Below are 228505 nucleotides of genomic sequence, written 5' to 3'. Positions count from 1 at the left end.
CGGGCGGTGCTGGAGACATACGTCGTGATCACGCCGGTCGACCTCCCGACGATCGAACTCGCCGGTGGCTCGGCGCGCTGCATGATCGCGGGCGTCCACCTGCTGCCTAAGATGCGACCGGAGGTCTGAGCACACTCACGAGAGGGGTCGAGATGGACATCACCGGCAAGGTCTTCGTCGTCACCGGCGGCGCGAACGGCATCGGGCGCGAGGCCGTCCTGGAAATGCTCGCCCGAGGCGCCCGCGTCGCTGCCGTCGACGTGCGCGACGACTCGCTCGCGGCGCTGCAGGCCACTGCCGCCGCCGGCGACCGCCTGTCGGTCCACGCGGTCGACCTGACCGACCGGCGCCAGGTCGCGACACTGCCCGAGGCCGTCGTCGCCGCCCACGGCCAGGTCGACGGCCTGCTCAACGTCGCCGGCATCATCCAGCGCTTCGTCACGTTCGACCACCTGGACTATCCCGAGATCGAGAAGGTGCTCGCGGTGAACCTGTGGGGCGTGCTCACGACCTGCAAGGAATTCCTGCCCCTGTTGAAGGATCGCCCCCAGGCCTGCATCGTCAACGTCTCCAGCATGGGCGGCTTCACCCCCGTCCCCGGCCAGACCATCTATGGCGCCAGCAAGGCGGCGGTCAAGCTCTTCACCGAGGGCCTGTACGCCGAGCTCCGCGGCTCGAACGTCGCCGTGAGCGTCGTGTTCCCCGGCGCGATCGGCACCGACATCGCGAAGAACTCGGGCTCGAACATCGACATGCCGGCCGAGGCCGGGGCGGCCCCGCCGATGACATCGCCGCGCGACGCCGGCGTCCAGCTCGTGAAGGTCGTCGAGCGCGGGCCCTACCACGCGACGATCGGCAAGGACGCCCGCGCGCTCGACGTGCTGTCGCGGCTGGCACCGAGGCGTGCGACGGACCTGATCGCGGAGCGCATGAAGTCACTGCTGCAGTCGCGCTGACCCGCACGCATCCCCGACAGGCCCAGAGGAGAGACCATGCGCATCGTCGTGCTCGGCGCCACCGGACACATCGGCACCTTCCTGGTGCCCCGACTGGTCGAGGGCGGCCACGACGTCGTCGCCGTGAGCCGCGGCCAGCGGGCCCCCTACCGCGACGCGCCCGCCTGGGACCGCGTTCAGCGCGTACACCTCGACCGTGAGGCCGATCCCGACGGCTTTGTCGCCGCCGTGGCCGAACGCCGCCCCGACACGGTCATCGACCTCACCTGTTTCACCCTTCCGCAGGCCCAGGACCTGACGGCGGCCCTGCCCCCCGGCACCCGCTATGTCCAGACGGGCAGCCTGTGGGCGTGGGGTCCGTTGCCCCACGTGCCCGCCGACGAGTCGACGCCGAAGGGCGACGCCGGCGCTCCGGACGACTACGGCCCCCAGAAGGCCGCCATCGAGGACTGGCTGCTGCGCGAGCAGGACCGCGTACGCGCCACCGTGATCCATCCCGGTCACATCTCCGGTCCCGACTGGGCGACGATCAACCCGCAGGGCAATCTCGACCCCGCGGTGTGGGAAGCCCTGCGTCGCGACGGCAGCATCGTTCTCCCCGAGCGCGGGCTCGGCCTCCTCCAGCACGTGCACGCCGACGACGTGGCTGCGCTGCACATGCGCGCGGTCGAGCGACCCGAGGCGATCGGTGAGGCGTTCGTGTCCGTCGCCGAGCGCTCGCTGACGCTCGTGGGGTACGCGGGCCTGGTCGCCCACCGCCACGGCCACGAGCTGAGGCCGGAATTCTTGCCCTGGAACGACTTCGTCGAGCGCGTCGGCCACGACCACGCCGCGGTGACCGAGGACCACATCGCCCACTCGCCGCACTTCTCGACGGCCAAGGGCAGGCGGTTGCTGGGGTTCGAGCCGGCGTACACGATCGAGGAGACGGTGCTCGCACGCCTCTGACCGCCCGGGTGGTGAAGTTGAGCCGCGTAGTCACGGCTCAACTCCGCCACTCGATCGGTCAGTTCTTCCGAACGATTGACCTGCAAGTGACCAAGTGATCTAATCACTTTCAGGAGGTATCCAATGGAGAATGTCTCGTTGGCCGAGCGCGTGTCCCAGGAGATCGCTCGCCACATCAGGTCGGAACAGCTCACGACGGGGAACACCCTGCCGTCTGCCCGACGGCTGGCCGAAACCTATGGAACGACGCTGCCCACGGTGCGCGAAGCGCTGCGGATGCTCGAGTCCACCGGCATGGTCGAGCTGCGCCACGGCTCCGGCACCTACGTCGGGCCATCGGTAGGCAAGCCCTTCCTCGTCAACCCCTACGTCGCCGAGGGCACCATCGAATCGGCCCTCGAACTGACGGAGGCACGCCTCATCATCGAGCCGGAGGTCGCGGCGGTCGCGGCCCGCGAGCGCAGCGACGCAGCGCTGGCGAAGCTCGAGGGAACCCTGGGCAATGCGCTAAACCCCGAGACCGAGGCGTCCGGCTCCCATTTCCACATCGCCCTGGCGGAGGCCACGGGGCAGACCATCCTCACTGAGGTGGTCGACACGATGCTGCGACTCCGCCTCCACGACCGCCACGTGATCCGGGCGACCTATTCCGACCGCGACCGCGACCACGCCGAGCACCGCGACATCCTCGACGCCGTCCGCGACGGCGACGCCAACGCCGCGAGGGCATTGACCGCGGCGCACCTCACCCACATCCGCAACCACCTGCGGCAAGCCAGGAAAGAGGTGCGCTGATGGGGTACGCAGAACTCACCTCACCCGAAGCCGGGGAACTGCAGCAGGCAGGTGCCGTCCTCGTGCTGCCCGTCGGCTCCCTGGAACAGCACGGCCCGGCCCTGCCCCTGTCCACAGACACGATCCGGGCGGAGTCCGTGGCCGAACGCCTGGCGGACCGCTTCGGGGACAGCGAACTCCTGGTCCTGCCCGCCCTGCCCTACGGCGTGTCCCCGCACCACGCACGCCTGCCCGGCACGTTGACACTCTCACCGCAGCTGTTCTGTGAACTCATCATCGAGCTGTGCTGCTCCATGGCCGACACGGGATGGCGCAAACTCTTCGTCATCAACGGTCACGGCGGCAACCAGGCCGCCCTTTCGCTGGCCCAGCAGGAAATGATGAGCAGGCGTCCGGAGTTCCTGTTCGCCTGGTCGCCGGTCACCGGACTGGCCAAGAACTCCATCGGCTCCCTCGACACGACCGAGGTCACCGGCCACTCCGGCGAGGCGGAGACCGCCCAGATGTTGGCGCTCCGCCCCGACCTCGTCCGCACCGACCGCCTCGCGCCGGGCGCCACGACCCTCGCGTCGCTCGACGCCGCTCCCCGCCTGTCGCGCACGTCGCCCCCCTCGCTCGCGGTCACCTTCGACCGCTACCACCCCAGTGGCGTCCTGGGTGATCCCACCACCGCAACACGCGACCAGGGGGAGGCGATCCTGAGCGAGGTCGTCGACACCCTCTCCGGCTATCTGCGCAGCTTCCGCGCCCTCTAGCCCCTCACCCCCGACCTCCACAGCGACCGGCACCATGCCGGCCGCTGATTTCACCACACCCTGAAAGACTGATCATGACAACGCCGTCAACCTCGCGCCACCGGACCGAAAAGAACGAACCAAAAACCGAACCGCGGCTCCCCCCGCTCATCCGCGCCCTCAACGCCGTCGAAGTGGTGGGAAACAAGCTCCCCCACCCATTCTGGTTGTTCTGGATCCTCGCAGGCATCCTCGCGATCACCAGCGCCATCATGGCCGCCCTGGGCGTCCAGGTGATGATGAAGGGAAAGCCCGTCCGCGTACGGAACCTGCTCAGCATCGACGGGCTCCGCATGTCCGTCGACTCGGCCCTCGCCGGCTACCAGGACTTCCCGCCGCTCATCACCATCATGGTCGTCATCATGGGTGTCGCCATCGCCGAGCGCAGCGGCTTCCTGAACTCCTGGATGAAGACCTCCATCTCCCGGGTGCCACCCTCGCTCATCGTGTTCACGGTGGCCTTCATGGGTACCGTTTCGCACGTCGCCTCGGCGGCTGCGTACGTCATCCTGGTTCCCCTCGGCGGCATCGCCTTCCGGGCCGTGGGCCGCTCACCCGTCCTCGGTGTCGTCGTGGCCTACACAGCCATCGCCTCCGGCTATGACGCCAGCCCCATCCCCACCCCCAACGACGCGATCTTCGCCGGGATCACCACGGCAGCAGCGAAACTCGTCAACCCCGAGGCGTACGTCTCCCCGCTCAGCAACTGGTATTTCAACATCGCCTCGTCCTTCCTGCTGGCCGTCGTCATCACGATCGTCACCGAGCTCGTCCTCATGAAGCGCACCAACCTCGGCGCCGACGAGGACGCCGTCCATGACGAGGGCGGCCTGGAGATCTCACCCCAGGAGCGCCGCGGGCTGCGCTGGGCCGGGATCGTGTTCGTCGTGGGCATCATCGCCATCGCCCTCTCGATCATCCCGGGCATCGGGTTCCTGCTGGCGCCGGACGGCGGGCTGAACAAGTCGCCGTTCCTCAAGGGGATCGCCTACATCATCGCCCTGCTGTTCGGGTTCGTGGGCATCGCGTACGGCGTGGGGGCCGGCACCATCAAGAAGTCCGCCGACGTCCCTGCCCTGATGGCCGAGGGCCTGCGCACCATGGCGCCGGTGCTGGTCCTGTTCTTCTCCATCTCGCAGTTCCTGGTGTTTTTCGACTGGACGAACATCGGCGACGTGATGTCGATCAACGCCGCCAGCTCGCTGCGCGGCCTCGGGCTGCCGATCTGGGTGATCTTCCTCATCGTGCTCGCCCTGTTGTCGGTCGTGAACGTCCTGATCACCAGCGGGTCGGCCATGTGGTCGATCATGGCCCCGGTCATCGTCCCGCTGCTCATGCACCTCAGCGTCCCGCCGGACACGGCGCAGGCCCTCTTCCGCATCGCCGACAGCGGATCCACCGCGATCACGCCGATGAGCCCGTACTTCATCATGGCCCTCGGCTTCATGCAGCGCTATCAGAAGAGTGCGGGCATCGGCACCCTCGCCTCCCACACCCTCCCCCTCGCCATCGCCATGACGCTGAGCTGGTCGTTGCTCTTCTTCGCCTGGTGGGGCCTCGGCATCCCGCTCGGCCCCGGCGCCCCCGTCCGCTGATCACCGCGCACCCACCACGACCCCGAAGGAACCACCATGCTCAAGAACGTCGGCACGACCCTCCTCACCGCGTCCCTCCTCGGGGCGGGCCTCAGCGTCGTCCCGGGTCCGGCGCTCGCGACCGCCGCTCCTGCGCGTACGCCTAGCTCCTGTGCCGACTCGCAGGCGCCCGGCACGAGCGAGCGCGAGCACGTCGTCAGCGGCGGACGGGAGCGGAGCTACATCGTCCACCTCCCCGACGCGTACGCGGTCAACCGTGACTGGCCCGTCGTCCTCGTCTTCCACGGGCGGGGCAACAGCGCGGCCACGACGCAGGCCTTCTCCGGGCTGGACAGGCTTCCCGCCATCGTCGTCTATGCCGACGGCGTCGTCGGGACCGGCTCCGGGGACCGGCAGGCCTGGGAGGGGGCGCCCTACTCGGCCTCGGGCGTCGACGACGTCGCCTTCACCCGCGACCTACTTGACGACCTCGCCGCGAACCACTGCGTCGACGAACGACGCGTCTACGCCACCGGCAAGTCCAACGGCGCGGGCTTCGTCGGCATCCTCGCCTGCGAGCTCGCGGACCGCATCGCGGCCGTGGCTCCGGTGGCTGCTGCCAACTATGCGACCGGGCACCCGACCTGCGCCCCGGTCCGACCCGTCCCGCTCATCGCCTTCCACGGGTCCGCCGACGCGACCATCCCGTACGCGGGCGACGCCGACCGCGGGCTCCCCGCGATCCCTGCCTGGGTGAAGGCGTGGGCCGATCGCAACCGGTGCCACCACCGACTGGCGACGCGCGAACTCGCACCCGACGCCACCCAGGACCGCTGGGTCGGCTGCGCCCAAGGGGCGGAGACACGTCTGGTCACGATCACCGGCGGGGGTCACACCTGGCCGGGCGAGGACGCGTACTCCGGCGGCGGCTATGCCAGCCAGAACATCGAAGCAACGGACCTCATGTGGGACTTCCTGGCGAAGCATCGGCTGCACCGCTGAACACTGGTGCCCCCAGTGGGACTCGAACCCACGACCTACGGATTAAAAGTCCGCAGCTCTAACCAACTGAGCTATAGGGGCGGGCCAAGCGTACCGGAGAAACTCAACCACCCCTGAGGCACAATGGACCCAAGGGAAGGGGGCCTCATGGAGTGGCTCGGCGACAACCTCTGGGCGGCGTGGCTGTGCCTCGCGCTCGCGCTCGGCGCGACGGAGATGTTGGCCGTCGACCTCACCCTCCTGATGCTCGCCATCGGCGCGCTCGCCGGCGGCGTGACCGCGGTCTTCCTTCCTGGGCTGATCCTCGCCCAGGTGGTCGTCGCGGTCGCCGTCGCGCTGATCTCGATGTTCGTCCTGCGCCCGCCGCTGCTGGAGCGCGTACGCAACGCCAAGGGCTATCGCAGCTCCGTCGAGCAGCTCGTCGGCAGCGAGGGCCGCGCGCTGCGCGCCATCACGGCCGGGAAGACCGGCGAGGTGATGATCAACGGCGACACCTGGACCGCCCGCGCGTGGGAGCCCGACCTGGAGCTCCGCGAGGGCGAGCCCGTCGAGGTGGTCGAGATCGACGGCGTGACGGCCGTCGTGCGGCCGCTGCCCTGACGGCCCACACCCCAGACCTCCCCAGACGCCCACCACCAAAGGAGAAAACGTGGAGTTCATCCTTCCCATCATCCTCATCGCGTTCGTCGTCGCGGTGTTGATCAGCGCGGTCAAGGTCATCCGCCAACAGCAGGTCGGCCTCGTCGAGCGGCTCGGCAAGTTCCACAAGTCGCTGGAGCCGGGCCTCCACTTCGTGGTGCCGATCATCGACCGCATCTCCTACAAGATGGACATGCGCGAGAACGTCGTCTCGTTCCCGCCGCAGGGCGTCATCACGCAGGACAACCTGATGGTCGGCATCGACTCGGTCATCTACTACCAGATCGTCGACCCCGTACGCGCGGCCTATGAGGCCCAGAACTACGAGGCCGCCATCGAGCAGCTGACGATGACCACGCTCCGCAACATCATCGGCGGCCTCGACCTCGAGCGCACTCTGACCTCTCGTGAGGAGATCAACCAGCAGCTCCGCGTCGTCCTCGACGAGGCCACCGGCAAGTGGGGCATCAAGGTCAACCGCGTCGAGCTGCGCTCGATCGAGCCGCCGGCGACGATCCGCGACGCCATGGAGAAGGGTGCCCGCGCCGAGCGCGACAAGCGCGCGTCGATCCTCATCGCCGAGGGCCAGCGCCAGTCGCAGATCCTGTCCGCCGGCGGTGACCGCGAGTCGGCCATCCTCCGCGCCCAGGGCGAGCGCGAGGCCGCGGTCCTCCGCGCCCAGGCCGACCGCCAGTCCGCGATGCTCCGCGCCGAGGGCGAGGCCCAGGCCATCACCACGGTCTTCGGCGCGATCCACGCTGGCAAGCCCGACCAGTCGCTGCTGTCCTACCAATACATGCAGATGCTGCCGAACCTCGCCCGCGGCGACTCCAACAAGATGTGGATCGTCCCGAGCGAGCTCAACGACGCGCTCAAGGGCCTCGGCCAGTCGGTGACCGACTTCCAGAAGGGCGGTACGCCGGCCGAGACCGTCGACAAGTCGGAGTTCAAGGCCCCGCCGAAGGTCGACGTGTTCGCCGAGATCGAGCAGCAGAAGCAGTCCGACAAGGCCGAGTCGGAGCGTACGGTCGCCGAGGCGATCGAGGAGGCGCAGAAGCTGGAGAACCCGGCGAAGGCGCGCCAGAAGGGCCCCGAGCCCAAGGACCCGCAGCTCCCGGCCGGCGGCCAGCCGGCGTACGGCCAGCCCCAGGGCGATCCGTACGCCGGCCAGCAGCCCTACGGCGACCAGAGCCAGCAGGCGTACGGCCAGCCCCAGGAGGGCCAGTACGCGCCCCAGGCGTACGGCGGCACGCCCTACCAGGGCCCGCCGCAGCAGCACTGGCCCGGCCAGCAGGGCCACGGCCAGCCCCCGCAGGGCCCCGCCTCCGGCGCCTGACCCGTGGAGCCGTGGCAGGTCGGTCTGGTCATCGTGATGACCGTGGGCGTCGGCGTGATCCTCGCCGGCGCCCTCATCGACCGCACCCGCGGCAGGGCCCGTGAACGCGCCCTGAGCGCCCCGCCCGACCGGCCCATCCCTGGGCTCCCTGCCTCGAGCGGCCCCGGGGGCGGGCCGGCGTACGTCGCGGAGCGCGACGCCCGGCGTACGCCCGAGGGGGCCGCCGTCACCGCACTCACCGCCACCGACCGCGTACGCCTGGCCGCGGCAACGCGCACCCACACCCCCGTACGCGCACGCCTCGCCTCCCGCGACTTCCTCACCGACACCGATGCCGGCTGGGCGGTGCTCGACAGCCCCCGCGTCCTGGTGTGCGCGGAACCGGTCGAGACCTACCGCGAGATCCTCGGCGTGGTCGGCGCCCACGACCCGCTGGTGGTCGTCGCGCCCGCCTTCGCCGACGACGTGCGGCGCACGCTCGAGGTGAACCGCGTCCAGCGGCTGCACAGGCTCGCGGCCGTCACCGCCGATGACGGCGCCCGCGTACGCCTCGCTGAGCTGACCGGAGCTCACCCGCTCACGCGGCGTGACCTGCAGTCGGGGTGGACGCCCGATGAGGCGCTCGGGAGCGCCGCGACGTGGGTCGCAGCGACCGATCGGTCGTGGGTGCTCTCAGACGCCCCTTAGCGTCACCCGCCGACAATTCGGGCCCCACTCTCAGGGACTGCTTGAGGCTTTTTTCGCGCGGGGCCGGGAGCCCGGAAAACGCGCCCGCCGCGCGGTGTCACTCATAGCCCAACTCGTGCAGCTTCGCGTCGTCGATGCCGAAGTGGTGGGCGATCTCGTGGACCACGGTGATGTGGACCTCGTCGACCACGTCGTCGTAGGTGTCGCAGATCGCGAGCGTCGGGTTCATGTAGATGAAGATGCGATCCGGGACGACCATCGCGTAGTTCGAATCCCTTTCTGTCAAAGGGATTCCGTCATAGAGACCCAGCAGTTCGGGGTCGTCGGCAGGCGCGTCGAGCTCGATGATGACGATGCAGTTATCGATGAGCGCCACGAGGTCGTCGGGCACGCTGTCGAGGGCGTCGCCGACCAGTTCCTCGAACTCTTCCAGGGTCATCTCCAGAGCCATGGGGCGAACCTATCCGGTCGCCGGAACCCCCCGAATCACCACGCTGTCATTTTCGCCCTGACATCGGCGTGTCGTGTTGCCACTGGTGCTCATGTGACTCCAAGAGATTGTCGAGACGCCTGAGGAAAACCTAAAGTCTCGTGACGTCCGGGGTGGGTGTTTCGGACGCGGTGCTTGAAACCGGGGAAACGTCCACCGGCACCCGCCCCGACGAACAACTCAGCGCCGGACCCCCGTCCGGTGTGGCCAACACGATGGTCCGGGAAGTCCATCGGGGAGGAACAACGTGAACGTCCTGCGCAACGCACGGGCGATGGTCGGCCTCGCTGGCGCCACCGTCCTGCTCACCACCACCGGAATCGCTGCGGCCGTGGCCGTCAGCCAGTCCGCCGCCGCCGACCCCTTCACGGTCGCCGCCAACGGCGGGCTCAACGTGCGCTCGTCGCCGAGCCTCCGGGCCTCGATCATCGGCTCGCTCCCCTCGGGAGCGCGCATCGAGTCGGTCGGGCGCGCCGAGAACGGCTGGATGCCCATCCAGTTCGGCAACCGCACGGGCTGGGTCTCCGACAGTTACGTCAAGGCGCAGGGCCTGGGCGACACCCCCGCGGCGGGCGTCCCTGCGGGGAAGGGCACCGCGTACACCACCGCGGCCCTGAACGTACGCACCGGCGCCGGCATCAGCTTCCGCGTCACCACCGTCCTGCCGAAGGGCGCCCGGGTCACGACGACCGGCGTCAACGCCAACGGCTATTCCCAGATCGTCCACGACGGCGCCGCGCGCTGGGTGTCGACGCAATACCTCTCCGCCTCGGCCGCCGCCCCGGCCGCGCCCGCCGGCCCCGGCCTGCCCGCCATCGTCGGCACCGCCACCGCCACGGCCGAGCTGATGATCCGCACGACCGCCGACGACCGCTTCGAGAAGATCCGGGACGTCCCGCGCGGCACGGTCCTCTCCCTGACCGGCGTGACCCAGAACGGGCGTACGCAGATCGTGTTCGACGGTCAGGTCCGCTGGGTCAACAGCCTCTACCTCTCCGGCTCCAACGTCGTCCCGCGACCGAAGCCCACCACCCCCACCGTAGTCGGCACCAAGTACGCGACCACCGCGCTCATCCTGCGCAGCTCGTCGGCCGACATCTTCACCAGCTTCGGCGACGCCCCGGCTGGCGCCCAGCTGCAGATCACGGGCGTGACCGAGAACGGCCGGGCCCAGATCGTCTACAACGGCGACGTGCGCTGGGTCACCGCGAAATATCTCAGCGACCAGGCCCCGGCCCCCGTGCCCCCGAGCTCGGGCGGCGTGACACTGCCGGGCCTGCGCGCCTCCACGGCGCGGATCCTGGACGCCACCCAGGCCAAATATCCGCAGATCCGCACCTACTACGGCGTACGCCCGGACTCGCTGCCCGACCACCCGTCGGGTCGCGCGCTGGACATCATGATCCCGAGCTACCGCAGCAACGTGGCCCTCGGCGACGACATCGCCCAGTGGCTGAAGGCGAACGCGTCGACCTACAACATCGAATACGTGATCTGGAACCAGCGCATCTGGTCGGTCGCGCGCTCGTCCGAGGGCTGGCGCTACATGGCCGACCGCGGCGGCGACACGGCCAACCACAAGGACCACGTGCACGTGACGGTCAAGAGCTGAGCCACCGCCACCTCTGAGCTGTCGGCCTGAACCGTCGAGTTGGGGTGCCGGACGACACGCCCCTATAGTTGGGCTGTCTTGTCCCCTTCGTCTAGCGGCCCAGGACACCGCCCTTTCAAGGCGGCAGCGCGGGTTCGAATCCCGTAGGGGATACCACCGCCCGGAGCCTCGTCGAGGCTCCGGGCGTTTTCCACAGCTGGGCGCAGTCGCAGGGCCGCCCTCGCCTACACGACCCACCGCGCGCCCCAAGGTGCAGGACGCACCCCGCATGCAGGGTTCGCGGTGCACCCTGGGGTTCGCCCTCGACGTTCCAGGGTTCGCGCTGACCCCGGGAACCTCTAGCCACCACGCACGCTCCGGTGGGACCCTTCTCCCATTAACCGCGTCATCCACTTCGAGATCCACGCCGGCGACGTCGATCGCGCCGTCGCCTTCTATCGCGGCGTCTTCGGCTGGACGGCCGACGACTGGAGCGACCACGCCGGCATGCCCTATTTCGGCATCACCACCGGCGCCGACGGCGAGCCCGGCATCAACGGGGCCATCATGAAGCGGCAGTCCGCCAACATGCCGGTCGGCAGCCCCGTGGCGGGCGCGGTGATCACGCTCGGCACCGACGACTTCGACGCGACCGCCGCGAAGATCGAGGAGGCTGGCGGCACGGTCGCGCTCCCGAAGCATGCGCTTCCCGGCATGGCGTGGCACTATTTCCACGACACCGAGAACAACGTCTTCGGGCTCCACCAGCCGGACCCCAACGCCCGCTAGGCGCCACCACGACTGTGCCCAACACGACACCTCCGGCGTGACCCCAGCCATTGACTGGGGCGCCGGTCAGGCGCACCGTTGAAGGTGACGGGAACCGACGAAGTCCCGTCTAGGATGATCCTCCACCCCGCCACACCGGGCCCCGCTCGAGTGTTCGACGCCGCCCGGCGTCCCAGAACACGAAGGAGACTCCGATGAGCACCGCCACCGGAAGTGTCCACCGTGAGGTCCCCGCCACGGCGCTCGCCAACGAACGCCACGACTCGACCCGGGTGGACACGCGCAACCTCAGGGCCGGCCTCGCCGGCACCCATGACCGACTGACCGACGTCGGCCTGCTCCTGCTCCGCCTGCTCCCGCTCGTGATGTTCTTCCACGGCCTCCACAAGGCCCAGGGGTACGCGGGGTTCGCCAAGACCGTCGCCGCCAATCCGATCGGCGCGGCCGCACCGGACGTCTTCGCGTTCATGGTGGTCGCGGGTCAGCTGGTCCTCCCCGTCCTCGTGGCGATCGGCCTGATGACCCGCCTCACCGCGGGCCTCGAGGGGCTGATGATGCTGTTCATCTGGGGGTTCATGTTCGCCATCAAGGGCCTGGTCGACGCGAAGACCGGCGGCCCCGCCGGCGAGTCCGCGCTGGCGTACGTGTTCATGATGGTCCCGCTGGTGTTCACCGGCGCCGGACGCTATTCCCTCGACCACTGGTGGTCACACCGGAAGGAGGCGGCCCGCTGATGCCCGGGGTGCGCGCGCTCAGCCGCGCGCACCCGCCGTCGGCGACCAGGTGATGACTCCCCGCTGGAAGCGCTGCTCACACCCGCTCGCCGAGCAGGTCTCCGCGCCGAGGGGAGAGCCGAGCCGGCCGTGCTCATAGCCGGACGAGTCCCAGTGGTCGCCGATGGCCCCCCACACCGGATGGGCGCCGGTGGCGGGCGAGAAATAGACGCGGCTGTCTGTGAACCGCTGCCAGCAGCCGCCGCCGACCAGGCCGCACATCTCGCCGGTCTGCGGATAGCCCAGCCGCCCGTTCTCCCAGCCCAGGTCGCGCCAGCGGTCCTGGACGAGGCCGCGGCTGAACTGGGCGCCGGTCGCCGGCGACCAGTGGATCTTGCCGCCACCCTCGAATCCCTGCCAGCAGCCGCCGTCGCGCAGTCCACAGTTCTCGTCGGTCGTGGGATAGCCGAGGAATCCGCGCTCCCAGTCGAGGGAGGCCCAGCGGTCCTGGACGGACCCGCGACTGAAGTGGGCCCCGGTCGCCGGCGACCAGTGGATCTTGCCGCCGGCGAACTGCTGCCAGCAGCCGCCGTCCCGCAGGCCGCAGAACTGTTCCCCGGCGGCCGGTCCCAGGGTCCCCGTCTCGCCACCGAGCCGCAGCCATTCCTGCCGGATCGGCCCCTCCGGCACGGCGTTGGGCGTCACCTCGACGCGGAAGCCGCGCTGCTCGAGCGGACCGAGGTCGGAGGCGTACGCGCTGCCGGCGCTCGTGCCGCTGGCGGTCAGGATGCCCATGGCCCGGGACCCCGCCATCACCGGCGCGCCGGAGTCGCCGACCATCGCCTGCAGGCCGAAGCCGAAGCCGTTCACCCAGCGTCGCTGGTCGCCGCCCTGCACATAGGTGCCGCCGACGCTCGTCACCGTGGCGCACCGCCACTCCTGGGTCGTCGCTCCGGCGACGCAGACCTGCGCGCCGACGACCGGGCGCACCGACCCCGTCACCTTCAGCGGGCTGCCCGTGAACGTCGCCACCTCCGGCAACAGGTCAGTCGCCATTCCCTTCCACAGCGAGAGATCCGTGCCGTCACCCGCGGTGTTGGCCGCGTTGCCGGGGCCCCCGAACTGGGCCATCTCCAGCGTGCCTAGCGAGATCGTCTCGTGGGGCAGGGCGTACGCCCGGTTGAGCCGTCCGTCGAGGGTGCAGTGCCCCGCGGAGACCATGCGCTGGGAGCCGTCGGGGGCGAGCACGGCGAGGCCGGTCGTGCATCGCGCACCTCCCGCAGGATCGTTGTGGGCAACGAAACCCTCGCCCGCGCGCACCGGCCCGGCCTGCGGCGTCATCAGCTCACGGGACACGACCGACGCCCCGTGGCGACGGGCGAAGTCGCCGGGAGCGGCGCCCCGCGGTCCGGCCTTGGCCGGGTCGCCCGCCACCGTCAGCGTCACCACTCCGTCCGCCGCGATCTCGCACCCCACAAGGCGATCCGCGCCGACCTGCTCGCCGAAGGCGCGCAGCAACGTGGGCACGTCCACCGTCGTCGACGGCGCGCGCAACTCCGCCCCCGCGGCGCGCGCGGCCTGCGCGACAGGCTCACCCGAGCCCCACACGACCACGCGATCGCCGTCCAGGGAGACATTGCGGAAGCCGGGAAGACCGGCCAGCTGGTCGGACAGTCGTCCGGCGATCGCGGCGCGCTCGCCGCGGGCCGCGTACGCCTCGGGGGTGACGCCGAGGTCGCGCACGACAGCCTGGCGCACCTGCTCCGGAAGGGGTTCCTCGGCGTGGGCGGCGGCCGTCCAGCCGAGCAGGGCCGCGCCTGCGGCGACCACCATGCCGGCAACCCTGACGGCACCGATCGCAGGAATCCCTGTCTGGGTAGATATCGCGGTCCTCATTTCGCCCTCGCGACGCCCAGCGGCGCCGTGGTCGTCCAGCCGGGGAACACCTCGGCGGTCTTCGTGTTCAACAGGCGCTTCGCCACGACCTCGGCGAGGACGGTGCGATAGTCCGTGGTGATCGGCACGTCCCCCTGCACGAGGTTTCCGGCCGCCAGGGACGGCTGGGTGCCATAGACGCCCCCGTTGATCCCGCCGCCCATGACCCACAGCGTGTTCACGTGGCCATGGTCGAGACCGAGGTCACCGTTCTGCGCGACGCGGCGCCCGAACTCGCTCATCATCACCACCGTCGTGCTGTTCCACAGCGTCCCGAGGTCGGCGGCGAAGGCGGCGACGCCCTCGCTGAGTGTCGTGGCCATGCGGGAATACCAGTCGGTGGCGACCTCGGCCCGGCCCAGGCCGCGGTGCATGTCCCAGTCGTTGAGGTCGATCGTCACCGCCTCGAGCCCGACACCCGCCTTCGCCATCTGGGCCACGTCGCGGAGCCCCCTGGCGAAGTCGTTGTCCTTGTACGCCGCCCCGTTCGCGGGGGCGTACGCCACCTCGCGCTGGGCGGCCAACTCGTTGATGGCCGACACGAGCAGCCGCGACTGCTCGACAGCGATGCCGCCGGCGTTCGCGTACAGGGCGCTCAGCGACCCCACCATGCGGGGCCGCAGGGCACCCCAGGAATAGATGTCGAACTCCTTGAGGCCCGACATGGCGAGCGTGTCGAACGCCGTGGTGGTCAGCGAGAGCGCGACCTGGCCGCCGACGCTGATGGCGCGGAACGTGCCGTGCTGGGCCGACGACGTGGCCAGGTGACGGCCCACCCACCCCGAGCGCTGGCTGGCGGGTGCGGCCAGCTCGCAGGAGATCTGGTCCTCGAAGTGCGACCGGGTGAGCGCACGGTTGCCCGCACCGACGACCACCGCCACCTGGCGACGGTCCCACAGCGGCTTGAGGGCGGAGAAGTTCTTGTTCATGCCGAAGGCGCCGTTGAGCGCGAACGTCTGCTCGGGCCGGACACCGATGTCGGGCCGCGCGGCGTAATAGGCTGGATCCCCCACCGGCACGACCGCCGACAGCCCGTCGAAACCGCCGCGCAGGAACACCACGACGAGCAGGTCGCGGTTGCCGGGCGTCGAGGCGAACGACATCCGCGGCGCGGTGTGCGGCATCAACATCGCGCCCAGACCGACACCGCCCGCCGCGAGGACGCTGCGCCGTTTGATGTGGCGCGGCCCGTCGGCCACGTGGTCGACCTCGCTGACCTGCGGGACCCGCCGCGTACGCGCCAGCTCGACCGCGGCGTCGACGGTGACGGGGCGGGCTCCGCGCTCGTCGTGGGCCATCAGGAAGTCGCGACCCTCGATGTGGTGGTGCATCGGGGTGATGACGTCGTCGTGCAGCGGCAGGTCGTGCCGCGGGTCATGGACGGGTCGGTGCATGGGGGTGCCTCAGCGCATCTGGAAGTAGGGACTGGACAGGATCAGGCGGATCGCGTGCGGCAGCGTCTGGTTCATCTCGGTCGTCACCGTCGCCCTCGGGGGCGCGGCATCGCGACCCCAGCTGTAGAGCATCGGGCCGACCGGGAGGAGGTCACGCTCGGCCCACTGCCAGCCCGTCAGCTCGAGCGTGAGTCGGCGTACGGCGTCGGCCACCTTCTCGCCGACCCGCAGCGGGAACGTCTGCGACAGCGGCGGGATCTTGATCTCGTCGTTCCACGCCCCCGCGATCGCTTCGGCCGCATTCCACGTGCCGCGCAGGATGTTGGTGGTGACCCACGCGTCGGCGGTGTCGGGGAAGCCGTCGACGAAGGGCCAGCTGCGGGGCTGGTGGTAGCCGAGCCCCAGCAGCCACAGCTGATGGTTCATCGTGCCCCAGGGCTCGGCCCGAGGATCCTTGAGCGGCACGAGGTCCGCAGGCTTCACCGCGCGCAGCATGCCGTTCATGGCCTCCTGCGGGCGGCGCCACTTCTGGCCGACGGACGCCGCGAACTCGGGCGAGGCGAACAGCTCCCGCAACACCGGTGCGATCCGGGTGTCGTTGGCGAGGTAGGTCGCGGCGAGCCGGTCGACCAGCGCCGCGGGCGGCACGTCGGCGACGAACCGGCGCGCCAGCCGGGTGGCCAGACGCTTCGCCGTCGCGCGGTGGCGGGCGAGATGGGTCACATAGCGCGCGAGCAGCGCCTCGCCCTGGGCGGCGTCGGCGTTCGCGTCGGAGAAGTCCATGACGCGAAGGGCGCCGACGTGGTGGTCCCACGGCCGATAGCGGTACGCGAGGCTCTGCCATTCGTAGCCGTGGCCGGTCAGCAGGAGCGTGCTCTGGCGGACGTCGGCCTCGGTGTAGTTGCCGACCCCGACCGTGTGCAGCTCGAGGAGCTCGCGCCCGAGGTTCTCGTTGGGGTTGTCCTTCGAGTTGGCGTCGTTGTCGAGATAGACGAGCAGGGCGGGATGGCGGACGGCCGCGAGCAGGAGGTCGGCGTACCGGCCCAGGGCGTGGCGCCGCAGCACCGTGTGGTTGTAGTGGGCCACATAGGACTCGGATTTCCCCTGGGCCGCGACATAGACCTGGTCGGACCAGAACTCCGTCATCGACTCCAACAGGTGCCGGTTGCCGAACACCTGGCGCAGGATCGTGGCCCTCACCAGCGCCGGGGCGGCCTCCCAGGGGCGCTCAGTCGTGTACGCGCGCACCTGCGCTCCCGTCTCGGCAGTCACGACGGAGTAGTGCTTGGCGATCATCGCCTCGACGCGGGCGTCGGCGATGGCGCCGGGGACAGCTGGTCCTCGACCCACGCCCGGGGGCCGCGTTGGGCGATCTGGGCCGCCAGCTCCGCGGTGGGCGCGAGGCTGGCGCGCCGCGCGAGGTGTCAGGCCGGAGTGGTGTTCTTCGGCAGTCGGTCGATCGCGGCCGCCCCTGGCGCCGCGGACGCCGGACGGTCGCTGAGCGCGACGGCGGCCACGCCGACGGCCAGGCCGGCCAGGGCGCGTCGACCCAGACCGAGGCCAGCCGCAGGATCCACAGGAAGGGGGGTGGGTTTTGTTGACATGTCGACCTCCGGTCAGAGCATAACCGAGTGGTCACCTCCGGCCAAGAGAAGCCGCCCAACCGGGCGCATTTCGATTTTGCGCCTCTGGGACGTTGCGCTACAGTTCTCGGGCTGGCGGAAGTCAGCTTGGGCCCGGATCTTCCGGATTCCTGGCCCCGTAGCGCAGTTGGTTAGCGCGCCGCCCTGTCACGGCGGAGGTCGCGGGTTCGAGTCCCGTCGGGGTCGCGAGAGCGGTGATGCGAAATGCATCGCCGCTTTTGCAGTAGCACGGCCAGGTAGCTCAGTTGGTAGCAGCGTTCGCCTGAAAAGTGAAAGGTCGCCGGTTCGAACCCGGCCCTGGCCACCACCACTCCCCCTCCCATGATCCCCCTGCTAGACAGGGATCCATGGTCGAGACCCACCGCAAGACCGATCCCACGATGCCGCCGGCGTTCTTCGCCGCCGAGGCCGCCTCGCTGCGCTGGCTGGCCGAGGCGACGGCCTGTCCCGTCGCCGCGGTGGTCGAGGTGGGCGCCGACCACCTCACCCTCGCTCGCCTGTCACCGTCTGCGCCGACGGCCGAGGACGCGGAGAGGTTCGGGCACGACCTCGCCCAGCTGCACGCGGCCGGTGCCCCGGGCTGGGGCGCGGGCCCGCCCGGCATCGAGCGCGCGTGGCTCGGGACACTCGAGCAGCAGAACGCGGTCGAGCCGACCTGGGGCCGGTTCTACGCCGAGCATCGCGTGCGGCCGTACGCGCGGGCCGCCCGCGACACGGGCGCGATCGACGCCGACGGGACGGCGGTCCTCGACCGGCTGTGCGACCGGCTGGCCGCCGGCGACTTCGACGACGGCTCCGCCCCGGCGCGGCTGCACGGCGACCTCTGGTCGGGCAACGTGATCACCGTCGCTGGCGGGTGGACGCTCATCGACCCCGCCGCCCACGGCGGCCACCGCCTCACCGACCTCGCGATGCTCGCGCTGTTCGGCAACCCCCACCTGGAGCGGACGATGGCCGCGTACGCGGAGGCGTACGCGCTGGCGGACGGCTGGCTGGACCTGGTCGCGCTGCACCAGGTGCACCCGCTCGTGGTGCACGCGGCGCTGTTCGGCGGGGGCTACGGCCGGCAGGCAGTGGAGGCGGCGCGGAGGTTCGGGTGACTTCGACTCCTTCGTCGCTCAGTCAACGTTCATTGAGCGACGCAGGAGTCGAAGCGCTCACTGAGCGACGCAGGAGTCGAAGCGCTCACTGAGCGACGCAGGAGTCGAAGCGCTCACTGAGCGACGCAGGAGTCGAAGCGCTCGCTGAGCGACGCAGGAGTCGAAGCGCTCGCTGAGCGACGCAGGAGTCGAAGCGCTCGCTGAGCGACGCAGGAGTCGAAGCGTCCGGTCAGGTCTGCGAACCCGGGTTCTCCCCGCGGAGCTGCTTCTGCGACGGCGAGTCGCCCAGGTCCCCGACGATCGCGTTGGCGTTGCGCGGATAGAGCAGGTAGCGCGCGCCCAGGTTGATCATGGCCTGGATGCGGTTGCGGCCGCCCAGCAGGAAATAGAGGTGGAGGACGACCCACATCACCCAAGCGATCAGGCCGGTGAACTTCGGGCCCTGCTTGAGCTGGACGACGGCGGCGCTGCGGCCGATCGTCGCCATCGTGCCCTTGTCGGTGTAGTGGAACGCCTCGGGCTCGCGACCCTCCTCGACGGCCTTGATCACGCCCGCGACATGGGCACCCATCTGCATCGCCGGCTGGGCCAGCTGCGGCAGCGGGCTCGACTCGATGAGCGCGGCGTCGCCGACCGCGTACATGCGCTCGTGTCCCTGCACGCGCAGCGCGTCGTCGACGACGACGCGGCCGCCGCGGCCCTGCGGGACGCCCCACTCCTTGACCGCGTCGTGGCCGCCGACGCCGGCGGCCCAGATCACGAGGTCGGCCTGCTGGGTGGTCTCGTCGGCGAACGTGACCTCGCCGGGGCGTACCTCCTTGATGGCGGTGTTGAGGCGCACGTCGACGCCGCGGTGCTGGAGCTGGCGCAGCGTGTAGTCGCGCAGCGACTCGTCGAACGGAGGCAGCAGCGTCGGGCCCATCTCGACGAGGATGACCTCGACGCGGGCCGGGTTGATCTCGGGATAGGCGATCGGCAGGCCGATCGACTTCATCTCGGCGAGCGCGCCGGCCATCTCGACGCCGGTCGCGCCGCCGCCGACGACGACGGTGACCAGGCGCTGGTGCTGGTCCTCGGTCGTCAGCCGCTCGAGCTGGCCGAAGATCACGTCACGCACCTCGAGCGCCTCGGCGCGCGTGTAGATGGAGCGGGCGTACTCGCGGGCGCCGGGGATGCCGAAGAAGCTGGCGCCGACGCCCTGGGCGAGCACGACGTGGTCGTACGCGAGGGGCTCACCCGCGTCGACGATCACGCGGCGGTTCTCGGTGTCGATGTCGGTGACGCTGGCGCGGCGGAACCGCATGCGGCTGCGGTGGCGGGCCGCCAGCGAGCGTAGCGAGTGGGTCACATCGCCGGGGTTCAGGCCGCCGGTGGCGACCTGGTAGAGCAGCGGCTGGAACGTCGTGTAGGGGTGGCGGTCGACCAGGGTGACCCGATAGCCGTCCTTGATGAGTGCGCGGGCGGCGTTCAGGCCGGCGAAGCCGGCACCGATGACCACGACGTGAGGAATCTCCATGTCTCCATTGTCCCTTCCGATGCCCAAGGGCCGTACGCCGGGGGCTACCGAGAGGTAACGTCACAGGTCGGCATCGACCTCGGCGGCCCCGTCGCGGGGACCAGGCCGGACACCCTAGATTTCGTCCGTTCCCCTGCAGGTTTCCCGCACGACCCTGATGATCAAGGAGTCCGGATGTCCACGACCGCCCCAGCCGAGAGCCACGAGAAGGAGACCGGACTCGCCGGTGTCGCCCAGTCGCTCGCGCGGTTCACCGAGAAATGGTTCCCCGACGCATTCGTGTTCGCCGCGTTCGGCACGGTGCTGGTCGCCGTGGCCGTGCTCATCAACGGCGGCAGCCCCGTCAAGATGGTCCAGACGTTCGGCGACGGGTTCTGGGACCTCACCGCGTTCACGCTGCAGATGGCCATGGTCGTCGTGACCGGGTATGTCGTGGCGACCTCGCCGCCCGCGACTCGGCTGATCGAGGCGATGGCGCGCGTCCCGAAGAGCCCGCGCGGCGCCGTGGCGTTCGTGGCGCTGATCGCGCTGGTGGTGTCGCTGCTCAACTGGGGTCTGTCGCTGATCATGGGCGGGCTCCTCGCGCGGGCCGTGGCCCGGCGTACGGACCTGAAGGTGGACTATCGCGCCCTGGGCGCGGCGGCGCTGATGGGGCTCGGCGCGGTGTGGGCGCTCGGCCTGTCGTCGTCGGCGGCCCAGCTCCAGGCGACGAAGACGTCGATCCCCGCCTCGCTGCTCAAGATCACCGGCGTGCTCGACTTCGGCAAGACGATCTTCACGTGGCAGTCGATGGTGTCGGCGGTGATCCTGATCGTGCTGACGGTGGCCATCGCGTACGCCTCGGCGCCGAAGGGGAACGCGGTCAAGACGGCCGAGGACATGGGTGTGGACACGACCGACGCGGTCGATGAGCCGGAGCCGCGGACGCGCCCGGCGGAGTGGTTCGAATACAACCCGATCCTGCCGATCGCACTGGGCCTGCTGACGCTCGGCTGGATCATCTTCCAGTTCTCGACCAAGCCCGTCGTCGCCGTGCTGTCGAACCTCAACGGCTATCTGATGGTGTTCATGATCCTGGGCCTGGTGCTGCACGGCACGCCGCGCCGGTTCCTGATGGCCGTGAGCAAGGCCATCCCGGCCGCGGCCGGCATCCTGATCCAGTTCCCGCTGTACGCAGCCATGGCCGCGATGTTGACCAAGGTCCCCGGGATGGGCGGTCACACCGTCGCCGACCGGCTGGCGACGATCTTCACCTCGTTCGGTCACGGCGGCGGGTTCGCGATCGCGCTCGCGGTGTATACGGCGTTCCTGGGGCTGCTGGTGCCGTCGGGCGGCGGCAAGTGGCTGGTCGAGGCGCCGTACGTGATGCAGGCGGCGAACGACCTGCAATACAACCTTGGCTGGACGGTGCAGATCTACAACATGGCCGAGGCCCTGCCGAACCTGATCAACCCGTTCTTCATGCTGCCGCTGCTGGCGATCCTGAAGGTGCGTGCGCGTGACCTCGTGGGGTTCACGTTCCTGCAGTTCCTGATCCACACGCCGGTGGTGCTGCTCCTGTGCTGGCTGCTGGGGTCGACGTTCGCCTACCAGCCGCCGGTCGTGCCGTGACCTGAGGGTTTGCGACCATGGATGTTTCATCGACCTGCGCGCAGGGCGACGTGAAGCAGGTCGAGTCCCACAAGATCACGTGCACGGTGGTGGGCGACGACAAGGTGGAACTGGTCATCGACTGAGGACCGCGTACGTCTCCACCCCTCCCTGTATTAGCGACCGCTACTCACACTCAGCACACCTTGGAAGGCGTGCTGAGTGTGAGTACGGGTCGCTAATACAGCTCAGTGGCGGGGGTTATCCACAGATTGTCGCCGTGATCGGTTTTTGGCGTTCCGCAACTGGTGGGCTGGTGCAATGCAAACGCGCCCCCTCATCAGCACCGCCCAGTTCCTCGCCTCCGGCAGAACCGCAGCCGATCTCACGCGCATGCTCCGGTCCGGCGAACTGTTTCGCCTCCGCCGGGGGGTGTACGCGTGGTCGGTCGACCTCGACAAGGTCCCGTCGCGAGACCTCACCATCGATGACCGAGTGAAGCGTCACCTCCAGCTCCTCGAAGCCACGGCGCCCGCTCTCGCCAAGGAGTCCGTCATCAGTCACGTGTCGGCTGGACTGATTCACGATCTCCCCGTTCCGCTCCATCAACTCGATCGGGTCACCACGCTCCGCGATGGCAGCGGTCAGGGTCGCCTGACCGCGAACTGTCATCTCCGTCGGTCACAACTGCCCGATCATCACGTCATCATCCGTGACGACAACGACCTTGCCCTCACCTCGTTGGAGCGAACGGTGGTCGATCTTGCCCGGACGCTGGAGTTCCGAGACGCCCTGGCCGTCGTTGACGTCGCGCTGGCGCGCGAGGTCGAGCGCGAGGCGTTGATCGCTCACCTGTTGCCGCGAAACCCCGGCAACGCACAGGCCCGCCGGGCGATTGCGCTCGGAGATGCTCGATCAGAGTCCCCCGGCGAATCCCGCTGCCGGGCAACGATGCATCTCGCGGCGCTTCCCATGCCGGATCTCCAGGTTTCGGTCGTCGACCACAACGGGGAAGAGGTTGCGCGATGCGACTACGGGTGGGAGGCGTACGGCTTGGTCGGCGAGTTCGACGGCATGGTCAAGTACGGGAGGCTTCTCCGTCCTGGGCAGTCTGTCGACGACGTCATCCGAGCGGAGAAGCAGCGTGAGGGACGCATTCTCCAACAGGGCCGATGGATAGCGCGTTGGATCACGCCCGACCTGAGGAACATCGCCCAGTTCCGGGCCGGCGTACTGTCCTCCCTCGCGGCAGCGCGGGGCCGCCGAACGCCCTGACCCCCTCCGGATTAGCGACCGAAAAACACACTCAGCACGCCGTGCACGGCGTGCTGAGTGTGTTTAAGGGTCGCTAATACGGGTTTGGGGGGTACGGGCCGGCTGCGGTCAGTCAGGCTCCGGCACGAAGCCTGCCGTCCACCGCGCCATGAGCGCGAACACCTGTTCCCGCACCGGCGGCGCCGACAGCACCAGGTCGTGTACGCCGCCCTCGAACCGGCCCACTGTCACCAGCGGGCCCAGCTTCACCGCCCGCTTCGCGATCTGGTCGACGTCGAGCACGATGTCGGCCGACTTCAGCTGTTCCGACCAGCGGCGCGCGAAGTTCGAGTGGCCCGACGCCATCACCAGCACCGGGCAGTCGATCCCGAGCCCCGCGGCCACCTTGGCGTGGCCCTGCAGCACGGCCCGGAGCCAGCCCACCCTGATCAACATGTCCGGTGACGACTTCCACGCCTCGTCGTAGTCCCACTCACCCCCGTGGCGCGTCAGCAGCGACCGCGAATAGAACCCCGTGTCGCTCAACGGGATCACCGCCGAAGGCCGCTGCGTCCCCAGGGTCTTGATGATCGGCGCGCCCAGCGTACGCAGCAGCGGCGTGCCCTGCAGGTCCAGCCACGGCGAGTTCAGCACGACGCCGGCGAAGCGGCCCGGGCGCACGTCGGCATACAGAGCCGCCACCAGACCTCCCGTCGAGTGTCCCATCAAGACGATCTGATCATGGTCCTCGGCCACCACCGCGTACGCCGCGTCGAGCTCGTCGGCGTATTCGTCGAGGTCGACGGTGAACCCCATGAACTGGCCCTCGCGCCACGACCGCCCATAGCGACGCAGGTCGACCGCGTGGAAGTCCCAGCCCTGAGCCGACCAGAACTCGGCCAGGTGGGTCTGGAAGAAGTAGTCGCTCCACCCATGCAGATAGATCACCGCGCGCCGTGACCCGGGGCGCGCCACCGGACGCACCAACGTCGCCACCAGTTCGCCCTCGGGCTCGCCCGCCGCCGCGACGGCGTCGGGGAGGCTCAGGACGAGGGACTCGAACCCCTCGAGCACGTCGGGCTGCCACGTCAGGGGGTGCGTACTCATCTGCCCATCATGGCGCAGACCCGGCCACCGCGCCCCGACCGGCCCGCGCGCACCCCCACCATGGCAGGGTCTGTGCCATGGCCGACACCACACGTCTGGAGTTCACCGAAGGTTCCAGCGCGAAGTTCTGGAAGGTGACGGTCGACGGCGCCACGGTGACGACCACCTGGGGTCGCCTCGGCACCGACGGCCAGACCAAGGTCACCACCGAAGCCGGCCCGGAGGCCGCCGCCGCGTCGGCGGCCAAGCAGATCGCGGCCAAGGAGAAGAAGGGGTACGCGGCCCCCGGCGCGCGCCCGGAGAACGCGGACGCGGGAAGTACTCCTCCCCCGGAGGACCCCGCCGAGCCCGCTCCCACCCCGCCGAAGAAGCGCCGGCGCACCCTCGATCCCTCGTCGGACCTCGCCGTGCTCAAGAAATGGTGGAAGAACCTCAGCGGCACCCATTTCCTGGCGCTGCCCCCGCCCACCCCGAGCCGCTACACGCAGGGCCACCTTCACGAGGACGCCGCCGAACTGGCCGAGTTCCCGCCCGACACCGGCTATGCCGGCTGGCACTGGCAGTCCCACGAGCGCAGCTTCGACCGCGACGGGCGGATCATCTCGGCCCTCTATCTCCACTGGGGCGGCGATCGCTCCGTCGTGCGCGACCACCTGGAGCAGGCCCCCGACGGCTGGGTCCTCAGCGGTGGCGACTCCGACGACGCGGCGTTCGTCCTCGACCGCGAGACGGTGCTGCGGCCCGACGGCCTGCCCGACCCGAGCGACCCCGCGTCCGTCCGGCACCTCCTCGAGCGCCTCGACGAGCCGCTCGACCGCCGCACCCCCTTCTTCGCCGACCCCGATCCGACCCCGGCCGAGACCCGCTGGCTGAAGGAGTTCATCACCGTCCACGACGACCTCGACACGATCGCCGGGGTCGCCGGCCACCCCACCCGGCGCCGTCTGCTGACGATCGCCGAGCTCGACGGGTTCGTCGGGCGCTGGCTGGACTCGTACGCCGATGTCCCGCTCGATTGGGAAGCAGGGGCCGAGACCTTGATCAACATGCTCGCCGTCGACCACCCACGGGCGTGGGAGGTCGTCGACCGCGCCGGCAGGGCGGCCGACAGAGTGCTCATAGAGTTCCCCTCCGAGCGGTCCCTCGAAATCGTCCGCGCCCACGCGCTCGCCGGCGACGCGGCGAGCCTGTGGCCCTGGCTGGCGCTTCAGCGCTCGGTCGCCGGCGGTGACGCGCTGGATGCCGCCACCGTGTTGTACGCCGACCTCGCCGCTCCCGCCAACGAGCCCACCCCCGGGAATCTGCGCCGGCTGGAGAACGCGCTGCGCAGCGAACTGATGGACGAGAGCCACGCCGCTCCGCCGTTCATTCCCGTTGCCGCCCTACGCATAGCCACCGATGAACGACTCCCCGCGCCGCTGCGCCGGGCGGCCGCGTACGACGCCGACGACGAGCTCCCGCGGGCCCGCGAGGCCGCGCAGGGACGCGACGACCAGATGGCGGACATCGCCCGCCGGGTCACCGCGCTCTTCGAGGAGCAGCGCGCCTCGCTGCTGGCCGGTTCTGGCCCGGACCTCACCCAGTACGAGGGCGGCCTCGCCGACACGTTCTCCCAGTTCCGCGAGCTGTCCGCCGACCAGGAGGCGTGGCTGCACGCCCAGGTCGCCGATCCCGACACCGAGACCCAGGGCCTCGCGTACTGCCTCGAACTCCTCGTTGCCCACGGGCGCGGCACCGCCGCCGACCTCGACGCGCTCGCGCCGCGGTGGAAGAAGGTGCTGGCCAAGAACTACCGCACGACCTACACCGAATGGCGGCACCCGCTGGTGACCCTCACCGCGCTCGCGCGCGACCTTGATCATCCGCTGCGCCACGACCTCGAGAAGTGGTGGCAGAAGTCGAAAGCCAAGTGGGCCGACGACCTGCGCCTCCTGACTCTGGCGGGTGCGCCCGACGAGGCCGCCGCTGCGGCGCTGTGGGCCCACGTGGCGGAGAACGACTACGTGCCCGCCCATTGGCGGACGTGGATGCTGGTGCGGTCCCGCCTCGACGGGCGGAGGCCGGTGGACGCCGGGGCCGAGGCGTACGCGGACCCGCCCACCCGGTTCACCCACGAGATCGTCCACGCGCTGATCGCGACGGTGGACCCGGCGCAGCCGCTGTGGCACTACAGCTTCGACCCCAGCAGCCTGGGGTGGCTCGACCGCACGTTCGAGGTGGCCGAGGACGCGACGCTCCCGCGGGGCCTTCGCCGCAGCGCGCTGGAGAACGCCGAGGGGCACCGGTTGTTCGCGTATCCCGACCAGATGCGCGACGTCGCCTCAGAGGCCGGCGCGGCCTATGCGGACCGGCTGGGTCGCGTCAGGAACGAGCTGGGCGCCGGCGGCTGAGCCGGGCCTGCGAGTCAACTCGACTTGCGCAGGCCGTACCCGTCGTAGCCCTCGTCATCGGAGTCGTAACGTTCCGCGAGGTCGGCGTACGCGTCGGGGACATCGACCTCTTCGGCGGCGGACTCCTCGGAGTCAGCGCCCTTGAGCTCACGCTCGAGGGCCGTCAGGTCCATGTCGAAAGACTGGTACTTCAACTCGCGAGCGACCTTGGTCTGCTTCGCTTTTGCACGGCCGCGCCCCATATGGGTCGACCCCCTCGCACTCGTACGCCTGCGGCTTGCCGCGGCTATCAATGGTTAATGTCGTGGGGACAGGCTACCCAATGAATGGGCTGGCACCAAGCAGGCGCCGCGCGCCGCGTTCAGGAGGCCGGATGGTCGCCGACGAGGGTCACCGATCCGCCCGGGGCGTCGGTCACCTCGCCCGCGGTCCACGCCTGTACGCCGCGGTCCTGCAGGGTGCGGATCGCGTGGTCGGCGGCGTCGGCCGGGACCAGCGCGACCATGCCGACGCCCATGTTCAGCGTCGCCTCGATGTCAGCCTGTGAGACGCCGCCCACCTGCTGGACGAGGCCGAAGATCGGGTCGGGGCGCCAGGTCGCGCGGTCGATGCGGACCGAGACCGAGTCGGGGAGTACGCGGGCCAGGTTGTTCGCGAACCCGCCGCCCGTGATGTGGGACATCGCGTGGACCTCGACGGCGTCGATCAGCGCGAGGCAGTCCTTCGCGTACACCTTGGTGGGCGTCAGGAGCGTTTCGCCGAGCGCCCCGCCGAGCTCGGGCACGTCGCGGTCCAACGCCCAGCCGGCCTCGTTCAGCAGCACGTGGCGCACCAGCGAATAGCCGTTCGAGTGGAGGCCCGACGAGGCCATCGCCACCACGACGTCGCCCGGGCGGATGCGGTCGGCGCCGAGGATCTTCGACTTCTCGACGACCCCGGTCGTGGCGCCCGCGACGTCGTAGTCGTCGGGACCCAGCAGCCCGGGGTGTTCCGCGGTCTCGCCGCCCAGCAGGGAGCAGCCGGCCTCGATGCAGGCCTCGGCGATGCCGCGGACGATCGCCGCGATGCGCTCGGGGTGGAGCTTGCCGCAGGCGATGTAGTCGGTCACGAACAGGGGTTCGGCGCCGCAGACGACGAGGTCGTCGACGAGCATGCCGATGAGGTCGAACCCGATGGTGTCGTGGCGGTCCATGGCCCGGGCGATGGCGACCTTGGTGCCGACGCCGTCGGTCGACGTGGCGAGGACGGGCTCGTCGAACCGCTTGAGCGCCGACGCGTCGAAGAACCCCGCGAACCCGCCGAGGCCGCCGAGCACCTCGAGCCGATAGCTCTTGGCCACCGACGCCTTCATCAGCTGGACCGCGCGGTCACCGGCCTCGATGTCGACGCCGGCGCGGGCATAGGCGCTGGCTTCGACTCGCTGCGCTCGCTCAGCCGTCGGTTCGGTCATTCGGACTCCTCGAGGGTCGGCTGGAGGTTCTTCTTCGTGTACGCCGGCAGTTCCACCGGATAGATCCCGTCGAAGCACGCCCGGCACAGGTCGTCGGCCGGACGGTGGGTCGTCTGGATCAGCCCCTCGAGCGACACGAACCCCAGCGAATCGGCGCCGATCGCGGTGCACATCTCGTCGACGCTCATGCCGGGCGCCAGCAGCTCCGCGCGCGTGGCGAAGTCGATGCCATAGAAGCAGGGCCACTGGACCGGCGGCGCCGAGATCCGGACGTGCACCTCGGTCGCGCCCGCCTGGCGCAGCATCGCCACGACCTGGCGCTGGGTGTTGCCGCGCACGATGGTGTCGTCGACGACGACGATGCGCTTGCCGGCGACCACGTCGCGCAGGGGGTTCAGCTTCAGCCTGATGCCGAGTTGGCGGATGGTCTGGGACGGCTGGATGAACGTCCGCCCCACGTACGCGTTCCTGACCAGACCCTGGCCGTAGGGGATGCCGGACGCGTCGGCGTACCCGATCGCCGCGGGCGTGCCGGATTCGGGCGTCGGGATGACGAGGTCGGCCTCGGCGGGGTGTTCCGCCGCGAGGATCTTGCCGATCTTGACCCGGACGTTGTGGACGCGGCGGCCCTCGAGGAGCGTGTCGGGGCGGGAGAGGTAGACGTATTCGAAGAGGCAGCCCTTCGGCTTCGCCTCCGCGAACCGCACCGATCGCAGCCCGTCGGCGTCGATCATGATCATCTCGCCGGGTTCGACGTCGCGCACGAAGGTCGCGCCGCAGATGTCGAGGGCGGCGGTCTCCGAGGCGACGACCCAGCCGTGCTCGAGCCGCCCGAGCGCCAAGGGACGAATGCCCTGCGGGTCGCGGGCCGCGTACAGGGTGTGCTCGTCCATCCAGACCAGGCAGAACGCGCCCAGGAGCCGGGGCAGGACCTCGAGCGCGGCCGCCTCCGGCGACAGGTCGGGGAACGTGGCCAGCAGGGCGGTGACGATCGACGTGTCGTTCGTCGAGTCCATGCGCTCCTTGTGGGGCACGGGCTCGCCCTGGTTGCGCTCGGCGAGCCACGCCTCGAGCTCGTCGGTGTTCGTGAGGTTGCCGTTGTGGCCGAGCGCGATGCCGCCGCGGCCGGTCGACCGGAACGTCGGCTGGGCGTTGTTCCACACGCTGGCGCCGGTCGTCGAATAGCGCGCGTGGCCGACCGCGAGGTGGCCCTTCAGCGAGTTCAGCGTGGCCTCGTCGAACACCTGAGACACCAGGCCCATGTCCTTGAAGACCATGATCTGCTTGCCGTTGCTCACCGCGATGCCAGCGGACTCCTGCCCGCGGTGCTGCAGCGCGTACAGGCCGTAGTAGGTGAGTTTCGCCACCTCTTCGCCGGGGGCCCAGACCCCGAAAACGCCGCAGGCGTCCTGGGGTCCGCGGTCGTGGGGATCGAGCTCGTGGGTCAGTCGACCGTCGGGGCGATGCACCGGATCAGCCTATCGCGTACGCCGCCCCCCGGCACCCCGCACGTCCCCGTACACTCGACCCGGTCGGAGGAACCGCCGGCATCCATGGATCGTCCCGAGACCGCGGGAGAATCGTGCAGGCCCTTGACTGGCTCCTCACCCGCAGCGAGCGCGCCAACGCCCAGACCCGCCTCGACGACCGCCACGGCGGCGACCAGGCCTGGTCCCACGGCAACCGCGTACGCCCGATCGTGCACGGCCGCCACTATTTCGCCGAGCTGTACGCCAGGGTCGAGGCCACCCGACCCGGCGACACGATCTGGTTCACCGACTGGCAGGGCGACCCCGACGAGCAGCTGACCGACGACCCCGACTCGACCATCGCCACGGTGCTCGGGCGGGCCGACGAGCGGGGCGTGGACGTCCGCGGGCTGGTGTGGCGCTCCCACTGGGACAAGCTCGCCTTCTCCGCGGAGGCGAACGCCCACCTCGCGAAGGAGCTGCAGGAGTCGGGGGCCGAGGTCGTCCTCGACATGCGCGTACGCACCGGCGGCTCCCACCACCAGAAGATGGTCATCATTCGCCACGGCGACGATGCGAGCCGCGACATCGCGTACGTCGGCGGCATCGACCTGTGCCACTCGCGGCGCGACGACGCCGCCCACGCGGGCGACCGCCAGGCCGACCTGATGGCGCCGGACTATGGGAAGACACCGCCGTGGCACGACGTGCAGGCGGCCCTCCAGGGGCCCGTGGTGTTCGACGTCGAGACCGTGTTCCGGGAGCGGTGGGAGGATCCGACCCCGCTCAGCCGCTTTCCCATGTATCGCTGGCAGGACCGCATGAGGCGCCTCGACGTCCACCCCGATCCGCTTCCGGACCAGGCTCCCCCGCCCCCGCCGGTCGAGGGCGGCACCCACACCGTGCAGCTGCTGCGGACCTATCCGAACCTGCGCCACGGCCGCGACTATCCCTTCGCCCGCGGTGGCGAGCGATCGGTCGCGCGGGGCTATTCGAAGGCGATGGAGAAGGCGCGGCGGCTGGTCTATGTCGAAGACCAATACCTCTGGTCGGAGCAGGTCGCGTCGTCGTTCGTGACCGCGCTCGAGGAGAACCCCGAGCTCCACGTCGTGGCCGTCATCCCCTACGTGCCCGACCAGAACGGGCGGCTCTCGAAGTTGCCGCAGCTGCTGGGACGCGAGCGGGCGATCAGCCGCATCCACGCGGCGGCCCCTGACCGCGTCGCCGTCTATGGCATCGAGAACCACGCCGGTACGCCGGTCTATGTCCACGCCAAGGTCTGTGTGATGGACGACATCTGGGCGAGCATCGGGTCGGACAACTTCAACCGGCGATCATGGACCCACGACTCCGAACTCACCGCCGTGATCATGGACGAGCGCGGCGACGACCACTCGGTGTTCGCGCGGCGGCTGCGACTGACGCTGGCGGCGGAGCACCTCGACCGGCAGGTGTTCGACGGGCTCCCGAGCGGGGACCTGTCGCCGCTGCACCACCCGGACGTGTCCGATGAGCAACTGGCGCGGTTCGACGCGGCGATGGCCGACCTGGCCGACCCGCGCGCGATGTTCCGGGCGTACGCGACCTGCGCCGCCCGTCTCGACGCCTGGCACGACGGTGGCCGGAAGGGCCCGCGGCCGGCGGGCCGCCTGCGTCGCCTGCCGCCGCCGTCGCTGAACCCGTTCACACGGACGCTGGCCTGGGCCCCGTATCGGTTCATGCACGACCCGGACGGCCGGCCCAAGCCGCTGCGGGCGAAGAAGGAGTTCTGAGGGTAGGTCGGTCGTCGGTCGGTCGTCCCTCGGTCGGTCGTCCCTCCCTCGCCCAACTTGTGCACACCGCTGCACGAGTTGGGTCGACACGCCGGGGCGATCACGCAACTCGCGCACACGCGACGGGTCACCTCACGCCCGGCGCCGCCGCCATTCCATGATCACGTCGTCGACCACGACCGTACGCACGAACACGGGTACGCCGTCGGGTCGCTGTTGGGCGTCGCGGATGCGGGCGTTGAGGTCCTCGACGATCGCGCGCGCCCGCTCCTCCGTCGCGACGTCGGCCAGCGTCTTCTGGATCTCCTCGCGTTCCTTGCGCAGCTGCAACCGCACGGGTGGCGGCGGCGTGATCCCCTCGCGCTCGAGCTTCGCCCGGATCCACCAGTTCTCGTCGGAGGTGTCGAGGTTCTTCAGGGGCTTGCCGGCACCCGGGAGGTCGTCGAACTCGCCGCGCTCCATGGCCTCCCGGATCTGGCGATCGATCCAGTTCTCGAACTTCGGCCGCTCCGACCGATCCTCCCGCCCGACCATGATCAGACCCCGTCCGCCAACCGCTCCAGGAACAGCGCCTCCGACCGGCACGCCTTCGCGAAATCGCCCAGGTGCAGCGACTCGTCGATGCCGTGCATGCGCGAGTCGGGGTCGACGACCGCCGACACCAGCACCATCGCGTCCGGGTGGAGGTCCATGAACATCTGGGCCAGCGGGATCGACCCGCCCATGCCGATGCGGACCGGCTCCACCCCGAAGCCCTCCGCGTACGCGGCCTGCGCAGCCTCCGCGTACGCCCCCTCGAACGGGATCAGGCAGGGCTTGCCCGAATCGCCCGGCGTGACCGTGACCCGGGCGCCGAAGGGCGCGTGCTCCTCGAGATGGCGAGCGACCGCCTCCTGAGCGCGCTTCGGGTCGTCGCCGGGGGCGATGCGCAGGCTCAACTTGGCCCGCACCGACGGGATCAGCGTGTTCGACGCCTTGGCCACCGTCGTCGTGTCGACGCCGATGACCGTGATCGACGGCTTGGTCCACATGCGGGAGACCGCCGGGCCGTCGCCGATGAACCCGACCCCGTCCAGCAGCCCCGTCTCGGCGCGCAGCCGGTCCTCCGGATAGTCCAGGTCCGGCGCCTCCGCCTCCACCAGGCCGGCGACCGCCACGCTCCCTCGCTCGTCCCACAACGAGTCGAGCGTCCTGATCATGGCCAGCATCGCGTCGGGCGCCACGCCGCCGTATTGCCCCGAGTGCAGCGCGTGGTCGAGCGTCGCCACCTCGACGGTGATGTCGGCCATGCCGCGGAGCATCGACGTGAACGCCGGCTTCCCGACCTCCCAGTTGCCGGAGTCGGCGATGATGAAGACGTCGCAGGCGAGCTTGTCGCCGTGGCGCGCGAAGATGTCGGCGAGGGACGGCGAGCCGATCTCCTCCTCGCCCTCGATGAACAGCGTCACCCCGACCGGCGGCCGCCCGTCGAAGGCGCGCAACGCGGCCAGGTGGACGCCGATGCCGCCCTTGTCGTCGGCGGCGCCGCGCGCGAACAGCCGGTCGCCGCGTTCGGTCGCCGCGAACGGCCCCGTCGTCCAGCGCGACTCGTCACCGGTGGGCTGGACGTCGTGGTGCGCATACAGGCAGACCGTCGGTTTTCCTGCTGGTGCAGGGAATCGGCCGATCACCGCGGGCTTGCCGCCCTCGGCCACGATCTCCACCTCGGGACACCCCACGTCGCGCAGCTGCTGGGCCACGAACTCCGCCGCCCGCTCGACGTCGGCAGCGCGCTCGGGGTCGGAACTGATCGACGGGATCGCGATCAGCTCGGCGAGGGTCTCGCGGACGGACGGGAGGACGCGGTCAACGGCGGCGGTGATGTCGGAGGTCATGTGGCCGACTCTAGCCACGGGTCAGGTGACGCGACGAGGGGCGTACGCCCCCGCGTACGCCCCTCTGCCTGTGGTGTGAAGACTCAGACGCCGGTCTTCGCCAGGCCGCCGCGATCGCTCTTCGGCGCCGTCGTCGACGGCGTGCTTGTCTGCTTCTTTGCTCCCGGAGCAATGAAGGACGACTGCGCGGACCCACCGACGGCATCGGGTTCGTAGGCGCCGACGTGATAGCGCGCACCCGCCGTCCAGCTGCCGTTGGGCTTCAGCACGATCGTCGCCCGGCCGGAGCTGTCCGCCTTCGCGGACCCCGTCGCCTCGGCCTGGACCTGGTCGAGGACACCGGCGGAAGCCTCGACCTGGCTGCCGGGTCGCGCCCCGGTGACCACGACGACCGCGGGCGACGTCGCCGTACGCGGGGCCTGGACCGTGATCGCGAACGACGCCTTGGGCCTGGTCGTGCTGGGCTTCGCGGTCGCGGTCGCGGTGGCGCTCGGCGCCGGCGTGGGCGCCGCGATGGCGGTCGACATGGTCGCCAGGCCCATGGCAACGGCGGCGAGGGAGGCGACGACGAGGGAACGGGGCGAGGTGGGGCGAACGGTCATGATGTCTCCTGAGGGGCGATGGGCGCCTCCTTGGCGCCTCACCCACCTAGAGTCCGCGGACACGGCGAATGTTCCCGCACATCCTTGTGCACAAGAGAAAAGGCGGGTCGGCGTACGCAACCGCGTACGCCCACCCGCCCTCGCTCAGACCCTTCAGGTCACCACCCCGTCTTCGCCAGGCCTCCGTTGGTGTCCTTGGGGCCGGAGCCCTTCGCCCCCGACCCCGGCTTCGGCGTCGTCGCACCCGTGCCCGCCGCCGGCACCACGAACGTCTTGATGATCGGCTTCTCCGCGTCGCCGACCTGGAACGTGAAGATGTACGGCGTCCCCACCGGCCACCCCTCATCAGGCGGCGTGATGGTCATCGTCACGACGCCGTCCTTGTTGGCCTTCAGGTCGTCATAGATGTAGGGCGCCTCCTTGGTCCACCCCTTGGGGTAGCCGACGACCGTCAGCCACTCACCCGGCTTGGTGCCGGTGATCGTCACGTCGACCGAGTCCCGCGGACCCTTGGGCGGCGCCCACGTCACGCGTACGCGGCTGCTCGCCTCCGTCGACTGGCCGGCCTTCGGCATGGTGAAGCTCGCGAGGGCGGCGCCCGGACCGTTGTGGGCGTCGTCGTCGGCGGTCACCTGATGCAACATGCCGGCCTCCCAGCCACCGGGCGGCGCGGGGATCGTGACGACGGCGCGGCCGCGCGCGTCGGTCCGCCCGGTCCGCTGGGCATCGATGTCGTTGAGGAAGCTCTGATAGATCGTCACCGTCACTCCCGCGTTGGGCTTCGCGCCGGTGATCGTCACGACGGCCGGGGACATCGGGGTGGCCGACGCCTTCACGCTGCCGCGAACGATCCCTTGTAGCCGCTCCACCGCGGGACGGCGAACGTCCCTCTCAACATGGGGCCGTCGCTGCCGACGCTCGCCCACCACAGGAAGGTCGTGTTGGAGGGCCACCCCCGGCTGGGTGCGGCCAGCGGGATCACGACATTGCCCCTGGCGTCCGCGGTGGCGCTCTCGATGTGCTGGGGCTGATGCCCGTTCGGGACGCCGGTGTTGATCACCACGCGGGCCCCCGGCGTGGTCGTGAATCGGGCGTACGCGGTGCCCGTGGGCGAGGTCGGCGGCGTGACACCGCCGGTGAGCTTGCGGGGCGCAGCGGTCCGCGAGGGCGTGGCGCTGGGCTTGGCCGTCGAGGCCGCCGTCGGGCTCGAGGGCTTGGTGGAGGAAGTCGGCGTACGCGTGGGCGTGGCCGAGGGCTTCGCCGAGGCCGAGGGGGCGACGGTCGTCACTGGGGTCGGCGTGGGCGACGGCGCCGCGAGCGCCGTGGACATCGTGGTGGTCAGCACGGCCACGGCGGCGAGGGAGGCGAGGAGGACGGGACGGGTCGAGGGCGGGCGGATGGTCATGGTGGGCTCCTGTGGGGCGATGGGCGCCTCCATGGCGCCACATTCCCTAGATGCCTTTGACCACCGGTTTCTTCCCCATCACGAACCCGTCTTCGCGAGCCCGCCGCTGGAATCCTTGTCGCGGACATCGGTCGGGGCCGGCTTGGGTGTCGACGGACTCCCCTGCGTCTGCAGGAACGGGATGGGATCCGTTGTGGTGCGGGGATTCGCGAGATCGGCTCCCCGCGGATAGAACTCGAAGTGCAGGTGGGGCCCGAACGTCTTGCCGGTCACGCCCACGTGCCCGATCACGTCGCCCCGGCGTACGCGCTGGCCCGGCTGGACCGTCACGTCGCGCAGGAAGGTCGACAGGGTGGTGCCGGCCGCGCCGTGGTCGATCATGACGTTGTTGCCGGCCCAGGCGCCCGCCTGCGACGCGATCACGACGCCGTCGCGCACAGCCAGGACCGGGGTGCCGATCGGCGCCACGAAGTCCTGGCCGGCATGGAACCGATGGGGCTCGGGACCCATCTGCCCCCATCGCGCCCCCAGCGTGTAGCTCCCCTCCGCGATCGGAGCGACGGCCAGGCGTACGGGGGTCGGCGTGGGAGTGGGAGTCGCGGAGGCTGACGGAGTCGGTGTCGGCGTCGGCGCCGCGTACGCCCCCGCCGGCAGCGCGGCCAATCCGACCGCCACCGCGGCGATCACACCGACGCGCTTCACGCGTGGGCCCCCATCGCGGCCGGGATCGTCTTCCGCCACGCCTCGGCCAGCTCGTCCAGCGACCAGTCGCACAGACCCTCGACCTCCAGCCGTGCGCCGTCCCCGGCCGCAGTCACCACGCCGAGGCGCGTGATCGGCAGCGCCGCCAGCGTGCCCGTCGCCGAGTCGCGGAACCGCTGCACCTGCTCCGGCGCCACCGACACCAGCACGCGCCCGGCCGACTCCGACCACAGCGCCACTGTCGGGTCGCCCTCGACGCGCACCCACGCACCGAACCCCCGGCGTACGCAGGCCTCGAACAGCGCCTGCCCCAGCCCGCCGTCGGCGAGGTCGTGGGCGGAGCGCAGCAGCCGCTCGCCCGACGCCCAGACCAGATAGTCGGCCAGTCGCTTCTCATGATCGAAGTCCAACTCCGGCGGCAGGCCCCCGAGATGATCATGGACGACCTCGGCCCATGCCGAGCCCGACAGTTCCTCGCGGGTCTCGCCGATGAGCCAGATCTCGTCACCCTCGGCCGCGAAGCCCATCGGCGTACGCCGGGCCACGTCGTCGATGACGCCGAGCACGCCCACGGTCGGCGTCGGGAGGATCGCGACGTCGCCGGTCTGGTTGTAGAACGACACGTTGCCGCCGGTCACCGGCGTGCCGAGCTTCGCGCAGCCCTCCACCAGGCCCTCGATCGCCTCGACGAACTGCCACATGCAGGTCGGGTCCTCGGGCGAACCGAAGTTGAGGCAGTCGGTGACCGCGACCGGCTGGGCGCCCGTGGTGGCGACGTTGCGGTAGGCCTCCAGCAGCGCGTGCTGGGCACCCTTCCGCGGGTCGAGGTAGGCCATGCGCCCGTTGCAGTCGGTCGACAGGGCCACGCCGAGGCCGGTCTCGGTGTCGATGCGGAGCATGCCGGAGTCCTCCGGCTGGGCCAGCACCGAGGCGCCGCGGACGTAGCGGTCGTATTGGTCGGTCACCCACGACTTGTCACACAGGTTGGGTGAGGCCACCATTCTGATCATGGTTTCCTTGATCGACTCCGCACTGTTGTCGCGGCGCAGCGCGTTGGCCGAGTTGGCCTGCACGCGCTCAAGGCCGTCGGGCCGCGCGTACGGGCGGTCGTAGACCGGGCCCTCGTGGGCGACCGTACGCGGGGGCACGTCGACGATGGTCTCGCCGTGCCAGGTGATCTTGAGCCGGTCGCCGTCGGTGACCTCGCCGATGACCGTGGCGAGCACGTCCCACTTGGCGCAGATCTCCATGAAGCGCTCGACGTCCTTGGGCTCGACGACCGCCATCATGCGTTCCTGCGACTCGCTCATGAGGATCTCCTCGGGCGAGAGCGTGGAGTCGCGCAACGGGACCCGGTCGAGCTCGACGGCCATGCCTCCGTCGCCGGCCGACGCCAGCTCGGAGGTCGCACACGAGAGGCCGGCACCGCCGAGGTCCTGGATGCCGGAGATCACCTTCGCGGCGAACAGCTCGAGGGTGCACTCGATCAGCAGCTTCTCCATGAACGGGTCGCCCACCTGCACGCTCGGGCGCTTCGCGGGGCCGTCGGCGTCGAACGTCTCCGAGGCGAGGACCGAGACGCCGCCGATGCCGTCGCCGCCCGTTGCGGCGCCGTAGAGGATGACCTTGTTGCCGGTGCCCGACGCATGGGCCAGGTGGAGGTCCTCGTGGCGCAGCACGCCGACGCACAGGGCGTTCACGAGCGGGTTTCCCGCGTACGTCTTGTCGAACACGACCTCGCCGCCGACGTTGGGGAGGCCGAGGCAGTTGCCGTAGCCGCCGACGCCCGCGACGATGCCGGGCATGACGCGTTTGGTGTCCTCGGCGTCGAGGGGGCCGAAGCGGAGCGGGTCCATCACGCCGATCGGGCGGGCGCCCATCGCGAGGATGTCGCGGACGATGCCGCCGACACCGGTCGCGGCGCCCTGGTAGGGCTCGACATAGGACGGGTGGTTGTGGGACTCGGCCTTGAACGTGACCGCGTAGCCGTGGCCGATGTCGACCACGCCGGCGTTCTCGCCGATGCCTGCCAGCAGCGGGCCGCGCGGGGTGTTCTGGTCGAGTACGCCGAACTTCTTGAGGTGGACCTTCGACGACTTGTAGGAGCAGTGCTCCGACCACATCACCGAATACATCGCGAGCTCGGCCGACGTGGGGCGGCGGTCGAGGATCTCGCGGATCCGGGCGTACTCGTCCTGCTTCAGGCCCAGGTCGCGCCAGGGCTGCTGGACATCGGGGGTCTGCTGGGCGTTGTCAACGGTGTCGGCCACGGGGGCAATCTATCGCGATCGCCGGGGTCGGGGGTGGCAGCGACCCCGGCGAACGGGACAGGTCAGAATCCGGTCTTCGCGAGGCCGCCGGACCCGGTCTTGGGCGTGGTCGCGGTGGAGCCGCCGGGGGTGGAGGTGCCGGGGGTGGAGCTGCCGGGGGTGGACCCGCCCGCACCCCACCGCGGCACGGTGAAGGTGCCGTGGAGTTCCTCGGCGCAATAGTTGCCCTCCTGGGCCCGACAGAACGACCCGACCACGTAGTTCTGTGTGGTCCCCGCCGGCCATCCGCCCGCAGGGGCGCGCAGCCGAAGCACGGCACGGCCCTTGGCGTCGGCGGTCGCCCTGGCCTCCAGACTGGGGCCGTCCGCCGTGATCCAGACCCCCAGATTGACGTACGCGTGCGGCTGGTTGCCCGTGACGGTGAACACCACGTCAGCGTTCGCCGAGACCGGGCCGCTGACGCTGCTGACGCGCGGATCCATCGCCACCTCCGCCCAGGAGGGCATCGTCAGTTCTCCGCGGTGGGTGCCCAGCTTGGTGGGGTCGTTGACGTACACCTGGTAGTAGTGGCGGGCGCCCGACACCCAGCCACCGCTGGGAGCGGGCAGGCTGATCGTGACGCGGCCGCTCGTGCCGATCACGATCCCGTCGACCTGCACGAAGTCGGCTCGGCCCTCGATGCCTTCACCGCTCGTCCGGTCGGTGACGGCTCCGAGCCGGGTGCCGGCCGAGCCCTCGACATTGAGGGTGATCGGCGCGTAGCGCGTGGCCGGAGCGGTCGCGGAGACCCGGAGCTGGATCCGCTCGGGCGTGGCGGGCTGACTGGGGGTGGCGGTCGGAGTCGGCGGGGCGATCGTCGGCGACGGGGACGCGATGGGCTGGGGCGACCCGACCACCGACGGGGTGGCGGTGGGCTGGGTCGATGACGGCTTGGCGGACGGCGTGCTCGAAGTCTTGGCGGACGGCGTGCTGGACGGCGTGACCGACGGGGTCACTCGAGGCGTGGCCGACGGCGTCGGCACAGCCACGGCGGTGCCGGCTCCGAGGAAGACGGCGCCGCTGACGGCGAGGGTGGCGAGGGAAGCGGTGAGGACGTGACGGGCGGACATGGCGGGCTCCTGTGGGGCGTGGGCGCCATCGTGGCGCCACCCGTCTTGAGTCGGCGTACGGCCCGCGAGTTCCGGCCGGTCCGCTGAAGATCTGCTAGGAGTTGGGGAAGGGAGGCCACAGGATCGAGTTGATCGAACTTTCCGAGGTGAAAAGTGCACAGGTGCGCGCAACACGCCGAGCGAACGACCCCCCAAGCCACGCAAAGCGCACAGGCGTGCCCAAAACACGACCCGGGCCCGAGCGCGACCAGGGGCCCGCCCCCGACCCGCCTCGCCCCACCACCCTCACGCCGTGACGCGCGCCAGGAACCCCTCGACCGACGAGAACAGACCGCGGCCGTCGAGCGTCGGGCTGACGAGCTCCTCCACGTTGTGCTCCGGGTGGGGCATGAGCCCAACGACGTTGCCGCGCGCGTTCGTGATGCCGGCGATGTCGTTGATCGAGCCGTTCGGGTTGCCGCCGACATAGCGGAACACGACTTGGTTCTCGCCCTCGAGCCGCTTCACCGTCTCGGCGTCGGCCTGGAAGTTGCCCTCGCCGTTCTTCAGCACGATCGTGATCTCGTCACCCGCGGTGAACCGGTTCGTCCACACCGTGTCGTTCGTCTCGACGCGCAGGCGCTGGTCGCGGCACACGAAGGTGCGTACGTCGTTGCGGATCAGCGCGCCCGGCAGCAGGTGGGCCTCGCAGAGCACCTGGAAGCCGTTGCAGATGCCGAGCACCGGCATGCCGCCCTCGGCGCGCCGGATGATGTCGGTCATCACCGGCGAGAACCGCGCGATGGCGCCGCAACGCAGATAGTCGCCGTAGGAGAATCCGCCCGGCAGGATCACCGCGTCGACGCCCTCGATCGAGTCGTTGGCGTGCCACAGCGGCACCGGCGTCATGCCGCACACCTCGACCGCGCGCAGGGCGTCGCGGTCGTCGAGCGTGCCGGGGAAGGTGACCACACCGATCTTCGGGGTCACTTCTCCTCCTTCGCCCCAGCCACCTGACCGGCCTTCTCGTCCACGGCCTTGTCCTCGACGTGGACCTCGAAGTTCTCGATCACCGTGTTGCAGAGCAGGGTCTCGGCCGCCTCGCGTACGCGGGCCACGGCCGCATCGTCGATCTTGCCGTCGAGCTCGATCTCGAAGCGCTTGCCCTGGCGCACGTGGAGACCACTGAAACCGAGCCGTTCGAGGGCTCCGGTGACGGCTTTGCCCTGTGGATCAAGGATCTCGGGCTTGGGCATGACTTCTACGACGACTCGTGCCATGGCGGCGATCCTATCGGCAAACGTACGCCGCCCCGCACGCGTTCGCTGCGCGCGTCCCGGCTCGATCGGATCAGAGCGGGCGCAGCGAGCCGAGGATCTGGCGCTCGAGGTCCTGCGAGACCTCCTTGTCGACGCCCACGTCGGTCGCGATCACGAGGGTGGCCTTGCGGTTGGCGTCCAGCGGGATCGACGCGACGGTCAGGCGGGCCTTCGGCGACGGGCAGTCGGTGCCGGGGCTGCCCACGTCCCAGGTCGCGGTCGCGACCTGCGCGTCGGTCGCACCGTTGTTGACCTTGACCGTGGACACCGCGGGCTCGGGCACGGGGTGTTGCGTCTTGGTCTTGTAGTCGTACTGCGCGAGCCGCGTCCACATCTTCGCCACGGCGAGCGCATCGCCCTCGGGGTTCGCCTTCGACCCGAACGTGATGAAGCCGACGCGGGCGCGGTCGGACATCTTCTTGTTCTCACAGAATCCCTGCATGTAGACCCCGCCGCAGTGGGCGATGATCATCTCGTTGTTCTCGCCCTCCTGCCCCCACACGATCTCGGGCGAGTTGGACCAGTCCGCCGGCACGTCGAACGCCGCGCGGTCGCGCGTGCTGGCGATGGCCTGCCAGCCGGCGACCTGGGCCGGCACGGGGGTCATGGGGCACGAACTCGACTGCGACGAGCTGGCAGACGCCGTCGGGGTCGCGGTGGGAGCGGCCGTACGCGTGGGCTGGGCAGTCGGCCGCACCGTGGTGGGCGCGGGCGTCGCGGCGACGCCACCGCCGCCCGAGGGGCGCAGCAGGAACCAGCTGAGGCCGCCGACGAGCGCCAGGACGAGGACACCGATCCCGATCACGAGGGCCGGACCGAGGCCCCCGGAGGACTTCCTGGGTCCGCCTGGACCGGTCGGGCCGGGGCCGTGCGGGCCGCGAGGCCCCCCGGGTCCCTGCGGGCCTCCGCCCTGGGGCCAGCCGCCGGGGCCAGGCTGCTGCTGCCAGCCTTCCTGCTGGGGAGGCTGCGGGCCGGGCCCCTGCTGGGGCCAGCCGCCGGACTGGCCGGGGCCGGACTGACCGGGTCCCGCGTACGGGCCGGGGTTGGGCTCACCCCAGCCACCGGGCTGCTGCGGGGGCTGACCGCCCGGATAGTTCGGCCAGCCGGACGGGCCCTGGTTGCCCTGGTTGCCCGGTCCGGACCAGCCGCCCTGCCCGCCGTTGCCCTGTCCCGGCCATCCACCCTGGTTCGTCATGGGCGCATCGTAGGGCCCTCCGGGACCATCCACCATCCCCGCCCACCGCGTATTAGCGACCCCAAATGTCACTCAGCACGCCCTGCAGGGCGCGCTGAGTGTGTTTTGAGGTCGCTAATACGGGGGGACCACCCGTACGCAGGCGCCGCGGGTCAGGCGAACGTACGCTCCGTCAGCCGCTCGTACGCCTCCACGTACCGCGCCCGGGTGGCCGCGACGACCTCCTCCGGGAGGGCTGGCGGGGCCGTCTCCGAAGCACGGTCCCAGCCCGAGTCACGGGTCAACCAGTCGCGGACATACTGCTTGTCGAACGAGTCCAGCGACTCCGGCCACGCCGCCGCCTCCCAGAACCGCGACGAGTCGGGCGTCAGCACCTCGTCGGCCAGCACGATCGTGCCGTCGGGCCGCGCGCCGAACTCGAGCTTGGTGTCGGCCAGGATGATGCCGCGGTCGCGGGCGATGCGCTCGGCGGTCGCGTACACCTCCAGAGTCAGGTCGCGCACGCGCTCCGCCGTCTCGCGCCCGACCGTGTCCACCACGGTCGCGAAGTCGACGTTCTCGTCGTGCTCCCCCATCGGCGCCTTGGTCGCGGGGGTGAAGATCGGCTCGGGCAGGCGCGCCCCGTCGGTCAGTCCCGCGGGCAGCGGCACGCCGCAGACCGAGCGCGACTGCTGGTATTCGACCCACCCCGATCCCGTCAGATAGCCCCGCGCCACACACTCGACCGGCACCATCTCGAGCTTCTCGCACACGATGGCTCGCCCGGCCACGTCAGCGGGCACGTCGGTCGACAGCACGTGGTTGTCGACGACTCCGGCCAACTGGTCGAACCACCACAGCGACATCTGGGTCAACACCTTCCCCTTGTCGGGGATGGTCGAGTCGAGCACCCAGTCGTACGCGGAGATGTTGTCGGTCGCCACCATCAGCATGGCGTCGGGGCGGTCGGGCAGAGCGTACAGCTCCCGGACCTTGCCGGCGTGGATGAGGGGCAGACCGAGGGACGCGAAGGTGCTCACGGGACCAGACTAACCGGGAACATTGCCCGGCCGCCCCGCATCAAGGGGGTGTCCGGGCACCGACGCCCGACCTCAAGAAGAGGGGCACGACCATGATCACCACTCCTCGCCTCTTCATCGCCGGTGCCGCGATTGCCGCCATCACCGCGGTCCCCGCCCTGGCGTACGCCGCCCCGAGCACCCCGGCCCCCAAGCCGCCGGCGTCCTCGACCACCGCGTCCGCCGCGAAGGTCTCGCTCACGCCGCCGACAGGACGGCACGGCGACGCGATCGTCCTCATCACCGGCCTCAAGCCCGACCAGGCCGTCGACATGTACGGAGCACCGGCCGGCTGGACCAAGGAGGCGCCCTACTACTACGAGGGTTTCGCCGACAGGAGCGGCACGATCCGCTTCCGCGTCGGTGCCCGGCGCGCACCGGCTGGTGACCCGACGCTGAGCACCCGCGGACGGTTCGCACCTGCGAACCGTCCGCGGGTCAGCATGTCGACATGAGACGATCGGTCCCATGACACTCGCCGCTGTTGCTTACAACCCCGTCAAGGTCGAGCTCGACGAGCTCAAGGCCGTCGTCGCCGAGGCCGAGCAGCGCCACGGCTGGGAACCGACCCTGTGGCTCGAGACCAGCGAGGAGGACCCCGGCGTGGGCAGGGCCAAGGAGGCCATCGAGCGTGGCGCCGACATGGTCATCGCCGCGGGAGGCGACGGCACCGTACGCGCGGTCGCCCAGGGCCTGCGCGACTCCGGCGTACGCCTGGCCCTGCTGCCCGCCGGCACCGGCAACCTGCTGGCGCGCAACCTCAACCTGACCCTCGCCGACATGGAGAACTCGATCGAGACCGCGTTCGGCGGCGACGACCGCGAGATCGACCTCGGCGTCGCCACGCTCGTCCGCCGCGGCGGCAAGCAGGAGGAGCACGCCTTCCTGGTCATGGCGGGGCTCGGCCTGGACGCCCAGATGATCTCGAACTCCGACGAGGAGCTGAAGAAGAAGGTCGGCACGCTCGCCTACGTGAAGTCGATCGCCGAGTCGCTCAAGCACAACCACCGCATGCACCTGACCTATGCGCTCGACGACCAGCGCCCGCGCCGCGCGCGCGTCCACACGATCATGGTCGGCAACTGCGGATCGCTGCAGGGCAACATCCTGCTGCTCCCCGACGCCGCCGTGGACGACGGCGTGCTCGACGTCGTCGCGTTCCGCCCCGAGGGCCCGTTCGGGTGGCTCCAGGTGGCCTACAAGGTCTTGATCGAGAACGCCATCCTGCGTCGCACCGGAGCCGGCAAGAGCCTGCCGGGCGTCGACAAGGACGTGCGTACGCTCAACTACCAGCAGTGCCGCCGCATGGACGTCCACCTCCGCGGCACCGAGGAGATCGAGCTCGACGGCGACCACTTCGGCGAGGTCACGGCGTTCCGTGCGGCCGTCGACGCGGGTGCGCTGAAGATCCGGGTGCCGAAGGAAGACTGACCCCCCGAGCGCGTATTAGCGACCCCAAATGCCACTCAGCGCGCCCTCCAGGGCGCGCTGAGTGTGTTTAAGGGTCGCTAATTCGGCGAGGGGTGGGCGTCAGAGCACCGATCCCACCCGGTACGCGGCCGCGTCCGGGTCGGCGTCCGCCAGCTCCTGGGCCTGCGCGACCAGCCGCTCGACCTGCGTACGCGCGGACCCGGTGAGCTCGATGGGGTCGGCCAGCAGCGAGTCGAGCTGGTCGCGCGTCAGTCCCAGGCGCGCGTCGGCGGCGAGGCGGTCGAGCAGGTCGTTGTCCGTACGCCCGGTCTCGCGCATCTCCAGCGCCACCGCGACCGCATGTTCCTTGATCGCCTCGTGGGCCTCCTCGCGGCCCACCCCGTTGCGCACCGCGGCCATCAACACCTTGGTCGTGGTGAGGAACGGCAGATAGCGCCGCAGCTCGGTCTCCACGACCGCGGGGAAGGCCCCGAAGTTCTGCAGCACCGTCAGGAACGTCTCGAACAGCCCGTCAACGGCATAGAACGCGTCGGGCAGCGCGACGCGACGCACGACCGAGCACGACACGTCGCCCTCGTTCCACTGGTCGCCGGCGAGTTCGCCGATCATGGAAACGTAGCCGCGGACGATGACCGCGAACCCGTTCACCCGTTCGCACGAGCGCGTGTTCATCTTGTGGGGCATCGCCGACGAGCCGACCTGGCCCTTCTGGAACCCCTCGGTCACGAGCTCGTGACCCGCCATCAGCCGGATCGACTTCGCCACGTTCGACGGGGCGGCCACGACCTGCGCCAGCGCCGTCACCACGTCATAGTCCAACGACCGCGGATAGACCTGTCCGGTCGACGTCAAGACGTTCGCGAACCCCAGGTGGCTGCCGACCCGCTCCTCGAGGGACGCCAGCCGCTCCTCGTCACCGCCCAGCAGGTCGAGCATGTCCTGCGCCGTCCCGACCGGGCCCTTGATGCCGCGCATCGGATAGCGCGCGATCAGCTCGTCCACGCGCCGGTGGGCGACCAGGAGCTCGTCGGCCGCCGTCGCGAAGCGCTTGCCGAGCGTCGTCACCTGCGCGGCCACGTTGTGGGAGCGGCCGGCCATCGCGAGTCCCGCATGGTCGGCGGCGATGCGCGTCAGCGCGACCAGCGTCGTCACCATGCGCGAGCGCACCAGCTCGAGCGACTGCCTCACCTGGAGCTGCTCGACGTTCTCGGTGAGGTCGCGCGACGTCATGCCCTTGTGGACGTGCTCGTGACCGGCCAGCGCGTTGAACTCCTCGATGCGGGCCTTCACGTCGTGCTTGGTCACGCGCTCGCGGGCCGCGATCGAGTCGAGGTCGACGCGGTCGACGACGGCCTCGTAGTCCTTGATCACCGCGTCGGCGTCGGCCCCGCCGAAGTCGACCCCGAGATCACGCTGGGCCGCCATGACGGCCAGCCACAGCCGGCGCTCGGCGATGATCTTGTTCTCGGGCGACCAGATCGCCCGCATGGGCTCCGACGCATAGCGCGTCGCCAACACGTTGGGGATGTACGCAGCCGTCACTGGAACAGCCCCTCCTTCGGTTCGGTCCACTCCACGGTGCCGTCGGCGGCCCGCTGGGCGATGTCCCGGCGCCAGAAGACCTTGCGGATGTCGATCGATCCGACCGCCGAATAGACCATGTTGCGGGCGAACTTCAGGTTGTGGCCGCGGCCGGTCACGGTCAGTACGCGGCCCCCGTTGATCACGAGGTTGCCGAGCTCGTCGCGCGACGTGCCGGAGTGGATGAACCTGATGTTGCCCGACCGGAACTGGTTCTCGGCCACGCGGGTGCCCTTCTGGGGCGCCTCGGGATAGCCGTCGGAGCAGAGGACCACGCCGACCGCTGCGCCGGGGTGGAACTTCAGCTCGGGCTGCTCGGCGAGCGTGCCGGTCGCGGCGGCGTACAGGGTCTGGCCGAGCGGCGACGCCAGGAGCATCAGCAGGGGCTGGGTCTCGGGATCGCCGAAGCGCGCGTTGAACTCGATCACCTTCACGCCCTTCGACGTCAGGGCGAGCCCGGCATACACCAGGCCCACGAAGGGCGTCCCGCGGCGGCGCAGCTCGTCGACCGTCGGCTGGATGACGTGCTCGACGACCTGCTCCGACAGGTCGGCGGGCGCCCACGGCAGCGGCGTGTAGGCGCCCATGCCGCCGGTGTTGGGGCCGGTGTCGCCGTCGCCGACGCGCTTGAAGTCCTGCGCGGGCTGGAACGCGCGCACCGTCGTCCCGTCGGTGATCGCGAACAGTGACACCTCGGGGCCGTCGAGGAACTCTTCGATGACCACACGCGCGCACGACGCCGCGTGGGCAAGGGCCTCGTCGCGGTCGGACGTCACGACGACGCCCTTGCCGCCGGCCAGACCGTCGTCCTTCACCACATAGGGGGCGCCGAACTCGTCGAGCGCGGCCGCGGCCTCGTCGGGGGTGGTGCACGTACGCGACCGCGCGGTCGGCACGCCCGCGGCCTCCATGATCTCCTTGGCGAACGCCTTCGACCCCTCGAGTTGGGCGGCCTCGGCGCTGGGCCCGAAGCAGGCGATGCCCTCGCCGCGCACGGTGTCGGCCACGCCGGCCACCAGGGGCGCCTCCGGCCCGATCACCACGAGGTCGGCGCCCAGCTGGGTGGCCAGGGCCGCGACCGCATCGCCGTCCATCATGTCGACCGCGTGCAGCTCGGCGACCGCGGTCATGCCGGGGTTGCCGGGGGCCACATGGACCTGGTCCACCCCGGGATCCTCCGTGAGCGCGAACGCGAGGGCGTGCTCGCGCCCGCCGGATCCGATGATCAGGACCTTCAGGCCGTTGTCGGCCCCTTCAGTTGTCATGGGCCCGATCCTATCGGCGCGTCCGGAGTCTCGCTGGCGCTCTCCCACGTTCTCCGAGCGAGGCCGCCTGCGGCCGAGACGAGGAGTCGCTCCTCGTCTCGCCGACGCTCGCTCGGACTCCTCGTCTCGCTGGCGCTCGCTCGGAGAACGTTCGGGACCGTCAGAGCAGGTCGCGCAGCATCACCGACTGCTCGCGGCCCGGGCCCACACCGATGCCGGAGATCTGGCAGCCGATGAGCTCCTCGAGGCGCTTCACGTAGTCCTGCGCCTTGACCGGCAGGTCGTCGAACTCGCGGCAGCCCGAGATGTCCTCGGTCCAGCCGTCGAGCTCCTCATAGATGGGCGTCGCGTCGTGGAAGTCCGACTGGTTGGTCGGCATCGTCTCGACGCGCGTCCCCCGCACGTCGTAGGCCACGCACACCGGGATCTTCTCCCACCCCGACAGGATGTCGAGCTTGGTCAGGAACACGTCGGTGAAACCGTTGAACGTCGCGGCCTGCTCGACCACGAGCGCGTCGAACCACCCGCAGCGGCGCGGCCGTCCGGTCGTAACACCGAACTCGCCGCCCTGCGTACGCAGCTTCTCGCCGTTCTCGTCGAACAGCTCGGTCGGGAACGGGCCCTCGCCGACGCGCGTCGTGTAGGCCTTCGCGATGCCGACCACGCGGTCGATGCGCGTCGGGCCGACGCCGGTGCCGGTGCAGGCACCGCCGGCGGTCGGGTTCGAGCTGGTCACATAGGGATACGTGCCGTGGTCGACGTCGAGGTGGTGGGCCTGCGCGCCCTCGAACAACACGACCTTGCCCTCGTCGAGCGCCTCGTTCAGCAGGCGCGCCGAGTCGACGACCATCGGGCGGACGCGGTCGGCGTACGCCAGCAGTTCGTCGGCGACCTCGGTCGCGTCCTCGGCCCGCCGGTTGTAGACCTTCACCAGCAGTTGGTTCTTCTGGTCGAGCGCGGCCTCGACCTTCTGGCGCAGGATCGACTCGTCGAACAGGTCCTGGACGCGCAGGCCCATGCGGTTCACCTTGTCCGAGTAGGCCGGCCCGACCCCGCGACCCGTCGTGCCGATGCGCCGCTTGCCGAGGAACCGCTCGCTCACCTTGTCGATCGTGCGGTGGTAGGGCGCGATCAGGTGGGCGTTCGACGAGATCTTGAGGTTGTCGATCTCGACGCCGCGCGCCTTCAGGTCGCTGATCTCTTGGAAGAGCACCTCGAGGTCGACCACGACGCCGTTGCCGATCACAGGGACGGTGTTCGGCTGCAGCAGGCCGCTGGGCAGCAGGTGCATCGCATATTTCTCGCCGTTCACCACCAGCGTGTGACCCGCGTTGTTGCCGCCCGAGAACCGGACGCAGTAGTCGACGCGATCGCCGACCTGGTCCGTCGCCTTGCCCTTGCCCTCGTCGCCCCACTGGGCGCCGACCACGATGATTCCGGGCATCTCAGCCCTCCCCTTCGTCTCTAGCGAGCCCCGGCGACGCGCGCGGGACCGACGGCCAACCGTAGCGGAATCAGCCCCGCGCGTTCGCCCCGTCCGCCGGCTCGATCGGGCGCGTGCGGGACAGCTCCGCGTAGGCCTCCTCGCTCGAGTCGCGCAGGAACTGGGCGCAGCGCTGGTGTTCGTCGGTCTCGCCGATGCGGTGGGCGGCGACGGCGAGCGCCCACAGGCAGCGCAGGAACCCGCGGTTCGGACCGTGCTCCCACGGCACCGGCCCCTGGCCCTTCCAGCCCGCGCGGCGCAGCGCGTCGAGACCGCGGTGATAGCCCGTGCGGGCGTAGGCGTAGGCCTGGATGTCGCCGTCGGGGGTCTGGACGTTCAGCGAGCCCTCGGCCAGCAGGGCCCAGCACAGGCTCGACTGGGGGTGCTCGCGGACGATCTCGACGAAGCGCTCGCGACCGTGCTCGGCGATCTCGGCCGCGGCCGGATCCTCGGGGAGCCGCGTCTCGGGGATCGATCCGTGGGTGGCCAACAGGTTCTCGCGGGGCTTCTCAGTCACGGGGCCAGCCTAGCCCCGGCCACCGACCGCGTGCGGCATGCTGTCCCGGTGAACTCCCCCCTCGCCGCGAACCCCTGCCTCGACCGCTGCGCCTGGCGCGACACGGGCGACGACCGCGACGGACTCCCGCTGTTCGCGTGCGAGGGGTGCGGGTCGGAGTGGGTCCGCACCGAGGATTGGACGCCGGCGAACCGCAACGGCCGGGTGCCGGGGGCGGTGCGCCGGGAGCGCGACCGGTCCTGACTGTCACGAATCGTCCACTCGACGCTCGGATCGGGCCGATTCGGCTCGTGCGCGCCGTCGACTGGACGTTCCGTGACACCTCTTCCTGAGAATCAGCCGCGCCGACCGCTCTGATCCCCTGCCCCACTGACCATGGGAAAGCTCTCACCTGAGAAGTCACTGAAGCCTCTGGGATCCGCACCCGCGCCGACCTAGACTCCGAGGCATCCAGACGTGCACCAGAAGGCGCTGGCCAGCGATGTCCACTCCTTGTTGGCTGACGCAGCGACGCCCCGGTCAAGGGACCGGGGCGTCGCGCATTTCGTGGACCGTTCGTCGGTCAGGGGCCGCTCAGGAGTGCGTGCCCGCCGACCGCAGCGCCTGGCAGGCCTCGACGACGCGGGTCGCCATGCCCTTCTCGGCGGCCTTGCCCCATGCGCGGGGGTCATACATCTTCTTGTTGCCGACCTCGCCGTCGACCTTCAACATGCCGTCGTAGTTGCGGAACATGTGGTCCACGGCGGGGCGCGAGAAGGCGTACTGGGTGTCGGTGTCGATGTTCATCTTGACGACGCCGTAGTCGACGGCGTCGGAGATCTCCTGGGCCGTCGAGCCCGAGCCGCCGTGGAACACGAGGTCGAACGGCTTGTCGCCCCTGCCGAACTTCTCGCCGACCGCGGCCTGGATCTCCTTGAGGACCTCCGGGCGCAGCTTGACCGAGCCGGGCTTGTAGACGCCGTGCACGTTGCCGAACGTCAGCGCGGCCATGTAGCGGCCGTTCTCGCCCAGCCCGAGCGCCTCGGCGGTCTTCATGCCGTCCTCGACGGTCGTGTAGAGTTTGTCGTTGATCTCGTTGGCGACGCCGTCCTCCTCGCCGCCGACGACGCCGATCTCGACCTCGAGGATGATGTTGGCGGCCTTGGCGCGGGCCAGCAGGTCCTGGGCGATCTCGAGGTTCTCCTCGAGCGGCACGGCCGAGCCGTCCCACATGTGCGACTGGAACAGCGGCAGCTCACCGTTCTTGACACGCTCCTGGGAGATCGCGAGCAGCGGGCGCACGAAGCCGTCCAACTTGTCCTTGGGGCAGTGGTCGGTGTGCAGCGCGATGTTCACCGGATATTTCTCGGCGACGATGTGCGCATACTCCGCCAGCGCGGTCGCGCCCGAGACCATGTCCTTGATGGTCGGGCCCGACAGGTATTCCGCGCCGCCCGTCGACACCTGGATGATGCCGTCGGAACCGGCCTCCGCGAAGCCCGCGAGCGCGGCGTTCAGCGTCTGGGACGACGAGACGTTGATGGCCGGGTAGGCGTACGAGCCCGCCTTGGCCTTGTCGAGCATCTCGGCGTATACGTCAGGTGTGGCGATGGGCATGTCTGTGCTTCCTTTTCTTCGACGGCTAGGTCAACGGGTCCCATCCTTCCACTGCCGCCAACCGCGCGTACGCGGCCCCCCGGGCCCGCGCGAGAGGCCCGGAGAAGGTCCGCGTCAGGCGCCGTACGCGCTGAGGTCGAGCACGTGACGCCCGCCGGAATGGGCGCGGATGGCTGAGTCGAGCGACCCCGGCAGGATCGTCAGCGAGTCGAGCGGCATCTCGACCGCTGGCTGGCCGGCGCGCTCGATGATCAGCGTGTGGCCGTCACCGACGCGGCTCCACCCGGTGCGGATGGCGGTGACCTCGGGCCACGCGATGCGGGCGCCCTCGACCTCGATGCCGAGCGGCGACAGCTGCAGGGCCAGCCCCGGCTCGACCACCTGGCGGCGCATGCGCAGCCACCACACCAGGTGGACGACGAAGAGCACCAGCGAGATGGCGGCGGAGAAGACCAAGAACCCCACGAGGACGTCGAGCAGTCCGCGCTCCTGACCCCGTGAGCGGAGCACGAGATAGAGGATCCCGCCGCCCACCACAGGGACGACGAGCCCCGTGAGCGCGCCGAACATCCGGCGGCGCTGGGCGGAGAGCCGGCCCTGCACCACCTCGGGATCGAACGCGATCGGCGTGGCGGGCATCACGGGGCCAGCGTACCGGGGCCCGGGCGCGCACCCGGCCGCGCGCAGATCAGGTCGTGCCGGTCGGCGTCAGGTCCATGTGGATGCGGTAGCGGTCGCCGCGGTAGTGGGACATCGCGAACTCCATCGCGTGGTCCCCCGCGTACGTCACGCGTTCCTGGACCAGCAGGGGCGCGCGCCGGGCGATGCCCAGCACCTGGGCCTGCGCGGCGTCGGCCGACTCGGCGCGGATCGTCTGGTCGCCCGCGGTGACCACCACGCCGTACGTGTTGGCGAAGACGTCATAGAGCGAGCCCAGCTCATTGTCGAGCAGGCCGGGGAACAGCGCGGACGGATAGAAGCCGACCTCGAGCGCCATCGGCGTCCCGTCGGCCAGCCGCAGCCGCTCGACGCGCACGACGGCCGCGCCCGGCTCGATCTGCAGCCGCGCGGCGACCCCGGCGTCGGCGGCCACCTCGGTCGCCTCCAACACCTGCGTCTGCGGCACGAGCCCGCGGGCCTTCATCTCGCGCGAGAACGACATGAGGTGGAGGTGTGTGTTGATGCGCGGACCCATGACGTAGGTGCCCTTGCCGTGGACCCGCTCGAGGCGGCCGGCCTCCACGAGGTCGGCGATGGCCTGGCGGATGGTGACCCGCGAGACGCCCAGCAGCTTGACCAGTTCGCGCTCCGAGGCGATGACGTCGCCGGGCCGGTGGTCGGCGGCGATCATCTTCTCGAGGCGGTGGCGCACCTGCACGCGCTTGGTGGTCGGGCCGGCGGTCTCGCCCGGCTCGGCGGGTCCGGTTTCGGCGGCGCTCGCGTCGGGTGTGCTCACGCGCGTCCTCCCTGTTCGGTCGGGGGCCGACGGTCCGGCTAGACCAGTCCATACCAGTATGGACCACCGACACCGCTGGTCTGACCCCGACCCGCGCGGTGTGAGACAGGTCACCGGGGGTGCTGCAGCCCCCACGCGTACATCGCGATCGCCGCCGCCGCACCCGCGTTGATCGAACGCGTCGAGCCGTGCTGGCTGATCGCCACCAGGCGTACGCATCCCTCCACCAGTTCCGGCGTCAGCCCCGGGCCCTCCGACCCGAACACCAGGCAGCACCGTTCCGGCAGCTCCGCGGTCTCCAGCGGCACCGATCCCGGCAGGTTGTCCACGCCGACCACCGCGTACGCCTGCTCGCCCATCGCGCGCAGGAAATCCTCCTCGTCGGGGTGGTGGTGGACGTGGAGGTAGCGGTCGGTGACCATGGCGCCGCGGCGGTTCCAGCGGCGGCGGCCGATGATGTGGACGCCGGTGACGTTGAACGCGTTGGCGGTGCGGACGATCGAGCCGATGTTGAAGTCGTGCTCCCAGTTCTGGATGGCGATCCGCAGCGGGCGGCGGGTGCGGTCGAGCTCGGCGACGATGGCGTCGACCGACCAATAGCGGAAGCGGTCCTCGACGTTGCGCCGATCGCCCTCGGCGAGCAGGATCGGATCGAGACGCCGGTCCTCGGGCCACGGCACCGGGTGGGGGCCGACACCATGGGTGAGATCTTCGGGCCCCCGCTCGGCCGCGTCCTTTTCGGATTTCACACCCTGCAAAGTACCCTCGATCCGTGCTCCCTCTCCTTCTCGACGTCCTGACCACCGACATCGCCATGGTGCCGATGCTCCTGCCCTCGTGGCTGGACCCCGAGAAGATCATCCAGGCGGCGGGCCCCTGGGCCCTGTGGGTGGTGGCGTTCATCGTCTTCGCCGAGTGCGGCCTGTTCTCGCTGCTGCCGGGCGACTCGCTGCTGTTCACCGTCGGCATGTTCTGCGCCGGCGGGCTGACCGGCGGCGCCGCGGCCATCCACTACTTCGACTCCAAGCCGCTGACGCTGGTGTTCTGCTGCGTGATCCTCACGATCGCCGCGATCCTCGGCAACATGGCCGGCTATTACCTCGGCCGCCTGATCGGCCCGCCGCTGTTCAAGCCCCGCACGGGCCTGATGGGCAAGGTGTTCGACCCGGTGTATGTCGACAAGACCCACGAGTTCTTCGAGAAATACGGCTCGAAGGCCCTGATCCTCGCCCGCTTCGTGCCGATGGTCCGCACGTTCGTTACGCTGGTCGCCGGCGTCTCCCACATGAACTTCCGCAAGTTCATCGAGTTCACCGCGATCGGCGGCGTGATCTGGGTGTGGGGCATCACGGTCCTGGGCTATTTCCTGGGCCAGATCCCGTTCGTCCAGAAGAACATCGAGGTCATGCTGATCGCGATCGTCTTCGTCTCGGTGATCCCGATGGCGTTCGAGTTCATCAACGCGCGCCGCAAGCACGCCGCGCTGCCGCTGGACAACGACCTGCGCGACTGAGCGCCACCCTGTCCCCGTCCCGTTCCGGGGTTACGCTGGACCCATCGTGACGCCCGCGTCTCCGGCGCCCACGCACGACTCCTGGACAGGTTCGCCATGCCGAACGATCCGACCGTCACCAATCCTGACCTCTATCGCGTCGTGCTCGAGAACGACCGCGTACGCGTCCTGGAATGTCTGGACGACCCCGGAAACCAGACCGCCGCGCACGCCCATCCCGACTCGGTGATGGTGACGCTGTCGGGGTTCCTGCGACGGCTGGAGATCGACGGCCACGAGGTCCCCATCGAGGTCGAGCTCGAGCCCCATCAGGTGCGCTGGCTCGAGGCCCAGGTCCATCGAGGCACCAACATCGGCGCGACCCAGACCCACACGATCTTCGTCGAGCTGAAGGAGCCCCGGCCCGCCGCCTGAGCGGGCGGCCGGGCGGGTCATCATGGGCGGCCCTGGTCGCGACACCTCCCAGCGCGTGGGGTTCTGCCGTTCGTCCGACGGCACCACCATCGCGTACGCCGTCCACGGCTCGGGTCCGCCACTGGTGCTCGACAGCTGCTGGCTCAGCCACCTCGAGTTCGACTGGCAGTCGCCGGTGTGGCGCCACTACCTGGTGGAGCTCGGCCGCCACCGCACGGTGGTGCGGTTCGACGAGCGCGGCCACGGCCTGTCCGACCGCGACGTCACCGACTTCGGCCTCGAGCGCCGCATCGACGACCTCACCGCCGTGGTCGACGACCTCGGCCTCGACCGCTTCGCCCTGATGGCGATGGCCCAGGGCGGCCCCGTCGCCCTCCACTTCACCGCACGCCACCCGGAGCGGGTCACCCGCCTCGTCTGCGCCAGCACGTACGCGACCGCCAGCCGCCACGTCACCGACGACGACCGCGGGCTCGAGGAGGCGTTCGCGGCGATGATCCGTGCGGGCTGGGACCGCACCGATCCGGTGTTCCGCCGCGTGTTCGCGACGATGATGATCCCGGGCGCCACCGAGGAGCAGATGCGCTGGGTCGACGAGTTGCAGCGGCGCGCCGTCACGGCCCGCACCGCGTACGCCTCCCGCCGCCAGCGCGCCGACGCCGACGCCACCGACCTGCTCCCCACCATCGCCGTGCCGACGCTGGTGGTGCATGCGCGCGACGAGCGGATGAACGACGTGGGCCAGGCGCGGATCCTCGCGGGGGCCATCCCGGGGGCGCGGCTGGTCCTTCTCGACAGCCGCAACCACATCCTGCTGGCCGACGAGCCCGCCTGGCCGGTGTTCCTGCGCGAGGTCACCGCCTTCCTCGCCGAGGGCGGCGACGAGCCGCCCGGCACCCCGACGACCCGCGACCTGCTCAGCCCGCGCGAGCGCGAGGTGGTCGCCCTCGCCGCGCAGGGCCTCGACAACGCGCGCATCGCCGACGCCCTGACGCTCAGCGTCCGCACGGTCGAGCGCCACCTCCAGAACGCGTACGCCCGGCTCGGCCTCGCCGGCCCGACCGCCCGCGCGGGCGCGGTGGCGCGGTGGGCGCGGGGGGGAATAGGTGGGCGACTACGCGCGCGTCCGGCTCGGCGGCCGGGTTGGGTGGCCGCACCCATGCCGCGGGCGGCCCCCCAGGCCTAGCGTCGAGGGTGTCGGGCCGGGACCGGTCGGACAGACCCAGGAGGGCACCATGAGCAAGGCAGCCATCAGCCTCACCACCGGCCTCGAGGACTCCGAGCGGGTGACCGTGGCGTTCCTCGTCGCGGTCGGCGCCGCGGAGGCGGGCCGCGACACCACGATGTTCCTCACCAAGGAGGCCGTCCGCCTGGCGGTCACGGGCGTCGCCCGCGGCGTGGCCTGCGACGGCTGCCCGCCGCTGCCGACGCTGATGTCGCGGTATGCGGCCGCCGGCGGCACGATGATCGTCTGCGGCATCTGCGTCGACGCGAAGGGTCTCGACCCCGCCACGTTCCTCGACAACGCGTCGAAGGGCGGCAGCGTCCAGCTCTGGGAGTGGATCGGCGACGAGGGGGCGACGACCTTCAGCTATTGATCGGGACCGCGCGTCGCGATGGGCGGGAACGGTGACCGGTGGGGCGCTGGCACTACAGTGACCCCGAGGTCAGGAAGAATCTCCCGAGGCTCCGGCCGCGGCACCCGTCCATCCCCCGTGCGGAAGTTGAGCGATGAGCGATCGTCCCCAGCGCTTCTCGAGGCCCACCTTCGGGTCCTCGGGCGCTGATGATCGCGCTCCCGAGGACAGCACGATCCTGCGGCGCAACCTGCGCGCGTCGGGCGAACCCGCCCGCCCGCAGGGCACGGCCCCGTCGACCTTCGACGCGTCCAGCCGCTCGCGCTATTCGACCGGGCCCCGCGCCACCGACGAGTCCGTGTGGGCGAAGGCCGCCCCGGACCCCGCTCCACGTCTCGCCGCGCCGGCGTCGGGGAGCCACGCGTACGCGCCGGGGTCGCCCGCCCGATCGCAGCCGTCCGCGGTCCCGCCGTCCTCCATGCCGTCCGCCTCCATGCCGTCGGCCTCCGCCCCCGCCTCGGCTTCCGCGCCGCCCTCCGCACCGACGACGTCGCTGCCGACGGTGGGACCGCGGGACGAGCCCCGCGCGGGTTCCGGCCGGCGCCACCGCGTCCGCGCCGACGGCGAGGTGCTCGAGGTTCCCCTGCCGGGCCGCCGGCTGTCCGACGCGCGGCGCGGCGCCGCGATCGCGCGGGGCCTGGCCGTGACGGCCCTGGTCCTCGGACTCGGAGGCCTGGCGGTCACCGGCGGCTTCCTCGCGATGATGGCCTCGCGTGCCAACGATCCGATCACCCCGGAGTCGCCCGCGGCTGACTGGAACACCGCCGCGGCGCAGGCGTTCGGCACCCAATACCTCCGCACGTGCCTCGCCCGCCCCCGCGGCGACGAGCGCGCCGAGCAGGCCCGCGTCGACCAGCTCCGCGCCATGAACGTCGGCACGTTCGACGAGGCCTGCCGGGCGCCGGCGTCCGACACCCGCGCGCGGTCGGTCGGCCAGGTGCTGTTCAACGGACTCGTGCAGCCGGTTCCGGGGGTGCCCAAGGCGCGCTATCTGGGCTTCACCGTCGACATGGACCGGACGCAGACCGCGTACGTCGTCCCCATCTATCTCGACAACCCCGCGGCCGGCCTCGGTCCGGGCGTCGCGGGCCGCATCGGCGTCTCCCCCATGGGCGGCTACGGCATCCCGACCGGCGACAAGCCGTACGCAGCCACTGACAACGACCTCGCCGCCTCGCTGCGCGCCGAGTTCCTGCCCCAGTTCATGACGGCGTGGGCCGGCTCGACCGCGAACCTCGAGCAGTTCCTCGCCGCCCAGCCCACCGAGGGCGCGTCGTCGGGCCTCGGTGGCGCGGTCAAGGACGTCCAGGTCACCGACGTGGTCGCCCACCCGCGCAAAGACGTGCGCCCGGGCCAGAAGGTGACCTATGACGACGGCGAGTCCGTCGACGTGATCGTGACCACGACGAGCACGCTGGTGGCCGGTACGCAGCCCCAGCCGTCGAGCTATCGCGTCGTCCTGGAACGCCGCGGCGGCAAGTGGTTCGTGGCCGACGCCCAGGGCGGCGTCGCCGAGCTGCCGAGCGGCGTACCGTCTGCCCCCAAGACCCCGAAGTCCACCCGCACCCCGCGCTGATGGAAGGCTGAACCCGTGGAAGAGATCCTGCGAGACCTCGCCGGCCAGATCGCGGCGCTGGGCGGCATCGTCGCGACCATCGCCTTCATCTGCCTCGGCATCAAGGCGATCCTCACGTTCCACCGCGGCGGCGGCCTCCGCGAGATCCTGTCGGGCGCCGGCATGATCTTCCTCGGCCTCATGCTGATCGGCGCCGCCGGCATCCTCGTGGGGGCGATCCAGGCGATGGTCCAGAGCCTGAAGTGACGGCCTGAATGCGATCGTCCGACTACACGCGGCTGAAGCAGCGCGAGAACAAGCTCTGGGAGTTCGGCGGCATCGCCATCCCCGGCGGCCTGTCGACCGTGCGCGCCGCGGTGGCGGGCGGCGTGTTCGCACTGGTGGCCGGGCTCGGCGCGCTCCTCGGCCAGCTCACGGGCAACGTGTGGATCGGCGTGGGCGGCATCATCGTGGCGTTCGCGGCGGGCGCGACGGGCTACATCGTCGCCGGCCGGCCCTCCCCCGAGCGCATGACGCTGGCCCAGCGCGTGGCCGTGATGAGCGACTACGCGTTCGCCCAGCCGCGTCGCATCTCAGGCTTCTCCCGCGACTCCGAGCCCGACCGCATCCACTGGCGCGCCATCATCTGGGAGCCCACCAGCGACGCTTGGCTCGAGACCCACGCGACGTTCGCGCGCCACTACGCCACGCAGGGCGCGCCCCACCCCGAGAACCAGCCAGCGGGGCGCGAGCGCCCGTGATCCGTGTCATCCTCATCGCCCTGCTCGTCGTCGCGTTCCTCGTCGCCCTGGGCGTGGTCTGGGCCGCGACGGGCTCGGGCCGGCGCCGCCGCGATCCGAACGCGCGCGGCACCGGCGCGCGCGGCGAGGCCGGGCGTACGCAGAGCGAGGACCTGCGCCTGGGCTATCGCTATGACGCCGGCGCCGTGTTCGTCCACCAGAACACCGTCTGGACGGGGCTGAAGCTCGAGCCGGTCGGCGACATGTACATGAGCGCCGACGACGTCGAATCCCTGGCCTACCAGGCCACGCAGACGCTGGTGAACACCGCGGGCGACTCCGAGCCGGTCAACGTCCACTACCGCCTGACGCAGCAGCCGTTCGACGTCGACGCGTGGAAGCGCCAGCTCGTCAAGAACGCGTGGAACCCGTCGAAGCTCTACCGCGCGTACGTCGATGCCACGGCCTTCTTCCTGCGCCACACCAAGACCGTACGCCCGGTCGCGTACCTGCTGATCCAGATCGACACCCTCTCGACGAGCGCGCTCGCCGACATCCGCCGCAGCGCGAACGCGGCCCTGATGGGCGGCCACGACGAGTTCATCCCGCCCGACCTCGCGGCGCGGTGGGAGGTCATGGCCCAGCGGGTGCTGCGCAACGTGACTACGCTCGGCCCGGTCGAGCCGATCACGCGCGCCGACCGCATGTGGCTGATCCGCAAGCCGCTGGCGGGCCACTTCGCCCCGGCGATGCACGACTTCCCCCAGACCAAGCCGTGGGGCGAGGGCGAGTTCGCGCTGTGGGTCGACTTCACCGCGGAGAACAAGCGGCAATACCTCCACATCACGACGCTGAACGAGAACGTCACCGAGGCCGACCGCAGCGACGAGTCCGACGAGCTGAACTCCTACACCGCGTGCCTCGCCGTCGCCGAGTGGCCCGAGGAGACCGCGACCAACGCCGGCCACGCGTGGATCCGCCACTTCGCCAACGAGGGCGTCGAGGTCAGCTATCGCATGGAGCTGCTGCCGCCGCGCCGCTTCCGCGAACAGCTCGAGCGCATCAACAACAACCTCCGCGGTGAGCTCAAGAACATGGGCGCCGCGACCGGCGGCCACATCACCGACGTGCTGGTCGCCGACGAGCAGGCACGCGCCGAGGACGCGGTCCACCGCGCCCGCCAGAACCCGAAGCCGGGCGTGCTGGGCCAGATCATGGTGCAGGTGTCAGCGCCGACGCTCGAGGAGCTGAACGCCCGCGTCGAGGCGCTGATCATCAACACCAAGAACGCGCTGGGCGACGCGATCCTCGTGCGGCCGAGCCGCTACCAGTGGCGCATGCTGGCGTCGTTCCTGCCCGGCACGGGCCCCCAGCTGGTGTCGGTCCCCTACGTCCGCCTGACCGACCCCGAACACTTCGGCATCGGGTTCCCCCGCGCCGGCGTCGTCATCGGCGACCGGCCCGCCCGCGCGGCCGACGGCGGGACGCTGGGCTGGATGGGCAACTACATCGGCGAGTCGCAGGGCGTGCCGGTCTTCCACTCGCCCCACTCGGGCGTGGCCCGCAACTCCGGCGGCGGCGTGTTCATCGTCGGCGGCTCGGGCGGCGGCAAGTCGTCGCTCGCCCTCCTGATGTTCTTCCAGGCCTCGGAATCCGGCGTACAGACCGTCGTCCTCGACCCCAAGGTCGACTTCGCCCAGTTCTGCCACTATTTCGCGTTCGGCCCGCAGGTGAACCACCCCGGCTTCCAGGACGAGGCCGCCCGCGGCACCCTCGGCTCGCCTGGCTCGCGCTTCCAGCCCGTGAACCCCGAGTTCTGGGCCGACACCGAGGTCATCGACATCGTCGCGTCCCTGCCGGGCGTGCTCGACCCGTGGCAGGTCGAGGACTCGCTCGAGGCCGGCGCGCTGCTCGCCGACGAGATGCTGACGATGTTCCTGGGCCTGAAGGTGCGCGACAAATACGACGACGTGATCGTGCCCGCCATCGACACCGTCAAGCAGCGCTACCAGTTCCGCATCAACGCGGCGGTCCAGTCGGCCCTGTCGGTCCAGTCGGTCCCGGAGCACCGCCTGGGCGAGCTGACCGAGCGCATCGCCCGCGACATCGACAAGCCCACGCTGTGGGAGGTCGTGCAGGTCGTCGGCGAGGAGGCGGCCCGCATCGAGGCCATGCCGGACGTCCCGTTCGAGATGAAGCGCGAGCTCGGCCGCGCCGCGATCCAGCTGCGCCAGCTCCTGTCCCTGCCGTACGCATCACTCGCCTTCGCCGAGAATCCCCACGGGTTCGCGCGGCTGCGGAAGCGGCGTACGGTCTTCACGCTGCGCGGCATGAAGGTGCCGAACGCGATGACGTCCGAGGACTCGTGGTCGAAGGAGGAGCGCCTGGCCGCCGCCATCATGTATGTCCTGGTGAAGTTCGCCGCCCAGATGCTCGACAACCGCACCGCGGTGAACCCCGTCACGGGACGCTCGGGCGACATCCAGCCGAAGATGCTGTTCGTCGACGAGTCCTATCTGGTGACCGCGACCAAGGGCGGCCGCGACCTGCTGATGACCACGCTGGCGCAGGGTCGCTCCTACGGCCTGATCACGGTCCTGATCGACCAGCTCGCCAAGCGTCTCGGCCAGATCGAGTCGGCGTCGCGGGAGTCCGACGGGCCGTCAGCGAACCAGGTCCAGTCGGTGTTCGCGTTCCTCCAGCGGTCGGAGGACGACGCGCGCTCGGTCGCGCCGCTGCTGACCCGCAACAACGCCGACGCGGTGTCGCGCGCGCTGCTGCCGCTCGGCATGGGGGGCCACCTCGAGACCGGCCGCTGCCTGTTCCGCGACATGGACTTCCACGTCGCGCTGACCGACATCGACCTGCTGTTCAAGGAGCTGCTGCGGGCGTCCGACACCAACCCGGCCACGCGCGCGGCGTCGCAGCGCCACCCGATCTCGGCCGACCCGTGGGAGTGGGAGTTCATCACCAACGACGACCGCGAGTCGGCGATCTCGGAGGCGGAGTCGCTGGCCGACGAGGGGAGCGCGTGATGAACGTTCTCCGAGCGAGCGAAGCGAGTCGAGGAGCCGCGCGTACCCCCGTCCCCCGCCCCGTACGCGCGCTCCTCGGCCTCCTGCTCGTCGTCGTCACCGCGCTGTCGGTGATGCCGACCGGCACGTCGCGCGCCGCCGCGCCGCCGGAGTGCGCCCCGCTCCCGACCTTCTCGAGCCACCAGCCCTACGCGCAGGACGCGGCCTCGCTGATGGCCGTCGGCCAGCTGCTCAAGCCGCGCGCGAACACCCAGGTGTGGGACGCGGCCGCTGGCCGGCCCCGCCCCGAGTTCACGCTCTATGAGGCCATGGGCATGTCCGGCCTGACCTGGTCGCACAGCACCATCCACCAGCAGGAGCAGTTCCGGGCGTTCGAGCCCAGGTCCGAGTACGCCTGCGCGTACCTCCCGCCCGCGCTGAACACCGTCGCGAACTCGATCTTCGACCTCGCCAAGCTCGTCACCGCGGGCGCGATCTCGTTCCGCCAGCTCGCATCGAACCCCCAGCTCGTCGTGGGGCTGCTCGACGGCGCCGTAGCCCCGGTGAACCGCGTGTCGACCGGCCTGTTCCTCGCGATGTCGACGGTCATGGTGATGCTGACCGGCGCGCTCATCGCGTTCACCGGCGGCTTCCGCGGCCCCGGCAAGCAGCGCGAGCTGTTGCAGGCGCTGCTCGGCGTGGGCGTGTTCATGATCATCGGCACGTTCCTGGTCATCCCGAGCACGCAGGACAGCGAGCGCAAGCCCAACTACTACTGGCTGACGACGTCGGCGCTCGACACCATCAACCGCGGCAACGCCGAGCTGTCGAGCCTGCTGCTGCCACGCGACACGTCGCGCTGGTGCTCGACGACGGGCCGCGACGCCCGGCGTACGTTCGACTGCCTCGTCTATCAGAACGTCGTCCTCGAGCCGTGGGCGATCGGCCAGTTCGGCACGCGGCTGGACCAGCCGATGCCCTACCAGACCGCCGAGGTGAAGCGGTTCGCCGACGGCGCGAACAAGCTGATCGCTCCGGAGCGCCAGCGCGACACCGACGTACGCCTGGTCCAGCTGTGGACGCAGGGCCGCACCGCGTCGGAGCTGGCGTACGGGACGCGGCCGCCGGGCGACCCGACCGACGCGGCCAACGACAAGGTCGACCAACGGCAGGGCCAGTGGAACATCGTGCGCGAGGTGATGTGGTCTCACTACCACGACCAGTTCCCGACGTGGTCGGGCGCGAACTCGGGTGAGCGCATCTCGCTGGCGTTCTCGTCGCTGCTGATGTCGCTGCTGGTCGGGGCGTTCCTCATCGTGACGTCGGGGCTGCTGTTGCTGTGGAACGTCGTGCTGGTGGTGCTGTTCTTCTTCCTGCCGGTGATCGCGCTGCTGGGGCTGTTCCCGCCGACGCAGCGCATCTTCCGGTCGTGGCTCCAGACCTGGCTCAAGGCGCTGCTGCTGAGCTTCGTGTTCCAGCTCGGCCAGACGTTCGCGATGTTGATGGTGACGGCGGCGCTGAAGGTGCCCGCGATCGGCATGGGCATGAAGTCCGCGCTCCTCGCCATCATGCTGATCGCGCTGTGGAAGATCGTGCAGTTCTTCCGCGGCGACCACACCGGGCTGCCGGGGCGTACGCGGGCCGAGGGGTCGGTCGGGGCGACGGGTTCGGTGGGCGCTGCGGGCGCCGACGGCGGTCCGCTGGTCAACGTGGTGACGCGGGCCGCGGCGGCCGCGGGCGCGGCCGGGGCCGTGGCCGCCGGGGCGACGACCGGACGCGTGCCGGGCGTCAACCGCGTCGGCCCGATGGCGCGCAACCTCAACGCCCCCAGCCGCAAGAAGTCCGACGCGAAGGTCACGGCGGCCGTGGCGGAGGCCGAGGAGCGCTGGGTGGCCGAGCACGGCGTACCGATGGACGACCGGGCGCGCGCCCGCGTCCGCGACGACGTGATGCGTACGCTGGGCTCCGACGAGCCGCGGGCGCGCCGGGGCGGGCGCTCGCTGGGGCTGGACGCGCCGATGCGGCGGGCGGCGCGCGAGGAGGCGGCGGAGCGGATGGCGGGCGAGGGCCCTGGCGCCGGTCCGGCCGGAGCCACCGCCGCGGGCCAGGGCCAGCCGTCGATCCAGGTGAACGCGACAAACTACAACTACTTCCGGGGCGGGCCGGGCGTCGCCCGCGCGTCGGAGTCCGGGGAGCGCGACACCGACCACACCGGCGCCGATCGGGGCCCGGGCGGCGAGGCCGCAGGCCTCGCCCCGTCGGGGCGGCTCACCCGCCGGGCCGCGGGAGGTCGTGACGACCGCCCGGCGGGCGTGCGCGAGCAGGCCAACGAGGCGCGGGCCATGGAGTCGGTGTTCCGCCAGACGTTGTCGGCGGGCGCGGACGAGCGCACCACGGTGCTGGCCCGTGCCGAGAGCTTCGCCCGCCAGCTGGCCGAGGCCGAGCGTGCATTCACCGAGGCGCGGACGATGCGCGACCAGGCGACGCGCGACTTCCAGCTCGTGACGGGCCGCCACCTGAAGGGCCACGCGACCGAGGACGAGCTCGCCGACTCGCGCCGCCGGGCGCGTCAGGCGTCGGCGCAGCTCGAGATCGCGACGACCCGCGTACGCCACCGCGCCCACATCGCGCGGTCGGCGGACCAGGCGGCGGGGGAATTCCGATGACCGCGCTGCGCGCGAGCGCCAGCGAGACGAGGAGCCCCGCCCACCAACCAAGCGCCCCACCCCACGCTCTCCGAGCGAGCGCCAGCGAGACGAGGACCCCCGGAGGCCCCTCGTGAACGTGACGTCCAGCCGCCTCCCCGACCCCGCCGTCGCCCTGATCGCCCTCGTCGCCGCAGAGGCCTATCTCTGGCTGGTCGGCGTCGGCGCTCTCCGCGCCGCCGGCGATGACTCGGGCCTGCCGACCGCCGCGTGGCTCCTCCCGATCGCCGCGGTCGTCGCGCCCTGGGTGCTCCCCGCACGGACCGAGCGTTCGCGTGGGGCCCAGGCCCTGCTCGGCGTCCTCGGCTGCGTCGTCGGCGCGGGGGTCATGGTCGTCCACCCGCTCGCCGGCATCATCGCGACGCTCGCCTGGATCGCGGCGCTCACCGTGACGCGCCGCTGAGGGTTCCCCCTGCGTACGCGGTTCCCAGTCAGCCACCCGGCCCACTCGGAACCCTCCCCGCCACTCGACGGCCCCCATGCAGGGTTCCCCCTGCGTACGCGGGTTCCCAGTCACTCCCAAGCGCGCCCTACACCCACGAACGCGCCCGCGTGCCCGCCCCGAACCCTTTCGCGACCTCGTACGCCACGTTGATGTACGCGTCCTGCGTCGCCGGCTGGAGCTCGTCCCAGATGAACGGTCCGCCGGCCTTGAGCACCGGGTCGTACGGCACCGACACAACCGCCCGCACCCGAGGCGCCAGCAGCCGCCGCACCTCCTGCTCGCGCGCGTCCTGCTCGTCCTCGAACTCGTCCACCAGCCGCTTCAGCTCGCGCCCCCGAGGCGGCCGGCTCGGGTCGGACACCGCGTACGCCTGCAGCCGCACCAACGGCACCACGGCGTCGGCGACCAGCCGCCGACCGTCCGCCGCCCGCTGTTCCCACCACGCCAGGGTCTCCAGGGCCAGCCGCCACCCGTCGTCAGCCGTCGTCGCCGGCACCACGAGCGAGTCGGTCGACAGATAGACCTCCCGCATCAGCGGCAGCAGCAGGTCGGTGCCCGTGTCGGTCAGCACCACCGACCGGAACGTCAACATCACCTGGAGGGCCGACGCATATTCCGTCGGCGAGAACGCCTGCTGCTTCTCCACGTCCTTCTCCGCCGCCAACACCTCGAGCCGCGACCGCGCCACCGACGTGAATCGGCGCAGGTCGGACGCGGTGTGGATGTGGCGCAGGTTGTTCAGGAGGTCCCGGACCGTACGCGGGTGCTCCTCTCCCAGCCGCTCCGCGAGCGTGCCGCGGTGGGGGTTCGCGTCGATGCTCGAGACGGCGTCGCGCCGGTGGAGGGCCAGGGCCGTGCCGACGCCCAGCACCGTGGTCGTCTTGGACACGCCGCCCTTGAGCGACGACACCGTCACCCGATGTTGGTCGACCGGCGCGTCGAGGACCTGCAGCATGGTCTCCCAGTCGTCCAGCAACCCCAGGTCTTCGGCCGACGTCGTCCACTCGTCGCCGCCGAACACCCGCGACCACCAGCCGTGACGCGGCCCGGAGCCGTCCTCGTGGGGGTCCCCGGTGAACCCCTGCTCCGGCACCGGCGCGTACGCCGGGGGCAGCTGTTGTTGGGGAGGCTGGGCCGGGCCCCAGCCGGGGCCGGCGGGCTGGGGCGGCCAGGCCTGCGGGAGCGGGCCCGACGGGCGTTGGGCGCGGGGGTCGACGCCGGGCGGCGGACCACCGGGAAACCCTCCTGGACCCGGCCGCGGACCCGGCCGCGGACCCGACGCCCCCGATGGCGCGGACGCACCCGACGGGGCTGAGGCTCCCGAGCGCGGCGGCCGCTGGCCGGCTGGCAGGGGCGGGTCCTGGGGCCGGAACCACGCGGGCGGCTGGCCGGCCGAGGACCGCCGCGGCCTGGACCCGGTCGACTCACTCACATCAGGCTCCCGATGAGCATGACGAGGACGAAGACGACGAGGAGGGCCACCGCCCCGGCGATCTGGAACTTCACAGGCACGCCGGCGAGCCAGCGGTCGGCCTGGCTCGAGCCGGTGCTGCGGCCGAGGCCCTGCAGCAGCGAGCCGACGCGCGAGGTCTCGCCGCGAGCAGCACCAGGATCAGCGCCCGGCCCGTCGGTCGGCACCGCGGGGTCGTCGTGGTCGAGGGCCGCCACGTCGGCCTGGCGTCGACGCAGGTCGGCGATCGCGCCCATCAGGGAATCGTCCAGCGGGATGACCAGACCGTCGATGTCCTCGCCCGCCCACACCACGAGCTCCGCGGTCCACGGGTCACCCGGGACCTGCTCGATGACCTGCCATTCGACGGGCGCCTGTCGGGGCGCTTCGGCCTGGTCCCACGGGGCGTACGCGCCCTGCGGCGGCATGCTCGAGTGACCGGCGGCCTCGGGATTCATCGCCATTGGTCGACCCCTTCGGAGCGTGGAACACTGGGCCGCACCACCGTACCAATCGCAGGACCAATCCCCGCCTGCCGGAAGGGGCTGACATGGTGCCCTCGGGGCTCGCCCTCGCCGCCGGCCTCGCGGCATTGGTCGCCGCGCGGGCCCGCGTACGCGGTTGGTGGCGCGCCGCGGCCTGGGCCGCGGCCTCGCTGCTGGTGGCGTGGGTGGTCGGCAATGCGTCGCTCGTACGCGCCGTCGACCCGGCGTTGCTGACCGGCGTCCCGTCCGTACGCCCCCTCGTGTTCGGAGGCTGGGCGGGCGCCGCGCTGGCCGTCATCGGCGCGCTGCGCGCCCGGCGCGACGACCGTGACCACGACGACCGGGCGCCCCGCGACTGAGCCGCGAGGCACCCGCTCACCTCACTTGAACAGCGACAGCTTGTCGACGTGGTCAGCCAGCAGGTAGTAGACCGTCACGCGGTTCTTGCGCGACGTCCCCTTAAGCTTCTCGCCCACGGCCTTGATGGCTGCGTCCTGCTTCGCGGCGTCGGTGACACCCAGCTTCTTGGTGAGGAAGCCGGCCTTCACCCGGTCGGTCTCGGCCTTGTCGCTGAATGACACCAGCGCCGAGTCGGTCTTGTGCAGCGCGATGCCGCAGTGCTTGACGATGCCGGCGATCGCCGCGTCATCGGCGTTCGGGACGTGCTTCTTCACGTCGGCGGCCCAGTCGGTGGCCATGGCGGTTTCTCCCTCTGTTCGAGACCCCCGCCCCGTGTGTGGAACGGGTTGGCACGACGATAGACCGCCCCACCGACAGAACCCGGGAGGGGGTGCGGCGCGCTCACCCGCGTACGCGCACCCGCGCTGCCAGCAGGACCGCGTCGTCGATCCAGGCGGCGACCTCGGCGAACCCCGCAGCGCGGGCCCACGCATCGACGTGGCGGTCGGCCAGCACCAGCACCACCAGCTCACCGCGCTCCTCGACGAGCCCCCACCACGCCGGGTCGGCCGCCAGCGGCCACTCGCCCAGCACCGTCACGACCGCACGTCCCGGCTCGACCCAGCCGTCGACCACGTCGGGCGCCGCGGGCCATCGCGCCCAGCCGGCCGACTCGAGCGGCGCGGCGATCGCCGGCACCCCCGCCGCGTCCACAGCGACCACGTCCACGTCCACGTTCGCGACGAGCGCCGGCCGCCCGTCGGGCAGCGCGCTGCAGACCAGGCGGTGCTGGCCGCGCCCCGCGTACGCGTCGGTCGGCTCGTCACAGCCCGCGTGCAGCACCGCGGCGTACGCGGCCTCGCCCCGGGTGGAGGTCACCACGCGCGCGCCGGGCCCGACCGCCTCGCCGCATGCCGCACACCACGAGTCGGGCCCGAACAGCGCGGCCGCCTCAGCCAAACCGCACCCCGTTGGCCAGCAGGAACGCGATGGGGTCCTGCGCCTCGCGGACGTTGCCGGGGGCGGTGCCCGGCGGGTAGTACTCGAGGTGGAGGTGGGGTCCCGACGAGTTGCCGGTCGATCCGACCAGCCCGATCGTCTGGCCGGCCCTCACCTGCGTGCCGGGTTGCACCGACATCTGCGACAGGTGGGCGTAGTGGGTGTGCACGCCGCCGGGGTGGGCGATCACGACGTGGATGCCGTTCCAGCCCGCCGGGATCTGGGCCGCCACGACGCCGTCCATCACGGCGAAGACCGGCGTCCCCAGCGGGGCGGAGAAGTCCTCGCCGGAGTGGGTCGACGACCACATCGGCCCCGTCTTGCCGAAGCTGCCGCTCCCCCGGAACTGCGGCGGCAGCGGCGAGGTCGCCCTCCCCACCGAGCCGGCCGGCATCGCGGCCGGCATGCCGCGCCCCACGTTGCCGAACGTCGTGACGTGGACGTGGTCGCGATGGGCGGCGGTGTCGTCGGGGCCCGCATAGCAGCCCGCCGCCGGCGTACCGCAGTCGCGCCACCCCTCCGCCGCACGCCCGTGGGACCAGATCCTCGCGTTCCAGATGACGTGGTCGACGCCGAGCGCGAGCGCGTTCTTCGTCACGAGGTCGGCGATGCCCTGGCCGTACGCGACCGCCTCTGGGCTGGTGAAGTCGGCGAACGCCGAGCTCGTCATGATGTCCACGGCGCGGCCCGACGGGTGGTAGGGCAGCGCGTCCTCGCGTACGCCGCCGTAGACCTTGATCTTCGGGAACGCGTTCGCCACCGCGCCGGCGACCAGGAGGGTGTCGGGCTGGACGCCGGGCAGCATCGCCACGAGCCACGGTGGCGGGGTCGTGCCGCCGAGGTAGGCCGCCGGCCCGCAGCCGCCGACCATCGTCGGCGCCGCGCCGATCGAGCCGTCGCCGGCGACGCGCTGGAGCAGGCCCTGGGCGAAGGTCTCGAACTCCGCATAGCGGCCGGGGAAGGCCGAGCGCTGCACCTCCTGGATCACCTCGCCCGCCGGGCGGGTCTCCCACTCGCGCTTGTCGAACAGGCCGGGCGGGTCGTGCTGGCCGCTGGGGTGCGTACGCCCCTTGAGGAACAGGCGGGTGGTGGTGGCGATGTCGATGCGCTCGGCGGGGGTGCCGTGCCAGTGCTGCTGCTGGAACATGCCGACCGAGCCGTGGTCGATGGACACCCCGTCGTTGGGGAAGCGCAGCGACTCCTCCTGGCCGGGGGCGTCGGACGCGAGGTTGTAGAGCCGCGTCTCGACCATCGCCGCCATGAAGGCCATCACGATCGCGCGGGCGTTGGCGCCCTCGGCACGGGCCGCCACGGCGATCGCCTTCGCGTTGCGGAGCTGGATCTCGTTGAGCTGCTCGAGCTTCTCGGGGGCGGCGAGTTCGGGGTTGCGGACGGGGGCGCCCCGGGGGTTCGCTCCCCCTGGGAGCGGCTGCGGCGCGGTGCCGCCTCCCGGCGGGGCGGCGCTGAGCGGGGTGGTTCCGCCGCAACTCATCGTCGGTGCCACCAGCGAGGTGTTCACCGGCGGGGTGAGCTGGACCGCGGCGAGGCCGGTGAGGATCGCGCCGACCAGGGCGACCACCCCGCCGGCGAGCAGCCACGGGAGCCAGTGGGGCCCGGGTGGTCGCGGGCCCCGCGGTCGGCGCGGTGCCGGAGTCGGGGGCCCAGTCAGTTCCCGCGCCGCCGCGCGGACCGCCCGCGAGGCCGTCGCGAGCGGGGCCGACATCAGTGGCCCTCCCTGGTCGCGACGTGGACGCGCCACTGGGCCGCCACCGTCGGGTCCTTGACCAGCGTCATGGCCCACCAGGAGCCGTCGGTGAGCTGCACGTGGGCCTGGGTCTGGTTGGGGCGCGCGTTCGTGGGGTCGAGCGCGACGTCACCCTTGCGCCGGGCGTTGGGCAGGCGGTTGGTGAGCTTGGCCTGCTCGACGTTCTGGGGCGTACCCCACTCTTTGAGCCGGGCGGCGCGCTCCTCGATGCTGCCGGGCTGGAGGAACGCGTCCATGTAGGCGTTGCCGACCTTGATCTGGTTCGCCTGGTCGGGGTTCGACGGCCGGTCCTCGATGTGGGGGGTCACCGACGGGCTGGGGGGCTGGGTGGGTCGGTCGATGCGCGGGCCCTGCGACTCGACCGGTGGCGGGGGCGGCGTGACGGCCTCGCGCGTCGAGGTCACCAGCAGCACGATCACCGACGCGATGACCACCGCTGCGACGGCGGCCACGGCGGCGACGAGCTTCCAGCGCTGCACGGCACTCCTCGGGGCGGGCGGGATCGGGGACCGCGCCAACTCTAGCCCGGCGCGGTCCACCGCAGAGGTGTCACGAAAGGTCCACTCGACGGCGCAGAAGCGCCGTGGGGGGTCCTGTGACCGATCGAGTGGACGTTTCGTGACACCCCGGCCCGGGAAAAGGACGATCGCCGCGCCCCCTTGGGGACGCGGCGATCGAGGTTCAGCGGTGGATCAGTTCTGCTTCCACTCACCCGGGGCCTGGTAGCCACCCTGGGGGTTCTGCGGGTTCTGCGGGTTCTGGGGATTCTGGGGATTCTGGCCCTGCTGCGGCTGCTGGCCCTGCCCCGGGGCCGCGTACTGCCCCTGCTCGCCGAACTGGCCCTGGTGACCCGCGGTGGGCTGCTGGCCGTACTGCGGCTGCGAACCGTACGCCGCCTGCTGGTCGCCGTACTGCTGCTGGCCCTGCTGGCCGTACTGACCCTGGTCGCCGTACTGCTGCTGGCCCTGCTGGCCGTACTGGCCCTGGTCGCCGTACTGCTGCTGCGGCGCGGCCTGCGGCACCTGGTAGCCGCCCTGCTGCACGCCCTGCGGCTCGTAGGTCTGTTCCTGCTGGCCGTACGCCTGGCCCTGCTGCTGGCCGTACGCCTGGCCCTGCTGCTGGCCGTACTGCTGCTGCGACGGCTGCGACTCCAGCGCCGGCGCCGAGGACTGCGACTCGGGCTGGTGGCTCTGCGACGGGGCCTGCTTCTCGTCGCCGCGGTAGGCGATCGAGCCGAAGTTCACGTCGGGCGACTGGCGCGCAGCCTCGTTGACCTCGAAGTAGGTCGCCTTCTCGTACTTGCCGAGCGAGGCGATGATGTTGGTCGGCACCGAGTCGATCTTGGTGTTGTATTCGCGCACGTTCGCGTTGTAGTAGCGACGCCCCGCGGCGATGCGGTCCTCGGTGTCGGTCAGCTCGCGCTGCAGCTGGAGGAAGTTCTGGTTCGACTTCAGGTCGGGGTAGGCCTCGACCGAGACCAGGAGGTTGCGCACGGCACCCGACAGGGCCTCTTCCGACTGGGCGCGCTGGGCCGACGGCGTCCCGCCCTCCTGCGAGGCGACGGCCGCAGCCTGGTTGCGCAGGCGGGTCACGTCCTCGAGGGTGTTGCGCTCGTGGGCCGCATAGCCGCGCACCGTCTCGACGAGGTTCGGGATCAGCTCATAGCGGCGGTTGAGCTCGACGTCGACCTGACGCCACGACTCCTGGATCAGGTTGCGCTGCTTGGCGAACCCGTTGTACATGCTGATCGCCGCAATGCCGAGCACCAGGACGAGCGCCAGGACGATGAGGATCACGATGAGGGCGGCTGACACGTGAGTGACTCCTTGGTTCGGGAATGTGCCGCAAGCCTAGTCGGTCACGGGAGCGGCTCTGGTTGCGGTCGCGATAACCTCGCGCCATGGCCGACACGCAGACCGATCCGGGGTACGCAGACCGCGAGCAGCTCATCGCCCACATCCGCCGACTGGCGGTCGTCCACCAGCGGGTGGTGCTGTCGTCGGGGCGTGAGGCGGACTACTACGTGGACATGCGCCGCGTGACGTTGGACGGCGAGGCCGCTCCGATCGTCGGGCGCGTGATGCGTGAACTGGTGGCCGACCTCGACTTCGACGCCGTCGGCGGGCTGACGCTGGGCGCCGACCCGGTGGCGACGTCGATGCTGCACGCGGCCGCGGCGGCCGGCGGGCGGCTCGACGCGTTCGTGGTGAGGAAGTCGGAGAAGGCCCACGGGCTGCAGCGCCGCATCGAGGGCACCGAGGTGGCCGGCCGCCGCGTACTCGTGGTCGAGGACACCTCGACCACGGGCGGTTCTGCGCTGACGGCGGTGGAGGCGCTGCGCGAGGCCGGAGCGGAAGTGGTCGCGGTGGCGGTCATCGTCGACCGCAACACCGACGCGGCCGACGCCATCCGCGCGCAGAGGCTGGACTATCGCTTCGCGGTGTCGGCGAGCGACCTGGGCCTGGGCTGACGGCCCACGTTCTCCGAGCGAGGGCCCCGGCCCCACGTTGGCTGAGCGAGCGCCAGCGAGTCGAAGCCGCCCGCCCCCACGTTGGCTGAGCGAGCGCCAGCGAGTCGAAGCCGCCCGCCCCCACGTTGGCTGAGCGAGCGCCAGCGAGTCGAAGCCACCGCCCCCACGTTGGCTGAGCGAGCGCCAGCGAGTCGAAGCCACCGCCCCCACGTTGGCTGAGCGAGCGCCAGCGAGTCGAAGCCGCCCGCCCCAGCCCCAACTACTTGTTCTTCGTCGACGCCAGGTGTCCGAAGCCGATCGAACGGTCGGCCGAGTGGAACAGGTCCTGGCACGTCGTGAGCGTGATCAGCGGCTGGCTGGCGGGTTCACCCTTCTTGCCTGGCACGGGGTCGAGCACCCACGTGTCCTTGTCGTCGACCGTCAGGTCGGCGGGAGAGCTGTCCATCACGTAGGTGTAGATCGCCTCGCGCGTCTCGACGATCACCTCGTCGCCCTTCTTCACCTCGAGGATGCGCTTGAACGGCTCGCCGTGGGTCACCCGGTGGCCGGCCAGCGCGAAGTTGCCGACCTGGCCCGGGCGTACGGAGCTCTCATACCAACCCACGCCCTTCGACAGGGTCGCCGTCTCGGTGCCGGTGAGGATCGGCACCTCGTATTCCTTGCCCAGACGGGGGATGCGGAGCAGCGCGATCGCGTTGCCGGGAACGCGCATCTGCTGGGCTGCGGGGGCCTGGCCCGGGAGCCCGGGCTTGTTGGCCGGGTCGTTCTGGGGCTGTTGGTTCTGTTGGACCGGATTCTTGTCCCACTCCGACCGCAGGCCCGACTTCTGTTCGTCGAACGCCTTCTGGGACGTGATGTTGGTGCCGAAATATTCATAGCCCACATAGCCCAGGGCGCCGAGCCCGCCGAGCGCCAGGAGCAGGCCGAGGATCGTGAACGCCGAGATGCCGCGCCTCGCCGTGCGGGGGCGGTCCTCGAGGTCGTCCATCAGGTCGTGACTCATGGGGCCATTCTCACCGACGGGGTGTCGCCGGCCAACTCACGGACTCAGCTGAAGAACGCGCGTCCTCCAGGCGGCTCGGGCGAGCGTTCGGCGTCGTCGTCGGTGTAGGGGGCGGCAGCGCCGAGGAACCGGGCGAGATGGTCGCCGAACACCACCCGATAGGGGAAGGCCGACCCGGCGGCGCGGCGGGCCAGGCGGTCGGTCGGCAGGGGGGAGGCGGAGCCGAGCAGCAGCACGTTGCCGAAGCGGCGGCCCTTCAGCGTCGAGGGCTCGGCCGACATGACGGCCTCCCCGAACACCTCGGCCAGGCCGGCCAGCACGCGCCTGGTGTAGGAGAACGGGGCGTGGTCGGTGATGTTCATCATCACGGTGCCGGTGCCGAGCAGGACCCGGCGTACGTCGGTGAGGAACTCGCGCGTCGTCAGCTCGGCCGGCACGCGCGCGCCCACGAACGCGTCGACGATGACGACGTCGGCGAAGTCGTCGCGCATCTCGGCGATGCCGGCGCGGCCGTCGACGGGGCGGACCTTGATGCCGGAGTTGCGGGGCAGCGGGATGGCCTCGCGCACTTCGGCGGTGAGCTCGGCGTCGGGTTCGAGCACGATCTGGGGCGAGGTGGGCCGGGTGGCGGCGACATAGCGGGCCAGCGTCATGCCGGCGCCGCCGACGTGGACGACACGCAGCCGCTCGCCCTCGGTGGCGTGGGCGTCGAGCGCGTCGCCGATGCGCTGCATGTAGTCGAACTCGAGCCGGGTCGGGTCGTCGGGGTCGACCCAGGACTGGTCGGCGCCCCCGACGCGCACGGTGAAGGCGCCGGCGCGGTCGGGATCGGGCACGAGCCGGGCGTCAGTCACGCGGGAATCCTACGGGGCGTGCTGGATCGAACGCTCGATCCATCGGAATGGCTCTGCCGGACCACTCGAGCGAATCGAGCGTGCGATCGGACACGCCAAGTCACCCTGACTGAGCGAGCACTTCGTCTCAGCCGCGAGCGGCCGAGCTCAGCACACGCTCCGCGAGTTGACCCCGCACCTCGCCCGGGCCCAACCCCTGGCTCAGCAGGAACGTCAGCAGGGCCACCAGCGCCTCGACCCCCAGGTCGCCGCCCGACACCGCTCCGGTCGCCAGCAACCCCTGGCTCACCGCGTACTGCCCCAGCTCCACGCCTCCGTGCCCGCACTGGGTCGTGACGACCACGACGGTCCCGGCGGCGGACGCCTCGGCCAGCGCCGCCAGCAGCGCCGGGTCGTTGTCGGGCGCGTTCCCGGAGCCGTAGGCCCGCACGATCGCAGCCTGCGGCGGCGGGGTCAGCTGGGCGGCGAGCCGCTCGGCGCGCAGGCCGGGGTGGAGGGTGAGGACGACGAGGTCGACGTCGGCGAAGGGCCGCGGCTCCTCGTCTCGCCGGCGCTCGCTCGGCGACCGCGACTCCCGATCGCGCTTGAGTGCGACAGATCGCTCACGATCGGGCATCTCGGTGCCCCTGGACACCTCGAGATCGTCACTGATGAGCGATCTGTCGCACCCGTTCACGCTCCCGAACGCGTGGTCGGCGGTGGACGAGACCTTGGTCGCCCGCTCGCCGTCGATGACCTCTCCGTCGAAGAACACCACCACGCGATCCAGGGCGGGGTCGAGCGCGCGGCGCACCGCGCCCAGCACGTTGTCGCCCGCGTCGCTGTCCTCGAGGACGAGCGACCGCTGCGCCCCGGTGAGCACGACCGGCACGGGACCCAGCGCATGGTGCAGCGCCGCGGCCGCGAACGCCATGGTGTCGGTGCCGTGCAGGACCACGATGCCGTCGTGCGCCTCCGCGCCGTCCCTGACCGCGTCGACGATCCGCTGCCAGTCATGCGGCGTGGCGTTCGACGAATCGATGAGGGGCTCGAGGGTGAGGAGGTCCACGGTGATCCCGGGCAGCTCCGCCGCCGCGAGTCCCGCGAGCCAACCCTCGAGATCGGCGCCCGGCTCCCAGCCATGATCGGTCGGCCTCATGCCGAGCGTGCCGCCGGTGTAGATGACCAGGACGCGCGCACTCACGAGGGGTCCTTCCCGCTGAGCCCGGCGCCCGGGATGGCCGCCAACAGTTCCCGCGTGTAGTCCACGCGCGGTGCGGCGAACAGCTGCGCCGGCGTTCCGGACTCCACGATCCTCCCCTGCTGCATCACATGGACCTCGTCGGAGATCGCCCGCACCACGGCGAGATCGTGGGAGATGAAGAGATAGCTGAGCCCCATCTCCTCCTGCAGTCTCGCCAGCAGCTCGAGAATCTGGTCCTGCACCAACACGTCCAGCGCCGAGACGGCCTCGTCCAGGACGACCAGGTCCGGATTGAGGGCGAGGGCGCGGGCGATCGCCACGCGTTGGCGCTGCCCGCCGGAGAGTTCGTGGGGCAGCCGGCTGGTCAGCTCGGCAGGCAGGGACACGCGCTCAAGCAGGTCCCGGACGCGGTTCCGTCGCTCGTCACGCGAGCCGACCCCGTGCACCTGCAGCGGCTCGGCGATCGACCGCTCCACGGTGTAGCGGGGATCGAGGCTCGCGAACGGGTTCTGGAACACCGGTTGTACGCGGCGACGGAACGCCTTCAGACCAGCCCGGTCGGTAGGCCGGGGCGCCCCATCGAAGAAGATCGTGCCGGACGTGGGCTCCTCGAGACCGAGCACCATGTTGGCCACGGTGGACTTGCCCGAGCCCGACTCCCCGACGAGCGACACCGTCGCCCCGCGCGGGATGGTGAGGTCAACGCCGTCGACGGCGGTGAAATCGGTCAGGCCGCGTCCGCGCTCGCCCCGGACCCGGAACACCTTCACCAGGCCGCGGGCCTCCGCCAGCGCCTCGGTGGCCGGCCGGGGCTCGCGCGTGACCGCATTCAATCCGGGAATGGCCCCGAGCAGACGCCGCGTGTAATCGTGCTGGGGATGCGAGAGCACGTCATGGACGGCTCCCTCCTCCACGACCTCGCCGCGATACATCACCGCGACGCGATCGGCCCGTTCGGCGGCCAGCGCGAGGTCATGGGTGATCAGGACCACGGCGGTGCCGAGTTCGCCGGTCAGCTGCGCGAGTTGGTCCAGTACGCGGCGCTGCACCGTGACGTCGAGTGCGGACGTGGGCTCGTCGGCGATGAGGAGCGCGGGCCGACACGCAAGGCCCATGGCGATGAGGACCCGCTGACGCATGCCCCCGGAGAACTCATGCGGATATTGACGCGCCCGCCGCCCCGGATCACCGATGCCGACCGCCTCGAGCAGCTCGAGCACGCGGCCTCGCAGTTCGGCGCCGTGGGCCACGCCGTGGACCTCCAGCGCCTCCCCGATCTGGTCGCCGACCGTCATCAACGGGTCGAGGTTCGACATCGGGTCCTGGGGCACCAGACCGATGCTCGCCCCGCGAAGTCCCCTCATGCGCCCCTCCGAGAAGGTGGCCACATCCTCACCCTGGAAGAGGATCGTGCCGGTCGTGATGGTCGCGTTGTCGGCGAGCAGGCGGTTGATCGCCGCCGCCGTGGTGGACTTGCCCGAGCCCGACTCGCCGACGATGGCGACCGTCTCGCCGGCGCGGACGGTCAGGTCGACGTGCCGGACGGCCTCGCGGGTTCCGTCCGCGGTGCGGAAGGCGATGCTGAGGTCGCGCAGTTCCACGACCGGCGGCGTCTCACTCATCGGGCCTCCAGAGTTGCGGCCAGCACGACATCGCGCAGGCGCTGGGTGGGGACGGGCCGAAGCTCGGCCCCGGGCTCGGCCTGCTGTCCGGACACCAGCCGGTTGGCCCCGATGGCCACCACGTGGCGCCGCTCAGGGATCGGGTCGGCGACGAAGCCGAGGACACACCCCGTGAATCCGGGGTGGTGGTGGAAGATGCGGCCGTCGCTCAACCGATGGGTCCGGAATCCCGCCGCCTGACCCTGTTCCGGACCTTCGGCGAGGAACGCGGCGACCACGTCGGGACGCCAGAGATCGGCGTGCTCCTCGGCGTTCGCGAGCGCCGCACCCAAGGAGTGGAGCGCAGGCACTGTCGCGAAGCACCCCGCGTGGCCGGCGACGCCACCGAAAGCGTGCTGGGCGTTCCCGTCATTGGGTTCTCCCACGACCAGGCCGGTTCGCCAGCCGTCGAACCCGCCGGGAATCGTCACGGGATAAGGATTCCCGTCCTCGACCATGCGCCGCTCGATGCGGTCGTCAAGGGCGCTGGCGGCCACCGGACCTCGAGGCCGGTACGCCAGGTCGAGTCCCAGCGGACGCGCGAGCAGCGCGTCAACGGCCTCGTCGAGGCTGGCCCCGAACGCCGCTGCCACCACCGCCCCGAGAACCATGAAACCGAGGTCGGAATAGACCCGCCCCGCGGGTGCCTCCTGGCGCGGGATCGCTGCCAGCACGCGCATCGCGGCGTCGGCGTCACAGTGCGCCTCCACATACAGCGGTTGCCAGGCGACGAAGCCACCGCGGTGGTGGAGCAGGTCGCGCACCGTCGCCCCCTCCACCTCGGGGACCCAGCGTGACACGGGATCGTCGAGCCGGACCGCGCCGCGCGACGCCAACGTCATCAGGCAACACGTCGTGACGAGCTTGGTCACCGACGCGAGGTCGAACCACGTGTCCAGGGTCATCCCGCGCAGCCCGGGCCCGCGGTCCCCGGCCACCGCGAACGCGCCGTCGACGGCTAGGACGACGCCGGCCGGCCCGAACTCTCCGGACAGCAGGATGTCCTTGCTGCACAGCCATTCAGCGGCGTCCGACAGCGAGCCGGGGGTGTCTGCGTACGCCAGCCGCACCTCCGGCAGGCCGAAGGCATCCTGCGTACGCGTCACCCCGTCCGGGAGCCAGCCGCGCGAGGCGTAGAACGCGCGTGAGGCGGCATTGTCGGCGAAGACCCACAGCCTCCCGCGCACAGCGCCCCGCCGGGCCCCGTCGGCACGCGCGTGTTCGAGCAGCCGCGTGCCCAATCCGCCACTCTGCCATCGCGGATCGACATACAGCGAGTGGACGTCGACGCGGTCGCCCTCCACCGAATGGCGCAGGATCCCGCAGACCTTGTCGCCCTCCACCGCCACGCTCACCCCTCCGCCGGCCAGCGCCCCCGCCCACATGTGTCGGCTCGCCCTCTCGTCGAGCCGCGCCAGCTCCTCGTCAGTCGCGAAGGCCGCATAGCTGTGCGTCCAGCACGCGCGGAACACCTCGACGATCCCGTCGAGGTCGCGTTCTGCTGCCGGACGCAGTTCGATCATGCGGACGCCGCCCTCCCCACGATCTCCAATGAGGGCAGCGATTCCACGGGGTCCGGGAGACGGAGGGGGTCGCGTCCGGGTGTGATGGAACCCAGCACCCGCGACCCCGCGGCTCCCGTCGCCGAGGGCACGTTGCCCGGGAGCCCGTGCAGCGTGCACCACCCCAGAAGGGCGAAGGCGATCGCCTCCTTGGTCGCGGTGGGGATGCCGAGCGCGTCGGTCGTCTCGACCGCGACGGGGTGGGCCATCTCGGCCAGCCACCGCATGAGGACGGGGTTGGCGCAGCCCCCACCTGCGGCCACGACACGGCGTACGCCCGCTGCCCGCAGGTCTCGACCGACCACCTCCGCCGTCAGCCGCGTGAGGGTGGCGACGAGGTCGGCGTCGCTGATGGTGGCGCCCGCCAGCTTCTCGTCCACATAGGCCAGGTGGAACAGTTCCTTCCCCGTGCTCTTGGGGGCCGGCAACGCGTAGTACGGCTCATCGAGGAAGCGCGCCAGGACCGACGCGTCCACCGTCCCGGCTGCGGCCAGCCGCCCGTCGGCGTCGTAGCCGCGCGGGTCGAGCCCGCGGTCCTGCACCACCGCATCGACCAGGGCGTTCGCGGGCCCGATGTCGTACGCGATCGACGGCTTTCCCGGGGCCACCACCGTGACGTTGCTGATGCCACCGAGGTTGAGCGCGGCGGCCGGTTCCCCCATGCCTGCAAGGAGAAGCTCGTCGAGGATCGGCACAAGGGGGGCGCCATGACCTCCCGCCGCCACGTCCCGCAACCTGAGGTCGGCGATCACCGGAACCCCGGTGCGCTCGGCGATCCACGCGGGCTGTCCGAGCTGGAGGCTGCCGAAGGCGTGCCCGCCGTCCACCCAGTGGAACATCGTCTGACCGTGCGAGGCGATCGCGTCGACCCCGCCCACCTCCTGCGCGACCCCCACGGCGACGTCCGCGAACGCCTGCCCCACCAGGGTGTCCAGACGACACACCTCGTCCATCGTCGTCGCCCGCGGCGGCAGGCTCGCCACGATGCGGGAACGCAGTTCGGGCGCATACTCCGTCGACGACCCGTGCACCACGGCCGCCCGCAGCCGGTCACCGTCGAGGGTGAAGTCGACGACGGCCGCGTCGATGCCGTCGTGGGATGTTCCCGAGATCATGCCGAGCACGCGCATGTGAAGCTTTCCCTTCGTCATCGACGATCGCGCGGGTCGATGACGTCGCGCAGCCCGTCGCCGAGCAGGTTGAGGGCCGCGACGAGGACCACGACCAGCACGCCGGGCGCGATCATCGTCCAGGGGGCGATATAGACGGTGTTCTTGGCCTCGAAGATCATCGATCCCAACGAGGGTGCGGGTGGTGGGGTGCCGAGGCCGAGGAACGAGAGCGCGGCTTCGGTCAGGACCGCCCACGACAGCGACAGGGCGACCTGGACGATCACCAGCGGCGCGATGTTCGGGAGGACGTGGCGGAACATCACCGACCACGGCCCCTGTCCCGTGCTCACGGCGGCGCGGACGAACTCGACCTCCCGCAGCGACAGCACCGGCCCGCGCGTGACGCGATAGAAGATCGGCACATAGACGACGGCGATCGCGACCGCGACCGTGAACCAGTTGCGGTCGAGCACCGATGCCAGGGTCAGGGCGAGCAGCAGGGGCGGGAAGGCGAACAGCACGTTGGCGATGCCACCGAGGACGACGTCGGTCGCCTTCCTGAAATAGCCGCCCACAAGGCCGGCCAGGGTGCCGAGCGTCGCGGCGATCGCCACCGAGACCACGGCGATGCGCACCGAACTGCCCAGCCCGGCGCACACGCGCGAGAACACGTCGCGCCCGAACTGGTCGGTGCCGAACAGGTGCTGGCCCGACGGTGGTCTCAGGCGCTGGGGAGCGTTCTGGGCCAGCGGGTCGAACGGGACCGCGCCCACCCACGCCAGACCGGCCAGCAGGACGATGACCGTCATCAGGACAAGGCCGACGACTCCGGTCACCGACCGCAGGAGCCGGCGCCATGACCGCCTTCCCCCCGCTGTGGCTGGCCCGAGATCTGTTGCCGGGAGCGGATTGACGTCACTCACGACGCACGCACCCGCGGGTCGACGACCCGATAGAGGAGGTCGGTGGCGAGGTTCACGAGCACGAACGCCAGGGCGATCATGAGCACCGTGGACTGGACGACGGCGTACTCCTTCTGCTGGATCCCCAGCAGCACCTGCCGACCGATGCCGGGCAGCGAGAACACCTGCTCGACGACGACCGCGCCGCCCAACAGATAGCCGAACTGGAGCCCCGTCATGGTGATGATCGGCACCAGGGCGTTGCGCAGGACGTGGCGGGTCTGGAGCCGCCGCGGCGGCACGCCCTTCGCCCGGGCCGTGCGGATGAAGTCGAGACCGCGGATCTCCATCACGGCGGTGCGGGTCGTGCGCACGATGGGCGCAGAGATGCCGAGGCCCAGAGTGAGTGCCGGCATCAGCATCTGTTGCAGGTTGAGGCCCGGATTCGTGAGCAGGGACGCGTACGGCTTGCCGTTCGGGTTGAACCCGAGGGACCGCGAGGCCCAGGTGAGCAGCACCGTGGCCAGCAGGAAGGCAGGCACGCTCAACCCCACGAGGGCGAACGCCTGTCCCGCACCGTCGCGAGCGGAATCGGGACGGCTCGCGGCCATCATGCCGACGGGGATCCCCACCGCCAGGGCGATGGCGATCGACAGCACGGCCAGCTCCACCGTGACCGGCAGGGCGGCGCCGATCAGGTCGACGACGCTGGTCTGTGCGCGCGAGGAGAAGCCGAGGTTCCCCGTCATGACCTGACCGAGCCAGCTGAAGAACTGGCCCACCAGCGGCTGGTCGAGCCCGTAGTAGGCCTCCAGGTCCCGGCGTTGGTCGGGCGTCAGCGCGGCAGCCTCGGTGCCGAGGCCGGCGAGGATCTGGTCGCCCGGAATCGCCCGCAACATGAGGAAAACCGCGACGGCGACACCCAGGAGCGTCGCCACCGCCGACCCCAGCCGGGCCACGACGGGGTGGTGCAGGAAGTCACGCAACGCAGCAGCCGCCCGTCAGTTGACCGTGGTCGTCCGCAGGGATTGCAGCCCACCGGTCGCCATCGGCGTGAACCCCCCGACCTGCTGCGTCGTCGCCGTGTAGGTGTAACCGGTGAACAGCCAGATCCACGCGGCGTTGTCCTCGAGTTCCCTGCCCACCTTGGTGTAGATCTCCTTGCGCTCGGCTTCCGACGTGCTGGCCTTGCCGCGGGTAAAGAGCTCGTCAAGTGTGGGCGACGCATAGCCCGCGACCTTGTTCAGGTTCCCGTTGCTCGTGAAATACCGGCCGTACGCGCCGTCCGGATCGGGTCGCCCGCCGTTCAGCGCGACGGCGGCCTCGAAGTCGGCGGCCACCCACCGCTTCACGAACGCGCCCGACTCGAGCACCTCAAGCTGGAGGTCGATGCCGGCCTCGGCGAGCTGCGCCTTGAGGTTCTGGGCCTCGTTGACCGACGTGGCGTACTCGCCCTGCGACACGATCGTCTTCACTGCCACAGCAGGCTTGCCGGCCTTCTGGAGGTAGTCCTTCGCCTTCGCCACGTCGCGCTTGGGGCAGGGGCGCGCCGCGGGATCGCTCTTGAACGCCGGCGAGGTGATGGGGCCGGTGACCTCACCCTCGCCGAGGGCGGCCGTGTCCAACACCTGCTGGCGATCGATCGCACACTGGATGGCCAGGCGTACGTTGAGGTCGGTCAGCGGGCCCTTCTTCGCGTGCAACTGCAGGGCGTGGTAGTTCAGCTGGGGCGTCTTCGCGACCCGCAGGGAGCCCTCGGCGTTCTTCGCGACCAACGGGTCGTTGATGACGGCGAGGTGGACGTTGCCCGCCTGCATCGCCGAGACGATGGCGTTCTCGTCGGGGATCACGCGGAACTCGACCGAGTCGAGCTTCGCCTTGTCGCCCCAATAGGCCGGGTTCTTCTTCAGGGTGATCGATTGGCTCGGCACGCGCTTGTCGAAGTCGAAGGGCCCGGTGCCGTTGGGCTGGGTCTTGAGCTTCTCTTCGGTGTCGTCCGAGGACAGCATGGCCATGTTGGCGGTGGCCAGGTTCGCGGGCAGTGCGGCGTCGGGAGCGGACAGGGTCAGCTCGATCGTCTGGGGGTCGACGATCCTGGTGGCGCTGACGTTGGCCAGCGAGGTGCGCGAGACGGCCGCGGTCTTCTCGTCCTTGATGCGGTCGAGCGAGCTCTTGACGTCGGTCGCGTCGAAGTCGGATCCGTCGGCGAACTTCACCCCCGTACGCAGCTTCAGCGTGAGAGTCTTGCCGTCGCCGGACGGCGTCCACGACTGGGCGAGGCCGGGCACGACCTTGAGGTTCTGATCGAATTCGGTCAGCGTGCCGTAGAGGTTCTGGATGACGTTGACGGCCTGGAATTGCGTGGCCTTCCACGGGAAGAGCGTGTCGGGATCGGTCGTCACGCCGACCACCGCGGCCCCTCCGGCGCCGCCCGCCGCCCTGGGCTGCTGGTCGACCGCGCCACCCCCACCGCACGCCGTGAGTCCGGCCGAGAGGGCCAGGACGGTCAGGAACCGGGGAATGCTGGACACGACTTCCTCCTTGCGTAGCGGCACGCTGCGCCGCGGCCGTGTAGCCAACGTACATATGCCCAACGGGGCGTGTAAACCGTTTACGCAACCCTGCAGGTCACGATTCGAGCCGGTCGAACGACCCTCAGCCGAACCACGCCCGCGTGGTCTCCGTCGGCCCGTCCAGTTCGGTGAATCCCGCATCGACCACCTGCACGTCGCCGGGCCGGGCCGCCCAGGCGTCCTCGCTCATCGGGACCACGCGTACGCCGAACCCTGCCGCCCGCCACCGCTCCTGCGCCTCCCCCTCCATCGCCTCCCACGCGAGCTGGGCCGCGTGGCCGCACTGGGCCACCGCCTTGCCCGTGGTCATCGTGATCAGGGGGCTGATGCCTATCGCGACGAGCGCCTCGGCGGTCACAGGTGCCGGCTCCAGCGGCAACTCCGTCCCGCTCACCTGCAGGCGGTCCAGCTCGGGGACGAGCGGGCGGACCGGACCCGGCACGAGGGCGCGTACGGCCGCCTTTCCCTGTTCCACGGTGATTCCCGGCAACGCCTGCACGTCGTCCCATCGCTTGCCGCGCGCCCGCCGGACCAGCTTGCGGATGCGACCGTCGCGCCAGAAGTCCACCGCCGGCCGCCAGTCGCCGTCGGTGGCCTCCGGGCTCGCCAGCAGGGCCACGACGGCGCGCGCCCCGGCCTCACACGACTCGAGGTGTCCGGCCGGGTCGACCTTGTCGTGGCGCAGCACGAGCTGCATCGCCCAGGGCACATCAGGTTCCTCGGTCACCATGGTGACATCATCGACGACATCGCCCCGAGGCGGCGAACGCCGATGGCCGGCCCCCGCAGGGGAGCCGGCCACCGGCGTGGTTCAGGTGTGGGTCAGGACTTCTGGACCGTGATCGTCCAGCCGGCGTCGCCGAGCTTGCGATAGTCGGTCACCGGGAAGCCCGACTCGGCCGCCCACGCGGGGATCGACTCGGTCGCCTGGGTGCAGTCGAAGTTGATGACGAGCTCGTCACCGGCGGGCAGGCCGGCGATCGCGCGCTTGGCTTCGACGAGCGGGAACGGGCAGACCTCGCCCGCGGTCTCGAGAACATGCTTGGCCATAAAGGTTTCCTTTCCTAAAACGCTCTCCGAGCGAGCGCACCGAGTCGATGAGTCAGGCGTTCACCAGCGCCGGGCGTACGCTGCCCTGCGCGCTGGCCCTGGCCGGACGGGTGATGAACAGGCGGGCGCCGATGCCCACGCCGATGAAGGTCATGAGGAACGAAAGCCAGCCCTGATAGGAGAACTGGGCCGTCTGGACCATCGAGTTGCCGATGGTGCAGCCGCCCGCAAGCGCGGCGCCGATGCCCATGCCGACGCCGCCGAAGATCGACTTCACGATGGTCGGGCCGTCGGGCACGCGTACGCGGAACTCGCCGCTCGCCTTCGCCGCGATGAACGAGCCGACAAGGATTCCGACGACGAGCCACACACCCCAGTCGACGAGCTTGGCGTTGCCGGTGACCAGATAGTTGGTGAGGTTCGCCGACGGCGTGGTGATGCCGAGGCCCGACTTGCGCCCGGCCGCATAGCTCAGCGGATAGGCAGCGATCGCGATGAGGCCGATGATCACGGCGGTCACGAACGGGTGCCACTGCTTCTCGAACAGCACGTGCGCCAGGCCGGTGCGTTCGGCGGGCAGCTGGGCGACCTTGAGGGCGGGCCTGTTCAGGTGACGGTACGCGGCGTACCCCACGCCCACGGTGAACAGGCCGACGAGGATCCACGGCGAGATGCCGAGGGTGTTCTGGATCGTGGTGGCCGGCACGGTCTGGGCCTGGACGGCCTGGTCGAAGGGCTTGAGCGCGCCGAACTTCATGACGGCGGCGAAACCCGCGTACGCGACGAGGGCGATCCAGCTGCCGACCAGCCCTTCACCGGCGCGGTAGTAGGTGCCGGTGGCGCAGCCTCCGGCCAGGACGATCGAGACGCCGAAGATCAGCGAGCCGAGGAGGACCGCGGCCCACGGCAATGCCTTGTGGGACAGGGTGATCACGCCGGCGGACTGGAGCGCGAAGACGCCGATGCTCTGGACGGCGATCACGATGAGGAAGGCGATCAGGAAGCGATAGCGGCGGGCGAGGAACACGTCACGGAACGCACCGGTGACGCAGAAGCGGCCGCGCTGGAGCACGAAGCCGAGCAGCGCGCCGAGGAACAGACCCGTGATGGGCATGTGGACTCCTGGATGAACGGGGGACGTCGCGAGGCGTCGCGACACCGAAACATTACCCGTTCCTATGGACCCATAGTCAAGACGGATCACATCGCGAGAACGGGGCAAGCAACCGGAAACCTCCACCGGAACCCTCCGCGTCCTGGCGCGACCAGCTGGCGGCGGCGCTCCCGCCGGAAGCCGACGCAGCTGCGGCGACGGAGGCAGCGCCGAAGTTCCGGCTCTGACCCTGGGCGAGCGTGACGAGGGGTCACCCCTTCCGCTCTCCGAGCGAGCGCAGCGAGACGAGGAGTCACCCCTTCCGCGTCACCCACACCGGGATCGTCCCCGTGACCACCTCGCTGCCGTCCCTGACGTACGCAGCCACGCGTACGTCCACCTGGAACGGCGTCTCACGGCCCCAGTCGGTCGGCTCGGTGCGCGCCTCGCAGCGGACGTCGGTCGGCACCTTCGCGAGGTAGTCGAGCGCGATTCCCTTGGGGATCCAGCGCATCCCCGTGGGCACCGTCGCCTCGCACAGCAGCCCCAGCGCCGCCTCGAGCCCGTTGGCGATCGCGATCGCGTGGACGGTGCCGATGTGGTTCTGCACCGCACGCCTCTTGCGGATCGTCACGACCGCGCGGTGGGGCTCCATCACGAGCACATTCGGCCGGACCGACGCGAAATAGGGCGCCTTCGCCATGAACGCCAGCGAGAACGCGCGCTTGCCGAACGGCTTGGACTCGAGGCGGCGGAAGAGGTCGTAGGTGCTGGTCATGGGCCGAGATTACCTGTGAGTACGTTCGCCGAGCGAGTGAAAAGTGCACACCTGTGCCGTATTCGCGCCCTGCGGGGGGACTCACCCAGCGTGTCGCGCACACCTGTGCAGTTTTCGCAGACGGGGCGTCGACCCCCCCCGTGAAAAGTGCACACCTGCGCACTTTCTGCAGCCCGCGCAGCGACTCACCCAGCGTGTCGCGCGCACCTGTGCACTTTTCGCGATCGGGGCCCAGCCGACCCAGCGAGTCGAGGAGCCGTACGCTGGCCCCAGTCCCAGCCCCAGGAGCGTCCATGCCCGTCCCGCTGAAGGTCACCAAGTACAACCGCGACTACCTCAACAAGCTCCTGATCCGCCTCGCCGGCTCCGGAACGTTCGTCGACCTCGAACACGTCGGCCGGAAGTCGGGCACCGTCTTCCACACGCCGCTCATGGCGTTCCGTCACGGCGACGCCGTCACCATCGCCCTCACCTACGGCCCGAACGTCCAGTGGCTGAAGAACATCACCGCCGCCGGGCGCTGCCGCATGAGGCTCGGCGATTCCCTGCTCCACCTGGGAGTCCCGCGGACGATCCCCGCCGAGATCGGCGCCGAGCGCCTGCCGCAACCCCAGCGCACGCTGGTGAAGCACGTGTTCCACATCGTCGACTACATCGAGCTGCCGATCACGGGCGAAGAGCCCTGGTGAACCCCACGGCGTCTTATCGACATCGCTCCTGACAATCATTTCTGTTAGCCTCCTTTCGTTCAGCGAAAGGGGGCAGCGTGTCGCACGCTCGGCGCACCGGCGCCTGGAACCTCGCGTTCGCGACGGCCACCGTCCTCGTCGTCCTCGTCTCCGCCGCGCACGGCCCGCTCGCCACCACGCCGCTCGAGGCCGGCAAGATCGTCCTCGGTCACGTCCTGCCCGGCATGCCCTGGATGACCGACGGCAGCCTCACCCCCGCCCAGGACCAGGCGGTCTGGGGGTTCCGGCTCCCGCGTACGCTGCTGGCCGCCCTCGCCGGAGCCGCCCTGTCCCTGGCCGGCGCCGTCCTTCAGGTGACCGTACGCAACCCCCTCGCCGAGCCCTACATCCTGGGCGTCTCGTCGGGCGCGGGGTTGGGTGTCGTCGCCGCCATCGTGCTCGGATCCACCGCCCTGGCAGGGATTCCGCTGAACCTCTCGGCCTTCGCCGGCGCCGCGGTCACCATCGCGCTCGTCTATGGCCTGGCCCAGAAGCGCGGCGTCGTCCTGCCCACGCGCCTCATCCTCGTCGGCGTCGCCCTCGGCTCGCTGTTGTCGGCCCTCACGAACTTCCTCATCATCTCGACCGACGCCCAGAACATCTACAGCGTCCTGCACTTCCTGCTCGGCTCGGTGTCGGCCGCCACCTGGCCCTCGCTGGCACCCCCCGCAGCGGCCTTCACGATCGGCCTTTTCGTTGTGGGGTTGCGTACGCGGGCCCTCAACGCGCTCATGGTCGGCGACGAGACCGCGACCGCGCTCGGGGTGAACGTCCACCGCCTGCGGCTGGTCCTGCTCGGCGTCACCGCCCTGCTCACCGCCGCCACCGTGTCGGTAGCCGGCGGCATCGGCTTCGTCGGACTGGTCGTTCCCCACGTCGCCCGCATGCTGGTCGGCGCCGACCACCGCCGCGTCATCCCGGTCAGCGTGCTCGGCGGGGCGGCGTTCCTCGCGACGTGTGACCTGCTCGCCCGCGTCATCGCCGAGCCCGTCGAGATCCCCCTCGGCATCCTCACCGCCGTCGCCGGAGCCCCGTTCTTCCTCTGGCTCATGCGCAGCAAGGACGTGTGATGGATCTCCGCTTCTCCCATGTGAGTGTGGATCTGGGCGGTCGGCGCATCGTCGACGACGTCAGCCTCACCGTCCCGTCGGGCACCTGCGTCGGCCTGATCGGCGCCAACGGGTCGGGCAAGTCGACGCTGCTGCGGACGGCCTATCGCGTGCATCGTCCCGCGACCGGGCAGGTCTTCGCGGACGGTGACGACCTCGCCCGCCTCCCGTCGGGCGAAGCCGCCCGGCGGGTCGCGGTGATGACCCAGGAGATCGGGTCGGAGTTCCCGCTCACGGGTCTCGACATGGTGCTCCTGGGCCGCGTACCCCACCAGCACGGTTTCGGCGCCGACTCGCCCCAGGACCTCGACATCGCCCACGGGGCGCTGGCCGAGGTGGGCGCGACCCACCTGGCCGGGCGGACGTTCGCGACATTCTCCGGCGGCGAGAAGCAGCGCGTGCTGCTGGCCCGCGCGCTCGCCCAGCAGGCGCCGATCATGATCCTCGACGAGCCCACCAACCACGCCGACCTCGGCTTCCAGCACGAGCTGCTCCACCTCGTCGCCGGCCGTGGCGCGACGGTGCTCGCGGCGTTGCACGACGTGAACCTCGCCCTCGCGTACTGCGATCGCGCCGCCGTCATGGTCGACGGCCGCCTGCGCGCCGACGGGGCGGTCGAGGACGTGCTGACCCCCGAGCTGGTCGATGACGTGCTGCGCGTGGCGTCCCACGCGCTCGATGACCCGCGCGGCGGCCGGGTCCTGTCGTTCCGCCGCCGCGTACCTGCCCAATCCACTCCCCAGAAGGAAAAGACATGACCCGTACGCCTGCCCTCGCCCTCCTCGCCGCCAGCGCCGTGGCCCTCACCGCGTGCGGTCAGTCGGTCGCGCCCGTCGCGAAGGCGGACCACGTCGCCGCCCCGGTGACGCTGACGAACTGCGGCACCGAGACAGCCTTCCCGGCGCCGCAGCGCGTCGTCGCGCTCAACCTCGGGCAGGCGGGCCTCGTCGCGCGCCTCGGCGAGGCCAAGAAGGTCGTCGGCGTCGCCCAGACGAAGGGGAGCCCCCTGCCGGCGGACCTGACGGCCGGCGGCCACCAGGTGCCGGTCCTCAGCGTCGAGGCCCCGCCGACCCGCGAGCAGCTGCTCAGCGCCAAGCCCGATCTGGTCCTGTCGCCGACGACGTACGAGTTCACCGCAGAGAAGGGGTACGCGACCCAGGAGCAGCTCAAGCAGGCCGGCGCCCAGACCTATGTGGCGGCCGCCGGGTGCTTCGGGCGCCGGTCGAAGGCGGAGGTGACCGACGTCCTCACCGACGTCGACGCGCTCGGCAGGATCCTGCGGGCCGAACCGAAGGCCGCCGAGCTGCGGAAGCAGGGTGAGCAGCAGCTGAAGCAGGCCGCCGACCGCGCACAGGGCAAGACGCCGGTGAGCCTCGCGCAGCTGTTCATCGAGGGCGACACGGTGACGGCGATCGGCGCGGGTGTCGAGCACAGCATCGCGAAGGCCGCGGGCGCCGCGCCGGTGTTCACTCCCGACGACCCGGCGTTCGCGAAGTTCTTCGCCGCCGAGGTTTCCCGCGAGACGTTGCTGGCGAAGAACCCTGGCGCGATCGTGATCGCGACGACGAGCGACTCCCACGAGCAGCGCTCGCGCGCCTGGCTCGCGCAACATCTGGGTCAGACTGACGCGGTGAAGAACAACCGCATCATCGTGATCCCGGCGACCGAGGTGCTGCCGGGAACGTGGGGCAACCTGGACGCGGTGACGACGATCAACAGGGCGCTGTACGCGGGCTGAGCCCACGTTGAGTCAGGGTTTGTCGATCCGCACGGTCAGGCGCTCGTCGTCGTTGGCGATCCGCACGGTGAAGTCCACCCGGACGTCGCGCCGCTCTTTCGCGCCCTGGCGCGTCACGAAGTCGCCGGTGAAGTCGACGTCGTCGCGGGCCTGGAAATCGGTGCGCGACCGGACGAGCTTGAGGACCATCCGCCCGGTCACCATGGTCCAGCGGACGCTGCGATAGCGCCCGCCCGTGGCGAAGTCCATGAGGCACCCGGCGGGCCGCAGGTCGTTGGTCCGTGCGCAGTCCTCGAAGTGTTGCTTCACCTTCCCCGAGACGATCCGGTTCCCCTCCTCCCCGAGTTCGTCCGACGACGGAATGTCGACGGGGACGCTCGGCGGCGCTGTGATCGTCATCAACTCCGGCGTGAGCGGCGACGACTTGGCGCCGGTGAACACGGCGTACTTGTTCTGGGTCGCACCTCGTACTGCCCCGGGAACAGCGCCACGGTCTCGCCCTCGCCGATGGTTTCGCCGAACAGCTTCGTGGGCGAGGTCGCGCGCAGCGAAGCGGCACACGCGACCTTCCAGCCGCCGGCCTCGTGGTGCGCCGGCAGCAGCCAGGTGTCCACCGACGATCCTGCCTGGACGACGTACAGGCCCGGGGCCCGCCGGTCGAACGACACCAAGCCCATGCCCAGCGCACGCTGCGCGCTCAGCACCTTGTCGTTCATCAGTCGCTGCGACGCCGCATCGGTCGAGCTGCAGAAGGAGAGCGCCTTGCCCGCGTCACCCGCCTTGAGTGCGTTCAGGTAGCCCTCGGCCGCGCGGTCGGCCGGGTCGCGTGGCCCCATGACCACCCAGGCACCGCCACCCGCCACAGCGAGGACGATCACCACGACGACGGCGATGATCCAGCGGGTCGCGGACTTCTTGCGCGGCGGCCCGGACTCAGGTCCGGGTGAGGGGTTCATGACCGAAACCTACCCCGGGTACGCGACCGCCCGACAGGGCGCTACCCCCGACGGTCGGAAAGTCTGTGTGTATGGGGATGTGTATACACACGCGATTTTCGAGGGCCGCCTGAAACGCACTCCGAGCGAGCGCCACGCTCACGCTGGCTGAGCGAGCGAGAGCGAGTCGAAGCCACCCACGCCCACGCTGGCTGAGCGAGTGCCAGCGAGTCGAAGCCCCCCACCCCACGCTGGCTGAGCGAGCGCGCCCACCCCACGCTGGCTGAGCGAGCGCCAGCGAGTCGAAGCCCCCCACCCCACGCTGGCTGAGCGAGCGCGCCCACCCCACGCTGGCTGAGCGAGCGCCAGCGAGTCGAAGCCCCTACCCCCGCTCCAACCACTCCTCCAACAACCCCCGCACCGCCTCCGGCCGCTCGAGGTGAACGTTGTGTCCCGCCCCGTCAAGCACCGCGTACGTCGCTCGCGAATAGCGCTCCAGCAAGTCCACCTGATCGCGCCAACCCACCGTGTCGTCCTCGCGTCCGCAGATGATCGTCGTCGGCGCGTCCCACGGCCCGGTCTCGATCTCCCCGAGGCTGTAGTTGGCCGCGATCCGCCCCAGCGCCTCCGGATCGCCCGCCCGGAGGCCAGGCACGATCTGCTCGGTGAACACCGCGTGGTGCGGAGCATCCTGGAGGTAGGCAACCGCGCCGAAGTCCTTCCGCTCCTCCTCCGAAAGCGTGCCCCAGAACACGTCATCGCGCAGCGGGGTGACGGCGGGCAGCGTACGCAGCTCCCGCTCGGCGACGGCGACCGGCGCGATCAGGGCCATGCCGGCCACCTGATCCGGGCGACGACGCACGAGCTCGCGCGCGACCAGGCCGCCGAAACTCACGCCCACGACGCGAAAGCGGCGATCGCCCACCACCTCGTCGAGCCAGGCGTCCACCGCATCGACCACGTCGGCGGCCGAGTCGATGCCGTCACCGGGCGACCGTCCCATGCCGGGGAAATCGGGATAGACACGTTCCACGCCACGACGTTCTCCGAGCGAGCGCCAGCGAGACGAGGAGTCGAACAGCGGTTCCAGCAGCGGCACCATCATGCGGTGGTCGACCGTGAATCCGTGCAGCGCAACCAGCGGCTCGCCGGATCCGTGCGCGACGTGGTGGATCACGATTCCTGCTCCAGCAGGGAAAGCAGACCGGGGAAGCGCTCGTCGAGGTCATCGCGCCGCAGCCGCACCTTGCGGCTGTTGCCGCGGTCGACCTGGCAGACCAACCCCGCCTCGCGCAGCACGCGGAAGTGGTGGGTCAGCGTCGACTTCGACACGCCTAGCTCGAAGCTCACGCACGTGCGCTCCGTGTCAGCCGGCTCCCCCGCCAGTGTCACCACGACACGGCGACGCAGCGGGTCGGCGAGCGCGTGGAGCACCCGGCCGAGCTCCATCTCGTCGACGGTCGGATGACCTTCCTCGTCAGGCATGCGTACTCCTCGCTCCAGTGACCAGATCCACAGGTTCGATTGACATCGTACCATTCACCTGATCCCCTAGGTACGAACACCATCGAACCTAGGAGCACACCCCATGCGCCAGACCCGTACGCCGTCCCGGCTCGCCCTACCGTCGATCCTCGCGGCCCAACTCGTCATCCCGATGTCGATCGCCGGCACCGCCGTCGCGCTCCCCGACATCGCCGCCGACCTGGGCGCCGCGCCCGGCCCCCTGCAGTGGATCGTCAACGGCTTCAACGTGGTCTTCGCCCTCATGACGCTGGTGTGGGGCAGCCTCTCCGACCGCTTCGGCCAGGACCGCACCTTCCGGCTCGGCATCGTCATCGCCCTCGCCGGCTCGGCCCTCAGCGCCGGCGCGTCCAGCCTCTATCTCCTCGACGCCGCCCGCGTCCTCGCCGGCATCGGCGCAGCCGCCGTCCTCACCGGCGCGACCGCGGTCATCTCGAACGGCTGGGAGGGCAAGGCACGAGCCCGCGCCTTCGCCCTGTTCGGCACCGCCAACGGCCTGGGCCTGGCGCTCGGCCCGTCGGTCTCGGGTCTGTTGGTCCACGCCTTCGGCTGGCGCGGCGTGTTCTGGGCGCAGGCCGCAATGCTCACCGTGGCGCTCGTCGGCTCCGTCGCCGTCCCCCGCGTACGCCACGCCGCGCCCAGCCGTGGCCTGCTCGATCTCGGCGCCCTGCGGCATCCGGGTTTCACAGCCATGGCGCTCGTCCCGGTCGCGGGAGCGATCGGATTCGTGACGCTGCTGACCTACCTGCCGAACGCCTTCGCCGCCGTGCATGGGCTTTCCGCCGATCGCGCTGGGCTGATGATGCTGCTCGCGAGCACGCCGGTGTTCGTCTCGCCCATGGTGGTGTCGGCGGTCCAGCAGCGCTGGGACAGCGTCACGTCAGGCGCTGTCGTCGCCGCCTCGCTCGCCAGCCTGGTCGTAGGAACCCTTGGCATGGTGGCGATCGCGCCGGATCGGCCCCTCCCCCTCGTCGCGGTCCCGATGATCCTCATCGGGCTCGGCTTCGGCCTGCCGCTGGGCCTGGTCGACGGGGAGGCCCTGGCGTACGTCCCGGCCCACGCGGCCGGTGCCGCCGCAGGCCTGCTGAACTTCCTGCGCATCGGCTCCGAGGCCGTCGCCGTCGCCGCGTACGCCGCGGGGCTCACGTTCGCCGTCCGCGCGCGCATCCCCGACCAACAGCTCGCCGACCGCGTCGCGTCGGGCCAGCCGGGCGGCGCTGAGGCGTACGCGGGTTCGCTCCACCTGGTCGCGTACGCGCTGGCGGCCGCGGTGATCGTCGTCAGCGTGGCGATCTGGCGACTGCGACAGACCGCCGATCTCCGAGCGAGCGCCACTCCCCACGCTGGCTGAGCGAGCGCCAGCGAGTCGAAGCCCCCCCCCCCCGCCCACGCTGGCTGAGCGAGCGCCAGCGAGTCGAAGCCCCTACCCCCGCCCGCTAGAATGCACCGTTCCCGACCCGCAGTGGCGCGGGCCGCCCCGCCGGCTCGACCCTTGAAGGAGACCTCGTGTCGACCCCCGCCACCGACTTCCCGCTCGTCCCCCGGGCCGGTGATCGCGAGACGTCCACCCTCGCCGCACTGCGGAACCCGCGCCGCTTGAAGACCGAGGTCCTCGGTGGTCTCGTCGTCGCACTGGCCCTGATCCCCGAGGCCATCTCGTTCTCGATCATCGCCGGCGTCGACCCGCGGCTCGGCCTGTTCGCGTCGTTCACGATGGCCTGCACCATCGCGATCGTCGGCGGCCGACCCGCCATGATCTCGGCGGCCACCGGCGCGGTCGCGCTGGTCATCGCCCCGGTCGCGCGCGAGCACGGCCTGCAATATTTCCTCGCGACCGTCCTCCTCGCCGGGGTGCTGCAGATCCTGATGAGCGTGCTGGGTGTGGCGAAGCTGATGCGCTTCATCCCGCGCATGGTGATGGTCGGCTTCGTCAACGCGCTGGCGATCCTGGTGTTCGCGGCCCAGCTGCCGCACCTCATCGGGCCCGGAGTTCCCTGGCTGGTCTATCCGATGGTGGCGCTCGGGATCGCCATCCTCGTCGGGCTTCCGCGACTCACGAACGTCGTGCCGGCCCCGCTGGTCGTCATCGTCGTCGTCACCACGCTCGTCCATCTGGCCGGCTGGCGCATGCCGACGGTCGGCGACCAGGGTCAGCTCCCGGATTCGCTGCCCCAGTTGGTCTTCCCGGAAGTCCCGATCAACCTTGAGACCCTGAGGATCATCGGCCCGTACGCCTTCGCCATGGCTCTCGTCGGCCTGCTCGAGTCGTTGATGACGGCCAAGCTCGTCGATGACATCACCGACACCCACTCCAACAAGACCCGCGAGGCCTGGGGCCAGGGCGTCGCCAACCTCGTGAGCGGATTCTTCGGCGGCATGGGCGGGTGCGCCATGATCGGCCAGACGATGATCAACGTGAAGGCGTCGGGGGCGCGTACGCGGCTCTCGACGTTCCTCGCGGGAGCCTTCCTCCTCGCCCTTGTCGTGGGCGCCGGCCCGGCGGTGGCCCGCATTCCCATGGCGGCGCTCGTCGCGGTCATGGTGATGGTCTCGGTCGCGACGTTCGACTGGCACAGCATCCGCCCGACCACGCTGCGCCGCATGCCGTTCAGCGAGACGCTGGTCATGCTCGTCACCGTGGGCGTGACGGTGGGGACGCACAACCTCGCGTACGGCGTCATCGCCGGTGTGAACACGGCCTTCATCGTGTTCGCGCGTCGCGTGGCCCACTTCTCCACGGTGGAACGGATCGACGAGATCGACGAGGACGGCGACGGGACCATCGACCGGCGCACCTATCGCGTCCACGGCGAGCTGTTCTTCGCCTCCAGCAACGATCTGGTCTATCAGTTCGACTATGCGGGCGACCCGGCCCACGTGGTCATCGACCTGTCGGGCTCGCACATCTGGGACGCATCGACGGTGGCGGCGCTGGACGCGATCCGGGCGCGCTATGAGGCCAAGGGCAAGCAGGTGGAGATCCGCGGGCTGAACGACGCGTCGGCGACGCGCCTGGAGCGGCTGTCAGGCCACTTGGGACACTGAGGCCATGACCCCGCGTCACGCCGCCTTCGCCACCCCGTTCCCGCCGACCGATCCCGAGGAGACGTTCGCGAGCAGCCTGATGTTGAAGGTCGCGACGGGCTGGGACCGGGACGCGCTCGAGTCCCACATCACCGACCTGACGGTGCACGACGACATGGGCGCCTATTTCGACGAGGTGCTCACCGAGGATGAGGCGCTCACCGTGTTGGACGACGTCATCGCCGCCTATCGCGCCGCGGTGACCGAGCCGTCTGCCGATGCCCGTGCCCTGGCCGCCGCCTTCGAGGCGCTCGCCGCCCGCCAGATCGCGGTCTCGTTCGGCGAGGGGTGGGACAAGGACGAGGCGCTGGACGCGGGGACGGCGACGGCGACGGCCCAACGGACGGGAGCGGTCGGCTGCGCGTACGCGACCACCCAGGACCTCGACAGGCTGGTCTTCGTCGATCGGCTGTTCCTGGGCTTCTCCTCGCTCGGCACAGATGCCGCGTCGACCGAGGAGGTGGGTCGCATCGTGACCGAAACCCTGCGTGAGCACGGGCTGCCGGCCGAGTGGTCAGGGAACTGGAGCGCCCGCATCGAGGTCCACCCGCTGGTGTGGGAGATCCCGTTCGCGGAGTGATCGTCGACCTCGGCAACGATCGTCCTCGTCACCTCACAGGAACCGGTCCAGGAACGTCCGCGTGCGCTGGTGTTGCGGCGCGCCCAGCACCTGCTCCGGCGACCCCTCCTCCACGACGACCCCCTCGTCCATGAACACCACCCGGTCGGCCGCGCCGCGCGCGAAGCCCACCTCGTGGGTGACGACGATCATGGTGAATCCCTGCCCGGCAAGGTCGCGCATCGTGGTCAGCACCTCCCCCACCAGTTCGGGGTCGAGCGCCGACGTCGGCTCATCGAACAGCAGCAGCGATGGCTTGATGGCCAGGGCCCGGGCGATGGCCACGCGCTGTTGCTGTCCGCCGGACAGCTGCTTGGGATAGCTCTTCTCGCGGTCGGCAAGTCCCACCATCCCCAGCAGTTCGCGCGCGTGGGCCACGGCCCCGGCGCGGGGGACGCCGTGGATCCCCACCGGGGCCTCGATGAGGTTCTCCAGCACGTTCATGTGCGGAAACAGGTTGAACTGCTGGAACACCATGCCGATCTGCCGTCGTTGCCGAGCGGCGACCTTGTCGGAGGCAACGGTGAGCTGGCCCCGTTCGGTGACATAGCCGATCTGGGTGCCGTTGACGAGGATCGATCCAGACTGCATCGTCTCGAGACCGTTGATGCACCGCAGGAACGTCGACTTGCCCGACCCGGACGGGCCGAGGATGACGATGACCTCGCCCTTGTGGACGTCGAGGTCGATGCCCTTGAGCACCTCGAGTGGGCCGAAGCTCTTGTGGACGTTGCGTGCGGTCACGATGGGCTGGTTCATGCGTGCTCCTGTGCGAGGTCGGACGCGGGCGGAGGCGGTGTGCCCCGCGCGAATCGGCGGCGCCACCAGGCCTGCACCGACGCCGTCAGCGACTGCGGTCCGCCGCTCCCCCTGGCGTAGTAGTCCTCTATGAAGGACTGGATGACGTTCAGGATGGAGGTGACGATCAGATACCAGACGACCGCGACGAGCAGCAGCGGAATCGTTTGGAAGGTGCGGTTGTAGACCGATTGCACCGTGTAAAGCAGGTCGGCCATCGCGATGACCGACACCATCGAGGTCGCCTTCACCATGGAGATCAGCTGATTGCCGGTGGGAGGGATAATCGAGCGCATGGCCTGCGGCAGGATCACCCGTCGCAGCGCCCGACGCTCATCCATGCCGAACGCCCTGGCCGCATCCTTCTGCCCCTGGTCCACCCCCAGCAGACCGCCGCGGATGATCTCGGCCATGTACGCCCCCTCATTCAGCCCCAGGCCGAGGATCGCGGCCGTCAGCGGGGTGATCAATTGGTTGGTCTGGACGCTCCACAGCGTTGGCCCGAAGGGAATCCCGAAGTTGAACCGGGGGATCAGGGCCGCGAGGTTGAACCAGAAGATCAGTTGGACCAGCAGCGGCGTGCCGCGGAAGAACCAGATGTAGAGCCCGGCAACGCTGCTGAGCAGGCGATTGCTGGACATGCGGGCGATGGCGAACACCACGCCCAGGATCAGGCCCAACACCATGGCGACCGCCGACAGCCACAGGGTGGTCCACAGGGCCTTCGCGATGGATGGTGCCCGGAACCAGGACCAGACGACGTCCCATTCGAAGCGAGGATTGGTCACCAGCAGCTTGATGATCAGCAGCGCGGCCACGGCCACGACAGCGCGGGCGACCCACTGTCCCCAGCGGATGGGGACGCGCGCACCGGCGACGTCGTGGGCGGTCTGGTCGTGCGCGGTCTGGCGTCTCTTCATCTCAGACATGGCCTCAGCTCTTCGCCAGGTTCATTCCGGGCTTGTCGACCTTGTTCGACTCGATGCCCCACTTCTTCATGACGGCGGCGTATGTACCGTTGCGGAAGAGTTCCTGCAGGCTCTCCTCCATGACGGGCCCCAGCGGCGACCCCTTCTTCACCACCGCCCCCTGATAGAGGGCGTCGAAGCCGTTCGGCTTCCCCTGACCCGCGAGTTCAAGTTTGCCGTTGGCCTCCTTGACGAAGTAGGTCAGCGGCGCCTGCGATGAGAAGAAGGCGTCCGAGCGGCCCGACTGCACCGACAGGATCGACTGGGGCTGGTCCTTGAACGACATCACTTCCACAGCGGGTTTTCCCGCGCCCACACAGGTCTCGGACTGCTTCTTGATGACCTTCTCGGCCGACCCTCCGGCCTGCACGGCGATCTTCGCGCCGCACGTGCTGTCGAGCCCATCGATCTCCTTCGGGTTGCCTGCAGGCACGGCGAAGACCACGAACTCCTGGACATAGTCGATGAAGTCGTTCGACTTCTGTCGCTCCTTGAAGTCTCCGATCGGGCCGAACGCCATCTGATAACGGTCGGCGGAGAGACCGGTCAGGATGCTGGAGAGCCCGTCAACGGTCTTGTGCTCGATCGTGATCCCCCACATCTGCTCCAGCGCCTTCACGAGATCCGCGCTGGCGCCGCTCGCCGAACCGTCGGTCTGGATGATCTCGTAGGGCGGGAAGGAGCCCGAGTTCACCGTGACCATCTTTCCCGCCGCCACGATGTCGGCCGGGAGCTTGCTGCGCAGGGCGTCGTTGCGCTGTTGGGTGGGAACGTCGGCCTTCTGCTGCGGGGCGGCTGTCTGCTTCGCGGCCTGATCCGGGTCCTGGGCCGAACATGCCGACGCGGTCAAGAGGAGGACGGAAGCGGCGACGACCCGCAGATTTCGATGAGTACGCATGATTTCTCCTTGTGGTCGGATTGGGCGTGGTCAGGTGAGGCGTGGGTCAGGTGAGGACGGTCGGGAGGGGATCGGCGAGCCGGCGGTTGGCGAGGACGGGGAGGCTGGCACGGGCGACGTTGATCTGCTCGCGCTCCAGCGTCGCGAAGATGAGGGCCGGGGCTCCCCCGGCGGCCGCGATGGTGACCCCGAGTGGGTCGATGACGGCGGAACACCCGATGTTGCGCTCGCTGATCTCGCCCGCCGCGACGACATAGACGGTGTTCTCGAGGGCGCGGGCGGTGCACATCACCTGCCAGTGCATCTCCTTCAGGGAACCACGCACCCAGGCGGCCGAGAGCAGGATGGCGTCCGCACCGCGCGCGGCGTGGAGCCGCGCGAGCTCGGGGAAGCGCACGTCATAACAGGTGAGGACACCGAAGCGGAACCCATCGATCTCGACGAGGTCGGGAACCTCGGACCCCGGGTCGACCCGGTCGGATTCCTTGGCGGAGAAGGCGTCATAGAGATGGAGCTTCTGATAGGCACAGATGATCTCGCCCCGGTCGACCACGACGAACACGTTCGCCGAGCGTCCCCCGTCACGCGGCACGTGGACTGTTCCCGCGAGGGCCAGCCCATGGCGCTCCGACATCTCCCGCAGGCCCGAGACGAAGGGACCCTCCAATGGCTGCGCCGTGGCATTCGTGAAGTTCTGGTCCGACGGGTCCCTGGCGATGAGTCCTTCGGGCGCCAACAGAAGCCGGGCTCCGCGCGCAGCAGCCTGTTCGGCGAGCGTGTCGAGTTGAGTCAGATTCTCCTGCCATGATCGCTGGATCTGCAGCTGGGCGACGGCGATGGGGAAATGTCGTGCCGATGTCATTGGATCTCCTGGAGGGATAGGGGGAAGAGCTCGGACAGCGTCGGGGCCTGGGCGACGATGCCCTGCAGCTCCAGCTGCCGGCCGAACTCTGTGAACATGGCGGCGTTGCTGGGCAGGCCCTGGTGGTTCCACGAGGCCCCGAGGCGGGTGGCCTCGAGCAGTGCGGCGAACAACCAGGGGCTGGTGTCTGCGTACCGCTGCCTCTTGTAGTCCCACATGGCTTGAGAATCGCTCAGAGCATCCGAGATCAGCGCCGCTGTCGTCGCGTCGATCCGATCGGAGTGGAACCCGAGAAGGTGCATGCCCGGGACGAAACCCTCGGTCGCGAACCAGGCGCTCTCCGCGCCGACCACGTCGCGATACAGGGGACGCCAGGGCGAGCCGGTTTCGAAGAAGCCCGGCGGCATGAAGGGAGTGAGCACCGCGGAGATGTCCCCGTGGTCCAGCAGGTCGACCAGCGACCGCTCGTCGGGATCGGCGAAGACGCGTCCCGGCACGCCGAACCCCTGGAGCCTGTCCTGCACGGGGTGGTCGTTCGTCAGCCGTCCGACGACCCACTGCGCGTCATCGATCGCGAGCCCGTCCGCCGCCAGTGCCGCCCGCGTCCAGGTGTTCCCGGAATCGGGCCAACCAGTGAGGCCGACGCGGGTCCCGCGGAGGTCGCGGGCCGAAGTCGCGGGAGAGTCGTGCCGGACGATGACGCACCGGTGCCGGAATCCCCGCATCAGGATGTGGGGCAGGGCGACCATGCGTACATCACCGTCGGTGCGCGCCCGCCAATGCTGTGACATCGAGAGCTCGGCACCGTCGAACGCGGGGTCACCGTACGGGGGGAGCGGAGAGACACGCTCCACCCGGAGGTCAACGCCATTGTCCCGCAGAGCGGTCAGGTCCACGTCCCCCAGGAGCAACGGGGTCAGGTGATCCCAGTCCCGCACAGCTAGTCGATAGGTCTTCACGTCTCCGGCTCCCTTGATGGCTCCAGCAACCATACGAAGGCGGATCACGTCCGAACAATAGTTTTTTGTTACTGTACATTTATGAGCGCCTCCGATTCCGTCACTGCTTCGTGGTTGTCCACCCAGATCGCCGACCCGTCGGCCGCGGGCATTGCCGCAGAAATCTCACAGCTGATCAAACATGGGGACCTCGCGCCCGGGACGCGCCTACCCTCGGTCAGGGCTCTGGCGGATGCGCTGAACGTCAGCCCGTCCACGGTCTCGGCCGCGTGGCAAAGGCTGCGGGCGCGCAACATGATCGTCGGCGGCGGGCGCGGGGGCACCAAGGTCGCCACCACTCCGGGTACGCCCCGTCCCGAACGCTATGAGGCTGTCGGCGACTTCGGCGACGATCTGGCCCTGGATCTCCGGCTGTCCGTGCCGGCGCCCGATCTGCTGCCCAGACTGACGGACCATCTGCGTCAGCTGGATTCCGTCCCTGACCTGAACAGCTATGAGCGCATCCCGGTCACGGCAAATCTCGAGGCAGCCCTGCAGCACAGATGGCCGTTCACTCCCCGCACCATGATGGTGGCGAACGGAGGCTACGAGGCGCTGATGCTGGTCGTCTACACATTCATTCAGGCCGGTGACCACGTGGCGGTGGAGAACCCCAGCCCGGCGCGTGTGCTCGACATCGTCGAGGGTGCCGGCGGACGCCCGGTGTTCGTGGAGAGGGACAGAGAGGGCATCGTGCCCGCCACGCTCATCGACGCCCTCGCCAGACGCCCAGCGGCACTCATCCTGCAACCCGGCATCCACAACCCGGATGGCGCGACCATGTCCGCCCGACGCCGCGACGAGCTCGTGGATCTGCTGCGTGGCAAGGAGATCCTCGTGATCGAGAACGACGGGCTGGGCCAGTTGGCGCTCGATCCCGTCGTCACCGTGTCGGAGAAGCTCCCCGACCAGAGTGTCTATGTGCGGTCGTTCTCGAAGTCACACGGCCCGGACCTTCGGCTGGCGGTGTTGGACGGTCCCGCTGCGAGAGTCGAGCGAGTCCAGTCCTACCGCGCGTACGGATCCGGTTGGACGAGCCGCGTGCTGCAGGAGGTCCTGGCCGCCATGCTGCAGGATCCCGCGTGTGACCGGGTGGTCGAGCGGGCCCGGCACATCTATGACAATCGCCGCGAGACGCTGCGGCGCGAACTGGCGACCCGGGGCGTCCACGTCGACGGGGGCGGCCTCGACCTCTGGATCCCTGTCCACAATGAACAGTTCGCGTTGGTCACCTGCGCCGCCCGGGGGATCGCCGTCAACCCTGGCGCCCGCTTCCTCAGGCCAGGTGGCCAACCCCACATCCGCGTATCAACGAGTCAACTCGACACCGACCGCGCCGCATACGCCGCCGAGGTCCTGGCGCTGGCGGTGGGCCCGCGCTGACGCTGGGTGAGCGAGCGCCCGGGCTCACGCTGGCTGAGCGAGCGCCAGCGAGTCGAAGCCACCCACTCACGTTGGCTGAGCGAGCCCCGAAGCCACTGTCACTCCCCGATCACCCTCACCCAGTTCGCCCCGTTCCCGATGCCCACCAGCTCCAGCGACGTCAGCGTCCCGTCATCCTCCACCCGGATCAGCTCCGCATCGGTCGCCTTCTCGCCGACCACGATCGCAAACCGCCCGTCCCCCGCCACGTTGAACCCGCGCGGCTGTTCGACCGTGGGCGCGTACGCCAGGACGCGGCTCAGCTCGCCGCCCGCCTCGACCGCCACCGTGGCGATGGTGGACGCCGTTCGCTCCGACGCCAGCAGGAAGTCGCCGGCGCGGTGGACGTCGGCACCCCAGATGAGGCCCTCGGCCTTGGGGTCGGCGCCCATGCGGGAGTGCTTGAGCCCGGCCGCGGGATCGACGATGCTGACCGGGTCGCGGCGCGTCAGCAGGCCGTCGCCGCCGCGCGTGAGGTGGAACACCTCCCCGCTGTATTCCGTGACCAGATAGGCATTCCCGCCATCCAGCACGAGGTGGCGCGGCCCGCATCCCTGCGGGAACGCGACGTCGCCCAGCGGCTCGAGTTCGCCGTCGGCGATGCGGCACTGGACGACGAGGTCGGCGCCGAGCGACACGAAGTACGCGAGGTCGCCCTCGGTCACGACGCAGTGCATGTTGGGGTGGTCGATGCGGGAGACCTGCGGGCGGACCCGGCCCTCGGCGTCGATCGGCCACGCCCCGCCGAACCCGCCGCCGTACGACGCGCCCAGCAGGAAGCGCCGGTCGTCGGTGAGCGCGAGGTAGGTCATCGAGTCCTCGACGTCGCGGCGCGAGACCTCGGCCAACTCCCCGCTCGAACGATCGAGCCGGAGCGTGACGATGGCGGCGGATTCGTCGTCCTCGCCCTTGACCCCCGCGTACACGAGGTCGCGGTCGGCGTCGACGGCGAACGTGCCGACCCCGGGGCCGACGGGCGAGGTCGCGACCGGCGTGAGGCGGCCGTCGCGCAGGCGCAGGGTGGAGACGGTGCCGTCGCCGGCATTGGCAATGAGGACTAGTTCGCTCATGCTGCAACCGTAGCCCGCGGATTCATCGCGCAGGCGCGGGACCCAGACTGTTGCCTTCCAGCGTCTGCGTGGGGACCACGATCTGGCCGTCGTTGGCTCCACCCTGCATCGTCTGCAGCAGAGCGAGTGCCGCCCGGCGACCCATCTCGTACGCATCCTGCCGCACCACGGTGATCGCGGGACGCACCAGGTCTGGCCAGTCCGCGTCGGAGAATCCCACGAGCGAGACGTCCTCGGGGACGCGGCAGCCCAGTTCGCGGAGACCCCGGAACGCTGACACGGTCTGGTAGGAGTCGGCCGTGAAGAGTGCGGTGGCTCCGTGAGTCCTCACCAGGGCGGCGAGCGCATCGTGTTGACCCTCGCTGGGCCTCCGTGAACGCAACACCACAAGATCGGGGTCGAGTCCGATGCCCGCCGCGATCAGCGCGTCGTGATAGCCCTGCGCTCGAGCCGTGGAGGGTCGCGGCGCTCCGGTGAAGTGCGGTCGCCGGCGCCCTCCGATGAGGCGGACAGGTTCATCCGGTTGCACAGAGGCGAGCAGCGCCACGCGACGGTGTCCCAGATCGATCGCCCGGGCAACCGCTGTCCGCGCCGAGGCGCGGTTGTCAGCGACCACACTGGGGACGCCGTCCAGTTCTCGGTCAAGCGTGACGAGGACGCCCTTCGCCCGCAGCGCCAGAAGGGGATCTGTGGGGGTGGTCAGCACGGGTGAGACGATCATGCCGTCAACACCGTGGGCCAGAAGCGCCTGTACGCCCTGGCGCTCCCCCTCAGGTCGCTCGTCACTGTTCACGACGAGCACCTGATAGTCGGCCGGCTCCATGACATCGCAGATTCCGCGCATCGCCGACGAGAACACACCGTCGGCGATGTCACCGCAGATGAAGCCGACCATCTGGGTGCGCCCGTTGCGCATGGTGCGCGCTGCGCGATTGGGGCGATATCCGAGTTCTGCTGCCGCGGCCACCACGCGTGCGCGCACATCATCACTCGCGTAGCCGTAACTGCCGAGGGCTCTGGCAGCGGTCGCGCGGGAGACGCCCGCCCGTGCTGCCACGTCGTTGATGGTCGCCCCGCCGCTGTTCAGCTCGATCTCCCTCGATCAGGCGCCGGACGATCTCACCCTGCGCTCGAACTCCGGCCACTCAAAGTACACGGCGGCAGCGGCGTACGCGTCCTGGATCCCAAGACCCTTGCAGTGGAAGGTCACCAGACCGTCGCGCACACGTTCGCCCACCGGGAGGTCGACCAGTTCGACCACACGCTCGGACTGCAGGCCCTCGGCCAGTCCAGCAACCACGGGTCCCGCCTCAAGCCGTGCTGCCTCCTGATCGATCACGACAAGCTCCGAGGCCAGAGTGACCCCCACCGGCACCTCGCATCGATCGGGCGCATACGACCCCAAGGTGGCGACCAGGGCCTTCGCGTGCAGCCAGCCCTGTTCCACGACCGGGATCGAACTGTTCGTGCAGCAGGCGACCATCGGGGCACCGCGCAGCGCAGCTTCCGCCGAAGGGGCGCGCGTGACCTCCACCGAGGTCCACGGCCCAAACTTGGGGCTCCAGACCCGGATGTCCTCGACACCGAGAGCCTCTCTAGCGAGACGTGCCACCATCTGGCCCTGCGGTCCCGCACCCAGGATGGCCAGGGGGCCGGCCAAGCGGTCCCCGCCCAAGAGTTCCAGACCCGCGACGAGGCCGCCCGCCGTACGCAGGACCGTGATTGCTGCGCCGTCCAGGAGCGCGACGGGAACACCCGAATCCGGATCGTGCAACAGCACTGATGCCTGCACCGACGGCAGAGATCTCGACGTGTTGCGCGGTTCCAGCGCTCCAACCTTGAAGGCAGTGATGAGGTTCGGGACCCGGCAGCCATGGGCGAAGAGCATCTGCCCGTCGAGGGCTTCGTCGTCGGCACGAATCGACGTGACATCACCTCGCCGCGCGTCGATGAGAGCGCTCGTCTGGGCGTCCACGACCTGCCGTGCCGTCAGCGCGGCCAACACCTCATCCTTCGACCAGACCCGCACGGTCACTGCACTCGCTTGAGGAACGACTGTGTCCGTTCGTGTTGCGGGGCCCCGAAGAGTTCCGCCGGAGGGCCGGCCTCGACGATGACCCCGCCGTCCATGAAGACGACCTGGTCCGCGACCTCGCTGGCGAACCCCATCTCGTGGGTGACCACCACCATGGTCATGCCTCCCTCCGCGAGGGTCTTCATCGTCCCGAGGACCTCGCCCACCAGCTCCGGGTCAAGCGCGGACGTTGGCTCATCAAACAGCATCAGGTCGGGATCCATCGCGAGTGAGCGAGCGATCGCCACGCGCTGCTGCTGACCTCCCGAGAGCTGGGAGGGCCGCGCGGAGGCCTTCTCCGCCATTCCCACCTGTTCGAGCAACTCCAGCGCCCGACGCTTCGCCTCGAACGGGTTGCGTCGCGCAACCAACTGGGGCGCCATGGTGATGTTCTCGAGGACTGACACGTGCGGGAAGAGGTGGAAGTTCTGGAACACCATGCCCATGCGGCGACGCTGCGCAGCAAGCCTGGCGGGCCTGACTTCGACGAGGTCGTCCCCGCGCCACTCATAGCCGATCGGCTCACCGTCGAGATAGACGTGTCCGGAGTCTGGGACCTCCAGACGGTTGACGCAGCGCAGGAGGGTGCTCTTGCCCGAGCCGGACGGTCCGATCACACAGTGCACCTGTCCCGGCTGCACGTCCCAGGACACGCCCTTCAGCACGTGATTCGCGCCGAACGACTTGTTGATCGACTCGAGCCTCAGGAGCGGCCACGTGTCAGCCATGATGTCCTCCCACCAGATCCTGTTGATTGGCCGCCGGCTTGAGTTCGGGCAGCATCTTCACGCGCTTCACACCCTTCACCGGACTGTCCTTCAGCCGCGCCTCGATGACCTGCTGGATCAAGGTGAACAGGGTCGTCAGCACGAGATACCAGAGCGTTGCCACCAGAAGGAGCGGAATGGTCTGGTAGTTGCGCGAATAGATCATCTGCGCGCTGTAGAGGAGATCCGGTGTCGCAAGGACGCTCACGAGGGACGTGAACTTCAACATCGAAATCACGTCATTGCCGATCGGAGGGATCACGATCTTGAGGGCTTGCGGCAGAACGACCTTGCGCATGATCTGTCCATCGGTCATGCCCAGGGAATGTGCCGCCTCGCTCTGTCCCTTGGATACGGCCATGATGCCGGCGCGCAACATCTCGGCCGCGTACGCACTCTCCGTGAGCGCCAGGCCGAGGATTGCCGCTGAAAAGGATGAGATGAGGGTGTTGGTGTCCCACGACGCCAACGTCGGCCCAAAGGGGATGGCCAGCTTCACTTCGGGGATAAGTGTCGCCAGGTTGAACCAGAACACCATTTGCACCAGCGGCGGGACGCCTCGGAAGAACCACACCCACAACCAGCTGACCGCGTTGAACAGTGGATTAGCACTGAGGCGCATGATCGCAACGATGACGCCGAGCACGAGTCCTATCACCATGGCGAGGGCGGTCAACTCAAGTGTGACCAACAGCCCTTGCAGGATCTCAGGATGGAACAGGTAAGACAGCACCGTGTCCCATCGCATGTTCTTGTTCGTCATCAGGAGATTCAGGAACCCGGCGATCAGCAGCACGAGGATCGCCCCGCCGATCCACCACGACGGGTGCTTGAGCCGAATGGTCCTGTGGGCAGTCGTCGCGCTCCGGGGCGGCCCCGTCCGCTCCGGAGCAGCGACGTCCGTTTGGGTGCGGTATGACATGGTCAGCCCTGCGGATTCTTTTCTGTGATGAGGAGTCCCTTGTCGAGGTCCCCCTGGTTGGACACACCCCAATCGGTGCGAATCTTCTTGTAGGTGCCGTCATCGATCATCGACTGCATGGCCGCCTTCACGGCCGGGCCGAGCTCACTGCCCTTCGGAAGTCCGAGACCGTTGTAGACCGCGTTGACCAGGAGAGCCGAGACCTCCAGCTGACCGGACTGCTTGGCGGCGTACGCGAGCTTGCCCGAGCCGGCGGCCACCAACTCGACGCGTCCAGAGTTCACCGCCAGTTCGGCCGCGGGCTGGTCCTTGAACTGCTGGATGTTCATGGGTTTAGCGCCGCAGAGCTTGGCGTTGTTCTCGGTGAGGTACTGGTATTCCCACGCGCCTGTGAGAACAGCGACACTGTGACCACAGGCGTCCTCGGTCTTGGTGACCTTGACGGCGGAGTTACCCTTCTTCCACGCAAACGCCGTGCCCTCCTTCTGCAGGGGGACGAAATCCACGGTCTTCATACGCTCTTCGGTGACACCCAGTGAAGACACGGCCAAGTCATACCGGCCGTTCCCGAGCCCCGGAAGGATTGCGTCGAAACCAGACGGCTGATAATCGAACTTCACGCCCATCTTTGTGGACATGACCTTGGCCATGTCGACTGCCCAGCCCTTGACCTGACCGTTCTCCACGAACTCCTCGGGAGCCCAGTCACCGAAAACGGCCACCTTGACCCCGTTCTTGTATTTCTCGGGGACCAGCTTCGACACGGCGGGATCGGCTCCCGCCTGTGCTGCCGGTGAACCGCCCCCGGAGCCCGGGGTCGAGGTTGACTGGCCGCCGCCTGAGCTGCACGCCGTCACTGCACACAGGGTGGCCGCGGCCACCATTGCGATCTTCTTCACCACGGACTCCTTTGTCGTTGGATTCTGCTTTGTTGGATCAGTTGAGGGAAAGGCCGGGGGTTGGGTCGAAGCGGCGGGGACGAGAATGACCGAAACCGCCCAGGGTGCGGCACACGTCGGCAGCCACCCGAACCGCATGAGTCAGATAGCCACTGGGGTCCTGGCCCTGGAGGATCCCGGCCAGAACGGTGCCGATGAACGCGTCTCCGGCGCCGAGTGTGTCCACCACATCGATGTGTCGGGCCTCGACCTCGACGATGCCCTGCCGCGTTCCGTGAATCGCGCCTTCACCTCCTCGCGTGACGGTCACCGAGACCACACCTCGGTCAAGCAATTCGTGGACAAGCATGGTGGCCTTTTCCCTGGTCTGTTCACTTCCCGAGAAGAAGGCGTGCTTCACGTGAGGGATCATGACGGCCCTGTAGGCGTCGTCGAGATGGGAATCGAAGTCGAAGGACAGAGCCCCGAGGTGCTCGAGTCCCGGCAGCACGTCCTCGAGGCCGGACGAATAGCTCGAATGGACGATGGCCGCCGGGGGGAGCGCATCGAACCAGTCCGGATCGGCGGTCAGGCGGCTGACACCTCGATCGAAGTCGCCGAACTGCCGCTCGCCGTTCCGGCGATGGATGTCAGCGAAGCCGGTGTTCCCCTGCCTCACCATCACGGGGGAAGTCGTGACGCCTTCGATTCCCAACGCATCAAGGATCCACGCACCCTCCGAGTCATGACCGACTGAACCCGCGTACGCGACATCCACTCCCGCACGGGCGGCATGGACGGCGACGTTGACGCAGTTGCCGCCGGGACACGCCACATCGTCGTCGAGATAGCGGTCGACGATGTTGTCCCCGAGGCAGAGAAGGTCCATCAGTATTCGACCTTCCACATGTAGCGGCGTCCCTGCAGGGGCGCACCGCTGACCGATTCCACACCTTGGGCGAGCGCCGCGATCAAGGAGCTGTTGTAGATGAGGGTGCCGATGAGAGGTCGGGCACTCGCCTCCACTCCCGTGAGCGGGAGTTCGGCAGCGTCGAAGACATGGTTCGCCTTGTTGTAGCGCTCAAGGAATCGCAGTGCGCGATGACCGAGTGACGCGGTCTCGTCCTCGCCGATCATCAGGACCACCGGCGTCGCTCCGTCGATGACCTCGAATGTTCCGTGGAGGAAGTCGTTCGAGCCGATGGGCACCGCGTGCTGGTTCTGCATCTCTTGGAGGTAGCACGCCGCGAAGGTCTGCGCGGCTCCCTCATTGGGGCCCGATGCCAGGACATAGACGCACGTGGCACCCACGATGTCGCGAGCGGCAGCCGAGAATCTGTCGCGCCAGTGGAGGTTGGTCTCTCGGAATGCTGGTCCGGAATCAGCGAGTGCTGCAAGGGTCGCGTCTCCATTCGCCCGATTCCCCTGAGCCGTGATCAGCTCAAGGGCAATGACGGCCAGCAAGACCTGCTTGGCCTCGACGCCCCGATGGCCGACCATGCGATGGGCGACTCGTCCGCAGACACTGTCGGCACGCGCACACACCAGAAGCACAGGGGCTCCCTCGGACTGCGCCCACTCGATCGCGTGGGCGGTCTCCTCCGTACCACCGAAGGTGCTTGACGCGATGACGATGGAGTCCGGCCCGACCAGTGACGGCTTGCGGTTGACGAACTCCTCGGCGTTCAGGCACACCGCCGGAATGTTCGATCGATCCAAGAGGTAGCGCATGGCACTGAACATGAACATCGAGCCACCGCAGCCCACGAGATAGATCACGCGCGTCGAGGGCCGCAGGGAGTCGACGACGAAGGCCCGCACCGTTTCCACCGTTTCGCCGGACGCTGCCGCGCGCACGTCCATTTCCATCGTGTCCTGCATGCCCACCACACCTTGGCCCGGCGCCGTCCGCGCTGTCTCCGTCATGCTTCACTCCCTTGTGAGAACGTTCTCAGTCATCCCACTGTCAGCCTCGGAACATGGGACTGTCAAGAGATTCCGCGATATTGATCTGCAGCTGAGGTCACGCGTAGACCTGGGGACGAATGAATCCGGTCGATCCGAGGATGCTCGGACACGGTCGCCATCATGTCGTCTCATTGGCTACACTATTGAGAAAATCAGAGTAGATCTTCTCAATAAGGAGCGCCATGACCTGGCCGGCGGTGGGATGGGTCGACCACCCGTGGGTCCACCGCGATCCCATGTCCTCCAAGCGTTCCCGAGTGCGCAACTCTGGCAGTTTCCGCGCCGCTTCTCCCCCTGCGATCGCCGAGCTCATGCCTCGCCCCTCTCACGAGGTCGCGCGCATGGCCGCGGACGCCACCACCCGCATGGTGCGCTTCGACCAGTCGGCCGCGGGCCTCGCGGCCATGCCGTTCGCGGCCGCCCTGCTGCGCGCTGAATCCGCCACGAGCTCCCAGATCGAGAACCTGACCGTACGCGCCCGCGGTCTGTCGCTGGCCACGCTGGGCCTCCCCGCGGGACCCAACGCAGGGCTGGTTGCACGCAACGTCGCGGCCATGCGTACGGCGATCGATGCCGCCGATCGCCTCGACCTCGAGTCCATCCTGGCCATGCACCTGGCCCTGACCGAAGGTGTGCAGGACGACGCGGGGCGCCTGCGTGACCAATGGGTGTGGATCGGTGGCGAGTCGCCGGTGACAGCGGCGTACGTGGCGCCCGAACACTCACTCGTCCCCGCAGCGATGGACGACCTCATCGCCTTTCTCCGTCGCCGCGACCTCGACCCGACGACGCACGCGGCCATCGCCCACGCCCAGTTCGAGATGATCCACCCGTTCACCGACGGGAACGGTCGTTGCGGTCGGGCGCTGGTGTCGGCGCTGCTGCGCGCCCGGGGGGTGACCGAGAACCTGACCGTGCCCCTGTCGTCGGGCCTGTTGCACGACGTCGGGGGCTACATCGACGCGCTGACGGCGTATCGGACGGGCGATCCCGAGCCGATCATCGCGTGCTTCGCCCAGGCCGCCGACTCATCGATCGTGAACGCCGACCTGATGGCCGCCGACATCGAGGCGTTCCGCTCCACAGCCTTGGCGTCTCGAGCCCGCGTGACCCCCGCGGCCCGTGCGGTCGTCGACCTGTGCTGCCGAGAACCGGCCTTCACCGCCGGCATGGTCACCGAGCTCGCAGGGGTGACGCCAGCAACCGCCTATCGCATCGTCGATGCCCTGACCGAGTCGGGATTGCTCCAGGTGGAGGCCGTCAAGGCGCGAGGACAGAAGGTGTGGACCGTGCCGCTGGTGCTTCGGGCCCTGGATTCCTTTGCGAGGCGAGCCCGCCGCGCGACACCGTGACACCGGCGCCTACGTCGCACCCACCCCGAACTCCCGCGCCAGCAACTCCCGGGAACGCCGCCGCGCAACGGGTTCCGCGATGAGGTCCTGCACCATCACCTCGTCGGCTCCGCTCTCCGCGACCATCTGCTCGAGCGTGGCGCGCACCTCCGCGGGGCTGCCGCCACGAACCGCGGCCACCGGCCGTCGACGATCGTCACCGGCTCGTCCTTCTCGGCCTGCCCCAGCTCGCGGGCGGCCTCGTCGGGCGTCGGGACCATGACCGACCCCGCCTCGCGCCCGGCCCGCCGCAGGCGCCCATAGAACCCCTTCGGCGACCCCGCCAGGTGGAGCCCGTCGGCGCTGGTCTCCCCCACCGCGACGTTGACGGCAAGGATCGCCCGGGGCGTTTCCAGCCCGAATCCCTGCGGCTGGAACGCGTCGCGGTAGTGCCGCAGGGCCGGCGCGGCGCCGGCGGGGTTGATGAACCCCGCGAACGTATAGCCGATCCCCAGCCCCGCCGCCAGGTTCGACCCGTTCGGGCTCGACCCCAACAGCCAGGTCTGCGGCGTCTCGGCCACGGTCGTCATCAGCGGGTGCCCGGCGAACGGGTGGCCCTCGGGGAAGGCCTCATAGAACCAGGCCAGCGTCTCCAGGATCTGCTGCTGGTGGTCGGCCTGCGCGGGGTGCTGGCGGTTCTGCTGCAGCGCGGTGTCGAGCACCGGGCCGGCGGTGGCCCGCCCCATGCCGAGGTCGATGCGCCCGGGCGCCATCGCCTCCAGCTGCTTGAACATCTCGGCGACCTTGAACGGACTGTAGTGGTTCATCAACACGGCACCCGACCCCAACCGAATGCGCGAGGTGAGGACCGACGCCGCCGCGATCAGCAGTTCGGGATGGTGGGACGCCCCCGAGCGGCTGAGGTGGTGTTCGGCGAACCAGAACCGGTGATAGCCCAGCTCCTCGGCGTGCCGCACGTTCTCGAGCGTGTCCGCCAGGGCGTCCTTCTCGGTGGTGCCGGGGGCGACGGTGCCCAGGTCGACGATGGACAGCTTCACGGTGGGGTCCCCCTCGTGGTCGGGTCCAGAACCGCTGATGCTACACAGGGCCAACACCTCTACGGAGAGCGACGCCATGAGACCCCTGCGCTATGCCATCAACGTCACGGTCGACGGGTGCGTCCACCACGAGGCGGGTACGCCGCCCGACGAGGAGTCGATGGGCTTCTGGACCGATGAGCTGGAACGCGCCGACGCCATGCTGCTCGGCCGAATCACCTACGAGATGATGGAGTCCGCGTGGCGGCGTCCGGCCTCGGGCCCGTGGCCCGACTGGATGGAGACGTGGGAGGTCCCGTTCGCCGAGACGATCGACGCCGCGAAGAAGTACGTGGTGTCGAGCACGCTCAACGAGGTCGATTGGAACGCCGAGCTGCTCCATGGCGACCTGGGGCCGGCGGTCCAGCGGCTCAAGGAACAGCCGGGCGAGGGCCTGTCCGTCGGCGGAGTGACGCTGCCCCTGGCATTGGCCGATCTGGGGCTGATCGACGAGTTCGTGTTCCTCGTTCAGCCGGTCATCGCCGGGCACGGGCCGACGCTGTTCGAGGGGCTACGCGAGCGCGTGCAGCTCAAGCTCGTGGACCGCCGCGAGTTCCGATCGGGGACGGTCGCCCTGCACTATCGGGCTGCATAAGGGATACGCGATTCGGCCCCCTGGCGGAACTCAGAACGCTCGCGGACCACACACTTCTCCGCCCCCGGCCCACGCCGTCAGGTGTTCGAGGTGATGGTCCTCGATGCCTCGGACAGGATCGGTGCGAAGGATGAGGCAGTCGTACCAGTCAACGAGCATGTCGGCGTCCTCGTGCGTCACGTCATCGTCAAGCCATGCGAAGGGTCGGTCACCGACGAATCGCAGGATCTCGGGCACCTTCCCACAGTCGAAGCCGGCCCGGCGGTCGAAGTGCGTGGACACTTCGATCACCGGCAGGTCCGGCCAGCCCAATGCTCGGCCGAGCGTGTGCGCGGAGTCCTCCCACGTCGTGGCCCACGCGAGTTCGTACGCACCTGCGAGAGCTTTCAGGTGTTCTGCACGCGCTCGATGCACCCAAATGCCGGGGAGAGCCTCCTCGAACCCGTCACCATGGTCGTTCCCGTAGGGAGACAGGCAGCCGTCGATGTCGATGAGAAACAGGGGGCGAAGTCGTGGTCGCAACCCCGTGTGCGTGCCACTCGTCGTCCACGCCACGGCCGCCCAGTCGATGACGACCGGCTGCCCGTCGACGACAACGACCTGGCCATCGCCGAGGCGTCCACATTCGGCCACGAACTCCGCCGTGCTCGTCGGGTCCGCGTCCGACCCATCGGCCTCCACCAGCGGCAGCACCAGCATGGGTGGATCGAACTGCACCAAGGTGGCAGACGTGGCCCACGGCTTGCCCTGTGAAGCGGCGACCAGCGGCAGGAGGTGACGCACCTGGCCGGTGGGTGAAGCTGGCATCACGGCCAGCGCGGTGGTCCCGCGAACCACCATCGTTTCGGAGTTGGCGAGCACCACGTCCCCCTCGCCGGACAGGAACTCCTCGATGACAGCGTCGATATCAGGGGGAATGGGACCGACTGAGCGTACGCGCGGCTCTGTCGGCACGGTCTCGAGCCACGCACGCCATGACCGGTGGAACTGCGCTGCGGAGACAGCGGGATCATCCAGGGCGTCCAGGATCGGGTGGGCGTAGGTCGGCAGCCGGTCTCGAGTGACATGGACGTCGGCAGGGTCGCGGATCAGATCGTCGTCGGGGTCGAGGTCGTGGACGAAAACTTCGCGCTCACCGAGGGGAAGCAAGTGCTCGACGTCCTCTGCAGCGTACGCACGCTCGCGTGGCGAAACGCTCGCACCAGCAGGGCTCGCGGCACTTCGGCGCCGGACACACTCATCGATCACTCGGTCGTGCTCGCGGCCGATGACCGCGAAATGGGCTGCTGGATCGGCGAGCGCGTCAAAGGCGCGCGGCCGCCACAGCTTCCACCAGCGCATGACGACGATGCCTGGGTTGTCCATGACAGAAAGGTATCCGGAGCATCCGACAGCGGGACTGCTGATGTTCGACGTCCTCGGCTCCATGCCCGAGATCACGAGATCTCCCGGAGAACTGTCCTCGCTTCGAGCGCCGGAACCGCTCAACATTCGAGCGCCGTCGAAGACCGGATCATCCCCGCTCACGCGGGGAGCACCTCAGCCTGTTCCTGGGGATCATCCAAACCTTGGGATCATTCCCGCTCACGCGGGGAGCACGCTCTAAAACAGTCCGGCCTCGTCGCAGCTCAGGGATCATCCACGCTCACCCGAGGAGCACTGACCGACGTCAAGACCGGTCGCCTGCTCCGGGGATCATCCCCGCTCACGCGGGGAGCGCGACCGTGCCCCGATCCGTGGACAGTGTGGGATCAGCCCGCGCTCACGCGGGGAGCACTCGCCGGAATCCCCGCGCAGAAGGACGAGGCGATTCAGGGATCATCCCCGCTACGCGGGGAGCACGAGCTCCAGACCCGCGACGACCGCACGACCGCGGGATCATCCCCGCTCGCGCGGGGAGCACCAATGACGGCCGCCACATCCGAGGGTGGGCCGACGGATCATCCCCGCTCGCGCGGGGAGCACAGGTCACGGACGATGCGCGAGCGGTAGGGCCGGGGATCATCCCCGCTCGCGCGGGGAGCACGGGCGCCTGTTCGTCGAGGGCATGTGGGAGGCGGGATCATCCCCGCTCGCGCGGGGAGCACTCCTTGCTGGCAAGAACCTGGCGGGCTACTTCCGGATCATCCCCGCTCGCGCGGGGAGCACATGTCCGACGTGGGGCGGTCCAACTGGTACCCGGGATCATCCCCGCTCGCGCGGGGAGCACCGCGATCGACCGCGGCCTCGCCGCCGTGTCCGGCGGATCATCCCCGCTCGCGCGGGGAGCACTACGATCGTCGGCATTGCGGTCGCCGCAACGACGGATCATCCCCGCTCGCGCGGGGAGCACTCACCGGACGATCCGCGCTGGTTGGGGCCGCCCGGATCATCCCCGCTCGCGCGGGGAGCACTACATCAACCGCACCGGCATGCTCCCCGGGTTCGGATCATCCCCGCTCGCGCGGGGAGCACGTGGGTGATGTGACGATCAACAAGAGGTTCGCGGGATCATCCCCGCTCGCGCGGGGAGCACCCGAAGCTCGCCGAACTGAACGCCGGAACGTTCGGATCATCCCCGCTCGCGCGGGGAGCACTGCTCGGCGTCAGCGGACAGGCCGCGGGTGCGCGGATCATCCCCGCTCGCGCGGGGAGCACAGCCCGGCGACGCGCTGCACGTCGGCCAAGTTCGGATCATCCCCGCTCGCGCGGGGAGCACCCGTCCATCTGCTGGGCGAGCTCAGGGATGGACGGATCATCCCCGCTCGCGCGGGGAGCACGCAGCACGGGCGTCCTGCGCCTCGCCATGCCGCCGGATCATCCCCGCTCGCGCGGGGAGCACTCGTGTGGATGGAGTCGCTCATGGGTCGGTCCTGGATCATCCCCGCTCGCGCGGGGAGCACCATCCCATCGTCCCCCGCACGAGACCGCTGACGGGATCATCCCCGCTCGCGCGGGGAGCACGGCTCAAATGATCCGGAGCGGTCATGCGCCGACGGATCATCCCCGCTCGCGCGGGGAGCACGCCTACTTGCGATCATCGACACGATCGCTGCCCGGATCATCCCCGCTCGCGCGGGGAGCACTGCCGAAGTTGTAGTCACCTGCAGCCATGCTTTCGGATCATCCCCGCTCGCGCGGGGAGCACCACCCACCGTCGGGATCGTCCTCGCGCCATTCGGGATCATCCCCGCTCGCGCGGGGAGCACTCGTGCTCGAGGCCGGCAATGGTCACCGTGTACGGATCATCCCCGCTCGCGCGGGGAGCACGCTTTCACCGTCGCCTCGGTCGCCGGGAACGACGGATCATCCCCGCTCGCGCGGGGAGCACGGGCTCGCGATGGTCGCCTTCGGATGGGCGTGCGGATCATCCCCGCTCGCGCGGGGAGCACTTGCCGTTCTGACGTGCGACGAGGACGACGACGGGATCATCCCCGCTCGCGCGGGGAGCACTGGGCGACGTCGAGGCCGACGTACCCCCATGGCGGATCATCCCCGCTCGCGCGGGGAGCACCGTCTCGAAGTTCGCCAGGTCGGACGCGCTCAGGGATCATCCCCGCTCGCGCGGGGAGCACGCGATGGTCCGCTCCGACGCCCGGCAGGCGTTCGGATCATCCCCGCTCGCGCGGGGAGCACCATCGCGTCCATGTCGAGCGAGCCCTGGACGCGCGGATCATCCCCGCTCGCGCGGGGAGCACGGGTGGCTGACTCGTCTGGTCCTCAGTGGCGCAGGATCATCCCCGCTCGCGCGGGGAGCACCAGGACGCGGCGAACAACGGGGGGGCGTCGCAGGGATCATCCCCGCTCGCGCGGGGAGCACACCGACGCGATCCCCGCGCAGGACGAACTGAACGGATCATCCCCGCTCGCGCGGGGAGCACCAGGTCGAGGGCAACCGGATCCGCGTCGACCACGGATCATCCCCGCTCGCGCGGGGAGCACGACTGACGCCAGCACAACGACACCGGAATGCCGGGATCATCCCCGCTCGCGCGGGGAGCACCTGCTCAGCCCTGACGTGACCGCTCGCTGCTTCGGATCATCCCCGCTCGCGCGGGGAGCACCTGTCCGCCGAGTACGTGTGCCAGAACGACGAGGGATCATCCCCGCTCGCGCGGGGAGCACGGCGTTCGGCTCGCCCTCGGTGGTGGGGTCCGGGGATCATCCCCGCTCGCGCGGGGAGCACTTGTCCATGAGGCCGGCGAACCTCTCGAGGCCCGGATCATCCCCGCTCGCGCGGGGAGCACTTCCTGTCGGCTATGCGGGAGCTCGAGCGGCTGGGATCATCCCCGCTCGCGCGGGGAGCACCCGACGAGCGTGTCACGCCACCAGATGAACGAGGGATCATCCCCGCTCGCGCGGGGAGCACTCGACATTCCCCCGTCGAGCGGGGCTGCTGCCGGGATCATCCCCGCTCGCGCGGGGAGCACTGGCTCTCGCGGACGTCGGGGACAACGATCACCGGATCATCCCCGCTCGCGCGGGGAGCACGCCGTCTTGTGTCCGAGCGCACGCTGGACCGCCGGATCATCCCCGCTCGCGCGGGGAGCACTACAACTTCCTGATCTGCCAGCACGGCACCGTGGGATCATCCCCGCTCGCGCGGGGAGCACTTGCCGCGCTTGCCGCCACTGGTCGTGCCCTCCGGATCATCCCCGCTCGCGCGGGGAGCACGCCTTGATGAACGTTCCGGTCGCGGCGGCGACCGGATCATCCCCGCTCGCGCGGGGAGCACTTGCTGCTGGTCACCGCGAGGACGATCGCGTCCGGATCATCCCCGCTCGCGCGGGGAGCACCCCTTGGCTCGGGCAGCGACCAGTGCTGCGAGAGGATCATCCCCGCTCGCGCGGGGAGCACTGCACACGCCTCGGGTGTGGCGCAACCGCACGAGGATCATCCCCGCTCGCGCGGGGAGCACCGAAGGCCCTGCGTGCTGGAGCGCCCGCGAGGTGGGATCATCCCCGCTCGCGCGGGGAGCACCAGCAGCGGTCAGGGCAGTAGCCAAGCGGACCCGGATCATCCCCGCTCGCGCGGGGAGCACACGCCCAAGGTCACCGGTAAGGGCCAGGAGTACGGATCATCCCCGCTCGCGCGGGGAGCACCTGTCGTCGAACGCATCGAGGACGGCACGGTTGGGATCATCCCCGCTCGCGCGGGGAGCACATGCCGAGCTCGGTCATGAGCTTGGCGGATTCCGGATCATCCCCGCTCGCGCGGGGAGCACGTGCAGCCATTCGTGCGCCAGCGTGCAGCGCAGGGATCATCCCCGCTCGCGCGGGGAGCACATCGACGCCCGCACAGGCAAGCCCGCAAACCCAGGATCATCCCCGCTCGCGCGGGGAGCACCTCGCCGACGTCCTGCCCCTGCGCGGGGTCGTCCGGATCATCCCCGCTCGCGCGGGGAGCACGCTCGCACTGCGTCGAGGATCTCGGGATGACGGGGATCATCCCCGCTCGCGCGGGGAGCACAGGCGAGCGAGCACCCTGTCCCGCTGCGCGTGCGGATCATCCCCGCTCGCGCGGGGAGCACTCCCTCATGTACTCGCTGCCCTTGACCCAAATCGGATCATCCCCGCTCGCGCGGGGAGCACGCCGGCCCAATGTCGGCCGGACGCACGCCCATCGGATCATCCCCGCTCGCGCGGGGAGCACCGCCCATCACCTGGCCGAGCTCCGCCGCATCGCGGATCATCCCCGCTCGCGCGGGGAGCACGGCCTCACGGCCGGCCTGGGCGTCGGCCTGCAGGGATCATCCCCGCTCGCGCGGGGAGCACACTTTCTGACTAGGGGTTTTACGGCCCCACCGTACCTTCTGAATTCACTTGCCCGGCTTCCCGATCCTCCGAAACCGTGCAGCACGCGAGATGGGAGTCCGCTCCCCGGTCACGTCCTGCGATGCGGGCGGACGCCTCATCAACGTCACCCCATCGAAATCCACGGGCGTCCAGGCGTGGCGGTGATTGCGCACCTCCAGCCCCTGCTCATTCCGAGCAGAGATGATCATGAGCGCATTGCCATCCTTGACCATGTCCAGAATCAGTGACCACAGTTCCTCACGGACTCGCGCGGAGACTTTGCCGACATACACGCCGGGCGCCACTTCCATGAGCCACCGGGTGAGGTGCCCCCGAAGTCCAGCGGGCACCTTGCTCAAGACCACCACGATCAAAAGGGTTCCTCCGAATAGTCGATCCCTCCGCTGACAGCCGCGCGACGGTCATCCCAGAGGTAGGTCACGTCCACGTCGAACTCGGTGTCATCTCCCGGGACGAGCAGCGCTTTGACATCGGCGACGCACCGCTCGATCACCCGTGCTCCCCTGATGGCGTCCCGGGAACGGCGTCGCGCATCGGCAGGAACGTCGTCGGGTTCACTCGCGACCGACTCGAAGGCGATCGGGATCGTCACATCAGCCTTATAGAGATCAGCGATGTCATAGACGAACGATCGAGAGTGCCCGGTGTGCACGAATCCCAAGCCTGGCGAGCATCCCAAGGAAACGATGACGGCGTGCACCACCCCATACAGACAGGCGTGCGCTGCCGACAACGCCTGATTGATGGCGTCGCCCTGCTCGAAGGACTCCGGATCATAGTCGCGTCGAATCCACGGGACACCGGTCTGTTCCGACGCGCGACGATAAAGCTGGCGTACGCGGGCCCCTTCCCGCCCACGCAGCTGCTGCATCGTCAATCGATCGGGAATCTCATCCGGGAAGCGCATGGCATACATCCGACGAGCCACGTTCAGCCGCAGGTCGCGGTGCGATACGGCCTCGGCCTGCGCTTCCAGCAGCCGCGTCGATCGGGCCAGCGGAACGCCGTGCGCGTAGTAGCGCACGGCGTTCTCGCCCACCCATACAACGGTGGCCCCCGACTGAGCGATGACCATCATGGCGTGATGGGTGACCCGCGTTCCCGGACCCAGGAGGAGCACATTCACCCCAGCAGCGGGGATGTGCACCGTGCCGGCCTCGCTGGAAGCCGTTATGGCATTGGCATCGCGGCTCAGGGTGCAGCGCTCCAGATAGAGGAACGACATGCGATCCTCGACACGGTTCAGTTGCCGCGCGGTCGGCGGTGGCGCGCCGGGAATCACGGTCTGGCCAAGGTGAGCAACCCGCAGCCGTACGCCTTTCCCCGCCCCAGCCCCGACACCAGCGTCTCCCGAAGCCTGTCCGCATCAACGACCTTCAAGGCGCCGGAGAACGTGGCGTACGCGAGGGTCACGGACATGTCGCCTCGACGGAACCGACGCACATCTCGCCCGTCCAGCGAGAATGTGCGCTCCCCGTCGGGGCCGACGAGCGCGACCCCCATGCGCTCCTGCCGGTCCAACAGCCACTGTGTCTGCTGCTCGGCAGTGACGTGGGCGAAGACCTGCGTACGCCCCTCGTGCTTGCCGCGATGGGTCGGGTTGACGGCGATGCGGAACGCCCAGGTCTGTTCAGGAGCGAGGGCTGCAAGAACGCCCTCATAAGGGGCAGATCGCGTGGTCGACTGCGACGGCCACCCTGCCTGCTCCTCCAGATGAGCGAGGTCGGGCTCCGCGGCCGACACGATCCACAGGGTCGTCTGGGGCGTGCCCAATCCATCGAGCCGCCACAGCACACGACCCGGGTCCGTTCCAGGAGGAAACCCCGACAGCACCGCCGCGTGCATGGCCTGAGGCGAAGCCAGCAGCTTGCGCGCGTCGCGCCGCTGCGGGTTCATGAACATGCGGGTGAGGATCATGCGAACTCACCCGCCAGCGCCAGTGGATCGTGACCGACCGCCGGCGCATCGGCATCCCACCGGGGATTCGGCACGGTCACCGACGTGTCGACGACGGCCCTGACCGCGTACTGACGGCGTTCGGGATCGAAACTGATCGGCACGTCCTGAAGCTGCCGCAGTGCCGCCGATCCCTCGAACACCCCCTCGTCGGCCTGGATCGACAGTTCAGCCGACGGTTGTTTCAGCCGCTTCTGATGCAGTGCGCTGGCCTGCCACGGAGTGTCACGCACCAGCTCGGCGATCGGTTTGTCCGACACGTCCAGCACCAATCGCCCGTCGGGAACGCAGGAACGGCGTCCCAGATAGAGCGGGTACGCCGGGTCCCCCAACGCCTCCGCCAGCCCGTGGATCACCGGCGTCTTCCCGCCGATATAGGCCGTGAACACGGCGTCGGCCCAATAGAACCGCTGCGACAGAGGCATGGCCTGCCCGGAGACCTGGTGATGGGCGGTGTGGAAGTCGCGCAACATCTCCCCCTGCTGATCGACTCGCACGGCCAGCGACAGGTCGAGCAGCTCATCAAGGGGGTCCTGCCTCCGCAGTCCCTTCGCCGCAGCCAGCAGGCCGAGGAGCCCGCTCTTGGTGGGCATGGGTTCGGTAGTCCTGCGGACGAAGCGGCTGCGTACGCCCCAGCTCTGGAGCGGACCCGCCAGCCGCAGGACCAGAACGCTCACGCCTCTCCCCCGGCCGAGCCAACGCGCGTGAGGAGTTCGTCGAAGGACACGACCTCGCCGAGTGTCGAGAGCGCGTCTGCTTGGCCCGGCAAACCACACACCAACACCGTTTCGGGACGACGCCAGGTCGAAAAGACCTCGTTGGCGTGACGCGCCAGTTCTTCCGTCGCCGCCTTCACATGGCCAGCGGTGCCCTGGACCGGCTCCTCGAAGGCGCCGACCAGGCTCGCCGGCTGACCCGCACCGACGGTGACCACGACGGCAGAAGGTCGCGTGCCGTTGGCGAAGGTGTTCTGCTTCCCGCTCGGCATCGACTCGACGAACGCACGCACGAAGGCCTCAACGGCAAGTCCGACAGCCCTGGCATCGCCCAGGTTCGTGCGGAGCTGATCAAGATTGAGCGCGGCGTACCGATAGAAGGTCGACGAGAAGAACTCGACGGTGCCGATCATGCCCGCGCCCGACTCCTCGGCCTCCCGCACGACGTCATCGACGGCGGTGAAGTAGTCATATTCGGGGACCACCTCGTGCACGCCGAGCGCGTGGGCGACCTGGCAGGCCGCGTCCACGTTGAGATCAGGGGCGTCGGCCACCATGCGGCCGAACAGGGCGATGTCGATGGAGTGGCGGGTGTCCAGCAGGTCGCGTACGCGTGCCGCCGTCAGCGCGGCAGTGACGGCCTTGCCGTCCCCCGCGTCGGCGTGTTCGGCCACCGCGTCGGCGACGGCGTCGATCTGCTGGCGAGAGATGAACATGAGATACCCCATCTCGTGCATGGGCTCGGGCTTGGCGTCGGTGGCCTTCGGCTTCGAGACCTTGATCTTCGCCACGCCCAGCGCGAGCACGGCCAGCGACTCGGCGCGCTCGGCAAGATCGGCTCGGCGCGTGGTGATGGCGTCCGCCAGCAGCTTGACGACCTGCTTGGTGCGCACACCCACCTCCGCTGGGTCGAGCGCGTCGTTGAAGTGTTCACGCATGGCACGCTTCCACGACTGTGACGACACCCGGCCCCGGATGACTCCGCCGTAGGTGGCGGTCTTCGGGGCACCCGTGTCATCGCGGTTCATGTTGGCGGGCGGGACGTTCTGGATGGCGTGGATCTCGAGGTAGGTCGTCATCGGAGTTCTCCTTGGGTGGCATCGGTGGGCTGAGTGTTGTCGTCACCGAGGAGCTCGGTGATCTTGTCTTCGGTGAGTCGATAGAAATCGCGTCCCCATTCGCGCTGCACGTGGACGGCGCGTCCGGGAACCTGGAGCCAATAAAGGTTGTCGGCCCAGCGGCCGTAGTCGAACCCGAGCCCCGCCACCCTCAACTGGGCGATGAGGCCGCGAGCATGGGTGGTGATTCCGGCGAGGTTCCGAGACGAGGCCAGCGCCATCATGCGGCGGTACGCGGGCGTGCCCTGGGGCGCGGTCCGCTTCTGGCTCGCTGCCAGGAGCCGCAGAGCCTCGCCGAATCGCCGATCCTCACGATGCATGGGCGCAGCTTTGGCCTGCTGGTGAGCGGCCCATTGGGTCAGCGCCACATGCACTGCCGTCTCGCGCCAACTGGGAGGCCCGCTGGCGCGATCGTCGACCATGGTGAGGTCCCAGATCTGCGGGACAGATCCGGGGGCCTTTCCCACGCCGCGACGCAGATTGGCGAGTGCTGCTCGCGCATAGGGGCTGAGGTGGGCCGGGTCTCCGGCAAGGGTCGCGATGCGACCACGAACCACCGCACCGCACTTGTTGCTTTCGCTCATGATGACTGGTGCTCCTTGGAAGCAGGATGGATGAGGGACAGGTGCTTGCGGAGATCACGCAGGAAGAAGGCATAGGCGCGGTGAGCCGACATGAACCCGAAGTTGGTCTCCCGCCCACGCACGGCAGCGGGTCCGGCCCGATCGACGAGTTTGTTCGCGATGTCTAGCAGCATCGCGTCGAGGTTCCGTTGCCACTCGCGCTTGGCCTCCTGGGGGTCGGACCGGGCGGTGAGCGCCCCGACCCACTGCCGGGCCGGCTGGTCGAGCGCCGCCCACGCCAGAGCCATGGTTCGCTGCCTGTCGGCGTCCCCTGCGCTGTCTCCCTTCTCGCCCGACGCCCGGGCGATGTTGGCAGCCAACTGGCCGACGGTGCGTACGCACTTCTCGCTCGTGGAGACCGCATCGTTGATGGCCGTCCGAACCGGGAGAGATTCCTCCCCCAGCAGCGATCCGTGGAGTTCGAGGCGGTCGTCGATGATCTCCTCGATGGTGGCGTTCTGCGGGCCGTACTGGATGCCGATGATCTGCAGCACGAAGGGACTCTCCTCCGCATCCAGTTGCTGGTAGGTCATCGGGGGCAGATAGCTGTCGACCGTCGACCCGTCCTCGATCTTCTCGACCCCCGCGGCGATGATGGCCGGCAGCCCTCGCCAGAGTGCTCGCTCCGGATCGTGTTGGTTCGGCATGTAGATGTCGCGGCCGAACTTTTTCGTCTGGGGCTTCGAGAACCGCCACCCCGTCATGGATTCGACTCCACGCATGCGCTGCGGCGTGACCTGGTCGCCCTGAGCGAGCACGACTCCCCGGACCCCCGAGGCTCCTCCGACGAGCCGCATGCGGCGCGACTGCCAGACGAGGGCGGACACCGGCCCCGCCGGAACCGTGTCCTCCTGACGCTGCTCGGTGTGGGGCGGGAATACCCAAAAGGGACGGTCACCGGGCTCCCCGTCGGTCTGGACGAGGTTGTAGAGCAGCGTCTGGCCGAGGTTGTCGCCGTGCAGGACCACTCCCCCGAGCTGACCCGCCCACGAAGGCCCGATGGGATAGCCCTTGCCCCCCTTGGCAAGCGCGTCCCTGACAGCACCCGAGCGGATGCCTGACGGGTCGAAGGCCTGTGTGTGGACAAGCCAACGCGCGGCCTCCGCCGCGGAGATCTGAGTCAGGCCAGAGCCGGCACGCGTGGTGAAGAACGGATTGCCGTTCGGCACGTCGGCGATGATCTTCTCGAGCCGGGAATGCTCCCCCTTGGCCGTGCGCAGGTCGGCCACCTGCATGAACGGCTGGGTGGGATGGAACAGGTCGAAACGGTCGCGATGTCCTTCCAGATAGGCGAGGAGTTTTGATTCGTCGATACCGCTGTCACGCAGGTCCAGCAGTGCGTCATGGGTGTGGATCGCGTACGCGTCCTGGACGATGGCGAGCAGGAGCCGCAGGATGGCGAATCCTTGAGTGGGCACCTCGCCGGTGATCGTGCGAACCCGGTCGCGCTCGGTGAATGCCCCCGTCAGGGACACCTCGGCGGGGCCGTCGTCGCGCTGAACCAGGATCCAAGGTTCATCCAGCAGGTTGTATGTCATCGCGCAACTCCTCCAACCCCTGCTCGGGCGTGTATCGCAGTCGAACTGGGTGGGTCCGGTCTGCGAAGAGTGTGGCTTCCAAGATCGTGCTCCCTTCGGTCTGTTGTCGCATGGGAAGAATGGGTTGGCCCTTGATGAGTCGGTGGTGATGCCAGGCCCAGCCGCGGGCGTGGTGATCACGAAGCTCGGTCAGGGCGTCGTCGAGGTGTTTGGGTGACGGCGTCACCCCGCTCGGGAGTTTCACGGTCCAGCTCGCGATGCGACGCGCGGTCGCATCATCGGGCTGCGTGGAGACATCGAGCACACCTCCGTCGGACATCCACGGAGGGACGATGGCGCTGGCCCCGTCGTGGTGAACAGGAACGACGATGACCTCGAGCGACGGCTTGGCATCGCGGACCATGGCGTTGAGGCGGGCCTCGCTGGGATCGGTGGTGAGCGTGAGCCAGTCGCCGAGATTCTTGCGCGAGTCCCCCTCTGGCCTCCACGGACCCAGGCAGCTCTGCTTGGCGTCCTCGCGTCTGCGCTCGCTTTCCGCCCGAGCCTTGGCCTCGGCGGCCGCGAGCTCGGCGCGCAGCGGCTCCGGCACGCTCACGTCGCCGCTGCCGAGCGCCCTCTCGACCAGCGGAGCAATGTCGCCCGACAGTGTCAGTTCGTGACCCTGCTCCTCAAGCACGAGCGCTGTGCGCAGCAATGCGTGTTCCCCATACACGAACCGCGACCCGGCGCTGCCACGCCGTAGCCCCTCCTCAGGCGTCCCGATGATGCGTACACGCGCTCGTGACAGGCGATCGGGACGCCTGCGCCACGCGTGCCGGTGGAGACGACCGATGCGCTGGAACAGCAGGTCCATGGGCGCAAGGTCGGTGACGAGGAGGTCGAAGTCGACGTCCAATGACTGCTCGACGACCTGCGTAGCCACGACCACTGCCCTGTCGGGGCGGCTTCCCGCTCCCGAGGACGGTCCGAACAATTCGAGCAGGCGGGCGTCGTTGGCCGCGCGGTCTGCGGACAGGAAACGCGAGTGGGCCAGCACGACAACGGGGATATCGCCCGTGCTGGTGAACAGTTCAGCAAGGCGTTGGGCGTCTTTGACTGTGTTGCGGACCACGAGCGCACATCCGCCCTCACTCAGGTCCTCGGTGACATGGGTGACGATGGCGATGTCGTCCTCGTCGATCCAATCCCAGGTGACCGTCCGGGGTTCGCTGTGATCAGGGATCGGTCGCGCAGTGATCGCGGCGCGATCGCCGGAAACCCATGTCAGCAATGGATATCCGATCCCATCCGCACGAATGGCCTGTGGTGCGTACGCGTGCAGCATCGCCTTTTTGCGTTCCTGCGTGAGGGTTGCGGACAACAGGATCACGGGCACGCCGTAGTGGCCGAGCCAGTGGAGCACTGAATCCAGATAGACGTTCATGAAGTCGTCGGACGCATGGACTTCGTCGATCACCACCACCTTTCCGGCCAGCGCGAGGTGACGCATCATGAGGTGCTTCTGCTGCAGCGCGGCCATGAGCACCTGATCGATCGTGCCGATGCCGAAGTTGGCCAGCAGCCGGCGTTTCCTACCCCGGAACCATTGATGGGCCACCGCATTGGTGAGCTGGACGGCGGATTCCCCCTCCTCGTTGACTCCTGCGATCCCGGAGTGGTCGCCGTCGAAACACAGGAACTCGTCGAACGCGGTTGTCTGGGCTGCGTACTCGGAGTTGAGCGACGCCTTTCCGTGGGCGAGTACGAGGGCCGATGCGGGCACGTCCGCCGGCGGCTCGGGCAGCCGCTCCAGCCACTTGAGCATTCGAGTGAACATCGCGTCGGTCGTCGCCTGAGTGGGGAGCGCAACGAAGATCCCATGGGCGCCCCACCGTGCTGCGAGGATCTCCGCCGCAGCGAAGGCGGCCTCGGTCTTTCCCGAGCCCATGCCCGACTCCACGATGAGCAGCGACGGCTCATGGTTGCGGACGATGTCGACGATCGCCCTCTGCAACGGGCGGGGTTCGCGGTCGTCCCAGCCGAAGCGATCGCGGTAGAGCGCGGACGCGTCTTGGTCGGGCTCTGGCGGCGCCCAGGCGACCGGCATGCCGACTTCAGCCCACCCATCGTCCCAGCGTGCCGTCTGATCCTCGACGGGCGGGATTGCCGGCGAGAGATCAGCGTCTGCGCGGATGAGGCCGAAATAGTCCTGGTTGCTGGCTAGCCAGTCGGCCATGATGACGAGACCGCACATGCCGATCTGAACAGGCAAAGGGATCCTCAACGAGCCCCACCCTGCGATTCTCGCGCTGAACCCCTGCCGTCGATCGATCCACTCGAGCAGTTCGGTGCGTACACTCGCCCATGCAGCGCCTCCGGTGGCGAAGTCGCGTCCGGCAGCCGCAGTCTTGTGAGGCTTCCCCACGGGCTTACCGTGATGGGCGCCGACCACTCCGGCGAGCTGCTCCGCGAGAGGTCGATCGACACCCTGCTTCAGGAGCCACTCCCGGAGCGCAAGGAAGCTGACCGTCCCGTGCGGCAGGTGGACCCGGTCGTCGCGGAGCGAGTCCATCGGTGGGCATTCGAGGCCGACGCCGCGGGCTCGCTCGGCGAGGGTCTCCACTTGGGCGGCAAAGACCGGGGATCCTTTGCCGACGTCATGACTTGAGGCGAGAAAGACGAAGGTCGCCCGGGCATCATCCCGCCCACCGGGGAAAGCGGCACCCCAACGCTCCTTGATGCCGGGAGCGAGCCAGGTGTCATAGAGGCGCTCAGCCATGGCCTCTGAGTCGAGAACGTGCTGAACGAGCGGGAGCCATTCCTGAGCGCGAGCGCCGGACTTGGCCCAGACTGCACGCGCGGGAGCGCTGATCTCGGTTTCCGCACTTTTGTCGGACCCGTCGGGAAGACTGGATGCATCGGTCATGGAGGACCTCCTTGAACCGAGGGTAAGGCCATTGCCCCCCGGAGACAAGGGCCGATACCACAGATCAACGAACTCAATCCTTCGACTGCTATGGTGGTCCTGTCGGGATACCCCCGCTTCGCGGGGAACACGAGAATCAACTCACCCCGAATCAACGAACCCAATCCGGGTCATCCCAACAAGACCGCCTGCCAGCCCCCACCCAACGGGTACGGGGAGGTGTTCCATCATTACCGCGAATCCGAGACGGAAGCCATCCCAAACGCCAGCTCACATCAACCGGCGGCTGACGATTGAACTTTGATGACTTAAAGTTAATTACTGGCTCAACGGCAACCACTTAGGAGCACCATGGGGACTTGGCATGCAGCACGGTGGCAGTCGCAGGTGGTCGGGTTCGGCACCAGCGCAGACAGGCGACGCTCCGGCACATTCCGTTGGTATCTCCCTGGACCCATTCAGGGGCGCACTTTCGCGTTCCCTCCTGCCCTCGATGCCGAACTGGCCCAGGTGGAGCGCCGGGTCCGGCGGCTGACACTCGGGCCGGAGGGCGGAGATCTCGCCGCTCTGTCACGGTTTCTGGTGCGCTCGGAAGCCATCGCATCGTCCAAGATCGAGGGCATCGCCCCAGCCGCGCGTCAGGCCGCGATGGCCGAGTTGGCCCAGACCGAGATCCTCGGCGGCATCTCTGCGCAGGCTGAGTTGGTGGCGAGAAACATGACACTCGTCCGCGAGGCGTCGCAGACTCTGGCGCAGATGGAGCACGTCACTGTGGAGGCGGTCACGGGCCTCCATAGCGCGCTGCTCGCTGACGAGCCCCGGCACCACGGCCTCCGAACCGAGCAGAATTGGATCGGCGGATCCAATCACCATCCGCTCGACGCGGACTTCGTGCCGCCCGCACCCACCCAGGTGCCCGCGCTCATGAACGACTTGGTGGGCTACCTCAACGGCGCGACCCACTCGGCGCTCGTCCAGGCAGCTCTGGTGCATGCCCAGTTCGAGACCATCCACCCTTTCACCGACGGCAACGGCCGGCTTGGCCGCGCCCTCATCCACACGGTTCTGGTGCGTCGCGGTCTCACTCCAAGCGCAGTGCTGCCGATCAGTCTCGTGCTCGCGACGTTCAGCGAGGCGTACATCAGCGGGCTCACGGCCTTTCGACACACAGATGACACGGATGACCACGACCAGCGTGTCGCCACGTGGGTCACTGAGTTCATCCGCGCCACGGGCCTCGCCGCAGATCAGGCCGACCGGCTCCGGACGGCGATCGCCGACCTGCGCCTGGAGTGGATCGACCGCGTGGAGCGTCATCGCGAGGCCCAGGGCCGCCAACGCGGCATGCGCAGCGACTCCGCCACCGCACTCATCCTCGCTGACCTCCCCAGCACGCCCGTTCTGACAGCGACGACCGTGCGCCGTATCCACGGAGTGTCCGCAGTCGCTGCCGGCCGCGCATTGATTGAACTGCAGGAGGCAGGGATCCTCGACTCTCGATCCGCGGGGCGCGGGATCCGCGCGTACGCGGCCACCGATGTGCTCGATCTGGTCACGGTCGCCGAACGCCAGCTCGCGAGCACGAAGTTCGACACGCGAGCCCGGCTTCCGGGCCGTCCGGTGCCCGCGGCCCCCGCGAGCACGGATCGCTGAGCCCTTCGCCTTCGGCCGCTGACTCAACCGAACCGGCGTACCAGCGCCTCCACCGACGGCGGCACCTCCGCCGCACACGACGGGTCGCGCCGCGGCTCGCCGGCGACCGTACGCAGGGGCACGACGCCATACCAGGCATCGGTCGCCTCGTCCGGGTCGCCGGCCAGGCCGTCGCGAGACTTGTAGACGTACGCGTCGATCGGCAGCGCCAGCACCAGGGTCGCCGCCAGCTCCCGCCGCGTGGACGCGCGCACCTCCCGCGTACGCCCCGGGATCAAGGCATCGGTGAGATGCTCCATCGCGGCGGTGGCCGCGGCACCCACGACAGGTTCGGCGACACCCCGCAGCACCGCCGACCGATAGTTCGCCGACGAGTCGAACGCACTGTGGGCGATGACGATCCCGTCGACGCTCGTGACCGTGAACGTCACCGGAGCCCCGTCCGCGACGTGGCGCAGCAACCCCGCGCCCGTCGAGCCGTGCAAGAGAATCCGATCGCCGTCACGCACGAACAACAGCGGCAGCGACCACGGCATCCCGTCCACCACGCTCGACAGCGTCCCCACGAACTGTTCGTCCAGCAGCCGATTCAGGTCATCGCGATCGGTCGAGCTCCGGTCGGGATAGCGCGTCATGCGATCGAGGGTCATGCGTTCATCGTCGCCTCTGCGCAACAGCGACACAACGTCAATCCCGCCCCCCACGCGTCGCCGGGTCCGGCACCGGCACAGCCGCCAGCAGCTGCCGCGTATACGCATGCTGCGGGTCCGCGTACACCTGCTCGACCGGCCCCTGCTCGACGATCCGCCCCTGCTGCATGACCGCGATCCGGTCGGCGACCGACCGCGTCACCGCGAGGTCGTGCGAGACCAGCAGCAGCGCCAGGTCGTGCTCGTCGCGCAGCCGCGCGAGCAGATCCATGATCTGCCCGCGCACCGACACATCCAGCGCCGACACCGGCTCGTCGGCGATCAGCAGCGAGGGCCCGCTCGCGAGCGCGCGGGCGATGCCCACGCGCTGCCGCTGGCCGCCGGACAACTGGTGGGGATAGCGGTCCGCGTACGCCGGATCGAGACTCACCTGCCGCAGCAGGTCCGCGATGTGGTCGCGGTCGGCCGGCAACCCGTGGACGCGGCGCGCCCGCGCGAGGATCGTGCCGACGCGGTGGCGCGGGTTCAGCGACGAATACGGGTCCTGGAAGACCATGGCCATCTCCCGCCGAAGCGGGCGTACGCGGCCCTGCGACCATCCCGTGATGTCCTCGCCGCGGAACAGGATGCGCCCGGAGTCTGCGTCGAGCAGCCGCAGGGCGATGCGGGACACGGTCGACTTGCCCGACCCCGACTCCCCCACCAGCGCGACCGTCTCGCCGCGCCGCACCTCGAGCGTGACGTCGTCGGCGGCCCGCGTCTCGACCGGCTTCGAGAACACCGACCGGCGGGCGCGGAACGTCTTGGAGACGGCCTCGAGCCGCAGCACGACGTCGCCGTCGGGATCCCGCCCGGTCGAGGAGCCGGGCTGGTCGATCCGCGGCGTCGCGGCGTGCAGAGCGACGGTGTAGGGATGCTGCGGACGCGCGAAGATGTCGGCGACCGGCCCCTGCTCGACGATCTCGCCGTGCCGCATCACGGCCACCGTGTCGGCGGTCTGGGCGACCACGCCGAGGTCGTGGGTGACGAGCACCATCGCCATGCCGAGCCCGTCCACGAGCTCGCGCAGCAGGGCGAGCACCTGCGCCTGGACCGTCACGTCGAGCGCGGTCGTGGGCTCGTCGGCGATGAGTACGCGCGGTTCGTTGACGACCGCCATCGCGATCATCGCCCGCTGGCGCATGCCGCCGGAGAACTCGTGGGGATAGCGGTCGACCTGCCGCGCCGGGTCGCTCATGCCGACGCGGGTGAGCATCTCGACCGCCCGCGCCCGCGCCTCCCCGGCCGACACGTCGTGCCGCAGCCGGTACGCGTCCCCGATCTGCTGCCCCACGGTGCGATAGGGGTTGAGCGCCGCGAGGGCGTCCTGGAAGACCATGGCGACCTCGCCGCCGCGTACGCCTTCCCGCGCGCGTTCCGGCAGCGCGATCATCTCGTGGTCGCCGACGAACACCTCGCCGGTGACCGTCGCCGTCGGCGGCAGCAGGCCGAGCGCGGCGAGGCCGATCGTCGACTTGCCCGACCCCGACTCGCCGACGACCCCGAGGACCTCGCCCGGGCGTACGGCGAACGAGGCACCCTCGACCGCGACGGTGGAGCCATAGGTGACGCGGAGGTCGCGTACGCGCAGGGCTGGGCTCGGCTCAGGCACGTCGGATCCTCGGGTCGATGAGGCCGTGGACGATGTCCACGACGAGGTTGGCGACGATCACCAGGGCGGCGCCGAACAGGGCCGTGCCGACGACCAGGCCGAGGTCGCGCCGGGTGACGGCGTCGATGAGCAGCTCGCCGAGCCCGTGGATGCCGAACACGCGCTCGGTGAACACCGCGCCGCCGAGCAGGCCGGCGATGTCGAGCCCGACCATGGTCACGATCGGCACCCAGACCCCGCGGCGCGCACTCCTCAGGACCGTACGCCGGGGCGCGCCCGTCGCGCGCAGGGCGCGCAGGTGGTCTGCGCCCAACTCGTCGAGCATCTGGCTGCGCGCGAACCGCAGATAGCTGGCCGCGAACAGCGCGCCGAGGACGAACCACGGCGCGACGAGGTGCCAGGCCCAGTCGACCGGGCTCTCGGCGAACGGCACATAGCCGCTGATCGGCACCATGTTGAGGGCGAAACCGAACACCAGCAGGGCAAGCAGGCCCAGCAGGTAGGTCGGGGTGGCCAGCAGGAACAGCGAGATCCCGCGGGCGACCTGGTCGAACAGCTTGTTGCGGCGCAGGGCGGCGAGGACGCCGCCGCTCATGCCGAGCGCGACGGCGACGACGATCGCCCCGAGCGCGATGGACGCGGTGACGGGCAGCCGCTCGAGGATCAGCGCGGTCACCGGCTGGCGCAGCTCGAACGAGAACCCGACGCAGGGGGCGGCGCAGGTGACGGCCTCAGGCCCGCTGCCGTAGGTGCGGCCGACGAACAGGCCCTGCAGGAACGCGAACCACTGCTCGATCGCGGAGCGGTCGGTCTGCATGAACGCCTGGATCTGCGCCAGCCGGTCGGGATAGCAGGGGCGCCCGCACATCACCTGCGCCGGGTCGGTCGCCGACGAGAAGAACAGCAGATAGACCGCGAGCGAGATGAACAGCAACACCAGGACCGACGCGACGAGGCGCCGCAGCGTGTAGAGGATCACGGGGTCTCCTCGGTGCGCACGTCGAAGGCGTCGCGGAGCGCGTCGCCGAGCAGCATCGCGCCGAGCACCAGGAGCAGGAGCGCCGAGCCGGGGAACAGCAGATACCAGACGTCGGCGCCGGTGTAGGTCCACGTGATCGAGCCGCCGATCAGGCGGCCGAGCTCGGGGGTCTGGGGGCCCACGCCGATGCCGAGGAAGTTCAGGCCGGCGCCGGTCGCGACGAACTGCGGGAAGGTCAGCGCGGTCACGACGATCACGGTCCCGACGAGGTTCGGCAACACCTCGCCGAACAGCACCTGGGCGTGGCTCGCGCCGGTCGCGCGGGCGGCCAGCACATAGTCGCGCGCCACGACCACCTTGGTCTGCCCTGCGACCAGGCGCGCGGTCGAGGCCCACCCGAACAGCGCGAGGGCGAGGACGATGAGCAGCGGCTTGGAGAAGTCCGGCGGCACGATGAGCTGGATCGCGATGAGGAACAGCAGGCTCGGGAAGCCGAACATGAAGTCGACGAACCGGCCGAGCACGCCCTCGACGACGCCCCCGAGATAGCCCGAAAGCAGGCCGATCACCACGCCGAGCGTGACGGCGAGGGCGGTGGCGCCGAGGGCGATGCCGACCGACGTGCGGATCCCGTAGGCGATGAGCGCCAGCAGGTCGCGTCCCGTCATGGGCTCGACCCCCAGCCAGTGGCGCGCGGAGACGCCGCCGAACGGGCCGATGGGCACGCCGCCTGCGGCCGCATCGATCGCGGTGGCGTCGAAGGTGTTGGGGTCCTGCCCGGTGACGGCGCTCACGACCGGGGCCAGCAGCCCCACCGCGAGCACCGCCGCCAGGCACGCAGCGCCCGCCATCGCCTGCCGGCTGCGACGCAGCCGCGTCCAGACGGTGCTGGGCGTACGCGCGGGAGCCGCCACGCCGGCGGTGTCGGAGGTCACGGCTTCTTGAGCCCCTGCACGAGGGCGTTGGTGTAGCTCGGATAGACCGGGATGTAGGAGCCGCCGACGTTGGAGCCGTAGATGAACGCGTTCTTCTTGTACATCAGGGGAACGACGGGCGCCTTCTCCATCGCCATCCGGTCGATCGCGCCCCACTTCTCGGCCGACTTCGCCGGGTCGAGCTCGGCGGCCGCCTCGCTGATGGCGCGGTCGATCGCGGGGTCGCTGAGCCGGCTGATGTTGTAGCCGCCCCCACCGATCTCCGAGCTGGCGAGCAGCGGCTGGAGGGCCGCGTACGCCGACGGGAAGTCGGCCTGCCAGCCGGAGAAGCCGAGGTCGAAGTCGCCGGTCTTGGTGAGGGTGGCGGTGCTCTTGTCGGTGTCCTGCTGGACGATCTGGACCTCGATGCCGACGGCCTTGAGGTCGTTGGCGACCGACGCGGCCTGCGTACCCTGTTCGGGCTTGGTCGAGTCGATGACCAGCGTGAGGCGCGGGACGGTCTTGCCGGCGAGCAGCTCCTTCGCCCTGGCCGCGTCGCCGGTGGGGGGCGCCGCGTACAGGTCGAACTTCTGATAGCCCTGCACGCCCGGCGGCAGCATCGTCGTGGCGATGTCGCCGCCGTAGACGGGGCCGCCCGCGATGGTCTGGATCTGCTGCTTGTTGATCGCGAAGTTGATCGCCTGGCGCACCGCGACGTCGTTGAGGCCCGGGCGCGTGGTGTTCATGACGAGGAAGCTCGCCTGGCCCGACGGGGACACATAGACGCGCTGCTTGAGCGCGGGATCGGCGTTGATGCGGGTGATGAGGGCCGCGCTGACCGTGGGGCCGGTCGCGTTCTTGTCGTCGCCCTGGTCGGCGGCCATGCGCTGGCCGGCGGTCTCCGCGTTCAGGCCCATCTCATAGACGATCCGGTCGGGATGGGCCGGGCGCACCGGGTCGGTCGCGGCGTCCCAGTTCGGGTTGCGGGTCAGCGTGATGCGGGAGCCGACCTGATAGTCCTGCACCTGATAGGGGCCGGACGCGGGCGGGGTGTGGTCGTACGCGGGGATGCCCATCCCCTTCGTCGCCGGGACGGGCGCGAACGCCGGCATCGACACGACCCACGGCCAGTCAGCGAACGGGCGGTCGAGGCGGAAGACGATCGTCTTGTCGTCGGGGACCTCGATCGAGTCGAGGTGGCGACCCTGCGCCGGACCCTGGTAGGCCGGACCGCCGACCAGGAGCTGCTTGTGATAACCGAGGCCGCCCTGCAGCTGCTCGTCGAAGGAGCGCTCGACGCCGAACTTGATGTCGGCCGCGACGATCGGGGTGCCGTCGGCATATTTCAGGTTGTCCTTGAGCGTGAACTTCCAGGTGCGGCCGCCGTCGGTGGTGGTGCCGGTGTCGGTGGCCAGGTCGGGCGCGAGTTGGGTCATGGCCTTGGGATCGGTCTTCCAGCTCGTCAGGCCGCGCACGATGTAGTGGATGCCGGACGTGCCGAGGTTCTGGCTCATGGCCGGGTCGAAGTGGATCTCCTTGCTCGCCGAGAGGACCTTCAGCGTGCCACCGCGGGCGGGCGCCACGGTGGTCGCGCCATCGGCGGACGCGGTCGCACCCCCACCGGCCGGCGTACGCGGGTTGGCGTTGCAGCCGGTGACCGCGAGGGCGGCGGCAGCAAGACCGGCGACGAGGACGTGGCGACGATTCACGGGGATTCTCCTGGGCGTGGGGGCGCACGGGGGCGCCTCGAAGACGGGCGGAAGGGGCACGCGGTCGACGATGAGGGCGTAATGTCAATATTACGCCGGGCGATGGAGATATTGCGAATCGCGATGGGGGGGAGACGTGTACGCCGATCAGACCAACCCAGCGGCCAGCAGCCACCGGTCGACATCGGCGCCGGGGCCGGGGCCGGGTTCGCGTACCTCTTCGCCGCGGATCGCGAGGCATGACCGGACCAGAGCGCCCGTGTCGAGGCCGCCATAGAAGGCCTCGGTCTGGCCCGGGCCGCTGACGGCGTACGTGACGAACGGCACGAGGTCCTTGCCGGCTGCTTCGATGGCCTCGACGAACGTGGCCATGATCATCGGCGGCTGCACGTTCCAGATCGGGCTCCCGAGCAGGACTGTTTCGTACCCCCTCATGTCAGGAGCGGCCTTCGCCATCGTCGGCCGGGCGTCGCTCTCCTGCTCCTCGAGGTTGCGGCGCACCGTCGGGTCGTACCGTTCCGGATATGGTTCCGCCGCCTCGATGCGGTACACGTCGCAGGCGATCCGTTCCCCGATCAGTTCCGCGAGCACCTGCGTGTTGCCGACCTCCAGCGTACGCCGGCCCCCGTTCCAATAGTTCTCGCCCGGACGCGAGAAAAAGGCGAGCAGGACGCGGTTGGCGCCGCCGCGATTCGGGGTCGCGGCGGGTCCGCCGGTCAGCGATGGTGACGTGCAGGCGGCGAGGCCCGCCGCGGCGACGGCGCCCACCCCACCCAGCAGCGTGCGTCGCGTGACGGCGCGGGGTGGGACGCTCATCTCCGGGCCGTTCTCAGCCCACTCGGCGGCCGCTGAGCTGGCTCGATCTGATGGACGCCGAAGCCTAGGATCGGCATCTCGACGCCGTTGTACAGCGGGACGGTCTGCATGTATCCATCACACACCCTTCCGCCCTCGTGCGGGGATCCGGAGCCGATCGCCCGCTGGCTCGAACGCGACATCGGACAGCGCGCTCCTTCACCCTCCCGAAGGGATTCCGGCTGGGGCGCTGACAACGAGTGCATCCTATGGCCTTCGCCGCGAGTTCAAGCAAGTCGGTGAAACGATCGGCTCAGCCTGGCAGTCACATCGAGCCCTCGGTCCCGCGCGACCCCCATTCGAAGGCGATAGTCGCCTCCCGTCCGTGCGTGAGCGATCGCCGACACCTCATCCGCGGTCAACTCTCGAGCCCACGCGATCTCCCCGTTCTCCCTGCTCATGTTGATGACGACGGCGAGATCAAACTCGAGATCGCTGAACGCCCAGAATCGCAGGTCGCCCTGCGGCAACGACCTGGTTTTGACCTGGATGCCCCGCCCATCGGCCAGCAACACGTCGACGGACTTTGTGCCCGGCGCGGCCAGCTCTCCCCCGTACGCATCCGCAACAACGCGTTCCATCAACTCGCCTTCAAGAGATCCCGCCGTACGGACGTAGCCACGCCGCGCCAGTTCGGCGTCGATCGTCCGGCGCACGCTGACGAGGTCGGCGAGCGACCAAGTCCGAACGTCTGGCGCAGTGAACCCGCAGGATTCGGGAGGGGGTTGGTTCCGCATGGCCAGACCCTAGCGACCGGGCCGCAGTCAACGCCTCACTGCGTGCAAGGATGCACCCGAACTGATCGGAGGTCAGCATGACGCGCATGTGGGGGATTCACAACGACGCCCTTGGGGCGGAACTTGTCGAGAAGGGCTTCGTGTCTATCGGGTGGGAGATCGGAGATCTCCGTGAGATCGGCCCGGAGCGTGCCGCCATCCGTACGGCACTGGAGCGCACCTATCCAGCCAGTAAACCTGGCGCTTTCCCTGTGTGGGCTGGGATCCTGTACCGCTTCGCCTTCGAGATGACGCCTGGCGACCTGGTCGTCGCCCCATACAAGGCGGACAGCACTCTGAACTTCGGCGTCGTCGATGGACCCTATGAGTTTCATCCCGAGGTCCCTCGCCACCAGCATCGGCGACGCGTCCGCTGGCTCAGGACGGGTGTCGCTCGTGGGCTGTTCCCTCAGGCGGCTCTGTATGAGATCGGTTCGGCGCTGACTCTGTTCCAAGTCAGCAAGCATGCTGCGGTGTTCGAGAAGTTCATGTCGGAGGAATCCGAGGAGTCCTTCGAGGACGCGCCCCAGGCGTCCATCGCGGTGTCCGCGGACGATCTGGATACTGCGGACGCGGCTGAAGAGCCCAACGCCGATCGGATCGCCCAGCACACGCAGGACTTCATCGTGAAGGTCCTTCGTCATGAACTCACCCACGAACAGTTCGAGCAGTTCACCGCCGATCTCCTTCGGACAATGGGGTACCAAGCCCGAGTCACTCCATACACAGCCGACGGAGGCGTGGACGTACTCGCACACAAGGACCCGTTGGGCCTCGAGCCGCCGCTGATCAAAGTTCAGTGCAAACACACCACGTCGGTACGCGGGCGCCCCGATGTTCAACAACTCATCGGCACGCTCTCCACCAGCGAAGTCGGACTCTTCGTCACTTTGGGCACCTACAGCAAGGAAGCCGTCGACCTGGAGCGCGAGCGCCAAAACCTACGACTGTTCGGAGGGGCCGACATCACCCAGTTGGTGCTGCAGCATTACACGGCGCTGCCTGCGAAGTGGCGACAGCTCATTCCGCTGCGGTCGGTCCTAGTGGTGGATCGAGCTCCCGAATTGCAGTGAGACCTCTCGCCTCGCACGCTGCGACTGTCGCCTCGGTCTGCATCGACGACCAGCTGTTGTGCCCACCTGTTGACGCTGATCTCACCCTCCGCAGGGACGATCAGCACGCCCAGTTCTCCGCGCGCCATCACTGCGCGAGACAATGCTCAGTCCTCCCCGAATACCTCCGCCATCCGCGCCGCCGACTTGTGCCCCGATCCGGTGAGCACGACGATCGTGGTGCCCGACCCGTCCAGCGCCCCCGACTCCCGCAGTCGCCGATAGCCCGCGTACGCGTTCGCGCTCGTCGGTTCCGCATACAGCCCGCGGGACGCGAGCGTACGCGTGGCCGCGGCGATCTCGTCCTCCGCGCACGCCACCGCCAGTCCGTCGCAGCGCCGCAGCGCCGCGAGGACCTCGCGGTCGCGGACGGGGCGCCCGATGGCGGTCCCCTCGGCCATGGTCGGCTTCCATCCGCCCTCCGAGCCAGTTGAGGAGTTCACATCATCAGCACCAACTTCGAACGCCCGCACCAGCGGACAGCAGTTCTCGGGCTGCACCATCACCAGCCGCGGGATCTGCGGGATCGCGCCGGATCGCTGCAACTCGTGCCAGGCAAGGTCGTGCGCGATGACCTGGCTGCCGGACCCGGCGACGAGCACGACGGTGTCCGGCGCGGTGAAGTCGAGGTCCTCCCAGATCTCATAGGCCTGCGTCTTCACGCCCTGCAGGAACATGGGATGCCAGTTGTGGGAGGCGTACGCGCGGCTCTCCGCCTGGCGCAGCGCCTCGGCGGAGCAGTCGTCCCGCGTACCCGGCACGATCTGGATCTCCGCACCGTGGGCGCGGGTCTGCCCGATCTTGGCGGGCGAGGTCCCCTGGGGAACGAGGACGCGGGCATCGATGCCGGCCGCGGCCGCATAGGCGGCGAACGACGAACCGCCGTTGCCAGAGGAGTCCTCGAGGGCTTCGGCCTGGCCTGCGGAGGCGAGCGCGGTGATCATGGTCGAGACGCCGCGGTCCTTGAACGAGCCGGTCGGATTGCAGTAGTCGAGCTTGAACAGCAACTCGTCGCCGTCGACGCGGGTGGGGACTAGCGGGGTGAGTCCTTCCCCGAGGGAGACCTCGCGGTTGAACGCGTCCGGGAGGGCGGCGCGGTAGCGCCAGACCGAACGCGTCCGCAGGTCAACCTCGTCGCGGGTGATGCCGGGGAGGTCGTCGAACATCAGGGGCGAACCGTCGTCACCGCGCCAGCGGGTGTGGTCGAGGGGGTACGCGTGGCCGCTGCGATCGATGAGGTGGGGCATGGGTTCATCCTGTCAGTGGGCGTTAAGCATGAAGGCGCACATACGTCCAGGCTTTAGGCCCCGCGCAGGAGCCGGGCGAAGCTGGTTCGCCCGGCTGCTGCGATTCAGGCTGCTACTTCCACCCAGCCGCGTCGCCGTGACTCATGGAAGCGATCCCTCGGTTCGTACTCCAGGCGGGAACCGCCTCGCTCGGCGCGCCGACGCCCACGAGCGTGAACTGGCCGAAACGCTCCGGCGGACGCCCGGTATCGGCGACGGCATCATCGGACGAGACAAGGGCGCCGCACTCAAGAACCTCCCCTTGGGCATGTTCTGGAATGGTCTGCTCCAGTCCGGCATCATCGCTGAACTCCTGGGGGTAGGGAGCGGGCATGGTGCACATCCTTCCAAGCCGCCCAGTGGGCAAGCCAGATCAGATGTCACCTATTCGCCCGGCAGTCCCAATGGATCCGCCAAGCCGACATCGACGACGGCAACCGCCCCGGCAAGAGCCGGGAGGATTCCACCGAGCTGCGCGATGCCCGCAAGCGGATCCGGTTGCTCGAGCAGGAGAACGAGGTCCTGCGCCGTGCTGCCGCCTACCTGTCCCAGGCGAACCTGCCGGGAAAAAGCTCTACCCGCTCGTGAGCGAGCTCGCCGCTGACGGCATCCCCGTCGCGGTGTCCCTGCGGGTCTTGAAGCTCTCCCGTCAGCCCTACTATCGCTGGCGGCGCCAGCAGGTCACCACAGCCGAGCTGACCGAGGCCTATCGAGCCAACGCTCTGCTGGACGCCCACCTCGACGACCCCGAGTACGGCTACCGGTTCCTCGTCAGCGAAGCCGCCGAGGCCGGTGAGGTGATGTGTGAGCGGACGGCGTGGAGGATCTGCCGGGACAACCAGTGGTGGTCGGTGTTCGGTAAGAAGCGCGGCAAGAACGGAAAGCGCCCCGGTCCGCCGGTCCATGACGACCTCGTGAAGCGGGACTTCTCCGCCGATGACGTCAACGAACTGTGGCTGACCGACATCACCGAGCACTGGACCGACGAGGGCAAGCTCTATCTCTGCGCCATCAAAGATGTGTTCTCCGGCCGGATCGTGGGCTACTCGATCAGCGACCGGATGAAGGCTCGCCTCGCGGTGAAGGCCCTGGACAACGCGATATCCAGGCGCCGTGACGCAGCCGGCTGCATCGTGCATTCGGATAGAGGATCGCAGTTCAGGTCACGGAAATTCGTGCACGCCCTGAACCGTCACCACCTCATCGGATCCATGGGCCAAGTCGGTGCTGCCGGTGATAACGCCGCGATGGAATCGTTCTTCTCGCTGCTCCAGAAGAACGTCCTGGACCGCAAACGGTGGCGAACCCGAGAGGAGCTGCGGATCGCGATCATCACCTGGATCGAACGGACCTACCACCGCCGCCGGCGTCAAGCCCGTCTGGGCCGATTGACCCCCATCGAATACGAGACCATCATGAACCCGGCCGTGAGCCTCGCGGCCTGACACCCCAACTGTCACCTGTTCGTGCGGCAGTCCCGAGTCGCGCGGGGCCGCGCTCGCTCGAGGGCGTCGTTGACGGCCGATGGGTCGCCGAGAACCGCTTCCGCGGCCAGCGCAGCGTGTGCTGCGCTGCGCTTCGCAATTTGTGTGCCACTTGGTCGCCCTTGGCGAAGGGATGAAGGTAGGCCGACGCCGCGGCGTCACCGGCCGCTGAGGCAGTGTGGGCGTTCACCGGGTTGCCGGCGTCTTTCGCCGCTCGATGAGCATCGAGGGCCGCCACTCGTTGCAGCTTGGACCGCGGTTCACCGAGAGTGAAGCGCTGGGCCGCCTCAAGTGCCGCGGAAATCCGGGGATCTGCGGGCTGCTCGATCTGCTCAACGCTTCCTCAGCGGAGGCAAGGGCAAAGCGGGTCACCTCTCTGATTCGTTCGTACTCAGCTCGAAGTGGAGGTCCGGATCAACATCCATGGCACCAACCTGCCCCATCCCCGGCGAGGCGCTTCACACACAGGCGCGTACAGGCCGCTTCGAGGGCGGCTAAGCTCGCCCGCTCGTGCCGCTGACAGCTCGATCAAGGTCTCCGGTCAGTACAACTAGCCACCATCCGGTCGGCTGCTGTGAGCTTGACCAACCAACATTGGTCACTTCCGTCGGTATCCGTCGCCGACTGATCGGTCACGGAACAAGCCCTTTCTCGGCGTTGACCTCCACAGTTTCGGCATCGCCGGGGAATGAGTAGTCGACGGAGACGAGGTACTTCCTATATCCCAGCATCTCAAGCAGCCCTGACAGCGATTGGTGATTCTGGTCCTTCAGCAACGCAGTGGTGAAGTCAGCGCTACTCTGCGCCATGTCGATCACCGTCGAGAGGAACGCCTCAACGACACCAGGATCGGAGTTGAAATCCTGGTCGGAGTTGGCCTTAGCCTTAGCAACCAGATTTGCGTTCTCCTTCGTCTTGCGCAGCGTCAGTTCCAGTTGCTGCACCGCATCATCGGGCGTGAGACCGCTGTCCGCGAACAGGCTGTTTATGGCGTCGATGATCTCATCCCACCCAGCCTGGTCACGCTCGCGAGCCTGAGCAGTGCCCATCTCGGCCAGCGGAGTCAACGGAGTCACCTGACCCTTAGCCAGGTCGAGAGCCTGACTGCCCGTGTCGGTGAGCTTGAAGCGCGATAAGGCGAGGTCGGTCACGCGTACCTTCACCCCAGACTGCTCGTCGCGCAGACGCTTCGCCAGAAGGCGGTAGTAGATGGCCCGCTGCTCCATCTCCACCCCGTAAGGGACGATCTGGGACAGGAAGTCGTACGCCTTGACGTAGTTCGACAAGTCGGAGCGGAAACCTTCCAGCAGCTGGACTTCCTCATCGCCCTTATCCCCTCGTGCGCTGTCGAGGGCGGCCGTAAACCGCTTGGCCCCCGGATCGATGGCAGCAGCGAGCAGGTTGTGCAGGCCCTTGGTCACGGCGTCGCTGGCCTCTGCCATCTCCTCCTCGGTGTAGACACGATTCAACCCCACGGCATCTAACTTGGCTGCGATCCGGTTGACCAGATCAGGGTCGGTGGACTCCGTCAGCTCCGCGCCCTCGTAGTACGGGCGGAATGCGTCCAAGATGTCCTCACCGGCGTTCACGAAGTCCAGCACGTACACCTGGTCCTTGCCCGCCCAAGTCCGGTTGAGTCGGGAGAGGGTCTGCACGGCCATCACTCCGTCGAGTCGCTTGTCGACGTACATGGCACATAGCAGCGGCTGGTCGAAGCCGACCTGGAATTTGTTGGCCACGATCATCACTTGGTAGTTCGGCCCGTGGAAGGCGTCCGCGAGCGACTTGCCCTTGGTGCCGGTGTTGACATTCGCCTCGGTGTACTCACCGATACCCAGCAGATCGTCCGGTGCGATGTCGTGGTCATCATTGCTGACCGTGACCTTGCCCGAGAATGCGACCAGAGCATGCACATCGGTGTATCCGCGCTTGTTGATGTAGCGCTCGACGGCGTTGTAGTAGCGCAGGGCCGCCTTGCGCGAGGAGGTAACGATCATCGCCTTGGCGGCACCGCCAAGCATGTGGGACACGTTGTCGCGGAAGTGCTCCACAATCAGCGCAACCTTTTGGCTGATGTTGTGCTCGTGAAGCTGAACCCATTTCACCGCCGCCTTGCGGGCAGCCTCCTTATCGACCGACTTGATGTCGTCGTCTTTGGTCTTTAGTGCGAGTTCGTACGCGACCTTGTACTCGGTGAAGTTCTGAAGCACGTCAAGGATGAACCCCTCCTCGATTGCCTGCCGCATCGTGTAGCGATGGAACGGCTCGGGCTTGGGATTCCCTTCGTCGTCCAGCACCTCGGGATTGGGAGTGCCGAACAGCTCGAGCGTCTTCGACTTCGGCGTCGCCGTAAACGCCAGATACGTGACGTTCGGGGTTTCAGCACGCTGGCCCAGTTCTGCCGCGAGGACGGACTCGGTGTCGACCTCGCCTCCATCGGCCAGCGCCTCCTGCTCGTCTGGGCTCAGGACGGCCTTCAACTTCGACGCCGCCATCCCAGTCTGGGACGAGTGGGCCTCGTCCGCGATGACTGCGTACCGTCCTCCCTTGGCGTCGGACTGCTGGCGCAGATACTGGAGGGCAAACGGAGCGGTCTGGATTGTCACCACAATGATGGGGGTACGCATGGCCAGAGCGTCTGCCAGATCCTTGGACTTGGACGAGCCCGCGCCGTCGATGGAGACGACCTGAGCACCGCGCGGGTCCAACTGCCGCATAGCATCGGTCATCTGCTTGTCGAGGACGTTGCGGTCGGTCACGACGATCACAGAGTCGAAGACCTTCTTGTTGTCAGCGTCATGCAGGGCCGCGAGCCGGAACGAGGTCCACACAATGGTGTCGGTCTTACCTGAGCCTGCGGAGTGCTCGATCAGGTAACGATCCCCGACGCCGTGGTCCTTGACGTGGCCGACAATCTTCTCGACGGCGGAGAGTTGGTGGAAGCGGGGAAACCGCAGCGACGTCGAGGTCTCCTGCTGACCGGTGATCGGGCTCGGCTTCTCCTCGCGCCGTGTGACTAGGTACTTCGTCAATATCGTCAGGAACATGTCCTTGTCGAGAATGTCGCCCCAGAAGTATTCAGTGCGCGCACCCTTCGGGTTCAAGGAGTTGCCCTTGCCACTGCCATCGCCCTTGTTGAACGGTAGGAAGGTCGTCTTCTGGCCATCCAACTTCGTGGTCATCGAGACCTCGTTGTCGGTAACGACGAAGTGGACCAGTGTCCGCTTTCCCCACGCCAGCAGCAATTCCTTGCCATCCGTTCCGGGATTGCGATCGTTCTTGTACTGCACCTGTCCCCGGGTGACCGACTGGGTGAACTCGGTCTTCAACTCGATCGTCGCCACGGGAAGGCCGTTGAGGAACAGCACTAGGTCGATGGACTTCTTCGCATCCGTGACCGAGTAGTGCACCTGCCGCACGACGCGTAGACGGTTTTGTTGGTAGTCCGCCACCGTCTTCGGGTTCATCGTCTCCGTCGGCTTGGGCTGCGCCATCAAGAAGCGTGACCCGATCCGACGGAACCCCTTGCGGAGAATGTTGAGCGTGCCGCCACCATTGTCCACCGGCTGATTCAGAGCAATGGCGAGGGCGTCCAGGATGCCGTCGCGGGCCTTCACCTGCTGCGTGGAGTCCATGTCCGGCTTGATGAACTTCGCGAGTTCGTCAGCCTGCGTGGCCTCCAGCCAGGCGACTACGTCCTCGGGGAACAGGGCACGCTTCTTGTCGTAGCGGGCGTTACTGGCCTCCTCGGAGAGCCAGCCCTTGGACTGTAGGCGGGCGACGGCCTCGTTCTCCATTGCCAGTTCCTTGTGCGCCTCGGTCACGATGCCTCCCTCTGGGTAGTCGGGTCGATCCGCTCGACGCCGGTCTTGGGGTCGATCTTGCCCGTGACGGCAGCGTTGATAACGGCCGCGCGCCGCTCGCGCAGTAACTTTACGACTGCCCTGGCAGCAGCGATCGTCCGTCCCGTCTGCTGCATTGCCACGTCAATCCGCGAGACTGCGAAGCGTTGTTCTGCCGGTGGAGGTGTCGCCACTGGAAAGGCAGCGAGTTTCTCTGCCGTCATGTGGGGCATGGAGACGGCGGGGCACATGGCATGCATGAGTCCGGCAGCGCGAGCAGCGATGAGGGAGTACGAGAGAAACCTTCCTAAGTTTCCAGTGTGCATCCGGACTCTGTTTATCGAGTTCTGGAAGCCGGTGCTAGGAAGGCTCCGGGGTAGGTATGCGGCGCGCCCAAACCCACCTTGGCCTCCTTCTACCACCAATACGTCTCCCTCGCGAAGATCCAGCCGATTCACCTCTGCGGGCGTGAACCACATGCTCTTCAGATCGGTCAGGTCTAGAGCCCCGAGAGGCTGGATATTGGCCGCACGCAGGTACTTCTGCTCCGTGTCAGCGGTCGAAGAGGGCTTCGACGCAAGCATCTTGCCCAGCGTCACGTTGCCCACGTGCTTCACGCGGCCCTCCGGCCAGCCATTTCGCTCTGCCTCGGTGAGATGCCTGATCACCGCGATCTGGCGAGACTCCAAATCCTCAATCAGCCGCATCTGCGCTTCGATCATGGCGTCGATCTGTGCCGTCTCACGGTCGAGGAAGTCAGCGATGGTCTGCTGCACGCTCACCGGAGGGCAGGGCATCCGTAAGTGCGCAACCTGCCAAGCGTTGAGGTTGTTCTGAGTGTTGCTTCGGAAGTCGAACGCCAGGTGGGGCCGAATGGCCATCAGCGCGTACTGGAGATAGCGGGAGACTGAGCGTTCCGTGTAGGGGGTGAGCCCCAAGATTGCTTGGTTCCACGTTGCTGGGATGGCCAGTCGTGCCACTTCGCCCACGCTCGCATACATGGCGAAGAGGAGCGTGCCTGGTCGACCCGGGCTGAGGCCCTTCTCCTCTTGACCCTCACGAGTCACACCTTTCACCGTCTCACAAACAGCGTCCCGGCCGCTCATGTCCGCAATAGCAACCCACGGTAGGCCGTCCTCCGGCTCGCACCAGAAAGCTTCATTTGACGAGTCGGGGGTAGCGCCAGGCCTCAATCGAGCCATGGCCTTCAGCGGTGCGGATTCCCAACCAATGGGAAGCGGGCCGTGCCAGATCGCGCCTGGCGTCACGCCCGAACCTCCGCGAACAGAGCCTGAACTCGCGCTATAGCAGCCTGCACGTCGGCGTCGATTTCCGCCAGTGGTCGAGGCGGGACGTACTTGTAGAACGTCCGGGTGAACGGAATCTCGTAGCCAATCTTGGTCTTCAACCCGTCAACCCAGGCTTGGGGAGCCCAAGGGAGTACCTCGCGTTCCACATAGGCGGTTACATCCTCGGAGAGCGGGACGTTTTCCGTGTCGCGCAGGGACGAGTCCGCCTCGAACTTGCCGCGCGGGGTCTTGACGATCTCGCCTTCGGGAGACGACGCCGCAAACGCGGCGACCACGGCCTTGTAGACGGCGGGCTTCAACGTCACCTCGTGGGCACCGAGCGCCGGGCCCAGCACGTTGATGAACTCCGTCTGGCTCGTCCACACCTGGCCTCGCTCCAGCGTCTCCAGCGCCGTCCGGAGGTGGTGCCGTTGCTCCTTGTCCAGGGCCTCGACTGGCTTGGCTTCCATGGCCTGCTCAATCGTGTCTGCGTCCACGGAGTAGACCAGTCGTAGTGGCTGCTCGATAGTGATGGTGCGATAGCCGAATGCCTCGGTGCCGAAAACCTTGGAGACCTCTGGGTCGGCGTCACTGAACTCGCCGTAGAGTCTCACGATGGCAGCGATGTTGGAGGCGGAAAGCAAGCGTCGCTTAGCGCCGATGGACTTACGCATCTTCACCCACTGGGCGGTGGCGTCGATCAGTTGGACCTTGCCCCGGCGTTCCTCGGGCTTGCAGTTGTCGATCACCCAGATGTAGGTGGCGATGCCCGTGTTGTAGAACATGTCGGTCGGAAGGCCGACGATGGCGTCCACCAGGTCGTTCTCCAGCAGCCACCGCCGGATCTCCGAGGGCCCCGAGCCTGCGGCCCCGGTGAACAGAGCCGAGCCATTGAGGACGATGGCACCGCGTGCTCCACCTTGCGACGCGGGACGCATCTTTGACACCAAGTGCTGGAGGAAGAGCATCGCGCCATCGCCAACGCTGGGCAATCCAGCTGCGAATCGGCCCTCGTCGCCGTCGTCCACCCGCTCCTTCTTCACGGCCTTCTCCTGCACCTTCCACTCCTGCCCGAACGGTGGGTTGGACAGGCAGTAGGTGAAGGTGCGGTGCTTGTGCCCGTCTGTGAGCAGGGTGTCACCGAAGAAGATGTTCTGGGCATCCTGCCGCTTGATGATGAGGTCGGCCTTCGCCATCGCGTACGAGAGGGCATTGAACTCTTGACCGAACAGGTTAAGTGTCGCGCCGCTCCCGTGGCTCTGGAGCCACTCGTGGGCCTCCGACAGCATGCCGCCAGTGCCACACGTCGGGTCATAGACCTGACGGATCGCGTGCGGGTCGGAGAGATCCTCCTCGTCGGGGGCGAACACCAGATTGACCATGAGTCGGACGACCTCGCGAGGGGTGAAGTAGTCACCCGCCACGTCCTTGGACGCCTCCATGAAGCGTCGAATCAATTCCTCGAAAACATCGCCCATCTCGGCGTTGCTCACCCGGTCGGGATGCACGTCAAGTGCTGCGAACCTCTTCACGACCTCAGGCAGGCGGTCGCGGTCGTCCAGATCATGGATGATCTTGGGCATCTCGAAACGCTGGAAGACCTCGAAGACGTCCGGGTCGAAGCCCTCGATCATGGCCTGGAGGTTGGCCGCGAGGTTGGCAGCGTCGCCGAGGTTCCTCAGACTGAAGGGGGAGGTGTTGTAGAACGTCTGCCCCGAAGCTCGGCGCAGCATCTCGTGCCGGAGCAGCGGCGCGCTCCCCTCACCGTACTCGGCTGCTGCGTCGAGCACGGCTTGCTTAGTGGGGGCCAGCACGGAGTCGAGCCGAGCGAGCACAGTGAAGGGCAGGATCACGGCGCCGTACTCCTTTGGCCGGTACGGGCCACGAAGGAGGTCCGCGATGGACCAGATGAAGTTCGGGTCAGGCTTGGTCACGCTTCAACTTCCTCGCAGTGGATGTTCCGGCTCCTATCAGACGTCAAGTTGGTCGCGGCGACCTGCCATCGAGGGGCGCGAAGTCGGTCACCAGTGGCCCGCCCCTCCGAGTCCAGTCCTCAATGAAGATGTCGATGCTGTCTCCAAGGTTGTGGGTTATCCTCCGAGCCTTGAGCCCGTGAAGAAGTCATTCGGGTAATAGCGCTCCGAACTCTTCTCGGAACCGCGCAGCATCGTATTCGGCCTCACTCGCTGGACCATACTGGTAACTCACCATCCGCACGCTTCTCCCTTCCGTCCGGTTGTAAAAGTAGCTGGTGTATCGCGCATCCAGCGGCGCACCACGAAGCTGGATGAAGTTCGCGAGACGCAGCGGTGATCTAGAGCCATCTCTCACCAGATACAGTTCACCATCCTGCATCGCCTCAGCGACTCGGAACTCCTTCGTTAAGAACGGTGACTGCTCCCCCATCGCGAGCTCCACGACCTGCACGTAGTCGGACTTGCCTCGCTTACAGCTTCCTGCGCGCACAAGAGGCAGCTGCGACCAGGCGTTGCCCACGATTCGTCGCAGGTCTTGGAAATCTGCGATGAGTTCCGCAACCCGCTCTTCGCGCAGTTGGTCAGACACATGCCCGCTGTGCCCCCGCCACCGATTCCGTTTGTCCCCCACAGCCTTGAACTTTGCGGTCGCTTCAGTCGAAAGTAGGCGCCCGATGGTCGCCGTTGGGAGGTCGCTGAAGGTTGAGCGTACTCGAGCGATCTCGTCGGCATCATTACCCTTGAGCGCACGCCTGAGTGCCTTGGATGTCTGCTCGATGATGCCGTTCCAAGTACCAAAAGATGCCCGGTTAATCCCGATCCCGTGCTCCTCCAGCGTCCTTCTAATGGAGCGCTCCACCTCGGCGCTACTACCAGGGTCGCTACGGCACGCCGACAGCAGGGCAGTTGCGTGGAATACGACCGCAGCTTCCCACGCGTGGAAGTAGGCTTCGAGTTTGTCTCCCGAGGTCCGGGCCGTCTCAGCTGTCCACAGAGCTGATGCCACGGGAAACGGAAGCTCCGCCAACCAGCCGGTGATCGAATCGTCGAAGACCTTGGAGAACCTATCTACTGTGGCTTCTGCCTCTTCAGGCGCGGACCAGATGCCTTCCCTCTGGCTGTCCAGTTCCTCTTGGAACGATGCGAGCCGAGCATCTGCAGCACCAAGGCGCCCCTGCACTGAAATCGGCGGAAGCGGGATGATAACTTCATCCGCCCACCGCAGCAGCGCTTTAGGTTCCGATCGCAGAGCCTTGAAATGAGAACCTGAACTGCTGGAGTCGATGGCTCGGACTCGGCTCATCTTCCCTTGCTCTGAGTTCAGCCACGCGGCAAGGAAGCTGGGATCCACTCGGCCTTGGTCGACCTCAACAACCAACACCCGACCATTGGATGACGGGTCGGGCACTCCGGTCGAGACCCGGCCAGACTTTGCGGTTGGGACGAACAATGCTTCATCTTGAGCGTCACCTATGGCTACGTTCTCGATGGTTTTCGGAGTGGACTCTAGCAAGCCAGACAGTCGAAGCGCCGGCCAGTTCTTGGCAGCGAGATCCTGCAGGATTTCGCTCGCGTCGTCCCTAAGGACCGGTCTGGGATCGAGGTCGTACACCTCGCTGACCTGACCTACGATCGACACCCCAGCCTCTGGCCCGTACCGAGTGTGCACGAAGTCGTCGTCAATCGCCGTGTCGCGGTACGTTGCGACGAGCCACTCAAGTTGCTGACCTTGAGGATCACGCCTTGTGGCTCTGGCCTCTCGCCGGATGAACGCCCGGATCGGAACTGCGCGGTTCCGTGGCCCCGGCCTCCTGGTTCTCAAACCCGATTCGAGTTCACGGATGGCAGAGTCCAGCACCCGCCTGCGCCGCTCCACTGTCGTGAACTGGGTCTGGAGGTCCGCGATCATCGCATTGCCGCCACTTACGTCATGCGGTTGATTTGTGAAGGTCAGCAGATACAAAGGCAGAGATGTATTCGGTGCCAGACCTTCTGGTAGACGAACGACGGACTCGAAAAGTCCTGCATCGATTACCCTCCGCCTCAGTTCTGCATCCGCGCTGTTGCCGCTGCTCAGCGAACCCGGAGGGACGAGTGCGGCCACGCGTCCGCCGCCGTCCTCCGGCTGACGCAACTTCTCAAGTGCGAGCGATATGAAGAGCCACGTGCTGTCGGTACCCTTCGGCAAGCCGAACCGGAACTCTCCAGCCCGTCGTCGGGACTCGACAGCTGTGGAAGAGTGCTTCCAGTCCATCCCCCACGGCGCGTCGACGATTACCAAGTCTGCGCGAAGGCTCTGAAACCCGTCTCGCGATAGGGTGTCTCCCACTGCGAAGTCTGCACCAGAGATGCCTTCGAAGCGCGACCTGCTTGCGGCGATGGCGTCCGGGGCGATGTCTTGCCCGCGAAACTGAACCTTCACGTCGCAAGAGAGAAGTGCTTCCGAGAGCACATGCCCGGCAAAGCCCTCGCCGACGCTCGGGTCCCAGATAGACACTGAGGATTTCGACGGATCCAGCCTCGCGAGGCATCCAGCCGCGAGCACTCTCGCGAGGGACAGGCTTGTACTGCGTTCGGTAATAGACGGGTCGCGCATATCAGGGCTGTTGGAAAGGGGATCGCATTCGACCCGCCCCATCAGGGACTCGAAAGCCGGGTGAACCGCCTTCATACCCACACCTCTGTTCCTGCGGTAGACGTCTGTGGCATCCGGTTCAAACCTAATACCGATCGCCGCTTCGTTGCGCGCTTCGTTGCGCGCTTCGTTGCGACCCTCGAGGAGAGCGATAGCCGCACGAGACAGCCAGATTACGTGTCCAACTCTGCCGTGGGGCTTCGACTCGCTTGCGTCCGCTGGTTCACTACGACCCATGCCTTGCGCACAGACTCTGCATCATCCGGCGGAACGGGCGCCATAGGCTGGGTCGAAGCCCGTCATGGTTGGTCACTCCTTGACGGCCTTGGTGACCTCGATGCGGAAGCCCACAGCAGCCAGGCGCCCGTTCAGGTGATTCCGTGTGATGCCGACGATCCTCGTGATGGTCCTCGATGCCGAGGAGAGCGAACAACACCAATCGGCCCATACGACAGCCGGATTGAAGCCCCGCGTAGGCTGCGTACCTCCCATCTGGAGGAGTTCGACGTGTCCATCCCCATCGCCGTCACCGGCTCCACCGGCGTACTCGGCGGCCTCGTCGCCCGCGATCTGGCGGAGCGCGGCGTACCGCAGCGCCTTCTGGTGCGTACTCTCGCGAAGGCGCCGCAGCTGCCCCACTGCACCGTGCATCCGTTCAGCTATTCCGACGTCGCCGCGTCCAAGCTCGCTCTCGACGGCATCGATGTGCTGTTCATGGTGTCGGCGTCCGAGAGCGCGGAGCGGCTCGATCAGCACCGGTCCTTCGTCGATGCGGCGGCGGCTGCGGGGGTGAAGCACGTGGTGTACACGTCGTTCGCGGCCGCGGCACCCGATGCAGTGTTCACGCTGGCGCGGGACCACTTCGTGACGGAGGAATACATCAAGGCGTCGGGCATGGCCTGGACGTTCCTGCGGGATCAGTTCTACATCGACTTCATGGAGGCGCTCGTCGGGGACGACGACGTGATCCGGGGTCCGGGCGGGGACGGGCGCGCGGCGATCGTGGCACGGGCGGACGTGGCGCGGACCGCGACGGCGGTGCTGGTGGACCCGGCGCCGCACGAGGGGCGCACCTATGACCTGACGGGACCGGAGGCGCTGACGCTGGAGGAGGTTGCGGCGACGATCAGCCGTGTCCGCGGGCGGGAGGTGACGTTCCACGACGAGACGCTCGAGGAGGCGTACCGGTCGCGTGCGGGATTCGGCGCGCCGGACTGGCAGGTGGACGCGTGGGTGAGCACCTATACGGCGATCGCGAGCAACGTGATGGCGCAGGTGAGTGGGGATGTCGAGGCGATCACGGGGAAAGCGCCGATGAGCCTGGATGAGTATTTGCGGGGGGAGTGAGGGCTCCTCGTCTCGGCCGCGGGCGGCCTCGCTCGGAGAACGTGCGGGCTCCTCGTCTCGGCCGCGGGCGGCCTCGCTCGGAGAACGTGAGGGCTCCTCGTCTCGGCCGCAGGCGGCCTCGCTCGGAGAACGCGGCGCCGCGTACCAACCCTTTTTCCCAACCCCTTCCCATGCAACCGCTTGCATGCCATGGTGACTCGATCACGCACGCAATGACGCGTCCGAACGAAGAGGAGAAGCGCATGCAGGCACTGGACTGGATCGTGATCGCGCTGTATTTCCTGCTGATGGTCGGCATCGGCTGGTGGTCGAAGCGGCGCATCACCAACGCCTCCGACTTCTTCGTCGCCGACGGCAAGGTGCCGTGGTGGCTCGTCGGCATCTCCCACCACATGTCAGGCTATTCGGCCGCGGTCTTCGTCGGCTACGCCGCGCTGGCTTACAAGGTCGGGTTCGCCGTCTACGTCTGGTGGGCGCTGTCCATCACCGTGGCGTGCCTGATCGGCGCCTTCGTCTTCGCGCCCCGCTGGCCGCGGCTGCGGCAGCGCCTGGGCATCATCTCCCCGCTGGAATACCTTGCGGTCCGCTACAACGTCGCCACCGAACAGTTGCTCGCGTGGAGCGGCGTCCTCCTCAAGGTGTTCGACGTGGCGGCCAAATGGACCGCGTCGGCGATCCTGCTGCAGGTCTTCGCAGGTCTCCCCATGGTCTGGGGCATCCTCCTCGTCGGCGGCGTCACGATGTTCTATTCCACGATCGGCGGCATCTGGGCCGACGTCCTCACCGACTTCGGCCAGTTCGTCATCCAGCTGGTCGCCGCGGTCGCCCTGGCCATCGCCGTCATGGCGAGGCTCGACGGCCTGGCCACCCCCTTCACCATGTGGGACCAGCTGCCGCCGGGCCGGCTCGATCCGTTCGCGAGCACGCTGACGATGTGGTTCTTCCTCGCCTACGTGGTGATCGCGACGCTGTCCTACAACGGCGGCACGTGGAACCTCGCCATGCGCATGATCTCGACCAAGGACGGTACGCAGGCCAAGAAGTCCATCCTGCTGTCCGCTGCCCTCTACCTGGTGTGGCCGCTCGTCCTGTTCTTCCCGATGTGGGCGGCGCCGCTGATCCTGCCGAACCTCCCGAAGCCCGACCAGAGCTATGCACTGCTCACCACGACGCTCCTCCCGCAGGGACTGATCGGGCTGGTGCTGGCCGGCATGTTCTCCCACACCATGGCCATGACGTCGTCCGACTCTAACGCCATCGCGTCGGTCGTGGTGCGCGACATCATTCCCCGCTTCCGCAAGGACCGTAGCTTCCTGCCGGAGAAGCAGGAGCTGTTCTTCAGCCGCCTGATCACCTTCCTGTTCATCACGTTCTCGATGGTGATCGCGCTGTCGTCCGAGTCGTTCGGAGGCGTCCTCGGGCTGCTCATCCTCTGGTTCGGCGCCCTCGTCGGACCGGTCGCCGTGCCGATGCTGTTGGGCCTGCTGCCGGCGTTCCGGAAGTCGGGATCCTCGGCCGCGATCATCTCGACGCTGTTCGGGCTGATCATGTTCGCGCTCAACCGGTGGGTGCTCGCCGGCTGGGTCAAGTCGCTGGGCAACGAGGCGCAGGCCTGGACCGTCGCCACGCCCGTCGTCGTCTCCATCATCGCGTTCGTCGTCATCGGCTGGATCCGCCCCGAGAACACCCCCGAGACCGACGAGCTGGTCGACTCGCTGTCGAAGGACGCCGGCCCGCGTTCGCCCGCAACGACGGAGGAGGCGAAGGCGTGACCACCCGCTGGGCCCGCCACCTCACCGAGGTCGTCCTGCCGTGGTGGGAGACCCACGGTGTCGACGACGAGCGGGGCGGCGTACGCACCGGTTTTGACAACGCCGGCGCGCTGCACAGCGCCGACCGGTTCACGTGGTCCCAGGGCCGGTGGGCCTGGCTGGCCGGTGAGCTGGCCGATGAGGCCGCGGCGGGGCGGCTGGCGCTGGACGAGGCCGTGTGGCGGGACCGCTGCGTACGGACGTGTGCGCGCCTCATGGCCGAGGCCGTCCGGGACGACGGGCGCACGCACTTCCGCGTCACCGAGTCCGGCGAACCCATACGCGACGCCGCGGGCAAGAGCGCCACCAGCGTCTTCGCCGACCTGTTCGCCGTCCTGGGGCTCGCGGCGGGCCTCCGCCACGTCTCCCCCGCCGACCCGCGGGCGGCGGCCTGGCGCGAGGAATCTGTCCGCATCCTCGAGACCGCCCGGACAGGCATCGCGGACCGGACGGCGCTGAGCGAGCCCTACCCCGTGCCGGAAGGATTTTCCGACCTGGCGGGCCCGATGTCCCTGCTCCACACCGCCGCCGAACTGCTGCGTGCCCCGCTCGGGGGCGCCGAGGCCCGCGTACGCGCCGTGCGGGATTGGGCGGCCAGCCAGCTCAGGGGCCAGGTCTTCTCCCGCGACGGCGACGACTGGTGGGAGATGCGCCCCGATGACGCCCGCGACGGCGACACCCTGGTCGCGCGTCACCGTACGCCGGGACACATGCTCGAACTGCTGTGGATGATCGACCGCGCGCAGGAGGCCGACCCCGGCTTCCGGCTCCTCCCCCGCGTACGCCTGCACGCCGTCGCCAGGCGCGCCATCGAGATCGGATGGGACGGCGCTGACGGGGGCGTGCTCCGCTACGTCGACCAGGACGGCGGACGGCCGGACGGACGCCCGGTGACCGACGACCGCTACCAGAAGCTGGTGAGCACCACCTGGGACACGAAGCTGTGGTGGGTCCATGCCGAGGCGATGTACGCGCTTGCCCGCTTTGGCAATCAGGACGACGCGGAGCTGGCGTCGTGGGCCGAGCGCGTGATCGACTACACCATGGCCGTGTTCCCTTCCGGGTCAGGCCAGGAGTGGATCCAGATCCGCGGGCGCGACGGGACGCCGCTGGACGAGGTCGTCGCGCTGCCCGTCAAGGACCCCTTCCACATCATCAGGGCGCTGGTCCTCCTGAATCGCGAACACCCACCCCGACAAGCTGAAGGTGACGATGACACTCCATGACCTTGCGCCGACGGTCCATCCCGACCCGGCCACGCTCGGACGCGTGACGGCGGCCCACGCCTCCGCGGTGATCCGCTCCGCGCTGCAGGAGCGCGGCCGCGCGCGCGTGATGCTCGCCGCGGCGCCCAGCCAGCAGCCGCTGCTCGAGGCGCTCTCGCGGCTGGACGTGGACTTCTCCGCCGTCGAGTTCTTCCACATGGACGACTATCTCGGGCTCCCCGCCGACGCGCCGCAGGGGTTCGGGAACTGGCTCCAGGAGCACTTCATCTCGAAGCTGCCGGCGAGTGGCGTCTTCCACCGCATCGACCCCGGCCTCGCGCCCGATGAGGCCGCCCGCGCGTACGCGGCCGCGATGGGCGACGAACCCTTCGACCTCACCCTGTGCGGCCTCGGCGTCAACGCCCACCTGGCCTTCAACGACCCGCCCGCGCGCTTCGACGACGAGCGGACCGCGCGCCCCGTCGAGCTCGAGATCACGTCGCGCCAGCAGCAGGTCGACGAGGGCCACTTCGCCTCGCTCGACGACGTTCCGGAGCGGGCGATCACGGTGACGATCCCGCGGCTGTTGAACACCGGACACGTGATCTGCAGCGTGCTGGGGACGGCGAAGCGGGCGGCCGTCCGCGAGACGCTGGCCCGGCCGCTGGACCCCGCGGTTCCCGGCACGGCCCTCAAGCTCCATCCCCACGTGGAGCTCCACATCGATCGGGAGGCCAGCGATGACTGACGAGCCGCGCGCGAACGACATCGGGCACCGCTATTTCGACGCCGTGACCGACCTGATGCGCACCGTCCTCGACACCCAGGGCAACGCCATCGAGCGGGCTGCGACGGTGATGGCCGACCAGATCGAGGCCGACCGGCTGGTCCACGTGTTCGGGCCCGGCGGACACTCGAACCTCGCCTCCCAGGAGGTGTTCTTCCGCGCCGGCGGCCTGATGCACGTGGCGGCGATCCTCGACGAGGGCACCCTGCTGTCGAACGGCGCCCTGCGGTCCATGGCGATCGAACGCACCCCCGGCTACGGGCGGGTCGTCATCGACGACCAGGGTCTCGGCGGCGACGACCTGCTCGTGCTCGTCAACGCGTACGGCATCAACGCCGCCCTCATCGACGCCGCCCTGCGCGCCCGCGAACTCGGCGTACGCACCATCGGGGTCTCCTCCCGCCGGCACGCCGACCAGACCGCGCCCGACCATCCGGCGCGCCATCCGTCCCGACAGAACCTTCATGATGTCGTCGATCTGCACGTCGACACCCACGTCCCGATCGGAGACGCTCTGATCGAGGTGCCGGGCGCCGATGAGCGGTCGGGCGCCAGTTCCACGTTCGCCAACGCGTTCGCCATGAACTGGTTGATGCTGGCGACCCTCGAAGAACTGGGCCGGCGCGAGGTCGAGGTCCCGATGTGGCGCAGCGGCAACGCCCCGGGCGGCGACGAGGCGAACGCGCGGTTCATCTCGCGGTTCCGGGGGCGTGTGCGGTGCCTGTGATCACCGGGCGCTGCCCCTTCACCGCGGCCGCCCTCGAGGTCACCTGCGACGACGAGCGCATCGTCGCGATCCGCCGGGTCGACACCGCCGATCGCCAACTCCCGTGGGTGTTGCCGGGCCTGATCGACCTGCAGGTGAACGGGTACGCCGGGCACGACGTCAACGGGCCGACGGCCTCCGCCTCGGCCGTCGTGGAGATCACCGACGTCCTTGCGAAGGCCGGGGTCACGACGTGGGTGCCGACGGTGATCACCGCGTCCGAGGCCGCCATCACCCACTCCCTCGAGGCCGTGCGTGACGCCCGACGCGACCCTGCGGTCGCACGGGCCATCCCCTTCGTCCACGTGGAGGGTCCGTTCCTGTCGGCCGAGGACGGCCCCCGCGGCGCCCACGACGCGACCGAGATCCGACCCATCGACGCCGTCGAGGTCGCGCGGTGGCAGCGCGTCACCCCCGTGGGCTATGTGACCGTGTCGCCGCACGAGGAGGGCGCCGTGTCCGAGATCGCGCGGATCGTCGCCTCCGGCACGCGCGTCGCCATCGGCCACACCCACGCGTCGCCCCGCCAGATCGTCGAGGCCGTGGACGCCGGGGCGAGCCTGTCGACCCATCTGGGCAACGGCATCCACCCCGAGCTTCCCCGCCACCCCAACGCGATCTGGACCCAGCTCGCCGACGACCGGCTGACCGCGGGGTTCATCGGCGACGGCCACCACCTGTCGGCCGAGGTCCTCACCGCGATGGTCCGGGCGAAGGGCACCGCTCGCTCCTTCCTGGTCTCCGACTCGGCCGCCCTGGCCGGGTCGGCTCCCGGCATTCACGAGACCCCGGTCGGGGGTCGGGTCGAACTGACCGCCGACGGCCGGCTCTGCCTGCCCGGCACGACGATGCTCGCCGGTTCGGGGGTGAACCTGGCGCAGGTCGTTCGGTTCGTGCTCACCCAGACCCCGCTCGGCGTACGCGACGTCGCGGAGCTGGCCTGCGTCACGCCGGCTCGTGTGTTGGGGCGCAGCCACGCGTACGTGCAGGTGGGCGCCCCCAGCGACCTGGTCCTGCTGGACGACGCCGGCAAGGTCACGACGGTGGTACGCGGGGGACGCGAACTGTGAGCCCGCGTGTGCTCGTGGGCGCGTCCGTCCTGACGGTGGAGGTCCCCACGGGTACGCCGATGTCCGGGTTCGCTGCACGACTGTCCCCCTCGACCGGGGTGCACGACGCCACGAGCGTCCGCGCGCTGGTGATCGACGAGTGCGCGTTGGTCGCCGTCGACGTGTGCGCGCTGCACGAGGAGACCTGCGCGCAGATCGAGAGCCAGAGCCGATTGACCACGGTCGTCGTGACCGCGACGCACACCCACGCGGGCCCCTGCGTGGGCCGCGGCCGCGTCGGTACGCACTCCCCCGACGTCCACGACGCGGTGGTGGCCGCGGCGCTGGAGGCGCTCGACCGGGCGTACGCGAGCCGGCGACCGGCGCGGGCAAGGTGGGCGTCGGCACGCGGAGCGGGCGTCGCTCGGGACCGGCGCCACCTGGACCGGGCCATCGACCCGCCCGTGCAGGCCCTCGTCTTCACTACCGACGAAGGGGCCCAGATCGCTGCTGTGGTGAGCTATCCGTGCCACCCGGTCGTCCTCGACGCGACGAACACGCGCATCAGCGCGGACTACGTGCACTTCCTGCGGGCCGAGTTGGAGGAGCGCTGGGCCGCGCCCGTGGTCTTCCTCACCGGTGCCGCGGGCGACGTCAACACCGGGCACACGGCCGAGGCGTCGTTCGCCGGAGAGCGGGGGGCGGAGCGTACGTTCGAGGCGGCACTACGGTGCGGGCAGGCGCTGGCGACGGCGGTCGCCGCGAATCCCTTCCAGGCAGTGGATCTGTCGACCGGGGTTTCGGTGACCAGCGAGCCGGTCGCACTCGCGTACGCCGAATTGACGCAGGAGCAGGTTTTCCGAGACGCGGCGGAGTGGAGGCACCAGCGCACCAACGCCCCCGAGGCGACGCGGATGTTGCTCGACCTCTGGCTGGAGTGGGCGCGTGCGTGGAGCCCCGTCGACGCACACGCGCGCTGGCGAGGGCGGGTCACGCGGATGCGCGTGGGCGCGTACGAGCTGCTTTTCCTTCCTGGGGAGCCTTTCCTCGGCGTGGCCGAGGCGCTTCGAGGGTCTCGGGACGACGTGCTGGTGGCGGGGTACGCCGACGGCGTTCCGGGGTATTTCCCGATGGCGGAGGACTACGCCGACGGAGGATATGAGGTGCGGGACGCGCACCGCTACTACGGAATGCCGGCGCCGTTCGCCTCCGGCTCGGCCGAAGCTCTCGTTGCTGCGGCGCGCCGACTGTTGGATCGCTGATGCCGGGTCGCGCCACGATCTATGAGGTCGCCCGAGAGGCCGGCGTCTCGGCGTCGACGGTGTCGCGGGCGTTCAACGCGCCGCATCTCCTTCTGGCAAAGACGGTCCAGAGGGTGCACGAGGTGGCCGAACGGCTGGGCTATGTGCCGAATCGTCATGCGCAGGCGCTGACCACGGGACGGACCGGCATCCTCGGGCTCGTCGTTCCCGACCTCGTCAACCCGTTCTTCCCGCCGCTCATCCGGGCGGCGCAGCGGGCGGCCGAGGCGTACGGGCTGAACGTCATGGTGGTGGAGACCAATTCCGACGCCGCGCGGGAACGTCGCCACGTGGCCTCGTTGTTGCCCCACTGCGAGGGCCTGGTGATGGCGTCGCCCAGGCTGCCGTCTCCCGAACTGCAGCAGGTCGCAGGGCTGACGCGTCTGGTCCTGATCAACAACGACACCGACGAGGTCGCGCGCGTGCTCCTGTCGACGTCGCGAGCGGTGCGGGAGGGCGTGGCCCATTTCGCGGCGCAGGGTGCGAAGCGCTTCACGTATGTCGGCGGCCCGCACCGGTCGTGGTCACAGCACGAACGCCGCGGAGCGGTGGAGGAGCAGACGCGCAGTCTGGGTCTCGAGGTCGACTTCCTGCAGGTGGAGGCGGGCACGTACGCGCAGGCGAGGTCGACGATGGCGGAGCGTGCCCCCGCCAGCGACGCCATCATCGCGTTCGACGACATCATCGCCTGCGGCGTGCTGGATGGTCTGGGCGATGCGGGGCGCGACGTCCCGCGGGACGTGCGACTGCTGGGATGTGACGACGCGCTCCCGGTGAGTACGCGGCCGAGGATCTCCACGATCCACCTGCCCACGGCGATCGCGGTGCAGGAGGCGGTGGGGATGCTGGCCGAGTCGGAGGGATCGACGGTGGTGGACCAGCGGGTCGTGCATGAGGGTGAGTTGCGGATGAGGGAGACGTGAGGGTGTCGGCGGCGAGACCGTAACGCCGGCCGGAGGACCTGTGCGGGGATGCAGTTTCCTCGCCTCAACCCATACAGCCGAGGAATGCGTACGTGGCGCTCCTAACCCGAGCTACCGCAGTTCCCCAGATCGAGGTCGATAGTCGCCCAACCGTCTGGACACCGGGTGCGACGACGGTCTTTGAGACGTGATTCCGCGCCAGCGACTCTCGCGAGGATGACGAGCAAGGGCATGTGAGAAGTGGCGTATACGACAGTATTGCTATTGTTCACGCCATGCGTATCGGACTGATCGCGATCGACGGCTGCTTCGGTTCGGCTGTCGCGTCGATCATCGACATCGTGCGGGTGGCCGACGGAGCCCGCAGCGATGTCGACCCGCGGATCGACCCGATCGAACTCGCCATCCTCGGACCGAAACGGCGAGTGACCACGACAACATCGATGACCCTGTCGGTGGACCACCCGCTGTCGGAGTCCGCAGAGTTCGACGTGGTCGTCGTCCCTGCGCTTGGAACCCTCACGGCCGCCGCTACCCACGACGCCCTCCAGAGCCGAGATGCTCGTTCGGTCATCGCCTCGCTCGGGCGCCTCGACGAGGCGACCACCCGGATCGCCGCGGCGTGCACCGGCGTGTTCGCCGTCGCCGAGACCGGACGGATGCATCATCGGCGGGCGACGACCAGCTGGTTCCTGGGGCCGGAGTTCCTGAAGCGCTATCCGACCGTCGCCCTCGATCTCGACACCATGGTCGTGGTCGACGGGAACCTCGTCACCGCCGGCGCCGCGTTCGCCCACATCGACCTCGCGCTCTCACTCGTGCGATCGATCAGCCCCGACCTGGCCCAACATGTCGCCAAGCTCCTCATCATCGACGAGCGTCCGTCGCAGGCGGCCTTCGTCGCCTACGAACATCTCCGGCACGAGGACCCGATCGTCGTCGAGTTCGAACGCTTCGTGCGCGCCCGCCTGGACGAACCGCTCAACGTCGCCTTCGTCGCGCAGTCGCTCGGCACCAGCCGGCGCACCCTCGAACGACGAGTCGGTGCGGCGCTCAACCTCACTCCGCTCGGGTTCGTCCAACGGCTTCGCACCGAACGAGCTCGGCACCTCTCAGCAACCACGGATCTCACCTCCGCCGAGATCGCGCTACGGGTCGGCTACGCGAACGCCGAGACTCTGCGCTCCCTCCTGCGCAGGGAGCGACGCCGTTCCTGACCTATCGCCATGCCTGTAGCCGGTGTCCTAGTGCTCGACTGGAACCACCTCTCAGCACGTCGCGTCGACGCTACTGCGTCGCCCCTGGACGACCCACTCGACACGCCCGCAGCACAGGCCATGTGACGTGCCCCGGCTTCCCGGACGGTCGGGGTCGGGTGGCTGTGATGTGTCGCTGCGTTCTCGTCGAGGGGGTCAGCAGACTCGATCAGGGTCGATTGGGATGAGACGCGAAGGCGCTCAGGTCAAGGCGGCCGAAGCCGGCCGGCGGGGTAGCGTCGGTCACGTCGCTACACCCTCATCTGGGAAGAGCCGCGAAACCTCGCCGGAAGTTGCCATTCCGACGCGCTTGGCGTCGTGCGTGCCGAACCGGGCCGCCACCGAAGGTGACGACCCGGCGTACGAGGCTTCGACTCGCTTCGCTCGCTCAGCCAGCGTCCACAACCACCAGTCCGTCCCGGTCCTCGTCCAGGTCGAACTTCACCGTGTCGCCGTCCGTGACCTCGCCCGCAAGCACCTTGCGGGCAAGGAGATCCTCCATCGTCGACTGCACCAGCCGGCGCAGCGGGCGCGCGCCATAGACCGGGTCGAAGCCCGTCATGGCCAGCCACTCCTTGCCTGCGTCGGTGACCTCGATGCGGATGCGGCGGTCGGCCAGGCGCGCGTTGAGGCGGTCCAGCGTGATGTCGACGATCCTCGTGAGGTCCTCGACGCCGAGCGGGTCGAACAGCACGACCTCGTCGAGGCGGTTGAGGAACTCGGGTTTGAAGGCCTTGCGTACGACCTCCATCACCGCGTCCTTCTTGGTCTTCGCGTCGAGCTTCTGGTCGGCCAGGAACTGCGAGCCGAGGTTCGACGTAAGGATCATGATGGTGTTGCGGAAGTCGACCGTGCGGCCCTGGCCGTCGGTGAGACGGCCGTCGTCGAGTACCTGCAGGAGGATGTCGAAGACCTCGGGATGGGCCTTCTCGACCTCGTCGAGGAGCACGACGGAGTAGGGGCGGCGGCGTACGGCTTCGGTCAGCTGGCCGCCGGCCTCATAGCCGACATAGCCGGGGGGCGCGCCAACCAGGCGCGACACCGAGTGCTTCTCGCCATATTCCGACATGTCGATGCGGATCATCGCCGACTCGTCGTCGAACAGGAACTCCGCGAGCGACTTCGCCAGCTCGGTCTTGCCCACGCCCGTCGGGCCGAGGAACAGGAACGAGCCCGTCGGGCGGTTGGGGTCGGAGATGCCGGCGCGCGACCTGCGTACGGCGTCGGAAACCGCTTCCACAGCAGACTTCTGGCCGATCAGGCGCTTGCCGAGCCCGGCCTCCATCTCGAGCAGCTTCTCCGACTCGCCCTGGAGCATGCGGCCGACGGGTACGCCCGTCCACGCCGACACGACGTCGGCGATGTCGTTGGCCGTGACCTCCTCCGACACCATCGGCTTGATGTCGTCCTCGGCCGCGTCCGCGGCCTGCAGCTGGGCCTCCAGCGCGGGGATCTGGCCATAGAGCAGCTCGGACGCGCGCGTAAGGTCGCCCTCGCGCTGGGCGCGCTCGGCCTCCGACCGCAGCTCGTCGATCTGCTGCTTCAGCTCGCCGACCTTGTTGAGGCCGGTCTTCTCGGCCTCCCAGCGGGCCTCGAGCCCACGCAGCTCCTCCTTGGCGTTCTCGAGGTCCTCGTCGAGGCGCGCCAGGCGCTCGCGCGACGCGGGATCGTCCTCCTTGGCGAGGGCGAGCTGCTGCATCGTCATGCGGTCGACGTCGCGACGCAGCTGGTCGATCTCCTCGGGCGACGAGTCGATCTCCATGCGCAGGCGCGATGCAGACTCGTCGACGAGGTCGATCGCCTTGTCGGGCAGCTGGCGCGACGTGATGTAGCGGTTCGACAGCGTCGCCGCCGCCACCAGCGCGCCGTCGGTGATGGCCACCTTGTGGTGGGCCTCATAGCGCTCGCGCAGGCCGCGCAGGATCGCGATCGTGTCCTCGACGCTGGGCTCGCCGACATAGACCTGCTGGAAGCGGCGCTCGAACGCGGGGTCCTTCTCGATGTTCTCGCGATATTCGTCGAGGGTCGTCGCGCCGATCATGCGCAGCTCGCCGCGCGCCAGCATCGGCTTCAACATGTTGCCGGCGTCCATTGAGCCCTCGGCCTTGCCCGCGCCGATGACGGTGTGGAGCTCGTCGATGAAGGTGATGACCTGGCCCTCGGCCTCCTTGATGGCCGTCAGCACGGCCTTCAGGCGCTCCTCGAACTCGCCGCGATATTTCGCGCCGGCGATCATGGCGCCCAGGTCGAGGGAGACGAGGCGGCGGCCCTTGAGCGAGTCGGGCACGTCGCCCGCGATGATGCGCTGGGCGAGTCCCTCGACGACGGCGGTCTTGCCGACACCGGGTTCGCCGATGAGCACGGGGTTGTTCTTCGTACGCCGGCTCAGGACCTGCACGACGCGCCGGATCTCGACGTCGCGGCCGATGACCGGGTCGAGCTTGCCGGAGCGGGCGACCTCGGTGAGGTCGACCGAATATTGATCCAGCACCGAGTTGGAGCCCTCCTCCTCGGCGGAGGTGATGCGCTTGTCGCCGCGGGCGTCGTTGAACGCCTTGGCGAGGTTGGAGTCGGTGACGCCGAGCTGGGTGAGGATCTGCTGGGCGTCCGACTTTACCTTCGCGAGCGCGATGAGCAAGTGTTCGGTGGAGACGAACTTGTCACCCAGGCGCTGGGCCTGGGTCTCGGCCTCGGCGTGTACGCGGGCCAGCGGCCCGGACATCGTGGGGTTGGCGACGGAGCTGCCGGAGGTGGAGGGGAGCTTCTTGATGGCGCCCTGGGCGGCGGCGTCGACGACCTTGGGGTCGGCGCCGACCTTCTCGAGCAGCGGGGCGCAGGTGTTGCCGGGGATGGCGAGCAGGGCGGCGAGCAGGTGAACCGGCTCGGCCTGGGGGTTGCCCTCGGTGAGGGCCATGCGTACGGCAGCCGAGACGGCGTCCCGGCTCATCGTGGTGAGCTTGCTGGTGTCCATGAGACCTCTCTCGACGGAACGGACTGATCTGGTGATCGGAAAGTTGCGTGGCTCAGGGTTGAGCCTGACAGGCTCAACTATCCTCCCTTTAGGCGGGGTCCGCAAGCAGAGTTGAGCGTGGTGGGCTCAAGTCAGGGAGAAGTCAGGGTCGGGCGTCGGAACCGCGCGTACGGACCCATGTGAACTGTAGGTTCTCCGTGTCTCGGTCTCTTGTCACGGGCCCGTCATTTTCTCGGTTTCTTGTCACACACAGACCGCCGCACGGAGCATGCTTGGCGCATGGGGTGGGCCCAACGGCGGGCCGTAGAGTGCACCTTCCTCGATGCCGAGGACAGCAGACCACACCGCGCCCTTGGCACAGGTGGATCCCGCCAAGGTCCTCCACGGTCGCCCAGTGCGCGTATTCCCGTCGCATGCAGCATTCCGCCACTACCCCGGCTGGTGGTGGTCCTCGACGAGGATCGACTTGGTCGGCTACGAGAGCCTGCTCGAGCGTGACCGTCTCATGGTCGCCGATCAGGATCCCAACGTGTGTGGCATCGCGAGCCAGCCGTTCTGGCTGCAAGGGACGCTGGACGACGGGACACCAGTGCGCCACGTGCCGGACTACCTCCTTGCCCACCAGAAGCCCTCAACGACTTCTTCCGACTGGACGAACCCACCGCGTGGGCTCCCAAGACCAACTGTCGGACGCGGTCGATAGCGTGCAGCCACGACGATGAAGGAGGCTCGTGATGGCAAGGGGACGCGGGTTCGTGAACTTTCAGACCACCGAGTGCGATCGGTGCCGAGAACGACGCCAAGTGGCCCACAACTGCCCATCCTGCGGGGCACGCCCCAGGCGCCACGAAGTGGACTACGCAGTCCAAGCCCGACAGCGTCGCATCGAACTTGCACGGGCATGCGCACCGGTACCCGGTCAGGTCGCGGCGCTCAATGTCGACTCCCTCATCACCGACCTCGGCACCGGGACGATGGCCATACTCACGGCCCTCTCCAAGGTCCTCGACAAGCACACCTCGATCGAACGTTTCCACCAAGCCCTTGAGGAGTTCCACACTCTCCAAGCACGATCCCACCTGCCGCTGCCGCGCCCCGACCGCAACCGGGGACGCGCGGCGGCAGCCATGCTGGACGCTGTCTCCCAGGCAGTTGAAACAACTCTCGACGCCGCCGCCTGCCCCGACATCGCCCAGGCCCAGATGCTGCAATCCCAGGCCCAGCGCCTTCTCGACGAGGCAGCCGCTCTCTGGAAGGCAATTGCGCCCGCAGAAGATGCCTGGGATCTGAACCGGCTTGGCCCCTCCGACACCAATGCAGGGGCAGTACCAACCAGTTTTCTGGCCAACATGCAACGCATCGACGCCCAGACACCTGCCGCACACGGCGCCCACTCCCGCGGCAGCGGACTCATTGCTGCCCTCAACTTCGCAGCGGCCGACGCCTTCCTCGACCGTCACCACTTCGACGCCCTCCTCGACGAATCCCTCCGCGTCCTCGACCGTCCCGACGTCGCCCAGATTGCCGAAGATCCCGAATGGGTGCACCAGCACCAGCTCGCCGCGACTCGCGCCGCAGGAGACACGACCAAGATGAACCGGACCTTGAACGATCCCGACACCACCGATGCGGAATTTCTGGACGCTCTCATGGATTTCGTGGACGATCTCCGAGAGGTCCGACTGCGCTACGTCTTGGCCGCGCTGCTCAAGGTGGGCGGCGTCAACGTTCCACCCGGCGGCCGGGGCAAGGGGGTGGGTGGCGCGGGCGACCTGATCCGGCAGGCCAACGACAGGTGGCCTGGGCTCGACCTGGACCGCACACTCAGCAGTGCGGGCCGCAACATCGCCGCGCACCGCGACTACCACCTCGACAACGACCACGTCGTGCTCACCAGCACGCTTGATCCTGATGCGATCCGCATACCCTTCGATGAGTTCATCGACGCTGTCCTGGCACAGCTCGAACTCGCCATGGCCCTCGAGACCGCCCTCGAGATGGCCCTCGCTCGCCACGACTGCCGCATCCCCAGCAGCCCAGACACCAACAAAGTCGTCCGCGAAGCGGCCCTCACCCTGGTCCTGGCCGTGGCTGGCCTCACCGAGCCCCAGTTCAGTTACGCCGAAGACCAGCTTCATATCTCAGCCGTGGGCACCAGCGCCACATTTCACCCGCTCGTGGCTGGCCTCACGAGCATCCTGCCTGACCACATCAACATCCTGAGCATCGACTGCAGCGACCATGCCGTCATGGCCGACATCACCGCCTTCCGCACCTATCAAGCGCGCGGAGAACTCGATGCCTACGAGGACGCCATGGCCACGATCACGACCTGCGCCGCCATCCGCATCGACGGAGTGGCGCCATACCCGGATCCCGACAGCGACTGGCCCACCTTCGTCTACTGGGTAGGCGCCACCGCTCGGCCCAACGGTCTTGGCGCCTTGGTCCGCGAAGTCAAGCGAGCCCGAGCCATCTGTGAACTGGCCGACAGCAAGGACGGCGTGGAAACGTGCCAACGTCTACTACAAGCGGCCAGATCTGGCGCCCTCGACCGACAAGAACTGCCTGCCGCTCTTCATCTGTGATCTGGACAGCCGATTGGCGCCCGCCGCGCTGCGCCGGCGCCTCCGTCATATTTGATCCGCTCCTTGCCCGCGAGTCTGCTCCTGAATACCGTCGGGGCATGGCTATTGATCGCGCCCTTGCCGCCCTGGCGGCGTGTGCTATTCGGAGTACTACTCGGTCGACGTGCTCCATCCAGCTCCCCTGATCATGCCGATCCCGGCCTCAGCTCCAGAAGCAGTGCAGAGAGGGATCGTGAGAGCTTCGAGAGCACTGTTTCCCGACCCTGGGCTCGCCGCTACGGCACTGCGCAGCACCGTAGAAGGGTTCCTCACGGCCCAAGGCATTGCCAACCGAAAGGCATCGGGTGGCTTCCGTAGCCTCAATGAGCGGTTATCCGAGTGGCGACAGAAAGGGCAAACCCATGACCAAGTGGGCAACCTCTTTGCAGCCATCCAGTGGCTCGGTAACGACGGGACCCACGAGGACGCCGATCTAACGGTGGCCGCCGTCGCGCAGGGTGCCGCTATTTTGGATGAGGCATTTCACCGTTGGTTCACCGGCCCGGACCTTGACGCGAAGGCAACCGCGATCATCAATGAACGCGGACCCGCCAAGACCACCTAGCTGTTGCGGGTCATGACGTTGGCGCCATAGACCAACTGTGCGGGGAGAATCCCGTGGTGGGTGATGCTCACGGGAGTGCCTGTGTCGCCCCCACGATGGTGGGGCACCACGGCGTCGTCCAGCAAAGGACTTGTCGCCGTGGAATGCGACACTTGGGCTGCGTCCGGGTTGTCGATGGCCAAGCCGCCGTGCAGGAGGAAATCGCTGAACCCTTGGAGGATGGCGGACGCATCCACGCTTCGGGTAGCCGGGTTGGATGGTGGGCTCCAGGACAGCGAGAACTTCAATGCGAGTGCGGCGGAGTAGTGCTGTCACGCCCCTCTGGCGCGGATCTCGACAAGATGGCGAAGAACCAGCGGGAGCGCGCGGCTCGCCGCTGCTGTAGTCAGGCGCCTGGACCCGTGACAAGACCCGCGGGAACCTACATGGATGAATCCCAAATCGGGATTCGTGGCGATATACTGGCTGCATGAGCACCCAGATCGCCGTGCGCCTGCCCGATGAGGTCGTCGCGTTCCTCGACCGCAGCGTCGCCGCAGGCTTGTCTCCGAGCCGGGCGGCGCTCGTGACGGCCGCCGTGGAACGCGAGATGCGCCGTCAGGCCGCGCTCCGGGATGCGGAGATCTTGCGGGCGGACGGGGCGCAGGACGACCTCGACGACCTCGTCGCCTGGACGGTCGGTCACGCCGTCATCGATGACTGACATGCGTGAGATCTGCCTCGCTCAGTTGGACAAGACCCGTCCCGTCCTTGTGCTCACTCGCGAGAGCGCGCGAGGCGCCATGAACAAAGTGACCGTCGCTCCCATCACGTCCACCGTCAAGAGCCTCGCAAGCGAGGTTCCGGTCGGACGGGCCAACGGCCTCGATCACGACAGCGTAGTCTCTCTCGACAACGTGCTGACGATCCCCGTGGCGGCGCTGGGGAGGACGATCGGCTTCCTGCACCCCGCTCAGGAGCGGGCGTTGGCCCGGGCGGTCGTGCTGGCGTACGACCTGGATGTGCCGCTGATGGACTGAGCCGGGCCAGGGGGGCTCAATGGCCCAGGGCGTCGGAGGCCTTTCGATCGATGGCCATGCGAGCAAGCGTACGGGATTCGGGTTCCCGCCGGAACGCCTCACTGCTGCAGGATGGTGGCGATCCCGTCCTGATGGCTCGTGGGTTCGAAGTCGGGGAACCGCGTACTGAACTTCGACGTGTCGAAGATGTTGTCGCCGCGACAGCGGGGTAGGAGCTCGCGTACCTCGTCCAGCGGTTTCGCGACCCGGCTGCCGATCGTGAAGGCGGCGTTCGGCAGGACGGTGTAGCGGATGCGGCGGCCGGCGACCTCCTCGGCGACGCCGATCATTTCCTTGTAGGTCAGGCGATGCGGGTCGATGGGCAAGTGCCAGGTCTGGCCGACGGCGTCCGGGGTGTTGCCGATCAGCGCCATCGCGCGGCTCGCGTCCGGCGTCCAGATCAGCGATCGTTTCGTGGTGGCGCTGAGCGGGACGAAGGGGCGCTTGCCGGCCCTGATGCGGTCGAAGACGAGGGTGTTCGTCAGGCTCTGGGTCTTGCCGGGCCATAGAACTCCGGCGCGCGGCAGATCGCGGCCTCGACCTCACCGTTGGCCATCGCGTCCAGGAGCATCGTGGCGAGCTGAGCGCGTACGCGGCCCTTGCGCCCGAAGGGGGCGAAGGGGGCGGCCTCGGTCTGCGGGGTGGATGTGCCGGCATACATGTAGGTGTTGTCGAAGAACAGGAGTTTCGTGCCGTGCTTGGCGCAGGCGTCGATGACGTTGCGCATCATCGCGGGGAATTGCCGCTCCCACAGGGATGAGTCCATGGGGAGGCCGACCGTGAGGTAGGCGATCTCGCTGCCCTCGACGGCGCGATCGGTGGCCGCGGCGTCGGTGAGGTCGGCGCTCAGGACGGTGTCGGAGTCGTGGACCTTGCGGGGGTTGCGGCTGACGAGGCGGATGTCGTCGGTGAAGGTGCGGCGGAGCTCGCGAGTGAGCTCTTCGGCGATCTGGCCGTTGGCGCCGAGGACGGTCTGCATGGGTTCAACTCCCCCTGGTGATGGAGGCGGGCGTGGGCTTGAGTGGGTGCTCGTGCTCCGACTCCGCGCCGAGGTCTCCGTCGGCGTGGTCGGCGTGGGACGGCGCCTGGGTGAGCAGCGCCTGAACGTGGGCGTTGGCCGCCGTGTAGTAGATGAACGTGCCCTCGCGGCGAGCGTGGACGAGACCGGCGAGCCGCAGCTTCGCGAGGTGCTGGCTGACCGACGTGGCACTCACCCCGGCGAGCTCGGCCAGACAGTTCACCGACGACTCGCCCTGCAGGAGGGCCCAGAGAAGCTTGACGCGGGTGGGATCGGCCAACATGCGGAAGGTCTCAGCCGCCAGCCGGGCCTGGTCGTCGGCCGGCATCGTCAGATCGGGCTGCGCCGCGTGCATGGGTGCGAGCCTAACGAGGTTGCTGTCTTTCACACGTGCGCAGAGAGCGTCCACATCGACCGTGGCAGATCGTCGGGTGACTACGACCGACGATCGTCATGTCTGCCGACGCCCAGCTCGACGCACATGGCGATCGTTGTGGGTGGACAACGGGTGATCATCACCACGGCAATCAGCCCCGGGCCGAGTCCACCTCCGTCGGCATTCGTGTCGGCAGGTCACGGAGCGTGCGCAGCGGTGAGACGAAGTGACTGGCGGCGGACAACAGGTGCACGAGGGCCATGACGAGGATCGCGGTCCGGACCGAAAGGGTGCTGCCCAACCAACCCGCCGCCAGCGCACCGACCGGCATCAGCCCGAAGTTGACCACAGACGTCGCGCCAATGGTCCGCCCGAGCAGTTCGGGTGGTGTGTAGCGCTGGCGCCAGGCGGTGCGGATCGTGTTCGCACCGACGACCCCCACGCCGACCAGGAGCGGCCCGACGGCGACGGGCCAGGCCCCCCACTCCGGTGTCGCGAACGCCACCAGCAGGGCCGCCGGTCCGGTGGGGACGAGAAGCAGGATCACGGCTCTGGCCGTGCCGACCCGCCGGGCGACATGCGGCGCAAGGACGGCTCCGATCACGCCGCCGGCGCTGCCGATCGCCATGAGCTGGCCGATGGCGACCGGACCAAGGTTCAGCTCGCGCACCATGAAGAGGACGAGGAGGCTCTGATAGCCGGTGAGCCCGAGATTCGAGAGACCACCGACGAGGGCGAAGAACCGCATGAAGGGATCGCGAACGGTCACAGAGACGCCCTCGCGGATCTCGACGGGGATCGCCCGTACGGATGGGCGCTGGGCCGACGACGGCTTCTCCGCCGGGTCTTCGTCACGCCTCGGACCGTCCCGCCGGATGCGCCACAGGCACACGGCGCTCACCAAGAAGCTCAGCGCATCGACGACAACCGCGCCGACCGCGCCGACGAACCCCACGAGCACGCCTCCGAGGCCGGGCCCGGCGACGTGCATCGCTGACTCCGTCCCGACCAGGCGGCCGTTGGCCGCGTCGAGCTGATCATCCGCGACGACCTGAGGGATGAGGCCCGCGTACGCGGTTCTGAAGAAGACCGTGCACGTGCCGGCGACGAGGGCGACGACCAGGAGCTGGATCAGGCTCAGTGAGCCGAATGCCGCCGCAACGGGGACGGAGGCGAAGGCGGCTGCCGCGACCAGATCGGCGGCGATCATGACGCGGCGATTGTCGAGACGGTCGACGAGGGCCCCGGCAATGAGGCCGAACACCAGCCACGGGGCCCAGGTGGCGGCCGCGAGCAGACCCATCTCCCACGCGGTGGCGTGGAAGCGGTCGACGGCGAGGAGCGGCAGGACGACGGTGCTCGTCATGGAGCCGAGGACGGAGATGCCCTCGCCGAACCAGAGCAGGCGGAAGTTGCGGTGGTGACCGAGCGAGCGGACCGCGGCGGGGGCGGTGGTCACGGCTGGCTCGGGAATCCGCGGGCGAAGACGAGCACGGGCTCGCGCTCGACACCGTCGTCGGGGATCTCGCGTTCGCCCCACCGCGCGAGGACGCCCACGATCTCCTCGGCGACCTCGCGCAGTTCGTCCGGCGAGACCCGCAGCCAGTTCTGGGTGGCGAAGGCGGCCTCGTCCCACTCGGGAATGGAGTCGGCATTGCTCATCCACGCCTGCACGCGCTCGATCTGGCGGCGCAGCGCCAGCGCCTCGGCCTCGTGCGCTGCGGCGATCGCCGCGCTGTCGTCGCCCATCTCGGCGCGAGACCATCGGGTGCCGCGGGTGACGAGTCGCCACCAACGCTCGCGGCGATCCTTCGCCAGCTCGGGTGATTCCTCGACGAGGCCGGCGGCGGCGAGCACCTTGAGGTGGTGGCTGGCACTGCCGACCGCCTGACCCGTGCGCGCGGCCAGCATGGACGCCGTGGAGGGTCCGTCGACCTTGAGGGCGTCCATCATGCGCGCACGAAAGGGATTGGCGAGCGCCGAGAGCGCCTTGGCCTCGGTGAGGGTGCGGACGTCTGGGGTGTTGGGCATGATGCGACCGTACATCCACAAGAGTCATTGCACAAGGGTTCTTGTGGATGCCGTATCGGCCCCCACAGGATCGTCGGGTGACTACAACCGACGATCGTCACCTATCCCGTCGCCTGTCCCGGAGGACACGGCGATCGTTGTGGGCAGACAACGGGTGATCATCACCACCGCAATCAGCCCCGCGTCGCGTCGACGAACCAGCCCGTGATCGTGGCCGGGTGGGTGATCGCGGTGCCGACGCAGACGGCGTGCGCACCCGCCGCGAACGCGGCGGCCGCATGGGCCGGCGTGTGCACGCGGCCCTCCACCACGACCGGCAGGCCGAGGGCGACGACTTCGCCTACCAGCTCAAGGTCGGGGCCGTCGGTCTTGGTCCGCTCCCCCGTATATCCCGCCAGCGTCGTCCCCACCAGGTCCACCCCCGCGTCGACCGCGGCGCGCGCGTCGGCGAGCGACCCGCAGTCGGCCATCACGACCACGTCCGGGAACTCGCGGCGCAGGCCCGCGACGGTCTCGAAGAACGTGCGGCCGTCGGGTCGCGGGCGGCGCGTGGCGTCGAGTGCGACCACCTCGGCCCCCGTGCGGGCGACCGCGAGCGCGTGGTCCAGCGTGGGGGTGATGAACACGCCCTCGGCCCCGTCCTTCCACAGCCCCACCAGCGGCACGGCGACGCGTTCGTGAATCATCGCGCAGTCCTCGAGCCCCTGCGCGCGGATGGCGACCGCTCCCCCGCGTACGCACGATTCCGCCACCTGCGTCATCGTGCGCGGGTCGCGCATCGGCTCCCCGGGATAGGCCTGGCACGAGGCGATGATGCCTCCGCGCAGCGCCGCCACGACCTCGTCACGCCTGCCCATGGGGATCCTCGCCTTCGTCGTCGACCAGTTGCCAGGCTGCGTACGCAGCCCCCACCAGCGCGGCCTCCTGGCCCAGCATCGCCGGCACCACAGGGATTCCGGCCAGCACGTCGACCAGCTCGGCGCGGAGGGTCTGCTCCATCGGATCCCACCACCGCGGCCCCGCCGAGGGCAACCCGCCGCCGATGACGACGACGTCCGGATCGAGGACGGTGACCTGGCCGGCGATCGCGCGGCCCACGGCGCGGGCGGCGTCGTCGATGACCTGCTTGGCGACGCCGTCGCCGCGCTCGGCGCGGGCGAAGACGGCGCGGGCGTCGAGGTCGCCGTCTGTTCCGGTGAGGGCGGCATAGCGGCGGGCGATCATCGGGCCCGGCGCGATCGCGTCGAGGTGGCCCTCGCGGCCGCAGCCGCAGATCAGCCCCTCGGCCCCCGGGGTCGGGTGGTGGCCGATCTCGCCACCCACGTGGTGGGCGCCGCGGCGCGGCACACCATCGAGGACGATCGCGCCGCCGACGCCGGTGCCGACGGCGACGAGGAGTACGCAGGGCTTCCCCCGCCCCGCGCCGAGCCAGGCCTCGCCGGCGGCGTGGGCGTTGACATCGTTCTGGACGTGGATCTTCGGGATGCCTGTGCGGGCATGGATTCCGGCGGTGATGTCCGTGCCGGTCCAGCCGGGGAGGATGTCGGTGGCGGAGACGACGACGCCGCGGTGGTCGACGATGCCGGCGGTGCCGATGGCGAGGGCGAGGGGCGCGGTGTCACCACGTTGGCTGAGCGAGCGAAGCGAGTCGAAGCCGCTGGTGTCGCAGGCGCTCCTCGTCTCGCTGGCGCTCGCTCGGAGATCGTGAGGGGCGCTCCTCGTCTCGCTGGCGCTCGCTCGGAGATCGTGAGGGGCGCTCCTCGCCTCGCTGGCGCGCGGCTTCGACTCGCTGCGCTCGCTCTGCCAACGTGAAGAGAGAGCGTTCACCGCCTCCCCCACCGCGTCCAGGATCGCCTCCGGCCCTTCATGCGCCGGCGTCGGCACCGTCACCACGGCTCCGACCTCACCGGTGCGCGAGACCAGCGCGGCGCTGATCTTGGTGCCGCCGAGGTCGACGGCAATCACGCACTCGGTGGGATCCCCTGTGGCCACGGCGATTCAGGCCCTCGCGTACTGCTGGTCGACGATCGCCTGCACGCGCGCCAACGGGTCACCGTCGAGGGCGACGAGCGGGAACGGCATGCCGGCGTGGTCGATGTGGCCCAGCCGCTGCATGGCCGCCTTGAACGCCCCCACGCCCGCGGCGTCGCCCGAGCGGCCCGGCGCCTGGAACACGATGTCGAAGCCCGCGTTGAGGCGCTCCTGCTCGGCGACCGCAGCCGCCCAGTCACCCGCGCGCGCGGCGTCGAAGAGCCGCACATAGCCGTGGGGGTCGACGTTCGCATAGCCCGGCACGATGCCGTCGGCGCCCATCAGCAGCGCGGTGTCGCAGAGGATCTCGTGGCCCGTGAACAGCGTCAGCGGCGAGCCGGCGGCGCGGTTCATCGCGACGAGGCGGCGGAACGAGATGTCGTCGCCCGACGAGTCCTTCACCGCGACGATGACGCCCTCGGACCCCAACGTCATCAGGAGTTCCGGGGTCAGCTTGCCGGGCACGCGCACGGGCACGTCATAGGCCACCAGCGGCAGATCGATCGCCGCGTGGATCGCTCGGAAGTGGTCGGCGGTCTCGACGAGGTCGTTCATCGCATAGAACGGGCCGGTCGCCACGATCGCGTCGGCGCCGACGTCGGTCAGGCGGCGGGCCTGGTCGATCACCCGCGCCGAGGTGAGCTCGATCGCGCCCACGAGCACGGGCACGCGCCCGTTGGCCGCGGCCACGATGTCGGCGATCAGCTGGGCGCGCTGGCCGTCGGTCAGATAGGCCACCTGGCTGGTCGAACCGAGGGCGAACAGCCCGTGGCAGCCGGCCTCGACGAGCAGGTCGACGACCCGGCGTACGCCGTCGCGGTCGATCTCACCGGTCGGGGTGAAGGGGGTGACCACGGGGGGAATGATCCCTCCACGAGGAAAGGTCGTCACGGGTTTCTCCTTGCTTGGAAGGGTCTGGCGATCACAGGAGTGTGGGCGCGGCACCCAGGAGGGTGCGGGTGTAGTCGTCCTGGGGACGGAGGAACAGGTCGTCGGCGTCGCCCATCTCGACGATGCGGCCGGCGTTCATGACCGCGATGCGGTCGGACACATAGCGCACGGTGTTGATGTCGTGGGAGATGAACACCAGCCCGAGGTCGAGCTCGGCCTTCAGATCGCTGAGCAGGTTGAGGATCTGGGCACGCACCGACACGTCGAGGGCCGACGTTGGCTCGTCGGCGACGATCACGTCGGGCTCGAGCGCCAGGGCGCGGGCGATCGCCACGCGCTGCCGCTGGCCGCCGGAGATCTGGCGGGGCAGGACATCCATGGCTGATTGTGGCAGCCCGACGAGGTCGAGGAGGTCGCGTACGCGCCGCAGCCGGCTCGCCGGATCGCCCACTCGGTGGACGTTCAGGGGATCGAGCAGGGTGTCGCGGATGAGCATGCGCGGGTTGAGCGCCGTGGCGGGATCCTGGAAGACGACCGAGACCGCGCGCCCGAGCTTGAGGCGGTCGGAGGCCCGGGAGCCGAGCGGCTCGCCGCGGAACAGGACCTCGCCCGACGTGGGCCTCTGGAGGCCGACCATGACGCGGGCCATGGTCGACTTGCCGCAACCGGACTCGCCGACGATGCCAATGGTCTCGCCGCGCGAGATCGACAGGGACACGTCGTTGACGGCGTGGACGCGGCCGGGCTTGAACAGCGAGCCGGTCCGGGTGCGGTGAACGACGTGGACGCCGCGGAGTTCCATGACGGGCGTGTTCATCGGGTCAGCTCCTCGTCTCGCTGGCGCTCGCTCGGAGAACGTCCCGAGCTCGGCTCCTCGTCTCGGCCGCGGGCGTCGTGGGTCGCCCACGCGTGTTCGCGGCCCCGCACCTCGACCAGGCGTGCCTTCTGGTCGCGACCGACCTCGGGCCTCGACGAGCGCGGCGAGAACCGGTCGCCGGCGACGAAGTCGCGCGGTGACGGGACGACGCCCGGCACCTGGTGGAGGCGGCCCGTGCCCGACTCGATCGACAACACCGACCCGAGCAGCCCGCGGGTGTATTCGTGCCGAGGATCGCTCATCAACTCCCGCGTCGTGCCGGTCTCGACGACCTGGCCCGCGTACATGACGGTGATGCGGTGGGCGAGCTGCGCGACGAGCGCGAGGTCGTGGGAGACGAACACCATCGCGAATCCGAGCTTCTCGCGCAGGTCGTTGAGCAGGTCGACGACCTGCTTCTGCACCGTCACGTCGAGCGCGGTGGTCGGCTCGTCGGCGATCACGAGCTTCGGGTTGCGCGTCAACGCCATGGCAATCAGCACGCGCTGGCGTTGGCCGCCGGAAAGCTCATGGGGATAGGACTTCAGGGTCCTCGACGGGTCGAGCCCGACGAGTTCGAGCAGCTCCTCGGCCGTACGCTGCCCCCCGCGCCTGGTGAGCTGGGCCAGCTGGCTGCGGATCAGCATCGACGGGTTCAGGCTCGACAGCGCGTCCTGATAGACCATCGACATCTGGTGGCCGCGCAGGGCGTTGCGCTCCTTGGGGTTGAGCTTCAGCAGGTCGACGCCGTCGAAGAGGATCTCGCCGGTGATGCGCGCCGTCGGCGGCAGCAGTCCCATGATTGCCATCGACGTGATCGACTTGCCGCAGCCCGACTCGCCGACCAGGCCCATGGTCTCGCCCGGGCGTACGGAGAACGACACGTCGTCGACGATGTCCACCTCGCCGTGGGCGTCGGGGAACGCGATGGAGAGGTTGCGCACCTCGAGCAGGGGCGCCTCGGTTCCCTTGTGGACAAGGCGATCGGTACGCCGCTGCTCGGCCACGCGGAGGGCCGCCAACCGCTCGTCGAGCGGGACGACGTCCTCGGCGGGCTTCTCGACCGTCGGGGCCACCGCGGCGGCGTCGGCCGACTCGAGGCGATCGTCGAGCTGGACCCTGCGGCGCAGCTTCGGGCTGACCATGGCGTCGGTCATGCCCTCGGACAGGACGTTCAGCGACAGCACGGTGATCAGGATCATCAGGCCCGGGAAGAACGTCGGCCACCAGCGGCCCGACAGCAGCAGCGCCTTGCCGTCGGCGAGGATGTTGCCCCACGACGGGTTCGGCGGCTTCACGCCCGCGTTGATGAACGACAGCGATGCCTCGAACACGATCGCGTCGGCCACGAGCACCGTGGCGAACACCAGGATCGGCGCGATGCAGTTGCGGGCCACGTGTTTGGCGAGGATCCAGCCGGTCTTCGCGCCCATCACACGGGAGGCCGCGACATAGTCCTCGCCGAACTGGGCGAGCACGTTGGCGCGCACGACGCGGGTCAGCTGGGGGACGTAGAGGAAGGCGATCGCGCCGATCAGCACCGGCAGCGAGCTGCCCCACACGGCGACGAACACGGCGGCCAGGGCGATGCCGGGGAACGACATGATGATGTCGAGGACGCGCATCAGCACCTCCGACACCCACTTGTTCGCCGTGGCGGCGACCGAGCCCAGCACCGCGGCGATCGCCAGTGCCACGAGGGTCGCGCACAGACCGATCAGCAGCGAGGCGCGGGCGCCGAACGCCACGCGGGCGAAGATGTCGCGCCCGATCGCGTCGGTGCCGAACCAGTGCTCACCCGAGGGCGGGAGGACCGGCGTACCGCTGGCCATGGGGTCGAAGCGGGCAACCAGCGGGGCGAACACGGCCATCAGCGCGACGGCGGTGACGACCGCGAGGGCGATCTTGGAGCCGATCGGCAGGGCGCGCAGGCGCAGTCCGGGCTCGGAGAGTCGTTCTGTCAGTCGGCTGCGCATCACACGCTCCTGATCCGCGGGTTGACGAGCACATAGAGCATGTCGACCACGATGTTCACGATGATGAAGGCGATCGCGACGGTCAGCGTGACGCCCTGGACGAGATAGACGTCATTGCGCGTCACGCCGTCGAGGATGAGCTGGCCCATCGCCTGGATGTTGAAGATGATCTCGATGATCACGGCGCCGCCCATCAGGTAGCCGACGCGCAGGCCGAGCACCGTGATGGGGGTGATCAGCGCGTTGCGGAGCACGTTGCGGGCGACCACCACATGCTTGGGAATCCCTGCCCCGATGGCGGTGCGGACATAGTCGCGGTCGAGCTCCTCGACCATCGACGTACGCACGACGCGGGTCAGCGACCCCGCGACGGGTACGGCCAGGGCGAGGGCCGGCAGGAAGACCGAGTTCGCGTACGCCGCCGGGTTCTCGGAGAACGGGACCCACTGCGACACCAGCGCGGGGAACACGCCGGCACCGCCGGGAACGTCGCCCAGCCACTGGATCAGCAGGATCGCGAGCCAGAACGAGGGGGTCGCGAGCGCGGCGATCGACAGCACGCGGATCAGCTGGTCGGGCCAGCGATCGCGGAACAATGCCGCCACCACGCCGAGGACCAGCGCGATGACCACGGCGATCCCGAGGCCGATGAACGTGAGCTGGAGGGTTGTGGGGAACGCCCGGCTGACCATCTCGGTCACCGCGACGTTGCCGCTGGAGGTGCCGAGGTCGCCCTGCAGCATTCCGCCCAGGAACAGGCCATAGCGCACGAGCAGCGGCTTGTTCAGCCCGTTCTCTTCCCGGTATTGCTCGAGCGCGTCCAACGACGCCGACTCCCCCAGCGCCAGGCGCGCGGGGTCGGACGGCGAGAACGACATCACGAAGAAGACCAGGAACGTCACGCCCAGGACCATGATCGGCAGCGCGAGGAGGCGGCGGCCGATGAGGCGCAGCAGGGTGGACATTCACTCACATCCTTGGGAGTCAAGATCCCTGCACAGGCAGGGATGGGGGAAGGGGCGGGGCGACGGCCGTGGTCGGCCGCCGCCCTCGCCTCACTTGGTCGAGCCGACGCCGACGAACGACAGGCCGGTCAGCGAGATCGGCTTGAAGTCGGTGAGCGTCTTGGAATCCCACGCAGTGGGCGACTTGCGGTGGAACAGCGGATAGAGCGGCACCTCTTCGGAGATGAGGTCGAAGATCTCGCCCCACAGTTTCTTCTGGTCCTCGCCGGTGGCGCGCGAGGCCTGGTCGAGCAGCGACTGCACCTTGGTGTGGGACTCGGAGCCCTTCCAGTGCATGCGGGTGTCGGTCCAGGTGTCGCCCGCGTACCACCAACGGAGCAGGAGATCCGCGTCGTTGCCGAACACCGAGGGGTCGCCCGGCGCGATGACGAGGTCATAGGACTCGGGCTTGCCGTCGATGGTGTTGTAGACGTCGGCCGACTTCTTCTCGGTGAAGTCGACCTTCAGGCCGAGGGCCTCCAGCGACTCCTTCATGATCGGCGTGGCCTTCTTGACCCACGCGTGGTCGGTGCAGAGCATGCGGATCTGCTTGAGACCCGTCGCGGCCAGCAGCTCCTTGGCCTTCGCGGCGTCCAGCGCGTACACGTTCTTGGCCTTCTTGTAGGCCGGGTGATCCTTGTGCACGAAGCAGGTCGCGGGCTCGGCGTTGCCGAGGAAGGCGGTCTTGATGACCTTCTCCATGTCGATGCCGTAGAGGACGGCCTGGCGGTTGCGTACGTCCTTGAACGCCGGCGACACCCAGTTGAACATCGCGAACAGCAGCGAGAAGCCGGTGACCGACTCGACCTGCGCGGCGCCCTTGAGCGTGTCGATGGAGAGGTAGGGCACCGAGTCGATGGCCTGGACCTTCTGGGACTGCAGGGCGTTGGTACGCGTGGACTCGTCCGGCAGGATCGACCACTCCATCTTCGCGGCCTTGGCGGGGCGCTGGCCGGTGTAGCCGTCGAAGCGCTCGAACTTGATGACCTTCGAGGCGGCGCCGTTGTCGACCATCTTCCAGGGACCGGTGCCGACGGGGTTGGCGTCGAACGCCTTCTTGTCGGCCTCGACCTTGGCCTTCGGCACGATCTTGACGACGGCGAGGCGCTCGGGGACGAGCGAGAACGGATACTTCAGCGTGAACGTCAGCGTCGTGTCGTCCTTCTTGGAAACCTTGTCCAGGAAGGGGATGAAGCTGGCGTACAGCGACTTGTTCGCGGGGTCCTGCACGCGCTGGAAGCTGAAGACGACGTCATCGGCGGTGACGGGCGAACCGTCGTGGAACTTAGCGCCGTCGCGCAGCTTCGCCTCCCACGTCTTCTCGTCGACCTTGGTCGGCAGCGCCGCGGCGAGGGCCGGCACGCAGGTGCGGTCGGGCGTCGGGGCGATCTCGGTCAGGCCCTCGAGGGTGTGCCAGTTGGCGGCCACAGTCAGGGCGGCCGACGTGGTCATGGGGTCGTAGCCGTTGGTCCCCAGCTCGTAGGAGATGCCGGCGGCCAGCGTGCCGTTCGCCTGGGCCTGGCCGGCGGGTGCGCCGCCGCCCGAGGTGGTGCGCTTGTTGGGGTTCTCGCCGCCGCTGCAGGCGCCGGTGGAGAGCGCGAGTCCCGCGACCCCGACCATGCCGGCGGCCTTCAGGAACCCACGGCGATTGGTGAGCAGCTCCATTGTTACTCCTTGGGGAATCCATGACATCAGACATCTGATGTCCTGACAGGAGCATAACTCTCAGATCACCCGGGGGCAAAGGGAAGATCGGACGTCTGATGTTCATGGACCCCTCGGAGCCAGTGCCCGTTACATGTAGAGCACGCGGCTCAGCTTCACGGCGAAGTCCGCTGGGGGATTCGTGTAGCCGTCGCCGACGCGTTCCATGATCGCCGCCACGGCGAGGTCCCGGCGCTTCGGCAGGCGCTCGACCTCGGCCGAGGCGAGGGCCGCGGGCATCTCCTCGCTGGTGAGATCGGTGCAATAGGCCGGCGCACCGGGCTGCTGACGCCACGACTGGTCCAACGCGCCGGCATCGAATCCGTCGAACCCGGTGTCCTCGACCAGCGCGATGCCGACCGCGCGCTGCTGGGGGCCGTCGGCGGCGACGGGGATCGCGATCCGTCCGGCGCTACCGTGCGGCGCGCCGTGGTTGGCGAACGAATCCGAGCCGATCGCGTTCCACGCCTTGACGATCGGTCGGCCGAGCCGCTCCTGGACCCAGAGGCTCTCAACCTGACCGCCTTCAATGGCCTCGATCCTGGAATCCCGCGCCGGGTAGTAGTTCGAGGTGTCGACGACCACGGTCTCGCGGGGAAGCGACGAGACGAGCGGGGCGATGTCCGGGATGCGCGCGAGCGGGATTGAGAGGATGAGGACGTCGACGTCCTGCACGACGTCCGCCGAGTCGACGGCCCGGGCTCCCGTGGAGAGCACCTCCCGATCGATCGTCTCCGGACCGCGGGAGTTCGCGACCTTGACCTCATGCCCCGCGGCGCTCAACTTCTGTGCCACGGTCTGGCCGATGTTTCCGACACCGAGAATTCCGATTTTCATGGGTGACCTCCTTGGTCTGCCGTTGACCGCCCACCCAGCGGACCGCTAGGTGGAGACTCTCTCCGTATTATAGGTCAGTAAGCGGAGAGCCTCTCCGTGACGCACAGATCAGACGTCTGACCCACTGATATCGTGGCCCGCAAAAGGGGGTGGCCATGGCACGGCAACTGACCAGCGCGGCGACCGAGGACCGGATCAAGGCGTACATGCTCGAGAAGCGCCTGCGCCCCGGCGACCCCATCCCCACCGAGAGCGAACTGCGCGAACAGCTGGGCGTGAGCCGGTCATCGGTGCGCGAGGCCGTGCGTACGCTGGCCGCATTGGACATCGTGGAGGTGCGCCACGGCCACGGGACGTTCGTGGGCAACCTGTCGCTGGCGCCGCTGGTGGACGGGCTGAGCTTCCGCGGCATCCTCTCCCCCGGCGACGACCACAGCGCACTGCGCGAGGTGGTCGAGGTGCGCTCGGCGCTCGACCTGGGCCTGGCCGAGTCGATCTGCGGGGCGATGACCGGCACGACCAACGACGACCTGCGGGAGCTCGTGACCAGGATGGTCGAGCTCAGCGACAACGGCGAGGACTTCACCGAGGTGGACCGGCGCTTCCACGCGGCGCTGCTGTCGCGGGTGCCGAACAGCCTGCTGGGCGAGCTGGTGGACGCGCTGTGGGAGGTGCACACGACGGTGCTGCCGCACGTCGGAATCGCCACCCCCGATGACATCCGCGACACGGTGGTCGCCCACGGCGACATGGTCGACGCAGCGGAGGCGGGGGATGTCGGGGCGTACCGGGCCGCGGTGGAGCAGCACTATGCGCCGCTGCGGCACGTGCTGCAGAGCAACCGGGACTGAGTCAGGCGACGTCGAGGACGACATCGCCGCCGGGCGAGAGATTTTCCTCCCGATGTGTCACGAAACGGCCAGTCGATCGACTGCGCGCAGCAATCTGGGCGTTCTCACGCATCGAGTGGACGATTCGTGACACGAAGGGTCAGTCGAGGACCGTCACCGGCATGGCGATCGCCTCGCCCCGCAGCGCCTGCGCGACGTCGGCCAGCAGGTCGCGATGGACATGCGTACGCCGCCAGACGATGGCGATGTCGCGGTGGGGCGCGGGGGTGGCGAAGTCGCGGAGCGCGATGCCGGGATTCTCCACCACAGGAGGGGAAACGGCGAGGCGCGGCAACAGCGTGACGCCGACGCCCGAGGCCACCATGTGGCGGAGCGTCTCGAGCGAGGTCGCCTGGAAGCCGCGGCGTTCGTTGGCGCCAGACAGCTGGCAGACGGCGAGGGCCTGGTCGCGCATGCAGTGGCCATCGGCCAACAGGAGCAGGTCCTCGGCACCGAGGTCGGCCGCGATCATCGGCGTCGCGCGATCGGCGAGGCGATGGTCCGCGGGCGCGGCGAGCACGAAGTCCTCGCGGAACAGGGGTTCGGCGTGAAGCGCGTCGTCGGTGACGGGGAGCGCGACGAGGGCCGCGTCGAGGTGGCCCGACCGCACCTGGTCGAGCAGGCTCTCGGTCTTCTCCTCCACCAGCAGGAGTTCCAGGTCGGGGAACCGCTGGTGGAGCCCGGAAACCACGTGGGGCAAGAGATAGGGGGCGAGCGTGGGGAACGCGCCCAGGCGTACGGTGCCGGCCAGCGGCGACTTCGCCTGCCGCGCGAGCGACCGGATCTCGTCAGCCTCGGCGAGGATGCGACGAGCCCGGCGTACGACGCGCTGGCCGACGGCGGTGAACAGGACCTGGCGCGACCCGCGCTCGATGAGCTCGACGCCCAACTCGGCCTCCAGCTTCTTCAGCTGGGTGGACAGCGTCGGCTGCGAAACGTACGCAGCCGACGCCGCCCGCCCGAAATGACGGTGGTCATCGAGGGCGACGAGGTATTCCAGGTCGCGGAGGTTCACGCGCCCATGCTCGCCTGGTTGGGCACGTTGTCGCGCTCGCCGGTGTCGGCGGGCTCGGAGCCCGGGGTCTCGGGGGCGTCCGGTGCGCTCGTGCGGATCAGGTGGTCGAACGCCGCGAGCGCGGCCGTGGACCCCTGACCCATGGAGATCACGATCTGCTTGTAGGGAACGGTCGTGCAGTCACCGGCGGCGAAGATGCCGGGGACGTTCGTCGCGGCGCGATCGTTGACGACGACCTCGTGGCGGTCGGACAGCTCGATGCCGGAATCCTTCAGCCACTCGGTGACCGGCAGCAGGCCGATCTGCACGAAGACGCCGTTGACGTCGACCTGCTTCTCCTCGCCCGTCTCGCGATCCTCGAACTTCAGGGCGGTGACCTGCGAACCGTCGCCCACGACTTCGGTGGTCCGCGCGCTCTTGATCACGTCGACGTTCGGCAGCGAATGGAGCTTGCGCAGCAGGACGTCGTCGGCCTTGAGCTCGTCGAGGAACTCGATGACGGTGACGTGGCCCACGACACCGGCGAGGTCGATGGCGGCCTCGACGCCGGAGTTGCCGCCGCCGATGACGGCGATCGGCTTGCCCTTGAACAGCGGGCCGTCGCAGTGGGGGCAGAACGTGACGCCCTTGTTGCGGTATTCGTCCTCGCCGGGCACCCCGAGCGTACGCCAGCGCGCGCCCGTCGACAGGACGACCGTCTTCGCGCTGAGCTCGCCGCCGCCCTCGAAGACGACCTTGTGGAGCTGGCCGTCCTTGCCCGGAACGAGCTGGGAGGCGCGGACGCTCTTCATGGTGTCGATGTCGTACTTGCTCATGTGGTCCTCGAGCGCGGCGCCGAGCTGGGGGCCTTCGGTGTAGGGCACCGAGATCAGGTTCTCGATCGACATGGTGTCGAGGACCTGGCCGCCGAGCTTCTCGCCGGCGAGGCCGGTGCGGATTCCCTTGCGGGCGGCGTAGATCGCGGCCGCGGCGCCGGCGGGGCCGCCACCGACGACGAGCACGTCGTACGGGTCCTTCTCGTTGAGGCCTTCGGCGGCGCGCTCGGCCGCACCGCTGTCGAGGCGGGCGACGAAGTCGGCGATGTCCATGCGGCCGGAGGCGAACTCCTCGCCGTTGAGATAGATCGTGGGGACGGCGAGGATGCGACGCTCGGAAACCTCGTCCTGGAAGAGGGATCCCTCGACGGCGGTGTGCTTGATGCGCGGGTTGAGGACGGCCATGGCGTTCAGCGCCTGCACCACCGTCGGGCAGTTCTGGCACGACAGCGACATGTAGGTCACGAACTCGAGGTCCTGGTCGAGGCTCTTGACGGCCTCGATCGTGGCCTCGTTCTCCTTGACCGGGTGGCCGCCGACCTGGAGGAGGGCGAGCACGAGGGACGTGAACTCGTGGCCCAGCGGGAGTCCGGCGAAGCGTACGGAGATCTCGGGGGCGCTGGTGCGGACGATGGCGAACGAGGGGCGGCGCTCGTCGTCATCGACGCGGGTGTGGGTGACCTTGTCGGAGCAGCCGGCGATCTCGTCGATCATCTCGGCCATCTCATGGGACTTCGGCTGGTCGTCGAGCGAGCTGCGGAGCTCGATGGGCTCGCGCACCATCTCGAGATATTGGGTCAGCTGGGCGATGAGGTCCTGGTCGAGCACGTTTTCCTCCAAGGATCGGTGAATGCCGGCGAGGCGGCGAGGGGTGGGATTCCTGAACAGGGCAAGCGATTCGGGCGAGCCGAAGAGCCAGCGAGGGGCAGGAGGGGTGGTCAACGTTGGCTGAGCGAGCGCAGCGAGTCGAAGCGCTCGGGCTTCGACTCGGCCGCAGGCGGCCTCGCTCAGCCAACGTTGGTCATCGGTGTGGCTCGATCAGATCTTGCCCACGAGGTCGATGCCGGGCTTCAGGGTCTTCGCACCCTCGGCCTCTTCCCACTTGGCGGGGCAGACCTCGCCCGGGTGGCTGCGGACATACTGCGCGGCCTTGATCTTGCGGACGGTGTCCTCGGCGCGACGGCCGATGCCCTCGGCGGTGACCTCCATCGACTGGATGACGCCATCGGGGTCGATGATGAACGTCGCGCGGTCGGCCTGGCCGAGGCCCTCACGCATGTTCTGGAAGTTGTTGGTGATCACGCCGTTCGAGTCGCCCAGCATGTAGTAGTTCACCTTGCTGATCTCGGCCGACGCGTCGTGCCACGCCTTGTGGACGAAGTGGGAGTCAGTCGAGACGCCGAAGACCTCGACGCCGAGCTTCTGCAGCTCGTCGTAGCTGTCGGCCAGGTCGGCCAACTCGGTCGGGCAGACGAAGGTGAAGTCGGCCGGATAGAAGATGAAGACGGCCCACTTGCCGAGGACGTCAGCCTCGGAGACCTCGACGAAGTCCTTCTCGGTGGCCTTGAAGGCCATGGTCTTGAACGGGAGGATCTTGGTGTTGATCAGGGACATAGAGGGGGCTCCTTCAGTGGTGGATTGTCCTTCGTGGTCCCCAACCTACATCACTTCTGCCTATCGTTCGAGCCCGGGTCGATTGATTCTGTGGATGACGGGGATAGGGGGACTCAATGTGGCGTCGTGGCTGTCTAGGGTTGGAAAATGAGCACCGACAACACGCAGGAACCCAGGGACCAGCAGTCGGCCGACGAGCAGTCCGACCCCAAGCGGGAGGAAAGCGTAGAGAAGGACTCCCCACCTCCCACCGAGTCACCCGAGCATCCCGGTGACATGTTCGGACAGGTGTCGGCGATCCAGTCACTGTTCGGCGCGTTCACGGCCGAACGCCGGAAGTGAACGTCAGCGCGGAATCCAGCGCCCCTTGACGCGGCGGAGGACCTGGAGGCGACCGGTGCGGGCAACCTCGGCGACGTGCTCCCGCAGCGCCTCGGCCGAGCGATGGGCCTCGGCGACCTCCTCGGTGTCGCCGGTGTCGGGGACGGCATAGCGGACGATGATGACGGGTACGCCGCGGCGGATGTCGATGTCCTTGGCCTCGACCACGTGGCGGCTCGCGACGGCCTCGACGGCGCGGTCGAGCACCTCCTCGGGTTCACGCCCGGGGCGCAGGCCCAGGATCTGCAACGTGGCACGGAAAGACGGCATCAGCCCAGCAGCCCCTTGATCACCCCGAGGGCGGCGGCGACCTCGGCGTACGAGGTGGACAGGGGCGACAGGCCGAGCCGGATGCCGTCGGGCTCACGGAAGTCAGGGATCACGTCGCGGCGCCACAGCTCGGCGCAGATCTCGCGCGAGCGCGGATGGGCGAGGGTGACGTGACCACCACGATTCTCCTTGTCCCGTGGGGAAACCACGCGTACGCCGGGGAGCTCGGTGTCGACGGACTCGATGACGAACTCGCCCAGGCCAATGGCCTTGGCGCGGACGGCGTCGAGGCCGACGGAGTCGATGAGGTCGACGGTGTCGGCGATGCCGACCATGCCGAGGATGGGTGGCGTGCCGGAGATGAAGCGGCGGATCCCCTTGCCGGGTTGATATCCGGGACCCATGACGAACGGCTCGGCGTGGCCCATCCAGCCCTGGATGGGCTGGGCGAGGCGGTCCTGATGACGGGCGGCGACATAGCCGAACGCGGGGGCGCCGGGGCCGCCGTTCAGGAACTTGTAGGAACAGCCGACGGCCAGGTCAACCTTGTTCTCGTCGAGGTCGGAGACGACGACGCCCGCGGAGTGGCAGAGGTCCCAGAGGACCAGCGCGCCGGCGGCATGGACCGCGCGGGTGATGGCGGGAAGGTCGGCGACGTAGGCGGATTTGTAGGCCACGTGGGAAAGCAGGACAACGGCGGTGCGGTCATCGAGGACCCTTTCGACCTCGGCGAGGGTCACACCGGACTCCGGGTCCGGGGTGATCCAGACGAGCTCGAGGCCGTGCTCGCGGGCGACGCCCTCGGCGACGTAGCGGTCGGTCGGGAAATTCTCGGTGTCCACGACGAGGCGGTCGCGGCCCTGGGGTGCGGCAGCGGCAGCGGCGCGCAGCAGCTTGTAGAGCATGACCGTGGTCGAGTCGCCGATGTAGGTCTGGCCGGGGGCGGCGCCGAGGCAGACGCGCCCGAGGTCGTCGCCCAGGGTGACGGGGAGGTCCATCCACTGCTCGTCCCAGGAGCGGATCAGACGGGTGCCCCAAGCGCCCTCGATGAGGTCGTTGATGCGGCGCCGGGTGGCCTTGAGTGGGCGGCCGAGGGAGTTGCCGTCGAGATAGGCCTGCACGGCGGTGTCGCCGGAACCCATGTCCACGAACAGATCGCGGCACTCGGCGAGGGGGTCGGCGGCGTCGAGCTGTTGGGCGCGCTGGGTGAGGTCGGTCATCGGCCGACCTCCGTGCGGACCGCGTACAGCTCCGGGAAGAAGGTGAGGTCGAGCGCCCGCTGGAGGAAGCCGACCCCGGAGGAACCGCCGGTGCCGGTCTTCATGCCGATGGTGCGCTGGACGGTCTTGAGGTGGCGGAAGCGCCAGAGCTGGAAGTTGTCCTCGAGGTCGACCATCTCCTCGCAGGCCTCATAGACGTCCCAGTGGTCGTTCGCGTGCTCGTAGACGCCCGTGAGGACGGCGACGAGGTCGTCGTTCATGGTGTGGGCCTTCGTGACGTCGCGCTCGAGGACTTCGCGCGGGACCGCGTACCCGCGACGGGCGAGGCAGCGCAGGAACTCGTCGTAGAGGCTGGGCGCCTCAAGGAGCTCGGTGAGGACGGCGTGGGCGGCGGGGTCGGCCTCGTGGACCTTGAGCATGCCGCGGTGCTTGTTGCCGAGGGCGAACTCGACCGCGCGATATTGCCAGGACTGGAACCCCGAGGCGTGGCCGAGGAAGCCGCGGAACTCGGCGTACTCGCTGGGGGTGAGGGTGGCGAGGACCGACCACTGCTCGGTGAGGGTCTTCTGGATGTGTTTCACACGGGCGATGCGCTTGAGGGACACGCGCATCTCGTCGGCGGCGAGCAGCTCCATGGCCGAGCGGACCTCGTGGAGGACGAGTTTGAGCCAGAGTTCTGAGGTCTGGTGCTGGATGATGAACAGCAGCTCGTCGTGGTGAACGGGGTCGGACACCGGGTGCTGGGAGTTCAGCAGGGTGTCGAGGCCGAGGTAGGAGCCGTAGTTCATCTCGGCGCGGAAGTCGGTGTGGATGCCGCCCTCGATGTCACGGGTGTTGCGGGCTCGCGTTTCGTCGGTCACCTAGGCACCCTAATCGACCCGGCGGCTGACGTCTCGGGGCCGCAGGCAGATCGTTGGGGGAACTCGCCCGACGATCGCCATGTCCTCCCGAGCGGGCTTCGGAGGACGCAAGGATCCTCGGTTATCCACACCCGACCATCGCCATGAACTGTTTTCCACAGGGATGGGCGTGGGGTGAACCATCCGCGCTGTTCGCCGTCATGTTCCCCGCATGAGACCACGCATCGACCCCTCCCCCGACCTCATGGGCCTCGCGGCCATCCAGGAGCACACGCTCAGCCGCGCCCAGTGCCTGGCACACGGGCTGACAGACGAAGCGCTTCGCCGGCTGACCCATTCGTGGTGGCAGGCGATGGCGCCGGGGGTCTATGCGACCCACCATCTCGCCCCCTCCTGGAAGGCGCGGGCCTGGACAGGGATCCACCTCGGGGGAGCGACGGCTCGCGTCGGCGGGTTGGCGGCCGCCCATCTTCACGGGTTCGCGCCCGAGCCCGAGCTGATCCAGCTGTGGATCGACAAGACGCGACTGGCGCCCCGTCCGGGACTCTTCTTCCGCCATGACGGCATCGGACGGCGGCCGACGAAGGGAGACCTGCCGTTGACAACGGTCCCGGACACCGTGCTGGACATCTGCCAGGGCGAAGAGGTCGATGGGGTGATGGGCTTCGTGGCAGCCGCGTGCACCAACACGTCGGCGACGGTGGATGAGATCCGGCGGCGCCTCGACGAACGGCCGCTTCTGCGCCAGGTGAAGGTGATCCGGGAGTGCCTCGATGTGGTGGCGACGGGCGCCCACAGCGCACTCGAACGCCGCTATCTGATCGACGTCGAGAGGGCACACGGGCTCCCCGCCGCCCATCGTCAGGTGTGGACGTCGGCGGAGGACCGCGTCGACATGCTGCTTCCCGAATATCACCTCGTCATCGAGCTTGACGGCCGGCTCGGCCACGCGGGGTCCGGCACCTTTCGCGACCTCCACCGGGACAACGGCCACCTGGTCCGGGGGCTGACGTCATTGCGCTATGGGTTCGGCGACATCGCCGGGACGCCGTGCCAGACGGCACGGCAGGTGGCGCAGGTGGTCCTCCAGCGGGGCTGGGAGGGACCGATGGTGAGGTGCGACCGCTGCCAGGCCATGCCGATCGTCTGGTGAGTTCCCCCACCGATCGTCATGTGCTCGGAGTGGGCTGTCGGAGGACGCGGCGATCACCGTGGGAACTCCACCGATGATCGCCACCCGGCACAATGGGGCCATGACTGAACCCATTCGCCTCGGGCAGTTCCTCAAGTTCACTGGCCTCGCCGACACCGGTGGGGAGGCCCGCGAGTGGATCCAGTCGGGGCGCGTGAAGGTCGACGGCGAGGTCGAGACCCGTCGCGGGCGACAGCTGGCCGACGGGATGGAGATCGAGGTTCGGCTGCCTGACGGGGGCAAGCGGCGGGCTGTGGTGGGCGAGGAGTACGACCCGTTCGGGTGACGCCTCTCAGCGGCCGGCGGCGTGCCGGACGGATGCGCGCCAGGCAGTGACCAGCTCGGCGTCGGTCGGAAGCTGCTCCGCGACGAAGGCCGCCATCGTGTTGCCGTAGGTGACGAACCGCACCTCCCGTCGCAGGGAGCCGAAGCGGAATCCGCTCACGGCCTCGACCGTGTAGCCGTGGAGCACCGCGCCCTCCTCGGTCACCGGCTCGAGGGGGGTCACCCGAAAGCGCGGCTGGTTGCAGTTCGCATAACGCCCGGACAGGCTGTCGAACGCTGCGCGGGCACTGCGGTGGTCGGCGAAGCGCCCGGCGAAGACCACTCCCGAGCGCCGCTTCCCGTCGGCGACCCACACGGCTCCGGCGGGGGTGAACGCTTCCACCATGGCGCCCTCACAGAAACCGGCCCCGAGGGTCACCGGACTGTCGCGGTGGGGCCAACCCCACTCAGCGCGCCCGGCGATGAACTTCGGCGTGAACACCTGCTCCAGCTGGGACTCGGAGACCGTGACCGGGGCGAGGGCCGCGCGGACCGGCGGAACGATGAGGAAACCGGCGCCGATGAGCAGCGCGAGCACCAGGCCGAACGAGAGCAGCCATGAAGGCGGGGCCCACTGCTCTGGGCCCTCGTCCAGCTCCTCGACCAGCCGCGCGGCCATCGTCATGAACTGATTGTGGGGCGGGGATGGGGAATGCTCAAGGGGTGGGGCTTCGACTCGGCCGCAGGCGGCCTCGCTCAGCCAACGTGAGGTGGAGGAAGGCGTCGCTCAGCCAACGTGAGGCGGAGAAAGGCGTCGCTCAACCAACGTGAGGCAGTTCTCATTGCCTGTTCACCCCAACTTCACTCGTGGCGGCGAACATGGCCCGCATGACAACGCATCTGCCGTTCACCACCCGCACGTTCTCCCGCCGCGGCGTGCTCGCGCTCAGCGGCTCTGCCCTCGCGGCCGGTCTGCTCGTCCCGAGCGCGCCGGCCTCGGCCCGCGGGCCGAAGCCCTTCCGGGTCGCGGCGGCGACGAACGAGCCGTGGGGGACCTATCACGTCAAGCCTGTCCTCGACGAGATCGAGGCCCGGGGCGGCACCCTGACACAGATCGTTCCCGACCTGTCGGGGATCAAGCCCGGCGATCCTGTGCCCGTGCTCCCCCTGGCCCAGGCGCGCGCGGACCAGTTCGATCTTCTCGTCATCTCCGGAGCCACCGCCTGGCCCGCGGAGGTCGCGCGCGCCCTGGTCGGCGTACCTATTGCCGCGTCGGGGCTCGCATACCTCACCGCGAAGGAGGCGCCCTTCGCCGCTGAGTTGCGTCCCCGCATCGTCACGGCCACCGCGGGGTCGCCGGCCGAGCGCGCGACCTTCGCGGGTCACCTGGGGTTGCGGGAGCGGCAGATCCGCGTGGTGGGGATCCCGGAGTTGGACGACCTGCCCGTACGCCGACCCGAGCCTGACACGGTGTTGATTCTGACGTCGGTCACCCGCTCGGACGCGACGGGCGGGGCTGCTCCCGGAACGCAACTGCTGCTCGACTCGGCACGTGCGCTGGCCGCCGCGGGGAAGAGGATTCTGGTCGGCCTCCACCCGCGTGAGGACCGAACGCTCTGGGACGAGTTCGAGATCGCCACCGAGGGCTCGTTGGCCGCTTCGGCGCGGGCCGAGGTCGCCATCGGCATCCCGGGGACGGTGTTCCCGAAGATCGCCGCGGTGGGCACCCCCCTGGTGGCTGTGATGGCGGACGGGCTCACCGTGCCGGACTATCTGCTGACCGTGGCAACGCCCGCGCGTACGGTCGCCGAGGTGCTGGCGGCCGCGGAGGCCGCGGTTCCCGCCGACAAGCAGGCCCTGCGCGAGGTCGTGGGCCCGATGGGTCATGCGGGGCGGACGCTGGTGCAGGCCTGGTTCGCGGGGAGCCGGGCGGGGGGCTGAGGCTTCGACTCGGCCGCCGGCGGCCTCGCTCAGCCAACGCGGGAGGGACGGCCGCAGGGCGGCCTCGGTCGACCCGCGCGGAGGCGACCCCGCGTACCCCTGTCGCGTGTGCACGAGTTGGGTTCTGGGCCCGGCGTATCGACCCAACTTGTGCGGGCGTGTGCACGAGTTGGGTTCTGGGCCCGGCGTGTCGACCCAACTTGTGCGGGCGTGTGCACAAGTTGCGCCCGGGGGGACCCCGGGCTTTTTATTACGGAGCAACAGGGTTAATAATGGTCCCGTGACCACCACCGTCGAGCGTCCCCGCACCGTTGTCCGCCACATGCGGCAGGACGTGCACGCCAAGCCGTTCATCGTCATCTGGGAGGTCACCCGGGCCTGTGCCCTGGTCTGCCTGCACTGCAGGGCCGATGCCCAGACCCGCCACCATCCGAACCAGCTCACCACCGACCAGGGGTTCGCCCTGCTCGACGACATCGCCGCCTGGGACAACCCGAAGCCTCTCGTCGTGCTCACCGGCGGCGACCCCTTCGAGCGGCCCGACCTCGAGGACCTCGTCGCCCACGGCACTGCCGCCGGCCTGTCAATGGCCCTCTCCCCCTCGGTCACGCCGAAGTTCATCCCCGAGCGCCTCGCCGCCCTGCGCACCGCCGGCGGCAAGGCCGTGTCGCTCAGCCTCGACGGCGCCAGGCCCGAGACCCACGACGCGTTCCGCGGGTTCTCCGGCACGTTCGCCGCGACGATGGATGCGGCGCAGATCGTGCGGGACAACGGATTCCGCCTGCAGGTCAACTCCACCGTCACCTGCGACAACGTCGACGAGCTGCCGGAGCTGTTCGCCCGCGTGCGCGACCTCGGGGCCGCCCTGTGGAGCGTGTTCTTCCTCGTGCCGACCGGCCGCGGCCAGGCCCTCAAGGCCCTGGGCGCCGACGAGATCGAGGACGTCCTCCACTGGCTGCACGACATCTCGACCATGGTCGCGATCAAGACCACCGAGGCGCCCCACTACCGCCGCGTCGCCCTGCAGCGGGCGCAGGCCCGTGCCACGGGCGCCCCGATGCCGCCGACCGGCGAGCTGCACGCCCGACTCATGGCCCGCACGCTCGAGATCCTGGGCCACCCGATCGAGGCCACGCGTACGCCCCGCCCGCCCATCGACGTGAACTCCGGGCGCGGGTTCGTGTTCGTCGACCACCTCGGCGACGTCTATCCGTCGGGCTTCCTGCCGTTCAACTGCGGGTCGGTGAAGGAATCCGGCCTGCGCACCATCTATCGCGATTCCCCCATCCTGCAACGGCTTCGCCAGCCCGAGGGCTTCGGCGGGCGCTGCGGTCGGTGCGAGTTCCGCGAGGTGTGCGGCGGGTCGCGGTCCCACGCGTACGCCGTCACGCGCGACGAGCTGGCGGAGGACCCGACCTGCAGCTACGTGCCTCAGGCCTGACGCGCCGACCCCTCACCCACGGGGCGGGAAGCCCAACGCCCCAACGCGTACGCGAGGACGAGCGCGACCAGGATGCCGTTGAGCGGTGCGATGCCCCAACCGAACTGGTTCGACGCCCAGCTCACGGCGACGGCCACGACATAGGGCAGGAATGCCTGCCAGCGCACCGATTCCGTGACGTGCTGCACGCCCGGCTGGCCGCCGCGCCACCGCGCGAGCCAGTCGCCGAGCAGCACGCCGCCAACCGGCGGGATCGCGATTCCCAACAGGGACAGATAATCGATGAGGTGGTTCTGCACGCCGGTGAGCGCCAGCAGCGTGCCGATCACCGCGCCGCCGATGATGAACGGGCTCTTCGACGCGCGGTCGAACAACTCCGCACCCGCCACCCCGAACGCGTACGCGGCGTCAGCGTTCGACTTCCAGAGGTTGCCGAACAGGAAGAACAGGCCCCAGCCGACGAGCCCCATGCTGAAGAGCAGCGCGGTGAAGTCGCCCTCACCGTAGGCCAGCGCGGCCGTCGCGCCGAAGAAGATCATCAGCCCGTTGCCGACGAAGAACCCGATCACGCACGCCCACACGGCATTCCAGCCGGTGCGGGCGAAGCGGGTCCAGTTCGCGGCCTGGGTGCCGGCCGACGCAAACGTGCCGACGATCGTCGTGATCGCGGCGGCCCACGTCATCTGCGCGGTCGGCTGCATCTGCAGGAATCCCGCGAACCCGCCGACCTTGCCGAGCGCCTTGGCGAGGATCCAGAACGCCAGGATCAGGATCAACGGGGTCGAGATCATCGACACCCAATACATGCCCTCATAGCCGTAGTAGGCCGTCGCCGCCATCAGCACCGACACCACGATCATCACCACCGCCCGAGGCACCCAGCCGTTCCAGTGGAAGGCCTGGGCGGTCATCTCGCCGATGGTGCCGACCACGACGCCATACCAGCCGACCTGCGTGCCGCCCAGCAGGATCGACGCGAACTTCGCGCCCACCGACCCGAACGTGTAGCGGCTCATCACCACCGTCGTCAGTCCCGTCCGCGCGCCCATGAAACCGATCGCGGCGACGTAGGCGCACAGCACCAGTGACCCCAGCACCAGCACCATCAGGAACGTGTCGAACCGGAACGCCGCGCCGATCTCGGCACCCGCCATCAGCGTCGGCGCGAAGACCGTGAATCCCAGCAGCACAACGGCAATGGACAGGAACGACTTGCGGGCCGACGCCGGCACCGGCGTCAGTGGATAGTCGCGATCGACCTCGCCCGCGGTCTCGGCGTCGAGCGACCCGGCAGCGGCGCCCGGCCCGGACGCGGCGCTGCTCATCGGCCGAGATCCTCTTCCTCGACGCCGATGTCCTCGCTCCACAGCTCGGGCTTCTCGGCGATCATGCGCTCCATCAGCGCGATGCACGTCGGGTCGTCGAGCACGTCCAGGCGTACGCCCCGCTCGCGCAGCAGCGCCTCGCTCTGTTCGAACGTGCGGTTCTCGCCGATGACGATGCGCGGGATCTCATACATCAAAGCGGTTCCGGCGCACATCAGGCAGGGCGACAGCGTCGTGTAGAGCACCGAGTTGCGATAGACCGACGCGCGCAGGCGGCCGGCCTTCTCGATGGCGTCGGTCTCGCCGTGCAGGATCGCGCTGTCCTTCTGGATGCGCTGGTTGCGGCCGGCGGCGAGCACCTCGCCGTCGTGCACGAGCACCGCACCGATCGGGACGCCGCCCTCCTCCCAGCCCAGCTGGGCCTGCTCGATCGCGAGATCGAGGAAGCGGCGGTCATCGTCGGGGGTCGGGGTCCAGGTCATCGGAGTCCTCCTCGTCGGGTCACGCCATCGTTGCACGTCAGGCCGGCGGTGGGGAGACCTGTAACACGGGCTTAACGGCGGCGTCGGCCGGATTGCCAGCCAGGTAGTCCACCCGCCCCGCAACCCCGTCGAACAGCACCGTCAACTGCGTCCGGGAGCGCCGGTGCTCCGGCAGCTTCGGGTTGCCGAGCAGGCAGATGGGGGCGCGTACGCCGTCCTCCCTGACGAGCGCCCGGGCGACCTCGGGAAGGCCGGGCGAACCACCGTCACGCAGCAGGGGGCCGAGCCGCCCCGCGGCCTCCTCGAGGTAGGCCTGCCGCGCCCACGTCGTCTCGGCCGGCGTGGCGAGGTCGCCGCCCGCCAGGCGCGGATCGACGAAGTGATTCGTGTGGGCCAGCCAGCCGGCGGCGTCCGGGCGTACGACCGCGGTGCCCGCCGGGCAGAGCTCGATCGACGCGGCCCCGTCGTCGGCCACCACGGTCAGCGCCGATGACGCCACCAACGGCGCCGAGAGCGCGATCTCGATCGCCTCGGCCACGGTGGACGCCCGGTCGAGGACCGCCCGCTGGATCGCGTGGATGGGTACGCCGGGCTGGTCTCCCCCGTCGGCCGCATGCGAGAGGAAGTTCAGGTGGACGCTCAGGCCGCGGTCGTTGAGGCCGAGCTTGCCGACCATGCCGGGTTCGACGAAGGCGGTGGTCCTGCGGCCGGGGGCGGGCGCGTACTGCCACATGACGCCCTCCGGGACCAGATCGGTGACCCAGTCCCAGGTCTGGAACGAGAGGCGGCCCGCCGGCGGGGCAGCGACGAGCGTCGAGCACTCGGTGGGGCGCGCCGCCCCCGGATCGGTGGGCTGCGCGGCGGCGACGATCTCGGTCCGGCAGGTGAGCATGAACACGGAGTCGGGCTCCAGCCCGGCGCCGCGCGCGATCGTGTCGGACTCGTCGAGCAGGTCCGGGGCCCAGTCGGCGAGGGCCTCCCGGCAGGACCCCGTGATGCGGCCGACCGCCTCGCCGGGGACCTCCGACGTCGCGAACCAGTCCCGATAGAGGCCGACGGAGGTGCGGATTGACTCGGCGTACCGGCGCCCGAACTGCTCCCCGCGCTCGGGGGTGGGGTCGACGCCGCTGTCGTGTTCGTGGACGATCACGACAGCGATGGTCTCACTGTCAGCGCACGGTGCCCAGCAGATTCACTCCCGCGGCCGCGAGACCGGCGAACACCAGCGCCCACAGGGCGACGCCGGCGGCCTGCCAGCGCATGACGCGGCCCGGGTCGGCGCCGATCGACACCAGGGTCGGCGCGGTGATCTGGTTCGGCACCACCATCTGCCCCACGAGGCAGACCGGGATCAGGCCCCAGCGGTCGAAGGCCCGGCGTACGCGCTCCTGGCGGCGGGTCGGCTCTTTGCCGGCCACGACTCTGGCGCGAACGCGGGAGGCGAGGGCGACGACGAGGGCGACCGACGCGAGGTTGCCGACGGCGGCGAGCAGGACGGCGAGGGGGATCGGGATGCCGCCGACGACGCCCAGCATGGCGCCGAAGTGGGACTCGACGAGCGGAATCGCGGAGACGAGCAGAATGCCGAGCCACTGGAGGGCGGGCGGAAGGGACTGGGTGAACTGCTGCAGCGCTTCGATCATCAGGACTCCTCGGTGGTGGTGTGTCTCCATCGTGGGTCCGGAAAGCGGCTGGCACCGGTGTGCGGGATCACGCGTTGGCGTGGGGTCCGCACGGGTGGGGGGTGACAGATGTCATGGCTTCGACTCGCTGGCGCTCGCTCAGCCAACGTGGCCGTGCAACGTGGCCAGGGCTCCTCGTCTCGCTTCGCTCGCTCAGAGAACGTCAGCGCGCGAAGAGCGTCTGTCCGTTCTGCGTGATCGTCACGCTCACCGGGTCGAGACCCAGCTTCACCTCGAGGCGCTCGCCCCCCTCGCCCACCGCCGCATACGCGAACCGCGTGTTCTCCAACTCCAGCTTCTCGGTGCGGGCGCGGACGAGCCAGGGGCTGCGGCGGCGGACGCCGATCAGCTCCTGGTGGGCCTCGAACAGTTCACGCCCCAGTGTGATCTCGTCGGGCGAACCCGGCATCACCGGGCGCACCTGGTCGTCGCCGCCGATGCGCTCGAATTTCTCGCCGGTGAAGGCGAACTCGTCGCCGTAGTAGATCGACGGCACCCCTCCGACCGTCAGCAGCACCGCGGCCGCGACGAGCGCGCCGTCGGGGCCGACCTGGGTCGCGATGCGGGTCACGTCGTGGTTCCCGACGAACGTCAGCGGCGCGAAGGTGTCCAGGAAATCGTTGTGGCGTTGGAAAGCCCAGTCGAGCTCGAAGAAGTTCTTGTCGCCGATGGAGCTCCAGATCGCCTTCCACAGCTCATATTCCGTGATCGAGTCGAGCCCGCTGCGGCGCACGAGGTCGGGATAGTCACCATGGATCACCTCGCCGACGAACCATGCGTCGGGGAACTCCTCGCGTACGCGCGGCAGCACCGCGGCCCAGAACTCCGGATCCACCGCGTACGCGGCGTCCAGCCGCCAGCCGTCGGCACCGCGGCGCAGCCAGTGGGTCATGACGTCCGCGACGTGTGACTGCACCTCCGGCAACGCATGGTCGAGCTCGACGAGCGTGTCGTGGCCCTCGAAGAACCAGGGATAGCCCTCGTCGGAGCGGCGCCACCAATCCTCGTGGCCGAAGGATTTCCCGACGTGGTTGAAGACGCCGTCGAGCAGCACGCGCAGTCCGCGCTCGCGGCAGGCGGCGATCAGGCGATCGAAGTCGGCATCGTCGCCGAGGCGCGGGTCGATGCGGAAGTGGTCGGTCGTGTCATAGCCGTGGCTCTCCGACTCGAACACGGGGCCGAGCGCGAGGCCGGAGGCACCGAGCGCGACCGCGTGGTCGAGCCAGCCCTCGAGGTGGCCGAGGCGATGGACGACGTCGCCGCCACCCTGTTGCGGGGCGCCGGTGAACCCCAGCGGGTATGCGTGCCACCAGATCGCGTGGTCGATCCAGGCGGGGGTCATGGGGCCTCCTTGGGAGTCGGGTGTCTCGAGCCTAGAGGACGGGGACACCCACAGACCGTGCTCGATCGCACGCTCGATGCGCATGGATGCCTCCTGGGGCCGTCGGCGTGCATCCAGTGAGCGATCCGACACGCTCCTCGACTCGCTTCGCTCGGAGGAACGTTTTGACCCTGATTCCCCCACGCTCCTTGACTCGCTCCGCTCGCTCGGAGAACGTTTTGGCATCCTCAGCCAAGGTCGGGGTGGGTCTCCTGGTGCAGCGCCTGCATCTTGCGGTCGAGTCGCGCCGAGATCTCCGCGGCCCGCGTGAGCTCCTCGGTCAGCGTGTCCGGCACCTCGGCGTCCCACTTGTAGTGGATCTTGTGCTCCAGCGCGGCCCAGAAGTCCATGGCGACCGTGCGGATCTGGATCTCCACCTGCACCATGCGCGTGCCGTCGGACAGGTGCACCGGCGTTCGCACGTGCAGGTGCAGGCTGCGATAGCCGTTGGGCTTGGGGTGGGTGATGTAGTCCTTCTCCTCCACCAGCTCGACATCGGGCTGCTGCAGGATCATGTCGCGCACGATCCACACGTCCGAGATGAACGAGCAGACGATGCGGATTCCGGCCAGGTCGGGGACGTGCTCGGCCCAGTTCTCGAGCGTGTTGTCGATGCCGAGGCGACGGGTCTTGCGCAAGAGGCTCTCCGGCTGTTTCAGCCGCGCGCTCACGTGCTCGATGGGGTTCTCCCCCGGCCCGAACGCCAGTTCCTCGCGCAGGATGTTGACCTTGGTCATCACCTCGTCCAGCCCGAACTTGTATTCGAGCATGAACAACTGGAAGCCCCGGACCTCGTGCAATTGGTCGGGTCGGGACTGCGGGATGGAGTCTTCAGAACGGGGCATGGCCCCCCATGATCCCACGGAGGCACGGTTCAGGTCACGGATCGGACCCCGGGCGGGTCGGATCAACTGGGTCATGCTGACGCTTCGCGAGCTGGTGCTGAATGTCACGCGTCGCGTCGTGGAGGTCGCGGTAGGTGGCGTACATATCCTCATACGGCCCCGGTTTCGGCTCGAGAATGACTGAAGCGGGATTCCACTCGTCGATCTTGACCGATTCGTCGACGAGTCGGGCGGCCAGATACGCGTCCCCGAACGCCGCACCTATCGACTTCTCCCGAAGGACCTGCGGGCGACCGATCACGTCGGTCACGATCTGCGGCCACAGCGTCCCCGTCGTGCCTCCTCCGACCGCGACCACCCGGTCGATGGCGACGCCAGCCTCCGCGTACGCCTCGACATTGTGCCGGACCCCGTACGCCGTGGCCTCCAGCGCCGCGCGGTAGAGGTCCCCGCGAGTGTGCGCCAGGGTCAGTCCGGTCACGGTGCCACGGGCGTCGGGATCTTGGATCGGCGTACGTTCCCCGGCGAAGTAGGGCAGCATGAGCAACCCGTTCGCCCCCGGTTGTGAGGCTGCGGCCTCAGCCGACAGAGTCGCGTAGTCGGCGCCGGTCAGGTCGCGCAGCCATGAGGTGACGGCGCCGGACGTGGCCATTCCGCCGGCGAGGTTGTACTGACCGCTCGCCAAGCCCGTTGTCCCCCACATGGAGGGCGTGCGGACGCGATGGGTGGTGTTGCCAACCAAGAACATCGTCGTGCCGTACATGAGCATGAGATCCGCGGGCTCCACCGATCCCACCGACAGTCCCTCCGCCCACGCATCGATGGTCCCGACGGCGACGGGTGTCCCCTCCGCCAACCCCGTCTCGGACGCGGCTCGCCCGGTCACGCGTCCCGCCTCATCCCCCGCCCAGGCCAACCGGGGCAACACGATGCCAGGTGCTACGGCATCCGCCCAAGGGGTGTGCCACTCCTGTGTGGCGGCGTCGTACATCGGGGTGCACTGGGAAGCCGATTGACGGTCGAGAACGTATTCGCCCGTCAGCCGCGCGACCAGCAAGGACGCCGGCATGTGGAATCGCTGGGCCCGGCCCCAGGCATCCGGCTCATTGCGCGCGAACCAGCGAAGTTTAGGCCCTGCCGCCTGGGTGGTGAGCATCGAGTCACAGCGCTCGAAGATGGCATCACGCCCCAACTCGTCGTCGAGCTCGTCGATCTCCCTGGTGGCCCGCATGTCCACTCCGTAGAGGGCGCTGGGAGCGACGGGGACGTCGCGGGCGTCCGTCAGTTGTACACAGGGCCCCATCCCGGACACTCCAACGGCCCTGACCTGGCCCGATGAGCCCGCGCCGAGCTCCTTGGACACGGAGACGAACTCGTCCCACCAGATTGCCCCGTCCATCTCGAAGACGCCGGCGCGGGGATTGTCCACCCGATGCTGCCGCGTGGTCTGGGCGACCACACGGCCCGAGCTGTCGGTGAGGACGCCCTTGGTGCTGGCCGTGCCGATATCCACACCGAGGAAGAGGTCGGTCATGACGGTCCTTTCATGCTTCAAGCCCGCTCGCGTCGGGCGAGGTGCCTGCGTGCAATTGGGTGACCGTCACCCGGGCAAGGGCGATGCCGCGCCGCTGCCAGGTGTAGGTGACCCAGAGTTCATCGTCCACGACAGCCGCGGAGGGATAGCTGAACTCAGCGTCGCCCGTCGTGACCACACCGGATGCGGCGGCTCCGAGAGGGCGCCCGTCCTTGCCGGGCTCGGGGTCGTCCCGGAGCGACGGAGCACCCGGGAACCGGCTGCCATCCTCCAAGAAGCCAGCTTGCGCCCACGTCAGACCGTCGTCGTCCGAGACCGATACGACGAGCGGGCACCGCGCACCCCAGTCGTCGGTCGCCGGATTGTGGACCGCCGCGAGGCGGCGATCCGGCAGAGTCACAGCGGCCAGTCCGCTGTTGTTGTTGGGCAGGCCGCATGGGGATAGAGGCGGCCAACGTCGCGGGTCGGCCGTGGCGCTGCGATGAGCCCTGCCCGTCGTGGAGCGCGTGAGGACGATGAGTTGGCCCGCGCCACCCAGGACGAGAGAGGGTTGGATGCATCCCGCACCGCGCAGGTCGTGGTGATCGAGCGGGATGTGTACGCGGTCCCACGCAGTCCCGTCGACGGTGAGGTCCACGAAGCAGTCCCACGTGGCCTCCGGCTCCCAGACCTCGACGGACCCTGGGGCGACCCACACGTCCCTGTGGCGAAGAGGTGCCTGGCGCACCGGGCCACGCCCGCCCTTGGTGTCCCCCTCCACGAGCGGAACTGCGTCGGACCACGTGGCCCCGGCGTCCGTTGAGTGACAGATCCAGGTCGTCCACGTGTCGATGCGCGGGCCCCGGCGGAAGAACAGCCACACGCGCCCATCCGGTCCCTCAGCCAGGACGGGATTCCAGTGGGGACAGGGCGCATCTGCCACGATCCGCGGCACGTCGAACTGCCCGTCCCGATCGCCCCGCGCGACGTGGATCCGAGTGTCCATAGCCCCCTCATGGGTCCCCGCGAACCACGCGACGAGCACGGTTTCACCGACGATGAGAAGCGAACTGGCGTGGGACTGCCGCGCACCCAAGGGCTCTATCGCGACCATCCCACGCCAGGTGTCCATAGCTCAGATGACCTCACCGTCGGTCGAGGTCACGCGCTTCGACTCGCGATACGTCTTCCACACCGGCCAGAGGAGGGAGCCTGCGGCGATCAGCAGCAGGACGAGCGAGATCGGGCGGGTGAGCAGCTCAACGGGCGACCCGATGAGCATCGCGCGGCGCAGATTGGACTCGGCGAGTGGGCCCAGAAGGAAGCCCAACACCACCGGGCCGGCGGGCATCCCCACCCGACGCAGCACCAGACCGACCAGACCGAACACGAGCATCTGCACCACGGTGAACACGTTGTTCGTCGTCGCGTAGGTGCCGACGATGCAGAACACCAGGATGATGCCCCAGATCCATTGGGGTCGAAGATCGAGGAGCTTGGTCATGCCCTTGGTCCGCACGAGGCTGACGATCGTGGACACGATCGTCGTGAACAGCATGATGAGGACGATCGAGACGATCATGTCCGGACGTCGCTCGAACAGCGACGGTCCGGGCTGGATGCCCCAGATGATCATGGACCCGATCATGATCGCCATGACCGAGTCACCCGGAATGCCGAGCGACAGGGTGGTGGTCAACGCACCACCCAAGGTGGCGCTCGAAGCCGTGTCCGATCCGACCACCCCTTCTATCGATCCCTTGCCGAACTCCTCGGGGTGCTTGCTGATCGCCTTGGCGCGGTTCCAGCCGATCAGGCCCGCGATGTCGCCGCCCGCCGCCGGGACCACGCCGACAAATGCCCCGATGACGCTCGACTGGGCCATCGGCTTCGCCACGCGACGCAACTCACCCCTTGTGGGCCACCAGCGCCCCAGGGACGAGATCGGGCGCACGCGGTGGGCGTGGTGCGTATAGACCTGATCGAGCACCTCGGTGATGCCGAACAGGCCGATGATGAGTGCGATGAAGTCAAGACCACCCATCATCTCGCTGTTGCCGAAGGCGAAGCGGGCGTCACCGGTGATCGGATCCGTCCCGATCACGGCCAGCGCAAGGCCGAGGAGTCCGGCGAAGATCCCCTTGGCGATCGACCGGGACGCGATGCCGATGATCACAGTTAGGCCGAACACGACCAAGGAGAACATCTCGAAGGGTCCGAACGACAACGCGAATGACGCGATTGGAGCGGCCAGGAAGATGAGCACAAGCAGCGAGGCGAGGATGCCGACCGTCGTCCCGATGGCCGAAAGCGACAGGGCCAGGCCCGCCTGCCCCTTCTTCGCCATCGGGTAGCCATCAAGCGTGGTTGCCACGGATGCAGGCGTACCCGGGGTGTTGACCAGAATGGAGGGAATCCGATCCCCGTACTGCGCCGACACGTAGATCGCCAGCAGCATGGACAGGCCCTGAGCGGGTTCGAGAGTGAGCGTGAACGAGGTGGCCAGCGCAACCGCCATCGAAATGGTGATGCCCGGAAAAATGCCCACGAGCAGCCCGAGTCCCAGCCCGATGGCGAGACACAGCAGGGCGGTCGGGTCGAGGACGGCCGCCAGTCCTTCATAGAACGCGTTCACAGGGGCACCTTCAAGAGCAACTGGAAGACGAGGTACAGAATCAGCGTGATGGCCGCCGGGAAAAGCAGCAGCGACTTCCATGTGCGCAGGCCGTACATCCAGTTGAGAACGATCAGGTACGCGGGAGCCAGCACCAGGAAGCTGAGGCCCACCTGCCACAACACCAGGATGACGGCGGTCATGACGGCGGTGACGACCATCTGGATAAGGCCACTGGCGCCCACCGGGTCGACGTCTCGTTCACCACGACGACGGGTGACGGCGTTGAACATCATCCAGGCGCCGCTGGCGAGGATCCCGATCGCGATGGCGGAGGGCCACCAGCGCGGGTCGATACCGCCCGTCTCATTGCGCACGACGATCGAGCGGGCCCCCGCGAACATGGCGGCGCCGAAGAGCAGCACCACCGCCGCCACGGCCTTCTCCATGGTGGGAGACGGTGGGGCTGAGGCGATCTCCACACCGGGCACGCCCTCGGACGCGACGGGGTCGGGCGCGTCCGGAGTCAGGTCACGGCTGCTCATCGGTCACTTCTTGAGCAGTTTCGCGAAGCGGTCGAACTCGGACTGGGCGAACGACGTGAACGTCGGGGAGTCCTTGTACACCACGAGGTTGCCCGACTTGGAGATGATGTCCTTGTAGGACTGCTTCTCCACCGCCTGCTTGATCGCATCCTCGAGCTTCTTCTTCACGTCGGCCGGGAGCCCCTTGGGCGCATAGATGCCTCCCCAACCGCCGATCTCGATGTCGACCCCCTGTTCCTTGGCGGTCGGGACGTCCTTGAGCTCCGGGTGCCGCTCCGAGTGGAAGATTGCCAGGACCTTGAGCTTCTTGTCGGCCAGGTTCTGCTTCACCTCGTTGACGCCCGACCCCGCGGCGTCCACCTGACCGCCCATGACGGCCGCCACGGCGGGCGCACCGCCGTTGAACGGCACGGGCTTGACCTTCGCCCCGGTCTTCTCCGTCAGACTGGCGCCGAGCATCTCCCAGATGGAGCCGGGTCCGGAGTTGGCTACGGTCATCTCCTTGGACTTGGCGGCGTCCACGAAGTCCTTGAGCGAGTTGTAGGGGCTATTCGGCGGCACAGACAGCACGCCGGGGCCCAGCATGATCTGACCGAGCAGGTCGAAGTCCGAGGGCTTGATGTCGTAGTTGAGGCTGCCGAGCATCGAGATCTCCACGGGACCGAACCCAATGGTGTAGCCGTCCGCGGGCCGCCCCTTGACATAGAGCATGGCCGTCGAGCCGGCAGCACCCGGACGATTTTCGACCACGATGCTTTTGCCGAGGATCGGCTCCAACGCCGAAGCCAATGCACGCGAGGCCAGATCCGAGCCGCCGCCGGCAGCGGCCTGGACGATCAGGGTGATGTCCTTGGTGGGGAAGTTCGCGTTGCCGGCGTTGGGCGCCGGCGCCGCACCGCGGGTCGTGCAGCCGCTCGCGCCGAGGGCGGTGGCGACAACGCCGAGAATAAGGGTCCTGCGCTGCATGGGAGAGCTCCTTTGCTCGTGGTGGTGATGGGCTTGGTCAGGCGAGTGTGGGGGATGTGGCGGCGATGGTCTCGCGGATGCGCAGGCGCATCGCAGCGTCAGGTTGGTCGATGAGCATGCGGCAATAGCCGCCCGTGAGGCCTTGGATATCGAGCCCGTACTTCAGGGCCGAAATGCTGGGCCCGATCAGCGGCACGATGGCCTCGATCTTTTCCTGGGCTGACGCGACTCCAGCCGCATCACCGGAAGCAAGAGCCTCGCGCAACTCGACCCACGGTTGCGGGACCACTCCCGAACATCCGGACACCGTGCCTGTGCCGCCGATCGCCATCACGTGCGGCACGTCGGCGTCGTTGCCGGACCAGAGCTTGAATCCCTCCGGCGCGTGGGCGAGATAGTCGTCCACCCGGAGCGAGGCCGTCGCGGACGTCTTGATGCCGTCGATGCCGGACGCCAGTGTGGCCGGCAGGTCTTCCGGCATGAGGTCGGTCACGGCCACGTCTGGGAACACGTAGCCATAGAGCTCTCCCTCACAGACCTCCTTGATGGCGGCCCAGTGACGGGTGATGCCGTCCACCGAGGCCCGGAGGTAGTAGGGGGTCAGCGCGGCCATGCGAGTGGCGCCCAAGCGGACCGCCTCCCGGGTCAGTTCCAGGGACTGGTGAGTGCTCGGAGAGCCGACGTGGACCACGACCCGGGAGGGACCGAAGGTCTCCAGGGCCGCCTCAACGAGTTGGGCGTGCTCCGCGGCGGTCAGCGAGAGGAACTCGCCCGTCGTGCCTGCCACGAACACCCCATCGACCAGCGGCTGGAGGCGATCGAGGTTGGCCTGAAGGGCCCGGATATCCACCTCCCCCGACGTCGTGAAGGGAGTCGTGAGCGCTGACAGAATTTCAGGGGCAGCAGCCATCGTCGGGATCCTCGCATCCTTGCGGCGGTAGACGGTTTACCGTTAACGGTTGACGACAGCGTAAACGGCGAGGAGGCTGGTGCGCAAGAGGTTCGCTACTCTGATCCCGTTGTCCCCTGTGGAGGTGTCTGTCATATGGCTCGAGGCCTGAGAGCCGTCGCCCTGGGCGATCAATTGGCTGAACTGCTGCGCGGCCGCATCGTCGCTGGCCAGATCGCTCCCGGCACCCACCTGGTGGAGGACGCCGTGGCGGTCGAGCACGGCATCAGCCGCGGCCCCGTCCGGGACGCGCTGCGCATCCTCACCGGCGAGGGGTTGCTGGAGTCGCGTCGTCGCGGCTTTTTCGTCCGCGGGTTCACCCAGGTCGACATCGACGAGCTCTACCAGATCCGCGAGGCGGCCGAGCAGCTTGCAGGTCGGCTTGCCCTACAGCGGGCCGCCACCTCGGATTGGGATGATGCGCGTCACTATGTGGACGTGATGAGGTCCACCGCGGACGCCGGCGATCGCCATGCGTACGCGGTCGCGGATCTCGCTTTCCATACGCAGTTCTACGTGCTGAGCGGCAACGCCCGGCTGGAGAGTCTCTGGCGACAGTTCCAGCCGACGTTCGCCGCGCTCCTGGACGTCACGAACGCCCAGGACCTCGACCTGCACCCGTCGGCTGACGACCACGTGACCCTCATGCAACTGGCCGAGGCCGGCGATGTAGCCGGCTTCGCCACGACGTTGACCGACCACCTGGCGGGCTCGCGTCGCCGCATGAGCCAGTCGATGGCGGCGCGGACGAGCCTCGTCGCCATCTCCTGAGGTTCTCAGAGGTCTGCCAGCACGTCTCCGCACAAGTGGACGCGGTAGCCGAGCGCCTCGAACATGGCGGCCTTGGCGACAAGAGCCTTGTCGGCGGTGTCGGCGTCCGGCCCGTAGACCACGTTGAGGTGATTGGCCTTGTGACGGGCCATCAACTGATCGCGGCTGACTCCGTGAAGGACCGCGTTCATGATGGGCCACTCCCTGTTCGTGCCCACCAGTCGACGACGCACCTCGTCCTCAGGCATCTCCACGACGGCGCCGCGGCCGAGGTCAACCTGAAGTGCGCCGTCTTCGATATAGACCCGCGACCACACGATCTCTCCGGGCCTGCTGGTGCCCTGAAGCGTGGACCCGCCGAGCGGGAAAAAGTAGTACGACTGCCGATAGCCGTGGGCGTGGGCGTATCCGCCCAGATGTGACGCCGGGACGGCGCCCGAGATCTCGAGGACCCAGACGAACTGGCCGTCCCATTCATCGCCCCAGCGGATGTCGTGCAGCGTGGTGGATGGGTCCAACCCCATCGCCGTCCACACGCGGTTGGTGACCAGGGCATCGACGGCGACGCCTTCGTCCACCTCGTTGAAGTGCGGCAAGGCCTTGCCCTCATAGAGAACCCGGCCTCCGTCCCTCCTCGTGACCGGCGGCCGATGGGGATCGTTCAACAGCCCCTCAGCCAGATCCGACGCCGGCACCAGGTCCTTCAATCCCTGCTGGTACTGGATTCCGACGGCGTCTGCGCCGAAATCGTCAGCGATGCGCAGTGCAGCCACATACATGCGGCACTGACTGAGCACCTGCTCGTCGGTCAGACACTCCTTCTCGTCTCCCCCGTTGTCGATGTGAAAGGTCATGCCGGCTTCGTCGAGCCACGTCCTGACGGCCTGGGCGTCCGCGTCGCTCACTCGATCCATCTCCGCGACGAGCGCCGACTGCGACAACCGCTCCTTGTAGATGCCGTGGGGGTTGAGGAGCTCGTCGTCGATGATCGCGTTGTACATGCCCATGCACCCCTCGTCGAACACCGCCAGGATCGCCTTCTCGTCCCGCAACTGGTCAGCCAAGGCAATCCCCAGCTTCTTCTCGTCAGACGCCGGCAGCTCAGGAAGGTCGCGGACATGGGAGGCGTCGTGCTCGATCCCGCCGGTGTCGAGCCACTCCTTGAGCTTGCCGAGAAACCATTCGTCGGTGAAGTCCTTGCTCCACAACGATGAGTACGCGATTCCGGCCTTGGTCATGGACCCGGTCAGGTTGAGAAGGCCGACGAGACCGGGGAAATCCCCCGCGAAGTTCGCCACGACAAGGATCGGACCCTCGTGGCTCCGCAATCCGTGGAGCAGGTGATGGCTGTATTGCCAGACGGACTCGATGACGACGATGGGAGCATCCTTGGGGATGGCCCGGAAAACGTCCATCCCCCGCCTCTGGGAATCGATGAAGCCGTGCCCCTTCTTCTCGTCGACTTCGTGGGTGCGGAAAACACTCCATCCAAAGGAGGCCGCCGCATCGGCGAACTGCTGCTCGACCTCCTGCTGCTTCGCCCACGTCTTCACGTTCGCGGTCAGGCGAAGATCACCGTTCGCGACCGTGTAAAGCGTGTGGGGGCGGGTGGTCGGCCGCTCGTTGACAGTGGGCCATTCGTAGGTGCTCATGGCGTCCTCCTCTGGACTCGATCAGACGCGACGACAGTTGCAGAAATCGATTTCAGCGTCAAGGATTGCTCCGCCGCCTCCCACACCGTGAGCGCCTATGCTGCTGAGCGCGGAACACGAAGGAGAACGCCGATGGCCACGATCTACGATGTCGCTCACCGTGCCGGCGTGTCGCCGGCCACGGTGTCCCGCGTCTTCAACGGGTCGAACGTCCGGCCCCATCTCGCGCAGGCGGTACGCGACGCCGCGATCGACCTTGCGTACGTGCCGAACAGCAACGCCCGACGCCTGCGCCTGCAGCGCTCCGAACTCATCACGCTGATGGTCCCCGACATCGAGAACCCCTTCTTCACGTCCATGACCCGCGCTGTGGAAGATGTCGCCCGGGCGGCCGGTTTCTCGGTCCTGCTGTGCAACACTGACGACGACCCGGACAAGTTCGCCGAATATCTGCGGGCGGTCGTATCCGAACCGGTGGCGGGGATCCTGGTCGTGCCGCCGAGTCCCGATGTTGTCCTCGACATCGCCATGGAGCGGTCCGTTCCGGTGGTCTGCGTCGATCGGAGCGCGCCCCGCTATGCCCTGGACTCCGTCGTGGTCGACAATGTCGCCGGAGCACGTGCCGCGGTCGCAGACCTGTTCGCCGCAGGCCACCGAAGAATCGCGTGCATCACCGGTCCGTCCTCGGTCGAAACCGCCGCCCTGCGACAGCAGGGATGGGAGCAGGCGGTCCGCGCCCACACTGGCGCAGAACCCGATCGCAGACTCGTCCGGAACGTCGACTACACCGTCCGAGGTGGTGAGGAGGCCGCGACCGCCCTCCTAGGGATGGGCGATCCTCCCGATGCGATTCTCGCGGCGAACAACAAGTTGGCCGCGGGGGTGGTGCGGGTCATGTTCGAGCGCCAGCTCTCGCCAGCTGAACTGGGGCTCGCATCATTGGGTGGACTGCCCTTCGTCGCCTGGCAGCCGCGTGGCACCCGCGTGTGGCACCTCCCGGCACGAGGCCTGGGCAGCGAAGCTGCTCGCATCCTGATTCGCCGCATCAACGGCGATGATGCCGAGGTGCAGCACCTGGTCCTCCCCACGGTCCAGACCGATCATGAGGACGGGTACGCCGAGCCCCAGCGCTAGTCCCTCAACGCCCCGGCAGCGCCCGCGGCGTACGCCACTGGCGCCGGGCCCGCTGTTGCGGGGTCATGCGTACGCCCCCGGTCGGGTCGGCCGTGAACAGGCGCGACCCCGGGGGCGTGGCGTGGGCCTGGCTGAGCAGCTCGCCCAACTCGTCGACCTGGTCGCGCAGCAGGTCGAGCTCGGCCTCGAGCTCGAGGATGCGGCGGATGCCCTGCAGGTTGATGCCCTCGTCCTGCGACAGCCTCTGGATCAGCCGCAGCTTCGCCACGTCGCGCGGCGAATAGCGTCGTCCGCGGCCCGACGTGCGGCGCGGGGAGACCAGCCCCATGCGGTCATACGTACGCAGGGTCTGCGGGTGCATGCCGGCGAGCTGGGCGGCCACGGAGATCACGAAGATCGGCGCATCGCGGTCGACGACCTGCACCCCGTCCCCCGACGGGCGCTTGCGGGGGGCCATGATCAGGCCCCCAGCCTCTGGCGCGGGTCGGGCTCGCCGGCGGTGGCCGCGTACGCGCGGAGCGCCTGCTGGGCCTCGTTCGACAGCGCCGACGGGACGACGACGTCGACGGTCACGATCAGGTCGGCATGGGTGCCGTCCTTGCGGGGCACACCCTTGCCGCGGACGCGGAGCTTGCGGCCGTTCGGCGTCCCGGCGGGCACGCGGAGGCGTACGCGGGGCCCCTTCAGCGTGGGCACCTCGATGTCGGCGCCCAGCGCGGCCTCGGTGAACGTGATCGGGACCGTGATCGTGAGGTTGTCGCCGTTGCGAGCGAACAGGGCGTGGGGACGCACGTGGACGATGACATAGAGGTCACCGGCCGCGCCGCCGTTCTCGCCAGCGCCGCCCTTGCCCTTCAGGCGGATGCGCTGGCCGTCGGAGACGCCCGCGGGGATGCGTACCTGCATGGTCGTGGTCGACTTGCCGCGGCCCGAGCCGTTGCAGTCGGGGCAGGGCTCCTCGACGACGAGCCCGCGGCCGCGGCAGTCGCGGCAGGGCTCGGACACGGCGAAGCCGCCGGAGGCGGACGTCTGCATGCCGGATCCCTGACAGGTCAGGCAGACCGTCGGCATGGTGCCGGACTTCGCGCCGGTGCCGTGGCAGAACCGGCACGCCTCGGTCGAGACCAACTGGATCGGCACCGTGGTGCCGTCGACGGCGTCGACGAAGTCGATCGTGACCTCGCCCTCGACGTCGGAGCCGCGGCGAGGGCCGCGGCCGCCGCCGGGCGCGCGGGTCTGGCCCGCGCGGTTGAACAGGCCGCCGAACAGGTCGCCGAGGTCGGCGCCCTGGGCCTGGCGGAACAGGTCCTCCGCGGTCTGGGCTCCGGCACCGCCGGCCGCGCTGCCGCCGCCGCTGCGCGGGAAGCGGAACCCGCCGCCGCCGAACAGCTTGCGGGCGTCGTCGTATTCCTTGCGCTTCTTGGTGTCCGACAGGATCGAGTTGGCCTCCGACGCCTCCTTGAAGCGCTTCTCGGCCGACGCGTTGTCGGGGTTCTGGTCAGGATGGTTCTCCCGCGCGATCTTGCGGAAGGCCTTCTTGATGTCGTCGGCACTCGCGTCCTTGGAGACGCCGAGAACCTTGTAGTAGTCCTTCTCGAGCCAGTCCTTCGTGCTCATGGGCGTCTCCTGGGTTCAGCGGTTGGTTGGGGTGGGGTGGCTTCGACTCGCTGGCGCTCGCTCAGCCAACGTGGAGACTGGCGCTCGCTCAGCCAACATGGAGACTGGCGCTCGCTCAGCCAGCGTGTCGATCACTCGGCCGGCAGCGCCACGGCCACGCGGGCCGGCCGGATGACGCGCCCGCCCAGGCGATAGCCCACCTGCATGACGTCGATGCACGTCGGCTCGGTGATGCCGGGCATGTTCGCCTGCATCAGCGCGTCGTGAATCTGGGGATCGAACGGGTCGTCCTTCTCGCCGTAGGCCTCGAGCTTGTGCTTGGTCGCGACCCGCTCGAGCTCCTCGGCCAGCAGCTTGAAGCCGCCGGAGAGCTCCTCGTGCTGGCGCGCGGTGCGCAGGTTGTCGAGCAGCGGCACGAGGTCGACGACGACCGACTCGACGCCCGACAGGCGCGACAGGTCGCGGTCGCGGTCGACGCGGCGCTTGTAGTTCACATATTCGGCCTGCAGGCGCTTGAGGTCGTTGGTGCGCTCCTCGAGCTGCGTACGCAGGGTCGCGGCCTCGTCGGGGGTGTCCTGCGGTTCGGCGGCGGCCTCGGGAGCGGCGTCCTGGGGCGCGTCGGCGTTCTCGACCGGGCTCATCGGGTCCTGCGGCATGCCGGCCTCGGGCGAGGCGGCGGCGGGATCGATGTCCTCGGGAGCGCCGGGTTCGGTGGTGGGGCGGTCAGCGTCGTGCGCCACGGTGATCTTCTCCAGTCAAGTCGGTGCGAGGGGCGAGGTTCGGATGGGGGTACGCCGGGGCGTACCCCCAGAAACCGTACGCCGGGCCGCCGCGAGTGGGCGGCCCGGCGTACGCGTGGTCACTTCTTGTCGTCGTCCTTCTTCTCGTCCTTCTTGTCCTCGTCGACGATCTCGGCGTCGACGATGTCGTCGTCGGACGAGGTCTTCGCGGACGAGTCGGACGGGGCGTCGGACTCGGCGCCGCCCTGCGCGCCCTGCTGCTCGGCGGCAGCCGCGGCGTACATGGCCTGGCCCATGGCGGCGGACTTGGTGTTCAGGTCCTCCATCGCGGCCTTGATGGCGTCGGTGTCGTCACCCTCGAGCTTCTCCTTGAGGGTCTTGAGCGACTCCTCGACGGGCGTCTTGACGTCCTCGCCGATCTTGTCGCCGTTCTCCTGGAGCAGCTTCTCGGTGCGGAACGCGAGCGAGTCGCCCTCGTTCTTGGTGTCGACCGACTCGCGGCGCTTCTTGTCCTCCTCGGCGTGTGCCTCGGCGTCCTTGACCATGCGGTCGATGTCGTCCTTGCCGAGGGCCGAGCCGCCGGTCACGGTCATCGACTGCTCCTTGCCGGTGGCGAGGTCCTTGGCGTGGACGTGGACGATGCCGTTGGCGTCGATGTCGAAGGTCACCTCGACCTGGGGCACGCCGCGCGGGGCGGGCATCAGGCCGGTCAGCTCGAAGTTGCCGAGCGACTTGTTGTCGCGGGCGAAGTCACGCTCGCCCTGGTAGACCTGAATCATCACCGACGGCTGGTTGTCCTCGGCCGTGGTGAACACCTCGGACGACTTGGTCGGGATCGTCGTGTTGCGCTCGATGATCTTGGTCATCACGCCGCCCTTGGTCTCGATGCCGAGCGACAGCGGGGTCACGTCGAGCAGCAGGACGTCCTTGACCTCACCCTTGAGCACGCCGGCCTGCAGGCTGGCGCCCAGGGCCACGACCTCGTCGGGGTTGACGCCCTTGTGGGGCTCCTTGCCGCCCGTGAGTTCCTTCACCAGCTCGGCCACGGCCGGCATGCGGGTGGAACCACCCACGAGGACGACGTGGTTGATGTCGCCGACGCTGATCTTGGCGTCCTTGACCACGGCGTTGAACGGCGCGCGGCAGCGGTCGAGCAGGTCGGAGGTCATCTTCTGGAACTCCGAGCGGGTGAGCTTCTCCTCGAGGTGGAGGGGACCCGACTCGCCCAGCGTGATGTAGGGCAGGTTGATCGACGTCTCGGACGCCGACGACAGCTCGATCTTCGCCTTCTCGGCGGCCTCGGCGAGGCGCTGCTTGGCGATCTTGTCCTTCGACAGGTCGGTGCCGTTCTTGTTCTTGAACTGGCTGACGAGCCACTCGACGATGCGGTTGTCCCAGTCGTCGCCACCGAGCTTGTTGTCGCCGTTGGTGGCCTTGACCTCGAAGAACGACTTGCCGTTCTCGGTGCCGATGTCCATGAGCGAGACGTCGAACGTGCCGCCGCCGAGGTCGAAGACCAGGACGAGCTGCTCGCCGTCACCCTTGTCGAGACCGTACGCCAGCGCGGCCGCGGTGGGCTCGTTGACGATGCGGTCGACCGTGAGGCCCGCGATCTCGCCGGCCTCCTTGGTGGCCTGGCGCTCGGAGTCGGAGAAGTAGGCCGGGACCGTGATCACGGCGTTGGTGACGGGCTCGCCGAGGTAGGCCTCCGCGTCCCGCTTGAGCTTCATGAGCACGCGGGCGCTGATCTCCTGCGGCGTGTATTTCTTCCCGTCGATGTCGACGTTCCAGTCGGTGCCCATGTGGCGCTTGACCGAGCGGATGGTGCGGTCGACGTTCGTGACGGCCTGGCGCTTGGCGACCTCGCCGACGAGGACCTCGCCGCCCTTGGCGAAGGCGACAACCGACGGCGTGGTGCGGGCGCCCTCGGCGTTGGGGATGACGGTGGGCTCGCCGCCCTCGAGGACGGCGACGACGGAGTTGGTGGTGCCGAGGTCGATACCTACTGCACGAGCCATGGTTGATTCCTCCAGTGGTTGGGTGGTGCTTGAGTCTTGAGTTCACGGGGCTCGCGGGTGACCTTGAGCCTTACGCACTCAACTATGCACCTTGAGCCGAGGGCGCGCAAGGTGAAGTTGAGCGATGGGGGCTCAATTCAGGGTCGGCTCAGGGTCGGGCTTGACAGGGCGCCCGGACTTCCCGTTATGGTTGAAATATCAATCATCGGGAATCCCCCGGCACCCCGAAGGAGAAACCCGTGCGTACCCTGCTCCATCCCCCCGCCGCCCTCCGCGACGCGGCCCTGCTCGTCTCCCGCGTCCTGCTGGGCGTCGTGCTCATGGCCCACGGCTGGCAGAAGTTCGCCGAGTGGGGCCTCGGCGGCACCGCCCAGAGCTTCGGCAAGATGGGGGTGCCGGCGCCCCAGGTCTCGGCGGTCTTCTCGGCCGTGGTCGAGCTCGTCGGCGGCGCGCTGCTCATCCTGGGCGCCTTCACGCCGGCCGTCGCGGCGCTGGTCGCGATCAACATGCTCGGCGCGTTCCTGTTCGCCCACGCCGGCAAGGGCGTGTTCGTGAAGGACGGCGGCTGGGAGCTCGTCGCCGTCATCGGTGCGGCCGCCGTTGCCCTGATCGGCGCCGGCGCCGGTCGCTTCAGCGTCGACGGGCTGCTGGGCCGGCGTACGCGCCCGGCCGAGGCGACCACCGAGGCGCGCGAGGCGCGCCAGGGGGCGTCGGCGGTCTGACGCCACCCGGATGAACGCGCGTACGCGCCCGCCGCAGGAATGCGGCGGGCGCGTTCTGTGTTGTGGCTCACATGACGACTCTGAGCGAGGGCGCGAAGGCCCTTCTGGACGCCCCCAACTATGCGGTGCTCGGCACCCTCAACCCCGATGGATCGCCCCAGCTGACGACGATGTGGGTGGGCCGCGACGGCGACCAGCTGTTGTTCTCGACCGTGGAGGGACGGCAGAAGCCCAAGAACCTGGCGCGCGACCCGCGGGTGAGCGTGATGATCATGGACCCGGAGAGCCCGTTCCGCTACCTGGAGGTGCGCGGCACGGCCGAGGTGCAGCGCGACGAGGGTTCCTTGATCAACGACCTGTCGCACAAATATGTGGGGCAGGACTATGCGACCGAGCCGGAGGGCACGGTGCGCGTGGTGGTGCGGGTGACGCCGACGAAGGTGATCGAGCGGAAGTAGCTCCTCGTCTCCCTGGCGCTCGCTCGGAGAACGTGGGCGCAGGGAATACTGAGGGCATGATCCACCACGTCGAACGCGGCTTCGGGGAGTCGATCGTGTTCCTGCCGGTCATCGGCGGGACCGAGCGCCAGTTCACCCACCAGCTCGAACACTTCGGTCGCGACCACCGCGCGATCGCGGTCACGCTGCGCGGCAACGGCGAGTCGCCCGAGCTCGACGTGCCGGTCGACGAGGTGGTGCGTACGCAGGCCAACGACCTCGTGATGCTGCTCGACCGGCTGCAGGTCTCGCGCGCCCACGTCGTCGGCACGATCTATGGCGGCGCGGTGGCGCAGCGGTTCGCGATCGACCATCCGCGGATTGTGCGGTCGCTGACGCTGGTCGACACGTGGTCGGACGCGACCGGGCGTACGCCGGCGGAGAAGCTGATGAACCTGTCAGCGCTGGCGACTCCGGCGACCTATCGGCTGCCGAAGGCTGTGGTGCGATCGGCGGTCATGTCGCCGTATCTGCCGCGGTGGCCCGAGGCCGCGCACGTCATGGGGTCGTTCGTGAGCAACGGGCGGCTGCCGGAGCAGGCGCTGCAGCAGCGGGCGCAGAACGGCGTACGCATGACCGGCGAGCTGCGGAAGCTGACGATGCCGGTGTTCGGGCTCGCGGGCGACGCGGCGCCGTGGATGGTGTCGATGATGCGGCGGACGATGGGCGCGGTGCCGGCCGGGCGGCTGGAACTGGTGAAGGGCGCTTTCCACCCGAGCAACCTGACCGCGCCGGAGGAGTTCAACCGGCTGCTGCGGGGGTTCCTGGAGGGGCAGCGGGCGTACTGACCCCCGCGCGTATTAGCGACCGGTAATCACACTCAGCACGCCGTGCACGGTGTGCTGAGTGTGATTATGGGTCGCTAATACGGGGGTGGGGCGGCGTCAGGGCACGCTGGCGATGACGCCGGCGACGAGGGCGAGGCGGTACGCGGCGGCGGCCGTCTCGATGTGCTCGTGGCGCGCGTGGGCGCCCGATCCTTCGGCGCCCAGGCCGCAGACCACCGGTCGGCCGATCCCGGCGACGAAGTTCGCGTCGCTCGCGCCGCCGACCGACGTGTGGTCGAGCGGGCGACCCAGGCCCTCGGCCACCGACTGCACCAGTTCCAACAGCGGCCGGCTCGTGTCGTCGAGCGCCATCGGCGGGCGGTTCCACTCGCAGGCTAGGGCCAGGCGTACGCGGGGGTCGGTGGGCGCGATCTCGGCCAGCGCGGCGTCGACGCGGGCCTGCTCGGCGGCGTTGGGTACGCGGATGTCGACCCGCGCGGTCGCGCGGCCGGCGACGACGTTGGTGCCGCTGCCGCCCTCGACGAGGCCGACGTTGACCGTGGTGCCGGCGGCGGGGTCGGCGATCGCGACGATGCGGGTGATGGCCTCGGCCAGCGCGTGGACCGCCGAGGCCCCCTTCTCGGGCTCGAGCCCGGCGTGGGCCTCGACGCCGGTCGCCTCGATGGCGAGCAGGCCGACGCCCTTGCGGCCGGTCTTGATCGCGCCGCCCGGGGCGCTCGCCTCGAGGACCAGGGTGGCGTCGGCGTCGGCACAGACCCGCTCGATCACCGGGCGCGAGGCGGGTGAACCGATCTCCTCGTCGCCGTTGATCATGAACACGACGTCGGGGCGATCAAGGTCGGATTCGATGAGCAGCCTGAGGGCGTACAGGCCCTGGACCAGGCCGAACTTCATGTCGAAGACACCGGGGAGGCTGAGCTTCCCGTCCTCCGTGGTGCCGGCCCAGTTCGCGAGCGTGCCCGTCGGCCAGACCGTGTCGTAGTGGCCGATGATCACGACGCGACCGGGGCGGGTGCCGGCGTACGTGAGGACGAGCGAGTCTCCATGATCATTACCGTCGACGGTCTCGGCCGAAGTGGGCTCGCCGCAGAGCCGGCGTACGAGGGTGGAGACGTGGTCACGGCACTCCCGCAGGGCGGGCAGGTCGTAGGAGTTCGACTCGACGCGGCACAGGGCCTCGACGTCGGCGAGGAATGCGGGGGTGTGGTGGTGGGCGAGGGCTTCGACTCGCTGGCGCTCGCTCAGCCAACGTGAGGCGAGGGCTTCGACTCGCTGGCGCTCGCTCAGCCAACGTGAGGAGGCGGGCTCGCTCAGCCAGCGTGAGGGGGTTGCTTCGACTCGCTGGCGCTCGCTCAGCCGACGTGAGGGGGTGGGCTCGCTCATCATGCGTTCCCGATGCCGAAGGGGATGCCGGCGAGGAGCCAGACCATGAAGAACGCCACCCAGACCACCCAGACCACGCCCGCGATCGGGATCGTGAACGAGGCGAGGGTGCCGATGCCGGCCGACTTGCGGTATTGCTGCATGAATCCCAGCGCCATCACGAAATACGGGCTCATGGGGGTGACGCAGTTGGTGACGGAGTCGGCGATGCGATACATGGCCTGGGTGGTGGCGGGCGGGATGTCGAGCAACATCAGCATCGGCACGAAGATCGGCGCCGCCAACGACCACATGGCCGAGCCCGACGTGATGATGAAGTTCATCACGGAGATGATCACGGCGACCAGGAGCAGGATCAGCCAGGCCGGCATGTTGGCGTTGTCGAGCGTACGCGCCCCCGAGACGGCGATGATCTCGCCGATGCCGGTCCACTTGAAGTAGGCCAGGAACTGGCTGATCGCGAAGAAGAGCACGAGGATCGGGGCCATCTGGGCGATGCCCTCCCCCATCGCCTTCACGACGTCCTCGGCACTGTCGAACTCCTTGGCGACGAAGCCGTAGACGACGCCGAGCAGGGTGAAGAAGATGCCGAGCACGAAGGCCATGCCGGTGAAGACCGGCGAGCTCGGGATGTCGCCGCCCTTGCCGCGGAACGCCGACGTCGTCGGGACCATCACGGCCACGACGGCGGCGATGAACAGGAGGCCGGTGATCGTGGCCCAGCGCAGGCCCTTGCGCTGCAGGGGCGTGACCTGGAGCGACTCGCGGGTGACCTCCTCGACCTCGTGGTCGGCGTCGACCTCGAGGTCGGGACGCTTCGACAGCAGGGTCTCGACGACGACGGTGATCGTCAGCGCGATGACCACCGACGAGGCGAGCCCGAACCAATAGTTCGACAGCGGCGTGACCAGCACGCTCTTGTCGATGGTGTGGGCCGCGGCCGTGGTGATGCCGGACAGCAGCACGTCGGTCGTCGTGATCGACGGCGAGGCGTCATAGCCGGCGGAGATCGAGACGAACGCCACGATCGCGCCGAGGATCGGCGACTTTCCGGCCGCCTTGAAGACCATGGCGCCGAGCGGGATGAGGGCGACGTACGCCGCGTCGCCCGCCACGTGGCCGACCATGGCGGTCATGGCCAGGGCGAAGGTGACGTATTTCCCGGGAACCCGCGTGACCGTGTTCCGGAGCACGGTGTCGATCAGGCCGGACTTCTGGGCGACGGCGATGCCGAGCATCGTCGTCAGGATCGTCGCGAGCGGCGGGAAGTTCGCATAGTTCGTGACCGCGTCGCCGAGCATCGCCTTGATGCCGGCGGCGCTGAGCAGGCTTTTGACCTCCAGCACCTTTCCGGTGGCCGGGTGGTGGACCTTCAGCCCGCTCGCGTCGAGGATCGCGCTCAGGATGATCGTGATGATCGCCAGGATCGCGAACAGCCAGAACGGGTGGGGCAACTTGTTGCCCACCCGCTCGATGACGTCGAAGCTCTTCAGGGCAAAGGCCATCGCGCCGCTCGGCTGGTCGACGGTCGTGGCCTTCGCAGACCGGGACTCGGTCTCGGGCGTGTGGGACATGGGGGATCCTTCGGCTCGGGGTCCGCCCACCCTAAGGGAGGCGGGCCCCGGCGTACGGGCCTGTCCGGAACCGCGATCTCGACCCGGGGATCAGTCCTGGTCGGCCTTCCGCAGGGCGCCGCCGAGGCCGACCATGACCAGCACCATGACGATGGCGAACGGCAGCGCCATCACGATGGTCGCGTTCTGGAGCGCGGTGATGCCGCCGACGAGGAGCATGGCGATGGTGAGGACGCCCATGCCGACCGACCAGATGGTCCGGAGCCACCAGGGCGCGTCGGTGCGGTCCTCCGGCGCCTCGGCCGACAGGTTGGCCATGACGATGGCGCCCGAGTCGGCCGACGTGACATAGAGCAGAAGGCCGACCAGCGTCGCGATCGCGATGAGGACCGTGGCGCCCGGGCTCGCCTGCAGCAGGGAATAGAACCCCTGCTCCGGCGCGGCGACCGTCTTCTCGCCGAACGCCGGGTTGCGGCGTACCTCGTCGATGGCGCGGTTGCCGAACAGGGAGATCCAGACCAGGACATAGCTGAACGGGATGAGCAGGGTGCCGAGGACGAACGAGCCGATGGTGCGGCCGCGGGAGATGCGGGCGAGGAAGAGGCCGACGAAGGCGGCCCAGGCGATCCACCAGGCCCAGAAGAACAGGGTCCAGGCCTGGACCCACTCGGCCGGGTAGGTGCCGACGAGCGTGTTCCACGTCATCGACGGGAAGAGGGCGACGAACTCGCCCGCGTCCTTGGCGACGGCGGCGGCCAGGTGGGCGGTGTTGCCGGTGAACAGGACCCAGGCGGCGAGGACGAGCGCCAGGCCGACGTTGAGCTGGGACATCAGCTTCACGCCGCGCGCGACGCCCGAGATGGCCGAGATCGTCGACGTGATGACGGCGAGGGCGATCAGGCCGAGCTGGGCGGGGATGCCCTGCTCGATGCCGAACAGGAGCTGGAGGCCGACGTTGAGCTGGACGACGCCGATGCCGAGCGAGGTGGCGATGCCGAAGACGCCGCCGACGACCGCGGCGGCGTCGACGAGGTCGCCCAGGAAGCCGTCCACGCGATTGCCGAGCACGGGGCGCAGGGCCGAGCGTACGGCCAGGGGCATGCCGCGGCGGTGGGCGAAGAAGCCGAGGGCGAGGCCCATCAGGGCATACATGCCCCAGCCGGTGATGCCGTAGTGGAAGATCGTCCAGACCGGCGCCTGGGCCGCGGCCTCCGGGGAGCCCGGCGTACCGGCGGGGGGTTCGAGGAGGTGGGACACCGGTTCGGCGACCGAGAAGAACAGCAGGTCGGTGCCGAGGCCGGCGGCGAACAGCATGGCCGCCCAGGTGAAGGTGTTGAACTCGGGGCGCGAGTCGGCGGGGCCGAGGCGGACCTTGCGGAAGCGGATGCCGAGATAGATCACGAAGACCAGGACGACCGCGGCCAGGAGCATGTAGAACCAGCCCACGTAGGTCGCGAGGAAGCCCACCGCGGCGCCGAGGGCCGTCGAGGCGCTGGTCGGCGAGATCAGGGCCCAGAGCGCGACGACCGCGATGAGGCCGGCCGCGGTGCCGATCACGGACTTCTTGAGCACGACGGGCTGGCGCGGCGCTGCGGTCGCGGGTGGTTCGGTGGCGCTGGAGGCCATGGGGTTCCTACCTCGGGTCGGGACGGTGGCTCACAGTAGCCGAGGTGGGGCTGTCTTCTGGGGACATCGCGTTCTTGGGGTTCGGGGGTTCAGCTGTGGGCGCGCTCCAGGTCGAGGAGGTAGGCCTTGGCCTCGGCGCCCCCGCGATAGGCGCCGTACGCGCCGTCGGACCGGACGACGCGGTGGCACGGGACGACGAGCGGGACGGGGTTGCGGGCGCAGGCGGTGCCGACCGCGCGTACGGCGCGGGGGCTGTCGGTCTCGGCGGCGACCGCGGCGTAGGTGCGGTTGGAGCCGAACGGGATGGTACGCAGGCGGTCGAGGACGGTGCGGCGGAATCCGCGGGCGAGGGCGAGGTCGAGGTCGAGGTCGTCGGGAACGGGGCGGCCGGCGAAATAGGCGTCGAGGGCGCGGGCGGCGGGGTCGAGCCGCCGGTGGTCCTGGAGGACCTTCGGGGAGACGGCGGCGGCGAGCTCGGCGAGGACCGGGTCGACGCCCTCGGACTCGAACGCGACGCGGACCACGCCGCGGGGGGTGGCGGCGATCACGAGCGGGCCGAGGGGTGAGTCGAGCGGGCGCCAGGCGACGTCGAGGTCACCGGAGGTGTCGGCGGCCGCGGCGAGACGGGCGCGGAGGCGGGCGAGGGCGCTCCTCGACTCGGCCGCGGACGGCCTCGCTCGGAGAGCGTTGTCCAGGGAGTCCGCGGGCGGCCTCACTCGGAGAGCGTTGTCCAGGGAGTCCGCGGGCGGCCTCACTCGGAGAGCGTCTTCGGGATCGGTGTTCACAGCTGGTCCTTCCTGGCGCGGAGTGCGCGGATGCCGTCGGCGCCGGCGCGGCGCGCGGCCTCGGGGGTGCCGCCGAGGACGGCGGCGATGTCGGCGTACGCGAGGTCGGCCGCGTACCGCAGGACGACCACGTCGCGCTGTTTCGGCGGCAGCGCGGCGACCGCGTCCCAGACCGGCTCGGGCGGGGACGGGTTGCCGGTGCGCGCGGGGCGCTCGGGGAGGTCGGCGACGGAGACGGGCGTACGCCGGCGCACCTGGTCGAGGCAGGTGCGCCGGGCGATGGTGACGAGCCAGGCCTCGACGTTGGCGTCGTCGGCGAGGTCGGGCCAGGCGCGCAGGGCCTTGAGGAACGTGTCGGCCCAGGCGTCCTCGGCGTCGGCCGGGCGGAGCAGCGCGCGACAGACCCGCAGCACGGTCGGCCCGTGGTCGGTGACGGCGGCGTCGAACGGGGCGCGCACGGCCTCAGCGCTGCCCGAACGTCGGCACCTCGGCGAACAGCGTGACCGGCAGCGCACCCTCGACCTCGAGGAGCCAGGCCTTGCGGTCGACGCCGCCCGCGTACCCCGTCAGGGTTCCCTGAGACCCGACCACGCGGTGGCACGGGACGATGATCGAGATCGGGTTGTGGCCGACGGCCTGGCCGACGAGTTGGGCGTTGCGGGAGCCGACGCGGGCGGCGACGTCGCCGTAGGTGACGGTCCGGCCGGGCGGGATCGTCAGCAGGACGTCCCAGACGGCGCGTTGGAACGGGGTGCCGCGGAGCTCGATGGGGACGGTGAAGGCTGTGCGTTCGCCGGCGAAGAGTTCCTCGAGCTCGGTGCGGGTCTGGGCGAAGATGGGCTCTTCGGGCTCGACGCGGCGGCCCCAGAGGGCGCGGTCGGGACGGGTCCAGTGGCCCGGGAAATAGATGCCGACGACGACGTCGTGGCCCTCGCTCCCCTGGTCGACGACGACGTCGAGCGCGCCGATCGTGGTCTCGACGACGGCGTACCGCAGGTGTTCGGTCACGGTTCCTCCTCACCCCGCAGACGTGCCGGCCGTCCGGTTCGTGAGGTCGATCCTAGGGCGGGTCCCCGCGTGATAGTCCTGAGGCGTGACTTCCGCGCCCCCGTTCCCCGGCCACCGGCCGGGCGAGGCGGCGTACCTGCGGATCGTGGTCGCCCTGTTCCTCGCGGGGCTGGCGACGTTCGCGCTGCTGTATGCGACGCAGCCACTGCTGCCGGAGCTCGGCACCGCGTTCGGGGTCGATGCCGCGACGACGACGCTGAGTGTGTCGGCGACGACGTTCGGGCTCGGCATCGCGCTGCTGGTCGCGGGGCCGGGGACCGAGATGTGGGGGCGTACGCCGCTCATGATCGGGTCGCTGTTCGCCTCGTCGCTGGCCGGGCTGGCGTGCGCGGTGGCGCCGTCGTGGCCGATGCTGCTGGTGCTGCGTGGGGCCGAAGGGCTGCTGCTGGCGGGGCTGCCGGCGGTCGCGACGGCGTACCTCCGCGAGGAGGTGCATCCGACCGCGTCGGCGCGGGCGACGGGGCTCTACATCGGCGGGACAGCCATCGGCGGCATGAGCGGTCGCCTGCTGTCGGGCTTCGTCGGCGACCATTTCGGCTGGCGCTGGGCGGTCGGGTCGATCGGGCTGCTGGGGCTGGCGTGCGCCGTGATGGTGTTCGTGCTGCTCCCGCGGTCACGGAACTTCGTTGCGGTTCCGGCGAGGGCGTCGGAGGTCTGGGCCACGGCGCGGCGCGTACTCACCGACCCGGCGCTGCTCGCCCTCTATGGCATCTCATGCACGCTGATGGGCGGGTTCGTGGCTGCGTACAACGCGATGGGCTTCCGGCTCGCCGCGCCCCCGTACGCGCTGCCGCTGGGACTCGCGTCGCTGGTGTTCCTGTCGTACGCGATCGGCTCGTTCTCGAGCTCGTACGCGGGGTCGCAGGCCGACCGGCACGGCCACCGGGCCGTGGTGCCGGTGGCGATCGTCGTCGGGCTGGTGGGGCTGGCGATGACGCTGGCGACGCCGCTGTGGCTCGTGGTGGTGGGCCTGACCGTGTTCACGGCCGGCTTCTTCGCGGCCCACGGTGTGGCGTCGGGCTGGGTCGCCGCCCGCGCCGCCCTCGGTGGGGGCGGCACGGGGCAGGCGGCCTCGCTGTATCTCTTCGCCTACTACTTCGGGTCTTCCGTCTTCGGGGCCCTGGTCGGCTTCGCTTGGACCGGTGGCGGCTGGCCGGGCGTCGTGATCATGGTCGCGGCGCTGTGGCTGGTCGCGCTCGGGCTGGCGCTGTGGCTGAGGCGGGTGCCGAAGCTGGAGTGACCTCCGGGGGGTTTCCCGGGGCGTGCGGAGTCAGTCGCGCGGGCAGGTGCACCAGTCTTCGGGGCGCACCTGAGCCTTCACCTGGTCGACGTGTTCGCCGCAGCCCTGCCAGGTGGTCTTGTGGCACTGGGGGCACTCGACGGGCTTGCACATGGGGTCCTCCTCGGTCTGATGTTCCGCCGACTGGTCGGGCCGGCCGCACCAGCGTACGCCGGGGTGGCGACTTGACCGGCGCACGGCACCGGCTCGTATCGTGGACGCTTCCGTCCGCGGGACGGGCACGACCGAACGATCCCCCAGCGAGGCCCCGCATGAACATCCACGAATGCTCCACGACCGTCGACCTGCCGCCGTCGGCGCTGTTCCGGATCCTCAACGACGAGGCCTTCCTGTCCGCCCACCTGCCCCACGCGGGGAGCCCCGACGCTCTGTGGCTGCGCGTCGAGGAGCCCGAGACCACGCTGTCGTGGGGCTCGTCGGCCCACCACCCCGGCTCGCTGGACGTGCTGCCGGCGGGGAACGGGCACAGCGAACTGACGCTGCGACTGGCGGGCGACGACGACCTGAGCGGCCTGACGACGGTGACGGCGGCGGCGATCAAGGCTGTCGCGGAGGAGACGTACGCGGAGGTGTGATCCCTTCGACTCGCTGGCGCTCGCTCAGGGAACGTAGGGGGTGTGATCCCTTCGACTCGCTGGCGCTCGCTCAGGGAACGTAGGGGGTGTGATCCCTTCGACTCGCTGGCGCTCGCTCAGGGAACGTAGGGGGTGTGATCCCTTCGACTCGCTGGCGCTCGCTCAGGGAACGTAGTGGGTGCGCTCGCTCAGGGAACGTAGTGGGTGCGACTTTTCGCTCATCAGTGACGATCTCGAGGCCTCCACGCGCTCGAGTTCGTCACTGATGAGCGATGTGTCGCACTCAGAGCGTCGCCGTGTCGATCACGAAGCGATAGCGCACGTCGGAGTTCACGACGCGGTCGTAGGCCTCGTTGATCTGGTCGGCGCCGATCACCTCGATCTCGGCCGCGATGTCGTGCTCGGCGCAGAAGTCGAGCATCTTCTGGGTCTGGGCGATGCCGCCGATGTTGGAGCCCGCGATCGAGCGGCGGCGGCCGGTGAGCAGGCCGACCGAGAACTCGAGCTTGTCGGTCGGGAGGCCGACGTTCACCATGACGCCGTTGAGGTCGAGCATGCCGAGGTAGCCGTTGAGCGGGATCTTCGCCGAGACCGTGTTCAGGATCAGGTCGAACGACTCGGCCAGGTCCTTGAACACCGTGCCGTCGGCCGTGGCCCGGTGGTCCTTCGCCCCGAAGCGCAGCGAGTCGGCCTTCTTCGAGTCGGTCTGCGACAGGACCGTCACCTCGGCGCCCAGCGCGGCGGCGATCTGGACGCCCATGTGGCCGAGGCCGCCCATGCCGACGACGGCGACGCGGGAGCCGGGGCCGACGCCCCAGTGGTCGAGCGGCGAGAAGGTCGTGATGCCGGCGCAGAGCAGCGGGGCGGCCCTGTCGAGCGGAATCGAGTCGGGGATTCGCAGGGCGAACCGCTCGGTCACCACAACCTGCTGAGAATAGCCGCCCTGGGCCACCTCGCCGTCGGGATAGTGGGAGGCGTACGTCCCGACGACGCCGCCGGTGCAGTACTGCTCGTCGCCGGCCTTGCACGCTCGGCATTCGCCGCACGAGTCGACCATGCAGCCGACACCGACGTGGTCGCCGACGGCGAACTTGGTCACGCCCGAGCCGACCTCGGCCACGACGCCGGCGATCTCGTGGCCGGGAACAATCGGATAGCGCTGCTCGCCCCACTCACCGCGCACGGTGTGGATGTCGGAGTGGCAGATCCCGGCGTACGCGATGTCGATGCGGATGTCGTCGGGCCGCAGGTCACGGCGCTCGATCGTGGTGGGCTCGAGCGCGGCGGCGGCCGCGGGCGCGGCCCAGGCCTTGACGGTGGTGGTCATGGTGGTCTCCTCGGTGTTGGTCGGAGTCCACGCTAGCGAGCCGGGTCGGGCTCAGGCTGACTGTCCCAGCGCCTTCTCGATGTCGGCGGCGATGGCCTCGGGCTGGGTGGTCGGCGCATAGCGCTTGATCACCTGACCGTCGCGGCCGATGAGGAACTTGGTGAAATTCCACTTGATCGTGCCCGCGAGCACGCCCTTCTTCTGCTCCTTGAGCCAGCGGAAGACCGGATGGGCCTCGGGGCCGTTGACGTCGATCTTCGAGAACATCGGGAAGGTCACCCCGTAGTTCATCGAGCAGAACTCGCCGATCTCGGCGTCGGTGCCGGGCTCCTGGTTGGCGAACTGGTCACAGGGGAACCCGAGCACCACCAGCCCGCGGTCGCCGAAGCGCTGGTGCAACTCCTCGAGGCCCTCGAACTGGGGTGTGAGCCCGCACTTGCTCGCGGTGTTGACCACGAGGGCGACCTGGCCCGAGTAGTCCGCCAGAGCTTTGTCAGTGCCGGTGAGGGTGATCGCGTTGAAGTCGTGGAACGTCGTCATGCTCCAATCCTGCCACCGGGCTCAATCGGCTCCCCGCTAGCGTTCCCCCATGAATCCCTTGCTCACGCTGGTCGCCGCGGCCCAGGGCGTACGCGTCCGCCGGTCGGTGGAGATGTTGCCCGAGGCGGCGGGGCCGACGCGCGGGGTGGTTTCCGGGGGCGCTTCCGGGACCGGGGCGCTGCGCGTCGCCGTCATCGGCGAGTCGACGGCCGCCGGCTGCGGTGCAGCGACGCACGACGACGGGTTCGCGGGGGCTTTTGCGCGCGAGCTGGCTCGGCGCGAGTCGCGGTCGGTGGAGTGGCAGGTCGCGGGCCAGCACGGCGCGACGACCCGGCGCGTACGCCACCGCCTGCTCGACCGCGTGGATCGCGAGGTGGACGTCGCAGTGTTGTTGATCGGGGTCAACGACGTGCTCACGCGGCGCCCGGTGGAGGACTGGACCGAGGACCTCTCTGCGATCCTCGGCGCGCTCGCGTCGCGGGCCGATCGCGTGGCGGTCGCAGGGATCCCGCCGTTCACGGCGTTCCCGGCGCTGCCGCGTACGCTGGCCCGCTATCTGGCTGGGCGGGCTGAGCTGCTGGACGCGGCGGCGCGGGAGGTCTGCGCGGGCCGCGCGGGCGTGACGTGGCTGAACACGGCGGAACTCGTGCAGGAGGGGCCGGAATTCTTCGCGAGCGACGGCTTCCATCCGTCGTCGCTGGGGTATGAGCAGTGGGCGCAGGCTGTCGCGGACGTGCTCCCCGACGAGGGCGCCTCCGGCCGCTAGGGTGGGCGCAGCCCGGACCGGTTGGCCGGCTCCCGCGACCGAGGAGGAACCATGGCAGGACTCATCCGCGTGCTGCGCGACATCGCGCTGCTCATCGTTCGCGTGGGCTTCGGCGCCCTCCTGATCGTGCGCGGCTGGCGCCGCTGGACGGGCGACGGCGGCATGCAGCGCCAGATCGACTATCTGGCGCAGTTCCAGACGCCGAGCCCCGCCGTGCTGGCCTGGGGCGGGACGCTGCTGGAGATCATCGGGGGCCTCTTCCTCATCTTCGGCCTCCTGACGCCCCTGGTGGCGCTCGCCGTCGTCGTGCAGCAGGTGATGATCATCCTGTGGACCCGCTACTTCAAGGGACCGTTCCTCGACAACGGGGGCTTCGAATATCAGGCGGTGCAGGCCGGGCTGGCGCTGCTGCTGGCGGTCTTCGGTGGCGGACGGGCCGCGATGGACCACCTGTTCAAGCGGAGCAAGGACGACGACGAGGACGACGACCACCGCTATGTCGACGCCGCCAAGCCGCGCCCGACGGGCTCGACGCGGGCGGGCGTGAACGACTTCGACCCGGCGTGATCGGTCGGAGCCTCAGGGGTTGAGGAGGTCCTCGACGCGGATCGTCTCCGGCGGCTGTCCGCCGGCCTGGAGGGTCAGGGCCGGTTCGGCGCGGCAGTCGAGGACCATCGTGCCCAGCGTCTCTGGGCCGCGATACACGCCTTCGGGCATGGGACGCCGGCCGAGCTGGTCGAGGCACCAGGCGACGGGGTCGCCGTCGGGGAGTTCCCAGGTCGCGGCGGTGCGCCCGCGTACAAGGCTGTTCTCGGCCGGCGCGTCGAGTCCGTCGATGGCACGCAGGTGGTTGGTGTGCCAGGCGACTGGGTCGTCGGCGAGTTCGGCGAACTGCCCGGCCGCGGCCTCGACCCCGGCGTACGCGCCCCTGCGCCAATCGGTGAGTGCGTAGTGGAAGCCGCCGGCTGAGGGGGTGCTGCGCAGGTGGGCGCGAGCGTCGTCGAGCGTGGTGGCATCGGCGAGGCCGCGGGCGACGAAGTGGCGCCCGGGGGCGGCGGCCGGGGTGGTCACGGTGATGGCGTCGCAGCCGTGGGCCAGGCCGTGCCCGGTGATCACGAAGGAGTTGGCCGGGATCATGCCGGGAGTCCAGAAGGCCCAGATCGGCGCGCGACCATCGATGTCCAGGGTCACCGCCACGCAGTCGAAATCGGCCGGGCCGTCCTCGTTGTGGGCGACGACGAGGCCGTCGGGTCGGCACAGGGCGACGTCGGTGCAGCCGAGGCCGTCGGTGCCGAGGTCGCCGCGGAGGTTGAGGAGTTCGAGGTCGGCGGTGGGGATGCCGGCGCCGGCAGCGAGGGCGACGAGTTCGGCGTGGGCGGGGGTGTTTCGGGAGGCTTCGAGGACGTGGGGCAGGTGGGGGGACCACTCGGCGCGCTGGCGGAGGGGGGCCATCACGGCGGCGCTCTCCACGACGGCGCGAATCCGCGGGGCGCAGGCGCGGCCGAGCTCGGCGTACGCGGTCTCGGCATCACCAGACACGACGAACCAGTCGAGGTGGGCGAGGGTGCGGTGGTGGAGCATGGGGCGACCTTAGCTGCGAGGTTTGGTGCGCGGTTGGTGCGCGGGCCGGGCCGGGCTCCGCGAGCTTCGTCTTGCGGCTGGGACGCCGGGTCGTGGGTTCGTGGGTCGCGTTGGGTTCGCGGCGTCTTTACGCCGCTTCACCGAACTCGCGGTCGCCCGGCCCACACCCCCACCGCTGTTCGCTGGCTGAGCGACGAAGGAGTCGAAGCCCACGTTCTCCCAGCGAGTGCCAGCGAGACGAGGAGTGCTGACGGTCTGCGGAATGGTCCACGTTCTCCGAGCGAGGCCGTCTGCGGCCGAGTCGAGGAGCGGATGGGTTCACTGTGGACATGCTTCGCGCCCGCCGGGCAGGTTCTCCTGGCGGGTCGGTCAGCAGGGATGCGGGCCGCGGTCGTGCGGGTGGGTCAGGCCGCGATCTCCTCGACGAGGGGGATGAGGGCGGGGTTCAGCTGGGCGAACACGCGTGCCGCAGCGGCTCGTGCTTCTTCCTTGATCTGTTGTTTGGCGTGCTTCTCGGCGACTTCGGCTGCTCGTCGGGTGGCTTGGCGGATCCTTCGCTTCGTCCCGGTCGGGTCGATGACCAGGTCGGTGTCGGGATTGCGGGTGAACGTGCCGTGGGGTGTGGTCCAGAACTCCTGCCCGGTCGGGGTCCTCCAGTGCTTCACGCCCGGGCGGACGGCAGCGGAGGTGAACCCGCCGAAGGTCTTGGCCCGGTGGACCCGCTTCGACAACGGCGTCAGATTCGTCGTGCACGTCGCACCGAGGGGGAACTCCACGATGTGATCGAGATCGATCCACTTCCCCGCGGAACGCCTCGTGGAGAACGGGAATGCCTCGTATTCCTCCCGCAGCAACACCTCCCGCCGCTGCGCCTCGGTCGGCTCATAGCCGACCGTCACGTGCGGCACCTCTAGATCCAGAACCGGCCGCACGGTCACCTTGCCGGCGTTCCGAGCAGCGCATCGAGTTGGGAGCGGGCGACAGAGCCCAAACCGACGACCTCACCTCCGGCGCCGCGGTCGACCTGGTCCGGGCGGACGTGGATCACGAGTTCGAGGAGATCCTTGCGTGCGGGCAGGGTGCCGGCATGCCCTTCGGCGTCGTCGAAGTCGAGGGTTCCGGAGCCGAGGACGCGTCCGGCGCGGGCTGGGTCGGACAGGAGCTCGAGCGCCTGGGCGCGGAGCACGGCGAACTCCTGGTCCAAGGGATCGACACGAGGACTATCGACACGAGCACCATCGACATCTGCACCATCGACATCCGCACCATCGACGACGGTGCCGTTCTCGTCGGACGAGTCGCGACGTCCGGCGTCGCGGAGGATGCCGGCGAGTTGGGTGATGGTCTTGTCGAGGCGGAGCCCGGCGGGACCATCGACCTGTCCTGTGACCAGTGCGGTCCCGGCCTCCCCTGGCCGAACGGTGACGAAGCGCCGCTCCAGTGCAGCCTTCCTGCGTGCTTCGGCACCGTCGGGGTCGACCACATCACAGAGCAATTCGGCCCGGTTGAGCAGCCGGGTGACGGTGTATTGCGGGGCGAACGGCGCGAGTTTCCGATCGACTTCACCGGCCATCTTGTGGGTGAGTTCGCGGGTGCGGGTGAGTTGGGCGACCTTGCGGGCAGCGAACACGCGAACGTAGCCGCCGATCACCAACGCCCACAACTTCGGATGACGATGACGAAGGTCGAGGACATCGGCGATGAGCTGGGCCGCGGCGTCCGGCGAGATGCCCAACGCCGGACCCACCTCCAACGAACAGAACTCGGCGACCTGTGGCGTGCCGTCCCCGCCGAGCAGCATCAGTCGTTCGCCATGGAGGACCGACGGCGCGGAATCGTCGTCGTGAAGGGGTGCGTCGATCCAGCCGTACGCCTTCGCTGCGGCGGCGACCAGGGCCACTTGATCGATCTCGGCCTGGCGTTGGCGGTCGGCGGCGTCCTTGAGGCCGAGGATGACCGCGGTGCGGTCGGGTTTTCCCTTCGCAACAAGGTGTTCGATGAGATCGTCCATGGCTTCCCCCTGGGGTGTGGTGATGGTTCCAGCCTAGGAAGGGGGTCTGACAATTTCGGGTCCTGAACGGGGTCTTCCGAAAAGAATCTCGAACTATTTTTCCTTTCGCAGAAGGCGATCGCGGGCAGGTGGCTTCGACTCGTTCCTCGCTCAGCCAACGTGAGCCCGGGGGTGGCTTCGACTCGTTCCTCGCTCAGCCAACGTGAGCCCGGGGGTGGCTTCAACTCGTTCCTCGCTCAGCCAACGTGAGCCCGGGGGTGGCTTCAACTCGTTCCTCGCTCAGCCAACGTGAGCCCGGGGGTGGCTTCAACTCGTCCCTCGCTCAGCCAACGTGAGCCCGGGGGTGGCTTCAACTCGTCCCTCGCTCAGCCAACGTGAGCCCGGGGGTGGCTTCAACTCGTCCCTCGCTCAGCCAACGTGAGCCCGGGGGTGGCTTCAACTCGTCCCTCG

The 228505-nt window shown here is 69.1% G+C and carries 211 protein-coding genes, 4 tRNA genes, 4 pseudogenes and 1 CRISPR repeat array (1 of these 220 cut by a window edge); of the genes and pseudogenes, 77 read left to right on the top strand and 142 right to left on the bottom strand.

What is annotated here, in order from left to right:
- From ctlX to ACYVAG_RS10870, 7 genes are all read left to right on the top strand, one after another.
- A protein-coding gene (gene ctlX / locus ACYVAG_RS10900) for a citrulline utilization hydrolase CtlX (RefSeq protein WP_460769596.1) crosses the window boundary here: on the top strand, window positions 1-129 show its 3' end. Its footprint begins 792 nt before the window's first position; 129 of the gene's 921 nt are visible here — the last part of the coding sequence; its start codon lies off the left edge, out of view; it ends in the stop codon at window positions 127-129.
- A gap of 23 nt (window positions 130-152) precedes the next feature.
- A complete protein-coding gene (locus tag ACYVAG_RS10895; protein ID WP_460769594.1) occupies window positions 153-956 on the top strand; it encodes an SDR family NAD(P)-dependent oxidoreductase in 804 nt (267 codons plus the stop codon).
- 36 nt (window positions 957-992) lie between these two features.
- Window positions 993-1904 (top strand): NAD-dependent epimerase/dehydratase family protein, encoded by a 912-nt coding sequence (locus tag ACYVAG_RS10890; protein ID WP_460769592.1) that lies wholly within the window; start codon window positions 993-995, stop codon window positions 1902-1904.
- Between the two features lie 123 nt (window positions 1905-2027).
- Complete coding sequence (locus ACYVAG_RS10885; RefSeq protein ID WP_460769591.1) at window positions 2028-2699, top strand: FadR/GntR family transcriptional regulator; 672 nt, start codon at window positions 2028-2030, stop codon at window positions 2697-2699.
- Window positions 2699-3454 (top strand): creatininase family protein, encoded by a 756-nt coding sequence (locus ACYVAG_RS10880; protein WP_460769589.1) that lies wholly within the window; start codon window positions 2699-2701, stop codon window positions 3452-3454. Before ACYVAG_RS10885 ends, ACYVAG_RS10880 begins: the two co-directional genes overlap by 1 nt.
- Window positions 3455-3660: 206 nt before the next feature.
- Window positions 3661-5088 carry an AbgT family transporter gene (locus ACYVAG_RS10875; protein ID WP_460769587.1) on the top strand — a complete coding sequence of 476 codons (1428 nt, stop codon included), beginning with the start codon at window positions 3661-3663 and terminating at the stop codon, window positions 5086-5088.
- 36 nt (window positions 5089-5124) lie between these two features.
- Entirely contained in the window at window positions 5125-6069 is a 945-nt protein-coding gene (locus tag ACYVAG_RS10870) for a CE1 family esterase (protein WP_460769585.1), read from the top strand.
- A 4-nt stretch (window positions 6070-6073) separates the two neighbouring features.
- Here the strand turns inward: ACYVAG_RS10870 and ACYVAG_RS10865 are convergent.
- A tRNA-Lys gene (locus ACYVAG_RS10865) sits at window positions 6074-6150 on the bottom strand.
- 66 nt (window positions 6151-6216) lie between these two features.
- On the opposite strand from ACYVAG_RS10865, the gene ACYVAG_RS10860 reads away from it, so the two are divergent.
- The 3 genes and pseudogenes from ACYVAG_RS10860 to ACYVAG_RS10850 all read left to right on the top strand — a co-directional run bounded on the left by ACYVAG_RS10860 (window position 6217) and on the right by ACYVAG_RS10850 (window position 8731).
- Complete coding sequence (locus tag ACYVAG_RS10860) at window positions 6217-6669, top strand: NfeD family protein (RefSeq protein WP_460769583.1); 453 nt, start codon at window positions 6217-6219, stop codon at window positions 6667-6669.
- Between the two features lie 49 nt (window positions 6670-6718).
- A pseudogene (locus tag ACYVAG_RS10855) lies at window positions 6719-7777 on the top strand (SPFH domain-containing protein); the annotation flags it as partial.
- A 270-nt stretch (window positions 7778-8047) separates the two neighbouring features.
- Entirely contained in the window at window positions 8048-8731 is a 684-nt protein-coding gene (locus tag ACYVAG_RS10850; RefSeq protein ID WP_460769582.1) for a hypothetical protein, read from the top strand.
- 97 nt (window positions 8732-8828) lie between these two features.
- Here the strand turns inward: ACYVAG_RS10850 and ACYVAG_RS10845 are convergent, their stop codons facing one another.
- On the bottom strand, window positions 8829-9182 hold the full coding sequence (locus tag ACYVAG_RS10845; RefSeq protein WP_460769580.1) for a metallopeptidase family protein: 354 nt from the start codon (window positions 9180-9182) through the stop codon (window positions 8829-8831).
- Window positions 9183-9468: 286 nt separating this feature from the next.
- Here ACYVAG_RS10845 and ACYVAG_RS10840 point away from each other — a divergent pair, with 286 nt between their 5' ends.
- The 4 genes from ACYVAG_RS10840 (at window position 9469) to ACYVAG_RS10825 (ending at window position 12335) form a co-directional block, all read left to right on the top strand.
- Window positions 9469-10833 (top strand): SH3 domain-containing protein, encoded by a 1365-nt coding sequence (locus ACYVAG_RS10840; RefSeq protein ID WP_460769579.1) that lies wholly within the window; start codon window positions 9469-9471, stop codon window positions 10831-10833.
- Between the two features lie 80 nt (window positions 10834-10913).
- A tRNA-Glu gene (locus tag ACYVAG_RS10835) sits at window positions 10914-10989 on the top strand.
- 219 nt (window positions 10990-11208) lie between these two features.
- Window positions 11209-11601 carry a VOC family protein gene (locus ACYVAG_RS10830; RefSeq protein WP_460769624.1) on the top strand — a complete coding sequence of 131 codons (393 nt, stop codon included), beginning with the start codon at window positions 11209-11211 and terminating at the stop codon, window positions 11599-11601.
- A gap of 194 nt (window positions 11602-11795) precedes the next feature.
- Window positions 11796-12335, top strand: a complete 540-nt coding sequence (locus tag ACYVAG_RS10825) for a DoxX family protein (RefSeq protein WP_460769578.1) — start codon at window positions 11796-11798, stop codon at window positions 12333-12335.
- Between the two features lie 18 nt (window positions 12336-12353).
- On the opposite strand, the gene ACYVAG_RS10820 is transcribed toward ACYVAG_RS10825, so the two are convergent.
- The 4 genes from ACYVAG_RS10820 to ACYVAG_RS10805 all read right to left on the bottom strand — a co-directional run bounded on the left by ACYVAG_RS10820 (window position 12354) and on the right by ACYVAG_RS10805 (window position 17247).
- The gene (locus ACYVAG_RS10820; RefSeq protein ID WP_460769576.1) at window positions 12354-14147 is read right to left on the bottom strand and encodes a hypothetical protein; all 1794 of its coding nucleotides are present in this window, start codon (window positions 14145-14147) and stop codon (window positions 12354-12356) included.
- 59 nt (window positions 14148-14206) lie between these two features.
- Complete coding sequence (locus tag ACYVAG_RS10815) at window positions 14207-15643, bottom strand: DUF1501 domain-containing protein (RefSeq protein ID WP_460769574.1); 1437 nt, start codon at window positions 15641-15643, stop codon at window positions 14207-14209.
- Between the two features lie 9 nt (window positions 15644-15652).
- Window positions 15653-16993, bottom strand: a complete 1341-nt coding sequence (locus ACYVAG_RS10810) for a DUF1800 domain-containing protein (RefSeq protein ID WP_460769572.1) — start codon at window positions 16991-16993, stop codon at window positions 15653-15655.
- A 74-nt stretch (window positions 16994-17067) separates the two neighbouring features.
- Window positions 17068-17247, bottom strand: a complete 180-nt coding sequence (locus tag ACYVAG_RS10805; RefSeq protein WP_460769570.1) for a hypothetical protein — start codon at window positions 17245-17247, stop codon at window positions 17068-17070.
- A gap of 151 nt (window positions 17248-17398) precedes the next feature.
- Between ACYVAG_RS10805 and ACYVAG_RS10800 the strand changes: the two genes are divergently transcribed.
- The 3 genes from ACYVAG_RS10800 (at window position 17399) to ACYVAG_RS10790 (ending at window position 18386) form a co-directional block, all read left to right on the top strand.
- Window positions 17399-17472 (top strand) — tRNA-Asp (locus ACYVAG_RS10800).
- A 44-nt stretch (window positions 17473-17516) separates the two neighbouring features.
- Window positions 17517-17593, top strand: a tRNA-Phe gene (locus ACYVAG_RS10795).
- Window positions 17594-17633: 40 nt separating this feature from the next.
- Window positions 17634-18386 (top strand): fructosamine kinase family protein, encoded by a 753-nt coding sequence (locus tag ACYVAG_RS10790; RefSeq protein WP_460769568.1) that lies wholly within the window; start codon window positions 17634-17636, stop codon window positions 18384-18386.
- Window positions 18387-18615: 229 nt separating this feature from the next.
- Here ACYVAG_RS10790 and ACYVAG_RS10785 read toward each other — a convergent pair whose 3' ends face one another.
- Window positions 18616-19902 carry an NAD(P)/FAD-dependent oxidoreductase gene (locus ACYVAG_RS10785; protein WP_460769567.1) on the bottom strand — a complete coding sequence of 429 codons (1287 nt, stop codon included), beginning with the start codon at window positions 19900-19902 and terminating at the stop codon, window positions 18616-18618.
- Window positions 19903-20076: 174 nt separating this feature from the next.
- Between ACYVAG_RS10785 and ACYVAG_RS10780 the strand changes: the two genes are divergently transcribed.
- Complete coding sequence (locus tag ACYVAG_RS10780; protein ID WP_460769565.1) at window positions 20077-21513, top strand: short-chain fatty acid transporter; 1437 nt, start codon at window positions 20077-20079, stop codon at window positions 21511-21513.
- Between the two features lie 300 nt (window positions 21514-21813).
- A complete protein-coding gene (locus ACYVAG_RS10775) occupies window positions 21814-22767 on the top strand; it encodes a type IV toxin-antitoxin system AbiEi family antitoxin domain-containing protein (protein WP_460769563.1) in 954 nt (317 codons plus the stop codon).
- A gap of 108 nt (window positions 22768-22875) precedes the next feature.
- On the opposite strand, the gene ACYVAG_RS10770 is transcribed toward ACYVAG_RS10775, so the two are convergent.
- Window positions 22876-23853, bottom strand: coding sequence for an alpha/beta hydrolase (locus tag ACYVAG_RS10770; protein ID WP_460769561.1), 978 nt, complete (start codon window positions 23851-23853; stop codon window positions 22876-22878).
- A gap of 77 nt (window positions 23854-23930) precedes the next feature.
- Between ACYVAG_RS10770 and ACYVAG_RS10765 the strand changes: the two genes are divergently transcribed.
- Complete coding sequence (locus ACYVAG_RS10765; RefSeq protein ID WP_460769559.1) at window positions 23931-26243, top strand: WGR domain-containing protein; 2313 nt, start codon at window positions 23931-23933, stop codon at window positions 26241-26243.
- A gap of 14 nt (window positions 26244-26257) precedes the next feature.
- On the opposite strand, the gene ACYVAG_RS10760 is transcribed toward ACYVAG_RS10765, so the two are convergent.
- The 3 genes from ACYVAG_RS10760 to purF form a co-directional block, all read right to left on the bottom strand.
- Window positions 26258-26485: a DUF3073 domain-containing protein gene (locus tag ACYVAG_RS10760; RefSeq protein ID WP_460769558.1), complete on the bottom strand. Its 228-nt coding sequence runs from the start codon at window positions 26483-26485 to the stop codon at window positions 26258-26260.
- Window positions 26486-26604: 119 nt separating this feature from the next.
- The gene (gene purM, locus ACYVAG_RS10755) at window positions 26605-27693 is read right to left on the bottom strand and encodes a phosphoribosylformylglycinamidine cyclo-ligase (protein WP_460769556.1); all 1089 of its coding nucleotides are present in this window, start codon (window positions 27691-27693) and stop codon (window positions 26605-26607) included.
- Complete coding sequence (gene purF, locus ACYVAG_RS10750) at window positions 27690-29162, bottom strand: amidophosphoribosyltransferase (protein ID WP_460769554.1); 1473 nt, start codon at window positions 29160-29162, stop codon at window positions 27690-27692. Before purF ends, purM begins: the two co-directional genes overlap by 4 nt.
- Window positions 29163-29275: 113 nt before the next feature.
- Here purF and ACYVAG_RS10745 point away from each other — a divergent pair, with 113 nt between their 5' ends.
- Window positions 29276-30934: a phospholipase D family protein gene (locus ACYVAG_RS10745; protein WP_460769553.1), complete on the top strand. Its 1659-nt coding sequence runs from the start codon at window positions 29276-29278 to the stop codon at window positions 30932-30934.
- Window positions 30935-31066: 132 nt separating this feature from the next.
- Here ACYVAG_RS10745 and ACYVAG_RS10740 read toward each other — a convergent pair whose 3' ends face one another.
- The 12 genes and pseudogenes from ACYVAG_RS10740 to ACYVAG_RS10685 all read right to left on the bottom strand — a co-directional run.
- Window positions 31067-31468 (bottom strand): DnaJ family domain-containing protein, encoded by a 402-nt coding sequence (locus tag ACYVAG_RS10740; RefSeq protein ID WP_460769551.1) that lies wholly within the window; start codon window positions 31466-31468, stop codon window positions 31067-31069.
- A gap of 2 nt (window positions 31469-31470) precedes the next feature.
- On the bottom strand, window positions 31471-32808 hold the full coding sequence (locus ACYVAG_RS10735; protein WP_460769549.1) for a M20/M25/M40 family metallo-hydrolase: 1338 nt from the start codon (window positions 32806-32808) through the stop codon (window positions 31471-31473).
- 83 nt (window positions 32809-32891) lie between these two features.
- The gene (locus ACYVAG_RS10730; RefSeq protein WP_460769547.1) at window positions 32892-33410 is read right to left on the bottom strand and encodes a hypothetical protein; all 519 of its coding nucleotides are present in this window, start codon (window positions 33408-33410) and stop codon (window positions 32892-32894) included.
- 158 nt (window positions 33411-33568) lie between these two features.
- A complete protein-coding gene (locus ACYVAG_RS10725) occupies window positions 33569-34246 on the bottom strand; it encodes a hypothetical protein (RefSeq protein WP_460769545.1) in 678 nt (225 codons plus the stop codon).
- A complete protein-coding gene (locus ACYVAG_RS10720) occupies window positions 34243-34815 on the bottom strand; it encodes a hypothetical protein (RefSeq protein ID WP_460769543.1) in 573 nt (190 codons plus the stop codon). The genes ACYVAG_RS10725 and ACYVAG_RS10720 overlap by 4 nt, the downstream gene beginning before the upstream one ends.
- 78 nt (window positions 34816-34893) lie before the next feature.
- Complete coding sequence (locus tag ACYVAG_RS10715) at window positions 34894-35517, bottom strand: M23 family metallopeptidase (protein WP_460769542.1); 624 nt, start codon at window positions 35515-35517, stop codon at window positions 34894-34896.
- On the bottom strand, window positions 35514-37787 hold the full coding sequence (gene purL, locus ACYVAG_RS10710; RefSeq protein WP_460769540.1) for a phosphoribosylformylglycinamidine synthase subunit PurL: 2274 nt from the start codon (window positions 37785-37787) through the stop codon (window positions 35514-35516). Before purL ends, ACYVAG_RS10715 begins: the two co-directional genes overlap by 4 nt.
- A gap of 62 nt (window positions 37788-37849) precedes the next feature.
- Window positions 37850-38896, bottom strand: a complete 1047-nt coding sequence (locus ACYVAG_RS10705; protein ID WP_460769539.1) for a hypothetical protein — start codon at window positions 38894-38896, stop codon at window positions 37850-37852.
- Window positions 38897-39181: 285 nt separating this feature from the next.
- Window positions 39182-39865: a phosphoribosylformylglycinamidine synthase subunit PurQ gene (purQ, locus tag ACYVAG_RS10700; RefSeq protein ID WP_460769537.1), complete on the bottom strand. Its 684-nt coding sequence runs from the start codon at window positions 39863-39865 to the stop codon at window positions 39182-39184.
- A pseudogene (gene purS / locus ACYVAG_RS10695) lies at window positions 39862-40173 on the bottom strand (phosphoribosylformylglycinamidine synthase subunit PurS); the annotation flags it as partial. The gene purQ and the pseudogene purS, both read right to left, overlap by 4 nt.
- 52 nt (window positions 40174-40225) lie before the next feature.
- Window positions 40226-41389: a hypothetical protein gene (locus tag ACYVAG_RS10690; protein WP_460769535.1), complete on the bottom strand. Its 1164-nt coding sequence runs from the start codon at window positions 41387-41389 to the stop codon at window positions 40226-40228.
- Between the two features lie 170 nt (window positions 41390-41559).
- Window positions 41560-42408: pseudogene (locus ACYVAG_RS10685) on the bottom strand (phosphoribosylaminoimidazolesuccinocarboxamide synthase); the annotation flags it as partial.
- 92 nt (window positions 42409-42500) lie between these two features.
- On the opposite strand from ACYVAG_RS10685, the gene ACYVAG_RS10680 reads away from it, so the two are divergent.
- Window positions 42501-42902: a hypothetical protein gene (locus ACYVAG_RS10680; protein ID WP_460769534.1), complete on the top strand. Its 402-nt coding sequence runs from the start codon at window positions 42501-42503 to the stop codon at window positions 42900-42902.
- Window positions 42903-42915: 13 nt separating this feature from the next.
- Window positions 42916-43878: a diacylglycerol/lipid kinase family protein gene (locus ACYVAG_RS10675; protein ID WP_460769532.1), complete on the top strand. Its 963-nt coding sequence runs from the start codon at window positions 42916-42918 to the stop codon at window positions 43876-43878.
- Window positions 43879-43977: 99 nt separating this feature from the next.
- Here the strand turns inward: ACYVAG_RS10675 and purB are convergent, their stop codons facing one another.
- The 4 genes from purB to ACYVAG_RS10655 all read right to left on the bottom strand — a co-directional run bounded on the left by purB (window position 43978) and on the right by ACYVAG_RS10655 (window position 48724).
- Window positions 43978-45420, bottom strand: coding sequence for an adenylosuccinate lyase (purB, locus tag ACYVAG_RS10670; protein WP_460769531.1), 1443 nt, complete (start codon window positions 45418-45420; stop codon window positions 43978-43980).
- Window positions 45417-46724 carry a phosphoribosylamine--glycine ligase gene (gene purD / locus ACYVAG_RS10665; RefSeq protein ID WP_460769529.1) on the bottom strand — a complete coding sequence of 436 codons (1308 nt, stop codon included), beginning with the start codon at window positions 46722-46724 and terminating at the stop codon, window positions 45417-45419. The genes purB and purD overlap by 4 nt, the downstream gene beginning before the upstream one ends.
- A gap of 160 nt (window positions 46725-46884) precedes the next feature.
- Window positions 46885-48168 carry an adenylosuccinate synthase gene (locus ACYVAG_RS10660; RefSeq protein ID WP_460769527.1) on the bottom strand — a complete coding sequence of 428 codons (1284 nt, stop codon included), beginning with the start codon at window positions 48166-48168 and terminating at the stop codon, window positions 46885-46887.
- Between the two features lie 70 nt (window positions 48169-48238).
- On the bottom strand, window positions 48239-48724 hold the full coding sequence (locus tag ACYVAG_RS10655) for a DUF3151 domain-containing protein (RefSeq protein WP_460769525.1): 486 nt from the start codon (window positions 48722-48724) through the stop codon (window positions 48239-48241).
- 48 nt (window positions 48725-48772) lie between these two features.
- Between ACYVAG_RS10655 and ACYVAG_RS10650 the strand changes: the two genes are divergently transcribed.
- Complete coding sequence (locus ACYVAG_RS10650; protein WP_460769523.1) at window positions 48773-48967, top strand: hypothetical protein; 195 nt, start codon at window positions 48773-48775, stop codon at window positions 48965-48967.
- A gap of 330 nt (window positions 48968-49297) precedes the next feature.
- Here the strand turns inward: ACYVAG_RS10650 and fbaA are convergent, their stop codons facing one another.
- The 4 genes from fbaA to ACYVAG_RS10630 form a co-directional block, all read right to left on the bottom strand.
- The gene (gene fbaA / locus ACYVAG_RS10645) at window positions 49298-50320 is read right to left on the bottom strand and encodes a class II fructose-bisphosphate aldolase (protein ID WP_460769521.1); all 1023 of its coding nucleotides are present in this window, start codon (window positions 50318-50320) and stop codon (window positions 49298-49300) included.
- Between the two features lie 114 nt (window positions 50321-50434).
- Window positions 50435-50962 (bottom strand): hypothetical protein, encoded by a 528-nt coding sequence (locus ACYVAG_RS10640; RefSeq protein ID WP_460769520.1) that lies wholly within the window; start codon window positions 50960-50962, stop codon window positions 50435-50437.
- 46 nt (window positions 50963-51008) lie between these two features.
- Entirely contained in the window at window positions 51009-51776 is a 768-nt protein-coding gene (locus ACYVAG_RS10635; RefSeq protein WP_460769518.1) for a GntR family transcriptional regulator, read from the bottom strand.
- A gap of 110 nt (window positions 51777-51886) precedes the next feature.
- Entirely contained in the window at window positions 51887-52456 is a 570-nt protein-coding gene (locus tag ACYVAG_RS10630) for a TrmH family RNA methyltransferase (RefSeq protein ID WP_460769622.1), read from the bottom strand.
- Window positions 52457-52572: 116 nt separating this feature from the next.
- On the opposite strand from ACYVAG_RS10630, the gene ACYVAG_RS10625 reads away from it, so the two are divergent.
- From ACYVAG_RS10625 to ACYVAG_RS10580, 10 genes are all read left to right on the top strand, one after another.
- The gene (locus tag ACYVAG_RS10625; RefSeq protein ID WP_460769620.1) at window positions 52573-53289 is read left to right on the top strand and encodes a DedA family protein; all 717 of its coding nucleotides are present in this window, start codon (window positions 52573-52575) and stop codon (window positions 53287-53289) included.
- A 96-nt stretch (window positions 53290-53385) separates the two neighbouring features.
- Window positions 53386-53703: a hypothetical protein gene (locus ACYVAG_RS10620; RefSeq protein WP_460769517.1), complete on the top strand. Its 318-nt coding sequence runs from the start codon at window positions 53386-53388 to the stop codon at window positions 53701-53703.
- Window positions 53704-53725: 22 nt separating this feature from the next.
- Window positions 53726-54889 carry an alpha/beta fold hydrolase gene (locus ACYVAG_RS10615; protein ID WP_460769515.1) on the top strand — a complete coding sequence of 388 codons (1164 nt, stop codon included), beginning with the start codon at window positions 53726-53728 and terminating at the stop codon, window positions 54887-54889.
- A gap of 49 nt (window positions 54890-54938) precedes the next feature.
- Window positions 54939-55301 carry a DsrE family protein gene (locus tag ACYVAG_RS10610; protein ID WP_460769514.1) on the top strand — a complete coding sequence of 121 codons (363 nt, stop codon included), beginning with the start codon at window positions 54939-54941 and terminating at the stop codon, window positions 55299-55301.
- Window positions 55302-55434: 133 nt separating this feature from the next.
- Window positions 55435-56916: a hypothetical protein gene (locus tag ACYVAG_RS10605; RefSeq protein WP_460769512.1), complete on the top strand. Its 1482-nt coding sequence runs from the start codon at window positions 55435-55437 to the stop codon at window positions 56914-56916.
- 15 nt (window positions 56917-56931) lie between these two features.
- On the top strand, window positions 56932-57162 hold the full coding sequence (locus ACYVAG_RS10600) for a hypothetical protein (RefSeq protein WP_460769510.1): 231 nt from the start codon (window positions 56932-56934) through the stop codon (window positions 57160-57162).
- 8 nt (window positions 57163-57170) lie between these two features.
- Entirely contained in the window at window positions 57171-57656 is a 486-nt protein-coding gene (locus tag ACYVAG_RS10595; RefSeq protein WP_460769508.1) for a hypothetical protein, read from the top strand.
- Window positions 57653-60670 (top strand): ATP-binding protein, encoded by a 3018-nt coding sequence (locus ACYVAG_RS10590; RefSeq protein WP_460769506.1) that lies wholly within the window; start codon window positions 57653-57655, stop codon window positions 60668-60670. The genes ACYVAG_RS10595 and ACYVAG_RS10590 overlap by 4 nt, the downstream gene beginning before the upstream one ends.
- A complete protein-coding gene (locus ACYVAG_RS10585) occupies window positions 60670-63315 on the top strand; it encodes a type IV secretion system protein (protein WP_460769505.1) in 2646 nt (881 codons plus the stop codon). The genes ACYVAG_RS10590 and ACYVAG_RS10585 overlap by 1 nt, the downstream gene beginning before the upstream one ends.
- A gap of 112 nt (window positions 63316-63427) precedes the next feature.
- Window positions 63428-63757 carry a hypothetical protein gene (locus tag ACYVAG_RS10580; RefSeq protein ID WP_460769503.1) on the top strand — a complete coding sequence of 110 codons (330 nt, stop codon included), beginning with the start codon at window positions 63428-63430 and terminating at the stop codon, window positions 63755-63757.
- Window positions 63758-63884: 127 nt separating this feature from the next.
- On the opposite strand, the gene ACYVAG_RS10575 is transcribed toward ACYVAG_RS10580, so the two are convergent.
- Window positions 63885-65231 carry a MinD/ParA family ATP-binding protein gene (locus tag ACYVAG_RS10575; protein WP_460769502.1) on the bottom strand — a complete coding sequence of 449 codons (1347 nt, stop codon included), beginning with the start codon at window positions 65229-65231 and terminating at the stop codon, window positions 63885-63887.
- Window positions 65228-65713, bottom strand: a complete 486-nt coding sequence (locus ACYVAG_RS10570) for a hypothetical protein (protein WP_460769500.1) — start codon at window positions 65711-65713, stop codon at window positions 65228-65230. The genes ACYVAG_RS10575 and ACYVAG_RS10570 overlap by 4 nt, the downstream gene beginning before the upstream one ends.
- 86 nt (window positions 65714-65799) lie before the next feature.
- Here ACYVAG_RS10570 and ACYVAG_RS10565 point away from each other — a divergent pair, with 86 nt between their 5' ends.
- Complete coding sequence (locus ACYVAG_RS10565; RefSeq protein ID WP_460769499.1) at window positions 65800-66093, top strand: hypothetical protein; 294 nt, start codon at window positions 65800-65802, stop codon at window positions 66091-66093.
- 21 nt (window positions 66094-66114) lie between these two features.
- On the opposite strand, the gene ACYVAG_RS10560 is transcribed toward ACYVAG_RS10565, so the two are convergent.
- The 5 genes from ACYVAG_RS10560 to ACYVAG_RS10540 all read right to left on the bottom strand — a co-directional run bounded on the left by ACYVAG_RS10560 (window position 66115) and on the right by ACYVAG_RS10540 (window position 70711).
- Window positions 66115-66432: a DUF2853 family protein gene (locus ACYVAG_RS10560; protein ID WP_460769497.1), complete on the bottom strand. Its 318-nt coding sequence runs from the start codon at window positions 66430-66432 to the stop codon at window positions 66115-66117.
- 103 nt (window positions 66433-66535) lie between these two features.
- Window positions 66536-67093 carry a hypothetical protein gene (locus ACYVAG_RS10555; protein WP_460769495.1) on the bottom strand — a complete coding sequence of 186 codons (558 nt, stop codon included), beginning with the start codon at window positions 67091-67093 and terminating at the stop codon, window positions 66536-66538.
- Window positions 67086-68855: a M23 family metallopeptidase gene (locus ACYVAG_RS10550; protein WP_460769493.1), complete on the bottom strand. Its 1770-nt coding sequence runs from the start codon at window positions 68853-68855 to the stop codon at window positions 67086-67088. The genes ACYVAG_RS10555 and ACYVAG_RS10550 overlap by 8 nt, the downstream gene beginning before the upstream one ends.
- Window positions 68855-69376 (bottom strand): hypothetical protein, encoded by a 522-nt coding sequence (locus tag ACYVAG_RS10545; RefSeq protein ID WP_460769491.1) that lies wholly within the window; start codon window positions 69374-69376, stop codon window positions 68855-68857. The genes ACYVAG_RS10550 and ACYVAG_RS10545 overlap by 1 nt, the downstream gene beginning before the upstream one ends.
- 213 nt (window positions 69377-69589) lie before the next feature.
- The gene (locus ACYVAG_RS10540) at window positions 69590-70711 is read right to left on the bottom strand and encodes a LemA family protein (RefSeq protein WP_460769489.1); all 1122 of its coding nucleotides are present in this window, start codon (window positions 70709-70711) and stop codon (window positions 69590-69592) included.
- 86 nt (window positions 70712-70797) lie between these two features.
- Here ACYVAG_RS10540 and pyrE point away from each other — a divergent pair, with 86 nt between their 5' ends.
- The gene (gene pyrE / locus ACYVAG_RS10535) at window positions 70798-71367 is read left to right on the top strand and encodes an orotate phosphoribosyltransferase (RefSeq protein WP_460769487.1); all 570 of its coding nucleotides are present in this window, start codon (window positions 70798-70800) and stop codon (window positions 71365-71367) included.
- A 259-nt stretch (window positions 71368-71626) separates the two neighbouring features.
- Here pyrE and ACYVAG_RS10530 read toward each other — a convergent pair whose 3' ends face one another.
- The 13 genes from ACYVAG_RS10530 to ACYVAG_RS10470 all read right to left on the bottom strand — a co-directional run bounded on the left by ACYVAG_RS10530 (window position 71627) and on the right by ACYVAG_RS10470 (window position 85138).
- Window positions 71627-72370, bottom strand: coding sequence for a class E sortase (locus ACYVAG_RS10530; RefSeq protein WP_460769486.1), 744 nt, complete (start codon window positions 72368-72370; stop codon window positions 71627-71629).
- 44 nt (window positions 72371-72414) lie between these two features.
- The gene (locus tag ACYVAG_RS10525; protein WP_460769484.1) at window positions 72415-73224 is read right to left on the bottom strand and encodes a spermidine synthase; all 810 of its coding nucleotides are present in this window, start codon (window positions 73222-73224) and stop codon (window positions 72415-72417) included.
- A 127-nt stretch (window positions 73225-73351) separates the two neighbouring features.
- The gene (locus ACYVAG_RS10520; RefSeq protein ID WP_460769482.1) at window positions 73352-74407 is read right to left on the bottom strand and encodes an asparaginase; all 1056 of its coding nucleotides are present in this window, start codon (window positions 74405-74407) and stop codon (window positions 73352-73354) included.
- Window positions 74404-76029, bottom strand: a complete 1626-nt coding sequence (locus ACYVAG_RS10515) for an ABC transporter ATP-binding protein (RefSeq protein WP_460769480.1) — start codon at window positions 76027-76029, stop codon at window positions 74404-74406. The genes ACYVAG_RS10520 and ACYVAG_RS10515 overlap by 4 nt, the downstream gene beginning before the upstream one ends.
- Window positions 76026-77591: a GNAT family N-acetyltransferase gene (locus tag ACYVAG_RS10510; protein WP_460769478.1), complete on the bottom strand. Its 1566-nt coding sequence runs from the start codon at window positions 77589-77591 to the stop codon at window positions 76026-76028. Before ACYVAG_RS10510 ends, ACYVAG_RS10515 begins: the two co-directional genes overlap by 4 nt.
- Window positions 77588-78781 (bottom strand): anhydro-N-acetylmuramic acid kinase, encoded by a 1194-nt coding sequence (locus tag ACYVAG_RS10505; RefSeq protein ID WP_460769477.1) that lies wholly within the window; start codon window positions 78779-78781, stop codon window positions 77588-77590. The genes ACYVAG_RS10510 and ACYVAG_RS10505 overlap by 4 nt, the downstream gene beginning before the upstream one ends.
- A complete protein-coding gene (locus tag ACYVAG_RS10500; RefSeq protein WP_460769475.1) occupies window positions 78778-79665 on the bottom strand; it encodes an ABC transporter permease in 888 nt (295 codons plus the stop codon). The genes ACYVAG_RS10505 and ACYVAG_RS10500 overlap by 4 nt, the downstream gene beginning before the upstream one ends.
- Window positions 79662-80630, bottom strand: a complete 969-nt coding sequence (locus tag ACYVAG_RS10495) for an ABC transporter permease (RefSeq protein WP_460769473.1) — start codon at window positions 80628-80630, stop codon at window positions 79662-79664. Before ACYVAG_RS10495 ends, ACYVAG_RS10500 begins: the two co-directional genes overlap by 4 nt.
- A gap of 15 nt (window positions 80631-80645) precedes the next feature.
- The gene (locus ACYVAG_RS10490; protein WP_460769471.1) at window positions 80646-82175 is read right to left on the bottom strand and encodes an ABC transporter substrate-binding protein; all 1530 of its coding nucleotides are present in this window, start codon (window positions 82173-82175) and stop codon (window positions 80646-80648) included.
- A 124-nt stretch (window positions 82176-82299) separates the two neighbouring features.
- Window positions 82300-82914 carry a peptidyl-tRNA hydrolase gene (locus ACYVAG_RS10485; RefSeq protein ID WP_460769618.1) on the bottom strand — a complete coding sequence of 205 codons (615 nt, stop codon included), beginning with the start codon at window positions 82912-82914 and terminating at the stop codon, window positions 82300-82302.
- 125 nt (window positions 82915-83039) lie between these two features.
- Window positions 83040-83267 carry a sulfurtransferase TusA family protein gene (locus ACYVAG_RS10480; protein WP_460769470.1) on the bottom strand — a complete coding sequence of 76 codons (228 nt, stop codon included), beginning with the start codon at window positions 83265-83267 and terminating at the stop codon, window positions 83040-83042.
- Between the two features lie 52 nt (window positions 83268-83319).
- Entirely contained in the window at window positions 83320-84381 is a 1062-nt protein-coding gene (locus ACYVAG_RS10475) for a YeeE/YedE family protein (RefSeq protein WP_460769468.1), read from the bottom strand.
- Window positions 84382-84673: 292 nt separating this feature from the next.
- Window positions 84674-85138, bottom strand: coding sequence for a hotdog fold domain-containing protein (locus ACYVAG_RS10470; protein ID WP_460769466.1), 465 nt, complete (start codon window positions 85136-85138; stop codon window positions 84674-84676).
- A gap of 293 nt (window positions 85139-85431) precedes the next feature.
- On the opposite strand from ACYVAG_RS10470, the gene ACYVAG_RS10465 reads away from it, so the two are divergent.
- From ACYVAG_RS10465 to ACYVAG_RS10450, 4 genes are all read left to right on the top strand, one after another.
- Window positions 85432-85827 (top strand): nitroreductase family deazaflavin-dependent oxidoreductase, encoded by a 396-nt coding sequence (locus tag ACYVAG_RS10465; protein WP_460769465.1) that lies wholly within the window; start codon window positions 85432-85434, stop codon window positions 85825-85827.
- Between the two features lie 77 nt (window positions 85828-85904).
- Window positions 85905-86936: a FecCD family ABC transporter permease gene (locus ACYVAG_RS10460; protein WP_460769463.1), complete on the top strand. Its 1032-nt coding sequence runs from the start codon at window positions 85905-85907 to the stop codon at window positions 86934-86936.
- On the top strand, window positions 86936-87733 hold the full coding sequence (locus tag ACYVAG_RS10455; RefSeq protein ID WP_460769461.1) for an ABC transporter ATP-binding protein: 798 nt from the start codon (window positions 86936-86938) through the stop codon (window positions 87731-87733). Before ACYVAG_RS10460 ends, ACYVAG_RS10455 begins: the two co-directional genes overlap by 1 nt.
- Window positions 87730-88713 (top strand): ABC transporter substrate-binding protein, encoded by a 984-nt coding sequence (locus tag ACYVAG_RS10450; protein ID WP_460769460.1) that lies wholly within the window; start codon window positions 87730-87732, stop codon window positions 88711-88713. The genes ACYVAG_RS10455 and ACYVAG_RS10450 overlap by 4 nt, the downstream gene beginning before the upstream one ends.
- A 12-nt stretch (window positions 88714-88725) precedes the next feature.
- Here the strand turns inward: ACYVAG_RS10450 and ACYVAG_RS10445 are convergent, their stop codons facing one another.
- From ACYVAG_RS10445 to ACYVAG_RS10430, 4 genes are all read right to left on the bottom strand, one after another.
- Complete coding sequence (locus ACYVAG_RS10445; RefSeq protein WP_460769458.1) at window positions 88726-89112, bottom strand: hypothetical protein; 387 nt, start codon at window positions 89110-89112, stop codon at window positions 88726-88728.
- Window positions 89112-89669: a hypothetical protein gene (locus ACYVAG_RS10440; RefSeq protein ID WP_460769457.1), complete on the bottom strand. Its 558-nt coding sequence runs from the start codon at window positions 89667-89669 to the stop codon at window positions 89112-89114. Before ACYVAG_RS10440 ends, ACYVAG_RS10445 begins: the two co-directional genes overlap by 1 nt.
- A gap of 361 nt (window positions 89670-90030) precedes the next feature.
- The gene (locus tag ACYVAG_RS10435; protein ID WP_460769455.1) at window positions 90031-90825 is read right to left on the bottom strand and encodes an alpha/beta fold hydrolase; all 795 of its coding nucleotides are present in this window, start codon (window positions 90823-90825) and stop codon (window positions 90031-90033) included.
- Window positions 90822-91133: an ArsR/SmtB family transcription factor gene (locus ACYVAG_RS10430; RefSeq protein ID WP_460769453.1), complete on the bottom strand. Its 312-nt coding sequence runs from the start codon at window positions 91131-91133 to the stop codon at window positions 90822-90824. The genes ACYVAG_RS10435 and ACYVAG_RS10430 overlap by 4 nt, the downstream gene beginning before the upstream one ends.
- A 103-nt stretch (window positions 91134-91236) precedes the next feature.
- Here ACYVAG_RS10430 and ACYVAG_RS10425 point away from each other — a divergent pair, with 103 nt between their 5' ends.
- The 3 genes from ACYVAG_RS10425 to ACYVAG_RS10415 all read left to right on the top strand — a co-directional run bounded on the left by ACYVAG_RS10425 (window position 91237) and on the right by ACYVAG_RS10415 (window position 94836).
- Window positions 91237-92523 (top strand): MFS transporter, encoded by a 1287-nt coding sequence (locus ACYVAG_RS10425; RefSeq protein WP_460769452.1) that lies wholly within the window; start codon window positions 91237-91239, stop codon window positions 92521-92523.
- Between the two features lie 155 nt (window positions 92524-92678).
- Window positions 92679-94217, top strand: a complete 1539-nt coding sequence (locus tag ACYVAG_RS10420) for a SulP family inorganic anion transporter (RefSeq protein ID WP_460769450.1) — start codon at window positions 92679-92681, stop codon at window positions 94215-94217.
- 4 nt (window positions 94218-94221) lie between these two features.
- On the top strand, window positions 94222-94836 hold the full coding sequence (locus ACYVAG_RS10415; protein ID WP_460769448.1) for a DUF6891 domain-containing protein: 615 nt from the start codon (window positions 94222-94224) through the stop codon (window positions 94834-94836).
- 33 nt (window positions 94837-94869) lie between these two features.
- On the opposite strand, the gene ACYVAG_RS10410 is transcribed toward ACYVAG_RS10415, so the two are convergent.
- The 5 genes from ACYVAG_RS10410 to ACYVAG_RS10390 are packed head-to-tail and all read right to left on the bottom strand — an operon-like array spanning window position 94870 to window position 99192.
- Entirely contained in the window at window positions 94870-95622 is a 753-nt protein-coding gene (locus ACYVAG_RS10410) for an amino acid ABC transporter ATP-binding protein (RefSeq protein ID WP_460769616.1), read from the bottom strand.
- A gap of 8 nt (window positions 95623-95630) precedes the next feature.
- Window positions 95631-96602, bottom strand: coding sequence for an amino acid ABC transporter permease (locus ACYVAG_RS10405; protein ID WP_460769447.1), 972 nt, complete (start codon window positions 96600-96602; stop codon window positions 95631-95633).
- A gap of 4 nt (window positions 96603-96606) precedes the next feature.
- Window positions 96607-97539, bottom strand: coding sequence for an ABC transporter substrate-binding protein (locus ACYVAG_RS10400; protein WP_460769445.1), 933 nt, complete (start codon window positions 97537-97539; stop codon window positions 96607-96609).
- A 46-nt stretch (window positions 97540-97585) separates the two neighbouring features.
- Window positions 97586-98401 carry a nitrilase-related carbon-nitrogen hydrolase gene (locus ACYVAG_RS10395; protein ID WP_460769443.1) on the bottom strand — a complete coding sequence of 272 codons (816 nt, stop codon included), beginning with the start codon at window positions 98399-98401 and terminating at the stop codon, window positions 97586-97588.
- Window positions 98398-99192 carry a hypothetical protein gene (locus ACYVAG_RS10390; protein ID WP_460769441.1) on the bottom strand — a complete coding sequence of 265 codons (795 nt, stop codon included), beginning with the start codon at window positions 99190-99192 and terminating at the stop codon, window positions 98398-98400. The genes ACYVAG_RS10395 and ACYVAG_RS10390 overlap by 4 nt, the downstream gene beginning before the upstream one ends.
- A gap of 249 nt (window positions 99193-99441) precedes the next feature.
- Between ACYVAG_RS10390 and ACYVAG_RS10385 the strand changes: the two genes are divergently transcribed.
- Window positions 99442-100782 carry an aminotransferase-like domain-containing protein gene (locus ACYVAG_RS10385; RefSeq protein WP_460769440.1) on the top strand — a complete coding sequence of 447 codons (1341 nt, stop codon included), beginning with the start codon at window positions 99442-99444 and terminating at the stop codon, window positions 100780-100782.
- 98 nt (window positions 100783-100880) lie between these two features.
- On the opposite strand, the gene ACYVAG_RS10380 is transcribed toward ACYVAG_RS10385, so the two are convergent.
- Genes ACYVAG_RS10380 through ACYVAG_RS10345 form a run of 8 tightly spaced genes read right to left on the bottom strand, consistent with a single transcriptional unit; the run spans window position 100881 to window position 108458 of the window.
- Window positions 100881-101891, bottom strand: a complete 1011-nt coding sequence (locus ACYVAG_RS10380) for a lactonase family protein (RefSeq protein ID WP_460769438.1) — start codon at window positions 101889-101891, stop codon at window positions 100881-100883.
- Window positions 101892-101913: 22 nt separating this feature from the next.
- Window positions 101914-102948, bottom strand: coding sequence for a LacI family DNA-binding transcriptional regulator (locus tag ACYVAG_RS10375; protein WP_460769436.1), 1035 nt, complete (start codon window positions 102946-102948; stop codon window positions 101914-101916).
- A gap of 45 nt (window positions 102949-102993) precedes the next feature.
- The gene (locus ACYVAG_RS10370; protein ID WP_460769434.1) at window positions 102994-103893 is read right to left on the bottom strand and encodes a hypothetical protein; all 900 of its coding nucleotides are present in this window, start codon (window positions 103891-103893) and stop codon (window positions 102994-102996) included.
- 29 nt (window positions 103894-103922) lie between these two features.
- A complete protein-coding gene (locus ACYVAG_RS10365) occupies window positions 103923-104693 on the bottom strand; it encodes an amino acid ABC transporter ATP-binding protein (protein ID WP_460769432.1) in 771 nt (256 codons plus the stop codon).
- Window positions 104686-105654, bottom strand: coding sequence for an amino acid ABC transporter permease (locus tag ACYVAG_RS10360; protein WP_460769430.1), 969 nt, complete (start codon window positions 105652-105654; stop codon window positions 104686-104688). The genes ACYVAG_RS10365 and ACYVAG_RS10360 overlap by 8 nt, the downstream gene beginning before the upstream one ends.
- 2 nt (window positions 105655-105656) lie before the next feature.
- On the bottom strand, window positions 105657-106553 hold the full coding sequence (locus tag ACYVAG_RS10355) for a transporter substrate-binding domain-containing protein (RefSeq protein ID WP_460769428.1): 897 nt from the start codon (window positions 106551-106553) through the stop codon (window positions 105657-105659).
- A 37-nt stretch (window positions 106554-106590) separates the two neighbouring features.
- Entirely contained in the window at window positions 106591-107421 is an 831-nt protein-coding gene (locus tag ACYVAG_RS10350) for a PfkB family carbohydrate kinase (RefSeq protein ID WP_460769426.1), read from the bottom strand.
- A complete protein-coding gene (locus tag ACYVAG_RS10345; protein WP_460769424.1) occupies window positions 107421-108458 on the bottom strand; it encodes an SIS domain-containing protein in 1038 nt (345 codons plus the stop codon). The genes ACYVAG_RS10350 and ACYVAG_RS10345 overlap by 1 nt, the downstream gene beginning before the upstream one ends.
- 353 nt (window positions 108459-108811) lie before the next feature.
- Between ACYVAG_RS10345 and ACYVAG_RS10340 the strand changes: the two genes are divergently transcribed.
- A complete protein-coding gene (locus tag ACYVAG_RS10340; RefSeq protein WP_460769422.1) occupies window positions 108812-109852 on the top strand; it encodes a Fic family protein in 1041 nt (346 codons plus the stop codon).
- A gap of 95 nt (window positions 109853-109947) precedes the next feature.
- Here ACYVAG_RS10340 and ACYVAG_RS10335 read toward each other — a convergent pair whose 3' ends face one another.
- Window positions 109948-110889 carry an MsnO8 family LLM class oxidoreductase gene (locus tag ACYVAG_RS10335; RefSeq protein ID WP_460769420.1) on the bottom strand — a complete coding sequence of 314 codons (942 nt, stop codon included), beginning with the start codon at window positions 110887-110889 and terminating at the stop codon, window positions 109948-109950.
- Between the two features lie 76 nt (window positions 110890-110965).
- Here ACYVAG_RS10335 and ACYVAG_RS10330 point away from each other — a divergent pair, with 76 nt between their 5' ends.
- The gene (locus tag ACYVAG_RS10330; protein WP_460769419.1) at window positions 110966-111523 is read left to right on the top strand and encodes a dihydrofolate reductase family protein; all 558 of its coding nucleotides are present in this window, start codon (window positions 110966-110968) and stop codon (window positions 111521-111523) included.
- A gap of 30 nt (window positions 111524-111553) precedes the next feature.
- Here the strand turns inward: ACYVAG_RS10330 and ACYVAG_RS10325 are convergent, their stop codons facing one another.
- The 9 genes from ACYVAG_RS10325 to cas3 form a co-directional block, all read right to left on the bottom strand.
- Complete coding sequence (locus ACYVAG_RS10325; protein ID WP_460769417.1) at window positions 111554-112888, bottom strand: HAD domain-containing protein; 1335 nt, start codon at window positions 112886-112888, stop codon at window positions 111554-111556.
- A gap of 509 nt (window positions 112889-113397) precedes the next feature.
- Window positions 113398-117276: a CRISPR direct-repeat array (repeat unit 28 nt; unit sequence GGATCATCCCCGCTCGCGCGGGGAGCAC).
- A 44-nt stretch (window positions 117277-117320) separates the two neighbouring features.
- Complete coding sequence (gene cas2e / locus ACYVAG_RS10320; RefSeq protein ID WP_460769416.1) at window positions 117321-117671, bottom strand: type I-E CRISPR-associated endoribonuclease Cas2e; 351 nt, start codon at window positions 117669-117671, stop codon at window positions 117321-117323.
- Window positions 117668-118600 (bottom strand): type I-E CRISPR-associated endonuclease Cas1e, encoded by a 933-nt coding sequence (gene cas1e, locus ACYVAG_RS10315; protein WP_460769414.1) that lies wholly within the window; start codon window positions 118598-118600, stop codon window positions 117668-117670. Before cas1e ends, cas2e begins: the two co-directional genes overlap by 4 nt.
- On the bottom strand, window positions 118597-119235 hold the full coding sequence (cas6e, locus tag ACYVAG_RS10310) for a type I-E CRISPR-associated protein Cas6/Cse3/CasE (RefSeq protein ID WP_460769412.1): 639 nt from the start codon (window positions 119233-119235) through the stop codon (window positions 118597-118599). The genes cas1e and cas6e overlap by 4 nt, the downstream gene beginning before the upstream one ends.
- Window positions 119232-119951, bottom strand: coding sequence for a type I-E CRISPR-associated protein Cas5/CasD (cas5e, locus tag ACYVAG_RS10305; RefSeq protein WP_460769410.1), 720 nt, complete (start codon window positions 119949-119951; stop codon window positions 119232-119234). The genes cas6e and cas5e overlap by 4 nt, the downstream gene beginning before the upstream one ends.
- On the bottom strand, window positions 119948-121069 hold the full coding sequence (gene cas7e / locus ACYVAG_RS10300) for a type I-E CRISPR-associated protein Cas7/Cse4/CasC (protein ID WP_460769408.1): 1122 nt from the start codon (window positions 121067-121069) through the stop codon (window positions 119948-119950). The genes cas5e and cas7e overlap by 4 nt, the downstream gene beginning before the upstream one ends.
- Complete coding sequence (casB, locus tag ACYVAG_RS10295; RefSeq protein ID WP_460769406.1) at window positions 121066-121692, bottom strand: type I-E CRISPR-associated protein Cse2/CasB; 627 nt, start codon at window positions 121690-121692, stop codon at window positions 121066-121068. Before casB ends, cas7e begins: the two co-directional genes overlap by 4 nt.
- Window positions 121689-123269, bottom strand: coding sequence for a type I-E CRISPR-associated protein Cse1/CasA (gene casA, locus ACYVAG_RS10290; RefSeq protein WP_460769404.1), 1581 nt, complete (start codon window positions 123267-123269; stop codon window positions 121689-121691). Before casA ends, casB begins: the two co-directional genes overlap by 4 nt.
- Window positions 123247-126174: a CRISPR-associated helicase Cas3' gene (gene cas3, locus ACYVAG_RS10285; protein ID WP_460769402.1), complete on the bottom strand. Its 2928-nt coding sequence runs from the start codon at window positions 126172-126174 to the stop codon at window positions 123247-123249. Before cas3 ends, casA begins: the two co-directional genes overlap by 23 nt.
- 351 nt (window positions 126175-126525) lie before the next feature.
- On the opposite strand from cas3, the gene ACYVAG_RS10280 reads away from it, so the two are divergent.
- Window positions 126526-127827 carry a Fic family protein gene (locus ACYVAG_RS10280; protein ID WP_460769401.1) on the top strand — a complete coding sequence of 434 codons (1302 nt, stop codon included), beginning with the start codon at window positions 126526-126528 and terminating at the stop codon, window positions 127825-127827.
- A gap of 23 nt (window positions 127828-127850) precedes the next feature.
- Here the strand turns inward: ACYVAG_RS10280 and ACYVAG_RS10275 are convergent, their stop codons facing one another.
- The 7 genes from ACYVAG_RS10275 to ACYVAG_RS10245 form a co-directional block, all read right to left on the bottom strand.
- Entirely contained in the window at window positions 127851-128477 is a 627-nt protein-coding gene (locus ACYVAG_RS10275; RefSeq protein WP_460769399.1) for a pyridoxamine 5'-phosphate oxidase family protein, read from the bottom strand.
- Between the two features lie 37 nt (window positions 128478-128514).
- Window positions 128515-130128 (bottom strand): dipeptide ABC transporter ATP-binding protein, encoded by a 1614-nt coding sequence (locus ACYVAG_RS10270; RefSeq protein WP_460769397.1) that lies wholly within the window; start codon window positions 130126-130128, stop codon window positions 128515-128517.
- Window positions 130121-131107 carry an ABC transporter permease gene (locus ACYVAG_RS10265; protein ID WP_460769396.1) on the bottom strand — a complete coding sequence of 329 codons (987 nt, stop codon included), beginning with the start codon at window positions 131105-131107 and terminating at the stop codon, window positions 130121-130123. Before ACYVAG_RS10265 ends, ACYVAG_RS10270 begins: the two co-directional genes overlap by 8 nt.
- Window positions 131104-132042: an ABC transporter permease gene (locus ACYVAG_RS10260; RefSeq protein ID WP_460769394.1), complete on the bottom strand. Its 939-nt coding sequence runs from the start codon at window positions 132040-132042 to the stop codon at window positions 131104-131106. The genes ACYVAG_RS10265 and ACYVAG_RS10260 overlap by 4 nt, the downstream gene beginning before the upstream one ends.
- Window positions 132039-133730: an ABC transporter substrate-binding protein gene (locus tag ACYVAG_RS10255; protein ID WP_460769393.1), complete on the bottom strand. Its 1692-nt coding sequence runs from the start codon at window positions 133728-133730 to the stop codon at window positions 132039-132041. The genes ACYVAG_RS10260 and ACYVAG_RS10255 overlap by 4 nt, the downstream gene beginning before the upstream one ends.
- 147 nt (window positions 133731-133877) lie before the next feature.
- The gene (locus ACYVAG_RS10250; RefSeq protein ID WP_460769392.1) at window positions 133878-134546 is read right to left on the bottom strand and encodes a flavodoxin; all 669 of its coding nucleotides are present in this window, start codon (window positions 134544-134546) and stop codon (window positions 133878-133880) included.
- A 266-nt stretch (window positions 134547-134812) separates the two neighbouring features.
- Window positions 134813-135322 (bottom strand): DUF6998 domain-containing protein, encoded by a 510-nt coding sequence (locus ACYVAG_RS10245; protein ID WP_460769390.1) that lies wholly within the window; start codon window positions 135320-135322, stop codon window positions 134813-134815.
- Between the two features lie 77 nt (window positions 135323-135399).
- Between ACYVAG_RS10245 and ACYVAG_RS10240 the strand changes: the two genes are divergently transcribed.
- Entirely contained in the window at window positions 135400-136434 is a 1035-nt protein-coding gene (locus tag ACYVAG_RS10240) for a restriction endonuclease (RefSeq protein ID WP_460769389.1), read from the top strand.
- A 146-nt stretch (window positions 136435-136580) separates the two neighbouring features.
- Here ACYVAG_RS10240 and ACYVAG_RS10235 read toward each other — a convergent pair whose 3' ends face one another.
- A complete protein-coding gene (locus ACYVAG_RS10235) occupies window positions 136581-137720 on the bottom strand; it encodes a threonine synthase (RefSeq protein ID WP_460769387.1) in 1140 nt (379 codons plus the stop codon).
- Between the two features lie 112 nt (window positions 137721-137832).
- A complete protein-coding gene (locus tag ACYVAG_RS10230) occupies window positions 137833-138093 on the bottom strand; it encodes a hypothetical protein (RefSeq protein WP_460769385.1) in 261 nt (86 codons plus the stop codon).
- A gap of 68 nt (window positions 138094-138161) precedes the next feature.
- Between ACYVAG_RS10230 and ACYVAG_RS10225 the strand changes: the two are divergent.
- A pseudogene (locus ACYVAG_RS10225) lies at window positions 138162-139204 on the top strand (IS3 family transposase); the annotation flags it as partial.
- On the opposite strand, the gene ACYVAG_RS10220 reads toward ACYVAG_RS10225, so the two are convergent.
- From ACYVAG_RS10220 to ACYVAG_RS10200, 5 genes are all read right to left on the bottom strand, one after another.
- Complete coding sequence (locus tag ACYVAG_RS10220; protein ID WP_460769614.1) at window positions 139173-139571, bottom strand: putative immunity protein; 399 nt, start codon at window positions 139569-139571, stop codon at window positions 139173-139175. The pseudogene ACYVAG_RS10225 and the gene ACYVAG_RS10220 sit on opposite strands and share 32 nt — an antisense overlap.
- Window positions 139572-139875: 304 nt before the next feature.
- Window positions 139876-143067: a type I restriction endonuclease subunit R gene (locus tag ACYVAG_RS10215; protein ID WP_460769384.1), complete on the bottom strand. Its 3192-nt coding sequence runs from the start codon at window positions 143065-143067 to the stop codon at window positions 139876-139878.
- Window positions 143064-144353 carry a restriction endonuclease subunit S gene (locus tag ACYVAG_RS10210; RefSeq protein WP_460769382.1) on the bottom strand — a complete coding sequence of 430 codons (1290 nt, stop codon included), beginning with the start codon at window positions 144351-144353 and terminating at the stop codon, window positions 143064-143066. The genes ACYVAG_RS10215 and ACYVAG_RS10210 overlap by 4 nt, the downstream gene beginning before the upstream one ends.
- Window positions 144350-146308 (bottom strand): type I restriction-modification system subunit M, encoded by a 1959-nt coding sequence (locus ACYVAG_RS10205; RefSeq protein WP_460769380.1) that lies wholly within the window; start codon window positions 146306-146308, stop codon window positions 144350-144352. The genes ACYVAG_RS10210 and ACYVAG_RS10205 overlap by 4 nt, the downstream gene beginning before the upstream one ends.
- A gap of 187 nt (window positions 146309-146495) precedes the next feature.
- Window positions 146496-149222 carry an N-6 DNA methylase gene (locus tag ACYVAG_RS10200; protein WP_460769378.1) on the bottom strand — a complete coding sequence of 909 codons (2727 nt, stop codon included), beginning with the start codon at window positions 149220-149222 and terminating at the stop codon, window positions 146496-146498.
- A gap of 270 nt (window positions 149223-149492) precedes the next feature.
- On the opposite strand from ACYVAG_RS10200, the gene ACYVAG_RS10195 reads away from it, so the two are divergent.
- From ACYVAG_RS10195 to ACYVAG_RS10155, 9 genes are all read left to right on the top strand, one after another.
- Window positions 149493-150332, top strand: a complete 840-nt coding sequence (locus tag ACYVAG_RS10195; protein ID WP_460769376.1) for an SDR family oxidoreductase — start codon at window positions 149493-149495, stop codon at window positions 150330-150332.
- Window positions 150333-150574: 242 nt separating this feature from the next.
- Window positions 150575-152104: a sodium:solute symporter family protein gene (locus tag ACYVAG_RS10190; RefSeq protein WP_460769375.1), complete on the top strand. Its 1530-nt coding sequence runs from the start codon at window positions 150575-150577 to the stop codon at window positions 152102-152104.
- A complete protein-coding gene (locus tag ACYVAG_RS10185) occupies window positions 152101-153369 on the top strand; it encodes an AGE family epimerase/isomerase (protein ID WP_460769373.1) in 1269 nt (422 codons plus the stop codon). Before ACYVAG_RS10190 ends, ACYVAG_RS10185 begins: the two co-directional genes overlap by 4 nt.
- Complete coding sequence (locus ACYVAG_RS10180; RefSeq protein WP_460769371.1) at window positions 153356-154096, top strand: 6-phosphogluconolactonase; 741 nt, start codon at window positions 153356-153358, stop codon at window positions 154094-154096. Before ACYVAG_RS10185 ends, ACYVAG_RS10180 begins: the two co-directional genes overlap by 14 nt.
- Window positions 154089-154862 carry a sugar isomerase domain-containing protein gene (locus tag ACYVAG_RS10175; RefSeq protein ID WP_460769369.1) on the top strand — a complete coding sequence of 258 codons (774 nt, stop codon included), beginning with the start codon at window positions 154089-154091 and terminating at the stop codon, window positions 154860-154862. Before ACYVAG_RS10180 ends, ACYVAG_RS10175 begins: the two co-directional genes overlap by 8 nt.
- The gene (locus ACYVAG_RS10170; RefSeq protein WP_460769368.1) at window positions 154853-155971 is read left to right on the top strand and encodes an N-acetylglucosamine-6-phosphate deacetylase; all 1119 of its coding nucleotides are present in this window, start codon (window positions 154853-154855) and stop codon (window positions 155969-155971) included. The genes ACYVAG_RS10175 and ACYVAG_RS10170 overlap by 10 nt, the downstream gene beginning before the upstream one ends.
- Window positions 155968-157212, top strand: a complete 1245-nt coding sequence (locus ACYVAG_RS10165) for a neutral/alkaline non-lysosomal ceramidase N-terminal domain-containing protein (protein WP_460769367.1) — start codon at window positions 155968-155970, stop codon at window positions 157210-157212. The genes ACYVAG_RS10170 and ACYVAG_RS10165 overlap by 4 nt, the downstream gene beginning before the upstream one ends.
- Complete coding sequence (locus ACYVAG_RS10160) at window positions 157212-158174, top strand: LacI family DNA-binding transcriptional regulator (protein ID WP_460769365.1); 963 nt, start codon at window positions 157212-157214, stop codon at window positions 158172-158174. Before ACYVAG_RS10165 ends, ACYVAG_RS10160 begins: the two co-directional genes overlap by 1 nt.
- 275 nt (window positions 158175-158449) lie before the next feature.
- Complete coding sequence (locus ACYVAG_RS10155) at window positions 158450-159391, top strand: GlxA family transcriptional regulator (RefSeq protein ID WP_460769364.1); 942 nt, start codon at window positions 158450-158452, stop codon at window positions 159389-159391.
- 427 nt (window positions 159392-159818) lie between these two features.
- Here ACYVAG_RS10155 and clpB read toward each other — a convergent pair whose 3' ends face one another.
- The gene (gene clpB, locus ACYVAG_RS10150) at window positions 159819-162401 is read right to left on the bottom strand and encodes an ATP-dependent chaperone ClpB (protein ID WP_460769362.1); all 2583 of its coding nucleotides are present in this window, start codon (window positions 162399-162401) and stop codon (window positions 159819-159821) included.
- A gap of 851 nt (window positions 162402-163252) precedes the next feature.
- Between clpB and ACYVAG_RS10145 the strand changes: the two genes are divergently transcribed.
- The 4 genes from ACYVAG_RS10145 to ACYVAG_RS10130 all read left to right on the top strand — a co-directional run bounded on the left by ACYVAG_RS10145 (window position 163253) and on the right by ACYVAG_RS10130 (window position 166612).
- On the top strand, window positions 163253-164989 hold the full coding sequence (locus tag ACYVAG_RS10145) for a hypothetical protein (protein WP_460769361.1): 1737 nt from the start codon (window positions 163253-163255) through the stop codon (window positions 164987-164989).
- A 133-nt stretch (window positions 164990-165122) separates the two neighbouring features.
- Window positions 165123-165593: a DUF4145 domain-containing protein gene (locus tag ACYVAG_RS10140; protein WP_460769359.1), complete on the top strand. Its 471-nt coding sequence runs from the start codon at window positions 165123-165125 to the stop codon at window positions 165591-165593.
- Window positions 165594-166062: 469 nt separating this feature from the next.
- On the top strand, window positions 166063-166296 hold the full coding sequence (locus ACYVAG_RS10135; RefSeq protein WP_460769357.1) for a YlcI/YnfO family protein: 234 nt from the start codon (window positions 166063-166065) through the stop codon (window positions 166294-166296).
- Window positions 166289-166612, top strand: a complete 324-nt coding sequence (locus ACYVAG_RS10130) for a type II toxin-antitoxin system PemK/MazF family toxin (protein WP_460769355.1) — start codon at window positions 166289-166291, stop codon at window positions 166610-166612. Before ACYVAG_RS10135 ends, ACYVAG_RS10130 begins: the two co-directional genes overlap by 8 nt.
- A gap of 98 nt (window positions 166613-166710) precedes the next feature.
- Here ACYVAG_RS10130 and ACYVAG_RS10125 read toward each other — a convergent pair whose 3' ends face one another.
- The 13 genes from ACYVAG_RS10125 to ACYVAG_RS10065 form a co-directional block, all read right to left on the bottom strand.
- Window positions 166711-167025, bottom strand: a complete 315-nt coding sequence (locus tag ACYVAG_RS10125; protein ID WP_460769353.1) for a hypothetical protein — start codon at window positions 167023-167025, stop codon at window positions 166711-166713.
- A 107-nt stretch (window positions 167026-167132) separates the two neighbouring features.
- Complete coding sequence (locus ACYVAG_RS10120) at window positions 167133-167630, bottom strand: NAD(P)H-binding protein (RefSeq protein ID WP_460769352.1); 498 nt, start codon at window positions 167628-167630, stop codon at window positions 167133-167135.
- A 4-nt stretch (window positions 167631-167634) separates the two neighbouring features.
- Entirely contained in the window at window positions 167635-168024 is a 390-nt protein-coding gene (locus tag ACYVAG_RS10115) for an ArsR/SmtB family transcription factor (protein ID WP_460769350.1), read from the bottom strand.
- A 172-nt stretch (window positions 168025-168196) separates the two neighbouring features.
- The gene (locus tag ACYVAG_RS10110; RefSeq protein ID WP_460769348.1) at window positions 168197-169504 is read right to left on the bottom strand and encodes an MFS transporter; all 1308 of its coding nucleotides are present in this window, start codon (window positions 169502-169504) and stop codon (window positions 168197-168199) included.
- Window positions 169501-170076, bottom strand: a complete 576-nt coding sequence (locus ACYVAG_RS10105; protein WP_460769346.1) for an ArsR/SmtB family transcription factor — start codon at window positions 170074-170076, stop codon at window positions 169501-169503. Before ACYVAG_RS10105 ends, ACYVAG_RS10110 begins: the two co-directional genes overlap by 4 nt.
- A gap of 173 nt (window positions 170077-170249) precedes the next feature.
- Window positions 170250-170933, bottom strand: a complete 684-nt coding sequence (locus ACYVAG_RS10100; protein ID WP_460769344.1) for an N-acetylmannosamine-6-phosphate 2-epimerase — start codon at window positions 170931-170933, stop codon at window positions 170250-170252.
- On the bottom strand, window positions 170920-172068 hold the full coding sequence (locus tag ACYVAG_RS10095) for an ROK family protein (RefSeq protein ID WP_460769342.1): 1149 nt from the start codon (window positions 172066-172068) through the stop codon (window positions 170920-170922). Before ACYVAG_RS10095 ends, ACYVAG_RS10100 begins: the two co-directional genes overlap by 14 nt.
- A gap of 6 nt (window positions 172069-172074) precedes the next feature.
- The gene (locus ACYVAG_RS10090) at window positions 172075-172998 is read right to left on the bottom strand and encodes a dihydrodipicolinate synthase family protein (RefSeq protein ID WP_460769340.1); all 924 of its coding nucleotides are present in this window, start codon (window positions 172996-172998) and stop codon (window positions 172075-172077) included.
- Between the two features lie 31 nt (window positions 172999-173029).
- The gene (locus ACYVAG_RS10085; RefSeq protein WP_460769338.1) at window positions 173030-173815 is read right to left on the bottom strand and encodes an ATP-binding cassette domain-containing protein; all 786 of its coding nucleotides are present in this window, start codon (window positions 173813-173815) and stop codon (window positions 173030-173032) included.
- Window positions 173812-175830, bottom strand: coding sequence for a dipeptide/oligopeptide/nickel ABC transporter permease/ATP-binding protein (locus ACYVAG_RS10080; protein WP_460769337.1), 2019 nt, complete (start codon window positions 175828-175830; stop codon window positions 173812-173814). The genes ACYVAG_RS10085 and ACYVAG_RS10080 overlap by 4 nt, the downstream gene beginning before the upstream one ends.
- Window positions 175830-176795, bottom strand: coding sequence for an ABC transporter permease (locus tag ACYVAG_RS10075; RefSeq protein WP_460769335.1), 966 nt, complete (start codon window positions 176793-176795; stop codon window positions 175830-175832). Before ACYVAG_RS10075 ends, ACYVAG_RS10080 begins: the two co-directional genes overlap by 1 nt.
- A gap of 90 nt (window positions 176796-176885) precedes the next feature.
- Window positions 176886-178499 (bottom strand): ABC transporter substrate-binding protein, encoded by a 1614-nt coding sequence (locus tag ACYVAG_RS10070; protein ID WP_460769333.1) that lies wholly within the window; start codon window positions 178497-178499, stop codon window positions 176886-176888.
- A gap of 129 nt (window positions 178500-178628) precedes the next feature.
- Window positions 178629-179375: an NADPH-dependent F420 reductase gene (locus ACYVAG_RS10065; protein WP_460769332.1), complete on the bottom strand. Its 747-nt coding sequence runs from the start codon at window positions 179373-179375 to the stop codon at window positions 178629-178631.
- A 155-nt stretch (window positions 179376-179530) separates the two neighbouring features.
- Between ACYVAG_RS10065 and ACYVAG_RS10060 the strand changes: the two genes are divergently transcribed.
- Window positions 179531-180226, top strand: a complete 696-nt coding sequence (locus ACYVAG_RS10060; protein WP_460769330.1) for a FadR/GntR family transcriptional regulator — start codon at window positions 179531-179533, stop codon at window positions 180224-180226.
- A 139-nt stretch (window positions 180227-180365) separates the two neighbouring features.
- On the opposite strand, the gene ACYVAG_RS10055 is transcribed toward ACYVAG_RS10060, so the two are convergent.
- The 3 genes from ACYVAG_RS10055 to ahpC form a co-directional block, all read right to left on the bottom strand.
- Window positions 180366-181280: a LysR substrate-binding domain-containing protein gene (locus ACYVAG_RS10055; RefSeq protein WP_460769329.1), complete on the bottom strand. Its 915-nt coding sequence runs from the start codon at window positions 181278-181280 to the stop codon at window positions 180366-180368.
- Window positions 181277-182923, bottom strand: coding sequence for an alkyl hydroperoxide reductase subunit F (gene ahpF, locus ACYVAG_RS10050; protein ID WP_460769328.1), 1647 nt, complete (start codon window positions 182921-182923; stop codon window positions 181277-181279). The genes ACYVAG_RS10055 and ahpF overlap by 4 nt, the downstream gene beginning before the upstream one ends.
- A 210-nt stretch (window positions 182924-183133) precedes the next feature.
- Window positions 183134-183709, bottom strand: a complete 576-nt coding sequence (gene ahpC, locus ACYVAG_RS10045) for an alkyl hydroperoxide reductase subunit C (protein ID WP_460769326.1) — start codon at window positions 183707-183709, stop codon at window positions 183134-183136.
- 147 nt (window positions 183710-183856) lie between these two features.
- Here ahpC and ACYVAG_RS10040 point away from each other — a divergent pair, with 147 nt between their 5' ends.
- Window positions 183857-184051 (top strand): hypothetical protein, encoded by a 195-nt coding sequence (locus tag ACYVAG_RS10040; protein WP_460769325.1) that lies wholly within the window; start codon window positions 183857-183859, stop codon window positions 184049-184051.
- A gap of 3 nt (window positions 184052-184054) precedes the next feature.
- On the opposite strand, the gene ACYVAG_RS10035 is transcribed toward ACYVAG_RS10040, so the two are convergent.
- From ACYVAG_RS10035 to kynA, 3 genes are read right to left on the bottom strand one after another with little or no spacing between them, the layout of a single operon-like run.
- Entirely contained in the window at window positions 184055-184360 is a 306-nt protein-coding gene (locus tag ACYVAG_RS10035) for a hypothetical protein (protein ID WP_460769323.1), read from the bottom strand.
- Complete coding sequence (locus ACYVAG_RS10030; RefSeq protein ID WP_460769321.1) at window positions 184360-185580, bottom strand: kynureninase; 1221 nt, start codon at window positions 185578-185580, stop codon at window positions 184360-184362. Before ACYVAG_RS10030 ends, ACYVAG_RS10035 begins: the two co-directional genes overlap by 1 nt.
- Window positions 185577-186440, bottom strand: a complete 864-nt coding sequence (gene kynA, locus ACYVAG_RS10025) for a tryptophan 2,3-dioxygenase (protein WP_460769320.1) — start codon at window positions 186438-186440, stop codon at window positions 185577-185579. The genes ACYVAG_RS10030 and kynA overlap by 4 nt, the downstream gene beginning before the upstream one ends.
- 211 nt (window positions 186441-186651) lie before the next feature.
- On the opposite strand from kynA, the gene ACYVAG_RS10020 reads away from it, so the two are divergent.
- Entirely contained in the window at window positions 186652-187593 is a 942-nt protein-coding gene (locus ACYVAG_RS10020) for a hypothetical protein (RefSeq protein ID WP_460769318.1), read from the top strand.
- A 100-nt stretch (window positions 187594-187693) separates the two neighbouring features.
- Window positions 187694-187918 carry an RNA-binding S4 domain-containing protein gene (locus ACYVAG_RS10015; protein WP_460769317.1) on the top strand — a complete coding sequence of 75 codons (225 nt, stop codon included), beginning with the start codon at window positions 187694-187696 and terminating at the stop codon, window positions 187916-187918.
- Between the two features lie 6 nt (window positions 187919-187924).
- Here the strand turns inward: ACYVAG_RS10015 and ACYVAG_RS10010 are convergent, their stop codons facing one another.
- Window positions 187925-188581 carry a hypothetical protein gene (locus ACYVAG_RS10010; protein WP_460769315.1) on the bottom strand — a complete coding sequence of 219 codons (657 nt, stop codon included), beginning with the start codon at window positions 188579-188581 and terminating at the stop codon, window positions 187925-187927.
- Between the two features lie 203 nt (window positions 188582-188784).
- Here ACYVAG_RS10010 and ACYVAG_RS10005 point away from each other — a divergent pair, with 203 nt between their 5' ends.
- Both ACYVAG_RS10005 and ACYVAG_RS10000 read left to right on the top strand, forming a co-directional pair.
- Window positions 188785-189837, top strand: coding sequence for a hypothetical protein (locus ACYVAG_RS10005; RefSeq protein WP_460769314.1), 1053 nt, complete (start codon window positions 188785-188787; stop codon window positions 189835-189837).
- Window positions 189838-190117: 280 nt separating this feature from the next.
- Entirely contained in the window at window positions 190118-191278 is a 1161-nt protein-coding gene (locus ACYVAG_RS10000; protein WP_460769312.1) for a TIGR04053 family radical SAM/SPASM domain-containing protein, read from the top strand.
- Here ACYVAG_RS10000 and codB read toward each other — a convergent pair.
- The 12 genes from codB to ACYVAG_RS09940 all read right to left on the bottom strand — a co-directional run bounded on the left by codB (window position 191269) and on the right by ACYVAG_RS09940 (window position 203541).
- Window positions 191269-192603, bottom strand: a complete 1335-nt coding sequence (gene codB, locus ACYVAG_RS09995) for a cytosine permease (RefSeq protein ID WP_460769311.1) — start codon at window positions 192601-192603, stop codon at window positions 191269-191271. The two genes, ACYVAG_RS10000 and codB, sit on opposite strands and share 10 nt — an antisense overlap.
- A complete protein-coding gene (locus ACYVAG_RS09990; protein ID WP_460769310.1) occupies window positions 192600-193085 on the bottom strand; it encodes a nucleoside deaminase in 486 nt (161 codons plus the stop codon). Before ACYVAG_RS09990 ends, codB begins: the two co-directional genes overlap by 4 nt.
- A gap of 37 nt (window positions 193086-193122) precedes the next feature.
- Complete coding sequence (locus tag ACYVAG_RS09985) at window positions 193123-194235, bottom strand: C45 family autoproteolytic acyltransferase/hydolase (RefSeq protein ID WP_460769308.1); 1113 nt, start codon at window positions 194233-194235, stop codon at window positions 193123-193125.
- Between the two features lie 19 nt (window positions 194236-194254).
- Window positions 194255-194728, bottom strand: a complete 474-nt coding sequence (locus tag ACYVAG_RS09980; RefSeq protein WP_460769306.1) for a hypothetical protein — start codon at window positions 194726-194728, stop codon at window positions 194255-194257.
- 202 nt (window positions 194729-194930) lie between these two features.
- Entirely contained in the window at window positions 194931-196109 is a 1179-nt protein-coding gene (locus ACYVAG_RS09975) for an alpha-amylase family protein (protein ID WP_460769304.1), read from the bottom strand.
- Window positions 196110-196336: 227 nt separating this feature from the next.
- Window positions 196337-196993: a GTP pyrophosphokinase gene (locus ACYVAG_RS09970; RefSeq protein WP_460769302.1), complete on the bottom strand. Its 657-nt coding sequence runs from the start codon at window positions 196991-196993 to the stop codon at window positions 196337-196339.
- Window positions 196994-197027: 34 nt separating this feature from the next.
- Window positions 197028-198527, bottom strand: a complete 1500-nt coding sequence (locus tag ACYVAG_RS09965; protein ID WP_460769300.1) for an FGGY-family carbohydrate kinase — start codon at window positions 198525-198527, stop codon at window positions 197028-197030.
- Between the two features lie 10 nt (window positions 198528-198537).
- Complete coding sequence (locus ACYVAG_RS09960; protein ID WP_460769612.1) at window positions 198538-199620, bottom strand: exo-alpha-sialidase; 1083 nt, start codon at window positions 199618-199620, stop codon at window positions 198538-198540.
- A gap of 21 nt (window positions 199621-199641) precedes the next feature.
- The gene (locus ACYVAG_RS09955) at window positions 199642-201222 is read right to left on the bottom strand and encodes a tripartite tricarboxylate transporter permease (RefSeq protein ID WP_460769299.1); all 1581 of its coding nucleotides are present in this window, start codon (window positions 201220-201222) and stop codon (window positions 199642-199644) included.
- On the bottom strand, window positions 201138-201665 hold the full coding sequence (locus tag ACYVAG_RS09950) for a tripartite tricarboxylate transporter TctB family protein (protein ID WP_460769297.1): 528 nt from the start codon (window positions 201663-201665) through the stop codon (window positions 201138-201140). The genes ACYVAG_RS09955 and ACYVAG_RS09950 overlap by 85 nt, the downstream gene beginning before the upstream one ends.
- A gap of 3 nt (window positions 201666-201668) precedes the next feature.
- Complete coding sequence (locus ACYVAG_RS09945) at window positions 201669-202631, bottom strand: Bug family tripartite tricarboxylate transporter substrate binding protein (RefSeq protein ID WP_460769295.1); 963 nt, start codon at window positions 202629-202631, stop codon at window positions 201669-201671.
- A gap of 37 nt (window positions 202632-202668) precedes the next feature.
- Complete coding sequence (locus ACYVAG_RS09940; protein WP_460769293.1) at window positions 202669-203541, bottom strand: dihydrodipicolinate synthase family protein; 873 nt, start codon at window positions 203539-203541, stop codon at window positions 202669-202671.
- 135 nt (window positions 203542-203676) lie between these two features.
- On the opposite strand from ACYVAG_RS09940, the gene ACYVAG_RS09935 reads away from it, so the two are divergent.
- Entirely contained in the window at window positions 203677-204351 is a 675-nt protein-coding gene (locus ACYVAG_RS09935) for a GntR family transcriptional regulator (RefSeq protein WP_460769291.1), read from the top strand.
- Window positions 204352-204356: 5 nt separating this feature from the next.
- Here ACYVAG_RS09935 and ACYVAG_RS09930 read toward each other — a convergent pair whose 3' ends face one another.
- Window positions 204357-206003 (bottom strand): hypothetical protein, encoded by a 1647-nt coding sequence (locus ACYVAG_RS09930; protein WP_460769290.1) that lies wholly within the window; start codon window positions 206001-206003, stop codon window positions 204357-204359.
- Window positions 206004-206135: 132 nt separating this feature from the next.
- Here ACYVAG_RS09930 and ACYVAG_RS09925 point away from each other — a divergent pair, with 132 nt between their 5' ends.
- Window positions 206136-207137 (top strand): LacI family DNA-binding transcriptional regulator, encoded by a 1002-nt coding sequence (locus ACYVAG_RS09925; RefSeq protein ID WP_460769288.1) that lies wholly within the window; start codon window positions 206136-206138, stop codon window positions 207135-207137.
- Between the two features lie 4 nt (window positions 207138-207141).
- Here the strand turns inward: ACYVAG_RS09925 and ACYVAG_RS09920 are convergent, their stop codons facing one another.
- The 4 genes from ACYVAG_RS09920 to dnaK all read right to left on the bottom strand — a co-directional run bounded on the left by ACYVAG_RS09920 (window position 207142) and on the right by dnaK (window position 211512).
- Window positions 207142-207594: a heat shock protein transcriptional repressor HspR gene (locus ACYVAG_RS09920; RefSeq protein WP_460769287.1), complete on the bottom strand. Its 453-nt coding sequence runs from the start codon at window positions 207592-207594 to the stop codon at window positions 207142-207144.
- Window positions 207595-207596: 2 nt separating this feature from the next.
- Entirely contained in the window at window positions 207597-208754 is a 1158-nt protein-coding gene (dnaJ, locus tag ACYVAG_RS09915) for a molecular chaperone DnaJ (RefSeq protein ID WP_460769285.1), read from the bottom strand.
- A gap of 131 nt (window positions 208755-208885) precedes the next feature.
- Window positions 208886-209494: a nucleotide exchange factor GrpE gene (gene grpE, locus ACYVAG_RS09910; protein ID WP_460769283.1), complete on the bottom strand. Its 609-nt coding sequence runs from the start codon at window positions 209492-209494 to the stop codon at window positions 208886-208888.
- A 119-nt stretch (window positions 209495-209613) separates the two neighbouring features.
- Window positions 209614-211512: a molecular chaperone DnaK gene (gene dnaK / locus ACYVAG_RS09905; protein WP_460769282.1), complete on the bottom strand. Its 1899-nt coding sequence runs from the start codon at window positions 211510-211512 to the stop codon at window positions 209614-209616.
- Window positions 211513-211751: 239 nt separating this feature from the next.
- Here dnaK and ACYVAG_RS09900 point away from each other — a divergent pair, with 239 nt between their 5' ends.
- The 3 genes from ACYVAG_RS09900 to ACYVAG_RS09890 all read left to right on the top strand — a co-directional run bounded on the left by ACYVAG_RS09900 (window position 211752) and on the right by ACYVAG_RS09890 (window position 213519).
- A complete protein-coding gene (locus tag ACYVAG_RS09900) occupies window positions 211752-212234 on the top strand; it encodes a DoxX family protein (RefSeq protein ID WP_460769281.1) in 483 nt (160 codons plus the stop codon).
- A 71-nt stretch (window positions 212235-212305) separates the two neighbouring features.
- Entirely contained in the window at window positions 212306-212692 is a 387-nt protein-coding gene (locus ACYVAG_RS09895) for a PPOX class F420-dependent oxidoreductase (RefSeq protein WP_460769279.1), read from the top strand.
- 56 nt (window positions 212693-212748) lie between these two features.
- Entirely contained in the window at window positions 212749-213519 is a 771-nt protein-coding gene (locus tag ACYVAG_RS09890) for an alpha/beta fold hydrolase (RefSeq protein WP_460769277.1), read from the top strand.
- 96 nt (window positions 213520-213615) lie between these two features.
- On the opposite strand, the gene ACYVAG_RS09885 is transcribed toward ACYVAG_RS09890, so the two are convergent.
- The 6 genes from ACYVAG_RS09885 to ACYVAG_RS09860 all read right to left on the bottom strand — a co-directional run bounded on the left by ACYVAG_RS09885 (window position 213616) and on the right by ACYVAG_RS09860 (window position 219895).
- Window positions 213616-214902 carry a M20 family metallopeptidase gene (locus ACYVAG_RS09885; RefSeq protein ID WP_460769276.1) on the bottom strand — a complete coding sequence of 429 codons (1287 nt, stop codon included), beginning with the start codon at window positions 214900-214902 and terminating at the stop codon, window positions 213616-213618.
- Window positions 214902-216476, bottom strand: a complete 1575-nt coding sequence (locus ACYVAG_RS09880) for an AbgT family transporter (RefSeq protein ID WP_460769275.1) — start codon at window positions 216474-216476, stop codon at window positions 214902-214904. The genes ACYVAG_RS09885 and ACYVAG_RS09880 overlap by 1 nt, the downstream gene beginning before the upstream one ends.
- 90 nt (window positions 216477-216566) lie before the next feature.
- On the bottom strand, window positions 216567-218102 hold the full coding sequence (locus ACYVAG_RS09875; RefSeq protein WP_460769274.1) for a BCCT family transporter: 1536 nt from the start codon (window positions 218100-218102) through the stop codon (window positions 216567-216569).
- A gap of 89 nt (window positions 218103-218191) precedes the next feature.
- Entirely contained in the window at window positions 218192-218818 is a 627-nt protein-coding gene (locus ACYVAG_RS09870) for a methylated-DNA--[protein]-cysteine S-methyltransferase (RefSeq protein ID WP_460769272.1), read from the bottom strand.
- 65 nt (window positions 218819-218883) lie between these two features.
- Window positions 218884-219345 carry an RNA polymerase sigma factor gene (locus ACYVAG_RS09865; RefSeq protein ID WP_460769271.1) on the bottom strand — a complete coding sequence of 154 codons (462 nt, stop codon included), beginning with the start codon at window positions 219343-219345 and terminating at the stop codon, window positions 218884-218886.
- 4 nt (window positions 219346-219349) lie between these two features.
- Entirely contained in the window at window positions 219350-219895 is a 546-nt protein-coding gene (locus ACYVAG_RS09860) for a methylated-DNA--[protein]-cysteine S-methyltransferase (protein ID WP_460769270.1), read from the bottom strand.
- An 85-nt stretch (window positions 219896-219980) separates the two neighbouring features.
- Between ACYVAG_RS09860 and ACYVAG_RS09855 the strand changes: the two genes are divergently transcribed.
- Entirely contained in the window at window positions 219981-221195 is a 1215-nt protein-coding gene (locus ACYVAG_RS09855; protein WP_460769269.1) for an MFS transporter, read from the top strand.
- Window positions 221196-221225: 30 nt separating this feature from the next.
- On the opposite strand, the gene ACYVAG_RS09850 is transcribed toward ACYVAG_RS09855, so the two are convergent.
- Window positions 221226-221348, bottom strand: a complete 123-nt coding sequence (locus ACYVAG_RS09850; RefSeq protein ID WP_460769268.1) for a hypothetical protein — start codon at window positions 221346-221348, stop codon at window positions 221226-221228.
- Window positions 221349-221506: 158 nt separating this feature from the next.
- On the opposite strand from ACYVAG_RS09850, the gene ACYVAG_RS09845 reads away from it, so the two are divergent.
- The gene (locus ACYVAG_RS09845; RefSeq protein ID WP_460769267.1) at window positions 221507-221830 is read left to right on the top strand and encodes a hypothetical protein; all 324 of its coding nucleotides are present in this window, start codon (window positions 221507-221509) and stop codon (window positions 221828-221830) included.
- A 283-nt stretch (window positions 221831-222113) separates the two neighbouring features.
- Here the strand turns inward: ACYVAG_RS09845 and ACYVAG_RS09840 are convergent, their stop codons facing one another.
- Both ACYVAG_RS09840 and ACYVAG_RS09835 read right to left on the bottom strand, forming a co-directional pair.
- Window positions 222114-223157 (bottom strand): NAD(P)-dependent alcohol dehydrogenase, encoded by a 1044-nt coding sequence (locus ACYVAG_RS09840; protein WP_460769266.1) that lies wholly within the window; start codon window positions 223155-223157, stop codon window positions 222114-222116.
- Window positions 223158-223208: 51 nt separating this feature from the next.
- Window positions 223209-223697 carry a glutathione peroxidase gene (locus tag ACYVAG_RS09835; RefSeq protein WP_460769265.1) on the bottom strand — a complete coding sequence of 163 codons (489 nt, stop codon included), beginning with the start codon at window positions 223695-223697 and terminating at the stop codon, window positions 223209-223211.
- Between the two features lie 49 nt (window positions 223698-223746).
- Here ACYVAG_RS09835 and ACYVAG_RS09830 point away from each other — a divergent pair, with 49 nt between their 5' ends.
- Both ACYVAG_RS09830 and ACYVAG_RS09825 read left to right on the top strand, forming a co-directional pair.
- Complete coding sequence (locus ACYVAG_RS09830; RefSeq protein ID WP_460769264.1) at window positions 223747-224463, top strand: SGNH/GDSL hydrolase family protein; 717 nt, start codon at window positions 223747-223749, stop codon at window positions 224461-224463.
- Between the two features lie 51 nt (window positions 224464-224514).
- The gene (locus ACYVAG_RS09825) at window positions 224515-225030 is read left to right on the top strand and encodes a DoxX family protein (RefSeq protein ID WP_460769263.1); all 516 of its coding nucleotides are present in this window, start codon (window positions 224515-224517) and stop codon (window positions 225028-225030) included.
- Window positions 225031-225042: 12 nt separating this feature from the next.
- Here the strand turns inward: ACYVAG_RS09825 and ACYVAG_RS09820 are convergent, their stop codons facing one another.
- From ACYVAG_RS09820 to ACYVAG_RS09810, 3 genes are all read right to left on the bottom strand, one after another.
- Window positions 225043-226044, bottom strand: coding sequence for a C45 family autoproteolytic acyltransferase/hydolase (locus ACYVAG_RS09820; protein ID WP_460769262.1), 1002 nt, complete (start codon window positions 226042-226044; stop codon window positions 225043-225045).
- A 404-nt stretch (window positions 226045-226448) separates the two neighbouring features.
- Window positions 226449-226952 carry a hypothetical protein gene (locus ACYVAG_RS09815; RefSeq protein ID WP_460769261.1) on the bottom strand — a complete coding sequence of 168 codons (504 nt, stop codon included), beginning with the start codon at window positions 226950-226952 and terminating at the stop codon, window positions 226449-226451.
- 26 nt (window positions 226953-226978) lie between these two features.
- A complete protein-coding gene (locus ACYVAG_RS09810) occupies window positions 226979-228055 on the bottom strand; it encodes a DUF222 domain-containing protein (protein WP_460769260.1) in 1077 nt (358 codons plus the stop codon).
- Window positions 228056-228505 lie beyond the last annotated feature (450 nt).

This window comes from Mariniluteicoccus flavus (assembly GCF_054776655.1).
Note: the sequence above shows the minus strand (reverse complement) of the source record. Positions and strands in the feature narration are given on the sequence as shown.

Bases quoted from the DNA above. Each gene is read 5' to 3' on its own strand.
- ACYVAG_RS10895 (WP_460769594.1), top strand. From the start codon at position 153: ATGGACATCACCGGCAAGGTCTTCGTCGTCACCGGCGGCGCGAACGGC.
- ACYVAG_RS10890 (WP_460769592.1), top strand. From the start codon at position 993: ATGCGCATCGTCGTGCTCGGCGCCACCGGACACATCGGCACCTTCCTG.
- ACYVAG_RS10885 (WP_460769591.1), top strand. From the start codon at position 2,028: ATGGAGAATGTCTCGTTGGCCGAGCGCGTGTCCCAGGAGATCGCTCGC.
- ACYVAG_RS10880 (WP_460769589.1), top strand. From the start codon at position 2,699: ATGGGGTACGCAGAACTCACCTCACCCGAAGCCGGGGAACTGCAGCAG.
- ACYVAG_RS10870 (WP_460769585.1), top strand. From the start codon at position 5,125: ATGCTCAAGAACGTCGGCACGACCCTCCTCACCGCGTCCCTCCTCGGG.
- ACYVAG_RS10860 (WP_460769583.1), top strand. From the start codon at position 6,217: ATGGAGTGGCTCGGCGACAACCTCTGGGCGGCGTGGCTGTGCCTCGCG.
- ACYVAG_RS10845 (WP_460769580.1), bottom strand. From the start codon at position 9,182: ATGGCTCTGGAGATGACCCTGGAAGAGTTCGAGGAACTGGTCGGCGAC.
- ACYVAG_RS10825 (WP_460769578.1), top strand. From the start codon at position 11,796: ATGAGCACCGCCACCGGAAGTGTCCACCGTGAGGTCCCCGCCACGGCG.
- ACYVAG_RS10820 (WP_460769576.1), bottom strand. From the start codon at position 14,147: ATGGTGGTCGCCGCAGGCGCGGCCCTGCTCGGCTGGACGGCCGCCGCC.
- ACYVAG_RS10815 (WP_460769574.1), bottom strand. From the start codon at position 15,643: ATGCACCGACCCGTCCATGACCCGCGGCACGACCTGCCGCTGCACGAC.
- ACYVAG_RS10805 (WP_460769570.1), bottom strand. From the start codon at position 17,247: ATGTCAACAAAACCCACCCCCCTTCCTGTGGATCCTGCGGCTGGCCTC.
- ACYVAG_RS10790 (WP_460769568.1), top strand. From the start codon at position 17,634: ATGGTCGAGACCCACCGCAAGACCGATCCCACGATGCCGCCGGCGTTC.
- ACYVAG_RS10785 (WP_460769567.1), bottom strand. From the start codon at position 19,902: ATGGAGATTCCTCACGTCGTGGTCATCGGTGCCGGCTTCGCCGGCCTG.
- ACYVAG_RS10780 (WP_460769565.1), top strand. From the start codon at position 20,077: ATGTCCACGACCGCCCCAGCCGAGAGCCACGAGAAGGAGACCGGACTC.
- ACYVAG_RS10775 (WP_460769563.1), top strand. From the start codon at position 21,814: ATGCAAACGCGCCCCCTCATCAGCACCGCCCAGTTCCTCGCCTCCGGC.
- ACYVAG_RS10770 (WP_460769561.1), bottom strand. From the start codon at position 23,853: ATGAGTACGCACCCCCTGACGTGGCAGCCCGACGTGCTCGAGGGGTTC.
- ACYVAG_RS10765 (WP_460769559.1), top strand. From the start codon at position 23,931: ATGGCCGACACCACACGTCTGGAGTTCACCGAAGGTTCCAGCGCGAAG.
- ACYVAG_RS10760 (WP_460769558.1), bottom strand. From the start codon at position 26,485: ATGGGGCGCGGCCGTGCAAAAGCGAAGCAGACCAAGGTCGCTCGCGAG.
- purM (WP_460769556.1), bottom strand. From the start codon at position 27,693: ATGACCGAACCGACGGCTGAGCGAGCGCAGCGAGTCGAAGCCAGCGCC.
- ACYVAG_RS10740 (WP_460769551.1), bottom strand. From the start codon at position 31,468: ATGGTCGGGCGGGAGGATCGGTCGGAGCGGCCGAAGTTCGAGAACTGG.
- ACYVAG_RS10735 (WP_460769549.1), bottom strand. From the start codon at position 32,808: ATGACCTCCGACATCACCGCCGCCGTTGACCGCGTCCTCCCGTCCGTC.
- ACYVAG_RS10730 (WP_460769547.1), bottom strand. From the start codon at position 33,410: ATGACCGTTCGCCCCACCTCGCCCCGTTCCCTCGTCGTCGCCTCCCTC.
- ACYVAG_RS10720 (WP_460769543.1), bottom strand. From the start codon at position 34,815: ATGACCATCCGCCCGCCCTCGACCCGTCCCGTCCTCCTCGCCTCCCTC.
- ACYVAG_RS10705 (WP_460769539.1), bottom strand. From the start codon at position 38,896: ATGTCCGCCCGTCACGTCCTCACCGCTTCCCTCGCCACCCTCGCCGTC.
- ACYVAG_RS10690 (WP_460769535.1), bottom strand. From the start codon at position 41,389: ATGACGAACCAGGGTGGATGGCCGGGACAGGGCAACGGCGGGCAGGGC.
- ACYVAG_RS10680 (WP_460769534.1), top strand. From the start codon at position 42,501: ATGATCACCACTCCTCGCCTCTTCATCGCCGGTGCCGCGATTGCCGCC.
- ACYVAG_RS10675 (WP_460769532.1), top strand. From the start codon at position 42,916: ATGACACTCGCCGCTGTTGCTTACAACCCCGTCAAGGTCGAGCTCGAC.
- purD (WP_460769529.1), bottom strand. From the start codon at position 46,724: ATGACAACTGAAGGGGCCGACAACGGCCTGAAGGTCCTGATCATCGGA.
- ACYVAG_RS10660 (WP_460769527.1), bottom strand. From the start codon at position 48,168: ATGCCCGGAATCATCGTGGTCGGCGCCCAGTGGGGCGACGAGGGCAAG.
- fbaA (WP_460769521.1), bottom strand. From the start codon at position 50,320: ATGCCCATCGCCACACCTGACGTATACGCCGAGATGCTCGACAAGGCC.
- ACYVAG_RS10620 (WP_460769517.1), top strand. From the start codon at position 53,386: ATGCCGAACGATCCGACCGTCACCAATCCTGACCTCTATCGCGTCGTG.
- ACYVAG_RS10615 (WP_460769515.1), top strand. From the start codon at position 53,726: ATGGGCGGCCCTGGTCGCGACACCTCCCAGCGCGTGGGGTTCTGCCGT.
- ACYVAG_RS10610 (WP_460769514.1), top strand. From the start codon at position 54,939: ATGAGCAAGGCAGCCATCAGCCTCACCACCGGCCTCGAGGACTCCGAG.
- ACYVAG_RS10605 (WP_460769512.1), top strand. From the start codon at position 55,435: ATGAGCGATCGTCCCCAGCGCTTCTCGAGGCCCACCTTCGGGTCCTCG.
- ACYVAG_RS10595 (WP_460769508.1), top strand. From the start codon at position 57,171: ATGCGATCGTCCGACTACACGCGGCTGAAGCAGCGCGAGAACAAGCTC.
- ACYVAG_RS10585 (WP_460769505.1), top strand. From the start codon at position 60,670: ATGAACGTTCTCCGAGCGAGCGAAGCGAGTCGAGGAGCCGCGCGTACC.
- ACYVAG_RS10570 (WP_460769500.1), bottom strand. From the start codon at position 65,713: ATGGCGATGAATCCCGAGGCCGCCGGTCACTCGAGCATGCCGCCGCAG.
- ACYVAG_RS10565 (WP_460769499.1), top strand. From the start codon at position 65,800: ATGGTGCCCTCGGGGCTCGCCCTCGCCGCCGGCCTCGCGGCATTGGTC.
- ACYVAG_RS10560 (WP_460769497.1), bottom strand. From the start codon at position 66,432: ATGGCCACCGACTGGGCCGCCGACGTGAAGAAGCACGTCCCGAACGCC.
- ACYVAG_RS10550 (WP_460769493.1), bottom strand. From the start codon at position 68,855: ATGTCGGCCCCGCTCGCGACGGCCTCGCGGGCGGTCCGCGCGGCGGCG.
- pyrE (WP_460769487.1), top strand. From the start codon at position 70,798: ATGGCCGACACGCAGACCGATCCGGGGTACGCAGACCGCGAGCAGCTC.
- ACYVAG_RS10530 (WP_460769486.1), bottom strand. From the start codon at position 72,370: ATGAGTCACGACCTGATGGACGACCTCGAGGACCGCCCCCGCACGGCG.
- ACYVAG_RS10515 (WP_460769480.1), bottom strand. From the start codon at position 76,029: ATGAGTGAGACGCCGCCGGTCGTGGAACTGCGCGACCTCAGCATCGCC.
- ACYVAG_RS10510 (WP_460769478.1), bottom strand. From the start codon at position 77,591: ATGATCGAACTGCGTCCGGCAGCAGAACGCGACCTCGACGGGATCGTC.
- ACYVAG_RS10505 (WP_460769477.1), bottom strand. From the start codon at position 78,781: ATGACGAAGGGAAAGCTTCACATGCGCGTGCTCGGCATGATCTCGGGA.
- ACYVAG_RS10485 (WP_460769618.1), bottom strand. From the start codon at position 82,914: ATGCAGCTCGTGCTGCGCCACGACAAGGTCGACCCGGCCGGACACCTC.
- ACYVAG_RS10480 (WP_460769470.1), bottom strand. From the start codon at position 83,267: ATGGCCAAGCATGTTCTCGAGACCGCGGGCGAGGTCTGCCCGTTCCCG.
- ACYVAG_RS10475 (WP_460769468.1), bottom strand. From the start codon at position 84,381: ATGCCCATCACGGGTCTGTTCCTCGGCGCGCTGCTCGGCTTCGTGCTC.
- ACYVAG_RS10470 (WP_460769466.1), bottom strand. From the start codon at position 85,138: ATGACCAGCACCTACGACCTCTTCCGCCGCCTCGAGTCCAAGCCGTTC.
- ACYVAG_RS10465 (WP_460769465.1), top strand. From the start codon at position 85,432: ATGCCCGTCCCGCTGAAGGTCACCAAGTACAACCGCGACTACCTCAAC.
- ACYVAG_RS10455 (WP_460769461.1), top strand. From the start codon at position 86,936: ATGGATCTCCGCTTCTCCCATGTGAGTGTGGATCTGGGCGGTCGGCGC.
- ACYVAG_RS10450 (WP_460769460.1), top strand. From the start codon at position 87,730: ATGACCCGTACGCCTGCCCTCGCCCTCCTCGCCGCCAGCGCCGTGGCC.
- ACYVAG_RS10445 (WP_460769458.1), bottom strand. From the start codon at position 89,112: ATGACGATCACAGCGCCGCCGAGCGTCCCCGTCGACATTCCGTCGTCG.
- ACYVAG_RS10440 (WP_460769457.1), bottom strand. From the start codon at position 89,669: ATGAACCCCTCACCCGGACCTGAGTCCGGGCCGCCGCGCAAGAAGTCC.
- ACYVAG_RS10430 (WP_460769453.1), bottom strand. From the start codon at position 91,133: ATGCCTGACGAGGAAGGTCATCCGACCGTCGACGAGATGGAGCTCGGC.
- ACYVAG_RS10425 (WP_460769452.1), top strand. From the start codon at position 91,237: ATGCGCCAGACCCGTACGCCGTCCCGGCTCGCCCTACCGTCGATCCTC.
- ACYVAG_RS10415 (WP_460769448.1), top strand. From the start codon at position 94,222: ATGACCCCGCGTCACGCCGCCTTCGCCACCCCGTTCCCGCCGACCGAT.
- ACYVAG_RS10405 (WP_460769447.1), bottom strand. From the start codon at position 96,602: ATGTCTGAGATGAAGAGACGCCAGACCGCGCACGACCAGACCGCCCAC.
- ACYVAG_RS10400 (WP_460769445.1), bottom strand. From the start codon at position 97,539: ATGCGTACTCATCGAAATCTGCGGGTCGTCGCCGCTTCCGTCCTCCTC.
- ACYVAG_RS10395 (WP_460769443.1), bottom strand. From the start codon at position 98,401: ATGACATCGGCACGACATTTCCCCATCGCCGTCGCCCAGCTGCAGATC.
- ACYVAG_RS10390 (WP_460769441.1), bottom strand. From the start codon at position 99,192: ATGTCACAGCATTGGCGGGCGCGCACCGACGGTGATGTACGCATGGTC.
- ACYVAG_RS10385 (WP_460769440.1), top strand. From the start codon at position 99,442: ATGAGCGCCTCCGATTCCGTCACTGCTTCGTGGTTGTCCACCCAGATC.
- ACYVAG_RS10380 (WP_460769438.1), bottom strand. From the start codon at position 101,891: ATGAGCGAACTAGTCCTCATTGCCAATGCCGGCGACGGCACCGTCTCC.
- ACYVAG_RS10365 (WP_460769432.1), bottom strand. From the start codon at position 104,693: ATGGCTGACACGTGGCCGCTCCTGAGGCTCGAGTCGATCAACAAGTCG.
- ACYVAG_RS10360 (WP_460769430.1), bottom strand. From the start codon at position 105,654: ATGTCATACCGCACCCAAACGGACGTCGCTGCTCCGGAGCGGACGGGG.
- ACYVAG_RS10350 (WP_460769426.1), bottom strand. From the start codon at position 107,421: ATGGACCTTCTCTGCCTCGGGGACAACATCGTCGACCGCTATCTCGAC.
- ACYVAG_RS10345 (WP_460769424.1), bottom strand. From the start codon at position 108,458: ATGACGGAGACAGCGCGGACGGCGCCGGGCCAAGGTGTGGTGGGCATG.
- ACYVAG_RS10340 (WP_460769422.1), top strand. From the start codon at position 108,812: ATGCCTCGCCCCTCTCACGAGGTCGCGCGCATGGCCGCGGACGCCACC.
- ACYVAG_RS10330 (WP_460769419.1), top strand. From the start codon at position 110,966: ATGAGACCCCTGCGCTATGCCATCAACGTCACGGTCGACGGGTGCGTC.
- ACYVAG_RS10325 (WP_460769417.1), bottom strand. From the start codon at position 112,888: ATGGACAACCCAGGCATCGTCGTCATGCGCTGGTGGAAGCTGTGGCGG.
- cas6e (WP_460769412.1), bottom strand. From the start codon at position 119,235: ATGATCCTCACCCGCATGTTCATGAACCCGCAGCGGCGCGACGCGCGC.
- cas7e (WP_460769408.1), bottom strand. From the start codon at position 121,069: ATGACGACCTACCTCGAGATCCACGCCATCCAGAACGTCCCGCCCGCC.
- casB (WP_460769406.1), bottom strand. From the start codon at position 121,692: ATGAGCGAAAGCAACAAGTGCGGTGCGGTGGTTCGTGGTCGCATCGCG.
- casA (WP_460769404.1), bottom strand. From the start codon at position 123,269: ATGACATACAACCTGCTGGATGAACCTTGGATCCTGGTTCAGCGCGAC.
- cas3 (WP_460769402.1), bottom strand. From the start codon at position 126,174: ATGACCGATGCATCCAGTCTTCCCGACGGGTCCGACAAAAGTGCGGAA.
- ACYVAG_RS10280 (WP_460769401.1), top strand. From the start codon at position 126,526: ATGGGGACTTGGCATGCAGCACGGTGGCAGTCGCAGGTGGTCGGGTTC.
- ACYVAG_RS10275 (WP_460769399.1), bottom strand. From the start codon at position 128,477: ATGACCCTCGATCGCATGACGCGCTATCCCGACCGGAGCTCGACCGAT.
- ACYVAG_RS10250 (WP_460769392.1), bottom strand. From the start codon at position 134,546: ATGAGCGTCCCACCCCGCGCCGTCACGCGACGCACGCTGCTGGGTGGG.
- ACYVAG_RS10245 (WP_460769390.1), bottom strand. From the start codon at position 135,322: ATGCGGAACCAACCCCCTCCCGAATCCTGCGGGTTCACTGCGCCAGAC.
- ACYVAG_RS10240 (WP_460769389.1), top strand. From the start codon at position 135,400: ATGACGCGCATGTGGGGGATTCACAACGACGCCCTTGGGGCGGAACTT.
- ACYVAG_RS10235 (WP_460769387.1), bottom strand. From the start codon at position 137,720: ATGCCCCACCTCATCGATCGCAGCGGCCACGCGTACCCCCTCGACCAC.
- ACYVAG_RS10230 (WP_460769385.1), bottom strand. From the start codon at position 138,093: ATGCCCGCTCCCTACCCCCAGGAGTTCAGCGATGATGCCGGACTGGAG.
- ACYVAG_RS10200 (WP_460769378.1), bottom strand. From the start codon at position 149,222: ATGGGTCGTAGTGAACCAGCGGACGCAAGCGAGTCGAAGCCCCACGGC.
- ACYVAG_RS10190 (WP_460769375.1), top strand. From the start codon at position 150,575: ATGCAGGCACTGGACTGGATCGTGATCGCGCTGTATTTCCTGCTGATG.
- ACYVAG_RS10180 (WP_460769371.1), top strand. From the start codon at position 153,356: ATGACACTCCATGACCTTGCGCCGACGGTCCATCCCGACCCGGCCACG.
- ACYVAG_RS10175 (WP_460769369.1), top strand. From the start codon at position 154,089: ATGACTGACGAGCCGCGCGCGAACGACATCGGGCACCGCTATTTCGAC.
- ACYVAG_RS10160 (WP_460769365.1), top strand. From the start codon at position 157,212: ATGCCGGGTCGCGCCACGATCTATGAGGTCGCCCGAGAGGCCGGCGTC.
- ACYVAG_RS10155 (WP_460769364.1), top strand. From the start codon at position 158,450: ATGCGTATCGGACTGATCGCGATCGACGGCTGCTTCGGTTCGGCTGTC.
- clpB (WP_460769362.1), bottom strand. From the start codon at position 162,401: ATGGACACCAGCAAGCTCACCACGATGAGCCGGGACGCCGTCTCGGCT.
- ACYVAG_RS10135 (WP_460769357.1), top strand. From the start codon at position 166,063: ATGAGCACCCAGATCGCCGTGCGCCTGCCCGATGAGGTCGTCGCGTTC.
- ACYVAG_RS10130 (WP_460769355.1), top strand. From the start codon at position 166,289: ATGACTGACATGCGTGAGATCTGCCTCGCTCAGTTGGACAAGACCCGT.
- ACYVAG_RS10125 (WP_460769353.1), bottom strand. From the start codon at position 167,025: ATGGCGCTGATCGGCAACACCCCGGACGCCGTCGGCCAGACCTGGCAC.
- ACYVAG_RS10120 (WP_460769352.1), bottom strand. From the start codon at position 167,630: ATGCAGACCGTCCTCGGCGCCAACGGCCAGATCGCCGAAGAGCTCACT.
- ACYVAG_RS10115 (WP_460769350.1), bottom strand. From the start codon at position 168,024: ATGCACGCGGCGCAGCCCGATCTGACGATGCCGGCCGACGACCAGGCC.
- ACYVAG_RS10105 (WP_460769346.1), bottom strand. From the start codon at position 170,076: ATGCCCAACACCCCAGACGTCCGCACCCTCACCGAGGCCAAGGCGCTC.
- ACYVAG_RS10100 (WP_460769344.1), bottom strand. From the start codon at position 170,933: ATGGGCAGGCGTGACGAGGTCGTGGCGGCGCTGCGCGGAGGCATCATC.
- ACYVAG_RS10085 (WP_460769338.1), bottom strand. From the start codon at position 173,815: ATGAACACGCCCGTCATGGAACTCCGCGGCGTCCACGTCGTTCACCGC.
- ACYVAG_RS10080 (WP_460769337.1), bottom strand. From the start codon at position 175,830: ATGCGCAGCCGACTGACAGAACGACTCTCCGAGCCCGGACTGCGCCTG.
- ACYVAG_RS10075 (WP_460769335.1), bottom strand. From the start codon at position 176,795: ATGTCCACCCTGCTGCGCCTCATCGGCCGCCGCCTCCTCGCGCTGCCG.
- ACYVAG_RS10070 (WP_460769333.1), bottom strand. From the start codon at position 178,499: ATGGAGCTGCTCACCAATCGCCGTGGGTTCCTGAAGGCCGCCGGCATG.
- ACYVAG_RS10065 (WP_460769332.1), bottom strand. From the start codon at position 179,375: ATGAAAATCGGAATTCTCGGTGTCGGAAACATCGGCCAGACCGTGGCA.
- ACYVAG_RS10060 (WP_460769330.1), top strand. From the start codon at position 179,531: ATGGCACGGCAACTGACCAGCGCGGCGACCGAGGACCGGATCAAGGCG.
- ahpC (WP_460769326.1), bottom strand. From the start codon at position 183,709: ATGTCCCTGATCAACACCAAGATCCTCCCGTTCAAGACCATGGCCTTC.
- ACYVAG_RS10040 (WP_460769325.1), top strand. From the start codon at position 183,857: ATGAGCACCGACAACACGCAGGAACCCAGGGACCAGCAGTCGGCCGAC.
- ACYVAG_RS10035 (WP_460769323.1), bottom strand. From the start codon at position 184,360: ATGCCGTCTTTCCGTGCCACGTTGCAGATCCTGGGCCTGCGCCCCGGG.
- ACYVAG_RS10030 (WP_460769321.1), bottom strand. From the start codon at position 185,580: ATGACCGACCTCACCCAGCGCGCCCAACAGCTCGACGCCGCCGACCCC.
- ACYVAG_RS10020 (WP_460769318.1), top strand. From the start codon at position 186,652: ATGAGACCACGCATCGACCCCTCCCCCGACCTCATGGGCCTCGCGGCC.
- ACYVAG_RS10015 (WP_460769317.1), top strand. From the start codon at position 187,694: ATGACTGAACCCATTCGCCTCGGGCAGTTCCTCAAGTTCACTGGCCTC.
- ACYVAG_RS10010 (WP_460769315.1), bottom strand. From the start codon at position 188,581: ATGACGATGGCCGCGCGGCTGGTCGAGGAGCTGGACGAGGGCCCAGAG.
- ACYVAG_RS10005 (WP_460769314.1), top strand. From the start codon at position 188,785: ATGACAACGCATCTGCCGTTCACCACCCGCACGTTCTCCCGCCGCGGC.
- codB (WP_460769311.1), bottom strand. From the start codon at position 192,603: ATGAGCAGCGCCGCGTCCGGGCCGGGCGCCGCTGCCGGGTCGCTCGAC.
- ACYVAG_RS09990 (WP_460769310.1), bottom strand. From the start codon at position 193,085: ATGACCTGGACCCCGACCCCCGACGATGACCGCCGCTTCCTCGATCTC.
- ACYVAG_RS09980 (WP_460769306.1), bottom strand. From the start codon at position 194,728: ATGATCGAAGCGCTGCAGCAGTTCACCCAGTCCCTTCCGCCCGCCCTC.
- ACYVAG_RS09975 (WP_460769304.1), bottom strand. From the start codon at position 196,109: ATGACCCCCGCCTGGATCGACCACGCGATCTGGTGGCACGCATACCCG.
- ACYVAG_RS09970 (WP_460769302.1), bottom strand. From the start codon at position 196,993: ATGCCCCGTTCTGAAGACTCCATCCCGCAGTCCCGACCCGACCAATTG.
- ACYVAG_RS09965 (WP_460769300.1), bottom strand. From the start codon at position 198,527: ATGACCGACCTCTTCCTCGGTGTGGATATCGGCACGGCCAGCACCAAG.
- ACYVAG_RS09960 (WP_460769612.1), bottom strand. From the start codon at position 199,620: ATGGTCGCGATAGAGCCCTTGGGTGCGCGGCAGTCCCACGCCAGTTCG.
- ACYVAG_RS09955 (WP_460769299.1), bottom strand. From the start codon at position 201,222: ATGGAAGTCGCTGCTGCTTTTCCCGGCGGCCATCACGCTGATTCTGTA.
- ACYVAG_RS09950 (WP_460769297.1), bottom strand. From the start codon at position 201,665: ATGAGCAGCCGTGACCTGACTCCGGACGCGCCCGACCCCGTCGCGTCC.
- ACYVAG_RS09945 (WP_460769295.1), bottom strand. From the start codon at position 202,631: ATGCAGCGCAGGACCCTTATTCTCGGCGTTGTCGCCACCGCCCTCGGC.
- ACYVAG_RS09940 (WP_460769293.1), bottom strand. From the start codon at position 203,541: ATGGCTGCTGCCCCTGAAATTCTGTCAGCGCTCACGACTCCCTTCACG.
- ACYVAG_RS09935 (WP_460769291.1), top strand. From the start codon at position 203,677: ATGGCTCGAGGCCTGAGAGCCGTCGCCCTGGGCGATCAATTGGCTGAA.
- ACYVAG_RS09930 (WP_460769290.1), bottom strand. From the start codon at position 206,003: ATGAGCACCTACGAATGGCCCACTGTCAACGAGCGGCCGACCACCCGC.
- ACYVAG_RS09925 (WP_460769288.1), top strand. From the start codon at position 206,136: ATGGCCACGATCTACGATGTCGCTCACCGTGCCGGCGTGTCGCCGGCC.
- ACYVAG_RS09920 (WP_460769287.1), bottom strand. From the start codon at position 207,594: ATGGCCCCCCGCAAGCGCCCGTCGGGGGACGGGGTGCAGGTCGTCGAC.
- dnaJ (WP_460769285.1), bottom strand. From the start codon at position 208,754: ATGAGCACGAAGGACTGGCTCGAGAAGGACTACTACAAGGTTCTCGGC.
- dnaK (WP_460769282.1), bottom strand. From the start codon at position 211,512: ATGGCTCGTGCAGTAGGTATCGACCTCGGCACCACCAACTCCGTCGTC.
- ACYVAG_RS09895 (WP_460769279.1), top strand. From the start codon at position 212,306: ATGACGACTCTGAGCGAGGGCGCGAAGGCCCTTCTGGACGCCCCCAAC.
- ACYVAG_RS09890 (WP_460769277.1), top strand. From the start codon at position 212,749: ATGATCCACCACGTCGAACGCGGCTTCGGGGAGTCGATCGTGTTCCTG.
- ACYVAG_RS09885 (WP_460769276.1), bottom strand. From the start codon at position 214,902: ATGAGCGAGCCCACCCCCTCACGTCGGCTGAGCGAGCGCCAGCGAGTC.
- ACYVAG_RS09880 (WP_460769275.1), bottom strand. From the start codon at position 216,476: ATGTCCCACACGCCCGAGACCGAGTCCCGGTCTGCGAAGGCCACGACC.
- ACYVAG_RS09875 (WP_460769274.1), bottom strand. From the start codon at position 218,102: ATGGCCTCCAGCGCCACCGAACCACCCGCGACCGCAGCGCCGCGCCAG.
- ACYVAG_RS09850 (WP_460769268.1), bottom strand. From the start codon at position 221,348: ATGTGCAAGCCCGTCGAGTGCCCCCAGTGCCACAAGACCACCTGGCAG.
- ACYVAG_RS09845 (WP_460769267.1), top strand. From the start codon at position 221,507: ATGAACATCCACGAATGCTCCACGACCGTCGACCTGCCGCCGTCGGCG.
- ACYVAG_RS09840 (WP_460769266.1), bottom strand. From the start codon at position 223,157: ATGACCACCACCGTCAAGGCCTGGGCCGCGCCCGCGGCCGCCGCCGCG.
- ACYVAG_RS09835 (WP_460769265.1), bottom strand. From the start codon at position 223,697: ATGACGACGTTCCACGACTTCAACGCGATCACCCTCACCGGCACTGAC.
- ACYVAG_RS09830 (WP_460769264.1), top strand. From the start codon at position 223,747: ATGAATCCCTTGCTCACGCTGGTCGCCGCGGCCCAGGGCGTACGCGTC.
- ACYVAG_RS09825 (WP_460769263.1), top strand. From the start codon at position 224,515: ATGGCAGGACTCATCCGCGTGCTGCGCGACATCGCGCTGCTCATCGTT.
- ACYVAG_RS09820 (WP_460769262.1), bottom strand. From the start codon at position 226,044: ATGCTCCACCACCGCACCCTCGCCCACCTCGACTGGTTCGTCGTGTCT.
- ACYVAG_RS09810 (WP_460769260.1), bottom strand. From the start codon at position 228,055: ATGGACGATCTCATCGAACACCTTGTTGCGAAGGGAAAACCCGACCGC.